The 219696-nt window shown below is 67.4% G+C and carries 227 protein-coding genes, 7 tRNA genes and 1 pseudogene (2 of these 235 only partly in view); 155 read left to right on the forward strand and 80 right to left on the reverse strand.

The features are described from left to right. A protein-coding gene (locus tag HNQ73_RS00285) for an MlaD family protein (RefSeq protein ID WP_183331108.1) crosses the window boundary here: on the forward strand, positions 1-243 show its final stretch. The gene continues 870 nt to the left of window position 1, outside the view; 243 of the gene's 1113 nt are visible here — the last part of the coding sequence; its start codon lies off the left edge, out of view; the stop codon is at positions 241-243. Between the two features lies 1 nt (position 244). Further along, positions 245-859 carry an ABC-type transport auxiliary lipoprotein family protein gene (locus HNQ73_RS00290; RefSeq protein ID WP_210304886.1) on the forward strand — a complete coding sequence of 205 codons (615 nt, stop codon included), beginning with the start codon at positions 245-247 and terminating at the stop codon, positions 857-859. Positions 860-868: 9 nt separating this feature from the next. Here the strand turns inward: HNQ73_RS00290 and HNQ73_RS00295 are convergent, their stop codons facing one another. Further along, positions 869-1333, reverse strand: coding sequence for an AraC family transcriptional regulator (locus HNQ73_RS00295; RefSeq protein ID WP_183331112.1), 465 nt, complete (start codon positions 1331-1333; stop codon positions 869-871). 121 nt (positions 1334-1454) lie between these two features. Between HNQ73_RS00295 and HNQ73_RS00300 the strand changes: the two genes are divergently transcribed. Both HNQ73_RS00300 and HNQ73_RS00305 read left to right on the forward strand, forming a co-directional pair. Then, on the forward strand, positions 1455-1784 hold the full coding sequence (locus HNQ73_RS00300) for a type II toxin-antitoxin system RelE/ParE family toxin (RefSeq protein ID WP_183331114.1): 330 nt from the start codon (positions 1455-1457) through the stop codon (positions 1782-1784). Then, positions 1781-2068: a helix-turn-helix domain-containing protein gene (locus HNQ73_RS00305; protein ID WP_183331116.1), complete on the forward strand. Its 288-nt coding sequence runs from the start codon at positions 1781-1783 to the stop codon at positions 2066-2068. The genes HNQ73_RS00300 and HNQ73_RS00305 overlap by 4 nt, the downstream gene beginning before the upstream one ends. A gap of 326 nt (positions 2069-2394) precedes the next feature. On the opposite strand, the gene HNQ73_RS00310 is transcribed toward HNQ73_RS00305, so the two are convergent. Then, positions 2395-7965 (reverse strand): apolipoprotein A-IV repeat region-like domain-containing protein, encoded by a 5571-nt coding sequence (locus HNQ73_RS00310; protein WP_183331118.1) that lies wholly within the window; start codon positions 7963-7965, stop codon positions 2395-2397. A 336-nt stretch (positions 7966-8301) separates the two neighbouring features. On the opposite strand from HNQ73_RS00310, the gene HNQ73_RS00315 reads away from it, so the two are divergent. Together HNQ73_RS00315 and HNQ73_RS00320 are read left to right on the forward strand one after the other, a co-directional pair. Beyond that, the gene (locus tag HNQ73_RS00315; RefSeq protein ID WP_183331119.1) at positions 8302-8670 is read left to right on the forward strand and encodes an Hpt domain-containing protein; all 369 of its coding nucleotides are present in this window, start codon (positions 8302-8304) and stop codon (positions 8668-8670) included. Between the two features lie 93 nt (positions 8671-8763). Beyond that, complete coding sequence (locus HNQ73_RS00320; RefSeq protein WP_183331121.1) at positions 8764-9084, forward strand: 2Fe-2S iron-sulfur cluster-binding protein; 321 nt, start codon at positions 8764-8766, stop codon at positions 9082-9084. Between the two features lie 12 nt (positions 9085-9096). Here HNQ73_RS00320 and HNQ73_RS00325 read toward each other — a convergent pair whose 3' ends face one another. Next, complete coding sequence (locus HNQ73_RS00325; protein WP_183331123.1) at positions 9097-9969, reverse strand: AraC family transcriptional regulator; 873 nt, start codon at positions 9967-9969, stop codon at positions 9097-9099. A gap of 219 nt (positions 9970-10188) precedes the next feature. Here HNQ73_RS00325 and HNQ73_RS00330 point away from each other — a divergent pair, with 219 nt between their 5' ends. After that, positions 10189-10626 carry a universal stress protein gene (locus tag HNQ73_RS00330; protein WP_183331125.1) on the forward strand — a complete coding sequence of 146 codons (438 nt, stop codon included), beginning with the start codon at positions 10189-10191 and terminating at the stop codon, positions 10624-10626. Between the two features lie 6 nt (positions 10627-10632). Here the strand turns inward: HNQ73_RS00330 and HNQ73_RS00335 are convergent, their stop codons facing one another. The 4 genes from HNQ73_RS00335 to HNQ73_RS00350 all read right to left on the reverse strand — a co-directional run bounded on the left by HNQ73_RS00335 (position 10633) and on the right by HNQ73_RS00350 (position 14865). Beyond that, positions 10633-11238, reverse strand: coding sequence for a hypothetical protein (locus HNQ73_RS00335; protein WP_183331127.1), 606 nt, complete (start codon positions 11236-11238; stop codon positions 10633-10635). Positions 11239-11279: 41 nt separating this feature from the next. Then, entirely contained in the window at positions 11280-12455 is a 1176-nt protein-coding gene (locus HNQ73_RS00340; RefSeq protein WP_183331129.1) for a vWA domain-containing protein, read from the reverse strand. A 119-nt stretch (positions 12456-12574) separates the two neighbouring features. Further along, positions 12575-13129, reverse strand: a complete 555-nt coding sequence (locus HNQ73_RS00345) for a Spy/CpxP family protein refolding chaperone (protein WP_183331131.1) — start codon at positions 13127-13129, stop codon at positions 12575-12577. A gap of 452 nt (positions 13130-13581) precedes the next feature. Further along, positions 13582-14865 carry a cystathionine gamma-synthase family protein gene (locus HNQ73_RS00350; RefSeq protein ID WP_183331132.1) on the reverse strand — a complete coding sequence of 428 codons (1284 nt, stop codon included), beginning with the start codon at positions 14863-14865 and terminating at the stop codon, positions 13582-13584. A gap of 155 nt (positions 14866-15020) precedes the next feature. Here HNQ73_RS00350 and HNQ73_RS00355 point away from each other — a divergent pair, with 155 nt between their 5' ends. After that, positions 15021-15497 carry an Lrp/AsnC family transcriptional regulator gene (locus HNQ73_RS00355; protein ID WP_183331134.1) on the forward strand — a complete coding sequence of 159 codons (477 nt, stop codon included), beginning with the start codon at positions 15021-15023 and terminating at the stop codon, positions 15495-15497. An 89-nt stretch (positions 15498-15586) separates the two neighbouring features. Then, entirely contained in the window at positions 15587-16432 is an 846-nt protein-coding gene (locus tag HNQ73_RS00360) for an AAA family ATPase (RefSeq protein WP_183331136.1), read from the forward strand. A gap of 3 nt (positions 16433-16435) precedes the next feature. Here HNQ73_RS00360 and HNQ73_RS00365 read toward each other — a convergent pair whose 3' ends face one another. Continuing rightward, the gene (locus HNQ73_RS00365) at positions 16436-17134 is read right to left on the reverse strand and encodes a GntR family transcriptional regulator (RefSeq protein ID WP_183331138.1); all 699 of its coding nucleotides are present in this window, start codon (positions 17132-17134) and stop codon (positions 16436-16438) included. A 75-nt stretch (positions 17135-17209) separates the two neighbouring features. On the opposite strand from HNQ73_RS00365, the gene HNQ73_RS00370 reads away from it, so the two are divergent. The 9 genes from HNQ73_RS00370 (at position 17210) to dksA (ending at position 25340) form a co-directional block, all read left to right on the forward strand. After that, positions 17210-18139, forward strand: a complete 930-nt coding sequence (locus tag HNQ73_RS00370) for a dihydrodipicolinate synthase family protein (RefSeq protein ID WP_183331140.1) — start codon at positions 17210-17212, stop codon at positions 18137-18139. A gap of 12 nt (positions 18140-18151) precedes the next feature. Further along, a complete protein-coding gene (locus HNQ73_RS00375; protein WP_183331142.1) occupies positions 18152-19168 on the forward strand; it encodes a 4-hydroxyproline epimerase in 1017 nt (338 codons plus the stop codon). A 59-nt stretch (positions 19169-19227) separates the two neighbouring features. Continuing rightward, entirely contained in the window at positions 19228-19755 is a 528-nt protein-coding gene (locus HNQ73_RS00380; RefSeq protein ID WP_183331144.1) for a SixA phosphatase family protein, read from the forward strand. 27 nt (positions 19756-19782) lie between these two features. Beyond that, positions 19783-21228 (forward strand): YcjX family GTP-binding protein, encoded by a 1446-nt coding sequence (locus HNQ73_RS00385; protein ID WP_183331147.1) that lies wholly within the window; start codon positions 19783-19785, stop codon positions 21226-21228. A 4-nt stretch (positions 21229-21232) separates the two neighbouring features. Then, positions 21233-22252: a YcjF family protein gene (locus tag HNQ73_RS00390; RefSeq protein WP_183331149.1), complete on the forward strand. Its 1020-nt coding sequence runs from the start codon at positions 21233-21235 to the stop codon at positions 22250-22252. Positions 22253-22390: 138 nt separating this feature from the next. Then, a complete protein-coding gene (locus HNQ73_RS00395; RefSeq protein ID WP_183331151.1) occupies positions 22391-23764 on the forward strand; it encodes an MBOAT family O-acyltransferase in 1374 nt (457 codons plus the stop codon). Positions 23765-23771: 7 nt separating this feature from the next. Beyond that, on the forward strand, positions 23772-23915 hold the full coding sequence (locus tag HNQ73_RS00400) for a hypothetical protein (RefSeq protein ID WP_183331153.1): 144 nt from the start codon (positions 23772-23774) through the stop codon (positions 23913-23915). 168 nt (positions 23916-24083) lie between these two features. Then, positions 24084-24755, forward strand: coding sequence for a hypothetical protein (locus tag HNQ73_RS00405; RefSeq protein WP_183331154.1), 672 nt, complete (start codon positions 24084-24086; stop codon positions 24753-24755). A gap of 165 nt (positions 24756-24920) precedes the next feature. After that, positions 24921-25340 carry an RNA polymerase-binding protein DksA gene (dksA, locus tag HNQ73_RS00410; RefSeq protein WP_183331156.1) on the forward strand — a complete coding sequence of 140 codons (420 nt, stop codon included), beginning with the start codon at positions 24921-24923 and terminating at the stop codon, positions 25338-25340. Positions 25341-25354: 14 nt separating this feature from the next. On the opposite strand, the gene HNQ73_RS00415 is transcribed toward dksA, so the two are convergent. Next, positions 25355-25801, reverse strand: a complete 447-nt coding sequence (locus HNQ73_RS00415; protein ID WP_183331158.1) for a winged helix-turn-helix transcriptional regulator — start codon at positions 25799-25801, stop codon at positions 25355-25357. Between the two features lie 92 nt (positions 25802-25893). Between HNQ73_RS00415 and HNQ73_RS00420 the strand changes: the two genes are divergently transcribed. Beyond that, positions 25894-26535, forward strand: coding sequence for a glutathione S-transferase family protein (locus HNQ73_RS00420; RefSeq protein WP_183331160.1), 642 nt, complete (start codon positions 25894-25896; stop codon positions 26533-26535). An 82-nt stretch (positions 26536-26617) separates the two neighbouring features. Here the strand turns inward: HNQ73_RS00420 and HNQ73_RS00425 are convergent, their stop codons facing one another. Then, positions 26618-28120, reverse strand: coding sequence for a hypothetical protein (locus HNQ73_RS00425; RefSeq protein ID WP_183331162.1), 1503 nt, complete (start codon positions 28118-28120; stop codon positions 26618-26620). A gap of 366 nt (positions 28121-28486) precedes the next feature. On the opposite strand from HNQ73_RS00425, the gene cckA reads away from it, so the two are divergent. The 4 genes from cckA (at position 28487) to alaS (ending at position 36104) form a co-directional block, all read left to right on the forward strand. Continuing rightward, entirely contained in the window at positions 28487-30982 is a 2496-nt protein-coding gene (gene cckA / locus HNQ73_RS00430) for a cell cycle histidine kinase CckA (RefSeq protein WP_183331164.1), read from the forward strand. A gap of 122 nt (positions 30983-31104) precedes the next feature. After that, complete coding sequence (locus HNQ73_RS00435; RefSeq protein WP_183331166.1) at positions 31105-31818, forward strand: outer membrane protein; 714 nt, start codon at positions 31105-31107, stop codon at positions 31816-31818. 204 nt (positions 31819-32022) lie between these two features. Further along, positions 32023-33108 (forward strand): recombinase RecA, encoded by a 1086-nt coding sequence (gene recA, locus HNQ73_RS00440; protein ID WP_183331168.1) that lies wholly within the window; start codon positions 32023-32025, stop codon positions 33106-33108. 338 nt (positions 33109-33446) lie between these two features. Continuing rightward, complete coding sequence (alaS, locus tag HNQ73_RS00445; RefSeq protein ID WP_183331170.1) at positions 33447-36104, forward strand: alanine--tRNA ligase; 2658 nt, start codon at positions 33447-33449, stop codon at positions 36102-36104. A 95-nt stretch (positions 36105-36199) separates the two neighbouring features. On the opposite strand, the gene HNQ73_RS00450 is transcribed toward alaS, so the two are convergent. Continuing rightward, the gene (locus HNQ73_RS00450; RefSeq protein WP_183331172.1) at positions 36200-37414 is read right to left on the reverse strand and encodes an NADP-dependent isocitrate dehydrogenase; all 1215 of its coding nucleotides are present in this window, start codon (positions 37412-37414) and stop codon (positions 36200-36202) included. Between the two features lie 196 nt (positions 37415-37610). Between HNQ73_RS00450 and HNQ73_RS00455 the strand changes: the two genes are divergently transcribed. The 3 genes from HNQ73_RS00455 (at position 37611) to rpsD (ending at position 40183) form a co-directional block, all read left to right on the forward strand. Continuing rightward, positions 37611-38408: an RNA methyltransferase gene (locus tag HNQ73_RS00455; protein ID WP_183331174.1), complete on the forward strand. Its 798-nt coding sequence runs from the start codon at positions 37611-37613 to the stop codon at positions 38406-38408. A 108-nt stretch (positions 38409-38516) separates the two neighbouring features. Next, entirely contained in the window at positions 38517-39386 is an 870-nt protein-coding gene (gene murI / locus HNQ73_RS00460; protein WP_183331176.1) for a glutamate racemase, read from the forward strand. 179 nt (positions 39387-39565) lie between these two features. After that, positions 39566-40183, forward strand: coding sequence for a 30S ribosomal protein S4 (gene rpsD, locus HNQ73_RS00465; protein WP_183331178.1), 618 nt, complete (start codon positions 39566-39568; stop codon positions 40181-40183). 120 nt (positions 40184-40303) lie between these two features. On the opposite strand, the gene HNQ73_RS00470 is transcribed toward rpsD, so the two are convergent. The 3 genes from HNQ73_RS00470 to rpe all read right to left on the reverse strand — a co-directional run bounded on the left by HNQ73_RS00470 (position 40304) and on the right by rpe (position 42950). Continuing rightward, on the reverse strand, positions 40304-40855 hold the full coding sequence (locus HNQ73_RS00470; RefSeq protein WP_183331180.1) for an RBBP9/YdeN family alpha/beta hydrolase: 552 nt from the start codon (positions 40853-40855) through the stop codon (positions 40304-40306). Between the two features lie 75 nt (positions 40856-40930). Beyond that, positions 40931-42238 carry an adenylosuccinate lyase gene (purB, locus tag HNQ73_RS00475; RefSeq protein WP_183331182.1) on the reverse strand — a complete coding sequence of 436 codons (1308 nt, stop codon included), beginning with the start codon at positions 42236-42238 and terminating at the stop codon, positions 40931-40933. A gap of 28 nt (positions 42239-42266) precedes the next feature. Next, positions 42267-42950: a ribulose-phosphate 3-epimerase gene (gene rpe / locus HNQ73_RS00480; protein WP_244649827.1), complete on the reverse strand. Its 684-nt coding sequence runs from the start codon at positions 42948-42950 to the stop codon at positions 42267-42269. Between the two features lie 235 nt (positions 42951-43185). On the opposite strand from rpe, the gene HNQ73_RS00485 reads away from it, so the two are divergent. Next, on the forward strand, positions 43186-44436 hold the full coding sequence (locus HNQ73_RS00485; protein WP_244649825.1) for a glycosyltransferase: 1251 nt from the start codon (positions 43186-43188) through the stop codon (positions 44434-44436). Between the two features lie 5 nt (positions 44437-44441). Here HNQ73_RS00485 and HNQ73_RS00490 read toward each other — a convergent pair whose 3' ends face one another. Continuing rightward, positions 44442-45413, reverse strand: a complete 972-nt coding sequence (locus HNQ73_RS00490; protein ID WP_183331186.1) for a sodium:proton symporter — start codon at positions 45411-45413, stop codon at positions 44442-44444. A 199-nt stretch (positions 45414-45612) separates the two neighbouring features. Here HNQ73_RS00490 and HNQ73_RS00495 point away from each other — a divergent pair, with 199 nt between their 5' ends. Further along, a complete protein-coding gene (locus HNQ73_RS00495) occupies positions 45613-46860 on the forward strand; it encodes an NAD(P)/FAD-dependent oxidoreductase (RefSeq protein ID WP_183331188.1) in 1248 nt (415 codons plus the stop codon). Here HNQ73_RS00495 and HNQ73_RS00500 read toward each other — a convergent pair. Further along, entirely contained in the window at positions 46833-47849 is a 1017-nt protein-coding gene (locus tag HNQ73_RS00500; protein WP_183332164.1) for a P1 family peptidase, read from the reverse strand. The two genes, HNQ73_RS00495 and HNQ73_RS00500, sit on opposite strands and share 28 nt — an antisense overlap. Before the next feature lie 105 nt (positions 47850-47954). Between HNQ73_RS00500 and HNQ73_RS00505 the strand changes: the two genes are divergently transcribed. Then, positions 47955-48683, forward strand: coding sequence for a cytochrome c biogenesis CcdA family protein (locus tag HNQ73_RS00505; RefSeq protein ID WP_183331190.1), 729 nt, complete (start codon positions 47955-47957; stop codon positions 48681-48683). An 81-nt stretch (positions 48684-48764) separates the two neighbouring features. Here the strand turns inward: HNQ73_RS00505 and HNQ73_RS00510 are convergent, their stop codons facing one another. The 6 genes from HNQ73_RS00510 to HNQ73_RS00535 form a co-directional block, all read right to left on the reverse strand. Beyond that, on the reverse strand, positions 48765-49892 hold the full coding sequence (locus HNQ73_RS00510; protein WP_183331192.1) for a branched-chain amino acid ABC transporter substrate-binding protein: 1128 nt from the start codon (positions 49890-49892) through the stop codon (positions 48765-48767). 119 nt (positions 49893-50011) lie between these two features. Continuing rightward, complete coding sequence (locus HNQ73_RS00515; protein WP_183331194.1) at positions 50012-50365, reverse strand: DUF6867 family protein; 354 nt, start codon at positions 50363-50365, stop codon at positions 50012-50014. 10 nt (positions 50366-50375) lie between these two features. Then, positions 50376-51128 carry an ABC transporter ATP-binding protein gene (locus HNQ73_RS00520; RefSeq protein WP_183332166.1) on the reverse strand — a complete coding sequence of 251 codons (753 nt, stop codon included), beginning with the start codon at positions 51126-51128 and terminating at the stop codon, positions 50376-50378. A 14-nt stretch (positions 51129-51142) separates the two neighbouring features. Beyond that, positions 51143-51985, reverse strand: coding sequence for an ABC transporter ATP-binding protein (locus HNQ73_RS00525; RefSeq protein WP_183331196.1), 843 nt, complete (start codon positions 51983-51985; stop codon positions 51143-51145). Then, positions 51985-53388, reverse strand: a complete 1404-nt coding sequence (gene livM, locus HNQ73_RS00530; protein ID WP_183331199.1) for a high-affinity branched-chain amino acid ABC transporter permease LivM — start codon at positions 53386-53388, stop codon at positions 51985-51987. The genes HNQ73_RS00525 and livM overlap by 1 nt, the downstream gene beginning before the upstream one ends. A gap of 14 nt (positions 53389-53402) precedes the next feature. Further along, entirely contained in the window at positions 53403-54320 is a 918-nt protein-coding gene (locus HNQ73_RS00535; RefSeq protein ID WP_183331201.1) for an ABC transporter permease subunit, read from the reverse strand. Between the two features lie 440 nt (positions 54321-54760). On the opposite strand from HNQ73_RS00535, the gene HNQ73_RS00540 reads away from it, so the two are divergent. Next, complete coding sequence (locus HNQ73_RS00540; protein WP_183331203.1) at positions 54761-55444, forward strand: GntR family transcriptional regulator; 684 nt, start codon at positions 54761-54763, stop codon at positions 55442-55444. 84 nt (positions 55445-55528) lie between these two features. Beyond that, the gene (locus tag HNQ73_RS00545) at positions 55529-56065 is read left to right on the forward strand and encodes a flavin reductase (protein WP_183331205.1); all 537 of its coding nucleotides are present in this window, start codon (positions 55529-55531) and stop codon (positions 56063-56065) included. Positions 56066-56071: 6 nt separating this feature from the next. On the opposite strand, the gene pcaD is transcribed toward HNQ73_RS00545, so the two are convergent. Then, positions 56072-56848 carry a 3-oxoadipate enol-lactonase gene (gene pcaD, locus HNQ73_RS00550; RefSeq protein WP_183331207.1) on the reverse strand — a complete coding sequence of 259 codons (777 nt, stop codon included), beginning with the start codon at positions 56846-56848 and terminating at the stop codon, positions 56072-56074. A 169-nt stretch (positions 56849-57017) separates the two neighbouring features. On the opposite strand from pcaD, the gene HNQ73_RS00555 reads away from it, so the two are divergent. Next, positions 57018-57476: an SRPBCC family protein gene (locus HNQ73_RS00555; protein ID WP_183331209.1), complete on the forward strand. Its 459-nt coding sequence runs from the start codon at positions 57018-57020 to the stop codon at positions 57474-57476. A 155-nt stretch (positions 57477-57631) separates the two neighbouring features. Here HNQ73_RS00555 and HNQ73_RS00560 read toward each other — a convergent pair whose 3' ends face one another. Next, positions 57632-57835 carry a hypothetical protein gene (locus HNQ73_RS00560; RefSeq protein ID WP_183331211.1) on the reverse strand — a complete coding sequence of 68 codons (204 nt, stop codon included), beginning with the start codon at positions 57833-57835 and terminating at the stop codon, positions 57632-57634. A 294-nt stretch (positions 57836-58129) separates the two neighbouring features. Here HNQ73_RS00560 and HNQ73_RS00565 point away from each other — a divergent pair, with 294 nt between their 5' ends. The 11 genes from HNQ73_RS00565 to HNQ73_RS00615 all read left to right on the forward strand — a co-directional run bounded on the left by HNQ73_RS00565 (position 58130) and on the right by HNQ73_RS00615 (position 70226). Further along, positions 58130-60466 carry a hypothetical protein gene (locus HNQ73_RS00565; protein ID WP_183331213.1) on the forward strand — a complete coding sequence of 779 codons (2337 nt, stop codon included), beginning with the start codon at positions 58130-58132 and terminating at the stop codon, positions 60464-60466. A 268-nt stretch (positions 60467-60734) separates the two neighbouring features. Further along, positions 60735-61229, forward strand: a complete 495-nt coding sequence (locus tag HNQ73_RS00570) for a (2Fe-2S)-binding protein (protein WP_183331215.1) — start codon at positions 60735-60737, stop codon at positions 61227-61229. 108 nt (positions 61230-61337) lie between these two features. Further along, the gene (locus HNQ73_RS00575; RefSeq protein ID WP_183331217.1) at positions 61338-63704 is read left to right on the forward strand and encodes a xanthine dehydrogenase family protein molybdopterin-binding subunit; all 2367 of its coding nucleotides are present in this window, start codon (positions 61338-61340) and stop codon (positions 63702-63704) included. A 58-nt stretch (positions 63705-63762) separates the two neighbouring features. Beyond that, complete coding sequence (locus tag HNQ73_RS00580) at positions 63763-64569, forward strand: FAD binding domain-containing protein (RefSeq protein ID WP_183331219.1); 807 nt, start codon at positions 63763-63765, stop codon at positions 64567-64569. Between the two features lie 118 nt (positions 64570-64687). Then, positions 64688-65611, forward strand: a complete 924-nt coding sequence (locus HNQ73_RS00585; RefSeq protein WP_183331220.1) for an AAA family ATPase — start codon at positions 64688-64690, stop codon at positions 65609-65611. A 67-nt stretch (positions 65612-65678) separates the two neighbouring features. Then, positions 65679-66893 carry a vWA domain-containing protein gene (locus HNQ73_RS00590; RefSeq protein ID WP_183331222.1) on the forward strand — a complete coding sequence of 405 codons (1215 nt, stop codon included), beginning with the start codon at positions 65679-65681 and terminating at the stop codon, positions 66891-66893. 22 nt (positions 66894-66915) lie between these two features. Beyond that, positions 66916-67239, forward strand: a complete 324-nt coding sequence (locus HNQ73_RS00595; RefSeq protein WP_183331224.1) for an XdhC family protein — start codon at positions 66916-66918, stop codon at positions 67237-67239. A gap of 23 nt (positions 67240-67262) precedes the next feature. Beyond that, the gene (locus tag HNQ73_RS00600; protein WP_183331226.1) at positions 67263-67892 is read left to right on the forward strand and encodes a LysE family translocator; all 630 of its coding nucleotides are present in this window, start codon (positions 67263-67265) and stop codon (positions 67890-67892) included. Positions 67893-67912: 20 nt separating this feature from the next. Then, on the forward strand, positions 67913-68599 hold the full coding sequence (locus tag HNQ73_RS00605) for an XdhC family protein (protein ID WP_183331228.1): 687 nt from the start codon (positions 67913-67915) through the stop codon (positions 68597-68599). Then, positions 68596-69633, forward strand: a complete 1038-nt coding sequence (locus tag HNQ73_RS00610; protein WP_183331231.1) for a molybdopterin-binding protein — start codon at positions 68596-68598, stop codon at positions 69631-69633. The genes HNQ73_RS00605 and HNQ73_RS00610 overlap by 4 nt, the downstream gene beginning before the upstream one ends. Beyond that, a complete protein-coding gene (locus tag HNQ73_RS00615) occupies positions 69630-70226 on the forward strand; it encodes a nucleotidyltransferase family protein (protein WP_183331233.1) in 597 nt (198 codons plus the stop codon). Before HNQ73_RS00610 ends, HNQ73_RS00615 begins: the two co-directional genes overlap by 4 nt. A 9-nt stretch (positions 70227-70235) precedes the next feature. Here the strand turns inward: HNQ73_RS00615 and HNQ73_RS00620 are convergent, their stop codons facing one another. The 3 genes from HNQ73_RS00620 to groES form a co-directional block, all read right to left on the reverse strand. Continuing rightward, positions 70236-70619, reverse strand: coding sequence for a DoxX family protein (locus HNQ73_RS00620; protein ID WP_183331235.1), 384 nt, complete (start codon positions 70617-70619; stop codon positions 70236-70238). Positions 70620-70821: 202 nt separating this feature from the next. Continuing rightward, entirely contained in the window at positions 70822-72450 is a 1629-nt protein-coding gene (groL, locus tag HNQ73_RS00625) for a chaperonin GroEL (RefSeq protein WP_183331237.1), read from the reverse strand. 59 nt (positions 72451-72509) lie between these two features. Next, positions 72510-72824: a co-chaperone GroES gene (gene groES / locus HNQ73_RS00630; protein WP_183331239.1), complete on the reverse strand. Its 315-nt coding sequence runs from the start codon at positions 72822-72824 to the stop codon at positions 72510-72512. A 290-nt stretch (positions 72825-73114) separates the two neighbouring features. Between groES and HNQ73_RS00635 the strand changes: the two genes are divergently transcribed. Next, the gene (locus tag HNQ73_RS00635; protein WP_183331241.1) at positions 73115-73384 is read left to right on the forward strand and encodes an usg protein; all 270 of its coding nucleotides are present in this window, start codon (positions 73115-73117) and stop codon (positions 73382-73384) included. A gap of 120 nt (positions 73385-73504) precedes the next feature. Further along, positions 73505-74110, forward strand: a complete 606-nt coding sequence (locus HNQ73_RS00640; protein WP_183331243.1) for an exopolysaccharide biosynthesis protein — start codon at positions 73505-73507, stop codon at positions 74108-74110. A 27-nt stretch (positions 74111-74137) separates the two neighbouring features. On the opposite strand, the gene HNQ73_RS00645 is transcribed toward HNQ73_RS00640, so the two are convergent. The 3 genes from HNQ73_RS00645 to map form a co-directional block, all read right to left on the reverse strand. Then, complete coding sequence (locus HNQ73_RS00645) at positions 74138-76315, reverse strand: putative bifunctional diguanylate cyclase/phosphodiesterase (protein WP_244649842.1); 2178 nt, start codon at positions 76313-76315, stop codon at positions 74138-74140. 102 nt (positions 76316-76417) lie between these two features. Then, positions 76418-77119, reverse strand: coding sequence for a RadC family protein (radC, locus tag HNQ73_RS00650; RefSeq protein ID WP_183331247.1), 702 nt, complete (start codon positions 77117-77119; stop codon positions 76418-76420). Further along, positions 77116-77949 carry a type I methionyl aminopeptidase gene (map, locus tag HNQ73_RS00655; protein ID WP_183331249.1) on the reverse strand — a complete coding sequence of 278 codons (834 nt, stop codon included), beginning with the start codon at positions 77947-77949 and terminating at the stop codon, positions 77116-77118. Before map ends, radC begins: the two co-directional genes overlap by 4 nt. Positions 77950-78136: 187 nt before the next feature. Here map and HNQ73_RS00660 point away from each other — a divergent pair, with 187 nt between their 5' ends. Next, entirely contained in the window at positions 78137-78976 is an 840-nt protein-coding gene (locus HNQ73_RS00660) for an FkbM family methyltransferase (RefSeq protein WP_183331251.1), read from the forward strand. A gap of 4 nt (positions 78977-78980) precedes the next feature. Here the strand turns inward: HNQ73_RS00660 and HNQ73_RS00665 are convergent, their stop codons facing one another. Together HNQ73_RS00665 and sfsA are read right to left on the reverse strand one after the other, a co-directional pair. After that, positions 78981-79325 carry a hypothetical protein gene (locus HNQ73_RS00665; protein ID WP_183331253.1) on the reverse strand — a complete coding sequence of 115 codons (345 nt, stop codon included), beginning with the start codon at positions 79323-79325 and terminating at the stop codon, positions 78981-78983. 92 nt (positions 79326-79417) lie between these two features. Next, positions 79418-80131: a DNA/RNA nuclease SfsA gene (gene sfsA / locus HNQ73_RS00670; RefSeq protein WP_183331255.1), complete on the reverse strand. Its 714-nt coding sequence runs from the start codon at positions 80129-80131 to the stop codon at positions 79418-79420. Positions 80132-80289: 158 nt separating this feature from the next. Here sfsA and HNQ73_RS00675 point away from each other — a divergent pair, with 158 nt between their 5' ends. Next, positions 80290-81036: a competence/damage-inducible protein A gene (locus HNQ73_RS00675; protein ID WP_183331257.1), complete on the forward strand. Its 747-nt coding sequence runs from the start codon at positions 80290-80292 to the stop codon at positions 81034-81036. A gap of 24 nt (positions 81037-81060) precedes the next feature. Then, entirely contained in the window at positions 81061-81567 is a 507-nt protein-coding gene (gene gpt / locus HNQ73_RS00680; RefSeq protein WP_183331259.1) for a xanthine phosphoribosyltransferase, read from the forward strand. Positions 81568-81570: 3 nt separating this feature from the next. Here the strand turns inward: gpt and cbiB are convergent, their stop codons facing one another. Further along, positions 81571-82551, reverse strand: a complete 981-nt coding sequence (gene cbiB / locus HNQ73_RS00685) for an adenosylcobinamide-phosphate synthase CbiB (protein WP_183331261.1) — start codon at positions 82549-82551, stop codon at positions 81571-81573. Between the two features lie 19 nt (positions 82552-82570). Between cbiB and cobD the strand changes: the two genes are divergently transcribed. Beyond that, complete coding sequence (gene cobD / locus HNQ73_RS00690; protein WP_244649823.1) at positions 82571-83614, forward strand: threonine-phosphate decarboxylase CobD; 1044 nt, start codon at positions 82571-82573, stop codon at positions 83612-83614. A gap of 411 nt (positions 83615-84025) precedes the next feature. Here cobD and HNQ73_RS00695 read toward each other — a convergent pair whose 3' ends face one another. Genes HNQ73_RS00695 through acuR form a run of 3 tightly spaced genes read right to left on the reverse strand, consistent with a single transcriptional unit; the run spans position 84026 to position 86273 of the window. Beyond that, positions 84026-84601, reverse strand: a complete 576-nt coding sequence (locus HNQ73_RS00695; RefSeq protein WP_183331263.1) for a peroxidase-related enzyme — start codon at positions 84599-84601, stop codon at positions 84026-84028. Between the two features lie 17 nt (positions 84602-84618). After that, positions 84619-85602 (reverse strand): acrylyl-CoA reductase (NADPH), encoded by a 984-nt coding sequence (gene acuI / locus HNQ73_RS00700; RefSeq protein WP_183331265.1) that lies wholly within the window; start codon positions 85600-85602, stop codon positions 84619-84621. Continuing rightward, complete coding sequence (gene acuR / locus HNQ73_RS00705; protein WP_183331267.1) at positions 85584-86273, reverse strand: acrylate utilization transcriptional regulator AcuR; 690 nt, start codon at positions 86271-86273, stop codon at positions 85584-85586. The genes acuI and acuR overlap by 19 nt, the downstream gene beginning before the upstream one ends. A 206-nt stretch (positions 86274-86479) precedes the next feature. Between acuR and msrB the strand changes: the two genes are divergently transcribed. Then, positions 86480-86968 carry a peptide-methionine (R)-S-oxide reductase MsrB gene (gene msrB, locus HNQ73_RS00710; protein ID WP_373284842.1) on the forward strand — a complete coding sequence of 163 codons (489 nt, stop codon included), beginning with the start codon at positions 86480-86482 and terminating at the stop codon, positions 86966-86968. Between the two features lie 33 nt (positions 86969-87001). Continuing rightward, complete coding sequence (gene msrA, locus HNQ73_RS00715; protein ID WP_183331271.1) at positions 87002-87625, forward strand: peptide-methionine (S)-S-oxide reductase MsrA; 624 nt, start codon at positions 87002-87004, stop codon at positions 87623-87625. Between the two features lie 4 nt (positions 87626-87629). Here msrA and HNQ73_RS00720 read toward each other — a convergent pair whose 3' ends face one another. Both HNQ73_RS00720 and HNQ73_RS00725 read right to left on the reverse strand, forming a co-directional pair. After that, entirely contained in the window at positions 87630-88850 is a 1221-nt protein-coding gene (locus HNQ73_RS00720) for an FAD-dependent oxidoreductase (RefSeq protein WP_183331273.1), read from the reverse strand. A gap of 18 nt (positions 88851-88868) precedes the next feature. Further along, the gene (locus HNQ73_RS00725) at positions 88869-89123 is read right to left on the reverse strand and encodes a zinc-finger domain-containing protein (RefSeq protein WP_183331275.1); all 255 of its coding nucleotides are present in this window, start codon (positions 89121-89123) and stop codon (positions 88869-88871) included. Positions 89124-89335: 212 nt separating this feature from the next. Here HNQ73_RS00725 and HNQ73_RS00730 point away from each other — a divergent pair, with 212 nt between their 5' ends. Beyond that, positions 89336-90106, forward strand: coding sequence for an alpha/beta fold hydrolase (locus tag HNQ73_RS00730; protein ID WP_183331277.1), 771 nt, complete (start codon positions 89336-89338; stop codon positions 90104-90106). Between the two features lie 147 nt (positions 90107-90253). Here HNQ73_RS00730 and HNQ73_RS00735 read toward each other — a convergent pair whose 3' ends face one another. Both HNQ73_RS00735 and HNQ73_RS00740 read right to left on the reverse strand, forming a co-directional pair. Continuing rightward, positions 90254-90688 carry an NUDIX hydrolase gene (locus HNQ73_RS00735; protein WP_183331279.1) on the reverse strand — a complete coding sequence of 145 codons (435 nt, stop codon included), beginning with the start codon at positions 90686-90688 and terminating at the stop codon, positions 90254-90256. A 10-nt stretch (positions 90689-90698) separates the two neighbouring features. After that, positions 90699-91499 (reverse strand): enoyl-CoA hydratase, encoded by an 801-nt coding sequence (locus tag HNQ73_RS00740; RefSeq protein ID WP_183331281.1) that lies wholly within the window; start codon positions 91497-91499, stop codon positions 90699-90701. Positions 91500-91729: 230 nt separating this feature from the next. On the opposite strand from HNQ73_RS00740, the gene cysE reads away from it, so the two are divergent. Both cysE and HNQ73_RS00750 read left to right on the forward strand, forming a co-directional pair. Continuing rightward, positions 91730-92569, forward strand: a complete 840-nt coding sequence (cysE, locus tag HNQ73_RS00745) for a serine O-acetyltransferase (RefSeq protein WP_183331283.1) — start codon at positions 91730-91732, stop codon at positions 92567-92569. Positions 92570-92650: 81 nt separating this feature from the next. Then, positions 92651-92863, forward strand: a complete 213-nt coding sequence (locus HNQ73_RS00750; protein ID WP_183331285.1) for a DUF3126 family protein — start codon at positions 92651-92653, stop codon at positions 92861-92863. A 65-nt stretch (positions 92864-92928) separates the two neighbouring features. Here HNQ73_RS00750 and HNQ73_RS00755 read toward each other — a convergent pair whose 3' ends face one another. Next, complete coding sequence (locus HNQ73_RS00755; protein WP_183331287.1) at positions 92929-93612, reverse strand: hypothetical protein; 684 nt, start codon at positions 93610-93612, stop codon at positions 92929-92931. A 173-nt stretch (positions 93613-93785) separates the two neighbouring features. Between HNQ73_RS00755 and HNQ73_RS00760 the strand changes: the two genes are divergently transcribed. Beyond that, a complete protein-coding gene (locus HNQ73_RS00760) occupies positions 93786-94316 on the forward strand; it encodes a gamma carbonic anhydrase family protein (protein ID WP_183331289.1) in 531 nt (176 codons plus the stop codon). Between the two features lie 4 nt (positions 94317-94320). On the opposite strand, the gene recQ is transcribed toward HNQ73_RS00760, so the two are convergent. The 5 genes from recQ to HNQ73_RS00785 form a co-directional block, all read right to left on the reverse strand. Beyond that, on the reverse strand, positions 94321-96132 hold the full coding sequence (recQ, locus tag HNQ73_RS00765; RefSeq protein ID WP_183331291.1) for a DNA helicase RecQ: 1812 nt from the start codon (positions 96130-96132) through the stop codon (positions 94321-94323). 84 nt (positions 96133-96216) lie between these two features. Further along, entirely contained in the window at positions 96217-96882 is a 666-nt protein-coding gene (locus HNQ73_RS00770) for a transglutaminase-like cysteine peptidase (protein ID WP_183331293.1), read from the reverse strand. A 143-nt stretch (positions 96883-97025) separates the two neighbouring features. Continuing rightward, positions 97026-97640, reverse strand: a complete 615-nt coding sequence (locus HNQ73_RS00775) for a transglutaminase-like cysteine peptidase (protein ID WP_183331295.1) — start codon at positions 97638-97640, stop codon at positions 97026-97028. A gap of 302 nt (positions 97641-97942) precedes the next feature. Then, on the reverse strand, positions 97943-98563 hold the full coding sequence (locus HNQ73_RS00780; RefSeq protein ID WP_183331297.1) for a PilZ domain-containing protein: 621 nt from the start codon (positions 98561-98563) through the stop codon (positions 97943-97945). A 147-nt stretch (positions 98564-98710) separates the two neighbouring features. Beyond that, positions 98711-99283, reverse strand: coding sequence for a PAS domain-containing protein (locus HNQ73_RS00785; protein ID WP_183331299.1), 573 nt, complete (start codon positions 99281-99283; stop codon positions 98711-98713). A gap of 472 nt (positions 99284-99755) precedes the next feature. Here HNQ73_RS00785 and HNQ73_RS00790 point away from each other — a divergent pair, with 472 nt between their 5' ends. Further along, entirely contained in the window at positions 99756-100562 is an 807-nt protein-coding gene (locus HNQ73_RS00790) for a rhomboid family intramembrane serine protease (RefSeq protein ID WP_183331301.1), read from the forward strand. 142 nt (positions 100563-100704) lie between these two features. Next, positions 100705-101136, forward strand: coding sequence for a CBS domain-containing protein (locus tag HNQ73_RS00795; protein WP_183331303.1), 432 nt, complete (start codon positions 100705-100707; stop codon positions 101134-101136). Between the two features lie 9 nt (positions 101137-101145). On the opposite strand, the gene HNQ73_RS00800 is transcribed toward HNQ73_RS00795, so the two are convergent. From HNQ73_RS00800 to folE, 3 genes are all read right to left on the reverse strand, one after another. Continuing rightward, a complete protein-coding gene (locus tag HNQ73_RS00800) occupies positions 101146-102129 on the reverse strand; it encodes a patatin-like phospholipase family protein (protein ID WP_183331305.1) in 984 nt (327 codons plus the stop codon). Between the two features lie 124 nt (positions 102130-102253). Then, a complete protein-coding gene (hisI, locus tag HNQ73_RS00805; protein ID WP_183331307.1) occupies positions 102254-102679 on the reverse strand; it encodes a phosphoribosyl-AMP cyclohydrolase in 426 nt (141 codons plus the stop codon). A gap of 33 nt (positions 102680-102712) precedes the next feature. Then, positions 102713-103366, reverse strand: coding sequence for a GTP cyclohydrolase I FolE (folE, locus tag HNQ73_RS00810; protein ID WP_183331309.1), 654 nt, complete (start codon positions 103364-103366; stop codon positions 102713-102715). 183 nt (positions 103367-103549) lie between these two features. Between folE and HNQ73_RS00815 the strand changes: the two genes are divergently transcribed. Beyond that, on the forward strand, positions 103550-104008 hold the full coding sequence (locus tag HNQ73_RS00815) for an iron-sulfur cluster assembly scaffold protein (protein WP_183331311.1): 459 nt from the start codon (positions 103550-103552) through the stop codon (positions 104006-104008). A 28-nt stretch (positions 104009-104036) separates the two neighbouring features. Here the strand turns inward: HNQ73_RS00815 and HNQ73_RS00820 are convergent, their stop codons facing one another. Further along, positions 104037-104882, reverse strand: coding sequence for a MipA/OmpV family protein (locus tag HNQ73_RS00820; RefSeq protein ID WP_183331313.1), 846 nt, complete (start codon positions 104880-104882; stop codon positions 104037-104039). Between the two features lie 128 nt (positions 104883-105010). Between HNQ73_RS00820 and yidD the strand changes: the two genes are divergently transcribed. Both yidD and thrS read left to right on the forward strand, forming a co-directional pair. Next, positions 105011-105379, forward strand: a complete 369-nt coding sequence (gene yidD / locus HNQ73_RS00825) for a membrane protein insertion efficiency factor YidD (protein ID WP_183331315.1) — start codon at positions 105011-105013, stop codon at positions 105377-105379. 50 nt (positions 105380-105429) lie between these two features. Next, positions 105430-107421 (forward strand): threonine--tRNA ligase, encoded by a 1992-nt coding sequence (thrS, locus tag HNQ73_RS00830; RefSeq protein WP_183331317.1) that lies wholly within the window; start codon positions 105430-105432, stop codon positions 107419-107421. A 131-nt stretch (positions 107422-107552) separates the two neighbouring features. On the opposite strand, the gene HNQ73_RS00835 is transcribed toward thrS, so the two are convergent. Next, on the reverse strand, positions 107553-108437 hold the full coding sequence (locus HNQ73_RS00835; RefSeq protein WP_183331319.1) for a hypothetical protein: 885 nt from the start codon (positions 108435-108437) through the stop codon (positions 107553-107555). 247 nt (positions 108438-108684) lie between these two features. Here HNQ73_RS00835 and HNQ73_RS00840 point away from each other — a divergent pair, with 247 nt between their 5' ends. Beyond that, positions 108685-109257: a nitroreductase family protein gene (locus tag HNQ73_RS00840; protein ID WP_183331321.1), complete on the forward strand. Its 573-nt coding sequence runs from the start codon at positions 108685-108687 to the stop codon at positions 109255-109257. 4 nt (positions 109258-109261) lie between these two features. Beyond that, on the forward strand, positions 109262-109867 hold the full coding sequence (locus HNQ73_RS00845) for a flavin reductase family protein (protein ID WP_183331323.1): 606 nt from the start codon (positions 109262-109264) through the stop codon (positions 109865-109867). Between the two features lie 68 nt (positions 109868-109935). Here the strand turns inward: HNQ73_RS00845 and HNQ73_RS00850 are convergent, their stop codons facing one another. Then, on the reverse strand, positions 109936-110811 hold the full coding sequence (locus HNQ73_RS00850; protein ID WP_183331325.1) for an HpcH/HpaI aldolase/citrate lyase family protein: 876 nt from the start codon (positions 110809-110811) through the stop codon (positions 109936-109938). A 4-nt stretch (positions 110812-110815) separates the two neighbouring features. Then, entirely contained in the window at positions 110816-111307 is a 492-nt protein-coding gene (locus HNQ73_RS00855) for a MaoC family dehydratase (RefSeq protein WP_183331326.1), read from the reverse strand. Between the two features lie 190 nt (positions 111308-111497). Here HNQ73_RS00855 and HNQ73_RS00860 point away from each other — a divergent pair, with 190 nt between their 5' ends. Beyond that, on the forward strand, positions 111498-112721 hold the full coding sequence (locus tag HNQ73_RS00860) for a DUF2336 domain-containing protein (RefSeq protein WP_183331328.1): 1224 nt from the start codon (positions 111498-111500) through the stop codon (positions 112719-112721). A 6-nt stretch (positions 112722-112727) separates the two neighbouring features. On the opposite strand, the gene HNQ73_RS00865 is transcribed toward HNQ73_RS00860, so the two are convergent. Together HNQ73_RS00865 and HNQ73_RS00870 are read right to left on the reverse strand one after the other, a co-directional pair. Further along, a complete protein-coding gene (locus tag HNQ73_RS00865) occupies positions 112728-113501 on the reverse strand; it encodes an NAD kinase (protein ID WP_183331330.1) in 774 nt (257 codons plus the stop codon). A 139-nt stretch (positions 113502-113640) separates the two neighbouring features. Beyond that, positions 113641-114564: an MBL fold metallo-hydrolase gene (locus HNQ73_RS00870; RefSeq protein WP_183331332.1), complete on the reverse strand. Its 924-nt coding sequence runs from the start codon at positions 114562-114564 to the stop codon at positions 113641-113643. 317 nt (positions 114565-114881) lie between these two features. Here HNQ73_RS00870 and HNQ73_RS00875 point away from each other — a divergent pair, with 317 nt between their 5' ends. After that, on the forward strand, positions 114882-115193 hold the full coding sequence (locus HNQ73_RS00875) for a hypothetical protein (RefSeq protein WP_183331334.1): 312 nt from the start codon (positions 114882-114884) through the stop codon (positions 115191-115193). 45 nt (positions 115194-115238) lie between these two features. On the opposite strand, the gene infA is transcribed toward HNQ73_RS00875, so the two are convergent. The 3 genes from infA to HNQ73_RS00890 form a co-directional block, all read right to left on the reverse strand. After that, entirely contained in the window at positions 115239-115514 is a 276-nt protein-coding gene (gene infA, locus HNQ73_RS00880) for a translation initiation factor IF-1 (protein WP_183331336.1), read from the reverse strand. Positions 115515-116133: 619 nt separating this feature from the next. After that, positions 116134-116391 (reverse strand): glycine zipper domain-containing protein, encoded by a 258-nt coding sequence (locus HNQ73_RS00885; RefSeq protein WP_183331339.1) that lies wholly within the window; start codon positions 116389-116391, stop codon positions 116134-116136. A gap of 183 nt (positions 116392-116574) precedes the next feature. Then, a complete protein-coding gene (locus HNQ73_RS00890; RefSeq protein WP_183331341.1) occupies positions 116575-116781 on the reverse strand; it encodes a hypothetical protein in 207 nt (68 codons plus the stop codon). Positions 116782-116887: 106 nt separating this feature from the next. Here HNQ73_RS00890 and HNQ73_RS00895 point away from each other — a divergent pair. The 3 genes from HNQ73_RS00895 to HNQ73_RS00905 all read left to right on the forward strand — a co-directional run bounded on the left by HNQ73_RS00895 (position 116888) and on the right by HNQ73_RS00905 (position 118025). Further along, positions 116888-116963 (forward strand) — tRNA-Thr (locus HNQ73_RS00895). Between the two features lie 201 nt (positions 116964-117164). Next, positions 117165-117464 carry a hypothetical protein gene (locus HNQ73_RS00900; RefSeq protein ID WP_183331342.1) on the forward strand — a complete coding sequence of 100 codons (300 nt, stop codon included), beginning with the start codon at positions 117165-117167 and terminating at the stop codon, positions 117462-117464. A 204-nt stretch (positions 117465-117668) separates the two neighbouring features. Then, positions 117669-118025: a hypothetical protein gene (locus HNQ73_RS00905; protein WP_183331344.1), complete on the forward strand. Its 357-nt coding sequence runs from the start codon at positions 117669-117671 to the stop codon at positions 118023-118025. Positions 118026-118114: 89 nt separating this feature from the next. On the opposite strand, the gene HNQ73_RS00910 is transcribed toward HNQ73_RS00905, so the two are convergent. Together HNQ73_RS00910 and HNQ73_RS00915 are read right to left on the reverse strand one after the other, a co-directional pair. Next, on the reverse strand, positions 118115-119788 hold the full coding sequence (locus HNQ73_RS00910) for an MFS transporter (protein ID WP_183332170.1): 1674 nt from the start codon (positions 119786-119788) through the stop codon (positions 118115-118117). A gap of 330 nt (positions 119789-120118) precedes the next feature. Continuing rightward, on the reverse strand, positions 120119-120946 hold the full coding sequence (locus HNQ73_RS00915) for a TrmH family RNA methyltransferase (protein ID WP_183331346.1): 828 nt from the start codon (positions 120944-120946) through the stop codon (positions 120119-120121). 194 nt (positions 120947-121140) lie between these two features. On the opposite strand from HNQ73_RS00915, the gene HNQ73_RS00920 reads away from it, so the two are divergent. The 51 genes and pseudogenes from HNQ73_RS00920 (at position 121141) to HNQ73_RS01170 (ending at position 163661) form a co-directional block, all read left to right on the forward strand. Beyond that, positions 121141-121225, forward strand: a tRNA-Tyr gene (locus HNQ73_RS00920). Between the two features lie 19 nt (positions 121226-121244). Next, positions 121245-121318 (forward strand) — tRNA-Gly (locus HNQ73_RS00925). A gap of 240 nt (positions 121319-121558) precedes the next feature. Further along, positions 121559-122749 carry an elongation factor Tu gene (tuf, locus tag HNQ73_RS00930; protein WP_183331348.1) on the forward strand — a complete coding sequence of 397 codons (1191 nt, stop codon included), beginning with the start codon at positions 121559-121561 and terminating at the stop codon, positions 122747-122749. 217 nt (positions 122750-122966) lie between these two features. Beyond that, positions 122967-123043, forward strand: a tRNA-Trp gene (locus tag HNQ73_RS00935). 163 nt (positions 123044-123206) lie between these two features. Then, the gene (secE, locus tag HNQ73_RS00940) at positions 123207-123404 is read left to right on the forward strand and encodes a preprotein translocase subunit SecE (protein ID WP_019400034.1); all 198 of its coding nucleotides are present in this window, start codon (positions 123207-123209) and stop codon (positions 123402-123404) included. Positions 123405-123416: 12 nt separating this feature from the next. Then, a complete protein-coding gene (gene nusG / locus HNQ73_RS00945) occupies positions 123417-123950 on the forward strand; it encodes a transcription termination/antitermination protein NusG (protein WP_183331350.1) in 534 nt (177 codons plus the stop codon). A gap of 165 nt (positions 123951-124115) precedes the next feature. Then, positions 124116-124700, forward strand: a complete 585-nt coding sequence (locus HNQ73_RS00950) for a DJ-1/PfpI family protein (protein WP_183331352.1) — start codon at positions 124116-124118, stop codon at positions 124698-124700. Between the two features lie 94 nt (positions 124701-124794). Next, positions 124795-125175: a ribbon-helix-helix domain-containing protein gene (locus HNQ73_RS00955; RefSeq protein WP_183331354.1), complete on the forward strand. Its 381-nt coding sequence runs from the start codon at positions 124795-124797 to the stop codon at positions 125173-125175. 222 nt (positions 125176-125397) lie between these two features. Continuing rightward, positions 125398-125826, forward strand: a complete 429-nt coding sequence (gene rplK, locus HNQ73_RS00960) for a 50S ribosomal protein L11 (protein WP_183331356.1) — start codon at positions 125398-125400, stop codon at positions 125824-125826. A gap of 11 nt (positions 125827-125837) precedes the next feature. Further along, positions 125838-126536, forward strand: a complete 699-nt coding sequence (rplA, locus tag HNQ73_RS00965; protein WP_183331358.1) for a 50S ribosomal protein L1 — start codon at positions 125838-125840, stop codon at positions 126534-126536. 548 nt (positions 126537-127084) lie between these two features. Next, complete coding sequence (gene rplJ / locus HNQ73_RS00970) at positions 127085-127603, forward strand: 50S ribosomal protein L10 (protein ID WP_183331360.1); 519 nt, start codon at positions 127085-127087, stop codon at positions 127601-127603. 48 nt (positions 127604-127651) lie between these two features. Continuing rightward, entirely contained in the window at positions 127652-128035 is a 384-nt protein-coding gene (gene rplL / locus HNQ73_RS00975; RefSeq protein ID WP_183331362.1) for a 50S ribosomal protein L7/L12, read from the forward strand. Between the two features lie 274 nt (positions 128036-128309). Next, complete coding sequence (gene rpoB / locus HNQ73_RS00980; protein ID WP_183331364.1) at positions 128310-132431, forward strand: DNA-directed RNA polymerase subunit beta; 4122 nt, start codon at positions 128310-128312, stop codon at positions 132429-132431. Between the two features lie 176 nt (positions 132432-132607). Beyond that, positions 132608-136801 (forward strand): DNA-directed RNA polymerase subunit beta', encoded by a 4194-nt coding sequence (gene rpoC, locus HNQ73_RS00985; RefSeq protein ID WP_183331366.1) that lies wholly within the window; start codon positions 132608-132610, stop codon positions 136799-136801. 540 nt (positions 136802-137341) lie between these two features. Then, positions 137342-137713 carry a 30S ribosomal protein S12 gene (rpsL, locus tag HNQ73_RS00990; RefSeq protein WP_009764294.1) on the forward strand — a complete coding sequence of 124 codons (372 nt, stop codon included), beginning with the start codon at positions 137342-137344 and terminating at the stop codon, positions 137711-137713. Between the two features lie 39 nt (positions 137714-137752). Further along, a complete protein-coding gene (gene rpsG / locus HNQ73_RS00995; RefSeq protein WP_183331368.1) occupies positions 137753-138223 on the forward strand; it encodes a 30S ribosomal protein S7 in 471 nt (156 codons plus the stop codon). Positions 138224-138252: 29 nt separating this feature from the next. Then, positions 138253-140328: an elongation factor G gene (gene fusA / locus HNQ73_RS01000; RefSeq protein ID WP_183331370.1), complete on the forward strand. Its 2076-nt coding sequence runs from the start codon at positions 138253-138255 to the stop codon at positions 140326-140328. Between the two features lie 56 nt (positions 140329-140384). Next, a complete protein-coding gene (tuf, locus tag HNQ73_RS01005; protein ID WP_183331348.1) occupies positions 140385-141575 on the forward strand; it encodes an elongation factor Tu in 1191 nt (396 codons plus the stop codon). Positions 141576-141643: 68 nt separating this feature from the next. After that, entirely contained in the window at positions 141644-141952 is a 309-nt protein-coding gene (rpsJ, locus tag HNQ73_RS01010) for a 30S ribosomal protein S10 (RefSeq protein WP_019403824.1), read from the forward strand. 46 nt (positions 141953-141998) lie between these two features. Then, entirely contained in the window at positions 141999-142721 is a 723-nt protein-coding gene (rplC, locus tag HNQ73_RS01015; RefSeq protein WP_183331372.1) for a 50S ribosomal protein L3, read from the forward strand. Beyond that, entirely contained in the window at positions 142721-143341 is a 621-nt protein-coding gene (rplD, locus tag HNQ73_RS01020) for a 50S ribosomal protein L4 (RefSeq protein WP_183331374.1), read from the forward strand. Before rplC ends, rplD begins: the two co-directional genes overlap by 1 nt. Continuing rightward, on the forward strand, positions 143338-143634 hold the full coding sequence (locus tag HNQ73_RS01025; RefSeq protein ID WP_183331376.1) for a 50S ribosomal protein L23: 297 nt from the start codon (positions 143338-143340) through the stop codon (positions 143632-143634). The genes rplD and HNQ73_RS01025 overlap by 4 nt, the downstream gene beginning before the upstream one ends. Positions 143635-143654: 20 nt before the next feature. Continuing rightward, positions 143655-144494 (forward strand): 50S ribosomal protein L2, encoded by an 840-nt coding sequence (rplB, locus tag HNQ73_RS01030; RefSeq protein WP_183331378.1) that lies wholly within the window; start codon positions 143655-143657, stop codon positions 144492-144494. A 10-nt stretch (positions 144495-144504) separates the two neighbouring features. Continuing rightward, complete coding sequence (gene rpsS / locus HNQ73_RS01035) at positions 144505-144783, forward strand: 30S ribosomal protein S19 (RefSeq protein ID WP_183331379.1); 279 nt, start codon at positions 144505-144507, stop codon at positions 144781-144783. Positions 144784-144786: 3 nt separating this feature from the next. Next, positions 144787-145167 (forward strand): 50S ribosomal protein L22, encoded by a 381-nt coding sequence (gene rplV / locus HNQ73_RS01040; protein WP_183331381.1) that lies wholly within the window; start codon positions 144787-144789, stop codon positions 145165-145167. Between the two features lie 10 nt (positions 145168-145177). Further along, positions 145178-145885, forward strand: a complete 708-nt coding sequence (gene rpsC, locus HNQ73_RS01045; RefSeq protein ID WP_183331384.1) for a 30S ribosomal protein S3 — start codon at positions 145178-145180, stop codon at positions 145883-145885. 27 nt (positions 145886-145912) lie between these two features. Further along, positions 145913-146326, forward strand: coding sequence for a 50S ribosomal protein L16 (gene rplP, locus HNQ73_RS01050; protein WP_183331386.1), 414 nt, complete (start codon positions 145913-145915; stop codon positions 146324-146326). A gap of 11 nt (positions 146327-146337) precedes the next feature. Next, positions 146338-146550 (forward strand): 50S ribosomal protein L29, encoded by a 213-nt coding sequence (gene rpmC, locus HNQ73_RS01055; protein WP_183331388.1) that lies wholly within the window; start codon positions 146338-146340, stop codon positions 146548-146550. A gap of 10 nt (positions 146551-146560) precedes the next feature. After that, positions 146561-146803 (forward strand): 30S ribosomal protein S17, encoded by a 243-nt coding sequence (gene rpsQ, locus HNQ73_RS01060; RefSeq protein ID WP_183331390.1) that lies wholly within the window; start codon positions 146561-146563, stop codon positions 146801-146803. Positions 146804-147022: 219 nt separating this feature from the next. Then, positions 147023-147391, forward strand: coding sequence for a 50S ribosomal protein L14 (gene rplN / locus HNQ73_RS01065; RefSeq protein ID WP_027317113.1), 369 nt, complete (start codon positions 147023-147025; stop codon positions 147389-147391). Next, complete coding sequence (gene rplX, locus HNQ73_RS01070; protein WP_183331392.1) at positions 147391-147708, forward strand: 50S ribosomal protein L24; 318 nt, start codon at positions 147391-147393, stop codon at positions 147706-147708. The genes rplN and rplX overlap by 1 nt, the downstream gene beginning before the upstream one ends. Then, positions 147701-148276: a 50S ribosomal protein L5 gene (gene rplE / locus HNQ73_RS01075; protein WP_183331394.1), complete on the forward strand. Its 576-nt coding sequence runs from the start codon at positions 147701-147703 to the stop codon at positions 148274-148276. The genes rplX and rplE overlap by 8 nt, the downstream gene beginning before the upstream one ends. Positions 148277-148313: 37 nt before the next feature. Then, positions 148314-148619, forward strand: a complete 306-nt coding sequence (rpsN, locus tag HNQ73_RS01080) for a 30S ribosomal protein S14 (RefSeq protein ID WP_183331397.1) — start codon at positions 148314-148316, stop codon at positions 148617-148619. A 10-nt stretch (positions 148620-148629) separates the two neighbouring features. After that, positions 148630-149028, forward strand: coding sequence for a 30S ribosomal protein S8 (gene rpsH / locus HNQ73_RS01085; protein ID WP_183331399.1), 399 nt, complete (start codon positions 148630-148632; stop codon positions 149026-149028). Between the two features lie 36 nt (positions 149029-149064). Beyond that, positions 149065-149598, forward strand: coding sequence for a 50S ribosomal protein L6 (gene rplF / locus HNQ73_RS01090; RefSeq protein ID WP_183331401.1), 534 nt, complete (start codon positions 149065-149067; stop codon positions 149596-149598). 12 nt (positions 149599-149610) lie between these two features. Next, positions 149611-149973, forward strand: a complete 363-nt coding sequence (rplR, locus tag HNQ73_RS01095; RefSeq protein ID WP_183331403.1) for a 50S ribosomal protein L18 — start codon at positions 149611-149613, stop codon at positions 149971-149973. A gap of 232 nt (positions 149974-150205) precedes the next feature. Continuing rightward, positions 150206-150769: a 30S ribosomal protein S5 gene (gene rpsE, locus HNQ73_RS01100; RefSeq protein WP_183331405.1), complete on the forward strand. Its 564-nt coding sequence runs from the start codon at positions 150206-150208 to the stop codon at positions 150767-150769. A 14-nt stretch (positions 150770-150783) separates the two neighbouring features. Continuing rightward, on the forward strand, positions 150784-150984 hold the full coding sequence (rpmD, locus tag HNQ73_RS01105; RefSeq protein ID WP_183331407.1) for a 50S ribosomal protein L30: 201 nt from the start codon (positions 150784-150786) through the stop codon (positions 150982-150984). A 13-nt stretch (positions 150985-150997) separates the two neighbouring features. Continuing rightward, positions 150998-151491, forward strand: a pseudogene (rplO, locus tag HNQ73_RS01110) (50S ribosomal protein L15). 68 nt (positions 151492-151559) lie between these two features. Then, the gene (gene secY, locus HNQ73_RS01115; protein ID WP_183331411.1) at positions 151560-152894 is read left to right on the forward strand and encodes a preprotein translocase subunit SecY; all 1335 of its coding nucleotides are present in this window, start codon (positions 151560-151562) and stop codon (positions 152892-152894) included. Next, positions 152891-153475, forward strand: a complete 585-nt coding sequence (locus HNQ73_RS01120; RefSeq protein WP_183331413.1) for an adenylate kinase — start codon at positions 152891-152893, stop codon at positions 153473-153475. The genes secY and HNQ73_RS01120 overlap by 4 nt, the downstream gene beginning before the upstream one ends. A gap of 198 nt (positions 153476-153673) precedes the next feature. Further along, complete coding sequence (gene rpsM, locus HNQ73_RS01125) at positions 153674-154042, forward strand: 30S ribosomal protein S13 (protein WP_183331415.1); 369 nt, start codon at positions 153674-153676, stop codon at positions 154040-154042. A 99-nt stretch (positions 154043-154141) separates the two neighbouring features. Continuing rightward, positions 154142-154531, forward strand: a complete 390-nt coding sequence (gene rpsK / locus HNQ73_RS01130; protein ID WP_183331417.1) for a 30S ribosomal protein S11 — start codon at positions 154142-154144, stop codon at positions 154529-154531. A 94-nt stretch (positions 154532-154625) separates the two neighbouring features. Next, on the forward strand, positions 154626-155642 hold the full coding sequence (locus tag HNQ73_RS01135) for a DNA-directed RNA polymerase subunit alpha (protein WP_183331419.1): 1017 nt from the start codon (positions 154626-154628) through the stop codon (positions 155640-155642). Between the two features lie 124 nt (positions 155643-155766). Further along, positions 155767-156192: a 50S ribosomal protein L17 gene (gene rplQ / locus HNQ73_RS01140; protein ID WP_183331421.1), complete on the forward strand. Its 426-nt coding sequence runs from the start codon at positions 155767-155769 to the stop codon at positions 156190-156192. A 192-nt stretch (positions 156193-156384) separates the two neighbouring features. Then, complete coding sequence (locus tag HNQ73_RS01145; protein ID WP_183331423.1) at positions 156385-157788, forward strand: DegQ family serine endoprotease; 1404 nt, start codon at positions 156385-156387, stop codon at positions 157786-157788. 8 nt (positions 157789-157796) lie between these two features. Beyond that, a complete protein-coding gene (locus tag HNQ73_RS01150; RefSeq protein WP_183331425.1) occupies positions 157797-159104 on the forward strand; it encodes a replication-associated recombination protein A in 1308 nt (435 codons plus the stop codon). A 73-nt stretch (positions 159105-159177) separates the two neighbouring features. Continuing rightward, positions 159178-160443 (forward strand): RluA family pseudouridine synthase, encoded by a 1266-nt coding sequence (locus HNQ73_RS01155; protein WP_183331427.1) that lies wholly within the window; start codon positions 159178-159180, stop codon positions 160441-160443. A gap of 2 nt (positions 160444-160445) precedes the next feature. Continuing rightward, a complete protein-coding gene (locus HNQ73_RS01160; protein ID WP_183331429.1) occupies positions 160446-161126 on the forward strand; it encodes an HAD-IA family hydrolase in 681 nt (226 codons plus the stop codon). Between the two features lie 99 nt (positions 161127-161225). Continuing rightward, positions 161226-162017, forward strand: a complete 792-nt coding sequence (locus HNQ73_RS01165; RefSeq protein WP_183331431.1) for an ATP12 family chaperone protein — start codon at positions 161226-161228, stop codon at positions 162015-162017. A 111-nt stretch (positions 162018-162128) separates the two neighbouring features. Next, positions 162129-163661 carry an acyl-CoA carboxylase subunit beta gene (locus HNQ73_RS01170; protein WP_183331433.1) on the forward strand — a complete coding sequence of 511 codons (1533 nt, stop codon included), beginning with the start codon at positions 162129-162131 and terminating at the stop codon, positions 163659-163661. 67 nt (positions 163662-163728) lie between these two features. On the opposite strand, the gene HNQ73_RS01175 is transcribed toward HNQ73_RS01170, so the two are convergent. The 3 genes from HNQ73_RS01175 to HNQ73_RS01185 all read right to left on the reverse strand — a co-directional run bounded on the left by HNQ73_RS01175 (position 163729) and on the right by HNQ73_RS01185 (position 166674). After that, on the reverse strand, positions 163729-164934 hold the full coding sequence (locus tag HNQ73_RS01175; RefSeq protein WP_183331435.1) for a dipeptidase: 1206 nt from the start codon (positions 164932-164934) through the stop codon (positions 163729-163731). A gap of 141 nt (positions 164935-165075) precedes the next feature. Continuing rightward, positions 165076-165681, reverse strand: a complete 606-nt coding sequence (locus tag HNQ73_RS01180; protein ID WP_183331437.1) for an alpha/beta hydrolase — start codon at positions 165679-165681, stop codon at positions 165076-165078. Between the two features lie 60 nt (positions 165682-165741). Continuing rightward, positions 165742-166674: a ring-cleaving dioxygenase gene (locus tag HNQ73_RS01185; RefSeq protein ID WP_183331439.1), complete on the reverse strand. Its 933-nt coding sequence runs from the start codon at positions 166672-166674 to the stop codon at positions 165742-165744. 291 nt (positions 166675-166965) lie between these two features. Between HNQ73_RS01185 and HNQ73_RS01190 the strand changes: the two genes are divergently transcribed. The 4 genes from HNQ73_RS01190 to HNQ73_RS01205 all read left to right on the forward strand — a co-directional run bounded on the left by HNQ73_RS01190 (position 166966) and on the right by HNQ73_RS01205 (position 171242). Further along, complete coding sequence (locus tag HNQ73_RS01190; RefSeq protein ID WP_183331441.1) at positions 166966-167421, forward strand: hypothetical protein; 456 nt, start codon at positions 166966-166968, stop codon at positions 167419-167421. 56 nt (positions 167422-167477) lie between these two features. Beyond that, the gene (locus tag HNQ73_RS01195; protein ID WP_183331443.1) at positions 167478-168767 is read left to right on the forward strand and encodes an MgtC/SapB family protein; all 1290 of its coding nucleotides are present in this window, start codon (positions 167478-167480) and stop codon (positions 168765-168767) included. 82 nt (positions 168768-168849) lie between these two features. Next, on the forward strand, positions 168850-170853 hold the full coding sequence (locus tag HNQ73_RS01200; protein WP_183331445.1) for an acetyl-CoA carboxylase biotin carboxylase subunit: 2004 nt from the start codon (positions 168850-168852) through the stop codon (positions 170851-170853). Between the two features lie 86 nt (positions 170854-170939). Beyond that, positions 170940-171242 carry an acylphosphatase gene (locus HNQ73_RS01205; RefSeq protein WP_183331446.1) on the forward strand — a complete coding sequence of 101 codons (303 nt, stop codon included), beginning with the start codon at positions 170940-170942 and terminating at the stop codon, positions 171240-171242. 10 nt (positions 171243-171252) lie between these two features. Here HNQ73_RS01205 and HNQ73_RS01210 read toward each other — a convergent pair whose 3' ends face one another. Beyond that, positions 171253-171834, reverse strand: a complete 582-nt coding sequence (locus HNQ73_RS01210) for a TlpA disulfide reductase family protein (RefSeq protein WP_183331448.1) — start codon at positions 171832-171834, stop codon at positions 171253-171255. 133 nt (positions 171835-171967) lie between these two features. Between HNQ73_RS01210 and speB the strand changes: the two genes are divergently transcribed. Both speB and argC read left to right on the forward strand, forming a co-directional pair. Continuing rightward, positions 171968-172930, forward strand: coding sequence for an agmatinase (speB, locus tag HNQ73_RS01215; protein ID WP_183331450.1), 963 nt, complete (start codon positions 171968-171970; stop codon positions 172928-172930). 244 nt (positions 172931-173174) lie between these two features. After that, entirely contained in the window at positions 173175-174152 is a 978-nt protein-coding gene (gene argC / locus HNQ73_RS01220; RefSeq protein WP_183331452.1) for an N-acetyl-gamma-glutamyl-phosphate reductase, read from the forward strand. 66 nt (positions 174153-174218) lie between these two features. Here the strand turns inward: argC and HNQ73_RS01225 are convergent, their stop codons facing one another. Then, positions 174219-175067, reverse strand: a complete 849-nt coding sequence (locus HNQ73_RS01225; RefSeq protein WP_183331454.1) for a fumarylacetoacetate hydrolase family protein — start codon at positions 175065-175067, stop codon at positions 174219-174221. A gap of 489 nt (positions 175068-175556) precedes the next feature. Here HNQ73_RS01225 and HNQ73_RS18040 point away from each other — a divergent pair, with 489 nt between their 5' ends. Beyond that, positions 175557-176165, forward strand: coding sequence for an OmpP1/FadL family transporter (locus HNQ73_RS18040; protein ID WP_276513661.1), 609 nt, complete (start codon positions 175557-175559; stop codon positions 176163-176165). After that, positions 176162-176812 (forward strand): OmpP1/FadL family transporter, encoded by a 651-nt coding sequence (locus HNQ73_RS18045; RefSeq protein WP_276514653.1) that lies wholly within the window; start codon positions 176162-176164, stop codon positions 176810-176812. Before HNQ73_RS18040 ends, HNQ73_RS18045 begins: the two co-directional genes overlap by 4 nt. A 93-nt stretch (positions 176813-176905) precedes the next feature. Here HNQ73_RS18045 and HNQ73_RS01235 read toward each other — a convergent pair whose 3' ends face one another. Continuing rightward, a complete protein-coding gene (locus tag HNQ73_RS01235; RefSeq protein WP_183331456.1) occupies positions 176906-178708 on the reverse strand; it encodes a PHA/PHB synthase family protein in 1803 nt (600 codons plus the stop codon). Between the two features lie 270 nt (positions 178709-178978). On the opposite strand from HNQ73_RS01235, the gene HNQ73_RS01240 reads away from it, so the two are divergent. From HNQ73_RS01240 to hutX, 10 genes are all read left to right on the forward strand, one after another. Next, the gene (locus tag HNQ73_RS01240; protein ID WP_183331458.1) at positions 178979-179233 is read left to right on the forward strand and encodes a hypothetical protein; all 255 of its coding nucleotides are present in this window, start codon (positions 178979-178981) and stop codon (positions 179231-179233) included. Positions 179234-179353: 120 nt separating this feature from the next. Continuing rightward, a complete protein-coding gene (locus tag HNQ73_RS01245; protein ID WP_183331460.1) occupies positions 179354-180571 on the forward strand; it encodes an LL-diaminopimelate aminotransferase in 1218 nt (405 codons plus the stop codon). Positions 180572-180621: 50 nt separating this feature from the next. Then, on the forward strand, positions 180622-181944 hold the full coding sequence (locus HNQ73_RS01250) for a homoserine dehydrogenase (RefSeq protein ID WP_183331462.1): 1323 nt from the start codon (positions 180622-180624) through the stop codon (positions 181942-181944). A 101-nt stretch (positions 181945-182045) separates the two neighbouring features. Continuing rightward, a complete protein-coding gene (glpX, locus tag HNQ73_RS01255; protein ID WP_183331464.1) occupies positions 182046-183041 on the forward strand; it encodes a class II fructose-bisphosphatase in 996 nt (331 codons plus the stop codon). Positions 183042-183091: 50 nt separating this feature from the next. Beyond that, positions 183092-183547 carry a GNAT family N-acetyltransferase gene (locus HNQ73_RS01260; RefSeq protein WP_183331466.1) on the forward strand — a complete coding sequence of 152 codons (456 nt, stop codon included), beginning with the start codon at positions 183092-183094 and terminating at the stop codon, positions 183545-183547. Between the two features lie 179 nt (positions 183548-183726). Further along, a complete protein-coding gene (recJ, locus tag HNQ73_RS01265) occupies positions 183727-185493 on the forward strand; it encodes a single-stranded-DNA-specific exonuclease RecJ (protein ID WP_183332172.1) in 1767 nt (588 codons plus the stop codon). Positions 185494-185579: 86 nt separating this feature from the next. Beyond that, positions 185580-185655: transfer RNA gene (locus HNQ73_RS01270), tRNA-Glu, on the forward strand. Between the two features lie 391 nt (positions 185656-186046). Beyond that, positions 186047-186892, forward strand: coding sequence for an outer membrane protein (locus HNQ73_RS01275; RefSeq protein ID WP_183331468.1), 846 nt, complete (start codon positions 186047-186049; stop codon positions 186890-186892). A 108-nt stretch (positions 186893-187000) separates the two neighbouring features. Beyond that, complete coding sequence (locus tag HNQ73_RS01280; protein ID WP_183331470.1) at positions 187001-187810, forward strand: TIM barrel protein; 810 nt, start codon at positions 187001-187003, stop codon at positions 187808-187810. A 118-nt stretch (positions 187811-187928) separates the two neighbouring features. After that, complete coding sequence (gene hutX, locus HNQ73_RS01285; RefSeq protein WP_244649818.1) at positions 187929-188522, forward strand: heme utilization cystosolic carrier protein HutX; 594 nt, start codon at positions 187929-187931, stop codon at positions 188520-188522. Positions 188523-188774: 252 nt separating this feature from the next. Here hutX and HNQ73_RS01290 read toward each other — a convergent pair whose 3' ends face one another. Together HNQ73_RS01290 and HNQ73_RS01295 are read right to left on the reverse strand one after the other, a co-directional pair. Further along, positions 188775-189086: a hypothetical protein gene (locus tag HNQ73_RS01290; RefSeq protein WP_183331472.1), complete on the reverse strand. Its 312-nt coding sequence runs from the start codon at positions 189084-189086 to the stop codon at positions 188775-188777. Between the two features lie 10 nt (positions 189087-189096). Then, positions 189097-189297, reverse strand: coding sequence for a hypothetical protein (locus HNQ73_RS01295; RefSeq protein WP_183331474.1), 201 nt, complete (start codon positions 189295-189297; stop codon positions 189097-189099). 101 nt (positions 189298-189398) lie between these two features. Here HNQ73_RS01295 and HNQ73_RS01300 point away from each other — a divergent pair, with 101 nt between their 5' ends. Beyond that, positions 189399-189713: a DUF2853 family protein gene (locus HNQ73_RS01300; RefSeq protein ID WP_183331476.1), complete on the forward strand. Its 315-nt coding sequence runs from the start codon at positions 189399-189401 to the stop codon at positions 189711-189713. A gap of 67 nt (positions 189714-189780) precedes the next feature. Here the strand turns inward: HNQ73_RS01300 and HNQ73_RS01305 are convergent, their stop codons facing one another. The 6 genes from HNQ73_RS01305 to HNQ73_RS01330 all read right to left on the reverse strand — a co-directional run bounded on the left by HNQ73_RS01305 (position 189781) and on the right by HNQ73_RS01330 (position 194686). Further along, on the reverse strand, positions 189781-190041 hold the full coding sequence (locus HNQ73_RS01305; protein WP_055458004.1) for a glycine zipper domain-containing protein: 261 nt from the start codon (positions 190039-190041) through the stop codon (positions 189781-189783). 135 nt (positions 190042-190176) lie between these two features. After that, positions 190177-190253: transfer RNA gene (locus HNQ73_RS01310), tRNA-Arg, on the reverse strand. A 21-nt stretch (positions 190254-190274) separates the two neighbouring features. After that, on the reverse strand, positions 190275-190580 hold the full coding sequence (locus tag HNQ73_RS01315; RefSeq protein ID WP_183331478.1) for an ETC complex I subunit: 306 nt from the start codon (positions 190578-190580) through the stop codon (positions 190275-190277). 85 nt (positions 190581-190665) lie between these two features. Further along, a tRNA-Pro gene (locus HNQ73_RS01320) sits at positions 190666-190742 on the reverse strand. Positions 190743-191054: 312 nt separating this feature from the next. Next, positions 191055-193568, reverse strand: a complete 2514-nt coding sequence (locus HNQ73_RS01325) for an autotransporter family protein (RefSeq protein WP_183331480.1) — start codon at positions 193566-193568, stop codon at positions 191055-191057. A 908-nt stretch (positions 193569-194476) separates the two neighbouring features. After that, positions 194477-194686 carry a cold-shock protein gene (locus tag HNQ73_RS01330; protein ID WP_183332176.1) on the reverse strand — a complete coding sequence of 70 codons (210 nt, stop codon included), beginning with the start codon at positions 194684-194686 and terminating at the stop codon, positions 194477-194479. Between the two features lie 351 nt (positions 194687-195037). Between HNQ73_RS01330 and HNQ73_RS01335 the strand changes: the two genes are divergently transcribed. Genes HNQ73_RS01335 through HNQ73_RS01345 form a run of 3 tightly spaced genes read left to right on the forward strand, consistent with a single transcriptional unit; the run spans position 195038 to position 197909 of the window. Beyond that, entirely contained in the window at positions 195038-196765 is a 1728-nt protein-coding gene (locus HNQ73_RS01335) for an ArnT family glycosyltransferase (protein ID WP_183331482.1), read from the forward strand. A gap of 50 nt (positions 196766-196815) precedes the next feature. Beyond that, positions 196816-197568, forward strand: a complete 753-nt coding sequence (locus HNQ73_RS01340) for a glycosyltransferase family 2 protein (RefSeq protein ID WP_183331484.1) — start codon at positions 196816-196818, stop codon at positions 197566-197568. Next, the gene (locus tag HNQ73_RS01345; RefSeq protein ID WP_183331486.1) at positions 197568-197909 is read left to right on the forward strand and encodes a lipid-A-disaccharide synthase N-terminal domain-containing protein; all 342 of its coding nucleotides are present in this window, start codon (positions 197568-197570) and stop codon (positions 197907-197909) included. Before HNQ73_RS01340 ends, HNQ73_RS01345 begins: the two co-directional genes overlap by 1 nt. A gap of 86 nt (positions 197910-197995) precedes the next feature. On the opposite strand, the gene metC is transcribed toward HNQ73_RS01345, so the two are convergent. Beyond that, entirely contained in the window at positions 197996-199174 is a 1179-nt protein-coding gene (gene metC, locus HNQ73_RS01350) for a cystathionine beta-lyase (protein ID WP_183331488.1), read from the reverse strand. 355 nt (positions 199175-199529) lie between these two features. Here metC and HNQ73_RS01355 point away from each other — a divergent pair, with 355 nt between their 5' ends. From HNQ73_RS01355 to HNQ73_RS01375, 5 genes are all read left to right on the forward strand, one after another. Beyond that, positions 199530-200546: an amino acid ABC transporter substrate-binding protein gene (locus HNQ73_RS01355; RefSeq protein WP_183331490.1), complete on the forward strand. Its 1017-nt coding sequence runs from the start codon at positions 199530-199532 to the stop codon at positions 200544-200546. Between the two features lie 313 nt (positions 200547-200859). Next, positions 200860-202050: an amino acid ABC transporter permease gene (locus HNQ73_RS01360; RefSeq protein WP_183331492.1), complete on the forward strand. Its 1191-nt coding sequence runs from the start codon at positions 200860-200862 to the stop codon at positions 202048-202050. 10 nt (positions 202051-202060) lie between these two features. Continuing rightward, the gene (locus HNQ73_RS01365; RefSeq protein WP_183331494.1) at positions 202061-203212 is read left to right on the forward strand and encodes an amino acid ABC transporter permease; all 1152 of its coding nucleotides are present in this window, start codon (positions 202061-202063) and stop codon (positions 203210-203212) included. A 12-nt stretch (positions 203213-203224) separates the two neighbouring features. Then, positions 203225-204010 (forward strand): amino acid ABC transporter ATP-binding protein, encoded by a 786-nt coding sequence (locus HNQ73_RS01370; protein WP_276513662.1) that lies wholly within the window; start codon positions 203225-203227, stop codon positions 204008-204010. A gap of 107 nt (positions 204011-204117) precedes the next feature. Then, positions 204118-204624, forward strand: coding sequence for a hypothetical protein (locus HNQ73_RS01375; RefSeq protein ID WP_183331496.1), 507 nt, complete (start codon positions 204118-204120; stop codon positions 204622-204624). Positions 204625-204636: 12 nt separating this feature from the next. Here the strand turns inward: HNQ73_RS01375 and HNQ73_RS01380 are convergent, their stop codons facing one another. Continuing rightward, entirely contained in the window at positions 204637-204918 is a 282-nt protein-coding gene (locus HNQ73_RS01380) for a hypothetical protein (RefSeq protein WP_183331498.1), read from the reverse strand. Positions 204919-205113: 195 nt separating this feature from the next. Continuing rightward, positions 205114-205473, reverse strand: coding sequence for a hypothetical protein (locus tag HNQ73_RS01385; protein ID WP_183331500.1), 360 nt, complete (start codon positions 205471-205473; stop codon positions 205114-205116). Between the two features lie 151 nt (positions 205474-205624). On the opposite strand from HNQ73_RS01385, the gene uxuA reads away from it, so the two are divergent. Further along, positions 205625-206809: a mannonate dehydratase gene (gene uxuA, locus HNQ73_RS01390; RefSeq protein WP_183331502.1), complete on the forward strand. Its 1185-nt coding sequence runs from the start codon at positions 205625-205627 to the stop codon at positions 206807-206809. A 69-nt stretch (positions 206810-206878) separates the two neighbouring features. On the opposite strand, the gene kduD is transcribed toward uxuA, so the two are convergent. From kduD to HNQ73_RS01405, 3 genes are read right to left on the reverse strand one after another with little or no spacing between them, the layout of a single operon-like run. Then, positions 206879-207661 carry a 2-dehydro-3-deoxy-D-gluconate 5-dehydrogenase KduD gene (gene kduD, locus HNQ73_RS01395; RefSeq protein ID WP_183331504.1) on the reverse strand — a complete coding sequence of 261 codons (783 nt, stop codon included), beginning with the start codon at positions 207659-207661 and terminating at the stop codon, positions 206879-206881. 10 nt (positions 207662-207671) lie between these two features. Beyond that, complete coding sequence (kduI, locus tag HNQ73_RS01400) at positions 207672-208535, reverse strand: 5-dehydro-4-deoxy-D-glucuronate isomerase (protein WP_183331506.1); 864 nt, start codon at positions 208533-208535, stop codon at positions 207672-207674. A gap of 37 nt (positions 208536-208572) precedes the next feature. Continuing rightward, positions 208573-209277: a GntR family transcriptional regulator gene (locus HNQ73_RS01405; protein ID WP_183331508.1), complete on the reverse strand. Its 705-nt coding sequence runs from the start codon at positions 209275-209277 to the stop codon at positions 208573-208575. A gap of 150 nt (positions 209278-209427) precedes the next feature. Between HNQ73_RS01405 and HNQ73_RS01410 the strand changes: the two genes are divergently transcribed. The 9 genes from HNQ73_RS01410 to HNQ73_RS01450 all read left to right on the forward strand — a co-directional run. Beyond that, positions 209428-210249 carry a 2-keto-4-pentenoate hydratase gene (locus HNQ73_RS01410; RefSeq protein ID WP_183331510.1) on the forward strand — a complete coding sequence of 274 codons (822 nt, stop codon included), beginning with the start codon at positions 209428-209430 and terminating at the stop codon, positions 210247-210249. A gap of 115 nt (positions 210250-210364) precedes the next feature. Continuing rightward, positions 210365-211342: a TRAP transporter substrate-binding protein gene (locus HNQ73_RS01415; protein ID WP_183331512.1), complete on the forward strand. Its 978-nt coding sequence runs from the start codon at positions 210365-210367 to the stop codon at positions 211340-211342. A 145-nt stretch (positions 211343-211487) separates the two neighbouring features. Continuing rightward, positions 211488-212021: a TRAP transporter small permease gene (locus tag HNQ73_RS01420; RefSeq protein ID WP_183331514.1), complete on the forward strand. Its 534-nt coding sequence runs from the start codon at positions 211488-211490 to the stop codon at positions 212019-212021. After that, on the forward strand, positions 212021-213301 hold the full coding sequence (locus HNQ73_RS01425; protein ID WP_183331516.1) for a TRAP transporter large permease: 1281 nt from the start codon (positions 212021-212023) through the stop codon (positions 213299-213301). The genes HNQ73_RS01420 and HNQ73_RS01425 overlap by 1 nt, the downstream gene beginning before the upstream one ends. 102 nt (positions 213302-213403) lie before the next feature. Beyond that, entirely contained in the window at positions 213404-214684 is a 1281-nt protein-coding gene (locus tag HNQ73_RS01430) for an acetylornithine deacetylase/succinyl-diaminopimelate desuccinylase family protein (protein WP_183331518.1), read from the forward strand. Positions 214685-214755: 71 nt separating this feature from the next. After that, positions 214756-216255, forward strand: coding sequence for an ABC transporter substrate-binding protein (locus HNQ73_RS01435; RefSeq protein ID WP_244649816.1), 1500 nt, complete (start codon positions 214756-214758; stop codon positions 216253-216255). 119 nt (positions 216256-216374) lie between these two features. Then, positions 216375-217322, forward strand: coding sequence for an ABC transporter permease (locus HNQ73_RS01440; protein ID WP_183331520.1), 948 nt, complete (start codon positions 216375-216377; stop codon positions 217320-217322). Continuing rightward, positions 217319-218176, forward strand: a complete 858-nt coding sequence (locus HNQ73_RS01445) for an ABC transporter permease (RefSeq protein WP_183331522.1) — start codon at positions 217319-217321, stop codon at positions 218174-218176. Before HNQ73_RS01440 ends, HNQ73_RS01445 begins: the two co-directional genes overlap by 4 nt. A 3-nt stretch (positions 218177-218179) precedes the next feature. Continuing rightward, positions 218180-219696: the 5' portion of an ABC transporter ATP-binding protein gene (locus HNQ73_RS01450; protein WP_183331524.1), read on the forward strand. 181 nt of this gene lie beyond the right edge of the window; only the first 1517 of its 1698 coding nucleotides appear in the window; its start codon is at positions 218180-218182; its stop codon lies beyond the right edge, outside the window.

Here is a 219696-nt window from a genome sequence, read left to right on the forward strand (position 1 = left end):
GAGGTGGCGGAGGCTGCCCGTTCCATCCGTGTGCTGGCCGACAATCTCGACAAGCGCACGGCCGAGATCACGGCGGGTATCAGCCGCTTCACCGGCCCCGGCCTGCGCGATTACGAGGCGCTGGCGACAGAGGGCCGCCGCACCCTGAGCGAGATCAACCGTGTGCTGCGCAGCGTCGAGCGCAACCCCCAGCAGTTCATCTTCGGCAGCAAGCCGGGATTGCCAGCCTACAGTGGTCGCTGACATGAACCGCAGATCGTCTGCCGCTTCCTTCGGCGGCTCCGTTCGTCCCGGCGCCTGCGCGCTGCTCGCGGCGGCCTTCGTCCTCGCGGGCTGCTCCGGGCCGGCGCCCGCCACCTTCGATCTTTCCGCGCCGCGGGAGGTGACGGGTGCAGCCCGCATCGGCGGCGACCAGCTCATCGTCACCGAGCCGCTGGCGTTGCAGACGCTCGATGGCAACGCGATCATCGTGAAAGGGTCGGACGGCTCCGTCTCCCAGCTCGAAGGCGTGCAGTGGGCTGACCGGCTGCCCAAGCTGGTGCAGACGCGCCTGATCCAGACCTTCGAGAACGGCAGCCGCCTCGGCCGCGTGGCGCGCCCGGGCGAGGGGGTTGTCGCCAACTATGCCCTCGGCACCGAGATCCGCCACTTCGAGATATCGAGCGCCTCCTCGGAGGCGGTGGTCGAGATCTCGGCGCGCCTCATCGAGACGCTCAGCGGCCGCGTGGTCTCGGCCAGGCTCTTTTCGGCGCGCGTGCCGGTCAACGGCATCACCGGTCCCAACGCGGCCCGCGCGCTCGACGAGGCGTTGTCGTCGGTGCTGCTGCAGATCGTGCGCTGGTCCCCCGCGCGGGCCTGACGGCTTCTCTCATCCCACGAGCGGCAAGCAAATGTCGGTGCGCAGAGCCGTCGGCGGCACCGCCTGCGGATCGTTTAGATATTCGTTGAACGGGGCTCGCGCAGCGCGCTGCCCGTTCCGCGGCAACCATGTCTCGATGAGCCAGCGCGTGGCCTGCGGCACGCGCGAGTAGGGGCCTTCCAGCATCAGCACGGCGTGGCATCCGCCGGGAATCTCGCGGACCGTGACGACGTCGTCGCTCTTGACGTCCGGGCCGATGTACATCGCTGCGTCGCAGCGCAGGCGGTCCGCCGGCACCAGCGCCGGATCGTCGTGATAGATGCTGAACACGCGCAGGCCGGCCGGAATGGGGCCGCGTTCGCGCAGCCAGTCCCAGAGCCGCTCCAGGGCGGCATCGGCAGCCTCGTAGGGGCCCACATGGCGGATCGCCACGACCCTGACGGGGGAGAGTTCGCGAATCTGGACAGGATACATGACGGCTCCTTCCGGGCCTGACAGTCGATGCGAACGTTTTGCCTAGGGCCGAAAGATTACGGGAGCCATACCGCATCATTCGCGATTTGACCGTCTATACAAGATTTTGTATAGGTGCTTCATGAAGCCGCTTGCCTTCCGGGGTACGAGCCTTTCTGACCTGCGGGCCTTTCCCGAGTCGGCGCGGCGGGACACTGGCTACCAGCTTCATAGGGTGCAGTGCGGTCTGGAGCCGTCCGACTGGAGGCCCATGAACACGATTTGGCCCGGTGTGCAGGAAATTCGGATTCGGGACGAGGCGGGCGCGTTCCGGGTGATCTACGTCGCCAAGTTCCGCAGCGCGGTGTACGTGCTGCACTGCTTTCAGAAGAAAACCCAAAAGACCAGCAGAGTGGACCTCGATGTGGCGGCCAAACGTTACGCCGATCTCGTAAGGGAGTTAGGCAAATGAACCAGAAGACCTTCTCCAGCGTTTGGGACGCCATCGAGAACACGGCGGCAGAGGCCGAGAACATGAAGCTGCGCTCGTCCCTCATGATGGCGCTTGAACAGCACATCCGCGCCAAGGGATGGTCGCAGACCGAGGCGGCCCGCCGCCTGGGCGTCACTCAGCCACGCATCTCGGATCTGCTGCGCGGCAAGATCAACCTGTTCGGGCTGGATTCGCTCGTGAACATGGCAGCCGCCGCGGGTCTGCATGTCGAATTGCACCTTCGCGAGCTGGACCCCGCCTGAGAACGCATAACCGGACGATCGGGTTCAACCGCTTCGATTGCCTCCAACGATCGGCAGAGGCCGACATGGCAGCCGGTCTGTGAGCGCCAAAGCAGAGGGCGTCCATGGCGCCGAGGCAGACGCCTCGAGCACCTGCCGGAACGCTCCAACCGGCAGCGTCTCTTCCCGCCCGTAGATGATCTTCAAGGTGTCGCCATCGCTGTCCTTCCCACACCTTGCCGGCCCATACATCCGCGGGTGGAAAGCCGGCGCTGCCGGCAAGGCCCCAAAAGCAAAGGGCGCGGCCGTATGAGCCGCGCCCCTTTTCCTTCATTCCTTGCTTGCGGTCACTCGAAGCGGCCGGTGGCGTGGGCGAGCATGGTGTAAACCTTGCCCGTCTCCGAGGTGAGGTAGGTCTTGGCCATCATCGAGTCACGGTCCTGGCGCGAGACCTCGGCGAGCAGGCGCTCGAACTCGTCAATGTAGCGGTCCACCGTTTCGCGGAACTCTGCGTCCTGACGGTACTTGCGGCGGATCTCCTCGAAGGTCTGCTGCCCCTGCAGGGTGTAGAGCCTGCGGGTGAACACGTTGCGCTCGCCCCGCTTGTAGCGGTCCCACAGCTCCACCGCGGCATCGTGATCGATCATCCGGGCGATATCGACCGAGATGGAATCGAGCAGCTCGATGGTGCGGCGCTGGTTGGCGGGCGCGGCGGCCGTCTGGGCGGCGGGGGCCGCGGGCTTCGCCGCCTCGCCCTCGTCGCGCGAGGCGCGCACGAGGAGATCCGACAGCCAGCCGCGCGAGCCGCTCTGCTGCGGCGCAGCCTCACGCTGCGGGGCAGGGGCGGCCGGGCGCGGCGCCGGCTGCGGCGCGGGCTGGGCGGCCTGCGGTGCCGGCTGGGGCCGCGGCGCCGGCGCAACCGGGCGTTCGATGGTGGGGCGCTCGGCCGGGGCCGGGCGGCGCGGCTGCGCGGCCTCCACCACGTCGACGGCGCGGCCCGAGCGGGTGACGATCTCGGTCAGCTCGTTGAGCGCCTTGATCTGGTCGGCGACGACACGGCGCATGGCGGCGGTCGTCTCCTGCGTCTCACGCGGCATCTCGATCACGCCGCGCTTCAGCTCGTTTCGGGTCGCCTCCAGCTCCTCGTGGATGCGGGCGGTCATGCCGCGCATCTCGTTGGCGACGGAGTGGAAGCGCTCGGTCGCCTGGGCGAGGCCCTGGCTCATCTCGGCGATGACCTGCTCGTAGGCCTGGCGCAGGGCGGCGGCCGTACGCTCGCGCTCCTTGCCGGTCGTCGTGCGGATGAGGTCGAACTGCTCGCCGATGGCCTGGGTGGCCGACTGGGCGTTCTCGGCCAGCACGGAGCCGATCTGGCGCGCCTTGCGCTCCGCCTCCTGCAGCGTCTCGGAGAGGAGGGCACTGAAGGAACGGGTGATCGATTCCATGTCGTCGGCGCGCTCGCCGACCAGCGACACAAGGTTCTCGAGCGTCTGGCGGCGCTCGTCGAGGGCAACGCCGATGCGCGATTCCACGCCCTCGAGCAGGCGGGTCGCCTCGGAGATGGCCTTGATGTGCTCGTTCGTGATCTCGGCGACCGCCCGGCCCTGCTGGCCAAGCTTCTCGGCGAGGCTGGCGGCCTGCGACAGCGTCTGGCCGGAGATGGCGCGCAGCGCCTCCACCTGGGCTGCGACGTCGTTCGCCGCGCGACCGGTCTCCTCCCGCACTGCGCCGAGCACTTCCTGCAGCTCGCCGACGCGGCTCGACAGGCCGTCCTCGACCTGGGCGAGGTTGGCGCTGGCGCTGGCTGCCATCTGCTGCAGCAGGCGGTTGGCCTCGGACAGGCGGTCGAGCACGCCTGACAGCTCGCCCTTGAGGCGATCGTTGGTCGACATCAGCGTCTCGATGGAGCGGCTGGTGCCGTCCTCGATGACACGGCGCAGCGACTCGCTCGACGAGCCGAACAGCTCGGTGAGCTCCTGCGAACGCTCCTGCACCGCCTCCACGATGGAGCGGCCGCGCGTCTCGAGCGTGCGCACCACCGCCTCGCCCACCGAGGCAACCTCGCGGGCGATGCTCTCGCCACGGTCGGCGAGGGCGCCGACAAGGCCGAGGCCCTTCTCGTCAAACAGGCGTTCCAGCTCCTGCGCACGGTTGCCGAGGGTGGCGTTGATGGCCTCGGCGCGGGCCGCAAGGTTCTCGGAAATCGCCTGGCCGCGCTCGTCGAGCGTGGCGCTGACGGTGTCGAGCCGATCGACGACCCGCTCCTCGAAGCGGGCGACGCGCTGGTCGAGCGTCGCGGCGATGTCGAGGGCTCGGCCGCCGAGCGTCTCGTTGATCTCCTGCGCCTTGCCGGAGAGCACCTCGGTGAGCTGCGCGCTCTTCTCGGTGATGACGCCGCTGATCTCGTCGACCTTGGCGGCGAGCGCCTGGGTGACGTCGCGGCCGCCCTCGGCCATGACGCGGGCGATCTCCTTCGTGCGCTCCACGAGGGCGTCGTTGAGGGCATTGGCGCGGGTGCCGAGATTGTCGTCAATGCGGACGATGAGCCCGTCGAGCGACTTGGCAATCTCCTGGCTCTTAGTGGCCGCACGCTCCTCGAAGCGCGCGATGTGCGCCTCCATGAGGTCGCCGGCCTCCTTGGTACGCTCGGCGAGCGCCTCGGCCAGGCGGGTACCGTGGGTCGCCAGCAGGTTCTCGACTTCGGCAAGGCGCGCCGTGACGGTCGTCGTGAAGCTGGAGGTGTCGTTGGCGATACGCTCGGCGAGCGCCTGGCCCTTGGTGACGATGACATCCTCGAAGCCGGCGAGGCGCATGGACAGCGCCGCATCAAGCCGGTGGCCGCGCTGCTCGATGGTCTCCTCGAGGGCGGCAAGGCGCGCGCCGAGGGTGGCATCGAGGGTGCGGGCGCCGCTCTCGACGAGCTGCTGGAATGCACCAAGACGGGCCGACAGGGTCTCGTCGAGAGAGCCGGCGCGCTCGTCCACCGTGCGCTCGAAGCTGGACAGCTTCTCGGACAGGCTCGCGTCGAGGGCCGAGGTGCGGCTCTCGATGGCGTTCTCGAAGGCCGACAGGCGCGTGTCGAGCGTGTTGTCGAGGCTGACCGCCCGGCTCTCGATGGCGTTCTCGAAGGCGGACAGACGCGCGTTGAGCGTGTTGTCCAGGCTGAGGGCGCGCTTCTCGATGGTCTCCTCGAAGGCCGAGAGGCGGGCGTAGAGCGTCATCTCGAGCTTGTCGCCGCCCGTTTCCATCGTCTTCTCGAAGGCGGCGAGGCGCTCGCCCAGCTTCTCGTCGACGAGGCGGCCGCGGGTGTCGATGGTCTCGGCCAGCGCCTCGGCGTTGCGCGCCAGGGCCTCGTTGACGCGCGCAGCCTGGGTAGCGATGGCGAGCACGACATCCTTGCCGGTGCCGGCCATGAGGGCGCGGGTCTCGTCCGTCTGGCTCGCGAGCATGTCGCGCAGCTCGGTCGTGCGGCCGGCGAACTCCTCGGCGAGCTTGCGCGCGCTCTCCTCGAAGGTGACGCGGGCGCTCGCCGTGCGCTCCTCGAGCAGCGAGGCCACGTGCGTGCCGGTCGTCGACAGCGTGGTCTCAAGCGCGCGGGCGCTCTCCTCGAAGGTCGAGCGCACGAGATTGGTGCGATCCTCGACGAGCGAGGCGAGGTGATCGCCCACCGTCTGGAGGCTCTCCTCGATGCCGCGCGTGCCGTTCTCGAAAACGGAGCGCACGGCTTCGGCGCGCGTCTCGATGAGACCGGCAAGGCGCTCGCCGGTGCCGGAAAGGGACTCGTCGAGCGTGCGGGTGCCGTTCTCGAAGGCCAGGCGGATGCTCTCGGCGCGGCTCTCCAGCAGGCCGGACAGCTGCTCGCTGGTGTTGGCGAGGCTGCGGTCGATAGTCTGGGTGCCGTTCTCGAAGGCGCGGCGCACCTCGTCCGAGCGGCTCTCGAGCAGGGCGGCGAGGCGTTCACCGGAGCTGGAGAGGGATTCGTCGAGTGCGCGGGTGCTGTTCTCGAACAGTTCGCGGGCGACGTTGGTACGCTCCTCGACGAGGCCGGCGATGCGCTCGCCCGCCGCGTTGAGGGTCATCTCCAGCGCCTGGGCGCCGTCCTCGAAGAAGCTGCAGGCGGCGTTGGCGCGCTCGGCGATGAGGGCGGCCATGCGCTCGCTGGTGCTGGTGAGCGTCGTCTCCAGCTCCGTCGCGCTCTGCGCGAAGACAGTGCGGGCGGTGCTGGTGCGCTCCTCGATGAGGCTGGCGAGGCGGTCACCCGTCTCGGCCAGCGTCTGCTCGAGGGCGCGGCCATTGACGTTGATGACCTCGTGGATGCGCTCGCCGGTCTCGGCCAGGCGCACCGCCAGACCTTCGCCGCGCGAAGCGATGGTTTCGGCGATCTCGCGGCCGGTGATCTCGATGCGCTGGGTCACCTCCTCGCCGCGGGCGCCGATGGCGACGCTGAGCGTCTCGCCCGTGGAGCGCAGGGTCTCGTTGACCTCCATGGCCCGCTGGGCGATCTGCTCGGCGACGCTCGTGCCGGTCTCGGCAAGCGTCCGGGTGAGCTCGGCCGCGCCTTGGTTGAGGCCGGTTGTCAGCACCTGGCCGGTGCGCTCGATGGCCTCGGTGATCTCGCGGGCCTTGCCGTCGAGTGTCGCGGTCACGTCCGCGCTGGCGCTGGCAAGGCGGGCGCCGACGGCGTCGCTCGTGGAGCCGAGGCGTTCAACCAGTTCGCCGCCACGCGAGGTGATCTCGTCGATCATGCGATCGCCGGCGCGGCCGAGCGCGAGCGTGATCTGCTCGCCCTTGGAGCCGAGCTGCTCGGTGACGCGGGAGCCGGCGGCGGCAACCGCTTCGGCGAGGGCGCGGCTGGCGTTCTCCAGCTCCTGGGCGAAGTTCTGGTGAGCGCCGGAGATGGCGGCCTTCACCCGCTCGCCATTGCTGATGATGGCCTCGCGCTGGGCGACTAGCTCGTCGAGCAGCGAGCGGATGCGAATCTCGTTGTCGCCATAGGCGCGCTCGAGCGTCGAGATCTCGGTGCGCACGAGCGTCTCCAGCTCGCCGGCGCGGGCGAGGGCGCGCTCGAGGCCGTCGCCCATCGCGGCCACCTCGCGGCGCACAGCCTGCGAGAGGTTCACGACCGAATCGGCGGCAAGATTCTCGGGCTGGGCGAGGCGCACGGCGACGCCCGTCATGGCGCGCGCGACGAGGCGCATCTCCTGGGCCCTCGTGTGCAGCGTCGCGAGCACGAAGAACAGCACGACGGGGCCGAAGACCGTCAGGGCGAGCAGGGCGCCCTCGACGGCGCCGATCGCGCCGATGGCCCCCTCGATGCCTGTCGTGCCGAGGTCATAGCGCTGCCAGATGCCCGCGCCGGTGAGGCCGAGCCACACGAGCGAGGCGAGGGTGGCAAGCCAGTAGGCACGGGGCGAGGGGCGGGCCTGCAGGGCCTGCAGCAGGGCGCCGACCGTCTCCTTGTCGTCGTTGGCAACGCGGGAGGGGTCGGGCGCGACGACGCCGGCCGGCTTCTGGCCGGCCGGGCGCGCGGTGGCGTCGCGTGCGGCGTTTTTCTCGGCGGGGCGGGCGCTCATCGGCTTCTCGTCGTCCGTGGCAGGCGCGGTGTCTTTGGCGCCGGGCTTCGCTGCCGGCATCTTGAGGGAAGGCTTGGACGGCGGGAGCGGGCTCGCCTTGGGCATGGCGGGGGCAGCTTCCGCCGGCTTGTCGGCCGGCTTGTCGGCGGGCTTCTCTGCCGAAGCGCCGGTGACGGAGGCGAAGAAGGCTTCTTCGTCGATCGCGGGCAGGCGCGGCTCCTCCGCCGGATCGGGCAGTTTGCGCGCCGTCGCTGCCCGGCTGTCGAGGGCCGTCAGGTTCAGTGCCTGCTCGATAGCCGACAGGGCTGCCTCGGTCGGGTCCTTTGCCTGATTGTCCTTGGCCATGATCGCCGCCTCACTCACGCCACACCACCGGTCCGCCGCCGTTGCCGGTTGCCGGCAACGGCGCCTTGCGGCGGACGGGGCCTCCTCGCTCGCGCAAGACCGCCCGGCCGCATGGACCGCCATTTACCAAACAGTCTATCGTTCGGCTCAGGCGAAAGAAACCCGACCGGAAGGCCACTTGAATGTTTCGTTAACGCCTTGTTTACCATTTGATAGGTCAAGGACTTATGGCGGGAGAGTGGCGTGGTTGACGGGGCGGGCGGCAAGCGGCTCTCTTAGGTGTGGACAGGCCCGATCACCCGTGCTGCCGGATGGACGGCGAGGCGAGGACAGACGATGTCTGGCGAGACGGACGGGGCGGCTTCGCCCTTCGACGAGGAGTTCCTGCTGCGCCAGGCCGCCGGCGACCGTGCCCTGATGCGCGAGGTGGCCCAGCTCTTCCGCGACCAGCTCAAGGCGCAGATGGCCGTCATCACCGGCGGGGGCGAGGCCATGCTGCGCTATGAGGCGGCCCATACGCTGAAGGGCGCCTCGCTCTCCATCGGCGCCCGCCCGCTCGCCGAGGCGGCGAGGAAGATGGAGGCCGGCCTGCGGCGGCTTGCCGAAGGCGGGGAGACGGCGGGGCTCGACGAACTCCTGGCATCGCTGGAGGCGGCCGCGGCCGAATGCGACGCCGCCCTTGCCGCGTTCCTGGCCCGCGCCTGACCGGAGCGCTCCTGCAGGCCTGCGACGCGGTGCCGGTGTTCACATCGCCTCCAAATGTTCTAAAGAGGGCCGAAAACGCCACGGAGCTGGGGCATGCCCAAGATCACCTTCATCGATGCCGCTGACGTCGCCCGCACTGTGGAGGCGGAGGTCGGCTCCACAGTGATGGAAACGGCCATCCGCAACGGCGTGCCCGGCATCGATGCCGAATGCGGCGGCGCCTGTTCCTGTGCCACGTGCCACGTCTACGTGGATGAGGCCTGGCGCGCGGTGGTGGGCGAACCGGAGCCGATGGAAGAGGATATGCTCGACTTCGCCTTCGACGTCAGGCCGAACTCGCGCCTGTCCTGCCAGATTCGGGTGCGGCCGGAGCTTGACGGCCTCGTGGTGCGCACGCCCGAGCGGCAGGGCTGACCGCTCCTCCTTTCAGCCCCCGGCCAGCGGCAGGCAGATGTCGGTGACGAGATCCCGCGCCGGCACGTCGCGCGGGTTGTTGCGGTAGATCTCGTAGGCCGGGCGGTCGGCCGGCTCGTATCCGCTCGTCGGCAGCCAGGCGCAGTAGAGCCAGTCGTAGGCTTTCTCCAGCTCGGCATAGGGGCCGACGTGGCGCAGCACGGCATGCTGGCCCGCGGCGATGGGCAGGATGCCGACATCGCCGTCGCCCTCCACCTCCGGAGCGACGGTGATGCCGGCATCGGACCTCAGCTCCTTCGCCGGGACGCTGGCGGGATCGTCATGGAAGACGCCGACGCCCAAGGTCTCGGGGCCGAGAAGGCCGCGCGCCGCGGCCCAGGGCATCAGGCGGTCAAACGCCCGGCCGATCTCGATGTAGGGGCCGATGTGGCGGATGGCGGCGAGGCACAGCGCCGGCATGGGCTGCACGGAGACGGTCCAGGGGCTGCTCATGGGTTCATCCTTCTCATGGAGCGGTTCTGCATCCGGCAGCAGGCTGCCGCGACGCCGGTAGGTCGCCGGGCCAAGGCCGTAGGAGGCGGCGAAGGCGCGCGTGAAGGCCGCGACGCTGCTGTAGCCTGCACGGGCGGCGATGCGGGCGATGGGATCGTGCGAGGCCACGAGGCTGTGGGCGGCTCGGTGCAGTCGCAGGCGCCGCGCTGTCTCCGCCGTTGTCTCGCCCGTCATCGCCCGGTAGATGCGGTGGAAGTGGTAGGGAGACAGGCAGGCGATGCCCGCAAGCCGCTCAAGCGACAGGTCGCTGTCGAGGTTGGCGGCGATATGCGCCGCAACCCGCGCGATGCGCTCGGCATAGCTGAGGCGTGTGTGCGATTTGCGACCGATCATGTCCGTTGTCCTGCTCCCGTTGCTCCAGCCCGGTCTGCCGGCGCCCGTGGAGACTAGCGGCTGCGGCTTGATCGGCGTTGCGCATTTTCCGTGCCGGCCGGCCTGCGTTGCAGGCGGCCGAAACCGGTCTTGCCCGTGTCCGGCGGCGGTTGACCTCGATCAACGCCGCAGCGAGGCTGGGCGCATAGGTTTCACCGTCTCGATGACAAGGGGGTTCCGATGTTCAAGTCCATCCTGGTGCCGGTCGATCTCGCGGAGGTCGAGGTCTCGCGCGCGGCCATCGACAAGGCGGTGGCCTTTGCCAATGCGTCCGGCGGCGAGGTGCGCCTGATCTATGTGCGCTCGATCCTTCCCGTGACCTTCATGGAGTTCGTGCCGCCGGACTTCGACGCCGAGCAGCAGGCCGACTGCGAGGCCAAGCTGAAGGAGCTTGCCGATTCCGTGCCGCTGCCGAACGAGCGCATCTCCTCCGTCGTCCACATGGGCGCCGTCTACAACGAGGTGCTCGAGGAGGCGGCGAAGATGAAGGCCGACCTCATCATCGTCGGCTCCCACCGCCCGGCCATGGCGACCTATCTTCTCGGCTCCAACGCCTCCACCATCGTCCGCCACGCGCCCTGCTCGGTGCTGGTGGTGCGCGAGAACCAGGCGGGCTGACCCGCGTCAGCCCGGCAGCAGGTCGGCCGGCAGATCGTCCGCGGTCGCCGGTCGCGGGCGGTTGCGCAGGATGAGCGGCATGAGCTGCCAGCAGGCAAGGGCGAGCACCAGAAGGCCAAGAAGGGCCGCCGTGCCCGCCCCCTGGCTCACGGCCTGATAGGAGAAGGCGGCCACGCCGACAACCGTGCCGATGCCGATGGCCGCCAGGAGCAGCCAGGCCACGTGGGAGCGCCCGCAGCGGATGGTGACGCCCGGATTGGCCTTCGCCACCGCCGCGACGAGGGCGCGCACGAATGCCGTGTAGGCGCCGTTCTGCGTCCGGGCGCCGGAAAGCCCGGACCTGTCGACATTGGTGAGTGACAGGCTGCGCCCGCCCGCGATGCGCAGTGTCGTGCGATAGACCTCGCGCACTGCCGTCTTCGATTCGAAGGTCAGCCGAACCTGCGTGATGGCCGAGAGCGGGATGGTGTCCACGCGCCGGCCCGTGTCGACGACCAGCCGGTCGTCCTCAAGCCGGTAGATGACCTCGAAGCCCACGGGGCGGGGCTTCTGGCGATAGACGGGGCTGGCCTGGGGCCCGGTCTCTTCCGCGATGTCGTCCTGATGCTGCATGCTGTCTTGTTGGCGAAGGCGGGCGCGCTGGCAAGTGCCGGTCAACGCAGCAGCGCGCGCATTGCCCTTTCGATGCCGTCGAGCGTCAGCGGGAACATGCGGCCGCCGATCAGCTCGCGCACCATGCCAATGGAGCGGGTGTAGCCCCAGCGCTCCTCGGGCACCGGGTTGAGCCACACGCTCTTGGGGAACTGGGTGAAGAGGCGCTGCAGCCACACGGCGCCGGGTTCCTCGTTCCAGTGCTCCACCGAGCCGCCGGGCATGGCGATCTCGTAGGGGCTCATCGAGGCGTCGCCGACGAAGACGGCACGATAGTCCGACGGGAAGGTGCGGATGACGTCGAGGGTGGGAAGCGTCTCCTCGAAGCGGCGGCGGTTCTCCTTCCACAGCCGCTCATACGGGCAGTTGTGGAAATAGAAGTGGTCGAAGTGTTTGAATTCGGCCCGCGCGGCGGAGAACAGCTCCTCCGCCTTCTCGATGTGCCAGTCCATCGAGCCGCCGACGTCGAGGAACAGCAGCACCTTCACCGCATTGCGCCGCTCCGGCACCAGCTTGACGTCGAGATAGCCCTTGTGGGCGGTGGCGCGGATGGTGTCTTCGAGGTCGAGCACCTCCGGCGCGCCCGTGCGCGCGAAGCGGCGCAGACGCCGCAGCGCCACCTTGATGTTGCGCGTGCCGAGCTCGACGGTGTCGTCGAGATCCCTGAACTCGCGCCTATCCCACACCTTCACGGCCCGGAAGTTGCGGTTGCCCTCCTGGCCGATACGGATGCCCTCGGGATTGTAGCCGTAGGCCCCATAGGGAGAGGTGCCGGCGGTGCCAATCCACTTGTTGCCGCCCTGGTGGCGCTCCTTCTGCTCGGCGAGGCGCTGGCGCAGCGTCTCGAACAGCTTGTCCCAGCCCATGGCCTCGACCTGCCGCTTCTCCTCCTCAGTGAGGTAGCGCTCGGCGAGCCTGCGCAGCCACTCCTCGGGAATGTCGGCCTTTTCCAGGGCAGGGCCCAGCGTTTCGACGCCCTTGAAGACGGCGGCGAAGACGCGGTCGAACTTGTCGAGGTTGCGCTCGTCCTTCACCAGACAGGTGCGGGCGAGATAGTAGAAATCCTCCACCTTCTTGTTGGCGAGGTCGGCCTCCAGGGCGCCGAGCAGGGTGAGGTATTCCCGCAACGTGACGGGAATCGATGCGGCACGCAGCGCGGTGAAGAAGTCGAGGAACATGCCGGCAATCTAGCAGGGCTCGCGGCGCTGCGCGACGGCATGAAAAAAGGCCGCCGGCATGCCGGCGGCCGAGGTGCTGGGTCGAGGGGTCTCGAAACGTCCGGTCGGCGCCGGGCGCATTACTGCTGCTGCTGGGCCGGGGGAGCCGGCGGGGCGCCGCGGTGGTGGAAACCGGCGTGGCGAACGCGGGGGCCATGGCCGGGGCCCATGCCGGCGCGCATCAGCACGTCGAAGCGGCCCTTCTGCGCCTCGTCGAGGCTGTCATAGAGCGGCTTGGCCGCCTCGGCGAGCTTCTTCATCTCGGCGGCGCGCTTCTCCATGAAGTCCGCCCGCATCTCGAGGCGCTCGATGGCACCGGGGCGCTGCTTGCGCTCCGCACGGTTCTCGCGGAACTTCTTCATCGCCTCGGCGCGGTCCTTGGCCATGTCGCGCAGGGCGGTCTCGAGCGTCGGCCAGTGCTTCTCCTGCTCCGACGTGAGCTTGAGGCCGGCCTTGAGGCCTGCGATGCGCGCGTCAAGAAACGCCGCACGGTCGGCTTCGCTGAAGCGGGGCCCGCGCTTCTCGGCGTGCTCCGCACGCGGGCCGGCGCCCGGCTGGCTGCCCTGGGCCACGGCCATGAGGGGAGTGAGGGCAACGCCCGCCGCAAGAGCCGCTGCAACAATCGCTTTGTTCATCGTGGTCCTCCATTCGATGTGGACCAAAGATGGCTCCCGCGACGGCCGATTTCAAATTAAACTTCTGCAATGTTTCTGTTATCGGAGCGTTTACGAATATGAATATCCGTTCATCGCGTGATATTTGTTATGTATTGAATATTAAACAGCATCGATAATAAGGATTTATGAAGTGATAAGCGCTGCCGCGTGCTTGAACTGTCGCAATCTATGCTGGGGTGGCGCCGGTCCTGTGCCCGCTCGTCTCAGTACCAGCCCGGGCCCCACACGCCCCAGTCCCAGCTCATCGCGGCCTGCTGGTTCATCATCGCCGTCATCTGCTGCTCGTCGGCGAGATTCTGCTGGAAGACCATCTGCCGATAGGTGCCGTAGGCCGTCTCGTCACCATGGTAGAGGCAGCGGCAAATGGTGCGCCCCGGGAACGCCCGAGGCGCGGACCGTTTCCGCTTCTGCTAGGCCGCCGCGAGTGCCTGCGTCAGGTCGGCGATGAGGTCTTCCGGATGCTCGATACCGATCGACATGCGGATGGTGGCGTCGCTGATGCCGATCCGCTCGCGCGTCTCCTTCGGCACGCCGGAATGGACGGTGGTTGCTGGATGGCAGACGAGCGATTCCGTGCCGCCGAGGCTGACGGCCAGCTTGAAGATGCGCAACGTGTTGAGGAAGCGGAAGGCTGCCGGCTCGCCGCCGCGGATGTCGAAGGAGAAGGTGGTGCCGCCGGCATCGCATTGGCGCTCGAAGACGCGCCGGGCCGGACTGTCGGCAGGCAGCAGCGTCGGGTAGTAGACACGGGCCACCTTCTCGTGGCCGGAGAGGAAGGCGGTGACGGCTTCGGCATTGCGGCAGGCGGCGCTCATGCGCAGGGTGAGCGTCTCCAGCGAGCGGGCGATCATCCAGGCCGAATGCGGGTCGAGCTGGGTGCCGATGGCCCCGCGCAGCAGCTTGATGGGCTTGACCAGCTCTCGCCGGCCCAGCACCGCGCCGGCCACCAGGTCGGAATGGCCGCCGACGTATTTTGTCAGCGAGTAGACCGACAGGTCCATGCCGTGGGCCAGCGGCTTCTGGAAGAGCGGCCCGAGCAGCGTGTTGTCGCAGGCGACGACCGGGCGGTGGCCCTGCTTCGCGCCGATCTCGTCGGCGATGCGGCGCACGAGCGCGAGGTCGACGAGGCTGTTGAGCGGGTTCGACGGCGTCTCGACGAAGACGACGCTGACGCGGCCCTTCGCCATCGCCGCCTCGGCCGCTGCGCGCACGGCCGCCTCGTCGACACCGTCGATGAAGCCGACCGCCTCGATGCCGAAGGGCTTCAGCGTCCGGCCGATCAGCGTCTCGGTGCCGCCATAGAGCGGCTGCGAGTGCAGGATGACGTCGCCGGGCCGGGCAAAGGTGAGCAGCGTCGTGGCGATGGCGGACATGCCGCTTGAGAAGATGGCGCCCGTTTCCGCGCCCTCGAAGATGGCGAGGCGGTCCTCGACGATCTCGCTGTTGGGATGGTTGAAGCGCGAATAGACGAGGCCCGGCTCGGTGCCGGGTTCCGGCTCGCGCCGGCCGGCGGTGAAGTCGAAGAAGTCGCGTCCTTCCTCTGCCGAGCGGAAGACGAAGGTGGAGGTCAGGAAGACCGGCTGCTTCACCGCCCCTTCCGAGAGGGCGGGGTCGTAGCCGTAGCCGAGCATCAGCGTCTCGGGATGGAGCCTGTGATTGCCGATCCGGTCCTTGTGATAGTCAGACGATGCCATGACACGGGTTTCCCTCGATTGGCGGTGCCCGTCCCGCCGGTCGTGCGGACCTGGCGGAGCTGTCCTGACGGTAGTGTGCGCCCTTTGGCATTGCTCGGCCAATCGGATCGCGCAAATGTGCTTGCCGGGGCAGAAACTGCCGAAAGGGAGGCGAAATGGGGCAGATATCGCTCGATGCGACGGACCGGCGCATGCTGCGCCTGCTCCAGGCCAATGGGCGCATGACGAACCAGGAACTGTCGGAGCGCGTTGGCCTTTCGCCGTCGCCGTGCCTCAGGCGCCTGCGGCGGCTGGAAGGGGCCGGCGTCATCCGTGGCTATTCCGCCAGGGTCGACCAGAAGGCCTATGGCCTGCCCGTGACTGTCTTCGTCTCGGTGCGGCTGACGCGGCAGAACGAGGAGGAGATCGCTGCCTTCGAGCAGGCGGTGGCCGGCTGGGATGAGGTGAGCGCCTGCTATCTGATGACAGGCACGCAGGATTATCTGTTGCATGTCGTGGGGGAGGGCATCGAGGCCTACGAGCGCTTCGTCAAGACGCGGCTGACGCGCCTCAAGTGCATCGCCGCCATCGAATCGAACTTCGTGATGGGCATCGTGAAGGAGGGCGCCGTTTTCCCGGAAGTCACGGGCTAGGGCAATGGCAGTCTCGGGCCGCTTGCCCTGCCACCCTCGGCTCCGTACTGTCGCCGGCGCGGCAGCGCCCCTCGCTTTCAGGAGACGACATGCGCTTCGACGGCACCGATACCTATGTGGCCACCGAGGATCTCAAAGTCGCGGTCAATGCGGCCATCGTGCTGGAGCGCCCGCTCCTCGTGAAGGGCGAGCCCGGCACGGGCAAGACCGTGCTCGCCGAGGAGATCGCGCGGGCCCTTGGCGCGCCGCTCATCACCTGGCATGTCAAGTCCACCACCAAGGCGCAGCAGGGGCTCTATGAATACGATGCCGTCTCGCGCCTGCGCGACAGCCAGCTGGGTGACCCGCGCGTTTCCGACATCTCCAACTACATCAAGCGCGGAAAGCTGTGGGAGGCCTTCGTGTCGGAAAGGCGGCCTGTGCTGCTCATCGACGAGATCGACAAGGCCGACATCGAGTTTCCCAACGACCTGCTGCTCGAGATCGACCGCATGGAGTTCCACGTCTACGAGACGGGCGAGACCGTGCGGGCGCGCCAGCGGCCTATCGTTATCATCACCTCCAACAACGAGAAGGAGCTGCCGGACGCCTTCCTGCGCCGCTGCTTCTTCCACTACATCCGCTTTCCCGACCGGGAAACGATGGCCCGCATCGTCGAGGTGCACTATCCCGGCATCAAGAAGCGCCTCGTCGAGGAGGCACTGCGCCTCTTCTTCGACATCCGCGAGGTGCCTGGCCTCAAGAAGAAGCCCTCGACCTCCGAGCTTCTCGACTGGCTGAAGCTCCTCATGGCCGAGGACATCGACGCCGAAACCTTGCGCGAGCGCGATGCGCGCAAGCTCATCCCGCCGCTCTACGGCGCGCTCCTCAAGAACGAGCAGGATGTGGGCCTCTTCGAGAAGCTGGCCTTCATGAACCGGCGCGAGGGGCGGTAGGTCTCAGCCGCCCTTTGCCGGCCCGCGCTGTTCCAGGAAGCGGCGCAGCGCGCGGCCGACGTTCTCGATGTGGGCGCGCAGCAGCTCGCAGGCCTCGTCGATACGCCCCGCGCGGCAGAGCCGGACGAGCTCCGCATGCTCGGCCTCGGCCCGCTCCATCCCGCCCGTCAGGGTGAGTTGCAGGCGCGTGTGCCGGTCACAATCCTGCAGGAGGTTGGCGACGATGCTGGCGGTGCGCGGCTTGTCCGCCCGGCTGTAGAGCAAGAGGTGGAAGGCGCGGTTGAGCTCGCCCCAGCGGCTCACGTGCCGGGCGCGCAGCTCGTCGCCGTATTCGTCCAGGATGTCGTTGAGGCGCGTGTAGTCGCCGTCGGTCAGGCGCGGGGCCGAGGCGGCGAGGAGGCGTGGCTCCAGCAGCAGGCGCAGCTCGAACAGCTCGTCGATCTCGGTAAGCGACAGTTCCGGCACCACGGCGCCCCGGTGCGGGTGGATCTTCACCAGCCCCTCGGCCTCAAGCTGCATCAGCGCCTCGCGCACGGGGATGCGGCTGACAGCGAACTCGGCCGCGAGCGCATCCTGCCTCAGCTGGCTGCCGGCCGGGATCTCCCCGTCGAGGATGCGCCTGCGCAGCTCGGCCGCAACGGCGGCGGCGATGGTGCGATGCTGGACGGTCTTGCGGAGTGGGAAGGTGAGGGTGGTGTCCATCGAATCCATGCGTGCTTGACAGGGTTGATTTTATACAATCTACAATTCGTGGCAATCTGTATCCGGAGAACGGCCATGGCAGCGCGCATCGGTTGGGAAGGCGTGTTTCCCGCAGTCACCACGCAGTTCCGCCCGGACTTCAGCCTCGACATCGAGGCGACGCGCAGGGTGATGGCCGGGCTGATCGAGGATGGCGTCTCCGGCCTCATCGTCTGCGGCACCGTGGGCGAGAACACCTCGCTCTCGCGTGCCGAGAAGGTGGCGGTGATGGAGGCGGCGAAGGATGTGGCGCAGGGGCGCGTGCCGGTCATCGCCGGCGTTGCCGAGTTCACGACGGCCTTCGCCATCGAGACGGCGCGCGAGGCGGCGCGCGTCGGGCTCGACGGCATCATGGTAATGCCGGCGCTCGTCTATTCGGCCAAGCCCCACGAGACGGCGGCGCATTTCCGCGGCGTCGCCACGGCCACCGATCTGCCGGTGATGGTCTACAACAACCCGCCGATCTACAAGAACGACGTCACGCCCGACATTCTCGCGTCGCTGGCCGATTGTGACACCATCGTCTGCATCAAGGATTCCTCCGGCGACACGCGCCGCTTCACCGACATGCGCAACATGGTCGGCGACCGCTTCGTGCTCTTTGCGGGGCTCGATGACGTGGTGGTGGAGAGCGTGATGCTGGGCGCCGCCGGCTGGGTGTCGGGCATGTCCAACGCCTTCCCGCGCGAGGGCGAGACGCTGTTCCGCCTCGCGCGCGCCGGGCGCTTCGAGGAGCTGCGGCCGCTCTACGACTGGTTCATGCCGCTGCTCCACCTCGACGCCCGGCCCGATCTCGTCCAGTGCATCAAGCTGTGCGAGGAGATCATGGGCCGCGGCTCGGCCCTCACGCGTCCGCCGCGGCTGCCGCTGACCGGGGAGGAGCGTCGCTCGGTCGAGGACATCATGCGCAAGGCGCTCGCCACGCGCCCGGCGCTGCCGGACGTCGGGCTGAAGAGTGCGGCCTGACGGGGGCGGAGCATGGCGCGCCACACCTTCTTCTGCATCGACGGGCACACCTGCGGCAATCCCGTCCGGGTCGTCGCCGGCGGCAGCATCCCCCGGCTCGAGGGCGAGACCATGTTCGCCCGCCGGCAGCATTTTCTGGCCGAGTACGACTTCATCCGCACCGGCCTGATGTTCGAGCCGCGCGGGCACGACATGATGTCGGGCGCCATCCTCTACCCGCCGACGCGGGAGGACTGCGACGTCGGCATCCTCTTCATCGAGACCTCGGGCTGCCTGCCCATGTGCGGCCATGGCACCATCGGCACCGTCACCATCGCGCTCGAGAACGGCCTCGTGCGACCGAGGACGCCGGGCGTGCTGCGGCTCGACACGCCGGCCGGCCTGGTTGAGGCGCGCTATGTGGAGAACGGCCCCTTCATCGAGCGCGTGCGCATCACCAACGTGCCGTCCTTCCTGCTCGGCACGGGCTATGACGTGGAGGTCGAGGGGCTCGGGCCGCTCAAGGTGGATGTGGCCTACGGCGGCAACTTCTACGCCATCGTCGAGCCGCAGGAGGGCTATGGCGACCTCTCCGAGGTGAACCCGTCCGACATTGTGCGCTGGAGCCCGAAACTCAGGCAGGATTTCAACGCCCGCCACCGCATCGCCCATCCGGAGAACCCGGCCATCGACCGGCTGACGCACGTGATGTGGACCGGACGGCCGAAGTCGCCTGAGGGCACCGCGCGCAACGCCGTGTTCTACGGCGACAAGGCCATCGACCGCTCGCCCTGCGGTACCGGCACGTCGGCGCGCATGGCGCAGCTTGCCGCGCGCGGCGCCCTGCGCGAGGGGGACGTCTTCGTGCACGAGAGCATCATCGGCTCGACGTTCTACGGCCGCATCGAGGGGCGGGCGACGGTTGGCGGGCGCGATGCCATCGTTCCCTCCATCGAAGGCTGGGCGCGTGTTACCGGCTTCAACACCATCGTCATCGACGACCGCGACCCCTTCGCCCACGGCTTCCAGGTGGTGGACGGCATCGGCTGAGACGGAAGGTGCGGGGCGCCGCCCTTGCGTGGCCGGGCCGGGATGCCTAGCTTGGCGCCATGCTTCGCCTCATGCTCCTTCGTCACGCCAAATCCGCCTGGCCCGCCGGCATGGCCGACCACGAGCGGCCGCTCGCCCCGCGCGGGCGTGAGGCTGCGCCGCTCATGGGCCGTTACCTCGCCGGCGAGCACCTGGTGCCGGACCTTGCCATCGTCTCGACGGCGCGGCGCACGCAGGAGACGTGGGATCTCGTGGCTGCCGCCTTCGCCGAAGTGGTGGCGAAGCGCGACGAGCAGCGCATCTACGAGGCGAAGACCGACGCCATCCTCGCCGTCGTCAGGGAGACGGGCCCAGATGTGCGCACCTTGCTCGTCGTCGGCCACAATCCGGGTTTTGCCGATCTTGCCGTGCGGCTCGTCGGCCACGGCGACCGCTATGCCTTCGCCCACCTGCGCCAGAAGTTTCCGACGGCCGCTCTCGCGGTGATCGATTTCGCCATCGATTCCTGGGCGGATGTGGCCGAGCAGGGCGGGCGGCTCGACCGCTTCATCACGCCGAAGATGATCGGGGGCGAGGATGAGGACTGAAGCCGGCACGGACGCGGAGCGCGCCTGATGCCGCCGCCCTTCCTCGAAGGTGCCGTCGATGCCCTGAAGAGCTTCGCGGACTATGCGGCAGGTGCGGTGCGGCCGACGCTGCGCCTCGGCGTCACCGGCCTCGCGCGCTCGGGCAAGACCGTCTTCACCACGGCGCTGGTGCACCACCTCACCAACGTCACGCCCATGCCCGTGTTCCGCGCCTCGGCCGAAGGGCGCATCCGCCGCGCGCGGCTGGCGCCGCAGCCGGACGACACGGTGCCGCGCTTCGCCTACGAGGAGCATCTGGCGGCGATGACCGGCCCCGACCGGCAGTGGCCGCAGTCGACCAACCGCATCTCCGAGCTGCGCATCGAGATCGATTACGAGCGCCCGCCCGGCTGGCGCTCCGGCCCGGCGACGCTGGCGCTCGACATCGTCGACTATCCGGGCGAGTGGCTGCTCGATCTCGGTCTGCTGGACCTCTCCTATGCCGAATGGTCGCGCGCGACGCTGGAGGCGAGCCGGCGGCCGGAGCGGGCGCCGCTTGCGGCCGCCTGGCATGCGCATCTGGCGACGCTCGCGCCGGACAAGCCGGCCGTCGAGGCCGAGATGGTCACGGCCAGCGACCTCTTCAAGGCCTATCTCTCGGCCCTTCGGGCCGGCCCCGAGGCTGTGGCGACCACGCCGCCTGGCCGCTTCCTGATGCCGGGCGACCTCGCCGGCTCGCCGGCGCTGACCTTCGCCCCGCTCGACCTGCCGCCCGGCATGGCCTACGCGCCGTCGAGCCTGGCGGGCCAGATGGAGCGGCGTTTCGAGGCCTACAAGAACCGCGTGGCGCGGCCCTTTTTCCGCGAGCATTTCTCGCGGCTCGACCGGCAGATCGTGCTTGTTGACGTGCTGGCGGCGCTCGATGCCGGCGCGCGGGCGGTGGGCGAGCTCGAAGCCGCGCTCGACCAGGTGCTCCATGCCTTCCGGGCCGGCCGCAACACGCTCGTCAGCAGCCTCTTTGCCCCGCGCATCGACAGGGTGCTCTTCGCCGCCACCAAGGCCGACCACCTGCATCGCAGCGACCACGCGCGGCTCGACGCCATCCTTCGGCTCCTTGTGGAGCGGGCCATCCGCCGCTCGGAAGGCGCGGGCGCGCGCGTCGACACGCTGGCGCTCGCCTCCGTGCGCGCGACGCGCGAGGCAAGCGTGCGCGAGGGCGGCGAGCGGCTGCCCGCCATCGTCGGCGTGCCCTGCGCGGGCGAGCGCGTGGGGGACGAGGTATTCGACGGCCGCACCGAGGCTGCCATCTTCCCCGGCGAGCTGCCGGACGACCCGAAGGCCATCTTCTCCGGCGCGGTGGCGCCCGGCAGCCTGCGCTTTCCGCGCTTCCGCCCGCCGCTGCGGACGGCCGATGCCGCCGGCCGCATGCCGCCGCTGCCGCACATCCGCCTCGACCGGGCGCTCGAATTCCTCATCGGTGATCGACTGGCCTGACGACATGAGCAAGGGACCGCGCGCCTTCCGCCTCGACGAGCTGCCGCCCGACCGCGAGCGGCGAGCGATCGAGCTGTCTCCCGGCCTCGTGGTGGAGCCCGAGCCCGAGGAGGCGATCGCCGAGGAAGAGGCGGTGGTGTCGCGCCCGCCCCGGCGCTGGCGCCCACCGTGGCTCGGCATGCTCCTCTCCGCTCTCGGGGGGCTGCTGCTGCTGGCCCTCGGGCTTGGTGTCGAGCGCCTCGTGCGGGATCTCATGGAGAGCTATCCCGCCCTCGGCTGGCTCGCCCTCGGCCTTGCGGTGCTCGCGCTCGCCGGCCTTCTCGGCATCGTCGCGCGCGAGGGGCTCGGCATGCTGCGCGAGAGGCGCATCGAGGGTCTGCAGAAGGAGGCCGCGCGCGTGCTCGTCGAGAAAGACGAGGCGGGTGCGCGCCGGCTCGTGGCCGAAGTCGCCGCCCTCTATGCGCGCCGGCCGGAGACGGCGCGTGCCCGCGGCCGCCTCGCCGACCTCGGTGACGCCGTCATCGACGCGCCCGAACTCGTGGGCCTCGCCGAGCGGGAGCTGCTCGCGCCGCTCGACAGGCGGGCGCGGCGGCTGGTGGCGGAGGCGGCGCAGCAGGTCTCCGTCGTCACGGCTCTCAGCCCGCGCGCCATCGTCGATGTCGCCTTCGTGCTCTATTCCGCCATGCGGCTCATGCGCTGCATCGCCGCCCTTTACGGCGGGCGGCCGGGCACGCTCGGCTTCCTGCGCCTCGCCGGCAACGTGCTCTCGCATCTCACGCTGACGAGCGGCATCGCCATGGGGGACAGCCTGTTGCAGCAGGTGATGGGACTCGGGCTCGCCGCCCGCGTCTCGGCCAAGCTGGGGGAGGGCGTGGTCAACGGTCTCCTGACGGCGCGCGTGGGCCTTTCCGCCATCGCCGTCTGCCGGCCGTTGCCATTCACGGTGCTCGATCCACCGGTTCTCGGGGACGTGGCCTCGAGTTTGTTCGACCGTTCGGCGGCCAAGCCGCCGGAAACGCCATGACAGCCCGCGCCGCCGGATCGTGGCCCCAGGCGCATTGACGTCGGGGGGGCGATCTTCGACAAGGGGTGCGCTTCGCAATGCCGATCGTGCAGCTTCCCGGCTGCGCCGGCGCATGTCAGCGGCTGTGGGCACCCATCAATGCTGTTCAATTCCTTCGCGTTTCTTCTGGCGTTCCTGCCGCTGGCGCTCGGCCTGCACTGGCTCGCCGAGCGATTCGCGCCGGCCGTTCGGCTGCCGCTGTTGCTCGTCCTGTCCTTCGTCTTCTACGGCTACTGGGACGTGCGCTTCATTCCGCTCCTGGCGCTGTCGATCCTCATCAACTGGACGATGGCGCAGCTCTTCGTGCGGACGCGCGTCACCGCGCTCATCGTCGCCGCCATCGTCGCCAACCTGACGGTGCTCGGCATCTTCAAGTATGCCGCGTTCTTCGCGGACCTTGCCAATGCGGCCGCCGGGCTCGGCCTGCCGCGCTACGAGTTCGCGCTGCCCCTCGGCATCTCCTTCTTCACCTTCCACCATGTGATGTATCTCGTGGATCTGAGGGCTGGACGGGCGCCGCGGTTCGATCTCATCCGCTACGGGCTTTACATCGGCTTCTTCCCGCAGGTGCTGGCCGGACCGCTGGTGCGCTGGACCGAGCTGATGCACCAGCTCGACGAGCGGCCCTATCTGCGCAGCGACGCTGCCCAGCGCTTCGCGCAGGGGTTGATGCTGCTTACGATCGGCCTCGCCAAGAAGGTGCTGATCGGCGATCCGCTGGCGGGCTACGCCAACCCGGTCTTCGAGGCAGCGGCGAATGGCGGTGGGCTCACCACGCTGCAGGCCTGGCAGGGAACGCTCGCCTTCACCTTCCAGATCTATTTCGACTTCTCGGGCTACACCGATATGGCGCTGGGCATCGGCCTGATGTTCGGCGTGGTGCTGCCGCAGAACTTTGAGGTACCCTACCGGGCCGTTTCGCTGCAGGACTTCTGGCGCCGCTGGCACATGACACTGTCGCGCTTCCTGCGTGACTACCTCTACATCCCCTTCGGCGGCAACCGGCACGGCCTCGCCGTCCAGCTCTTTGCACTGCTCGCCACCATGACGCTCGGCGGCCTGTGGCACGGGGCAGGCCTCACCTTCGTCGTCTGGGGCATCGCCCACGGCCTGGGGCTCTGCGCTGGTGTGCTCTGGCGGCGCACTGGCGTGGTAATGCCGGCCGTGGTCGGCTGGGCGCTCACCTTCCTGTTCGTGGCGCTGACGTGGGTGCTCTTTCGCGCCACGAGTTTCGAGGCGGCGATGCGGCTCTACGAGGCGATGTTCGGCTTCGCGCCCTTTGGCTCGGGCTTCAAGTGGCGTGCGCTGGTGGTGGCGGCGCTCGTCGCCATGATCGGGCCGACCGCCTGGGCGGCTGTCCACCGCCTGCCGCCGAACCGCTGGCTCGCGGTGGCCTTCGCCATCCTCTTTGTGGTCATCCTTCTCAAGATCGGCGACGATGCCAACTACGAGTTCATCTACTTCCAGTTCTGACGCTGGTGTGGCACGGTGGCGCCGCTTCACCGCGACCTTCCTGGGGGCCGCGGTCGTGACCGTCGGCGTCCTGCTGGGGGCTGTCGTCGTCCTCGACCCCTATGATACGGGGCGCGGCCCGATCGACTGGGGCGTTGGCATCTCGCCCTAGGGGCCGCGCACCGCCAACGCCAGCCGGGGCCGCGACCCGGCCTTCGACGCCGCCATCATCGGCAACTCGCACGTCCAGCTCCTCTCGCCCGAGCGCCTTTCGTCCGGCACGGGCCTGTCCTTCGTCTCGCTGATCATCCCCGGCACCGGTGCGCGCGAGCAGGTGGCCGTGCTCGACTGGTTCCTGAGGAACCACGAGGGCACAGCAAGGGCGGTGATCCTTGGCATCGACGAGTTCTGGTGTGAGGGAGACCCCGAGCTGCCCCTGCGCCACCCCTTTCCATTCTGGCTCTACGAGGCCGACTTTCTGTCCCACCTCCAGGGCCTGCTGCGCTTCGATGTGGTGGAGCGCCTGGGCGAGCGCATCGCCTTTCTCGCCGGATACGGCGAGCGGGCGCGACCGGACGGCTACTGGGACTACACGCCGGAATACGTGGGCATGGGCTATGACACGCCGGAGAAGGTGAAGGAGCTGTCCACGCCGCGTCCGACGATGCATGCCGATCCCACGGGGCGTTTCCCGGCGGCGGCGCTGCTGCGGCAGGTCTTCGACAGGCTGCCGCGGGACCTCGTGGTGGTCCTCATCTCGCCGCCCGTCTTCGTCGCCGGGCTGCCCGCGCCGGGCACCGAGGCCGCGAGCCACGAGAGCCGGTGCCTCGCGACCTTCGCCACCCTCGCGGCGGGACGGCCACGGACGGCCTGGATCGACTGGCGCAGCGACCGGCCGGAGACCCGTGACCCCGCCAACTTCTTCGACAAGACGCATTATCGGGCGTCGCTCGCGCGGCAGCTGGAGCGGATTGCTGCCCATGAAATCAGCAAGTTGATCAGAGCCGAATGAAAAGAAGGCACCAGAAGCGTCTGATCTCGAAAATCGACTAAAGTCGCAAAAGTTTGACAAACGGAGAGTGTCAAAGCGCGTTGTCGGGGCTTGTTCGGGCCGCTATATAGGCCCCACTCCGGGGGAATGCCTCGGGCTGGTCATGAATGAGAGCAGAAGCCACGCATGCCTGAAATCGAACTCGAGGAAGGCTACCGGCCATCTGAAGACGAGCCTTTCATGAACGAGCGGCAGCGGGACTATTTCCGCCGGAAGCTCACCGCCTGGAAGGAAGAAATCCTACGGGAGAGTCGCGAGACGCTGGCTGCCCTGCAGAACGAGAGCGAGAACCACCCCGACATCGCCGACCGCGCCTCGTCCGAGACGGACAGGGCCATCGAACTCAGGGCGCGCGACCGGCAGCGCAAGCTGATCGCCAAGATCGACGCGGCGCTGCAGCGGATCGAGGACGGCACCTACGGCTATTGCGAGGAGACGGGCGAGCCCATCTCCCTGCGCCGTCTCGAGGCGCGGCCGATAGCGACCCTGTCGCTCGAGGCGCAGGAGCGTCACGAGCGCAACGAGCGGGTCTATCGGGACGACTGAGGGTCGTCGCCACGTTATCGCGAGGGCGGCGCGGGCTCCTGCGGGTCCGCGCTGTCTGCTTTCCGGCGCGCCCTGAAACGGGCCTGGTTCTCGGCTACGAGGTTGCCGTAGGTGGCGGCCCAGCGCGCGAGCGCGTCGAGCACGGGGTCGAGTGACCAGCCGAGCTCGGTGAGCGTGTATTCCACCTTTGGCGGCACGACGGGATACACCTTGCGCCGGACGAGGCCGGCCGCCTCCATCTCCCGCAGCTGCTTGGTCAACTCTTTCTGCGTGATGCCAGGTATGGCGCGGACGAGCTGCGTGAAGCGCAGCGGCTCGCCCTTGGCACGCACAAGCTCCACGATGACAGGCACCGCCCATTTGTTGGCGATGACGTCAAGCGTGCTGCGAATGCGCTGGTGGCAGATGCCCGGGACATGTTCGTCCCGCCGGGAGGCGGGTTCGTTACCGGTGTGGTCCATAGTATCCATTTGGTATGTATAGCACAAAAAGCTGCCTTATTGCATAGGGAAACCAAGCGGGCGATATCCGGCCTCCCCAACTGGAGGAACCGATGATCACGCTTCACTATGCCCCTGGTGCCTGTTCCATCGCGGCCCATATCGTGCTCGAGGAAATCGGCCAGCCGTTCGAGGCGCGGCCAATCTCGCTGCGCAAGGGCCAGCAGCGCGACCCGGGCTACCTCGCCATCAACCCGCGCGGCAAGGTGCCGGCGCTGGTGACGGCCGAGGGAGTGCTGACGGAGAATGTCGCGATCCTCACCTATCTCGCCGAAATCGCCCCGGAGAAGGGACTTCTGCCGCGCGAGGGCTTTGCCCGTGCGCAGGCGCTGTCGTGGCTCGGCTTCCTGACGAGCGAGATGCATGGCAGCTACGGCCCGCTCTTTGCGCCGCAGAAGTTCATCGACGGGGAAGAGGCGCAGGCCGCCCTCAAGGAGAAGGCGCGGGCCCGCCTCGCCGGCAATCTTGCCGACGTTGACGCACGCCTGGCGGGGCGGGACTGGGCGCTCGGCGACTTTTCGGTCGTCGATGCCTATCTCTATCCTTTCTTCCACTGGGCCAAGGCCTACATGGGCTTCGATATGACCGCCTATCCGAATTACTCCGCCCATCATGCCCGCATGCAGGCGCGGCCCGCCGTGCAGCGGGTTCTCGAGCGCGAGGCGGCCGCACAGGCGCAGCTGGAAGCGGCCTGACGGCAGCTGGCGCAGAAGGCAGAAAAAGGAACGGCCCGGGTTCGTCACCCGGGCCGTTCGCATTCTGTGTCCCGTCGCGCGCCTACTTGTCCTTGCCGGGTTCCGTCCGCCCGAGCAGGCGGGCGAACTCGGCCTCGATGCTCTCCACCGAGAAGGGGTCGGGCGTGCTGTCCTCGGGCTTCGGCGCGGGGCGGTCCGTCGGCTTCACCTCGACGGTCGCGGCGCTCTTCGCCGGGGCCTTGGCCGCAGGCTCGGGGGCGGGCTGCGGTGCCGACGGTGCTGTCGCCTCCGCACTCACTTCCTGCGCCTTCGTCGGCTCACGGCGGACTGGCTCGGCGGACGGCGGCACCGGACGGGCCGGGGCGGCGAGCGGCGGCTCGACAGCCGGCGCCTGCGAGGCTGCGGGCGGCGTCGTCGGCGCCCGTGCGGGAGCCGACGGCGGCGGGACTGCGCCCGGCCGGTCCTCCCGGCGCAGCGACCAGGAGGGGGCGGGCCGCGAGGGGGGCGGCGTCACGCCGCCTGCGGCGGCAGTTCCGGCCGAGGAAGGAGCGGAGCCGGAGCGCGGCGCGGCGGGAGTCGGCGCTGCGGGGGCCGCAGGGCGCGGGCTGGCCGGTGCCGCGGCGGGCGATTCCAGGCGGGCTGTCGGCACCGCCTTCGACAGCTCTCTCGCCAGTTCCTCGGCGAGCTGGGCCGAAAGGTCGGCGGCCGGTGCCTGCGGCGCCGCTGCCGGGGCGGGCTGCTGGGGCGGCACGGAGGTTTCCCGCGCCGCCGGACGCGGAGCGGACGCAGGCGGTGTCGGCGTTGCCGGCTGGGCCGTGGCGGCGCTCGACGGTCGGGCGGCCGAGAAGGGTCTCTTCAGCGCCTCCTCGAGCTGGCGGGCCATCGAGGACAGGGTCTTGTCCTCGTCGGGCTTCACCGGCGCAGCGGGCGCGTCCACACTCGGCTCGACTGCGGGTTCGCTGCGTGATGCGGTGAAGGTGCCGGCACTGGCCGCAGCCGTCTCGACCCGGGGCGTGGCGGCCGTTGCCGGCCGCGGGGGCTGCGTTGCGGGAGCCGTCGGGAAGGCGGGCGGCACGGGCATCACCGGGGCCGCGGGGGCCGCCGTCGCCGCAGGTGCGGCCGCTGCGGGCGCCGGGGCCTGGACGGGCGCGACGGGGATCGGCTGGCGCGGCTCGTCGAACCTTTCCTCGCCGAAGTCGTCGCGCGGCTCGACCAGAGTGGGGCGCAGGGGCGCCTGCGGCTCGAAATCCGAAGTGGGGGCGAGGGCGGCCTCGAGGCCGGACAGGGGCGCGCCGGCGCGGGCCGCGCCGTGGAGGATGTTGGCCTCGATCAGCACGTCCGTCGGCCCGCCGATCATGACGAGGTGCTCGACATTGTCGCGCCGGACAAGCACGAGCTGACGCTGACGGTCGAGGTCAAACACGTCGACGATGCCGAGCCGCGGCTGGCGGGCGCGGGGAGGAGCGGAATTCGTGACACGGCTGCGTCCGGACGTCGCCCGCCGGACGGCGAGGGCAACCAGCGCCACGACGCCGAAGATGATCGCGAATGCGATGAGATATTGGCCTGCGTTCGAGATTCCCATGCCGAACAACATGCGCGTGGCATGTTTCCCAAGTCATTCCACCACCGGACCCTTCCGGCAGTACCTCACGGAGTGTGCAGCGTAAAGCGCCTTGCCGCAAAGGTTAATGCCAGAAGGGCGCCAGTGGCCGCAGAAATACGCCATTTCAACGGCATTTACGGTGCGTTTACCATAAAGGCGGCAATTTTTTCCGCCTTTTGAGGGCGGGCCGGTTGCCGTGCGCTCCGGTTCCCGTCATGCCGGGGCACGAGCGCGCGCGGCCGCGCGGCGTGGATCATCTATGTCTTGCGGCAAATGGGCCTCGGGACAGACGCGAGAATCTGGCAATAAGTCATGCACCGAATGCCGCAGGAGAGGCCGCAAGGCATGAGCGAGACCACCGCCGCGACCACGCTCGACCGCTCGGAACGGTCTGGCCATGCCGGGCTGCTGCTGCTGCTCGCCGGACTGCTCGTCGCTGCCGTCGTGTCGCTGAGCCTCCTGTCGGACGAGAAGGCGCAGATCTTCATCGTGGCCTTCCTGGCGGTCCTCGCCGTTGCCGGCATCTTCTGCCTCTTCGGCCTCGCCGTCGGCGTGTTGCAGTTCGCCGGCCGCGTTGCCCGCAACGACCTCACCAAGCTGATGGCCGACACGGCGACGGAGGGGCTCATCGTCGTCGAGCACGACGGGCGGGTAATCTATGCCAACAGCGCCTTCCTCGCCCTGAGCGGTTGCCGCTCGCCGGCTGAGGTGCGCACCGTCGAGCGGCTCTTTACCGGCGCTCCCGAGGTGTCGGAGGCGATCTACCGCCTGTCGCAGGCGGTCCGCGAGGGACGGGCGGCGAGCGAGGAGATCCGCCTCGCCCCGGCGCTGAATGGGGCCGAGGCCGCCTGGTACCGCGTCCGCGTGCGTCCGCTCGCCCGCCCCGGCGGGCGCAGTGCTGCTCTCTGGAGCATTGCCGACGTGACGCGCGAGCGGGAGCGGCAGGAAAACGTCTTCCAGGAGCTGCAGCACGCCATCGACTATCTCGACCACGCGCCGGCCGGCTTCCTGTCCATCGATCCCTCGGGCGAGATCGTCTACATGAACGCGACGCTCGCCGGCTGGCTCGACCATGACCTCGCCGAGGTGGGCTCCGGCGGCCTCCGCGTGGCCGATGTCGTGCCGCCCAACGCCGCAGCCCTGATCGGCGCCGTCACCGGCGGGCCGGGAGAGGTACGCACGGAGATCATCGACATCGACCTGCGCCGGCGCGGCGGCCAGTCGCTGCCCGTGCGCCTCTTCCACCGCGTTGCCTTTGGCGCCGACGGGCGGCCCGGCGCCTCGCGCACCCTCGTGCTCAACCGATCGCCGGGCGAGGATGTGGCCGAGGGCCAGCGCGCGGCGGAGGTGCGCTTCGCGCGCTTCTTCAACGACACGCCCGTGGCGATTGCCACTGTCGGCCGGCGCGGCGAGATCCTGCGCAGCAACGCGGCCTTCGCCCGCCTGTTCGGTCCGCCGGGCGAGCGCACCATCACTGGCGTCGTCGCCGAGCGTGACGAGGACGCCCTCGCCAACGCACTCGCCGCGGCCGGGGAGGGGCGCGGCGACATCGTGCCGCTCGATGTCGCCATCCGCGGCGCCGAGGATCGGTCCGCCCGCATCTACGTCAGCGGTGTGGCGGATGCCGAGGGCGACGGCGAGACCGCCATCGTCTATGCGCTGGAGACGACGGAGCAGCGGGCGCTCGAGGCGCAGTTCGCCCAGGCCCAGAAGATGCAGGCGGTCGGCCAGCTCGCGGGCGGCGTGGCGCACGACTTCAACAACGTGCTGCAGGCCATCATCGGCTATTCCGACCTGCTGCTTGCCAACCACCGGCCGACGGACCCGTCCTTCCAGGACATCATGCAGATCAAGCAGAATGCCAACCGGGCGGCGAGCCTGGTGCGGCAGCTGCTCGCCTTCTCGCGCCGGCAGACGCTGCGCCCGCAGGTCATCCAGCTTTCGGACAGCCTCGCCGACCTCTCGCTGCTCCTGAAGCGCCTCATCGGCGAGCGCATTGAGCTCGAGCTGCGCCACGGGCGCGACCTGTGGCTGACCAAGGCGGACGTCAACCAGTTCGAGCAGGTCATCGTCAACCTGGCCGTCAACGCGCGCGACGCCATGCCCGATGGCGGAAAGCTGACGATCCGCACCCAGAACGTGCCCGCGCAGGAGGTTGCCTCTTTCGGCTACAAGGCCCTGCCGCAGGCGGACTTTGTCCTCGTCGAGGTGGCCGATACGGGCACCGGCATCCCCGCCCACGTGCTCGACAAGATCTTCGAGCCCTTCTTCACGACGAAGGAGGTCGGCAAGGGCACCGGCCTCGGCCTCTCCACCGTCTACGGCATCGTCAAGCAGACCGGCGGCTTCATCTTCTGCGACAGCACGGAAGGCAAGGGCACCACCTTCCGCATCTTCCTGCCCCGGCATGTGCCGGCGGAGCAGGAGGCTGCCCCCAGGCCCGGCGCGGCGAAGGCGCTGGCGGCAGATCTCACCGGGCGCGGCACGATCCTGCTCGTGGAGGACGAGGAGGCGGTGCGCGCCTTCGGTGCCCGCGCACTCACCTCGCGCGGCTACACGGTGCTCGAGGCGAGTTCCGGCACGGAGGCGCTGGCCATCGTCGAGGGGCTCGAGCAGCCGGTCGACCTCGTCGTCTCCGACGTGGTGATGCCGGAGATGGACGGGCCGACCCTGCTGCGCTCCCTGCGCGAGCGCTTCCCGGGCCTCAAGATCATCTTCGTGTCCGGCTACGCCGAGGACGCCTTCAAGAAGAACCTGCCCGAGGGTGAGCAGTTCACCTTCCTGCCCAAGCCCTTCAGCCTCAAGCAGCTCGTGGAGGCGGTGAAGACCCAGCTCAAGTGACGGGCCGGGTGCCGGGTTGCGAATAGCTTCCCAGCGTCTGTTGCTCCACCGCAACGGACAGATGCCGGCGCTTGGGATATCAGATGGTCGCCTTTGCGAATCTGCCCGTTTCGAGGGGGGACATGTTCAAGAATTTCACGGTTGTCGCAGTTGCTGCACTGATTGCTTCCGGCCCGGCTTTCGCAGCCGACCTGCCGTCCCGTTCGGCCCCTGTCGCTCCTGTCGCTCCGGCCTTCACCTGGACCGGCTTCTACCTCGGTGCCAACGTCGGGGCCGGCTTCGGCGGCGATTTCCGGCTGCGCGACACGGTCGCGGCGCTGCCTGTCGAGGCCAAGCTGAGCGCGGGCGGCTTCATCGCCGGCGGGCAGGCCGGCTTCAACTACCAGATGGGCAGCTTCGTGGTCGGTATCGAGGGCGATCTCGCCTATGCTGACCTGAAGAACTCGGTGACGGCCTCGGCGGCCGGGCATGCGACCGCGACGGCAAAGATGAGCACCGACTATCTCGCCACCGTCCGCGGCCGCATCGGCTATGCCTGGGATCGCGTGCTCGTCTACGCCACCGGCGGTGTTGCCTTCACGAAGATCGAGCTGTCCGCCCATGCGGTGGCCGGCGGCGTGGCCGCGGCCGCGAGCCAGAGCAAGACCCACACCGGCTGGGCGCTGGGCGCGGGTGTTGAGGCGGCGCTGACCGACAACATCTCCGCGAAGGCCGAATATCTCTATGTCGACTTCGACAAGAAGCGGTACTTCCCGTCCGGCATCCACTCCGGCCTGCGCGGCGATCTCAACAGCCACATCATCCGCGTGGGTGTGAACTATCGCTTCGGGCTCTGAGCCCGTCCGGTCGCCTCAGGCAGGGCCCGGCGAACGCCGGGCCTTTTTTGCTTTGGCCCGCCGTTTCGACAGGGCGCCGGAACCCGCCGCGCACGCCATTGCGCAGTGAACAAAAAAAGAACTTGTGAACGGGAACAAAACGGGTACATTAGCGTCCGCGCGCATTGAGAATTTTTCGCTTCCCGTGCAATAAGGACACTTCCCATGTCCCAGCCCACATTGCGACTCGTAGAAGGTAGTTCCATGGACAAGGCGAAAGCCCTCGATGCCGCGCTGGCACAGATCGAGCGTGCCTTTGGCAAAGGCTCGATCATGCGCCTCGGGCAGAACGACAAGGCCATCGAGATCGAGACGATCTCGACCGGCTCGCTCGGGCTCGACATTGCCCTCGGCGTCGGCGGCCTGCCGCGTGGCCGGGTGATCGAAATCTACGGGCCGGAATCGTCGGGCAAGACGACGCTCGCCCTCCACACCATCGCCGAGGCCCAGAAGAAGGGCGGCATCTGCGGCTTCATCGACGCCGAGCATGCGCTCGACCCGGTCTATGCTCGCAAGCTGGGCGTCAGGCTCGATGACCTGCTCATCTCCCAGCCCGACACCGGCGAGCAGGCGCTCGAGATCGCCGACACGCTGGTGCGCTCCGGTGCCATCGACGTGCTGGTGGTCGATTCGGTGGCTGCGCTGACGCCGCGGGCCGAGATCGAGGGCGAGATGGGGGACGTGCAGCCCGGCATGCAGGCGCGCCTCATGAGCCAGGCGCTGCGCAAGCTCACGGCGTCGATCTCCCGCTCGAACTGCATGGTGATCTTCATCAACCAGATCCGCATGAAGATCGGCGTGATGTACGGCAGCCCGGAGACGACGACGGGCGGCAACGCGCTCAAGTTCTACGCCTCGGTGCGTCTCGACATCCGGCGTGTCGGCTCCATCAAGGACCGGGACGAGGTGATCGGCAATACCACCCGCGTCAAGGTGGTGAAGAACAAGGTCGCGCCGCCGTTCAAGCAGGTCGAGTTCGACATCATGTACGGCGAGGGGGTGTCGAAGGTGGGCGAGCTCATCGACCTCGGCGTCAAGGCCGGCATCGTCGAGAAGTCCGGAGCCTGGTTCTCCTACGACAGCCAGCGTCTCGGCCAGGGGCGCGAGAACGCTAAGCAGTTCCTGCGCGAAAACCCGGACGTGGCGGGGCGCATCGAGGCAGCCATCCGGCAGAATGCTGGCCTTCTCGCCGAGCGCATCCTCGACAACATCGACCCGACCGCCGACGATCTCGACGAGGGCGAGGCCTGATCGGCACGTCTCATGAAGCCTGTCGGTCGCGGGGCCTTCGGGCCCCGTTTTCGCATCCAGCACCTGCCGGTGGCGGCCGTTGCGGGCGGCGCCGGTAGGGCAGGGTGCACGAGGAGGCACACGGTGCATGGCCGGCGTTGCCGGCGAAGAGGATTCATCCTCTCGACAAGAGCTTGGCCCCTCTCTAGAAAACAGCCCTGAATTCCCATTGTCCGGTTGCGGCTCCTCTTCCCGCGTCCGGCTGAACGGGTGGGGGCGAGCCGGTGCCCTGCGCAGGCAGGGAGCGGGCAAGCCGGAACCGGCGGCCATGCGCCGCATATCGAACGAGTGTGGGCTCAATGAGCGGCGTCAACGAGATCAGAACAACGTTTCTCGACTATTTTGCGAAGAACGGCCACGAGATCGTGCCGTCGAGCCCACTGGTGCCGCGCAACGACCCGACGTTGATGTTCACCAACGCGGGCATGGTGCAGTTCAAGAACGTCTTCACCGGCTCGGAGAAGCGGCCCTATTCGCGCGCCACCACGGCCCAGAAGTGCGTGCGTGCCGGCGGCAAGCACAACGACCTCGACAACGTCGGCTACACGGCGCGTCACCACACCTTCTTCGAGATGCTGGGCAACTTCTCGTTCGGCGACTACTTCAAGGATCGCGCGATCGAGCTCGCCTGGAACCTCGTGACGAGGGAATTCGGCCTGCCGGTCGAGAAGCTGCTCGTCACCGTCTTCGCGGAGGACGACGAGGCCTTCAATCTGTGGCGGAAGATTGCCGGCCTGCCCGAATCCAAGATCATCCGCATCCCGACCTCCGACAATTTCTGGCAGATGGGCGACACGGGACCGTGCGGCCCGTGCTCGGAGATCTTCTACGACCACGGTGACCACATCCCGGGTGGTCCGCCCGGCAGCCCGGACGCGGACGGCGACCGGTTCATCGAGATCTGGAACCTCGTCTTCATGCAGTACGAGCAGCTTGCGTCCGGTGAGCGCATCGCGCTGCCGCGCCCGTCGATCGACACGGGCATGGGCCTGGAGCGCATCGCCGCCGTGCTGCAGGGGACACACGACAACTACGCCACCGATCTGATGCGCGCGCTCATCATGGCCGTGGCGAACGCGACCGGCGTCGACCCTGACGGGGCGCAGAAGGCGAGCCACCGCGTCATTGCCGACCATCTGCGCGCCTCGGCCTTCCTTGTTGCCGACGGCGTGCTGCCGTCCAACGAGGGCCGCGGCTACGTCCTGCGCCGCATCATGCGGCGCGCCATGCGCCATGCCCAGCTGCTGGGTGCGCGGGAGCCGCTGATGTGGCGGCTGGTGCCGGCCCTCGTGCGCGAGATGGGCCAGGCCTATCCGGAGCTGGTGCGGGCAGAGGCGCTCATCACGGAGACGCTGAAGCTCGAGGAGACGCGCTTCCGCAAGACGCTGGCGCGCGGCCTCGCCATCCTCGACGAGGAGACACGCGGGCTTTCGGCGGGCGACAAGCTGCCCGGCGAGACGGCCTTCACGCTCTATGACACCTACGGCTTCCCGCTCGACCTGACGCAGGATGCGCTGCGCGCGCGCGGCATCGGCGTCGATACCGAGGGCTTCGACAAGGCCATGGAGCGCCAGAGGGAGCTCGCGCGTGCCTCCTGGGCCGGCTCCGGCGAGGCGGCCACGGAAGCGGTGTGGTTCGGCCTGCGCGAGAAGGTCGGCGCCACCGAGTTCCTCGGCTACGACACCGAGACGGCCGAGGGCGTCGTCGTCGCCATCCTGCGCGACGGGGCCGAGATCTCGAAGCTCGAGGCGGGCGAGGAGGGCTTCGTCATCCTCAACCAGACCCCGTTCTATGGCGAGTCGGGCGGCCAGGTCGGCGACAGCGGCGTTATCCGTGCGCCGGGCACGTCCGTCACTGTGCGCGACACGCAGAAGAAGCTCGGGGATCTTTTCATCCATGCGGCGAAGGTCGAAGCCGGCACGCTGTCGGTGGGGCAGGCGGTGGAGCTTGTCGTCGACCATGAGCGGCGCAGCGCCATCCGGGCGAACCATTCCGCTACCCACCTGCTCCACGAGGCCCTGCGTGAGGTGCTGGGTGACCACGTGGCGCAGAAGGGTTCGCTCGTCGCGCCGGACCGCCTGCGCTTCGACTTCAGCCATCCCAAGCCCATCGGCGACGACGAGCTGGAGACGATCGAGGCCATCGCCAACCGCGTTGTGCTGCAGAACGAGCCGGTGGTGACGCGCCTCATGGCCGTGGACGAGGCCATCGCCTCGGGCGCCCGGGCCCTTTTCGGCGAGAAGTACGGGGAGGAGGTGCGCGTCGTCTCCATGGGCACGCGGCCCGAGGCCGGCGGAACGCCCTTCTCCGTCGAGCTGTGCGGCGGCACGCACGTGTCGCGCACCGGCGACATCGGCCTCATCACCATCGTCTCCGAGGGCGCGGTTGCCGCGGGCGTGCGGCGCATCGAGGCCATGACGGGCGAGGCCGCCCGGCGGCACCTCGCGGCCGAGAGCCGGCGCCTGCGCGAGCTTGCCGCCATCCTTCGCGTGCCGCCGGCCGAGGCCGGGGCGCGGCTCGAGGCCCTCGTCGAGGAGCGCCGCAAGCTGGAGCGCGACCTCGCCGATGCCCGCCGCAAGCTCGCCATGGGCGGCTCGGGCGACGGTAACGCCTCGGCGGTCAAGGAGGTCGGCGGCGTCAAGCTTTTCGCGCGCGCGGTCTCGGGCGTTGCCATGAAGGATCTCAAGGCGCTTGCCGATGAGGGCAAGAAGCGCGTCGGCTCCGGCGTCGTCGCCATCGTGAGCGTCGACGACGAGGGCAAGGCCGGCATCGTCGTGGGCGTGACGGACGATCTCACCGGGCGCTTCGATTCGGTGGCGCTCGTGCGTGCGGCGTCTGAGCGGCTCGGCGGCAAGGGCGGCGGCGGCCGGCGCGACCTTGCCCAGGCCGGCGGCCCGGACGGCAGCAAGGCGGCCGAGGCGCTGGCGGCCATCGAGTCGATGGTGGCGGGGGCCTGACGGCGGCCGCCGCGCCGCCCCGCCATCCAAGGATCCTTCCAAAAAGAAAACGCCCGGGCGAGTGCCCGGGCGTTCCTGCTTCGAGACCCTGGCCGTCAGGCGGCCATCGCCTTCTCGAGGTTCTCGGCGATCTTGTCGAGGAAGCCGGTGGTCGACAGCCACTTCTGGTCGGCGCCGACGAGGAGGGCGAGGTCCTTCGTCATGAAGCCCGATTCGACCGTGTCGATGCAGACCTTCTCGAGCGTGTCGGCGAAGCGCTTGAGCTCCTCGTTGCCGTCGAGCTTGGCCCGGTGAGCGAGGCCGCGCGTCCAGGCGAAGATGGAGGCGATCGAGTTGGTCGAGGTCTCCTTGCCCTTCTGGTGCTCGCGGTAGTGGCGCGTCACCGTGCCGTGCGCCGCCTCGGCTTCGACGGTCTGGCCGTCCGGCGTCATCAGCACCGAGGTCATGAGGCCGAGGGAGCCGAAGCCCTGGGCCACGGTGTCGGATTGCACGTCGCCGTCGTAGTTCTTGCACGCCCAGACGTAGCCGCCCGACCACTTGAGCGCCGAGGCGACCATGTCGTCGATGAGGCGGTGCTCGTAGTGGATGCCGGCGGCCTCGAACTTGGCCTTGAACTCGTTGTCGTAGACTTCCTGGAACAGGTCCTTGAAGCGGCCGTCATAGGCCTTGAGGATCGTGTTCTTGGTGGAGAGGTAGACCGGGAACTTGCGGGCAAGGCCATAGTTGAACGACGCCCGGGCGAAGTCGCGGATCGATTCGTCCAGGTTGTACATCGCCATGGCGACGCCGGCGCCCGGGAACTTGAACACCTCCTTCTCGATGACCGTGCCGTCCTCGCCCTCGAACTTGATGGTGAGGCGGCCCTTGCCGGGCACCTTGAAGTCGGTGGCGCGATACTGGTCGCCAAAGGCGTGGCGGCCGACGACGATCGGCTGCGTCCAGCCCGGCACGAGGCGCGGTACGTTCTTGCAGATGATGGGCTCGCGGAAGATGACGCCGCCGAGGATGTTGCGGATGGTGCCGTTGGGCGACTTCCACATCTCCTTGAGGCCGAATTCCTTCACGCGCGCCTCGTCCGGCGTGATCGTGGCGCACTTCACACCGACGCCGTACTTCTTGATGGCCTCGGCTGCCTCGATCGTGACCTGGTCGTTGGTCGCGTCGCGATTCTGGATGCCGAGGTCGTAGTACTTCAGGTCGATGTCGAGATAGGGGTGGATCAGCTTTTCCTTGATGTACTGCCAGATGATCCGGGTCATCTCGTCGCCGTCGAGCTCGACGACCGGGTTGGCAACCTTGATCTTGCCCATGTGTCTCACCTCGCACGGTTGAAGCGTATTGGGGCCTCGGCGCGCATCCGTGCGAAGCGCGCGCCGGCGCCTGCGTGATACATCGCAACGGCAGCGGTTTGAAGGCCGGCTTTCGCATGGCTGGTCCCGGCGCGACCCCGTCGCCCCTTGCGGCGGCCGTCCTGGCCGCTAAAACCCGCGGGGCGAGGAGGAAACCATGTCCGAGAGTGCAGCCGTGCGCGGCCCCGTCATCATTCTGGTCGAGCCGCAGATGGGCGAGAACATCGGCATGGCCGCCCGGGCGATGGCCAATTTCGGGCTGGCCGAGATGCGCCTCGTCAACCCGCGGGACGGCTGGCCGAACGAGAAGGCCGAGGCCGCCTCGGCCGGAGCGCTGCACGTGCTCGCAGGCGTCCGGGTGTTTGGCTCCGTCGAGGAGGCGGTGGCCGACCTCAACTTCGTCTTCGCCACCACGGCGCGCGAGCGGGGCCAGCAGAAGCGCGTCCTCGGCGCCGACGCGGCCATGGCCGAGACGGTGGCGCAGGCCGCTGGCGGCGCCGGCGTCGGCGTGCTCTTTGGCCGTGAGCGCACCGGGCTCGACAACGGTGCCGTCGCGTTGGCCGACGCCATCATCACCTTCCCGGTCAATCCCGCCCACGCCTCGCTCAACCTCGCCCAGGCGGTGCTGCTCGTCGGCTATGAATGGTTCAAGGCGAGTGGCGGCACGCTGCCATTTGCCGAAAACGAACGGTCGGTCCCCGCGACGCGGGAGGCCGTGCTCTCATTCTTCAACTATCTGGAGGGCGAGCTTGACGCGGCGGGCTTCTTCACGCCGCCGGAGAAGCGCTCCATCATGGTCCGCAACCTGCGCAACATCTTCCACCGCCTCAGGATGACGGACCAGGACGTGCGCACCCTGCGCGGCGCTGTCGTGGCGCTGGTGCAGGGGCGGCGTGGCGGGCGCAACCCGCCGCGCAAGGCACGCGCGCCGGAGGCGGGCGAGACCGGCGCCTGAGTGGGTACGATCGGCCCGTGTACCGCGGCTGACTGCGCAGGCCCTTCAACCCTTCATTAACCGGCCTCGCCGCTTCATTGCCGTTCGTATCAAGCGAGCCGCAGTGCCATGCGTATCGACCTCCTTGCCGGAACGGTCTATCACCCCCTCGCAATGCCGCCGCACGTGCCGACCATCCTTGTTTTCGATTCCGGCCTCGGCGGCCTCACGGTCTATTCCGAGCTCGTCAAGGCGCGGCCCGATGCCCGCTTCGTCTATGCGGCGGACGACGCGGCCTTTCCGTACGGGCGCCTCTCCGAGGCGGAGCTCGTGGCGCGTGTCCTGGCCGTGATGGAGATGCTCGTCGACACCTACGCACCGGAGATCGCGGTCATTGCCTGCAACACGGCCTCGACGCTGGTGTTGCCGCATCTGCGGGCGCGCTTCTCCATTCCCTTCGTCGGGACGGTGCCGGCCATCAAGCCGGGGGCGGCGCGGTCGGCCAGCCGCATGATCAGCGTGCTGGCGACGCCCGGCACGGTGGCGCGGGACTATACGCAGGATCTCGTGCGGACATACGCCAGGGACTGCGCGGTCGCCCTCGTCGGCTCGACGCGGCTCGCGGCCATGGCGGAGGCGGAGCTGGCCGGCTCGCCCGCGAGTGATGCCGACATCCTGGCGGAGATTGCACCCTGCTTCTGCGAGGCGCCGGACGGGCGGCGGACGGATACGGTCGTTCTTGCCTGCACGCACTATCCGCTGCTGCTGCATCGCCTCGAACGGCTGGCGCCCTGGCCCGTCACCTTTGTCGATCCTGCGCCGGCCATCGCGCGGCGCATGGTCGATCTCATCGGCGCGCCGCTCATCGGCCACGAGGGGGAGGAGGAGGCGTGTGCCGTCTTCACCGGCACCGGCGCGAGCGACAGGCTCAAGGCGGCGCTCGCCGCGCGCGGCTTCTCGCGCATCGACACCGGTGCCCTTGCATTAGCCGTGGCCTGAAGGCCGCCGGGCGATTGACAAACCGCCGCCTCGTCGCGTATGCACGCCCATCGTTCGCGGGCTCGCACGGCCCGCGTGCATATTTCGTGCGCACCCGTGGTCCGGCAATGTCCGGCCCTGTCGCCCGCGAGGGAGAGGAGGGCGCGTTCCTCACAGTCGTTCCGTATAGAGGATACGCGATGTCGAAGAGAATTTCGGCGAAGTACAAGATCGATCGCCGTATGGGCCAGAACATCTGGGGCCGCCCGAAGAGCCCCGTGAACCGCCGCGAGTATGGCCCCGGCCAGCACGGCCAGCGCCGCAAGGGCAAGCTGTCGGACTATGGCACGCAGCTGCGCGCCAAGCAGATGCTCAAGGGCTACTACGGCAACATTTCCGAGAAGCAGTTCCGCCGCTACTACCAGGAGGCCATCCGCCAGCGTGGTGACTCGGGCGAGAACCTCGTCGGTCTTCTTGAGCGCCGCCTCGACGCTGTCGTCTACCGCGCCAAGTTCGTGCCGACGGTCTTCGCTGCCCGCCAGTTCGTCAACCACGGCCACGTGCGCGTGAACGGCCGGCGCGTCAACATCCCGAGCTACCTCGTCAAGCCGGGTGACGTGATCGAGGTCAAGGAGTCCTCGAAGCAGCTTGCCATCGTGCTCGAGGCGGTTGCTCTCGCCGAGCGTGACGTGCCGGACTACATCGAGGTCGACCACGCCAAGATGAAGGCCACCTTCCTGCGCGTGCCGTCCCTTTCGGACGTGCCGTACCCGGTGCAGATGGAGCCGAACCTGGTGGTCGAGTTCTACTCGCGCTGATTGGTTCCAGGACCACTCGAAACGAAAAGGCCGCAGCGATGCGGCCTTTTTTGTTGCCCGGAGCGGAGCGGTTCGTCAGCCGGCAGCGGCACGGCCGCGCGTTGAAGGCAGTGCCGGGTGTTACAGCCGCTTCAGCATCCCGGCGAAGCGCATCAGCCCCTCGGGCCAGGGGCCGTGGCCGCTGGCCGCATTGAGGTGGCCCGAATCGCCGGCGTCGACCAGGGCAGAGCCCCATGCGAGGGCGAGATCTGCCGCTTCGTCATAGGGGCAGTACTGGTCCGTGCGGCTCGCCACGAGCACGGAAGGAAAGGGCAGCGGCTCGCGCGGAAAGGGCGTGAAGGCGGGATCCGCGTCGGGAATGGCGCGGACGGCGCGCTCGCTCGGTGTTGCCACGAGGAAGGCTGCGCGCACCTTGCCCTGCGGCAGCTTCGGCGCGGCATGTGCGATGAGTGGCACGCCCGCGCTGTGCGCGACGAGGATGACGGGGCGCCGCGAGGCGTCGACCTCGGCCACGAGGCGCGCCGTCCATGCCGCGAGGTCGATGCGGTACCAGTCGTCCTGCTCCACGCGGCGGGCGGTGGAAAGCTTCTGCTCCCAGCGGGTCTGCCAGTGGTCCGGCCCCGAGCCCGACCAGCCGGGCACGATGAGAATGTCGCAGTCGGACGTGCGCATGGCGGTCCCGTAAGATCAAGTGTCCGCCCACTGCGGGCGGCGCGGCCCTTCGGAGGGGCAGGCCGGCGCGGAGAGTCAGGCCTCTCCGAACACCCGGCGGAAGATGGTGTCGACGTGCTTGAGATGGTAGCCGAGGTCGAACTTTTCCTCGAGCTCGGCGTCGCTCAGGTGCTTCTTCACGTCCGGGTCAGCCTTCAGCAGGGAGAGGAAGTCTCCCTCACCGCGCCACACGGGCATGGCGTTGCGCTGGACCAGCCGGTACGCCTCCTCGCGGCTCACGCCCTTCTGGGTGAGGGCCAGCAGCACGCGCTGGGAATGCACGAGGCCGCCGAGCCGGTCGAGGTTCTTCTGCATGTTCTCGGGATACACGAGCAGCTTGTCGATGACGCCGGTAAGACGGGCGAGGGCGAAGTCCAGCGTCACCGTGGCGTCGGGGCCGATCATGCGCTCGACGGAGGAGTGCGAGATGTCGCGTTCGTGCCAGAGCGCGACGTTCTCCATGGCGGGCATCACATAGGCGCGCACCATGCGGGCAAGGCCGGTGAGGTTTTCGGTCAGCACCGGGTTGCGCTTGTGGGGCATCGCGGAGGAACCCTTCTGCCCCTCGGAGAAGAACTCCTCCGCCTCGTAGACCTCGCTGCGCTGCAGGTGGCGGATCTCCGTCGCCAGCCGCTCGATGGAGGAGGCGACGACGCCGAGCGTGGCAAAATACATCGCGTGGCGGTCGCGCGGGATCACCTGGGTCGAGATCGGCTCGACAGCGAGGCCAAGCTTCTCGGCGACATAGGCTTCCACGCGCGGGTCGATGTTGGCGAAGGTGCCGACGGCGCCCGAGATGGCGCAGGTCGCCACCTCCTTGCGGGCGTTGACCAGGCGCTCGCGGCAGCGCTGGAACTCGGCATAGGCCTGGGCGAGCTTGAGGCCGAAGGTGACCGGCTCGGCATGGATGCCGTGCGAGCGGCCGATGGTCGGCGTCATCTTGTGCTCGAAGGCGCGGCGCTTGATGGCGGCAAGCAGCGCGTCGATATCGGCAAGGAGGATGTCGGTGGCGCGCACGAGCTGCACGTTGAAGCAGGTGTCGAGCACGTCCGACGAGGTCATGCCCTGGTGCACGAAGCGCGCCTCCGGCCCGACGATTTCGGCCAGGTGCGTCAGGAAGGCGATGACATCGTGCTTCACCTCGCGCTCGATCTCGTCGATGCGCGCCACGTCGAAGACGGCCTTGGAGCCCTTCTCCCAGACGACCGCGGCGGCCTCCCTCGGCACCACGCCGAGCTCGGCGAGGGCGCTCGTGGCATGGGCCTCGATCTCGAACCAGATGCGGAACTTCGTCTCCGGCGACCAGATGGCGGTCATCTCGGGGCGGCTGTAGCGCGGGATCATCCTCGCCTCCTGGCTGAACGGTTGAAGATCAGACGAGCTCGCCGCGCGCGCGCTCGGCGGCGCTGCGGATGGCGGCGATGTTGCCTGCATAGGCGCTCTCGCCACCCTTGAAGACGGCCGAGCCGGCAACGAGGGCGTTGGCCCCGGCCTTGGCCAGCGCGCCGGCATTGTCGGCGGTGACGCCGCCGTCGACCTCGAGGTCGATGGGCCGGTCACCAATCATCGCCTTGATGCGCGCCACCTTGTCGAGGGCTGACGGGATGAAGGCCTGCCCGCCGAAGCCGGGGTTGACGCTCATGACGAGCACGAGGTCGACGAGGTCGAGCACGTATTCGACGGCGCTCTCCGGCGTCGCGGGGTTGAGCGACACGCCGGCCTTCTTGCCGAGCGCGCGGATGGCCTGCAGTGAACGGTGCAGGTGCGGCCCTGCCTCGGCATGGACGGTGATGATGTCGGCGCCGGCGGCGGCGAACTCCGCCAGATAGGGGTCGGCCGGCGCGATCATCAGGTGCACGTCGAGAAGCTTTTTCGTGTGCGGTCGGATGGCCCGCACCACCTGGGGCCCGAAGGAGATATTGGGCACGAAATGCCCGTCCATGACGTCCACATGCACCCAGTCGGCTCCGCCGGCGTCAATGGCGCGCACCTCCTCGCCGAAACGGGCGAAATCGGCGGCGAGGATGGAGGGGGCGATGACGAGGGGGCGCTGCATGGGGACCGTCCGCTTGAACATGCTGCAGGGGCGAAATGGCCCCGCGCGTGCCGCCTAGCACGGAGGGCGGGGCGGGGCAACGGGTCGAGGCATGAGTGAATTCCGCCCCGGCTGCGTGACTGTATGCACATTGTGCAACCTGCCTCTGGTGGGCAGGAGGCCCGACGATCTGGGAAATTGCAGGGCGATGGCCGTCGAAAGCCGGCCGCCGATTGGCCGACCGGATGTTTCATGGATGAGATTGCTATTTCTGCACAACAATTTCCCCGGGCAGTACGCGCGCATCATCAGGCATCTTTCCGGCAGGAAGGGCTTCGAGATCCTGGCCGTGTCGCGGGCCGGCAACCGCCAGCCCTCGCCCGTGCCGCGCATCGACTACGAGCCGCACCGGCGTGCCAGCGAGCAGGTGCACCCTGCGCTGCGCTATACGGAGGAGGCCGTCATCCGCGGGCAGGCGGTCTACAAGGCGCTCATGCCGGTGAGGGCGCGCGGCTGGCGGCCGGACCTGATGCTGGCCCACAGCGGCTTCGGCGACGGGCTCTTCTTGAAGGACCTGTGGCCCGAAGCGCGCTACATGCCCTATCTTGAATGGTATTATCGTGCCTACGGCTCCGACGCCTCCTTCCTCAACGGCGAGGTGAGGGATCCGAATGCCGAGCTGCGCATCCGGATGAAGAACACTGCCATCCTGCAGGATTTGGCGGCGATGGACTGGGGCCAGACGCCGACACGCTATCAGAAGTCGCAGTTTCCCGGCATCTTCCGGAAGCGGATGACGGTGCTGCACGACGGCGTCGACACGGACTACTTTGCGCCCGATCCGGGCGAGACCCTGGCCGTGGGCGGCCGTGTCTTCCGGCGGGGCGATCCGCTCGTCACCTATATCGCCCGCGGCATGGAGCCCTACCGCGGCTTTCCGCAGTTCATGGAGGCGGTATCCATCCTGCAGAAAATGCACACGAGCGTGCATGTGGTCGTCATCGGCGAGGATCGCATCGCCTACGGCCCGCGGGACAAGCCCTCCTACAAGCAATGGGCGCTCGAGACCTTCTCGCTCGACGTTGAACGCCTCCACTTCCTCGGTCGCCAGCCGCTCGACGTGCTGCGGCAGGCGCTGCGCGTGTCGGCGGCGCACGTCTATCTCACTGTACCCTTCGTGCTCTCCTGGTCGATGATGGAGGCTATGGCGACGGGCGCAGTGGTCGTCGGTTCGGATACGGAGCCGGTGCGGGAGGTGATCGACGACGGGCGCACTGGCCTGCTCGTGCCCTTCTTCTCGCCCGACAGGCTGGCCCGCCGCCTGAAGGAGGTTCTCGATGCGCCGGAGCGCTGCGAGGACATTCGCCGCCGCGCCCGTGCGCTGATGCTGGAGCGGTATGACCAGCGCGAGCTGTGCGCCCGCTATCTGCGGCTCATCGAGGCGGTCGCCGCCGGCAGCCGGCCGCGGAAGGCCGGTATGCGGATGCCGGCGATGGCCGGCGTCTGACCGCTTCAGCGCCGCGCCGGCAGGGGCTCGCGCAGCATGCGCCGGGCGAGCGGCTCCAGGATGAGCGGCATGAGGTAGATGGGGAACTGGGCCATGGCGAAATAGAGCCAGGTGCCGTCCGGCACGGCTCCCGCCATGGCGGCGACGAGCAGGCCCATGTTGCGGTGGCCGGTGGCATAGCCGAGGACGAACGCCTCGCGCGCGCCGAAGCGTGCGGCCAGCATGCCGAGACCGGCGGCGAGGCAGGCGAAGGATACCGCGAAGACGATGAGCACGTCGGTGAGGACGGCAAGCGGCTTTGCGAGCATCGCCTCGGCCACGCCGTCCATGGCCCCGACGGCGAAGATGAAGAAGAAGACGACGTTGAGCCCGTCGAGGGCCGCCCGCTCGCGCGCGATCCGTGCAAGGCCGATGAGCCGGCGCAGCACCAGCGCAAGCACCACCGCCCCGCCGAGGAGCAGCGCGAGGCGCAGGGCGAGGACCGAGGTGTCGATCGGCACGGCAGCACCTGCGATCACCTCCGCCACCAGCGGCGCCGTCAGCGGCGTTGTCACCATGCTGGCGACGAGCACCGTGACGAGAAAGGAAGCGTCGAAGCCGAGCAGCGTGGCGACTGCTGGGGCCGAGAGGACGGGCGGGGCGGCGGCCATCAGCGCAAGGCCGAGGGCAAGCTCGGGGCCCACGAGATCGTGTCCGAGGGCAAAGACGATGCCGCCAAGGGCGAGTGCGAGCGAGGCGACGATCCAGGCCCAGGCAAGAGCGATGCGGCCCGGCTGCCGCAGGAGGGCGCGGATGGTGCCGAAGTCGGCGCGCAGGAAGGTGAAGACGAGGAAGAAGAAGACGCAGGTACCAATCAGCGGGCGGGCGAGGCTCGCGAACTGCGGCAGCGCCAGACCGATGAAGATGGAGGCGGCGAGGGCCTTGGTGCCCTGGCTGCCAAGAAGCCCCAGGGGCTTGAAGAGAATGGTCTGCAACACGTTCCTGGCCCTTCCCCTTTGTTCCCCGACCGGTCTTGTATCGTGCCCTGCGGCCTTTTCTCCGTGACGAAAGATGCGTCTGCCCCTTGCGCCGGCGGCAGGCGTCGTGCTTTCGCCATGCGGGTGTCGGCGTTGTCCGCAATGGGTCGTCGCCCCAGAATGCGCCGCCGGGTTCAGCACCAGCAAGAAGGTCAAACGCATGCAAACGGATGTCGTCGTGCTCGGAGCGGGTATCATCGGAGTGTCGACGGCGTTGCACCTGCAGGCGCGGGGCCGGTCCGTGGTGCTGCTCGACAGGCGTGGGGCTGGGGAGGAGACGAGCCACGGCAACGCCGGGCTCATCGAGCGCGCCAGCGTCGTGCCCTATGGTTTCCCGCGCGACCTCGGCTCGCTGATCCGCTACGGCCTCAACCGCTCGGCCGAGGCGCACTACCATCTCACCTTCCTGCCCAGGGTGGCTCCGTGGCTGGCGCAGTACTGGTGGCACTCGTCGCCGCGGCGCCATGCCGAGGCGGCCAAGGCGATGCTGCCGCTGATCGAGCGCTGCGTTGCCGAGCATGAGGCGCTGATGCGCGAGGCCGACATCCTGCCGATGATGCGGCGCATCGGCTGGATCAAGGGTTTCCGCAACAAGGCGGAGTTCCAGCAGGCGGAGGAGGAGGCGCGGGCGACTGCCGCGCTCTACGGCCTCAAGCTCGACGTGCTCGGCGCAGCCGAGCTGCGCGCCAGGGAGCCGCACCTTGCCGGCGACTTCGTTGGCGGCCTGCACTGGCTAGATCCAGCGAGCGTGCCCGACCCAGGCGGCGTCACGCGCGCCTATGCCGAGCTTTTCGAGAAGCGGGGCGGCCGCTTCCTGCGCGGTGACGCCCGTTCGCTCGCCGCCTCCGGCAGTGGCTGGACCGTCGCGGCGGAGGAGGGGCCTGTCACGGCGCGCGAGGTCGTCCTGGCGCTCGGCCCGTGGTCGGGCGAGATCTACCGCCCGCTGGGCTATCGCATCCCGCTCGCGGTCAAGCGCGGCTACCACATGCACTATCGCCCGGCCGGTAATGCCGTGCTCAACCACCCGTTCTACGACGTCGCGGGTGGTTTTCTCATCGTGCCGATGACGCGCGGCATCCGCCTCACCACCGGGGCCGAGTTCGCCGACCGCGATGCGCCGCCGACGCCGGTGCAGCTCTCGCGGGTGGAGCCCGAGGCACGGCGCATCTTTCCGCTCGGCGAGCGGGTGGACCCGGCGCCGTGGATCGGCGCCCGGCCTTGCCTGCCGGACATGCGCCCCGTCATCGGCCCGGCACCACGCCACCAGGGCCTGTGGTTCGCCTTCGGCCACAACCACCACGGCTTCACGCTGGGGCCCGTCACCGGCCGCCTGCTGGCGCAGATGATGACTGGGGAAGAACCGCTCACCGACCCCTCGCCCTATTCGGTCAGCCGCTTCGGCTGGTAGAGGTCGCGCCAGGCCAGCAGGGCGCCGGGCAGGGGCAGTGCCGTTGCTTCGTAAACGCCGCGGGCGATGGCGCGTGCCAGGCAGTCGGCAGCCGCCGCGCCGAGATCGGCGAAGGCGTAGATGTCGTCCTCGGGCAGCGGTCTTGCGCCGGTCGCGGCGGCGAAGACGAGATCCCCGTCGAGCGGGGCATGGGCCGGCCGCAGCGCACGGCCCATGCCGTCGTGCGCAACCACGGCGAGACGCTTGGCCATGGCCTTGGTGAGGACGGCGTCAGTGGCGACAATGGCGATTGTTGTGTTCTGCCCCGGTCCGCCCTTGTAGCGCGGCTCGAGCGCCCGGCGGTCGACCGTCGCGGGCATGCCGTGGTTGCCGAACTCGCCGTTCTGCTCATAGGGGGCAGCCCAGAAATGCGGCCCGTCGCCGATGGTCGCCGAGCCGACGGCGTTGACGGCGACGAGCGCCGCGACGACATGGCCGGTGCGGGTGACGGTGCTCGCGGAGCCGAGCCCGCCCTTGAGGTTGACGGTCGTTGCCCCGTAGCCGGCGCCGACCGAGCCCAGCGGAAAGTCGACGCCGGCCGAAGCCACGGCGGCCCTGGCAAGGGCGCGATGCGGCGGCTCACCTTCGCCACGCGCCCAGGGCTTGTCGCCGCCGTTCAGGAGGTCGAAGAGAATCGCCTGCGGCACGATGGGCACGCGCACGTCGCGGATGGCGAAGCCCCGGCCCTGCACCGCGAGCGCCTGCATGACGCCGCCGGCGGCATCGAGCCCGTAGGCAGAGCCGCCGGACAGGACGATGGCATCGACCGCGCTCACGGTCGCTTCCGGTTCCAGCAACGCGCTCTCGCGCGTGCCTGGAGCGCCGCCCATGATGGAGAGGCCCGCCGTCGCCGGCCGGTCGAAGACCACCACCGTCACGCCGGTTGCCGATGCCTCGTCGTGGGCGTTGCCGACACGAAGGCCGGGCACGTCGGTGATGAGATTGCGCAGATTGCCCATACCCGATGCTTGCCGTGACAGTCGGTCCATCACAAGGGGGCGAGGTGGCATTTCACCGCCTTTCGCCGGGCCGGGGCTGCGGATATGAGCAGCGCCATGACCGACGTTTCCACTTCCGCCGCGGTGTTCGCCGGCTTCGTCAGCTTTCTCAGCCCCTGCGTCCTGCCGCTCGTGCCACCCTATCTATGCTATCTCGCCGGGACCACCCTCGACCAGCTGACAGAGCGGCGCGAGCCCAGCGTCAGCCGTCGGGCGCTGTTCTCCGCGCTCTTCTTCGTGCTCGGTTTCGCGACCGTCTTCGTCATGCTCGGCGCGACAGCCTCGGCCTTCGGCCAGCTGCTGCGCCGCTATGTCGACGTGCTCGGCACCGTGGCCGGCATCGCCATCATCGTCATGGGGCTGCACTTCCTGGGCGTCTTCCGTCTGTCCTTCCTCTACCGGGAGGCACGGCTCGATGTCGCCAAGCCGGCCGGGCTCGGGGGGGCATACGTGATGGGGCTTGCCTTCGCTTTCGGCTGGACGCCGTGTATCGGCCCCATCCTCGCCGCCATCCTGGCCGTCGCCGGCTCGGAGGAGAGCGTCGGGCGTGGCGCCTTTCTGCTTGCCGCCTATTCCGCGGGCCTCGGCATTCCCTTCCTGCTGGCGGCGCTCGCCATGAAGCCCTTCGTCGCGCTCCTGCGTGGCATGCGCTCGAAGTTCCACCTCGTGGAAAAGGTGATGGGCGGCCTGCTCGTGCTCACCGGCATCGCCTTCCTCACGGGGGCGCTGACGGACGTGTCCTTCTGGCTGCTGGAGACCTTCCCGGCGCTGGCGACGCTCGGCTGAGCGCCTGGCCGGTCCATCGTGCAGCCCGGAAAGGAAAGGCCCGCCTCGAGGAGGCGGGCCCGTTCCCGGCCGTGACCGAGATCAGTTGATCTCGTTGCCGGCGTAGTCGATCTTGCCGTCGGGGCCCTTCTTCCAGACGTACATGACGTAGTCCGGACGGGTGATGTCGCCCTTCTTGTCGAAGGAGAGGTCACCCAGCACGGTCTTGAAGACCTTGCCGGAATGGATCACCTCGGCGACCTTCCGCGGATCGAGGGAGTTGGCCTCTTCGGCCGCCTGCTTGATGATCTCGACCGCCGCGTAGCTATAGAGCGTGTAGGCCTCGGGGTCGTAGTTCTTGGTCTTCAGGAAGCGCTCGACGACCTCCTTGGCGGCCGGGTTCTTGCGCGGATCGGGCGCGAAGGTCATGAGCGTGCCCTCGGCGCCGGGGCCGGCGATGGAGACGAACTCGCTCGAGACGATGCCGTCGCCGGACATCAGGGGCGCCTGCAGGCCCTGGTCGCGCATCTGGCGGATGATGAGGCCGGCCTCGGTGTGCAGGCCGCCGAAGTAGACGACGTCCACGTTCGCCGCCTTGAGCTTGGAGACGAGGGCCGAATAGTCCTTCTCGCCGGGGTTGATGCCCTCGTAGATGACTTCCTTGAGGCCCTTGGCGTTCATGGACTTCATCGTTTCGTCGGCGAGACCCTTGCCGTAGGGGGTCTTGTCGTGGACGATGGCGACCTTCTTGCCGGCGAAGTTCTTGGCGAGATAGTCACCCGCCACCTGGCCCTGCTGGTCGTCGCGGCCGCAGATGCGGATGGTGTTCCACAGCCCGCGCTCCGTGTACTGCGGGTTCGTGGACGCCGGCGAGAGCTGCAGGATGCCCGCCTCCTCGTAGACCTCCGAGGCCGGGATCGACACGCCCGAATTGAAGTGGCCGACCACGAACTGGACGCCGTCACCCGCGAGCTTGTTGGCCACGGATACGCCCTGCTTGGGGTCCGACACGTCGTCGCCCACGATGACTTCGATCTTCTGGCCCAGGATGCCACCGGCGGCGTTGATGTCCTCGGCCGCCTGCTCGGTGCCATTCTTCATCTGGGTGCCGAAGCTGGCATTCGGCCCCGTGATGGGGGCGCCGACCGCGATCTTCACCTGGGCGTTGGCGGCGCTGGCGAAGGCGAGGCCAAGACCGAGTGCAATCCCGGTCAACAGCACTTTCTTCATCTGTGACTCCTCTGGTGGTTATATTGCCGGGCCCCGCCCCCGGGGCTCCGGTCGGCGAGCCTCTCGCCTTGGGCGCAATCTTGCGCCGATTGGGGCGAGAGTCACTCGCAAACGCGGTTTCAGCCGCTGTTCTTCTCCCGCCAGGTCAGGGGACCCGTGCGCTCGTAGAGCCAGCGGTACTGCGTCGTCATCTGCCGCACGCGTGTATAGCGGAAGCCGATGAGGCCGATGACGAGAAGAACGATCGCATCCACGATGTAATAGTGAAGCGACAGCAGCGTGCCCTCGAAGAGGGCGAAGTGGATGAAGCGCACCCCCCAGGCGAGGGCAAGCAGATAGAGCACAGCCTGCCAGGCGGGCGCCCAGATGAGCGCCACCGCCCGCCCTGTCATCCAGGCGGCCCAGCCACCCATGATGCAGGTGACAAGGAGAAAGAGGAGGATGGAGCTTTCTTCATAAAGGATGCCCTGCATCGCGCGCTCCTCAATGGGCTCCGCCTTCGAGATAGGCGGCGCGGACCTGCGGGTTTTCGAGCAACTCCTTCCCGGTGCCCTGGAGGGTGATGGTTCCCGTCACCATCACGTAGCCGCGGTGGGCGAGCTTGAGCGCGTGATAGGCGTTCTGCTCGACGAGGAAGACCGTCATGCCTTCCCGCTCGTTGAGCTCCCGGATGACGTTGAAGATCTGCTTGACCACCAGCGGCGCGAGGCCGAGCGAGGGCTCGTCGAGCAGCAGCAGCCGCGGCCGGCTCATCAGCGCGCGGGCGATGGCGAGCATCTGCTGCTCGCCGCCGGAGAGCGTGCCGCCGCGTTGGTTGAGCCGCTCCTTGAGGCGCGGGAACATGGTGCAGACGCGCTCCAGGTCCTCGTCGAAATGGGCGAAGTTCCTGATGGCGGCGCCCATCTGCAGGTTCTCGAAGACGGTCATGCGCGGGAAGATGCGCCGGCCCTCGGGTGACTGGGCGATGCCGAGATGCGCGATCTCATGCGTCGGCATGTGCGTGATGTCGCGGCCGGCGTAGGTGATCGTTCCCTCGCGGCAGCGCGGGTTGCCGAAGATCGTCATCATCAGCGTGGACTTGCCGGCGCCGTTTGCGCCGATCATCGTCACGATCTCGCCCTCGTGCACGTCGAGATCGACACCCTTGAGGGCGATGATGTTGCCGTAATAGGTCTTGACGCCCCGAATGGAGAGAAGGGGCGTGCGCCCCGCGGGCGCCTGGGCCGGCGCGGGCATGGTTGCTGCGTCGCTCACAGGCCGACCTCCGCTTCCACCTTGTCGAGTTCCTCGTCCTCGACGCCGAGATAGGCGGCGATGACGCTCGGGTCGTTGCGCACCTCCTCGGGCGTGCCATCTGCAATTTTGGTGCCATAGTCGAGCACCACGACGTGGTCGGAGATGCCCATCACCACCGACATGTCGTGCTCGATGAGCAGGATCGACGTGCCGTGGTCCCGCCGGATCGACAGCAGCAGCTCGTTGAGCTCGTGGCTCTCTCGCGGGTTGAGACCGGCGGCCGGCTCGTCGAGGCACAGGAGGATTGGGTCCGTGCACATGGCGCGGGCGATCTCGAGACGGCGCTGGGCGCCGTAGGGCAGGTCCCCGGCCGGGTCGTCGGCCCGGTCGATGAGGTTGATCTTCTCCAGCCAGAACTTGGCCTGTTCCACCGCCTGCCGCTCCGCCTCGCGGAAGCTCGGCAGGCCGAAGAGGCCGAGCAGCGTGAAGCCGGAGGCGATCATGAGCGGGTTGTGGCGGGCGACGAGCAGGTTCTCCAGCACCGTCATGCCCGTGAACAGGCGGATGTTCTGGAACGTGCGGGCAACCTTCGCCTTCCACGAGATGGCGTGGCCCGGCAGCCGCTCGAGCAGGTAGGTGGTGCCGTCGGCGTGGCGCAGCGACAGCATGCCCTCGCTTGGCCGGTAGAAGCCGGTGATGCAGTTGAACACCGTCGTCTTGCCGGCGCCGTTCGGGCCGATGAGGGCCGTGATGTCGCCACGGCCGACGCTGAAGGAGAGATCGTTGACGGCAACGAGGCCGCCGAAACGCATCTTCAGATGCTGGACCTCGAGTATGGGGTCTTCTTGCCAGCGCATCAGCCGTGACCTTCCTTGACGAGCGAGCCGGAGATGGCCTTGCGCTCGGTGAGTACCATCGACGGTTCGCGGTGCCCGACGAGACCGCGTGGCCGCCAGACCATCATGGCTACCATGGCGAGGCCGAAGATGAGCAGTCGATATTCGTTGGGGTCGAAGTCCGCACCGAAGACCTGCTTGAGGAAGCCGAGGTTGCGCAGCAGCTCGGGCGCACCGACCATGATAATGGCTGCCACGGCAACGCCCACCTGCGAGCCCATGCCGCCGAGGACGACGATCGACAGGATGATCGCCGACTCGAGGAAGTTGAAGCTCTCGGGCGATACGAACCCCTGCCGCACGGCGAAGAACGAGCCCGCGAAGCCGCCGAACATGGCGCCGATGGCGAAGGCGGTGAGCTTGGTGTTGCGGGTGTTGATGCCGAGCGAGCGGCAGGCGATCTCGTCCTCGCGCAGCGCTTCCCACGCCCGGCCCACGGGCAGGCGCCGCAGGCGGATGGTGACCACGTTGGTGACCAGCGCCAGCACCAGGATGAGGTAGTAGAGAAACACCATCCGGTGCATCGGGCTGTAGGAGATGCCGAACAGCGAGGCAAAGCCGTTCTCGCTCGAGTCGAACGGCACGCCGAAGAAGGTGACGCGCGGGATGGACGAGATGCCCGCGCCGCCGTTGGTTAGCTCCACCCAGTTGATGAGCACGAGGCGGATGATCTCGCCAAAGGCGAGGGTGACGATGGCGAGATAGTCGCCGCGCAGGCGCAGCACCGGGAAACCGAGGATGATGCCCCAGAAGGCGGCGAGAATGCCGGCGAGCGGCAGGCAGAGCCAGAACGACCAGCCGAACGTCGTCGACAAGAGCGCATAGGAATAGGCGCCGACCGCATAGAAGGCGACGTAGCCGAGGTCGAGCAGGCCCGCGAGGCCGACGACGATGTTGAGTCCCCATCCGAGCATCACATAGGTGAGGATGAGGATGCCGAGGTCGATCCAGTAGCGTGCGCCGGCGAGCCCGCCTGTCGCGAGGGAGGCGAGCAGCGGGTAGGTGAGGGCGACGCCGAGGAAGAGCGGCACGGCGATGCCGAACAGCTTCTGCACGAACGGGCTCGCCGGCGCCTTGAGGCGCGCTGGCGCGGCGGCCCGGCGCATGGCCCGCAGGCAGACTGCGAACCGCACGAGGAAGATGAGCCCGCAGACGACGGCGACGACGCCCCAGCGCGGCTGGAGGTAGAGCGCGTTCGACTGGTTCTGCTCGGTCTTGAAGGCGAGGATGGGGATGGAGAGCCCCAGCGTCAGCAGCGCGGCGATGCCGGCTTCGCGCAGGGCGGTGGCGACCTGAGCGCCCGTGACCGACGAGGCGGCTCCGGGCGCGGCGATGGCGGGAGCATGGGATGTGTTCAGGGCCATTGTCCGCGCCTCTCTCATACCTTCTCGACCTCAGGCCGGCCGAGGATGCCGGACGGCATGAAGATGAGGACGATGGCGAGCAGCGAGAAAGCCGCGACATCCTTGTACTCGATGGAGAAGTAGGCCGACCACAACGTCTCCACCAAGCCGATGATGAGGCCGCCCAGCACGGCGCCCGGCAGGGAGCCGATGCCGCCGAGGACGGCCGCGGTGAAGGCCTTCACCCCCGGCACGAAACCGTCGGCGAAGCTCACGACGCCATAGTAGAGCAGATACATGGTGCCCGCGACGGCGGCGAGGGAGGCGCCCATCACGAAGGTGAGCGAGATCGTCCTGTCCACGTCGATGCCGACGAGGGCGGCCATGCGCCGGTCCTGCTCGCAGGCGCGCTGGGCGCGTCCGAGCGGCGTCTTCTGCACGACGTACCAGAAGATGGCGAGCAGCACGGCCGTCGTGAGCATGATGATGATCTGCTTGTAGGACAGGGCCACCGCGTAGCCGTCGCGCTCGAAGAGCACGATCACGTCGCGCACCATGGGCGGGATCGGCTTGTTGCGCGCGCCCTGCGAAACCTGGACGAAGTTGGACAGGAAGATCGACACGCCGATGGCCGAGATCAGCGGCGCGAGGCGGAAGGAGCCGCGCAGCGGGCGATAGGCCATCCGTTCCAGCGTCCAGCCCCACAGCGAGGTCAGCAGCATGGCGCCGATCATGACGATGATCAGCGCAATGGCAATCGAGCCAATCCCGAGCCAGGCCGTGACGAAGAGGAAGAGCATGAGCGCGATGAACGCGCTGAGCATGAAGACATCACCGTGGGCGAAATTGATCATGCCGATGATGCCAAAAACCATCGTGTAACCGATGGCGATGAGGCCATAGATAGACCCCAGCGTCAGCCCATTGATGAGCTGCTGTACGAAGACTTCCATAATCGACCGTTCCCCTGATGGGCAGTCTCTTGTTTTTCTTATCGTCCGCCTCGTGTCGGCGAAAACACGGGGAGGAAAGAGACCACCGGAACAACTCTGTGCTTAGCAACGGCGATTGGTCAAGACAATTGGCCAGGCTGCGCCGGCGGGCAAAAAGCAACGGATGTTCCGATTGGGGCCGCGCTTGCGACCGAAAATTTCGCGAAGCCGGCTTTCGCCCTCCACAGCCATCGCGACCGGCCCCGTCGCGCCCCGAAGGAGGGCGACGGCGCGGGCGCCTTCTGTCGATTCCGCGAAGCGGCTCGTCTGCTAGTATACTATAGATGTGGAAAAAATTCTCCGTTTTCTTTGCATAAATAAATATATTATATGCAATAGATCTATTGTTGCTGCGCTCTCATCCCCCTTTCTTTCCTGCGGGCTGGTGAACGCAGGTTTCCATGATGAGTTCTATAAGCAGTGATACATGTTCACCGGGCGCGGACGAGGCCCGGTCGCTGGCCGAGCAGGCCTACCGGGCCATCGAGGACATGGTTGTGCGGCTCGATCTGCCTCCCGGCGCCCGCCTGACGGAGAACGACCTGTCGCAGCGGGTCGGCTTCGGGCGCACGCCGGTGCGGGAAGCGCTGCAGCGACTCCATTATGACGGGCTCGTGCGCGTCTTTCCCCGCAAGGGGATCGCCGTGTCCGAGGTCAACCCGCTCGACGTGCTCGTGGCACTCGACGTCTACGCCGCCGTGGAACGGCTGGTGGCGGCAGCAGCCGCCCGCCGAGCCGGCCGGGCAGAGGAGGCCCTGGCGGAGCAAATGGCGGGGGCGATGGCGCGGGCAGCTGCCGTGGGCGACATCGGCGGCTTCGTCGAGACCGACAAGGCGATCGACCGGATTCTCGCGGAACTCTCGGGCAACCCCTATGCCGCCCGGGCGCTCGTGCCGCTGCAGGCGATGGCCCGGCGGGCATGGCTCTTCTTCCGCCGCGAGAGTGACCTCGCGCCGGCGGCGGAGCGGCATGCAGAGCTGCTGAAGGCGGTGTGCTCGGGGGATGCTGAGGCGGCCGAGGCGGCAGCGGAATCGCTCGTCGCCCACGTGCGCGAAACCATCAAGGAGGCCGTCAGCCGTCTCTAGCACGGCATCTTTCCCCGGTTCTCGCCCTGCGCCGGTTGCTTCGCGGTTTGTGCCGCGCCATATGGAAGGCCGCAGGAGGCCTTGATGCACCGGGTTTTCATAGACGACGCATTCGGCGATGCGCATGACGACCACGTCGCCACGCCGTCTGAGCAGGTGTTTCGGGAAGCCATGAGCCGCGTGCCCGGCGCCGTGCATGTCATCACGACGGCTGGGGCCGCGGGACGCATGGGCTTCACCGCCACGTCGGTGACGGCGGTATCGGACGGGCCGCCGACGTTGCTCGTGTGCCTCAACAGGGCGAGCCAGATCCTGCCGGTTCTGGAGGCCAACGGCGTCTTCTGTGTCAACCTGCTGCCGGGCAATGAAGAGGCGCTCGCAGATGTCTTCGCCGGGCGCACCGGCGTCTTCGGCGCCGACCGCTTTCGCACTGGCGGCTGGACCACACTGGACACGGGCGCGCCGGCACTCGTCACGGCGCGCGCGGCCATGGACTGCCGCCTCGTGGAGGCGATCGACGCCGCGACGCACCGCATCCTCATCGGCGAGGTGCGCGCTCTCGCCATGGGCGCCGAGGGAGACAGCCTCGTCTACAAGGGGCGTCGCTACCACGCCCTGTGAGGGCCCTCAGCTGCGCAGGAACGCGCCCACCACCTCGTTGAACGCAGCCTCCGCCTCGATGTTGGAGATGTGCGCTGCATCGAGCGTGACCAGCTTCGAGCCCGCGATGGCCTCGTGAATCTGCTGGCCGGCCGCCGGCGGTGTGGCGGGATCGTGCGCGCCGACGACAACCAGCACGGGGTTCCTCGCGGAGCGGATCGACCAGCGCTGGTCCATGTCGCGGATGGCGGCGCAGCATCCCGCATAGCCCTGGACCGGCGTGCCCAGGATCATCTTGCGGATGGCCGCGATCCGCTCCGGCGCCCGCTCGCGGAAGCTGGCCGTGAACCAGCGTTCGACCGTTGCATCGACGAGCGCCTCCATGCCGCCGCGGCGCGCCGTGCGGATGCGGCCGTTCCACAGCTCGGGCGGGCCCATGTGGGCGGAGGTGTTGGCGAGGACGACCCGTCCTAGCCGTTCCGGCGCGTGCGTCAGCATCCACATGCCGACCATGCCCCCCTTGGAGAGGCCGCACCAGTGGGCCTTCTCAATGCCGAAATGGTCGAGGATGGCGATGGCGTCGCGGCCGAGCTCCTCGATGGAATAGGGCCTGTCGGGTGCGACTGAGCCGCCGTGCCCGCGCGAATCGTAGCGCAGGATGCGGAACTGGCCCTGCCAGGCGCGCACCTGCGCGTCCCACATCGACATGTCGGAGGACAGCGAGTTGGAATGCATGAGAACCGGAGCGTTCTCGGGTCCGTCGAGATGCACGTTGAACGGCTCGCCCGCGATGTCGATGATCATCTGCCCCCTCCGTCATTCAGTCTCCACGGGTCTCGCGCAGGTTGTGCCGCTGCGCAAGGGGCAATGGCGCCCCGCGTGGGAAGGGCTGGCCGCGCGCCCGTTCTTGCGTAGATTGGAGCACATCGAAACGGCCAGCTCTGAGAAGCGGCGAAGATGAGGGAGGCGACCCATGGCCATGACGATGACCGGCGAGAACATCCTGCCGGCGGACCGTGCCACGGTCTGGGCGAAACTCAACGATCCGGAGGTGCTGAAAGCCTGCATCCCCGGCTGCGAGGAACTGGAGCGGACGCAGGACAATGGCTTTCGCGCCGTGGCGAAGGTCAAGGTCGGGCCAGTGAAGGCGACCTTCAAGGGCAAGGTCGTTCTTTCGGACATCGACGAGCCGAACGGCTACACGATCACGGGTGAGGGAGAGGGCGGCGTTGCCGGTTTCGCCAAGGGCGGCGCCAAGGTGCAGCTCTCCGAGGTGCCGGAAGGCACCAAGCTGACCTACGACGTCGAGGCGCAGGTCGGCGGCAAGCTCGCCCAGCTCGGTGGGCGGCTGATCAATGGCGTCGCCAAGAAATACGCCGACGAGTTCTTCTCCAACTTCGCCAAGTTGTTGGCGCCGCAGGAGGCTACCTGACAGCCCCGGCCAGCCCGGGCCCCTCCGCGCCTGGATTCTGCTTCGCTCTCTCACTGGAAATCTGAATTCGCTGTCTGCCCGCTGACGCCGCGAAGCCGGATGTAGGACAACGGGGCGATCAAGTTCCAGTGAGAGGGTTCGACATGGGCCGGATTTCATCCTTGCACTCGCAGGTCGCCAAGGGGCAGGCGCAGGACATCGACAAGTATCGCCGCGAGATCGGCAAGAGCACCCAGTGGCTCACCGAGCATGAGCGGCCGCAGCGGCACAGCAGGCCGCTGCCGCAGTCGGCCGGCTCCCCGCGCCTGGCTCTCCTTGCCGCGCTCCTCCTGGCGGCCGAGTACGGAGTGAATGCGCATCAAGCTCTCCGCGAGGCGGGCGTTTCCGGTGGGCACAGGACCGGAGGGCGGCCGCACAAAGGGGGCGGAGAGGCGCTGGCGGCCGGAAACAGCACGGCTTTGGCGATACCAGCGCAGCCGTCCGGCGAGTCCATGCCTGTCAGAGGCCCCGCGGCGAGTGTACCCCACGCTGTCGCGCGCGGCGTTCGACCAGCCCCTCGTTCTCGCTAGGCGCAGGCGGCCGAGCCGAAAGGCACGACCACGAAGGCCAAGAAGCAGTGTGAGGACGGCCCCACCAACGAGATCCGCACTGCCATGGAGGAGGTCCCCACCCGGCGCGGCATCGGCGAGAAAGTGCTGCGGCAGCTGGGATTCGACCCGGACGAGCTCGTGCCCGTCAGTGACTACATGCCGCTCGGCGTCGGAGGTGCCGAGCTTACCACCTACATGAGTCGCATCGATGCTTATATTAACAATCAGGAATCCTCGTTCCCGTTTTTCTACCGGGAAGTGCCCGGGGCGATCGACAAGCTGCCGGAGCTGAACTCGCGCTTCTATCGGGAGTTCGATAGCCACGTCGACAAAATTGCGGACTCTCTGGCCAAGGCAGCATCCGACAAGCTGGCGCAGATCGGCGTCTCCGCAAACGATCCTGCTTCCATCATCAAGGTCATGTATTGGAGCGCGCCCGATTGGATGGACCTTGACCAGGTAATACCTTGGAGGATGCCCGGGCTGGCAAAGGCCTACCACCAGGAGGAGCGCGCCTTTTTGCTGCAGGTCGGCCGGAGCGGCGAGGAGCGTTATTTCGTGCTGTCGGACGGGTTATGCGGTCTTGTCGTCGAGATGCCTTCGAAACTGTCAGATCGTACCCGCTGGCTCAAAGAACATACCAGACTGTTTTTTGGCGAGCAGGCCGAGCAGAATTTCGACGCTGACGAGCTGAAGAAGAGTCGGAGAGTCCTTCATTTTGCCACGACCGTCCACATGGATGGACTCGACGTTGCCGGTGCAGTGAAGGAAGTCAGTCGGTCCGTGGCCAGGAGCGCCATGCTGCCCCTGAAGGACGCGGCGTTTGCTGAAACCGCCTATGAAACCGGAATCCATATCGGGCGCGGTCTCCTTATACCCTTTCACGACACCTATCGCGCGCTGAAGGAGGGCGATGTGGTGGGGGCGCTGGTATCCGCCGGGATCGACGCCATCCAGTTCGGCTCTGGAGCCCATGGCAAGATGGTGAAGCTCGTCCACTCCGTGCAAAAGGTCTCCTCGGGGGCGAAGAAGGCCGGCAAGGCCATGAAGATTGTGGAGGATCTTGCCGGAAGCCTGCAAAAGTTCTCTTCGGGGGCAAAGAAGGCCAGCAAGGCCACGAAGACCTCGGAGACGATTGCCGACCGGGCCGTGAGCGTGAGCGGCGTCGTCCGGGGAGAGGCCAAGCAAGTGTTGGCAGGGGCAGATGACGGCTTGACAGCAATTAGGGCTCGTTCCGGCAACAGTGGTTTCAAGGCGGCGTCCGGCCACGGCAGCGACGCCAAGGTGGCAAAGGCGGCCGGCAACAGCGACGCCAAGGTGGTACAGGCGGGGGCCAGAAGTAGCGACGCCAAGGTGGCAAAGGCGGCCAGCAACAGCGACGCCAAGGTGGCCCAGGCGGGGGCCAGCAGCAGCGACGCCAAGGTGGCGCAGGCTGGGGCCGGCAGCAGCGGCGCCAAGGTGGCACAGGCTGGGGCCGGCAGCAGCGGCGCACATGCGGCGCAGGCAGGGCGGCGTGCCGGCGGCATCAAGAAGGTGCCCGGTCACGGCAGCAGCAGCGACGCACATGCGGCGCAGGCAGGGCGGCGTGCCGGCGGCATCAAGAAGGCGCCCGGTCACGGCAGCAGCAGTGGCGCACATGCGGCGCAGCCAGGGCAGAGCGCCAGCGGAGTGAAGTCGACGGGAGCGAAGGGGGCGGTGTCGTCGCTCCGGAAGGAGGCGGGGCAGTCCAGTGCGAGCGAAGTCGTCAGGACGTTCCGTGCCGGTGCCGATGACGTACTTTCGGCCGCTGCTATCAGGGATCTCAAGGAGATCGGCGATCTGATGAAAGGTGACCGGAAGATCCTGCAGCTGATGCTCAATCCGAAGGAGAACTGCGAAGCGGCGCTTGAGCCTGTCATCTCCGTGCTGAAGAGCGCCGGCTATGAAACACGCGTGCGTGGCATGTATTTCTGGAGCAACGCCGGCATCGACGCCCCCAAGAACCACTTCCTCGTCCTGGCGAAGAAGAATGGCACCGAATATGCGGTTGACGTGACTGCCGGGCAGTTCGAGGAGTTCGGCATCCACGGTCCTCTCATCATGACGGAGGAGGCTTGGGCGAAAACGTTCCACGACGCGGCCAAGCGCACGCTGATCAAGTATGCTGACTTCAAGACGCCTCAGGCGGCCAAGACGGCCTTCAGTCCGCTCAAGGCGGTCACTCCGACGGATCGCATCGACGGAGCGGTCGTCCTGTCGAGACCGGCCTGGTATGGCATCGCCAAGACTGCCGAGGCCGGCAAGCAAGTCGCCAGTCAGTCCGGGCGCCTCAAGAAGATCAAGGGGGTGCTGAGCTTCGCATCGCGGCTGCCTTACTACGTATCGGGGCTGCCTTCCCCTGCGCGCCATCCCAAAGCCTGACCCCCGCGGCGGACGCGGCCTTGCCGCGTCCGCCATTGCCTTGGCCGAAGCACCGCAGCGAGAGCATTTTGCGGCGCAGAAGGGCCGAAAAGCGCCGCTCATCGGCCCTCATTCAGCCCTTGACCCCCGATTCCGGCCAGTTCAGACTGGATTTCGACCAGTTCCAGGGAAAGGGGGAGACGACCCTGGTACCCCGTGTCCGATGTCGCCGTAAGTGACCATCGCAACGAGACGCACGCCCTGTGCGCGCTTTTGGGGAGGGTTCCGAATGACCACCGTGACAATGACGGTGAACGGCAAGACCGTGAGCGCGGATGTCGAGCCGCGCACGCTGCTCGTACAGTTCCTGCGTGAACACCTGAAGCTGACCGGCACCCATGTGGGCTGCGACACCAGCCAGTGTGGCGCCTGTGTCGTCCACCTCGACGGTGTGGCCGTCAAGAGCTGCACGACGCTCGCGGTGAGCTGTGAGGGCGCGTCGGTCACCACGATCGAGGGGCTTGCGGCCGGTGGCAAGCTGCACCCCATGCAGGAGGCCTTCCGCGACAACCACGGCCTGCAGTGCGGCTTCTGCACGCCGGGCATGATCATGTCCGCCATCGATATCGTGAACCGGTGCGGGCACGACCTCGACGAGCGCACCATCCGCGAGGAGCTGGAGGGCAACATCTGTCGCTGCACCGGCTATCACAACATCGTCAAGGCCATCGCTGCCGGTGCGCAGGCCATGCGCGAGACATCGCTGCCGCAGGCCGCCGAATAGCATGCAGCACGGCCCGGCGGCGGCGTGCCCGCGGCCGGGAGAACGGAACGCGCGTCGAGCCGGCCGCCGGAGAGCTGTGCCGCGCGCTGCAGTTTCTGGGAGGAAACGATGTCCGTGACGCATATCGGCGCTGCCGTGCGCCGCAAGGAAGACCAGCGTTTCATCACCGGTCGCGGCCGCTATACCGACGACCTGTCGCGGCCGGGCCAGGCCCATGCCTATTTCCTTCGCTCCCCCCATGCCCATGCACGCATCCGCTCGATCGACACGTCGCGGGCGCTGGCGATGCCGGGCGTCCTTGCGGTGCTGACGGGGGAGGATCTCGCACGGGACAACATCGGCGGGCTGATCTGCGGCTGGATGATCCATTCGAAGGATGGCACGCCCATGAAGGCGGGGCCGCATCCCGCGCTCGCGCAGGGCAAGGTGCGCTATGTGGGCGACCATGTGGCCGTCGTGATCGCCGAGAGCCTCGCCCAGGCCAAGGACGCGGCCGAGGCCATCGAGGTGGACTACGAGGTGTTGCCCGCCATCGTCGACCCGGCGACGGCGGCGAAGGCCGGCGGCGAGCCGGTGCACGAGGTGGCGCCCGACAACACGGTCTTCGCCTGGCATCTCGGCGACAAGGCGGCGACCGAGGCAGCCTTCAAGGCTGCCAAGCACGTCACGACGATCGACCTCGTCAACAACAGACTCATTCCCAACGCGCTCGAGCCGCGGGCGGCGATCGGCGAGTATGATCCGGGCACGGACTCCTACACGCTCTATACCACGAGCCAGAACCCGCACGTGGCGCGGCTCGTGCTCTCGGCCTTCGTCGGAATCGCGCCCGAGAACAAGCTGCGCGTCATCGCGCCGGACGTCGGCGGCGGCTTCGGCTCCAAGATCTTCATCTATGCCGAGGAGACCGTCTGCGTCTGGGCGGCGAAGAAGGTCGGGCGGCCGGTGAAGTGGACCGCCGAGCGCACGGAGTCCTTCCTCGCCGACGCGCACGGGCGCGATCACGTCACCCATGCCGAGCTGGCGCTGGACGAGAAGGGCAAGATCCTGGGCCTCCGGGTGAAGACCATCGCCAACCTGGGTGCCTACCTTTCGACCTTCGCGTCCTCCGTGCCCACCTATCTCTACGGGCCGCTGCTCTCCGGCCCCTACGACATTCCGGCCATCTACTGCGAGGTGGACGGGGTCTACACCAACACCGCACCCGTCGACGCCTACCGCGGCGCGGGCCGGCCGGAGGCGACCTTCGTGCTCGAGCGGCTGGTGGAAGTGGCCTCGCGCGAGCTCGGCATCGACCCGGCCAGTTTCCGCAGGCGCAACTACATCAGGAAATTCCCGCACCAGACGCCGGTGATCATGACCTATGACATCGGCGACTATCATGCCACGCTGCAGAAGGCGCTGGAGCTCGCCGACTACAAGAACTTCGGCAGGCGCAAGCGTGAGAGCGCGCGGCGCGGCAAGCTGAGGGGCATCGGTTTCTCCTCCTACATCGAGGCGTGCGGCCTCGCGCCCTCGCAGGCGGTCGGCTCCCTCGGCGCCGGCGTCGGCCTGTGGGAGTCGGCGGAGATCCGCGTCAATCCGACCGGCTCGGTGGAGGTGCTGACCGGCTCGCACAGCCACGGTCAGGGCCACGAGACCACCTTCGCCCAGCTCGTCTCGGACCGGCTCGGCATTTCCATCGACCAGGTGACCGTGGTCCACGGTGACACCGACAAGGTGCAGTTCGGCATGGGTAGCTACGGCTCGCGCTCGGGCGCGGTGGGCATGTCGGCCATCGTGAAGGCGCTCGACAAGATTATCGCCAAGGGCAAGAAGGTGGCGGCCCATGTGCTCGAGGCGTCCGAGGGCGACATCGAGTTCAAGGACGGCAGGTTCTCCGTCGCCGGCACCGACAGGTCGCTGAGCTTCGGCGACGTGGCGCTGCAGGCCTACATCGCCCACAAATTCTCCGGGCAGGAGCTGGAGCCGGGCCTGAAGGAGGGGGCTTTCTACGACCCAACCAACTTCACCTTCCCGGCGGGCGTGCATATCTGCGAGCTCGAGATCGACCCGCAGACAGGCGTCACGCGCATCGAGCGCTGGACGGCTGTGGATGACTTCGGCGTGGTCATCAACCCCATGATCGTCGAGGGGCAGGTCCACGGGGGCGTTGCACAGGGCATCGGCCAGGCGCTGCTCGAGGGGGCACGCTACGACCAGGACGGGCAGCTGGTTACGGCGAGCTTCATGGACTACTGCATGCCGCGTGCCGACGACCTGCCGTCGTTCACCGTGGACATGACCGTGACGCCGAGCCCGTCCAACCCACTTGGTATCAAGGGCTGCGGCGAGGCGGGCGCCATCGCCGCCCCGGCGGCTGTCATCAACGCCATCACGGATGCGCTCGGCCACGAGGACATTGCCATGCCGGCGACGCCGCAAGCCGTGTGGCGCGCCTGCCGAAAGGCGCCTATGCGCATGGCGGCGGAGTAACTCGGGATCGCGACAGGCCCCGCCGTCCGGCGGCGGGGCGTCGGAAGGGGGAAAGACCATGTACGCCTTCGACTATCACCGGCCGACGAGCGTGCGGCAGGCGGCCAGCCTGCTGGCGCAGAACGAGGACGCCAAGCTGCTGGCGGGCGGGCATACGCTTATCCCGACGATGAAGCAGCGGCTGGCCGCGCCTTCGGCCCTCATCGACCTCAACGCCATCCCGGAGTTGTCGGGTATCGAGCTCAAGGGCCGGTCCCTCGTCATCGGGGCGATGACGCGGCACGGCGCCGTCGCCACCTCCCCGGTGGTGCGGCAGGTGCTGCCGGCGCTGGCAGAGCTCGCCGGGCTCATCGGCGACCCGCAGGTGCGTCACCGCGGCACCATCGGCGGCTCCATCGCCAACAACGATCCGGCGGCCGACTATCCGGTGGCGTGCCTCGCGCTTGGCGCGACGATCGTCACCAACAAGCGCAAGATCCCGGCGAATGAGTTCTTCACCGGCCTGTTCGAGACGGCGCTGGAGGAAGGCGAGATCATCACCAGGGTCTCCTTCCCCCTCGTCTCCAGGGCAGCCTACGAGAAGTTTCCCAATCCGGCCTCGCGCTATGCGCTCGTCGGTGTCTTCGTGGCCAAGCGCGGCAGCGACGTCCGCGTGGCGGTGACGGGAGCGGGCGCCAACGGTGTCTTCCGCGTGCCGGCCATGGAGGAAGCGCTGCGGCACCGCTTCTCGCCGAAGTCTCTCGAGGGCGTGACCGTGCCGGCCGAGGGGCTCATCAGCGACATTCACGCGGATGCTGAATATCGCGCCCACCTCATCGGCGTCATGGCCCGCCGGGCGGTGGCCAGGGCGGCGAGCCGCAAGTGAACGCCGGACGATGAGGGGCAGGGAGCCGTGCAGGCTCCCTTTCCCTTGTCCGCAAGCGCCCTTGCGCCGCGCAGCTGTAGTAAGGTCGTGTTCCGGCGTAACGACTCGTGATGACCGCATGACCCAGCCTGCCCAGCTTCCCACCTCCATCGACGAGACCATCCGGCTGCTGAAGACGGCCGGCTATGTCAGCGACAGGCCGCTCGCCACGGTGCTGTTCCTGGCGCTGCGGATGGAGCGGCCGCTCTTCCTCGAGGGCGAGGCGGGCGTGGGCAAGACCGAGATCGCCAAGGTGCTGGCGACCTCGCTCGGCCGCCGGCTGGTGCGGCTGCAGTGCTACGAGGGGCTCGACGTCGCCTCCGCCGTCTACGAGTGGAACTATGCGGCGCAGATGATGGCGATCCGCCTCGCCGAAGCGGCGGGCACCGTCGACCGTGAGCAGCTGGAGCACGACATCTTCTCCGAGCGCTACCTGCTGCGCCGGCCGCTGCTGCAGGCGCTGGAGGCCGACACGGCCGGCCCGCCGGTGCTGCTCATCGACGAGCTTGACCGTGCGGACGAGGCCTTCGAGGCCTTCCTGCTCGAGGTGCTGGCCGACGCGCAGGTCACGGTGCCGGAGCTGGGCACCATCCGGGCCGAGCGCCCGCCCATCGTCATCATCACGTCGAACCGCACGCGCGAGATTCACGACGCGCTGAAGCGGCGCTGCCTCTACCACTGGGTAGACTACCCCACGGCGGTGCGCGAGCTCGCCATCCTCAAGGCCAGGGTGCCGCAGGCGCCGGCCCGCCTGTCGAAGGAGGTGGTGGCCTTCGTGCAGGCGCTCCGCCGCGAGGATCTGTTCAAGGTGCCGGGCGTCGCCGAGACGCTCGACTGGGCGACGGCGCTCGTGGAGCTCGACGCCGTGGCGCTCGACCCCGCCATCGTGTCCGACACGCTGGGCGTGCTGCTCAAGTACCAGGACGACATCCAGAAGCTGCAGGGCTCGAAGGTCAAGGAGATGCTCGATGCCGTGCATGCCGACCTGAGGGCGGCGGAGTAGCCGGTCGCGGGCAGCAGGCAGCGGCCTGGCACGCGCATCGCGTGGCGAAAACCTGTATGGTGGCGGGATGCAGGGAACCGATGCCGCAGCTGACGGCAAGCTCACCGAGAACATCGCCTATTTCGCCCGGGCACTGAGAGCTGCCGGCCTGCCGGTGGGGCCGGGCAGCGTCGTAGACGCCGTGCAGGCGGTCATGGCTGCCGGCATCGGCACGCGCGAGGATTTCTACTGGACGCTGCATGCCGTCTTCGTGAAGAAGCACGAGCACAGCGTGCTCTTCGACCAGGCCTTCCGCCTGTTCTGGCGTCGGCGGGCCCTCGTCGAGAAGCTCATCGCCATGATGAGCCCCGTCGCGCCCGCGGCCCCGGAGGAGGACAAGCCGCGTCCGGGCGCGGCGCGCATCGCCGATGCCATGGCGCCGCCGCAGCGCGAGCCGGAGGAGGTGCGGGAGGAGGTGGAGTTCTCCGCCCGCTTCACGGTCTCGGATCGCGAGGTGCTGCGACACAAGGATTTCGCCCAGATGAGCGCGGACGAGATTGCCCGCGCCCGCCAGCTCATTGCGCGGCTGCGCCTGCCGGCCGACCGGATGAAGACGCGCCGTTACGTGGCCGATCCGCACGGCAGCCGCATCGACGCACGCCGGAGCCTGCGGCGGACCCTGCGGGCCGGCGGCAGGCTCATCGAGCTGGCCATGCGCGAGCGGGCCGAGAGGCATTCGCCGGTGGTGGCGCTCGTCGACATCTCCGGCTCGATGGCAGAGTACAGCCGCATCTTCCTGCATTTCCTGCATGCGCTCACGGAGCGCCGCCGCAGGGTGACAACCTTCGTCTTTGGCACGCAGCTCACCAACATCACCCGCGAGCTGAGGGCGCGTGACCCGGACGAGGCGCTGGCGCGGGCCGGTGCCCTGGTTCGCGACTGGGAGGGGGGCACGCGCATCGCCACTTCGCTTGCCACCTTCAACCGCAAATGGTCGCGGCGAGTCCTGGGGCAGGGGGCGATTGTCCTGCTCTTCACTGATGGGCTGGAGCGCGATGTGGGGGACGACCTTTCCTTCGAGATGGACCGCCTGCACCGCTGCTGCCGCCGACTGATCTGGCTCAATCCGCTGCTGCGCTTTGAGGGGTTCGAGGCGCGGGCGCGCGGCATCCGGGCCATGCTGCCGCATGTGGACGATTTCAGGACACTGCATAATCTTGCCGCCATGGAGGAGCTCTGCGCGGCGCTTGCCGAGCCGGCACGACGGACACACGATCCGCGACGCTGGCTGGCGGCGGCCTGAGGCCGCCGGAAGGAGACGAGCCATGCTGGTGAACGAGGACGACATCCTGAGACAGGCGGAGAAGTGGAAGCGCGAGGGCCGTGAGGTGGCCATCGCCACGGTGGTGGAGACCTGGGGCTCCGCGCCGCGGCCGGTAGGCAGCCATCTCGTCATCGACGGGGAGGGCAACTTTCTCGGCTCTGTCTCCGGCGGCTGTGTGGAGGGCTCGGTGGTGACCGAGGCGCTCGAGGTCATCGAGGAGGGGGTGCCGCGCATGCTGGAGTTCGGTGTCGCCGACGAGACCGCCTGGAAGGTGGGTCTCTCCTGCGGTGGGCGCATCAAGGTCTATCTCGAGCCGCTCGACTGACGGTGCACGGCGGGGAAGGGAACATGCCACCGACCGAAACGCTGATTGCCTTTGCCGCGGCGACCGCGGTCTTCGCCTACATGCCGGGGCCGGCCATGCTCTATGCGGCGGCCCAGACATTCGCGCGCGGCCGGCGTGCCGGCCTCATGGCGGCGCTCGGCATCCATCTTGGCTGCTATGTGCATGTGCTGGCGACGGCCTTCGGCCTGTCGGCGCTGCTGGCGCTCGTGCCTCTCGCCTTCACGGTCGTCAAGGTGCTCGGCGCGGCCTATCTCGTCTGGCTCGGCCTCAAGATGATCCTGCAGAAGGCGGAGGGTGGAGCCGCCGGGGCGGCGGCGCCGAAATCCGCCCGCCGCGCCTTCGTCGAGAGCGTCATGGTCGAGGTGCTCAACCCCAAGGCGGCGCTGTTCTTTCTCGCCTTCCTGCCGCAGTTCGTGGATGCCGGCGCGGGGCTGCCGGTGTGGCAGCAGCTCCTCATCCTCGGCACCATCGTCAACTTCGCCTTCTCCTCGGCTGACATCGTGGTGATCCTCACCGCTTCGGCGGTGATGCGTCGCCTCGGACGCAACGGCTGGGGCGAAAGGCTGGCCCGCATCGCGGGCGGTTCGCTTCTCGTCGCACTGGGCGTCAAGCTGGCGACGGACAAGGGTTGAAGGGCTGAAGGGCGGACGGCATGAAGCTCGACACACTTGCGGCGATGAATGCGGAGCGCGCCGTGCGGCGCGCCTGCGTGCTGGTGAGCGATCTCGACAGCGGTGAGCAGCGGCTGGTGACCGAAGCGGCGCTCGCTGAGGATCCGCTGGCGCCGCTGCTGGCCGCGCAGCTGCGTTCGGGCAAGAGCGGCATGGTGGAGAGCGGGGGACGCCGCCTCTTCCTGACAGTGCAGGCGCCGCCGGTGCGCCTCGTCATCACGGGGGCCGTCCACATCAGCCAGGCCATCGTGCCGATGGCGCGCCAGCTCGGCTTTGATGCGGTGATCATCGACCCGCGCACCGCCTTCGCCACGCCCGAACGATTCCCCAACGTCCGCCTCGTGCCCGAGTGGCCGGACGAGGCGCTGCCGCGGATCGGACTCGACCGCTACACAGCCTTCGTCGCGCTGACGCACGACCCGAAGATCGACGATCCGGCGCTGTCGGCGGCGCTGCGCAGCGACTGCTTCTACATCGGCGCGCTCGGCTCGCGGAAGACACACGCCAAGCGCGTCGAACGGCTGATGCAGGCCGGCTTCACCGAGGTCGACCTCGCGCGCATCCATGCCCCCATCGGCCTGCCCATCGGCGCCGTCAGTCCGGCGGAAATCGCGCTCTCCATCCTCGCCGAAGTGGTGGCCAGCCTGAGGAAGGGGGACGGGGCATGAAGTTCGGCCCGCTTCCGGTCTCCGAGGCCGCCGGTGCCATCGCCGCCCACAGCGTGCGGGCCGGCGATGTCGTGATCCGGAAGGGGCACCACCTGACGCAGGACGACACCCGCCGCCTTGCGGCCGCCGGCGTTGCCTCCCTGACGGTCGCGGTGCTGGAGCCCGGCGATGTCGGAGAGGATGAGGCGGCCCACCGACTCGCCTGCGTGGTGGCAGGCGAGGGGGTGCGGGTCGAGCATCCCTTCACCGGCCGGTCCAACCTCTTCGCCGAATGGCCGGGTGTCTTCGTCGTCGAGGCCGAGGGGGTCGATGCCGTCAATGCGGTTTCCGAGGAGGTGACGCTGGCGACGCTGCCCGCCTTCAAGCCCGTCGTCGCGGGCGAGATGCTGGCAACGGTCAAGATCATCCCCTATGCGATTTCGGACAGCCTTCTGGAGCGGGCCGAGGCGGCCGCCCGCCACTCGGCGCCGATCCTCAAGGTGCTGCCGTACAGGCTCACGACGGTTGGCGTCATTTCCACGCGCCTGCCGGGCCTGAAGGAGAGCGTCATCGACAAGACGCTGCGCGTGCTCTCGGGGCGTCTCGCCCCCGCAGGGGCCGTCATCGCGGCAGACGAGCGGGTGCCGCACGAGGAGGCGCCGCTGCGCGAGGCGGTGGCGGCTGTCGCCAGGCGTCCTGACATCGACATGGTCATCATTTTCGGCGCCTCGGCCGTCGCCGACCGGCGCGACGTGGTGCCGGCGGCAATCTCCGCGGCGGGCGGGGTGGTGGACCATCTCGGCATGCCCGTTGATCCCGGCAACCTGCTGCTCATCGGCCGGCTCGCCGGCAAGCCCGTGCTCGGCGCGCCGGGCTGCGCCCGCTCGCCCAAGGAGAACGGCTTCGACTGGGTGCTGCACCGTCTGCTCGCCGGCCTTTCCGTGACCTCGGCCGACATCATGCGGCTCGGCGTCGGCGGCCTGCTGATGGAGATCGTATCCCGCCCGCAGCCCCGCAGGGGCGGCGAGCCCCAGCCGGAGGACAACGGCGCATGAGCGCGGTGGCGGCCATCGTGCTCGCCGCCGGGCGCTCCACCCGCATGGGCGCGGCCAACAAGCTCCTGTGTCCGGTCGACGGCAGGCCCATGGTGGTGCATGCCGTCGCCGCGGCGCTCGCCTCGCGGGCGCGTCCCGTCGTCGTGGTGACGGGGCACGAGGCAGAGGCGGTCGAGGCCGTCCTGCCGCCGGGCGTCACCGCCGTCCGCAATGCGGACCATGCGAGCGGCATCGCCTCCTCGCTGCGCTGCGGCCTTACGGCGCTGCCGGAGGAGGTGGCGGCGACGGTGGTGCTGCTCGGCGACATGCCGCGCGTGGGCGCGGTGGCCATCGACAGGCTCGTCGCCCTGTTCGAGGAGGCGCCGCATGTGGCGGCCGTGGCGCCGACCTGGCGGGGCGAGCCCGCCAACCCCGTGCTGATCGCGCGGCGGCTGTTTGCCGAGGTGATGCGGCTCGAGGGCGACCAGGGAGCGCGCCGGCTGTTCGCTGGACGCGGCGACGTCCTGACCGTGGCGACGGACGATCCCGCCATGGCCATCGACATCGACACGCCGGAGGCGCTGGCCGCGCTCGCGGCAAGAGACAGCGCCTAGCGGAACCCGTCAGGCGGCGCGGCCGTCGACGGAGAAGCGCCCTGCACCGGCCGCGGCAACCGCCAGCAGGCCACCGGTGATGGCGACGTTCTTCCAGAAGAACAGCGCCTGCGCCGGATCGACCCAGAACTGGTGAAAGAGCAGGGCGGACAGGGCCGTGAAGCCGGCGAGCGCGAGGGCGGCGAGCCGTGTCTGCCAGCCGACGAGCAGCAGGAGGCCGCCGCCAAGCTCGACCAGGATGACGAGAGGAAGAAGAATGCCGGGCACGCCGGCCGATTCCATGTATTGCGCGGTGCCGGCATAGCCGGGGATCTTGTTGAACCCGGCCGGTATGAACAGGGCTGCCAGCAACACGCGCGCCAGAAGCAGCCCGAGCGCGTTCAACAATCCCATATGCTGTTCCTTTCTGTCGGTGCGGTTGCGTCGGCAGGCGCGACGCGCGGCAAACAGTAGCTCACCTTGCCCGCGCGCGGCATGGCGACCGTACAAGCTATTGTTTGCACCGGTGCAAGACGCACGACGCGCATGGAAAAGGCGCGGGAGCCGAAGCTCCCGCGCCCCGCGAGCGGTCTGTCGAACCGACGGTTCGACGGCCTCAGAAGTCCATGCCGCCGCTCGGCATGGACGGCGTGGCCGCCTCCTTCTTCGGCTTCTCGGCGATCATGGCCTCGGTCGTGATCAGCAGGGCGGCGACGGAGGCAGCGTCCTGCAGGGCCGTGCGCACGACCTTGGCCGGGTCGATGATGCCCTTCTTGAACATGTCGCCGTACTCGCCGGTCTGGGCGTCGAAGCCGTAGGCGTAGTCGCTGTTCTCCAGCACCTTGCCGACGACGAGCGAGCCGTCCTCGCCAGCGTTGAGGGCGATCTGGCGGGCGGGGGCCTGGATGGCCCGGCGGACGATGTCGATGCCGGTGCGCTGGTCGTCATTGGCGGGCTTCAGGCCGTCGAGCGCCTTGACCGAGCGCAGCAGGGCGACGCCGCCACCCGGCAGGATGCCTTCCTCCACAGCGGCCTTGGTGGCGTGCATGGCGTCGTCGACGCGGTCCTTCTTCTCCTTCACCTCGACCTCGGTGGCGCCGCCGACGCGGATCACCGCCACGCCGCCCGCGAGCTTGGCGAGGCGCTCCTGCAGCTTCTCACGGTCGTAGTCCGAGGTGGTCTCCTCGATCTGCGCCTTGATCTGCTGGACGCGGGCCTCGATGTCGGCCTTGGAGCCGGCACCGTCGACGATCGTGGTGTTCTCCTTCTCGATCACCACCTTCTTGGCGCGGCCGAGCATGTTGAGGGTGACGTTCTCGAGCTTGATGCCGAGATCCTCGGAGATGGCCGTACCGCCGGTCAGGATGGCGATATCCTGCAGCATGGCCTTGCGGCGGTCACCGAAGCCCGGCGCCTTCACCGCAGCAACCTTGAGGCCGCCACGCAGCTTGTTGACGACGAGCGTGGCGAGCGCCTCGCCCTCAACGTCCTCGGCCACGATCAGCAGCGGCTTGGTGGACTGGACGACGGCCTCGAGGACCGGAAGCAGCTCGTTGAGCGAGGAGAGCTTCTTCTCGTGGATGAGGATGTAGGGGTCCTCAAGCTCCACGCGCATCTTCTCGGCGTTGGTGACGAAGTAGGGCGACAGGTAGCCACGGTCGAACTGCATGCCCTCGACGATGTCGAGCTCGGTGGCGAGGCTCTTGGCCTCCTCGACCGTGATGACGCCCTCGTTGCCCACCTTCTGCATCGCCTCGGCGAGGAAGCGGCCGATCTCCTTGTCGCCGTTGGCCGAGATGGTGCCGACCTGGGCGATCTCGTCGTTGCTGGAGATCTTGCGGGCGTTCTTCTTGAGGTCCGCGACGATGGCCTCGACGGCCATGTCGATGCCGCGCTTGAGGTCCATCGGGTTCATGCCGGCGGCAACCGCCTTGGCGCCTTCCTTCACGATCGCCTGGGCAAGAACCGTCGCCGTCGTCGTGCCGTCACCGGCCAGGTCGTTCGTCTTCGAAGCGACCTCGCGCACCATCTGCGCGCCCATGTTCTCGAACTTGTCCTCAAGCTCGATTTCCTTGGCGACCGTCACGCCGTCCTTCGTGATGCGCGGCGCACCGAACGACTTCTCGATCACCACGTTCCGGCCCTTCGGGCCCAGCGTCACCTTCACCGCATTGGCGAGGATGTCCACGCCGCGCAGCATCTTCTCGCGCGCGTCAGCCGAAAATTTAACGTCCTTGGCAGCCATAATCGTCACTCCCTGATAGACATGACTTCAGGCATCAATGGGTTGCGAAACGGCCCCGTTCAGGCAGCCTTCTTGTCCTGCGCGCTCGTCTCGATGACGCCCATGATGTCGGACTCCTTCATGATGAGGAGTTCCTGACCATCAATCTTCACCTCGGTGCCCGACCACTTGCCGAAGAGCACCCGGTCGCCGACCTTGACGTCCGGCGGGATGACCTTGCCGCTGTCGTCGCGCGCGCCGGGGCCGACGGCGACGACCTCACCCTCCTGCGGCTTCTCCTTGGCCGTGTCGGGGATGATGATACCGCCCTTTGTCTTCTCTTCGCTCTCGAGACGACGGACGACCACGCGGTCGTGCAGCGGACGGAATTTCATCGCGAACCTCCTGAAATGGCTGATTCATTTTACGATGTCGCCGGCCGGCCCCGATGGCAGCCACCCGGCGCACTGGCGAGATAGGTGCGGCGTCGCAGGCCCGCAAGAGCCTCTCCGCAAATTTTTGGCAGTCTCCACTCGAGAGTGCCAAAACGCCGTTCCGGGGCCTGTCAGCAGTCATCCGAGATTGCTACTAATGCATTGAAAATAAACGAATAATCTGAAATCTATGCTTGAAACGTCCCCTCCTTTCGTTCACCATATGGCCAACGCGAGACGAAGGAGGTGCCATGGTTTCGAGCGACTTCGTTAAGCAGCTGGGCGGCTATGGCCTGACCACCGCCACCATCCTCTACCGCATGCCGGATCATCCGGGCCTGCTGCAGACCTACGTCTGGCAGGACTACGACATGGCGCCGCGCTTTCCGGAGCTGCAGCGCTTCCTCGAGTTCTGGCAGAAGAAGCTGGAGGGGCCACTCCATTCGGTGACCGTGGCGCACAGCCGGCTCATCAGGCCTGCCGAGCTCAGGCTCGTGAATGGCATGGTGAGCCTGCACTGAGGCGAGGGCGGCTGCGCGGGCTGCATGGTTGCAGACCGGGCTTCCCTGCTGGCCCTCTTGGCCGGCGGACGGCGGTGAGTTAGGAATGCGGCCTCGCAAACAGAGGCCCGGTCCAACTTCGTGTCGACGCTGCCCCGCACCTCCGCCGTTCTCAATGCACTCACGGTGGGCGAGGGCGACTACCTCACCGTCGACGAGATCTTGCAGACCTTGCGCCAGCAGGCCTTTGCTCTGCTCGTGGTGGTGCTTGGCCTGCCAAACTGCCTGCCGATGCCGCCGCCGATCCCGCTCATCTGCGGTTTCGTGCTCGCCTTCGTCGCATTGCAGATGGCGCTCGGCCGGCAGGCGCCGTGGCTGCCGCGCCGCCTTCTCAGCAAGTCCATCTCGCGGGCCGACGTGACGCGGGCCGTCGAGCGGGCCCTGCCCGTCCTCTACCGGCTGGAACGCATGTCGCGGCCGCGCCTGCAGTTCTTCGCCACGGCGCCCGGCATGCAGGCCATGGGAATCGTGCTGCTCGTCGTGGCACTCGGGCTGCTGGTCTCCGCGCCCTTCATCGGCCAGATCCCGCTCGGCCTCGCCGCCTGCCTCATCGGCCTCGGCCTCGTGGAGCGCGACGGCATCGTCATCATTCTCGGCATGATCGCGGGTGCGCTGGGCATCGGCCTCAGCCTGGGCTTCATCGTCGCGATCGTCAGCGGCATCTTCGCCCTTCTCGGCTACGCGTGAGCCGGACGGGCAGAGCGCCGGCCGTCCTCAGGCCACAGCGCCGCTGCGGCTCTCGTCCGGCGCGATGCCGAGCATCTTGTCGATCTCGTGGGCAGGCACGGGCTTCGAGAACAGGTAGCCCTGAAGCTCGTGGCAGCCGAGCGCCTGCAGGAAGCGGTGCTGCTCGCTCGTCTCCACGCCTTCTGCCGTCACGGTGAGGCCGAGCGCGCGGCCGAGGTGGACGACGGAGTGCACGAGAATGGCCGATTCACCGGTCGTTTCCATGCTCTCGAGGAAGGAGCGGTCGATCTTGATCTTGTCGAAGGCGAAACGCCGCAGATAGATCAAGCTTGAATAGCCGGTGCCGAAATCGTCGAGGGCGAGGCGCACGCCGCGGGCCCTCAGCTCCATCATGGCCTCCTCGGCCGCGTCGGCATCGTCCATGACGACGCCTTCCGTCACTTCCAGCTCGACGCGCGTGGGGTCGATGTCGGCCTCCTCGATGATGTTCATCACGCTGGAGACGAAATCCCGCTGGCGGAACTGGATGGGCGAGACGTTGACGGCGATGCGCAGGCCGGGCCAGCGCTTGGCATCCTCGCAGGCCTTGCGCAGCACCCATTCGCCGAGGGGGATGATGAGGCCGCGCTCCTCTGCGATAGCGATGAACTGCTGCGGCGATATCCAGCCGTGCTGGGGATGCGGCCAGCGCACCAGCGCCTCGACGCCGACGATCTCCTCGCCGTTGGCCTTGTACTGGGGCTGATAGTGCAACTGGAGCTCGTCGGCGAGGATGGCTGCACGCAGATCGTCTTCCACCACCTTGCGCAGGCGCAGCGCCTCGTCCATCTGGCGCTCGAAGAAGCTGTAGCGGTTGCGGCCGCCGTTCTTGGCCTGGTAAAGCGCGGTGTCGGCGAGGCGCATCAGGGTCTCGCGGTCGGTCCCGTTGCGCGGGCTGAGCGCCACACCGATCGATACGCCGATTGTGACGGAACCGCCGGGCACCTCGCAGGGCATGGTCAGGGCATCGAGAATGCGCCGCGCCAGCGCCTCGGCGTCGCGCGGATCTTTGACGTCCGTCTGGATGATGGCGAACTCGTCTCCGCCGAAGCGGGCGAGGGTGTCGGCGCCGCGCAGGAGGTTGGACAGGCGCCGCGCCACGATGCGGATGAGCATGTCGCCCGCCTCGTGGCCGTAGGTGTCGTTGACATCCTTGAACCGGTCGAGGTCGAGGAACATCACCGCCAGGCCCTCGTCGGAGCGCTTGATGCGCGCCAGCTCCTGGTCGAGCCGCATGCCGAAGAGCAGGCGGTTGGGCAGGCCGGAGAGGGAGTCGTGCGCCGCGAGCCTCTGCACCTGCTCCTGCCGACGGCTGAGCTCGATGAGCTGTCCGCGCACGTGCAGCAGGATGCCGGCGGCGAAGGCGACGGTCAGCAGGGCGATGGCGGCGATGGCCGTCAGCGCCTGGTCGTTGACGAGGGCGCTCGGCAGCGACGATTGCCAGACGAGGAAGGCAGGCCCGCGATCCGTGGCGTCGTCGATGGCGACGGCGCCGCTGTGGCGGATATTGCTGTTCGTCGACAGGTGCAGCTCCTGCAGGCCGAGCGGGCCAGCGATCTCCGACAGGGCCCGCGCGTCGAGCTCGCTGGCGCCGACGACGATGTGTGGGCTGTCGCTGCTGATGGTCGTCGCGGCGGCCACATAGGCGCTCCAGCCGTCATGCACGATCCGCGTGGCGCCGATCATGCCGCTCTTGCCGGTGTGCAGGTGAGGGTCGCTGGCCTCCTTCTGCCGCACGTCACGGATGACGGCGTCGAAGATCCGGCGCCGTCCGTCGAACTGCGGCTGGCCGGCCACCTCGCCGCCGACGCTGCCGAAGAGAACCGAATCGTCCGTGTTGAGCAGGAAGATGGCCCATTGCCGGGACGGGCCCTTGCCTTCCGAGGTGAGGATGGCGGCCGTGCCGACAGGGTCGACGGGATGACGGCCCATCTTGTCGCTGCTCAGGGTCGTGGCATAGGAGCGTATGTTCTCGAGTGCGTGCTGCCGCAGGTCGTTGAGGGCGAGGGCGACACGCGCCCGTTCGTCCTGCATGGCGGCTTGGTCGAGCGTGCGGGTCATCCACCAGACCACGCTACCGGCGAGCAGCAGGACCAGGAGGATCAGTGCCGCCATCGGCCACACGAGGCGTGTGGCGACGGTCGTGGGGGAGGGGAAGCCTTTCACCGGCAAGCGTGCAGATCCTCGCGCTCCATGCGGACACCACACCCTGCCCCACGAACCTTTAAATGAAGTTAGTGTCCGCCCTTGTCGTTCCGCATGGTTCTCTCATTCGAGCAGCCCGAGCCCGCGGAAGCTCGCGTGGCCGTCGCGGCCGACGATGATGTGGTCGTGCACTGTGACGCCGAGCGCCTTGGCGATCTCGCCGATCGTCCTTGTCATCTTGATGTCGGCGGAAGAGGGGGTCGGATCGCCGGAGGGATGGTTGTGAACGAGGATGATGGCCGTTGCCGACAGTTCGAGCGCCCGCTTCACGACCTCGCGAGGATAGACCGGCGTATGGTCGACGGTGCCCGTCTGCTGGAGTTCGTCGGCGATCAGGCCGTTGCGCTTGTCGAGGAAGAGGACGCGGAAATGCTCCTTGTCCGCGAAGGCCATGGCGGTGCGGCAATAGTCGATGACGGCGCTCCACGACGACAGTACGGGGCGCTTGGCCACGGCGCCGCGCGCGATGCGCCGGGCCGCCGCCTCGACGATCTTGATGTCCGTGACGACGCTCTCGCCGACGCCCTCCACCTCGCGAAGGCGGGAAGGCGGCGCTGCGATTACCTCGGCGAAGGACCCGAAGCGCCGGATCAGCTCCTTCGCCAGGGCCTTCACGTCGCGCCGCGGGATCGACCGGAACAGGACGAGCTCAAGCAGCTCATAATCGGCGAGCGAAGCCTCTCCGGCTTCCCGGAAACGGTTTCGCAGCCGTTCGCGGTGACCGTGGTAGTGGGGCGTGTCCTCGGCGTCGCCGACTGGGCTCATGCAGGGGCAGGCGTCTTGTAGGGTGGATGGTGATATCCCTTGGGCGAAAGCGTGAAGATCTCGACTCCCGTCTCGGTGACGCCGACCGTGTGCTCGAACTGGGCCGACAGCGAGCGATCGCGCGTCACCGCGGTCCATCCGTCGGAGAGAACCTTTACGTGCGGGCGGCCGAGATTGATCATCGGCTCGATGGTGAAGATCATGCCTGGCTTCAGCGGCACGCCCTCGCCGCGCCGGCCGAAGTGCAGGATGCTAGGCTGCTCGTGGAAGGAGCGGCCGACGCCGTGGCCGCAGAAGTCGCGCACCACCGAGCAGCGCTCACCCTCGGCATATTCCTGGATGACGGCGCCGATGTCGCCCGTCGTCGCACCCGGGCGCACCGCGGCGATGCCGCGCATCATGGCTTCGTAGGTGACCTCCATGAGGCGCTGGGCCCGGCGCGGCACCTCGCCGACCGGATACATGCGACTCGAATCGCCGTACCAGCCGTCGACGATGAAGGTCACGTCGATGTTGACAATGTCGCCCTCGCGCAGCGGCTTCTCGTCCGGCTGGCCGTGGCACACCACGTGGTTGATCGAGGTGCAGCACGCGTGGCGGTAGCCGCGATACATCAGTGTCGCCGAGAGGGCGCCGTGATCCATGGCGAACTGGAAGACCAGGCGGTCGATCTCGGCGGTGGTGACGCCGGGGGCGACGACGTCGACGAGCATGTCAAGGCATTCGGCGACGAGGCGGCCGGCCTTGCGCATGCCCTCGAACCCTTCGGGGCCATAGTAGATGATGTTGTTGGCGCGGCGCGGCGCAAGTTCGCTGTCGAGATCTGCCATTTCGCTCGTCCGGGGCGCCCCCGCGCCCGATCACTGCCCCAATCTATTGATCAAAGCCGCCGACGCAAGTGATGCTGCGGATGGTGCTCCGTGATCAGGGCGCTGGCGCTGGCGGACGGTGAGGTGTATGGCAAGGACGACACCAAACGGGCGGGGCCCTTCGGGCCGACGCTGCGACCCCAGGACGATGACGATCAACTCCTTCAACGATACCGAACCCTTCGGCCGCTTCGCGCCCGGGGCACTCGCCCGGACGATGATCGAGATGACGCGCAGCCTGCCGGACAGCTGGCTCGGCAAGCGCGCCGCCTACGGTCTCAGACGGCTCGTGATCAACCGTCTCGACGGGGCGCCGGTTGACGTGGAAACACTGGGGGCGCGCATGCGCCTCTACCCTTACGACAACGTCTGCGAAAAGAAGATCCTCTTCACCCCCCAGTTCTTCGACCGGCAGGAGCGGGAGCTGCTCGCCGAGCGCATCACCGACGGCTTTATCTTCATGGACGTGGGGGCGAACGTCGGCGCCTATTCGCTCTTCGTGGCGGCGCTTGCAGGGCCGCGGGCGCGCATCCTGGCCGTCGAGCCGCAGCCCGAAGTCTTCGAGCGGCTCGTCTTCAACATCAGCCTCAACCCCTTCGGAACCATCAAGGCCGTGGCCTGCGCCGTCGCCGACCGGGCCGGAGAGCTGACCCTCTTCCTCGACCATGAGAACCGGGGCGAGTCGAGCGTCAAGATCGTCGGCTCCGGCACGGCCAAGTCCGTCCGCGTGCCGGCGACGACGCTGGCCGATCTCGCCCGGGAGGAGGGCTTCGAGCGCATCGACGCCATCAAGCTCGATGTGGAAGGGGCGGAGGACCTGATCCTCGAGCCGTTCCTGACGCATGCGCCGCCGTCGCTCTTTCCGCGCCTCGTCATCCTGGAGGACGGCAGCGGCCGCTGGCAGATCGACCTGCCGGCGCTCATGCGCGAAAAGGGCTACCAGCAGCTCGCCAAGACGCGCATGAACTTCGTCTTCGAACGGACGTGAGCCCCTACTTCTTGCTGCGCGTCTCCTGGTCGAGCTTCAGGCATTCATAGAGCTCGACGTAGCTCGGCAGGTTGTCCTCGCGCGTCTCGGCGAGGCACTCGTCGCGCCGGGCGGCGGGGAAGCCTGCCCATTCCGTCTCCAGCGTGCCGCGCGTCGCGTTCTCCTGGGCCATGCAGCCGTCGAAGGCGGCCTTGTCGAACTGCTGGTTCTGGCCGAGCACGTTGATGGTGGCGGCATCGCGGCAGCTGCGCTCGACGTCGAGCGCCGGCGGCCCCTCCGCGGCGAGGCCCTGCGTCAGGCCGAGGACGAGGAAGGAAGCGGCAAGGAGTGCAGGACGGGAAAACGGCATCGTTGGACCTCGCGAGTCTGCGCCGGCGCAGGACGACGGCCTGGACGCGCCCAGCATAGCGCAACGCGCTTCGCGGCCGTTAGTGCGTGCGATCAGACGGCGACAGGCAGGCGCGTCTCGGCCGTGATGCCGGCGGGCGTCACGCGGCAGGCGAGGGCATAGGCCTCGACGCCGCGGGAGCGGGCGCGCGCGAAGGCACGCGCATAGGCCGGGTCGAGGTCAGCCGCGAGGGTGAATGCCTCGGCTTCCATCTGCACGATGAACAGCATCGCGGCGCGCGCCCCGGCTTCCACCATGTCCCCGAGCTCCTCGAGATGCCTGGCTCCGCGGGCCGTGACGCAGTCGGGAAATTCGGCGAGGCCGGGCCGGCGCATCAGGTGGACGTTCTTGACCTCGACATAGCAGGGCGGGCGCCCATCCGCCTCGAGCAGGATGTCGACGCGGCTCGCGCGGCCGTACTTCACCTCGCGCCGCAGGCGCGCGTAGCCGGCGAGCTCCGGCACGAGACCGGCCGTGATCGCCTCGGCCGCAATGAGATTCGGATGACCGGTGTTGATGCCGACGAGCTGCGGTCCGCGCCAGCCGAAGTCGACCTCCACCAGCTCCCACGACAGCGGCAGCTTGCGGGCAGGGTTGGCCGAGCGCGAGAGGAAGACGCGGCTTCCGGGGGCGAGGAGACCGAGCATGGCGCCGGGATTGGCGCAATGGACCGTGACGATCTCACCGTCCGCCGTCTCCACGTCGGCGAGAAAGCGCTTGTAGCGGCGCAGAAGGCGCCCTTCGGCGAGCGGGCTGGGAAACTCCATCGACCTCTCCGGCTAGCGGCCGGCAGGTAGCAGCGCCGCGCGGCGGCCGCAAGCCTCGCGCTTCCGGCAGCTTTGCTCTTGATCTTGCCCGGCCATGCCGCGAAAACCCCTTTCAACGGCGGCCGGTGATGCCGTAAAGCCGGGCGAGGGAGAGACGCATGACGGCAGAAGCGCAGGGGCGGGTGACCGCGGCGGTCCTCGTCATCGGTGACGAGATCCTGTCCGGCCGGACCAAGGACAAGAACATCGGCTATATCGCCGACTACCTCACCGCCATCGGCATCGATTTGCGCGAGGTCCGCATCGTGCCCGATGTCGAGGAGGAGATCGTGGCCGCGGTCAACGCGCTGCGCAGCCGTTACGACTATCTCTTCACCACCGGCGGCATCGGGCCGACGCATGACGACATTACGGCGGACAGCGTGGCCAAGGCCTTCGGCGTCGGCATCAGCGAGGACCCGCGCGCCATCGCCATGCTGCTGGAGCGCATCAAGCCGGAAGACCTCAACGAGGCGCGCCGGCGCATGGCGCGTATCCCGCACGGGGCGGACCTCATCCCCAACCCCGTGTCCAAGGCGCCGGGCTTCCGCATCGGCAACGTCATCGTCATGGCGGGCGTGCCCGCCATCATGCAGGCGATGCTGGACGAGGTGGCACCCACGCTCAAGACCGGCAAGCGCATGCTGTCGGCCACCATCCGCGCCGACGCGAAGGAGGGCGACATCGCTGCGCCGCTCAAGGCGATCGCAGAGGCCCACCCCGACGTCTCCATCGGCAGCTATCCCTTTTCGGAGGATGGCCGCTTCAACACAAACATCGTCGTACGCAGCCGCGATCCCGAGCGCCTCGAGACCGTCCGGGCCGCCGTGGCCGAGATGGTCGCCCGCCTGCGCACGACGTCCTGACACTCCTGATCCGAGGCAAAGCCCATGTCGCCCACCTCCGAAAAAGCCTTTCCTGTTTCCTGGGACCAGTTTCACCGCGATGCGCGGGCGCTCGCCTGGCGTCTGCATGGCGCGGGGCCGTTCGAGGCCATCGTCTGCATCACCCGCGGCGGGCTGGTGCCGGCCGCGGTGGTGGCGCGCGAGCTGGAGATCCGTCTCATCGAGACGGTCTGCATCGCGAGCTATCACGACTATCAGAACCAGGGCGAGCTGATGGTTCTCAAGGAGATCGACCCCAAGATCCGTGCCCTCGGTGAAGGCAGCGGGGCGGGCGTGCTGGTGGTGGACGACCTCGTCGACACGGGCAAGACGGCGCGCATGGTGCGCCAGATGCTGCCCAAGGCGCATTTTGCCACCGTCTATGCCAAGCCGCAGGGGCGGCCGATGGTCGACACCTTCGTCACCGAAGTGTCGCAGGACACCTGGATCTACTTCCCCTGGGACATGGGGCTCACTTTCCAGCCGCCGATCCGCAACGGCGCGCCGCGCTGAGCCTCAGGCGAGGACGAGCGCGGCAAGGGCGACGAGGACGAGCCACTGCAACAGCGCCGCACGCCGGAAGAGCGCGAGCGCGCGGCGGATGTCGGCGGCGGTTGCCTCGGCCCGGCTGTTGCCCATGAAGGCGTCGTCGACGCGCGTCGTGCCGTAGACGCGTGGGCCGGCGAGTCTGAGGCCGAGTGCCCCCGCCATGGCGGCTTCCGGCCAGCCGGCGTTGGGCGAGCGATGGCGGTGGGCATCGCGGCACACGGCAGCGACGGCTGCCTTCGCGTCGGCTCCTCGCATCAGTGCGGCTGCGGCGACGAGAAGCAAGGCCGACAGCCGTGAGGCCGGCAGGTTGACGAGATCGTCGAGGCGGGCCGCGGCCCAGCCGAAGGCGGCGTGCTGCGGTGTGCGATGGCCGATCATGCTGTCGGCGGTGTTGACGGCCTTGTAGGCCGCCGCTCCGGGCAGTCCCGCGACCGCCAGCCAGAAGACGGGGGCGACGATACCGTCGGAAAAGTTCTCGGCGAGGCTCTCGATGGCGGCGCGGCAGACGCCTGCCTCGTCGAGCGTCTCGGGGTTGCGGCCGACGATCATGGCCACGGCGCGGCGTCCGGCGGAAAGTCCCTCGCTCTCCAGCGCCTCGGCGACGGCGAGGACGTGCTCGTGCAGGCTGCGCTGCGCAATGAGGCTCGAGGCCGGGATGGCCACTGCCACGAGCGCGAGCGGCGCGGGAAGGTTCCGCAGTCCATCCTGCAGGAGGAGGGCAGGAACGACGGCGGCTGCTATGATGATGACGACGGCCGCGACCCCGCAAACCCGGCGCGCGGTGAATGATTCGTGCTCCTTGTTGAGATGCCGGTCGAGCCGTGCGATGAGCAGTCCGATCCAGGTCACGGGGTGGCCGGCCACCTGGAAGACGGCGCGCGGATAGCCGGCAATCGCCTCGAGAGCGACGGCCAGCGCGGCGAGGGGAAGGGCGAACGTGAGATCCATGACGGAGCATGCCGATAGCATGGCTCGGCCTGCGGGCCGAGACGGCATCGTGCACGGCGGGGACCTTGGCGCGGCGCGCCGGTTTTTCCCGGGCGCGCCTGAGCCATGGCTCGACCTGTCGACGGGCATCAATCCGCATTCTTACCCGCTGCCGGCGATTCCGCCGGAGTGCTGGACGCGTCTGCCGGACGAGGGCGAGCGGCGGCGCCTCGAGGCGCAGGCGGCGCGGGCCTATGGCGCCCGGCCACAGGCCCATTGCGTCGCGGCGCCCGGCACCCAGGCGCTCATCCAGCTCTTGCCGCGGCTTCGCCCGCGCGGGCGCGTCGCTGTCCTCGGCCCGACCTACGGGGAGCATGTCACCGTGTGGCAGGCGGCCGGGCACGACGTGCGCGTGACTGCGAATGTGGAGGATCTTGCCGCCTCGGATGTGGCCGTCATCGTCAATCCCAACAACCCGGACGGGCGCACGCTGGCATCGGCCGACATCCTCGCCCTCGCCCGGCGCATGCACCACTGGGACGGGCTCGTCATCGTCGACGAGGCCTTCGCCGACGTGATGCCCGAAGTCAGCTGCGTCGGCCTCCTCGACAGCGGTACGCCGATCCTCGTGCTGCGCTCCTTCGGCAAGATCTACGGTCTTGCGGGCATACGCCTCGGCTTCGCCCTCACGGCTGACGAGACGCTGGCGGGACGCATCCGGCAGGAGCTCGGCCCTTGGGCCGTGCCGGGGCCCACGCTCGCCGTGGGCATCGCCGCGCTCGGCGACCGGGTCTGGATCGACGCCATGCGGCACCGGCTCTCCAGTGATGCCGCGCGGCTCGACGTGCTGCTCGCCGGCCCGGAGCTCACCGTGGTCGGCGGCACGCCGCTCTTCAGGCTGGTGGAGACGAGCCGTGCCGCGGCGCTGTTCGAGCATCTCGGCGCGCGGGGCATCTATGTCCGCCGCTTTGACGATGCGCCGCGGCGCCTGCGCTTCGGCCTGCCGGGGAGCGAGGCGGCCTGGGCGCGCCTCGCCACCGCCCTTGCACAGTTTCCGCAGCGAAGAGCTGCACAGCGGCCGTGACCCAGGCTTGCACGTGCCTGCGGCGGACGCTAACCCTCATGGCATGCGGACGTGGCGAAATCGGTAGACGCAGCAGACTTTGCAATTGGAGTGCCTGCGGGGAAACCCGCGGAGTAGAACCGCTCAAAGTCGGGGAACGCTAACGGGCGAAGGCCCCAGGCCAATCCCGAGCCAAGCCCCGCGTGGGGAAGGTGTAGAGACTGGACGGGCGGCGCCTAAAGCCTTCGGGCCAGGGCGAAGGGACAGTCCAGACCACGAACGCCGGGCGGCGGCGGCGAAAGCCGAAGTGGTACGAAAATCTGCTTCTCATCGAGAGTACGGGTTCGAGTCCCGTCGTCCGCACCATGACCCGCGGCTCGCCGGGAGTGCCAGAGCGGCCTCGGGACCGCAGACAGGCCCGAGGCCGGCCGTTCACCGCCCCATCGTGTAGAACTCGTCGTTGGGGCGCATGTTCGTCACGTTGGCGAGGCGGTTGGACATCCCGAAAAAGGCGGAGATGGCCGCGATGTCCCAGGCGTCCTCCTCGGTGAAGCCGTGCTCCTTCAGCGTCTCGAAGTCGCTCTCGCCGACGGCATGGGCCTGTTGCGACACCTTGACCGCGAAATCGAGCATCGCCTTCTGGCGCGGCGTGATATCGGCCTTGCGGTAGTTGACGGCGACCTGGTCGGCGATCAGCGGATTCTTCGCCCGGATCCGCAGGATGGCCCCGTGGGCGATGACGCAGTACTGGCACTGGTTGAGGCTGCTCGTTGCCACCACGATCATCTCGCGCTCGGCCTTTGTCAGGTTGCCGGGCCTCTCCATCAGCGCGTCGTGATAGGCGAAGAAGGCGCGGAACTCGTCGGGCCGGTGCGCCAGCACCAGAAAGACGTTGGGGACGAAGCCGGCCTTTTCCTGCACGGCGAGGATGCGTGCGCGGATATCGTCCGGCAGGGTCGCGATGTCGGGGACGGGGAAGCGGCCGATGGCGGGCTGGTTCTTGCTCACGTCGTTCTCCCCGCAGGTCACAGGTCGATCGGTACGATGACGCGGCCGCGCACCGCGCCGGCGATCAGCCGCTCCGAAACGGTGATGGCGTCCTCGAGCGCGATGCGCTGCGTCATCTCGCCGAGGAGGGCGGGATCGAGATGCTGCCCGAGGCGCCGCCACGCTTCGCGCCGCTCCTCCAGCGGGCACATGACGCTGTCGATGCCGGCGAGGGTGACGCCACGCAGGATGAACGGCGCCACCGTGGCGGGAAAGGCCAAGCCGCCGGCGAGGCCGCAGGCCGCGACGGCGCCCCGGTACTTCACCGACGCACAGACGTTGGCGAGCACTTGCCCGCCCACGACGTCGACGGCACCAGCCCAGCGCTCCTTGGCGAGCGGCTTGCCCGGCTCGCTGAATTCCGACCGCGGCAGGATGCGCCGCGCGCCCAGCCGGGTGAGATAGTCCGCCTCCTCGACACGACCGGTCACGGCGGCCACCTCGTAGCCCAGCCTGGCGAGCACCGCGACCGCGACGCTCCCAACACCGCCGGCGGCGCCGGTTACCAGAACCTCGCCGCTCTCGGGCCGCACGCCGTGCCGCTCAAGCGCCATCACACACAGCATGGCGGTGTAGCCGGCGGTGCCGATGCTCATGGCCTGCTGCATGGTGAAGGCCGGCTCGAGCGGGAGGAGCCATTCGCCCTTCACCCGCGCGAGCTCCGCGAGCCCGCCCCAGTGGACCTCGCCCACGCCCCAGCCGTTCAGCACGACCTTGTCACCCGCCCGGAAGCCGGGGTGGTCGGAGCGCTCCACGACACCGGCGAAGTCGATGCCCGGCACCATGGGGAATTTCCTCACGACCGGCGCCTTGCCGGTGATGGCGAGCGCATCTTTGTAGTTCAGCGTCGAGCACGCGATGCGGACGGTGACGTCGCCCTCCGGGAGCTGGCCCTCGTCGAGCGTGGTGAGCGCGACGCGCTGGCCGTTGTCGTCCTTGTCGATCAGAACTGCCCTGAACATGCCGGCTGCCTCCCGGAAACTGTGGATCCCATATGCAGGAGAGCGAGGAAGCCCTCGAAAAACGCGTCGAGCGGAGCCGGACTGCGCTCCAGCTTGGCACGCAGCACCGCGCCTTCCCAGCCGATCCAGAAGAATTTCGCGATACGGTCGCAGTCGAGGTCCGCCGCGATCTCGCCTGCGGCCCGCGCGGCCCGCAGGCACCGGGCGGTGCGCGCCTCCCAGTCCCGGAACACGGCGGCGAGCCGCTCGCGGAACGGCTCCGGCAGCACGTTCATCTCCTGGCCGAGATTGCCGATGAGGCACCCCCTGCGATAGCCGTGGCGCGCCATGCCCGCCCTGGCATCGTCCAAGAAGTCCCTGAGCCGCATCAGCGGCGGGCGTGCCTCGTTCTCGAAGCAGCGGTCGAGCTTGCGTACGAAATAGTCGGCGTAGGCGTCGATCAGCGCCAGCCCGAAAGCGTCCTTGCTGTCGAAGTAGTGATAGAAGGAGCCCTTCGGCACGCCGGCGGCGGCAACGATCTCGTCGAGGCCGGCCGCGCTGAAGCCCTTCTCCGTCAGCACCGCAAGGCCGGCCCGGATGAGGAGCATGCGCGGGGAGCCGGGAAGGCTCTGGTCCTTCCGCGGGCGGCCGCGCCTGCGCGGCGTGCCAGTGCTGTGCGTTTCCTCTCCCATGGATATTTTTTAGACCGATCGTCTTGCAAAATGCAATCGCGCGGAGCTGTTTCCCTAACGTCGCGCGAATGCCCGGCCTCACACGGGCGTGACATCGCGCCTTCGTGACACCCGGCCCGTACCCGCCGGCCTATCCTGCTGCCGAACGATCCGACAGCGGCTGCCTTGCTCTGCGCGGGCCGGCCGGAACCTGGGCGAGGACGATGATGAGCCGCAGGACCATTCTGGGAGGCGGCGCGCTGGCCGCGGGCGCGGCTGCGGTTGGCCGCCTGTTCGGCTCCCGGCAGGAGGCGAAGGCGGCGGGGCGCTTTCCTGTCGAGAAGAGCGACGAGGAGTGGCGGGCGGCGCGCACGCCGGCCCAGTACAACGTCCTGCGCAAGCACGGCACGGAGCGGGCCGGGACGAGCCCCCTCAACAGCGAGAAGCGCGCCGGCATCTATCATTGCGCAGGCTGTGGCCAGCCGGTTTTCTCGTCCTCGACGAAGTTCGATAGCGGCACGGGCTGGCCGAGCTTCTATGCCCCCATCGCCGGGGCCGTCGGCACGTCGGAGGATCGCAGCTTCTTCATGACGCGCACCGAAGTCCATTGCAGCCGCTGCGGCGGCCATCTCGGCCACGTCTTTGACGACGGCCCGCTCCCGACGGGCCTGCGTTATTGCATGAATGGCGTCGCCATGACGTTCACGCCGTCATAGGCTCGAGTGTTCCCGATGCGGCGGAGACCCACCATGCGCGCCTTCACCCTCGGCTCCTTGCTCCTCGGCTGCGTTCTCGTCCTCGGCGGCGGGGCGCCGGCCGGCGCCCAGGAGGGGGAGGGCAAGGAGGGGGAGGGCAAGGCGAGCGCGATTTTCGCCGGTGGCTGCTTCTGGTGCATGGAGCCGCCCTTCGACGCTGTGCCGGGCGTGATTGCGACCATCTCCGGCTATACGGGCGGGCGGACCCAGAATCCCACCTACAACGAGGTTTCCTCCGGGCGGACCGGCCACAAGGAGGCGGTGAAGGTGGTCTACGACCCCGCGCGCGTCACCTACGAGCAGCTGCTTGCCATCTTCTGGCGCAACATCGATCCGCACGACGCCAGGGGCCAGTTCTGCGACAAGGGCGACCAGTACACGTCGGCCATCTTCGTGGCCACGCCCGAGCAGCGCCAGGCGGCCGAGGCCTCACTCAAGGCGGTTAGCGCGCGGCTGAAGCAGCGCGTCGTCACCGAGATCCTGCCGGCCGCGACCTTCTATCCGGCCGAGGACTACCACCAGAACTATTACCGCAAGAACCCGGCGAAATATAAATACTATCGCTTCGCCTGCGGCCGCGACCGGCGCCTCGAGGAGGTTTGGGGCCCGGCCTCCTGATGGGTCAGGCCGCGTTGCGCCTTGCCTCGTGCTGTGGCGGCTGCCAGCCGTAAAGCCAGGCATATCGCGCCAGCATCGCCTCGCCGCTCGTACGCGCCATGACGAGGTTGCGCACCAGCGAGAAGGGGGCGGCCATGTGGTAGATGCGGCCGTTCTCCCGCGCCGCCTGCTGCACGCGCAAGGCCCGCGGCCTCCGCGCTGCCTCGTAGGCGCGCAGGGCAGAAGGCACGTCATGCGGCTCGCCGGCCAGCGCATCGGCGAGGACCGCCGCATCCTCGATGGCGAGCGCGCCGCCCTGGGCGAGGAAGGGCAGCACCGGATGGGCGGCGTCGCCGAGAAGCGTCACCGGCCCGCGCCCCCACGGGCGCGGCGGCGGCAGGTCGAACAGCGACCACACGCGCCAGTCGAGCGGCCTGTCGGCCAGCGTGCGCAGCGCGGGCAGGGCCTGGGCGAGATGCCGCGCGACATCCGCCTGCTCGGCCTTGCTGTTCCAGACATTCACCGAGCCTTCCGCCCGCGCGACGAGGACAATGTTGACGAGGCGACCGCGGCAGACCGGATAGTGAACGAGGTGCATGCCGCGACCGAGCCACAGGCCCGTGATGTTGCCGGCCATCTCGTCCGGCACCTCGGCGGCCGGGACGGTCGTGCGCCAGGCGGCATAGCCTCGGTAGACGGGCTTGCGGGTATCGCCGAGCGCCGGGCGCAGGGCGGACCAGAGGCCGTCCGCACCCACGACGAGGCCTGCCTCGCGCTCCTCGGTGGCGCCGCCGGCGGTCTCGACGCTGAGCCGGGCCCGGGCGCCCTCGACCGCGACGGCGGTGACCTTGCGCCCGATGGAAATGCGGATGTTGGGCTCTGCCCTGGCCGCGTCCAGCAGCAACGTGTGCAGGTCGGCCCGGTGGATCACCCAGTAGGGCGCCCCGAACCGTGCACGCATGGTCTCGCCGAGCGGCATCCCCGCAAGCCGGCGGCCGGACGACAGCGAGCGGACGACGAGCTCGTCCGGCGTCACCGCATGGCGCGCGAGTGCCGGACCGAGGCCGAGCGCCACGAGCACGCGGCTCGCGTTGGGTGAAAGCTGGATGCCTGCGCCGGCCTCGTCGAGGGCAGTGCGCCGTTCGAAAAGCGTAACGGACCGGCCCTGACGGGCGAGAAGGAGTGCCGTGGTCAGACCGCCGATACCGGCGCCGACGACGACGGCCGATGGCGCGCTATCAGGCATGGTGGAACTCCGCCGGCCTCACGCGGCCGTTGCGGCCTCCGCATGCCACAGGCAGTCGGCGGGCTCGCTCTCGTCGGCCGCGAGCGTCGGCTTGTAGCGGTAGAGCGTGGAGCAGTAGGGGCAAATGATCTCGCTCTCGTCGCCCATGTCGAGGAAGACGTGGGGATGGTCGAAGGGCGGCTTGGCCCCGATGCACATGAACTCGTGCACGCCCACGTTGATGACGTCGACGCCCGTGTCGTTGTGGAAGTGCGGGACGGATTTCGCGGCCATTGCCGTTGACCTCATCTTGGCGGATCAGCGATTTGGGGCGCACCATAGACCATGGCGCGAAAAAGTGGAGACCGGTTTTTCGCTTGCAGCCTGCGACAAATGAATAACCTATGACGCATCCGGCGTAGGCGCGCCTGCGGCCGGCGGCGGCATGCGTTCACCCGATGGAAACCCGCAGCCCTTACCCGTTGGGCCGCACGAGCGAGAGAGACATGCACTTCTTCAGTTCCGACGGCGTCCGCCTCGCCTATGTCGATATTCCCGCGCACGAGGGGGAGGGGCGCCCCGTCATCCTGGTGCACGGCTTCGCCTCAAACCATGCGGTCAACTGGGCGAACACGCTGTGGACGACTACCCTGGCGCGCGCCGGGCGGCGCGTCATTGCGCTCGACAACCGCGGCCACGGGCAGAGCGAGAAGCTTTATGAGCCCGAGGCTTACCACTCGCATGTCATGGCCGAGGATGTGCGGCGGCTGATGGATCGCCTCGACCTCGCCGAGGCGGATGTCATCGGCTATTCGATGGGCGCCCGCATCACCGCCCATCTTGCCCTGCGCCATCCGGAGCGCGTGCGCTCGGCCGTTCTCGGCGGTCTCGGCATCCATCTCGTCGAAGGCGTCGGGCTGCCGCTCGGCATCGCCGATGCGATGGAGGCCCCGTCTCTCGATGTGCTGACGGACCCGATGCAGCGCATGTTCCGCGCCTTTGCCGAGCAGACGAAGAGCGACCTCAGGGCGCTCGCCGCCTGCATCCGTGGCTCGCGGCAGACACTGACCCGGGAGGAGGTAATGTCCATCACCCTGCCCGTGCTCGTCGCCGTCGGCACGCACGATCCCATCGCTGGCTCGCCGCACGAGCTCGCCGCGCTCCTGCCGCGGGGGCGGGCGCTCGACATTCCCGGCCGCGACCACAACCTCGCCGTGGGGGACAAGGTGCACAAGCAGGGGGTCGTCGCCTTCCTGGCCGAGCAGGACGGGGCGTGAGGGGAAAGCCGAGTCGCCAGAATCGCTTGGCGGTGGAAGTTCAGGCGGCGATTCCGGTCCTTGAGAAATCGATTCAGCGAATCTGCCTGACGATTCCGTCGGTTGAGAAACCGATTCAACTGGCCCTCCCGCCGCTGCGAAAGTGATTCAGCGGGCGGTGCCAAGGCCTTGTGCCGGAATCGTTTTCGCCAGCAGCGGCAGCACCGCGTCGCGGATGAGCCTGGCGAGGCGCCAGCGGTCGGCCTCGTGCAGGGGCAGCCACGCCAGTTCGGCGATCTCGGCCGCTGCGCGGGGCGTACCGGCGAGGCGTGCGGTGAAGACATGGGCGAGCACGTCGGTGTCGGGCTCGTTGGCAGCGGGGGCGGTGAAGACGCCGAGCGGGCGCAGCGTGCCGGCCTCGGGTGCGACGCCGAGCTCTTCTGTGAGCTCCCGCGCGAGGGCGGCCTCGGGCGCCTCTCCTTCCTCGATCTTGCCCCCGGGCTGGATAAAGGTGTCGCTGCCGTGCTTGCGCACCACGAGGAGGCGACCCTTTTCGTCCTGAATCGCCGCAACGGCGATCGTGAGACGCCTGCGCTCCGTCATCGTCCGCTCCTCACCGTCCCGTGAAGCGGGGCTGGCGCTTGCCGAGAAAGGCGGCGCAGCCTTCCGCATAGTCTGCGCTGGCGAAGCAGGCATCGGCGAGGGCCTGAAGCTCGTCCGGGCCGGCCGCGCCGGGCAGGCCGGCGGCAGTGGCGATGGCCGCCTTGGCGGCGCGGATGGTCAGCGGCGCATTGGCGGCAATGGTGGCGGCCAGGTCGGCCGTGGCGCGCTGGAGGTCTGCGGCCGGTACCACCTGCTGCACGAGGCCGAGGGCGAGCGCCTCGGCAGCATCGACACGACGGGCGGTGAAGATGAGGTCCTTGGCGGCGGCCGCGCCGATGGCGGCCACGATCATGGCCATGCCCGCCGGCGGATAGCCGACGCCGAGGCGCGCGGCGGGAATGGCGAAGACGGCGTCGTCGGCGGCGATGCGCAGGTCGCAGGCGAGGGCGATGCCGAGCCCGCCGCCGAGGCAGAAGCCCCGGATCATGGCGAGGACCGGCTTCGGGCAGGCGGCGACGGCCTCGAAGGCGGCGAGGTTGGCCGCCTCGTAGGCCCGCCCGCCCTCGGGGCTCGCCCGGAGCGAGCCGAACTCGCCGATGTCGGCACCGGCCGTGAAGGCGACATCGCCCGCGCCGCGGATGACGACGACGCGCACCTTTTCGTCGGCGCCGAGGGCTGCCATGACCTCGGGAAAGGCACGCCAGGTCGCGAAATCGATGGCGTTGCGGCGCGCCTCGTTGTCGATGGTCAGCGTCGCGACGCCGGAGGCGACGGAAAGGCGCAGACTGTGGGCCGCGGAAGAGGAGGGCATCGGCGGGTCCCGGCTCGCGGATCGCGCCGACTCGGCGCGACTGGGCGATCATATACGGCCTTTCCCGCGCCCTGCGACCCGCCCCCGACGGCGGCAGTTGCCTGGGGGGCGCTTGCCTCGGCATCTTTTCGTGTGCCCTCTTGGCGTGCAGGCCATCGCGCCCTAACTTAGGCGCACCTTGCGGTGGGGCCGAATGTCCGCCGTGGGCGCACAGCACGAGGAGACGATCGATGGCCCCCGGTCAGACGAAAGTGAGCGAACGCAGGCGCCACGGGCTCGAGGCGGTCGACCCCGTGTGGACGCGCGTGCGCGAGGAGGCCGAGGCGGTGGTGGCGCGCGAGCCGGAGCTCGCCGGTTTCGTCATCGCCACCATCCTCAACCATGACACGCTCGAGTCCGCCATCATCCATCGCGTCGCCTCGCGGCTCGACCACGACGTGGTCTCGAGCGAACTGATCCGCCAGGCGTTCAATGCGGCCATCGCCCATTCGCCCGAGATTGGCGAGGCCTTCCGGGCCGACATCGTGGCCGTAGCTGATCGCGACCCGGCTTGCACGCGACTCATCGAGCCGGTGCTCTATTTCAAGGGCTTCCACGCCATCCAGACGCATCGTCTCGCCCACTGGCTGTGGCAGCAGGGCCGGCGCGACTTCGCGCTTTATCTGCAGAGCCGCTCGTCCGAGGTGTTCCAGACGGACATCAACCCGGCGGCGCGCATCGGCAAGGGCATCTTTCTCGACCACGCGACGGGGCTCGTCGTGGGCCAGACGGCCGTGATCGAGGACAACGTCTCGATTCTCCAGGGGGTTACCCTGGGCGGCACGGGCAAGGAGCGCGGCGACAGGCATCCCAAGATTCGCCAGGGGGTGCTGATCGGCGCCGGCGCCAAGATCCTCGGCAACATTGAGGTCGGGCGGTGCGCCCGCGTGGCGGCTGGCTCGGTCGTGCTGCACCCGGTGCCGCGCAACTCCACGGTCGCGGGCGTGCCGGCGCGGGTGGTCGGCACGGCCGGCTGTGCGGAGCCGGCGCGCACCATGGACCAGCTCCTCGCGGAGAAGTTGGGGGATTGAGGGGGTTCGCTCTTGCCCGTGGGCCGTGTTCCGTGGCAAGCGAGGGGCCCTTCTGACGGACCCGAAAAGAGAGGCGGCGCCATGGACAAGAACGAACTTGCCAAAGTCGAGCGGTTTCTGCGCCGCACCTTCGCCAATGCCAGCATCCGTGTCGTCGCGCGCCCGCGCAAGACGGACTCGGCGGAGGTCTACATCGGGGAAGAGTTCATCGGTGTGCTCTTCCTGGACGACGAGGACGGCGACAAGTCCTACAGCTTCCAGATGGCGATCCTCGACTCCGATCTCGAGGACTGAGCCGGCGAGCCAGGGATTGGCGAGGGCGCGCCCGGAAACAGGCGGGCCCTTTTCGTTGTGTGCCGTCACTGCGCCTGCGTCGGCTCGTCCGGCGGGGCCATGAGCTGCATGAGCCGTTCCGCGCCCGAGCGCAGGCGCGGCCAGTCCGCGAGCCGCTCCGGGCCGAAGCGCAGCACCACATCGATGCCCGCGAGGCGCATCACCGTCGTGCATAGCGGCGCCACGACATCGCTAGCGGCCGGACGCGCGCAACGGGCAAAGAAGCGCCGCCCGTCGGGCGGGGTGAGATAGAGCTCCTCGCCCTCATAGGGCGAGCCGGCGCGGAAGCGACGCAGCACGAGGCCGCCAGGCGCAGGCCAGCTCTCGGGCGCGAGGAAGCGCATGTAGAGCTTCGCCGGGCGCTCGACCGGGTCGAGTGCCGCATCTGCCGGAACGAGCGTGACGGCCACGATCTCTTTCTCGCTGCCACCTGCCGCGTGCGGCCAGGGAATGGCGAGGTCGAGTCGCTGCACCGGGCCACCTGCCGGGTCCATCGTCTCGCGCAGCCAGGCTGCCGGCACCCTCAGGATGTGACCGGCAAGCTCATAGTCGATGCGCGCGGGCGTGGGCTTGTGCGGCGAAGCGGCGGGGCGCAGGAGGGAGACGCCGGCCAGAACAGCGGCACCGGCAGCGGCCGCGGCGAGCGACAGCCGCAGCAGGACCGGAGGGCGCCGGGCGACAGAAAAGAGCCTTTCCGCTGCAAAGACCATGATCGACGTGGACTCCAAACCGCCGGACGCGGTGCGAGGCAAATTGCATTATCTTGGCTAAGGCCGCGTAAACCACGCAAGGGGACGGGGCCCCCTCCGGGCGTCACGGACGGGCTTGACGGACGGCCTGCGGCGCGCCCTCCTTGGGGCGCGATCGACCCGTGGAGATCCCGATGCCCGTCTATGCCCTTGGTGACCTCAGGCCCGAACTGCCCCCTGCCGACCGCTACTGGATTGCGCCTGACGCGCATGTCATCGGCCGCGTGCGGCTGGGTGACGAGGTCGGCGTCTGGTTCGGCGCCGTGCTGCGCGGCGACAACGAGCTTATCGACATCGGCGACCGCACCAACATCCAGGAAGGCGCCATGCTGCACACGGACATGGGCTTTCCGCTCACCGTGGGGCCGGACTGCACCATCGGCCACCATGCCATCCTGCACGGCTGCCAGATCGGCGCCTCGACCCTCATTGGCATGGGCGCCACCGTGCTCAACGGCGCGCGCATCGGCAACAACTGCCTCGTGGGCGCCAATGCGCTCGTCACTGAAGGTAAGGAGTTTCCCGACGGCTCGCTCATCGTCGGGGCGCCGGCCCGCGCGGTACGCGCCCTCGACGAGAAGGCGCTCGCCGGGCTCAAGCTGTCGGCCATGGGCTATGTCGGCAACTGGCGCCGCTTCGCCGCGGGGCTGAAGCGGATCGACTGAGCCTTCAGCGCGCGCCGTCCGCATGCGCCGCAATGACCGCGAGAAAGGCCTCGGCATAGCGGGCGAGCTTGGACTCGCCGACGCCGGAGATGGCCGCGAGATCCCGGCGGGTGCGCGGAGCGCGGGCCGCCATTTCCTGCAGCGTGCGGTCGTGGAAGATGACGTAGGGCGGCACGTTCTGCTCTTTCGCCAGCTCGAGGCGCCGCGCGCGCAGCTTCTCGAAGAGCTCCCGGTCCCCCTGCGGCAGCGCCTCCGCCGCCTGCCGGCGCGCCGCCCTGCGGCCGCCGTGCGCCGGCTTCTTCAGCGCCCGCAGCATGATGGAGGAGCGCTCGCGCAGAAAGCTCGCCCCCTTGGCGGAGATGGACAGGCCGCCGTGCCCGGCGACATCCACCGTCACGAGCCCGTGGGCGACGAGCTGACGGACGATGGAGCGCCACTGGGCGCGGTCGAACTCCCGGCCGATGCCGTAGGTGGAGAGCTTGTCGTGTCCGAGCTGCGCGATGCGCTCGTCTTCCTCGCCCAGGAGCACGGAGATCACATGGCCCTGGCCGTAGCGACCGCCCGTGCGATGGATGCATGAGAGCAGTTTCTGGGCGGCGATGGTGCCGTCGAAGGTCTCCGGCGGGTCGAGGCAGACGTCGCAATTGCCACAGGGCGGGCAATCGTCGCCGAAGTAGCGCAGCAGTACCTGGCGGCGGCACTGGCAGGATTCGGCGAAGCCCAGCAGCGCATCGAGCTTGCGGTGCTCCATGCGCTTGCGCTCCGCGGGAGCATCGGATTCGTCGATGAAGCGGCGGCGCAGCGCGATGTCCTCGGCGCCATAGAGCATCAGTGTCTCGGCCGGCAGGCCGTCGCGGCCGGCGCGGCCGGTCTCCTGGTAATAGGCCTCGATGCTGGCCGGCAGGTCGACATGCAGCACGAAGCGCACGTCCGGCTTGTCGATGCCCATGCCGAAGGCGATGGTGGCGACCATGACCAGGCCCTCGCCGTGCTGGAAGCGGCGCTGGTTCGCCTCCCGCGCCGCCATGTCCATGCCGGCGTGGTAGGCGAGGGCGGAAAAGCCGTGGGCGTTGAGCGTCGCGGCCACTTCCTCCGTCTTGCGTTTTGACAGGCAGTAGACAATGCCGCTCTCGCCCTTGCGGGCGTTGAGGAAGCGCAGCATCTGCTGGGTCTGGCTCTGCTTCTCGGCGACGCCGTAGCGGATATTGGGCCGGTCGAACCCGGCGATGAAGCTGTTTTCGGCGCCGATGGCGAGATGGGCAACGATCTCCTCGCGCGTCGGCGCATCCGCCGTCGCGGTCAGCGCCATGCGCGGCACGTCCGGGAAGAGTTCGACGAGCACGTCGAGCCCCCGGTACTCGGGCCGGAAGTCGTGCCCCCACTGGGACAGGCAGTGGGCCTCGTCGATGGCGATGACGGAGAGGCGGACGGATTTCAGCCGCTCCAGCGTCTCGGGTCTGAGCAGGGTTTCCGGCGCCATGTAGACGAGGTCGATCTCGCCGCGCCGCATCTGCCGCCAGATCTCGTCCCGCTCGGCGCCTCCGATGCGGGAGTTGAGCGCGGCTGCGCGCATGCCGGCCTGGCGCAGCGTCGCCACCTGGTCCTCCATCAGGGCGATGAGGGGTGACACAACGAGGCCGGTGCCGGGGCGGACCAGCGCCGGGATCTGGTAGCACAGCGACTTGCCGCCCCCCGTCGGCATCAGGACAAAGGCGTGCCGGCCGGCGATCACGTGGTCGATGATCTCCGCCTGGCGCCCGCGGAAGGCACCATAGCCGTAGACTGTCCTGAGAATATCGAGCGGATGGGCTGACAAGGCGCGAGTCGCTGGTGCGAAGGGGAGTGCCTTGCTAGCCCAATTTGCCCGGCGGCGCACGTCGCCGCCGGAGCTTCGGCCGCGTCAGCGCGCCGCGGCCGTGACCGTGCCGGCGTCGGGCTGGCCGAGGGCGACCCACTGCATCGTGTCTTGCTGCGACTGCCGCTTGATGAAGCGATAGCCCGTCGCCGTCCACGAGAGGATGGTGTCGCGCTTGTTGTCGAGGATGAAGTCGCCGCGGGTGGTGCGGACCGTGAGCACGGCATGGCCGTCGCCCGCCTCGTCGCGCACGACGGTGATCAGCAGGGCCCGGGCAGGGAAACCCCGCTCGATGAGGAGCTTGCGCTTCAGCAGCACGTAGTCCTCGCAGTCGCCCTTGCCATCGGACGGCAGGTCCCAGGATTCCTCGACGCCCCAGTGCTCCATGTCGGTGACGGGCGTGATGGAGCGGTTCACGTCGAGGTTGATGCGGACAATGTCGTGCCAGCCCGCCCTGTCGAGGTCGATGACGCTGGGGCCCTTGCCGTCGTCGGTGCATTCACTCCAGTTCGTGCGGCAGAAGGCGAGCCAGCCGACCGGCGGGCGGGCCGCGGCGCGCTCGATGGCGGAGGAAGCGTCGGGCAGGTTGACCTCGAGCCTGCGCGCGGCGGAGACGGAAGCCGTCTTGCGCGTTTCGGCCTCAGCCACCGTGGCCATCGAAGCGAGGCACAGGCCTGCAAGCGCCAGAATGACGGAGGTACGCGAACCCATCGACCGCCCCAAACCCGTTAAGATTTCGTTTACCTTTTCACAGGCGGGGGTCATGCCGCAAGGCGGCGCGCGCGTCAACGTCGCGACAAGGTTAACGTTTGTTCATGATTGTGGTCTGCGGGCAAGCGTTGCCGGCGGCCCGCTCAGTGTGGGCTCGCCGTCATGTCGCCGCCGCGGTGGCCGAGGGAGACCCAGCCGGCGAAGTCCTGGCTCTCCCGTTTCACGAAGACGTAGCCCGTGGCGAGCCAGGGCAGGACGGCATCGCGCTTGTTGTCGAGGATGAGGTCGCCCCGGTCCGTGCGCACCATGAGGACGGCATGGCCCTCGCCGTTCTCGTCGAGGACGACGGCGAGGCGTAACGCCCGCCGGGGCAGCCCGGCCTCAACCAGCAGGCGGCGCTTGAGCAGGGCGTAGTCCTCGCAATCGCCCTTGCCGCTGTCCGGATAGTCCCAGCTTTCGATGACGCCCCACTGTTCCTCGTCGGTCTGCGGCATGATGGCGCTGTTGACCTTGCGGTTGATGGCGGTGAGTAGCCGCCAGCGGCGGGCGTCAAGCCGGATCAGCGCCTCTTCCTGAGGGTCGACGGCGCAATCGGCCGGCCGCGCGCTGCAGAACTGCAGCCAGCCCGACGGGGCACGGGCAAGACCGTGCGCCGTCGCCGCCGGTGTCGGGTGCGGCCGCGCCCCATAGGCCGAAGCGCCGCCCGACGCCAGGGTGCCGGCAAGGATGAAGAGCAATGCGACGATCGGATTTTTCATTATCGCCTCCCAATTCGTCGGGAGGCATCATAGGACAGTCAAATCCATCCACGTTGAATAAAATCAGCGTAATTTGATGGATATACCGGCTATTAACGGATGAATTGTTAAGTAAAATAACACTGAATGTGATTGCTTCGTATTTTAGCGAAACCGCCTACGCGCCGGTGACGCTGACGGATCATCGACGGGTCGGCCCGCGCGCAGCGTTTCATGGCTGACGAGACTCGCCGGGCGCAGAAAACATCGCCGCGCGAGGATATCGCCCGGTGCCGCGGCGGGGACGGTAACGGTCGTCGCCGTCAGAGTTCGATTGTCTCGTCGAAGTCGCGTTCCGGCAGGGGGGTCAGGAACTCGACGGCGAAGCCGCCCTTGAAATGGCGCGTGACGCGGCCCGCGGTGCGGCCGAGTGTGACCAGCGTTCCCATCGGCGGCGCGGCAGAGGAGGAAACGGCGGCGCCGGAGCGCGAGATGTCGATGATGCGTGCCATCTGTGGCTCGCCGCCGGCGATGGTCATCGTCGTGAGCTGCTTGTTCGGCACGATGCGCTCGTGGCGCCGGTCCTCGGGCAGGCCAAGCTCGTCGCGATGCGCCAGCCACATCAGCTGCGTCGCGAGCTTCTCGCGCTTGTGCGGCGAGATGGAGAGGCGCACCGCAAAGCCGTTGTCCATGTGGCGCGTGATCTCGCCCTCGAGGCGGCCGACCTGCTCCAGGTAAATGATGACCCGGTCGCCGATGGCGCCCGATGCCGGGGCCACGAGGCTGACGCCCCCCGGCGACATGTCGATCGTCTGGCAGGGATATTCCTGTTTGTCAGGCAGCATGTAGCGGCCGACGAGCTTGATCTGCACGCGCTGATAGAGGCGGCGATCCTCCTGGTTGGCGTACAGGGCAACAGTCGTCGGTGAAATAGGCCGCGCCATCGTGTCGAAAACCGATCTGCCGAGAATCGACTGTGGGACAAGGCCAATTGATACTTGATCCCCAGCGATCCATGAAGCTCCCGAACCTCGGACAGTGATGCGCCTGTGCCTTGCGCGGACCTTTCTCGCCGCTCCCCGGCGGGGCGATCAGCTGCGGCCGCCGCGGAAGACCATGAAATGGCCGCGCCGGTCGGCACCGGCGACGGCGTGGCGTTCCGGCCCTTCCGGCCACAGGACGCGCGCGGAGGTGAAGGTGAGGGGGGCAAGCGGGGCAAGACCGAGCCACGCCGGCGCCGCCGCGGGCGATAGCGCGCCGAGCATGCGGGCGTGCGTCTTGCCGCGATAGCGCAGCGGCAGGAGCAGGAGCTCGAGGTCGAACGGCTCGCCCGCTGTGCCCTGGGACGGTCGCGCCTCCGCGCCGGCGACGAGGCCCGCCTGGTTGTCGAGCACGAGGGACACCGCGCGCCGGCACTCGTGGAGGCTTTCGCCCCGCCACAGCGCGGCGAAGGGGCGCCCCTTAAGGTCTTCCCCCACGAGGGTGCACAGCCGCGCGCCAGCCAGGCGGAAGCGGGGCTCGTCCCCGTCGAGTTCCAGGATGAAGGTGTCGCTGAGGATGTGGCGTATCTCGCCGGGTGCGATCTCTCCGCGCTCGGGCGCCGCCCGCTCCCCGCGCAGGCGGTTCCAGTAATCGTAGAGTGCGCGGCTCGTTACATGTTTCATTTTGATGCGTGATCGTCCCGGCCCCGTGCGCAGCCGCGCGACGTACCGGCAGGAGAAGGGGGACACGTGGCACGCACGGGCCGTTCCCTCCCAATCCGACACAGTCGCGGGCATCACATCTTTGAGAATGCAGCAGCCGTGCCACCGATGGGGAGGGGCTGGCACCGTTTACCGTTCGTTAGGGTTAATTTTGTCTTGCCTGTTGCCGCAGCGGGGCGGGCGCGCCATGCTTTGTGCATACGGCCGGGGCCTTCGGGCCCTGCCTGCAGGGAACGTCGAACGAGCAGCCGGGCCACGCGCCACGGCTTGGCACAGGATGCCGCCGGCGGGGGAGGGGCGCCATGCCTCTCCCCTTCCTGTTGCGGACCGTCTGCGGGCTCACGGATTGACGCGGCAGGCAAAGTGATGCCTGTTGCCGCAGCGACGGCCGAAGCGGGCGTCGTGCCTATGTCGATGCCTGATCTCGGAGCCCATGTCGCACCAGCCTTCCTCCGGTCCCTCGCGCGAGCCGATGTTCAACGCACCGTCGGTCGTCGTGGGCGCGATCGCCGTTATCGTCGCCATCCACATCCTGCGCTCCGTCATCAGTGCGGAGACTGACTTCCGCATCCTCATCGACTTCGGCTTCATCCCGGCGCGTCTGCTTGCCGGGCTTGGCTTCGAGAGCATCGACGCCATCGTGGAGCGGGCGTCGGCCGGGCCGGATGGCGGCTACTGGCAGATGTTCGCCCAGCTCGTACTGGGCGACGGCGCGGCGCCGTGGACACTCGTCACCTATGCCGTCCTCCACGGCTCGTGGGCGCATCTCGGCGCCAATGCCATGTGGCTGCTCGCCTTCGGCAGTGCTGTCGCGCGGCGTTTCGGGGCGGCGCGCTTCCTCGTCCTGTGTCTCGTCTGCTCCGTTGCCGGGGCGCTCGCCCATCTCGCCAGCCGGCCGTTCGACGTGGTGCCGATGATCGGCGCCTCGGGCGCCATCTCTGGCGTCATGGCGGCTGCGGCGCGCTTCGTCTTCCGGCCGGACTGGGGCCACCTGTTCGGCATCGATCTCAGTGCCGACCGCATGCCGGCGGAGAGCCTGGGCCAGCTCGTGCGGAACCGCCGGGCACTCGCCTTCGTCGCAGTCTGGTTCGCCATCAATCTGGCCTTTGGCGTCACGGCCCTGCCGCTCGGTCTGGCCGAGGGCGGCATTGCCTGGGAGGCGCACATCGGCGGCTTCGTGGCCGGCCTGCTGCTCTTTCCGCTCTTTGACCGGGCGCATCCGCGCGACGGCGCGGACTGAGCGGCCAGTGCCTTGCCTTGCGCTTGCCGGCCAGCGCCAGCACTATGGAAAGGGGGCTGGGGAAAGGGGCTGGTGAACCGCTGGCGTCAGATGCCGTTGCGATGGCACGGGTCCGGCGCCGCGATCCGGCATGGAGGAGCTGATGACCGTTGCGCAGATCCTGGCGGCCAAGGGCCGCAACGTCGTGACTATTCCTCCGACCAAGACGCTCATGGAGGCGGCCCAACTCCTCGCCGAGCGCCGCATTGGCGCAGTCGTCGTGGTGAACGCGGGCGGCAAGGTGCTGGGCATCCTCTCGGAGCGCGACATCGTCCGCGAGATCGCCAAGGGTGGACCCGCCGCCCTCCAGGAGAGCGTCAGCCAGCACATGACCGAGAAGGTGGTGACCTGCACGAGCGCCTCGGCCATCACCGACATCATGGGCATAATGACCGAGGGCAAGTTCCGCCACCTGCCGGTGGTGGAGGACGGCAAGCTCGCCGGCCTCGTCTCCATCGGCGACGTGGTCAAGTACCGGGTGGCGGAGATCGAGGCCGAGCACAAGGCCATGCGCGAATACATCGCCATGGCCTGAACGGCGGGCTCAGCCTCGCTCGGCCACAGGGAGCTCCAGCATCTCGCGCAGCTCGTCCAGGGCGCGCTCGGCCGCTTCCATGCCAAGCGCGATGGCCTCGTCGGCGCGGTGGAAGTCGAACAGTCCCATGCGACCGAGGCGCGGCGCCACCATCACGTCCGGCGGGTCGCCGGCGAGGCGCGAGCGGGCGATGCGGTCCTGGGTGATGTTGAAGGCGTCGACCATCACGGCGCCGATACCCGGAGCGCCGTCGGCGCGACGGCCGAACTGGCGCATGCGCATCGCAGCCCCGCGCACGGGCGAGAAGAGGCCGCGGGCGGTCTGAAGCTCGTCCTCGACGGAATCCTCGTCTGCGCCGTGTGCCGGGATGACAGCGCCGCGGCCGCGCGTATCAGCACCGTTGAGGTTGACGCACAGCACGATCTCGGCGCCAAGGGCGCGCGCCGCCGTCACGGGAATGGGGTTGACGAGAGCGCCGTCCATCAGCCAGCGGCCGCCGACACGCACCGCGTCGAAGATGCCGGGCAGGGCATAGGAGGCGCGCAGGGCCTCGGTGAGGGAGCCGCGCGTCAGCCAGATCTCGTGGCCGCTGCCGAGCTCGGTGGCGATGGCGACGAAGCGCGGCGCGAGGGCCTCGATGCGGACGTCGCCAAGGTGATGCGCGAGCATGCGCTTCAGGCGCTGGCCGGCGATGAGGCCCGAGCCATTGAGATGGAAATCCATCAACCCCATGACGCGCCGCCTGGTCAACGAGCGCGCAAAGTCCTCGAGTTCGTCCAGCTTGCCGCTGGCGAAGCAGCCGCCGACAACGGCGCCGATGGACGTGCCGGCAATGACGTCGGGGACGAGCCCCTCCCGCGCCAGCACGCGCATGACGCCGATGTGCGCCCAGCCGCGTGCGGCCCCGCCGCCGAGCGCGACACCGAACGGACGCCGTTTCCGGACGGGAACCGGTTCGGGCACGACGGGCCCTGTCGCGAGGTCCTTGAACATCCGGTCTCCCTCCGCAGGAGGTCAACGCCGCCTGACAGGATGAAGTTGCCTCCGGATGAATGAAAGAGGCTTGTGACACCCGCGTGGCGCCCGCCGTCCATCCAGCGGCGTCGGCGCCGTTCTGTCACTGCGCGGTGTCGAGGGCGAGGCGTCCGCGGCCGTCCGGCTCGGTGATGACGCGCCGGTAGAAGCAGGACCGGCGCCCGGTGTGGCAGCAGCCGCCGTCGCCACCGACCCTGACCTTGAGCACGATCGCGTCCTGGTCGCAGTCGATGCGCATCTCCACCACGGTCTGGATCTGGCCGGAGGTGTCGCCCTTGTGCCAGAGGCAGGCGCGCGAGCGCGACCAGTACCAGGCTTCCCCGGTCTCGATCGTGCGGGCGAGGGCCTCGGCATTCATGTGCGCGACCATGAGCACCTCGCCGGTGTCCGCATCTGTGGTGACGCAGGTCATGAGGCCGTTGGCATCGAAGGCGGGCATCAGCCGGTCGCCTTCCTCGACCTCGGCCTTGCTGCCGCGCGCGGCGATAAAGTCACAGCGTTCGCACATATGGCGTCCTCGGTTCGGATCCGCGTGCCGGATTTAGCCCGCCGCCCGGTCGCGGCCGCAGCGCAGCTGCGCGAAGAAGCGAGCCTGTTCGGCGGGATTGTCGTGGAAGACTCCGCCGAAGCGGGTCGTGATGGTCAGGGAGCCCTGTTTCTGCACGCCGCGCATCGACATGCACATGTGCTCGGCCTCGATCATGACCGCTGTGCCGCGCGGGCGAAGGTGCGTCTCGATGGCATCGGCGATCTGTGCCGTGAGGCGCTCCTGCGTCTGCAGGCGCCTGGCGAAGGCATCGACCAGCCTTGCGAACCTCGACAGGCCGATCACGCCGCCTGCGGGGTAGTAGGCGACATGCGCGCGACCGAAGAAGGGCACCATGTGATGCTCGCAGTGGGAATGGAAGGGGATGTCACGCACCAGCACCATGTCGTCATAGCCGGCCGCATCGGCGAAGGTGCAGCCGATGAGATCAGCCGGGTTCTCCCGGTAGCCGGCATAGAACTCCTCGAAGGCGGCCACGACGCGTTCGGGTGTTCCGGCGAGACCCTCGCGGTCCGGGTCGTCGCCGGCCCAGCGGATGAGTGTGCGCACGGCCGCCTCGGCCTCGGCGCGGCTCGGGCGGGCAGCGGCTGTGAAGTCGTCGCAGCCGCCGGCGGCGGCCGCGGGCGAGGAATTTCCGGCGCTCTTCATTCCGGCCTCCCGAAACGGCAATGGCCCTGAAGGCCGAAGGGCCTTCCCGCCGCCCGGCCGTCACCGGCTTCGCCGCTTCCCACGCCGGCCCGTTCGGGGCGGGCCTGCTTTTGAATCCACTCGTCGGGCCTTATATAGGGGGCCGGCACGGATGGAACCCAAATCCGTCAGTTTGGAGCGGATATGCTCTCGGATATCTACAACAGGCGCATCCTGGAACTGGCTGCGGATATTCCGCGGCTCGGGCGGCTTCCGGCGCCGCAAGGCAGCGCCACCGCCCATTCCAGGCTGTGCGGGTCGACGGTGACGGTTGACGTGATGCTGGATGAGCGCGGGCGCGTCAGCGACTTCGCCCACGACGTGAAGGCCTGCGCCCTCGGCCAGGCCTCGTCGTCCATCATGGCACGCAACGTCATCGGGGCGGATCTCACGGAGCTGCGCGAGCTGCGCGAGACGATGCGCCGGATGCTGAAGGAGGGCGGCCCGCCGCCGGGCGGGCGCTGGGCGGAGCTGGCCGTGCTCGAGCCGGTGCGGGAGTACAAGGCTCGCCATGCCTCGACGCTGCTGACCTTTGACGCGGTGGTCGAGGCGGTGGACAAGGCCCTGCAGGCGCAGATGGAGGAGCCTGCGGCCGGGGCCTGATGGCCCCGGCAGGAATGCGGCACCCGGCTTACCAGGTCGTCTTGAACGAGTAGGCGGCGGTGAGGCCGACGCTGAACTGGTTGCGCGAGCCGAAGGCGCGCACGATCGGGCTCTTGCCCGCGTCGCCCGTCAGGTAGTCGTAGCGACCGAAGAGAGTGGTGTTCCACTCGTCACTCCAGTCATAGGAGATCGCGGCAGCCGCGCCAACCGAGCGGACGCCGCCCTTGGCCTTGAAGGGCAGGACGCGGCCGTTGATGGCGGCCTCATAGGGCGACACGCTGTAGTATTTGTCCATGTAGTCGCTGTCGGCGAGGACGGCGCGCGGACCGCCCGAGACGGTGAAGCGGCCGACGCGCTCCACCCAGTCGAGGGCGAGGCCGGCGGTGAATCCGCTGCCGTTGAGGCCGTGGCGGATCTCGAAACGGCCGCGCAGCTGCTCGGTCGGCCACAGTTCGACGAAGACGCCGGGCTCGATGGTCCAGTTGATCTTCGACAGGCCGAAGAGCCGCCGGTCGTCTTGGTAATAGCGACCGCCCTGGTAGGCAGCGACGACGCCGAAGCTCACGACCGGGTTGCCGTAGAAAGTGAGGCTCACCCCGTCGTCCGGCGCCGCGAAACGCCTGGGTTCGGTGGCGCGGCGGAGCGTGAAGGAGGGGAAGATGACGAAGCTCGTCTTGTCCGATCCCTCGAACATCGGCGTGATCTGGGCATTGCCCTTGACCGTGAGAATCCAGTCGTTCGGGCCGACCGGCACGCCGGCGAAGCTCGTCTCATAGGGCCGAGACGATTGTGCGAAGGCAACGGAGGACGAGGCGAGAATGCCGAAGGCCGAGGCGGCCAGAGTGACGGCAAAAGCGACGCGGTTGCCAGACAATGTGCTACTCCTGAACCAATGCCGGCACTCTCGCTCAGCGCAGTTAACGTTTCGTGGCAGGAAATGCGCGAAACGTGCGTATTGGCCGAGCGCGGCCCAAAGGAAGGCGATTCCCGACGGCGAGAGACATGAATCCCGGTCAGTGGATAGCGCATCTTGTTATTCGTGGCTACCAGCTCACGCTGTCCGCCTTGGTCGGGCGTCAGTGCCGTCACTGGCCGAGCTGCTCGAGCTACACCGACGAGGCCATCAAGCGGCACGGCCTCTGGGCCGGCGGATGGATGGGTGTTGCCCGCATCTGCCGCTGCACGCCCTTCGGCACGAGCGGCATCGATCTCGTGCCGGAGGCGTTGCCGCCGGCGAGCGCCTGGTATAAGCCGTGGACCTACGGGCGCTGGCGCGGCGTCAATGCGCCGCCGGCTTTCGTCTGCGAGGCCGTCGAACCGGACGGCGACGCTGCCTCGCCGCCTGACGGAAACCAGTCCGGAAAACCCTGAGAACAAGCGCTTACCTGCCGCCGTTTGCAGGAGTGAGCGGGAGACTGTTGATGATTACGCTGACCTTCCCCGATGGCGCCACGCGCCAGTTTCCCGACGGCATCACCGGGCGCGAAGTCGCCGAAGGCATCGCGAAGTCGCTGGCCAAGCGCACGGTCGCCATGGTGCTCGACGGCACCCTGACCGACCTTTCCGACCCGATCACGCGCGATGCGAAGATCGAGTTCATCTCGCGCGAGGACCCGCGCGCGCTCGAGCTCATCCGGCACGACTGCGCCCACGTTCTGGCCGAGGCGGTGCAGACTCTCTTTCCCGGCACGCAGGTGACCATCGGCCCGGTCATCGAGAACGGCTTCTACTACGACTTCTACCGCGAGAAGCCCTTCACGCCGGAGGATTTCCCGGCGATCGAGGCCAAGATGCGCGAGATCATCGCCCGCGATGCCCCCTTCACCAAGGAGGTCTGGTCGCGCGAGCAGGCGCGCGCCTATTTCGAGACGAAGGGTGAGGCGTTCAAGGTCGAGCTGGTCGACGCCATCCCGCCGGGTGAGACGCTCAAGATCTACCGGCAGGGCGAGTGGCTGGACCTGTGCCGCGGCCCGCACATGACGAGCGTGGGCAAGATCGGCACCGCCTTCAAGCTGATGAAGGTGGCCGGTGCCTACTGGCGCGGCGATTCCAACAACCCGATGCTGACGCGCATCTATGGCACCGCCTGGGCTACACAGGACGACCTCGACGCCTATCTCAGGCAGCTCGAGGAGGCCGAGAAGCGCGACCACCGTCGCCTCGGGCGGGAGATGGACCTCTTCCACTTCCAGGAGGAGGGGCCCGGCACCGTCTTCTGGCATCCGAAGGGCTGGACGCTGTTCCAGAACCTCATCAGCTACATGCGCCGGCGCCTCGCCGCCGACTACGAGGAGGTGAACGCGCCGCAGCTCCTCGACAAGTCGCTGTGGGAGATCTCGGGCCACTGGGGCTGGTATCGTGAGAACATGTTCGCGGCCACATCGGCCGGCGAGCACACGGAGGACGAGCGCGTCTTTGCCATCAAGCCCATGAACTGCCCCGGCCACGTGCAGATCTTCAAGCACGGGCTGAAGTCCTATCGCGACCTGCCGCTGAGGCTCGCCGAGTTCGGCGCGGTGCACCGCTATGAGCCCTCCGGCGCGCTGCACGGGCTGATGCGCGTGCGCGCGTTCACGCAGGACGACGCGCACATCTTCTGCACCGAGGAGCAGCTCGCCGAGGAGTGCCTGAAGATCAACGATCTCATTCTCTCGACCTATGCCGACTTCGGCTTCGAGGAGATCGTCGTCAAGCTCTCGACGCGCCCGGAGAAGCGCGTCGGCTCCGACGCCCTGTGGGACCACGCCGAGGAGGTGATGAGCCGGGTGCTCGAGCAGATCGCCGCCCAGTCGGGCGGGCGCATCAAGACGAGCATCAACCCGGGCGAGGGTGCCTTCTATGGGCCCAAGTTCGAGTATGTGCTGCGTGACGCTATCGGCCGCGACTGGCAGTGCGGAACGACGCAGGTGGACTTCAACCTGCCCGAGCGTTTCGGCGCCTTCTACGTCGACCAGGACGGGCAGAAGAAGACCCCGGTGATGGTGCACCGCGCCATTTGCGGCTCCATGGAGCGCTTCGCCGGCATACTCATCGAGCACTTTGCCGGTCACTTCCCGCTGTGGCTTGCGCCGCAGCAGCTCATGGTCTGCACCATCACCTCCGATGCGGACGACTACGCTGTCGAGGTGCTGAAGGCGGCCAAGAAGGCGGGCCTGCGCGGCGACGTGGACCTGCGCAACGAGAAGATCACCTACAAGGTGCGCGAGCATTCGCTCGCCAAGGTGCCGGTGCTTCTCGTCGTCGGCAAGAAGGAGGCTGCAGAGCGAACAGTCTCCATCCGCCGCCTCGGCTCGCAGCAACAGGTGTCGATGACGCTGGACGAGGCGCTCGCCTCGCTCGTCGAGGAGGCCGTGCCGCCCGACATCCGCCGCGAGCGCGCCGCAGCCGCGGCGCCGCAGCAGGCCGTGGCCTGAGAAGCGGCCTGAGAGAACGCATTCCCTCTCCCCGGCAGGGGAGGGGGAATTGTCTTTCTCCTCCCTCGAGAGAGGCCGAGGTTTGTCTGGCCGCGTTGGCAGCGCCCGGTTACGGGTCCGCGCCGGCGCTGCTAGCGCGCCACCACCTCGATGTCGCGGTCCTGGCCGCTCTCGACGGTGAACTCGCGCGTGTAGACCTGCCCCTCGTGGCGGGCGATGACAACATACTCGCCCTCGGCCAGGACGAAGGAGGGGAACGCGCCGATCTCCTCACGGATGACGTCGCCGCCGGGGGTGAGGACGCTGAAGGCCGTGCCTGCGAAGGCCTCCCCGCCTGCGGTGCGCACGAGCTTCAGCGTCACCGTGGCGGCGCGGTGATTGAGCGTGGCGTCGGTGAGCTTGCCGCTCTCGACCTTGAGGTCGGCCCGCATCAGGGCGTTGGAATCGCCGTAGTTGGAAACGACGTGGTAGGTGCCTTCCGGCAGCAGCACCACGGAGCCCGAGCGCGCCTTCTCGACGACGAGGCGCCCCTCGTCGTTGTTGCCGATCGGCACGAAGACCGAGAAGGTCAGCTTGTCTGGCGGGATGGGCTGCGAGCCCACCGCGCCGCGGATGCGCAGACCGCCGGCCGAGATCGTCAGCCGCTCCACGGTGTCGCGGATCAGGGATACGCGGCGTGTGGCGCTGGCGAAGCCATAGGCGGCATGGATGCGATAGTCGCCCTTGGGCAGCGTGATGGCGGGGGAGGCCTCCTCCGACTTCACCATCAGCTGGAAATCCTCGCCGTTCGGCGCGTCGGCATAGATGCGCCAGACGAGTCCGTCGCCGATGGGCTTGGTCTCGCCGGAAAACACGGCGCTCAGATAGAGCGTTGCCGTGCCCTGCGTGTCCTGGAGCTGCGGTGGCGGTACGTTCTGCAGTCGGGGCGGCATCTGGGCCTGGGCGCCGGCCGCGAGGAACGTCAGGCCGGCGGCCACGAGGGCGCCCGCGCTCCAACGATTGAGGACCTTGATCACGTTGCTCGCATTCCGTTCGTGAACATCCGGCAGAGCCTTCAATAGGCGTCCCTGGCGGGAGTTGCCACCCAATTGTGAATGGAAGGTGGCACGGGGTCATGGCGCGGGCCTCGTGCAGACGCATCGGCGCACGGCCGGCATGCGCGCGGCGGCGTTGACGCCGGGCGGCGAAGCCGCGATGACAGCGACGGGCAAGTGCGCCGAAGCGACGCTTTTTCAGCCAGTTCCAGCCCGGAGCGAAGAGCCGATGTCGAATGCAACGATCGAACTCCTCAGCGCGCGCCGATCCGTGCCGGCCCGCCAGATGCAGGGCCCGGCGCCGAGCGAGGAGCAACTGAGGACGCTCCTGACCATCGCTGCTCGCGTGCCCGATCACGGCAAGCTCGCCCCGTGGCGTTTCATCGTCTTCTCGGGCGAGGCCCGCGAGAAGGCCGCGCAGATCATCGCCGCCGCCTTCGCCGCCGATAATCCGGAGGCGGACGAGAAGCGCCTCGCCGCCGAGCGCGAGCGCATGACGGCCGCGCCGCTCGTCGTCGCTGTCGTCTCGCGCGCGGCCCCGCATCCCAAGATCCCGGAGTGGGAGCAGGTCCTGTCGGCGGGCGCCGTGTGCATGAACCTCATCGTCGCCGCCAATGCCATGGGCTTCGCGACGAGCTGGGTTACCGGATGGTGCGCCTACGACCGGCGGGTGCTCGATGCGTTCGGCCTCGCTCCGGACGAGCGAATCGCCGGCTTCGTCCACATCGGCACGGCGAGCGAGAAGCCGGCTGACCGGCCGCGGCCGGACCTCTCCGCCATCGTCACCCGTTTCGGCGAGTGAGACCATGATTTACGATGCCATCGCCTGCGACCACGGGCTGCCGCACGATCCCTTCAAGGCGCTCGTCGCGCCACGGCCGATCGGCTGGATCTCGTCCCTCAGTGAGCGGGGCGAGGCAAATCTCGCGCCCTACAGCTTCTTCAACGCCTTCTCGACCCATCCGCCCATCGTCGGCTTTTCCAGCGAGGGGCAGAAGGATTCGCTCGCCTTCATCGCGGAGACGGGCGAGTTCGTCTGCAACATCGCCACCTATCCGCTGCGCGAGGCGATGAATGCGACCTCGGCGCCGCTGCCGCGCGGCGTCAGCGAGTTTGAGGCGGCAGGGCTCGAGCCGGAGCCATCGCACTTCGTCAAGCCGCCGCGGGTGCGCGGCATCGCGGCGGCGCTGGAGTGCAAGCGCCTGCAGATCATCCGGCTGGAGGATCTGGACGGTCGCGCGCTCGATCGCTGGCTGGTGCTGGGCCAGGTGGTCGGCGTCTACATCGACGACCGCTTCATCAGGAACGGGCTCGTGGACACGGCTGCCATGCAGCCCATTGCCCGGCTCGGCTACAACGACTACAGCGTCGTGGACGAGGTGTTTTCCCTGGTGCGGCCGAAGGGCGCCTGAGAAGCGTCAGGCCCGGTCCGGCCGCTCCCTTGCCCGGAATGGAGGGGTCGGGCACCAACGCAGGGTTTTCACCCGTTCTTCGGCACCCGCGCCAGAAGCCGCTCGGCACGCTTGAGGTGCGGACGGTCGACCATCTCGCCGCGCACGGCGAGCACGCCGGCCTGGGGATTGGCCGCGAAGGCTTCCACGATGGCGCGCGCCTCGGCCACCGCCTCTGGCGTCGGCGTGAAGGCGGCGTTGATGACCGGCACCTGGGCCGGGTGGATCGCCATCTTGGCCACGAAACCGTCGCGGCGCGCCGCCTCGCATTCGGCGGCGAGCCCGTCGAGGTCGCGGAAGTTGGTGAAGACAGCGTCGACCGCATCGACGCCCGCCGCTGCCGCACCCATCAGGGTCAGAGAACGGGCGAGGCGGTAGGGTTCCGCATAGCGGCCGTCGGGCAGGCGGTTCGTCTCGGCCCCGAGATCGGCGGAGAGATCTTCCCCTCCCCAGGCCAGGCCGCAAAGGCGCTGGCTCGCGCCGGCGTAGGTGCCGAGGGCAAAGACGCCTTGGGCCGTCTCCGTCGCGATGGCGAGGATGCGCGTCCTGCCGTCGTCGAGGCCGAACTCGGCCTCGCGCACCGCGAGCTTGGCGCCGAGGTGGGACACGTCCGTGCCGCCGGCGGCCTTGGGCAGCACGATGCCGTCGGGTCCGGCGGCCATGACGGTGTCGAGGTCGTCGTCACTCAGACCGCTGTCGAGCGCATTGATGCGCACGTAGAGCAGCGGCCGCGCCGGCTGCGGCGCGACCTCGCGCAGGAAGTCGGCAGTGATGGCGCGGGCAGACGCCTTCTCCGAGAGTGCGACGGAATCCTCGAGGTCGAGAATCAGGGCATCCGCCCCGGCTGTCAGCGCCTTGTCGAGCTTCCTGCGGCTGTCGCCGGGAACGAAGAGCAGCGAGCGCATGGCGTCACACCGTCGGGCGCTTGCGCATGAAGGCCTGCCGCCGGCATTCGGCCACGAGCGTCCCGTCCTGCTTGTAGGCGCGGTGCAGGAACTCGACGATGCCGGCGTCCGGGCGCGACTTTGAGCTGCGCACGGAGACCACCTCCGTGGTCACGCTGATGGTGTCGCCCTCGAAGAGGGGCGCGGGGAAGCGCACGTCCGTCATGCCGAGATTGGCGATGGTGGTGCCCACCGTGGTGTCATTCACCGAAATGCCGATCATCAGGCCGAGGGTGAACAGGGAATTCATGAGCGGCCGGCCCCACTCGGTCTCGGTGGCGCAGAAATGCGCGTCGATGTGCAGCGGCTGGGGATTGAGCGTCATGTTGGAGAACAGCATGTTGTCCATCTGCGTCACGGTTCGCGTGAGGCGGTGGCGGATGAGCTGGCCGACGCTGAAGTCCTCGAAATAGAGACCGCCGCGCGGGTGCGGACTGCCGTTTGCCTGCGCCGTCATGACGTTGAGCTTCCCTCCGGGTGCGTTGTTCAGACTTCGTTTACCATAACCGCCCCATGCTGCGAGGCGAGGCAAATCGCAGTCTTCCCGTTTTCCATGGCTCGGGAAGGCCTGCGATCTGCAAATACGGCTTTGGTGGATGTGCGGGCCGGCGGGGCTCCGGCCGCACCCACGGCTTGGGATTGGGGCAATGATCATCCGCCGCTTTCTGCTCTGGGTTCGCTCCGCCTCGGCGAGCGAGCGGGCACAGGGCGCCGGGGCGCTCGCGCGCGCCTATGTCTCGGCCCGGCTCTCGCCCGAGGAGCGGCGGGAGGCGGAGGCGGCGCTGCTCAGCCTTCTCGACGACACGTCGGCGGCCGTGCGTCGCGCCATCGCGCGCGAGCTCGGTGCGGAACTCGACGTGCCGCGCCATCTCGTGCTGGCTCTTGCGCGCGATCAGAGCGACGTTGCCGCGCTCGTCCTCGCCCGCTCGCCGGTGCTGCTGGCCTCCGATCTCGTCGATTGCGTGGAGACGGGCGATGCGCTCGCCCAGACGGCCATTGCCGTGCGTCCGGGCCTGCCGCTCGCCGTGGCCTCGGCGCTCGCTTCCGTCGGCGCGCCGGATGCGCTCGTTGCCCTCGCCGACAATCACACCGCAGTGCTGCCCGAGCAGTTGATGCACCGCATGCTTGAGCGCCATGCGAAGCTGCCCGCCCTGCGCGAGGCACTGCTGGCGCGGCCCGGCCTGCCGGCCGCGGTGCGCCAGCGGATCGCCGCGGCCGTGGCCGAGCAGCTGACGGCTTTCGTCACCCGCCGGCGCTGGCTCCGCACGGAGCGGGCGGAAGGCGCGGCGCGCGAGGCCTGCGAAAGGGCGACGCTCATGATCGCTGCCGCGGAACGGGACGATGCCGCCCTCGCTGCGCTCGTGCGGCTGTTGCGGGCGGAGGGACGGCTGACGCCGCGCCTGCTGCTGCGCGGGCTTCTCAGCGGGGAGGAGCGGCTGTTCATCTGGGCGCTGGCCGAGCTCGCCGATGTCCCGTCCGGGCGTGTCGCGGCGCTCGCCGCTGACGAGCGGGGCAGGGGGCGGGGGGCCCTCCTGGAGCGTGCCGGCATCCCGGACGCCCTGCGGCCGGCCTTCCTCGCCGCATGGAGCGCCTGCCGATCGTTCGCCCGACAGGGGCAGAGCGATGGCGACCCCATCGGCCTTCGCCAGCCAATCCTGCAGCGGGTGATCGACGCCTGCGCCTTGCGCGGCGAGGCCGACGGCGACGCGCTGACCGCGCTGCTTCGGCGCTTCGAGGCGGAAGTGGCGCGCGAGGAAGCTCGCGATACCACGGCGCTGCTTGTGGAGAATGCGGCGCTCGGCGCGCTGATTGAGGCAGACCGGGCGGTCATCGACCGGCAGCGGCCGGCGCCGGGGATGATCGCTGCCTGAACGCCTTCAGTAGCCGAACTGCTCGCGCAGGATACGCTCGTCCAGGCTGTGGCCGGGATCGTGCAGCATGACGAGGTCGACGCTGCGGTCCATGGCGATGTCGACCCGCGTCACCGAGCGGAACTCCGTATGGTCGGCCACGGCGCTGACGGGGCGCTTGTCGGCCTCGAGCACGTCGACACGCACCCGCGCGTGATCCGGCAGGAGCGCCCCGCGCCAGCGCCGCGGGCGGAAGGCCGAAATCGGCGTCAGCGCGAGCAGCGGGGCGTTGAGGGGCAGGATCGGCCCGTTGGCGGAGAGGTTGTAGGCGGTTGAGCCCGCCGGCGTGGCGACGAGCAGGCCGTCGGCTGTCAGCTCCTCGAGCCGCACCTGGCCGTCCACCGAGACGCGCAGCTTGGCCGCCTGATAGGTCTGGCGCAACATCGAGACCTCGTTGATGGCGCGCGCCTGGTGCGGCTTGCCGGTCGCGTCGTGCGCGATCATCAGCAGGGGATGCACCACGCTGCGCTCGGCGTGCTCCAGCCGGTCGACGAGGTCGTTCTCGTGGAACTCGTTCATCAGGAAGCCGACGGAGCCGCGGTTCATGCCGTAGATCGGCTTTCCCGTGCCCATGAAGCGGTGCAGCGTCTGCAGCATCAGGCCGTCGCCGCCCAGGGCGACGATCACATCGGCTTCCTCCGGTGGGTGTGTGCCGTAGCGTGCAACGAGGCTGGCCGCGGCCTGCTGGGCCTCGGGAGTGTCGCTTGCGACGATGGCAATCTTACCGAATCGGCGGGCCATGGGCGCCCCTGTCCTGGCGAGCCGAAGCGACGCGGGCGGCGCCCGGCGTCTGGATCGGCGGGGATGAGAGCCATAGCCGCAAACGGGGCGCCGCGTCCAGTTGGCTCGCGCGGTTCGGAAAGGGGACGGCGTGCCGCTCTCAGATGATGGGGCTCCACGCCACGGGCACGAAGGCGAAGCCGTTGCCGTCACGGGCGATGTGGCCGGTCGCCGGGAAGGGCGCGTGGTAGAAGGCCACCTGCAGACGCTCGCTCGCCACCATGTCGAGCAGGCGGCGGCGCGTCTGGCGCGCCATCTCGCCGTCGATGTCGAAGACGGCCTGCCAGTCGGGATTGCGGACGAAGAGGGCCGGGTGGTTGGTGGTGTCGCTCAGCGCCATGAGCTGCCCGTTGCCGGCAGAGATGACGAAGGCCATGTGGCCGGGCGTGTGGCCATAGGCGGCGACGGCGGTCACGTTGGGCACGACCTCGCTCTCGGGCGCGAAACGTTTCACCTCCTTCGCGATGGGGCCGAAGACGCGGCGCACGTTCTGGAACGCGCCCTTCATTCCCTCCGGCGCCGCAGCCATCTTGGCGTCGTCCATCCAGAAGGCCCATTCGGCCTCCGGCACCAGCACCTCGGCGCCGGGGAAGACGGCGGTGCCGTCCTTCAGCCTGAGCCCGTTGATGTGATCGCCGTGGAAATGGCTGATGATGACGGTCTCAACCGCGGCCGGGTCAAAGCCCGCGGCGCGAAAGTTCGCCATCCACTGGCCGCTGGTCGGCGCGCCCGAATCGCCGTTGCCTGTGTCGATGAGCGTCAGCTTTCCGCCCCTGTCGATGACGAGCGTGGTGAAGGGAATGGTGATGGTCTCGCGCGGCAGGAAGGCAGAGTCGAGCGCGCCCTGCACCTCGCCGGGCTCCGCATTGCGGACGAGCCCCTCGACCGGACGGTGGGCGACCCCGTCGGTGACGGCCGTGACCATCAGATCCCCCACCTTGTAGCGATAGAAGCCGGGCGCCTGACGGTCGGGTTCGACAGGAGTGGAGGCAGGCAGCGTCTGGGCGGAGGCAGGGGCAGTCATCGCACTTCCGATTGCGGCAGCCGAGACGAGCAGACTGCGGCGATCCAGCATGGCACTTTCCCTCCCCATGGCAATTGATTCTGTCCGGCAATCCGGCTGCCGGAAGAACGCGCGTCCGGCCGGCAGACCAATATGGTCCACAAGGCCGCACTGAGGGTCGATCCGCGGTCGCGTCACAAGTGTGTGACCCTTGTGGGTGACTCTTTGGGGGCGCATGGACGAAATGCCGCGCTGCTGGCGCACGCCGCCTCGCGCCATCATATTCTCGCCGGCAGGGCGTGATGAGCTCGCGGCCAGAGGTTGAGAAGGATCAGAGCATGCAGGGGTATGATCCCCGTTTCGGCCCCCAGATACGAATCCTGCGTCTGTCCCGCTGGCAATTGTGGCTTGCCGCTGCGGTGGGGCTGGCGCTCGTCGTCACGCTCGCCATCGTTGCAGCCGGCGTCTTTCTCGTCGTGCTGCCGGTCGTGGTGGTCGCGGGGCTGGGCTATCACCTGTGGATGAAGTGGCGCGGGCCGCGCCCGGCGGGGCGCGCCGACGACATGGTGATTGATGCCGAGTACACGATCGTGCACCGCGAGGAGGAGCGGCATGTCGAAGCGCGCCGCATCTCGGGCGATCGCAGGTAGGCGCCGGCTGCGCGCAGCCAGGCGGAAAAGGGGCGGGGCGCCCCTTCAGCGCCGCCGTGGCGGGGGGCCGCGGCGTCCGGCTCCGGGGCCGGCACCGCTGTCGGTCTTGTGGCGGAAGGTGATGCGGCCCTTGTCCATGTCGTAGGGCGTCATCTCGACCGTCACCCGGTCGCCCGCGAGGGTGCGGATGCGGTGCCGCTTCATGCGGCCGGCGATGTAGGCCAGGATCTCGTGGTCGTTCTCGAGGACGACGCGGAACTTGCCGTCAGGCAGTACGTCGATAACGGTGCCTTCGAACTCGATGGTATCTTCTTTCGACAACAGCTCTTCCTTTCAGAACGCGGAGGCTCTCTCCGCTGCGGCAGCAGCGCCGGCGCCCGGGGGGGCGGCGATGCGCAGGCCGCAAGGCTCATGACGAGCGCGGTACGGTTCGCATGAGCCGATGGCCGACAGCCCGCCGTGCGGCGCGCCCTTGAGCGGTTCCTGGACTGTGCGGCTTGCCAATGACGGCGCCACCGGGCGATCGAGGAACACGACCGAAGCATCCGGGTGCCTGAGAGGCACGAGGCTGGCCGGAGGGCGCCACGCGGTGCTCATAGCACGGATTGCCCTATCCGCGCCAACAAAAGCGTCGCCGCGGATGCCCGTGCCTCATCACGTCTGCGCTACAGAACGAGCCAGGCGAGCACGGCGAGGGCAAGGCTGGCGAGCAGGATGATGAGGACAGGCCGTCCGAGCCGCCCTTGCCTGGCTTCGCGCGGAGTGAGTTCAGGTTTTTCGTCCATCTCTCGCCTCCGTGCCGGGTGCAGGGTATGGGCTCGCGCGGGGTGCGACGGTCTGCGCGCTATGGGACGGCTGGTTTTGCGTGGCCGAAGTGACGTCGCCCACAGCGGCGGATGCCTTGCGGGCGACGATCAGCAGCCTTCGCGGGCCTTTTCGCTCAGTAGCACTCGCGATAGCGGCGCCCGCGATAGTAGTAGGTCTCGCACTGCTGCCCTGTCGCAGCGCCCACCATGGCGCCGCCGGCCGCACCGATGGCGCCGCCCACGACAGCGCCGCCGGCTGTTCCAGTCGCCGCGCCGCCGACAGCTGCACCGGCCGCCCCGCCGATGAGCGCGCCCCCTACGGCGCGTTCCTCCGGAGTGTTGCACGCAGCAAGGGTGAGGGCCACAGCGGCGCAGACAATATATTTCGTCATGTGGTCATCCTTTCGGATCTTCCTGGTGCTTTCTGGGGAAGCCGCTCGTCGTGCAGTGCATGAGTGCTTCCGCCATGCGTGCTTCCGAAAAGCAAAACGCATCATCTGCCTGTTGGGTTCCAGGACAGTGCGGTTTCTCTCTTGCCGTGTGTTTGCGTCAGTTCTGGGGCCGACGCGCCGTTCTCACCTGCGGTCGTCGCGGTGCAGGCGGATGAGCTTCTTGCCCAGGTCGCTGATGACGATGCGCTGCGGCCGGGCCACGGCGAGCCCGAGATTGAGGAGGAGGTCGCGCATGAGCGGCGGGATGAAGTCAGCCTCCGGCGCGCCGCGGTTGAGGCGCTGCAGGGCTTCCCATTCCTCCTCCGACAGGTCGGACCGATCGACAGCCATATATTCCCGGACCTTCGTGCGCTCGCGCGGTCTCCCGCCTGCGGACCGGCAGCCATTGCCTCTTGCGGCAGGTGGCGAAGCCTGTTAGCCGAAATGCGGGTCCAGCGCCGGTTTAGCTCAGTTGGTAGAGCAACCGCCTTGTAAGCGGTAGGTCGTCAGTTCGAGTCTGACAACCGGCACCATCTTCATCTTCCGGCCCGTTCTGCCGCTTGTCCACGCCGACGAGAATTGTGTGTTTCGGCAGGGTGCTGCTTTCGGGCGGCCTGCCGCCGATGACGCGTGCGACGACGCACGCCTTCCTGCCCGGCATGAGGGCACAGTTCCCTCACATCCGATCTGCGCAAACATCCTCGATGCAACGGATGCAACCGGAGTATGGAACGATGAACCGCAAGACCCTGAAATTTCTCGCCATTCCGCTGGCCTGCGTCACCATCGGCGCGAGCATAATCGCCACCACCGGCGAGGCCGAGGCGCGCTGGCGCGGCCGCTACGGCGGGGCTGTGGCCGCCGGTGTCATTGGCGGCCTTGCCCTCGGCGCGCTCGCGGCCTCGGCGGCCCGGCCCTCCTATGCCTATCCGGCGCCGGTCTATGTCGACGGCCCCTACTGTTACAAGGTTCGCGAGCGCGTCTTCGTGCGCGGCTATGGCTGGACCACGCGGCGCACCACGGTCTGCGAGTAATCCGCGTGTGCTCCGCCGTCAACGCGAGAACGCCGGCGACCTCCTCGTCGGCGTTCTTCTTTATTCCATCGTCCGGAAATTGCCGCAGTGACGGCCGATGAATGGGAACAGGGACGGTTCATCCGGCGTTCAGCCGCACGGAACTAGCATCCTGGCGATCGCTCTGAAGGGAGTGCCCGGCACTCCCGTTTTGGGAGAAGAACCATGACGTTCCCGTTCAAGGCTCGAAAGGTCGCGGCGCTCGGCCTTGCCGGCTTGACGCTGGCTGGCGCCTTCGCCGCCACCACCGGAGAGGCCGAGGCGCGCTGGCGCCGCGGCAACCCGGGAGCGGCCGTGGCTGCAGGCATCATTGGCGGCCTCGCCGTCGGCGCGCTGGCCGCCTCGGCGGCACGGCCGGCCTACGGCTATCCCGTGCCCGTCTACGACTACGGTCCGCCGCCTTATGCCTACGGGCCGGGGCCGGTCTACTACGACTACGGGCCGGAATGCTTCGTGAAGACCCGCCGGGTGTGGGTGGACGGCTGGGGCTGGCGCATGCGCCGCGTCACGGTCTGCGACTGACTGCCCGCCCGCCAAGACGACCCCGCCAAGACGAAAGGCTCCGCCGGGAGACCGGCGGAGCCTTTCGTCTTTCCGAGACTGGCTGGGGTTCAGTTCTCGTACTTGAAGATGTCGCGATCCTTCGTCTCGGGCACGAAGAGCAGGCCGATGACGAACGTCATCAGGGCGATCGCGATGGGGTACCAGAGGCCGTAGTAGATGTCGCCCGTCGCGGCCACCATGGCGAAGGCGGTCGTCGGCAGGAAGCCGCCGAACCAGCCGTTGCCGATGTGATAGGGCAGCGACATGCCCGAGTAGCGGATGCGCGTCGGGAAGAGCTCGACGAGCTGGGCGGCGATCGGCCCGTAAACCATCGTCACGAAGATGACGAGCAGCGTCAGGATGGCGACGATGGCAACTGTGTTCATCTTCGCCGGATCGGCCTTGGCCGGGTAGCCGGCGGCGCGGATCATCTCGGTGAGCTTGGCGTTGAAGGCCGCGCTCTGCTCCTTGAAGGCGGCGTCGTCGACCGCCTTGCCATCGAACGAGGCGATGACCTGGTCGCCGACCTTGACCCGCGCGATCGTGCCGGCAGGCGCCGCCTCGTTTGAGTAGTTCACCGAATTGCGGGCGAGGAAGCTCTTGGCGATATCGCACGAGGAGCGGAATTGCGCCGTGCCCACCGGGTTGAACTGGAACGAGCACTCCGACGGATCGGCGATGACCGTGACCGGCGCGCTGGCCTGGGCCGCCGCAAGGTCCGGGTTGGCGAACTTCGTCAGTCCGTTGAACAGCGGGAAGTAGGTGATCGCCGCGATGAGGCATCCCCCGAGGATGATCGGCTTGCGGCCGATCTTGTCGGAGAGCCAGCCGAAGACGATGAAGAACGGCGTGCCGATGGCGAGCGACAGGGCGATGAGGATGTTCGCCGTTGCGGCGTCGACCTTGAGCGTTTGGGTGAGGAAGAAGAGGGCGTAGAACTGGCCAGTGTACCAGACCACCGCCTGACCCGCCGTGCTGCCGAAGAGCGCGAGCAGGGCGACCTTGGCGTTCTTCCACGTGCCGAAGGCCTCCGTCAGCGGCGCCTTGGACTGCGTGCCCTCTTCCTTCATCTGCTTGAAGGCGGGCGATTCCTGGAGCTGCAGGCGGATCCAGATGGAGATGCCCAGCAGCACGATCGAGATCAGGAACGGAATGCGCCAGCCCCACGCCGCGAAGGCTTCCTCGCCCACATAGGTGCGCGTGCCCAGGATGACGATGAGCGACAGGAAGAGGCCGAGCGTCGCCGTCGTCTGGATGAAGCTGGTGTAGTAGCCGCGCCGGCCCTGCGGCGCATGTTCAGCCACGTAGGTTGCCGCGCCGCCGTACTCGCCACCGAGCGCCAGGCCCTGCACCAGGCGCAGCACAATGAGGATGACCGGTGCAAGCAGGCCCCATGTCGCGTAGCTCGGAAGGATGCCGACAATGAAGGTCGACATGCCCATGAGCACGATGGTGACGAGGAACGTGTACTTGCGGCCGACGAGATCGCCGAGGCGGCCGAAGACGAGCGCGCCGAACGGCCGCACGGCGAAGCCGGCGGCAAAGGCCATCAGGGCGAAGATGAACCCTGCGGTAGGATTGACGCCGGAGAAGAACTGCGCGGCGATGATCGCGGACAACGAGCCGTAGAGATAGAAATCATACCATTCAAAGATGGTACCGAGCGAGGAGGCGAAGATGACCTTCTTCTCCTCCCGGCTCATCGCACGGGTCTTTACACCCGTGGCCGTTGCGTTTGCCATGCTCATGGCCGAGGCTCCCTGGAACGTTCCATGACCTGCGGCCGGCCGAGGGCGGCAAACAATGCCGCGCGGCAGCCGGACCTCCGACCCCCTGCCGCGCGGTCTTGCGATCGAGGAGACGATCGGTGGATCTGGCGCCCACGGCCGCCCGACAACGGGCTTTCCCTCATTCGGCGGGGACAGCCCCCCGCGCCGCTTCCGCCACTGCTCGCAGTGCGGAAGATGAATGAAAGCTTAAGCGGAGGGGTTTCTGCTGTCGCTCGACAATTGGTCGTCGTTCCAAAGTCTTAAGTGCACCGCAATAGTGCGGTGCAATATTTCCGGCCTTGTTCAGCCCAAGGCGCGGCTCGCCGCATAGAGGGCGATGGCGGCGGCGTTGGAGACGTTGAGGCTCTTGATGGCGCCCGGCATGTCGAGACGCGCGAGGTGGCTGCACCGCTCGCGGGTCAGCTGCCGCAGCCCCTTGCCCTCGGCGCCGAGGACGAGGCCGAGCGGCCGGGAGAGGGGGATGTCGCCGAGGGGCGTCGGCCCGGCCGAATCAAGGCCGACGAGCTGGAAGCCGCGCTCGCGCAGGGCGAGCATCGCCTCCGCGAGATTGCGCACCACGACGAAGGGGACGTGTTCGAGCCCGCCCGAGGCGGACTTGGCGAGCACGCCTGTGGCAGCGGGGCTGTGGCGTGCCGTGGTGACGATGGCCGCGACGGAGAAGGCTGCGGCCGTGCGCACGATGGCGCCGACGTTGTGCGGGTCGGTGATCTGGTCGAGGACGAGGATGAGCGAATCCGCCGGCAGCGAATCGATGGTGGGGGAGGGAAGCGGATCGGCCTCGAGCAGCAGGCCCTGGTGGACGGCATCGGGCTCCAGCAGCCGGTCGATATCGGCGGGGCGGACGATCTCGGGTGTGATCGGCAGGCGCCCGAATCGCTCGAGCAGCCGCTTGTGAGCGTTCTCGGTGGCCATGAGACGGCGGGCCCTGCGCCGGGGATTGGCGAGCGCTTCCACAACGGGATGCCAACCGTAGATGATCGCGACATCGATGCTGCCGGGCGGGCCGGAGCGGCGCTGCGGGCGCGGGCCGCGCGCGCCTGACGCCTGTTTTCCCTTGCGGGGCTGCTGTCTGGTCGTCTGCCGGGCCGGCGGGGCCTTGTCGTTGCTCATCGTTCTGGTCCGAGATTGGTCGCGCCTCCTGTGGCACGAGAGCGTCGTGGATGCCAGTTGGTTTTGTGTTGACACCGGCAATCGGCCTCACCATAAGAGGCCCCGCGCTGTCGGCGCTGTCGCGTTCCGAAGGTTTTCGTGAAAGCAAGCGGCGGCTCGACGCGCCGCCCGGCGGTGCTTCCGAGGATTGTGTCGGAGGGGTGCCCGAGTGGTTAAAGGGGACGGACTGTAAATCCGTTGGCTACGCCTACGTTGGTTCGAATCCAACCCCCTCCACCATTCCCGAAGCAGCCAGTGCGCGGGTGTAGCTCAATGGTAGAGCAGCAGCCTTCCAAGCTGATGACGAGGGTTCGATTCCCTTCACCCGCTCCACCGCCTTTCCCAACGCATCGCTGAGCATTCTCTTGCGGGGTCGAAGCCGGGGCGGCGCGTCAACGGACGGGACTCGACAATCCTGGCCGGCTCGGGATAAAGGCTCGCCTCCGAGCTCCTCGGGGTCCGGTGGGGAAAATTCACGGACCCCGGGCAAATTCGCTCTTGAAGTATGGGGCGAAGGGTCTTAATCGACCGCAACCCAAAAGCCACACGTGCAGAGGCGTCTAGGATCCTACGATGGCGAAGGAAAAGTTTGAGCGCACGAAGCCGCACTGCAACATCGGGACGATTGGTCACGTTGACCATGGTAAGACGTCTCTGACGGCGGCGATTACGAAGGTTCTTGCGGAGAAGGGTGGTGCGTCGTTTACGGCGTACGACCAGATTGACAAGGCTCCGGAGGAGAAGGCTCGCGGGATCACGATCTCGACGTCGCACGTCGAGTATGAGACCGAGAAGCGGCACTATGCGCACGTGGACTGCCCCGGTCACGCGGACTACGTGAAGAACATGATCACGGGCGCGGCGCAGATGGACGGGGCGATCCTTGTTGTTTCTGCGGCGGACGGCCCGATGCCGCAGACGCGTGAGCACATCCTGCTGGCGCGCCAGGTTGGTGTTCCGGCGCTTGTGGTGTTCATGAACAAGGTCGACATGGTGGACGATCCGGAGCTTCTGGACCTTGTTGAGCTTGAGGTCCGCGAGCTTCTGTCGAAGTACGACTTCCCCGGGGACGACATCCCGATCATCAAGGGCTCTGCGCTGTGTGCGTTGGAGGATCGCAACCCTGAGATCGGCCGTGATGCGGTTCTGAAGCTCATGGAAGCGGTTGACGCGTACATTCCGCAGCCTGAGCGTCCGAAGGACCAGCCGTTCCTGATGCCGGTTGAGGACGTGTTCTCGATTTCGGGTCGCGGTACGGTGGTGACGGGCCGTGTCGAGCGCGGCGTGATCAAGGTTGGCGACGAGGTCGAGATCGTTGGTCTGCGTCCGACGCAGAAGACGACGGTGACGGGCGTTGAGATGTTCCGCAAGCTGCTCGACCAGGGCGAGGCTGGCGACAACATCGGTGCGCTGCTGCGTGGCACGAAGCGTGAGGACGTTGAGCGCGGGCAGGTTCTGTGCAAGCCCGGCTCGGTGAAGCCGCACACGAAGTTCAAGGCCGAGGCGTACATCCTGACGAAGGAAGAGGGTGGTCGCCACACGCCGTTCTTCAACAACTACCGTCCGCAGTTTTACTTCCGCACGACGGACGTGACGGGTGTGGTGAAGCTGCCTGAGGGCACCGAGATGGTGATGCCGGGCGACAACGTGGCGATGGAAGTTGAGCTGATTGCTCCGATCGCCATGGAGGAGAAGCTGCGGTTTGCGATCCGCGAGGGCGGCCGCACGGTTGGCGCCGGCGTCGTCGCCTCCATCATCGAGTAAGCCAGGCACAAGGCCGCGCGCCGATAAACCGGCGCCGGCCTCTTCGGGGTCGGCCCAAGGGGCTGGTCCGCGGAGGATGTCCACTGCCTCGCGAAGCGGCTTTGCTGGGCGGCGGCAATGGGATATAGGAGGCGGCGGTCACGTCGTCTCCGCTGCACCGGGCAGATTCGCCCGGTGCAGAGAAGCCGGTGGGCGACGTCGATCCGCCGGTTCCGCTAGGAGTGTAGCTCAACTGGTTAGAGCACCGGTCTCCAAAACCGGGGGTTGGGGGTTCGAGTCCCTCCACTCCTGCCAGCGGATTTTTCGAGTGGCTCTTGTCCCGCGTGTCAAGAAGCCTGCTTGGGCCGGACCGATTGACGGCGTGTGACCGCAACGGCACGCGCCGCGTTGTGATTCGAGGCGGTCGCGCGCGCTGTTGCGACGAGAGGCGGGGGCGAAGCCCGCGGACGTGAGGACGATGGCAAAGACGAACCCGTTCGAATTCCTGCAGCAGGTCCGTAACGAGGCGGCCAAGGTCACCTGGCCCACGCGCAAGGAGACCATGGTCACGACTGCCATGGTCTTCGTCATGGTGATCATTGCGGCGCTGTTCTTCCTCGCTGCCGATCAGATCATCCGCTTCGGCGTCGGCCTGATTCTCGGTGTCGGACGCTGAGGGGAGAAAGTCATGAGCTATCGCTGGTACATCGTCCACGCCTATTCCAACTTTGAGAACAAGGTGGCGCAGTCCCTGCGCGACCAGGCGCAGCAGCGTGGGCTCGAGGACAAGTTCGAGGAGATCCTCGTTCCGACCGAGAAGGTCGTGGAGGTTCGCCGCGGACGCAAGATCGACACCGAGCGCAAGTTCTTCCCCGGCTACGTGCTGGTGAAGTGCGACCTCACGGACGAGGTCTACCATCTCATCAAGAACACGCCGAAGGTCACCGGCTTCCTCGGCGCCGACAAGTCGAAGCCGCTGCCGATCCCGGACCACGAGGCCGAGCGCATCAAGGGCCAGGTGGCCGAGGGCGTCGAGCGGCCGAAATCCTCGCTGCATTTCGAGGTGGGCGAGCAGGTGCGCGTCGCCGACGGCCCCTTCGCCTCGTTCAGCGGCGTGGTGGAGGAGGTGGACGAGGCGCGCGCCCGGCTCAAGGTGGCGGTCTCGATCTTCGGCCGCGCCACGCCCGTCGAGCTCGAATACGGGCAGGTCGAGAAGCTCTGACGCAGCTTCCATCCGTTCGTCGTCATGGCCGGGCCCGTCCCGGCCATTCGCGTTTCAGGCGCCTGTTCTTGCCGCACGGGCGCCGGCCTCGCGTAGTACCGGGATAACACCTTCGCCCGTCCGCCGGCCTGTAGCCTTCCTCCCGCACCAGCAAGGGAGGAAACGATGTCGGGCAAGCGCATCCTGATGATCGTCGGCGATTTCGGCGAAGACTACGAGATCATGGTGCCGTTCCAGGCCCTGCTCGCCGTCGGCCACACCGTGCACGCCGTCTGTCCGGACAAGAAGGCGGGTGATGCGGTGGCCACCGCCATCCACGATTTCGAGGGCCAGCAGACCTATTCGGAGAAGCGCGGCCACAATTTCACGCTCAACGCCACCTTTGCGGAGATTGATCCGGCGTCCTACGACGCGCTCGTCATTCCCGGCGGCCGGGCGCCCGAGTACCTGCGCCTCAACGAGCGGGTCGTCGCGTGCGTGCGGCACTTCTTCGAGGCCGGCAAGCCGGTGGCGGCCATCTGCCACGGCGCGCAGCTCCTTGCCGGCGCGGGCGTGCTGAAGGGGCGCACCTGCTCGGCCTATCCGGCCTGCCGGGCCGAAGTGGAGCTTGCGGGCGGCACCTATGCTGACATCCCCATCGATGCCGCCGTGACGGACGGAAACCTGGTCTCGGCACCGGCCTGGCCGGCCCACCCGGCCTTCATCGCGCAGTTCCTCGCCGTGCTGGGCACGGAGATCCGCCACGGATGACGGCCGCTCCCGGCGCGGGATCGCGCGGCGGTCTTGCGTTTCACCTGCCCGGTGGCGCTAGACTGTCGCTGCCGACGGAAGGGGAGGGACCGCGATGTGCAGGCTCTTCGTGAACGCCGATCCGCAGCTTTGGGAAACGCGGCTGCGGTCGGTCCGACTCAACGGCTTCTCCACCAGCGTTCGCCTCGAGAATCTCTACTGGCACGTGCTGGAGGAGATCGCGGCACGCGACGGCATGAGCGTTTCGCAGCTGCTCGGCCGCCTCTACGAGGAGTTGCTGGAGACGCGCGGCGAGGTGGAGAACTTCGCCTCGTTCCTGAGAGTCTGCTGCGGACGCTACCTGATGCTGCAGCTCGCCGGCGACGTGCCGCGCAATCCAGCCCAGCCCATCGCCGGGCTGGATGCCGACGCCATCCTTGCCCGCGAGGCACGCCGCCTCACACGGCCGCAGGGCTCCCTGATGCCGGCGGCGTGAACGCCGGAAGCCGTCAGGGGGCTTTCTTTTCCGTCCGTTATGGTGTAGGCGATCCGCCGTCCCCGAAAGGGACAACCATCCGCGGGAGGCACGTCCGGTTCGCCAGCCGGAAGAAAGCGTGCCGCGACCGCGATCTCCAACCATCCGCCGCCTGCGGTTTCGTGGCGCGGCGGACTTTGCGTTGCACGCCCTGGCAGGCGGGCGACGCCGAGTGAGCATCCCATGGCGAAGAAAATCACGGGTTACGTGAAGCTTCAGGTGCCGGCGGGCGCGGCCAATCCGTCGCCGCCGATCGGCCCTGCGCTCGGCCAGCGCGGCCTCAACATCATGGAATTCTGCAAGGCCTTCAACGCGAAGACCGCGCAGATGGAGAAGGGCATGCCGATTCCGGTGATCATCACCGTGTATCAGGACCGCTCCTTCACCTTCGAGATGAAGCAGCCGCCGGTCTCCTACTTCCTCAAGAAGGCCGCCAAGCTGGAGAAGGGCTCCAAGACCCCGGGTCGCGGCACGGTCGGCAAGGTCACGCGTGAAGCGCTGCGCGAGATCGCCGAGAAGAAGATGTCGGACCTCAACTGCGACACCGTCGATGCCGCGGTGGCGATGATCGAAGGCTCGGCCCGTTCGATGGGCCTCGAGGTCGTGGGCTGAGGAGAGCGTTCATGGCTAAGATTGCAAAGCGCGTGGCCGCCAGCCGCAACGGCATCGACCGCACCAAGCTCTACGCGCTCGAAGAGGCCGTGAAGCTCGTCAAGGAGCGGGCTACGGCCAAGTTCGACGAGACGATCGAGGTGGCGATGAACCTCGGCGTCGATCCGCGTCACGCTGACCAGATGGTGCGTGGCGTCTGCCAGCTGCCGAACGGCTCGGGTCGTACGGTGCGCGTCGCCGTCTTCGCGCGCGGGCCGAAGGCTGACGAGGCGAAGGCTGCCGGTGCCGACATCGTGGGCGCCGAGGATCTGCTCGAGCGTATCCAGGGCGGCACGATTGACTTCGACCGCTGCATCGCGACGCCGGACCTCATGCCGCTCGTCGGCCGTCTCGGCAAGGTGCTGGGCCCGCGCGGCCTCATGCCGAACCCGAAGGTCGGCACGGTGACGATGGACGTTGCGGGGGCCGTGAAGGCTGCCAAGGGCGGCGCTGTCGAGTTCCGCGTCGAGAAGGCGGGCATCGTTCACGCCGGCGTCGGCAAGGCCTCGTTCGAAGTTGAGAAGCTCGTCGAGAACATCCGCGCCTTCGCTGACGCTGTCGCCAAGGCGAAGCCCTCTGGCGCCAAGGGCACCTACATCCAGCGCATCGCCATCTCGTCGACGATGGGCCCGGGTGTGAAGGTTGAGCCGTCGACGGTCATCGGCGCCTGATTTTGACAGGACCGCGGCCTGACGCCGCGGTCCTCGCCCATCGCGGGGCCGGTTCTGCGAGGGCTGGCCGTGCATGGATGGAACCGATCCAGGCGACTTCTGCGCATGCCCCCTTGGCAAACAGCGTGCAAGGCGTTAAATACCGGTTCGTGTCTGGTGAGACCGGTGCGGGAGACAAGGTTCCCGTATTCATCATCGAATACCGTCTGGGTTCCCAGGCGGTGGAAGGCCGGCAGGCCGAGGGGTAACCCTTTGCCTGCGCGGCCTTATGTCCTGTCCGAGACTGCAGGTGCCGAATGGTTTATCCGGCCGGCATAATTTCGCTGTGATGCCTGCATAGACGGGGGAAGACTGGTTCGTATTGTCGCCGGTTGTCCGGCGGCGGTGTGGTCGGTTCGAACCTACTTGCCGGTTGCGCTTCTGGTGTGGCCGGTTGGACAGGGCTCACGAGCGCCGTCCGGCGATCGTGGCCTTTGGCCGGGGTCGCATTCGGGCGGCAGGTGCAGCCGGCGGCGGGCATGGGCTCGCCGTCAACCGGAGAGAGCAAGGTGGACAGAGCGGCAAAAGCTGATCTCGTCGCGACGCTCAACGAGGTGTTCAAGAGCACGGGCGTTGTCGTCGTGGCCCACTATGCAGGCCTCACGGTTGCCGACATGCAGAAGCTTCGTCGCGAGATGAAGCAGGTCGGTGCCACCGTGAAGGTTGCGAAGAACCGCCTCGCGAAGATCGCTCTCGAAGGCACGGATGTCGCTTCCATCGGTTCCCTGCTCAGGGGGCCGACGTTGCTGGCCTATTCCAGCGACCCGGTTGCGGCTCCGAAGGTCGCGGTGGAATTCGCCAAGGCGAACGACAAGTTCGTCATCCTTGGCGGTGCCATGGGTGCGACCGCCCTGAATACGGACGGCGTGAAGGCGCTCGCCTCGCTGCCGTCTCTCGACGAGCTGCGCGGCAAGCTGGTCGGCCTCATCCAGGCCCCGGCCACGAAGATCGCCCAGGTCGTCAACGCGCCGGCCGCCAAGGTGGCGCGCGTTTTCGGGGCCTATGCCAAGCGAGACGAAGCGGCGTGAGGCCGTGTGAATACCCAATCCAAATCGAACCGATCCAGGAATTGAACAATGGCTGATCTTGCGAAACTCGTCGACGAGCTGTCGAACCTCACGGTCCTCGAGGCCGCCGAGCTTGCCAAGATGCTCGAGGAGAAGTGGGGCGTCTCCGCGGCTGCGGCTGTGGCTGTCGCCGCTGCTCCGGGTGCTGCCGGCGGCGCTGCCGCCCCGGCCGCTGAGGAGAAGACCGAGTTTGACGTCGTTCTTGCCGCCGCCGGCGACAAGAAGATCGAGGTCATCAAGGAGGTGCGCGCCATCACCGGTCTCGGCCTGAAGGAGGCGAAGGACCTCGTCGAGGGCGCTCCGAAGACCCTGAAGGAGGGCGCTCCGAAGGACGAGGCCGAGAAGATCAAGGCTGCCCTCGAGAAGGTCGGCGCCAAGGTCGAGCTCAAGTGATGTCACGGAGCCGCGTCCTGCGGCTCCGCATCGCGGATTATGGCGGTCCCGGGGAGTTTCCTCGGGGCCGTCGAGTCGTCGCTGGCAGGGTTTCCTGTCCGCGGCGCCGGTGGGCCGGAAGGCTCTCCCGATGCTGTGCGAGTCTGCCGCCAGCCGCGGCGGCTAGCGCGGCCCATATGAAATTCCGCCGATGGGCGGAGCGGCTGACCCGGCGGCCTGGTGGCCGCACGACCGGACCGCCCGGTCAGCCGTGCGTGAGGAGCGAGAACCGAACATGGCCCAGACGATCACCGGCCGGAAACGCGTCCGCAAGTTCTTCGGCAAGATCCGGGAAGTCGCGGAGATGCCGAACCTCATCGAGGTTCAGAAGGCGTCCTACGACCAGTTCCTGATGGTCGAGGAGCCGAAGGGCGGGCGGCCCGATGAGGGGCTTCAGGCGGTCTTCAAGTCCGTTTTCCCCATCTCGGACTTTTCCAACACGTCCCTGCTGGAATTCGTCAAGTATACGTTCGAGCCGCCCAAGTACGACGTTGATGAATGCCGTCAGCGCGGCATGACCTATGCCGCGCCGCTGAAGGTGACGCTGCGCCTCATCGTATTCGATGTCGATCAGGACACGGGCGCCAAGTCTGTCAAGGACATTAAGGAGCAGGATGTCTACATGGGCGACATGCCGCTCATGACGGACAACGGCACCTTCATCGTCAACGGCACCGAGCGTGTCATCGTCTCGCAGATGCACCGCTCGCCGGGCGTGTTCTTCGATCACGACAAGGGCAAGACGCACTCGAGCGGCAAGCTGCTCTTCGCCGCCCGCATCATTCCTTACCGCGGCTCGTGGCTCGACATCGAGTTCGACGCCAAGGACATCGTCTATGCGCGCATCGACCGGCGCCGGAAGATTCCGGTGACGTCGCTGCTCTATGCGCTGGGCCTCGACGGCGAGGAAATCCTCAATACGTTCTACAACAAGATCGTCTACAGCAAGGACAAGGACGGCTGGCGCATGCCGTTCGACGCCGGCCGCATGAGGGGCTACAAGGCTGTTGCCGATCTCGTTGATGCCGACACGGGCGAGGTTGTGCTCGAGGCCGGCAAGAAGCTCACGGCCCGCGCTGCCCGCCAGCTCGAGGAGAAGGGCGTCAAGGCCCTGCGCGCCAGCGATGAGGATCTGTACGGCCAGTACGTGGCCGAGGACCTGGTCGACCTCTCGACGGGCGAGATCTTCGCCGAGGCCGGCGAGGAGATCACGGCCAAGCTGCTGACGACGCTCACCGAGCAGGGCTTCACCGAGATCCCGGTGCTCGACATCGACCACGTCAACATCGGCCCCTACATCCGCAACACGCTCGCCATCGACAAGAACTCCTCGCGCGAGGAGGCCCTGTTCGACATCTACCGGGTGATGCGCCCGGGCGAGCCGCCGACGCTGGAGACGGCGGAGGCGATGTTCCACTCGCTGTTCTTCGATCCGGAGCGCTACGACCTCTCGGCGGTCGGCCGCGTGAAGATGAACATGCGCCTCGATCTCGACTGCCCGGACACGGTCAGGACGCTGCGCCGCGAGGACATGATCGCGGTGGTGAAGGCCCTCGTGGACCTGCGCGACGGCCGCGGCGAGATCGACGACATCGACCACCTCGGCAACCGCCGTGTGCGCTCGGTGGGCGAGCTCATGGAGAACCAGTATCGCCTGGGCCTCCTGCGCATGGAGCGCGCCATCAAGGAGCGCATGTCCTCGGTCGACATCGACACGGTGATGCCGCAGGACCTCATCAACGCCAAGCCGGCTGCGGCGGCGGTGCGCGAGTTCTTCGGCTCCTCGCAGCTCTCGCAGTTCATGGACCAGACGAACCCGCTGTCGGAAGTGACGCACAAGCGTCGCCTTTCGGCGCTTGGTCCGGGCGGCCTGACGCGCGAGCGCGCCGGCTTCGAGGTGCGCGACGTGCATCCGACGCACTACGGCCGCATCTGCCCCATCGAGACGCCGGAAGGTCCGAACATCGGCCTCATCAACTCGCTCGCCACCTTCGCGCGCGTCAACAAGTACGGCTTTATCGAGGCGCCCTACCGCAAGGTGAAGGACGGGCGTGTCACCGAGGAGGTGGTCTACCTCTCGGCGATGGAGGAGCAGAAGTACAACATTGCCCAGGCGAACGCTGCCATCGACGGCGAGGGCCGGCTGACGGAGGACCTCGTGGTCTGTCGCCGCGCGGGCGACGTCGTCGTCGTTCCGCCGGATCGCGTCGACTACATGGACGTGTCGCCGAAGCAGCTCGTGTCGGTCGCTGCGGCGCTCATCCCGTTCCTCGAGAACGACGACGCCAACCGCGCCCTCATGGGCTCGAACATGCAGCGCCAGGCCGTGCCGCTGGTGAAGGCGGACGCGCCTTTCGTCGGCACCGGCATGGAGGCGGTCGTCGCCCGTGACTCGGGCGCCGCGATCGCCGCCCGCCGCACCGGTATCGTTGACCAGGTGGACGCGACCCGTATCGTCGTCCGCGCCACGCAGGATCTCGACCCGAGCAAGTCGGGCGTCGACATCTACCGGCTGCAGAAGTTCCAGCGTTCCAACCAGTCGACCTGCATTAACCAGCGGCCACTGGTGAAGGTGGGCGATCTTGTCAAGAAGGGGGACATCATCGCCGACGGTCCCTCGACCGATCTTGGCGAGCTTGCGCTCGGCCGCAACGTCCTCGTCGCCTTCATGCCGTGGAACGGCTACAACTTCGAGGACTCGATCCTGCTCTCCGAGCGGATTGTGAAGGACGACGTCTTCACCTCGATCCACATCGAGGAGTTCGAGGTCAGCGCCCGCGACACCAAGCTCGGGCCGGAGGAGATCACGCGCGACATTCCGAACGTCTCGGAAGAGGCGCTGAAGAACCTCGACGAGGCCGGCATCGTCTACATCGGCGCGGAGGTCCACGCCGGCGACATCCTTGTCGGCAAGATCACGCCTAAGGGCGAGAGCCCGATGACGCCGGAGGAGAAGCTTCTGCGCGCCATCTTCGGCGAGAAGGCCTCCGACGTGCGCGATACCTCGCTGCGCGTGCCGCCGGGTGTCACCGGCACCGTTGTCGAGGTGCGCGTGTTCAACCGCCACGGCGTGGACAAGGACGAGCGCGCCCAGGCGATCGAGCGCGAGGAGATCGAGCGCCTGGCCAAGGACCGCGACGACGAGCAGGCGATCCTCGACCGCAACGTCTACGCCCGTCTCGCCGAGATGCTGATCGGCCAGACGGCGATCGCCGGTCCGAAGGGCTTCAAGCGGGATGCGCAGCTGACGCGCGAGTCGCTCAACGAATATCCGCGCTCGCAGTGGTGGCAGTTCGCCGTCGCCGACGACGCGGTGATGAGCGAGATCGAGGCGATGCGCAAGCAGTACGACGAGTCGAAGAAGCGTCTCGAGCAGCGCTTCCTCGACAAGGTCGAGAAGCTGCAGCGCGGCGACGAGCTGCCTCCGGGCGTGATGAAGCAGGTCAAGGTCTTCATCGCCGTCAAGCGCAAGATCCAGCCCGGCGACAAGATGGCCGGCCGCCACGGCAACAAGGGTGTCGTGTCGAAGATCGTCCCCGTCGAGGACATGCCGTTCCTCGAGGATGGCACGCCTGTCGACATCGTGCTCAACCCGCTGGGCGTGCCGAGCCGCATGAACGTCGGCCAGATCCTGGAGACGCACCTTGGCTGGGCCTGCGCCGGCCTCGGTCTCCAGATCGGGCAGGCGTACGACGCGTACATGAAGACGCAGAACATCGAGCCTCTGCGCAAGAAGCTCCACGAGATCTACGGCGACAATCCCGAGGTCGCGGCGATGTCGGACGAGGAGCTCGTCGAGATGAGCGCCAACCTGCGGCGCGGCGTGCCCATCGCGACGCCGGTGTTTGACGGTGCCAAGGAGGCGGACATCGAGCAGATGCTGGAGCAGGCGGGTCTCGACCGCTCTGGCCAGTCGACGCTCTACGACGGTCGCACGGGCGAGCCGTTCGATCGCAAGGTGACGGTGGGCTACATCTACATGCTGAAGCTCCACCACCTCGTCGACGACAAGATCCATGCTCGCTCGATCGGTCCGTACTCGCTCGTCACGCAGCAGCCGCTTGGCGGCAAGGCGCAGTTCGGCGGTCAGCGCTTCGGCGAGATGGAGGTGTGGGCGCTCGAGGCTTACGGTGCCGCCTACACCCTGCAGGAAATGCTCACGGTCAAGTCGGACGATGTGGCCGGCCGCACCAAGGTCTACGAGGCCATCGTGCGCGGCGACGACACCTTCGAGGCCGGCATTCCGGAGAGCTTCAACGTGCTCGTCAAGGAGATGCGCTCGCTCGGCCTCAACGTCGAGCTCATCTCGACCAAGAGGCCGGCTGCGGAGCTGCCTCCGTCGGAGGCCGCGGAATGACCGGCGCCACGGGCGCCGTGTCACCCGCGTGGGGTTGAGGGACAAGGGGTCGCGGACGCAACAGGGCCGCGACCCATCGAAACGAGCGTCGATGTCGGGGGACGCCCCGACGTCCGCATGAGATGCCGGCGGAGACGGGTCGCCCAGGCGGCGCCTCCGCAACCGAGGAGACGGCGATGAATCAAGAGGTCATGAATCTCTTCAATACCCAGGCTCCGGCGCAGGCCTTCGACCAGATCAAGATTTCGCTCGCCAGCCCGGAAAAGATTCTGTCCTGGTCCTACGGCGAGATCAAAAAGCCGGAGACGATCAACTACCGCACGTTCAAGCCCGAGCGTGACGGTCTGTTCTGCGCCCGCATCTTCGGCCCGATCAAGGATTACGAGTGCTTGTGCGGCAAGTACAAGCGCATGAAGTACAAGGGCGTCATCTGCGAGAAGTGCGGCGTCGAGGTGACGCTGGCGCGCGTGCGGCGCGAACGCATGGGCCACATCGAGCTGGCGGCTCCCGTCGCCCACATCTGGTTCCTGAAGTCGCTGCCGTCGCGCATCGGCCTCCTGCTCGACATGACGCTCAAGGATCTCGAGCGGATCCTGTACTTTGAGTACTACGTCGTCATTGATCCGGGCATCACGCCTCTGAAGGAGCGCCAGCTTCTGTCGGAGGAGGAGTACCTGCGCGCCCAGGACGAGTATGGTGAGGACAGCTTCACCGCGATGATCGGCGCGGAGGCCATCCGCGAGATGCTCAAGAACCTCGATCTTGAGAAGATCGCGGCCGACCTTCGCCAGGAGATCGCCACGACGACCTCCGAGCTGAAGCCGAAGAAGCTGATGAAGCGCCTCAAGATCATCGAGGCCTTCATCCAGTCGGGCAACCGGCCCGAGTGGATGATCATGACGGTCATCCCCGTCATTCCGCCGGACCTGCGCCCGCTCGTCCCGCTCGACGGCGGCCGCTTTGCCACGTCAGACCTCAATGACCTCTACCGTCGCGTCATCAACCGCAACAACCGCCTGAAGCGGCTGATCGAGCTGCGCGCGCCGGACATCATCATCCGCAATGAGAAGCGGATGCTGCAGGAGGCCGTTGATGCGCTGTTCGACAACGGCCGGCGCGGCCGCGTCATCACGGGTGCCAACAAGCGTCCGCTGAAGTCGCTCGCCGACATGCTGAAGGGCAAGCAGGGGCGCTTCCGCCAGAACCTGCTCGGCAAGCGCGTCGACTACTCCGGCCGTTCGGTCATCGTCGTGGGCCCGGAGCTCAAGCTGCACCAGTGCGGCCTGCCGAAGAAGATGGCGCTCGAGCTGTTCAAGCCGTTCATCTACGCGCGGCTTGACGCCAAGGGCCTGTCCGCCACGGTGAAGCAGGCGAAGAAGCTTGTCGAGAAGGAGAAGCCCGAGGTCTGGGATATCCTCGACGAGGTGATCCGCGAGCATCCCGTGATGCTCAACCGGGCGCCGACGCTGCACCGTCTCGGCATCCAGGCATTCGAGCCGATCCTCATCGAGGGCAAGGCCATCCAGCTGCATCCGCTCGTCTGTGCGGCGTTCAACGCCGACTTCGACGGCGACCAGATGGCCGTGCATGTGCCTCTCTCGCTGGAAGCCCAGCTCGAGGCGCGTGTGCTGATGATGTCGACCAACAACATCCTGCACCCGGCCAACGGCCAGCCGATCATCGTGCCGTCGCAGGACATCGTCCTCGGGCTCTACTACCTGTCGATCATGGCCGAGGGTGAGCCGGGCGAGGGCAAGGCCTTCGCCGACATGGGCGAGCTCGAGCATGCGCTCGCGTCCAAGGCTGTCACGCTGCACTCGAAGATCAAGTACCGCTGGACGGGCGTGAAGGAGGACGGCTCCACCTTCACGAAGATCTACGAGACGACTCCGGGCCGCGTGATCCTGTCCCAGGTCCTGCCCAAGCACCCGGCCGTTCCCTTCGACGTCGTGAACAAGCTCATGACGAAGAAGGAAATCTCGAACATGATCGACATCGTCTACCGCAACTGCGGTCAGAAGGAGACGGTCATTTTCTGCGACCGGATCATGGGCCTCGGCTTCTACCACGCGTTCAAGGCCGGCATCTCGTTCGGCAAGGACGACATGGTGGTGCCCGAGAACAAGTGGGAGATCGTCGAGGAGACGCGCAAGCTCGTCAAGGATTACGAGCAGCAGTACCAGGACGGTCTCATCACCCAGGGCGAGAAGTACAACAAGGTCGTCGACGCCTGGGCCAAGTGCTCGGACCGCCTCGCGGCCGAGATGATGGCGCGCATCTCCGCGGTGCAGAAGGACGAGAACGGTCGCACCAAGCCGGTGAACTCCATCTACATGATGGCGCACTCCGGCGCCCGCGGCTCGCCCGCGCAGATGAAGCAGCTCGCCGCCATGCGCGGCCTGATGGCCAAGCCGTCCGGCGAGATCATCGAGAGCCCGATCATCTCGAACTTCAAGGAAGGCCTGGACGTGCTCGAGTACTTCAACTCGACGCACGGCGCCCGCAAGGGCCTTGCCGACACGGCACTCAAGACGGCGAACTCGGGTTATCTCACGCGCCGTCTCGTCGACGTGGCGCAGGACGCGGTCATCCGCGAGCAGGACTGCGGTACCGACAAGGGCATCCGTATGCGGGCCATCGTCGACGCGGGCCAGGTCGTCGCCTCGCTCGCCTCGCGCATCCTTGGCCGCACGGCTGCCGAGGACGTCGTCGACGCGGAAGGCAAGGTCATCGTGCCGGCCGGCACCATGATCGAGGAGCAGCACATCGAGCCGATCACCGCGGCCGGCATCCAGGAGGTGAAGATCCGTTCGGTGCTGACCTGCGAGGCCAAGAACGGCGTCTGCGCCACCTGCTACGGACGCGACCTGGCGCGCGGCACGCCGGTGAACTTCGGCGAGGCTGTGGGCGTCATCGCGGCGCAGTCGATCGGCGAGCCCGGTACGCAGCTGACGATGCGCACCTTCCACATCGGTGGTGCGGCGCAGATCGCCGACCAGTCCTTTGTCGAGTCCAACTTCGAGGGCACGGTCAAGATCCGCAACCGCAACGTGGCGCGCAACTCGGACGGTGACCTCATTGCCATGGGGCGCAACCTCGCGGTGGTCATCGTCGGGCCGGACGGGCAGGAGAGGGCGGTGCACCGCATCCAGTACGGTGCGCGCCTCAAGGTCGACGAGGGCGACACCATCAAGCGCGGCCAGCGCATCGCCGAATGGGATCCGTATACCCGGCCGATCCTGACCGAGGTGGATGGTGTGGTCGCCTTCGAGGATCTCGTCGAGGGCGCGTCGATGTCGGAGCAGATCGACGAGTCAACAGGTATTGCCAAGCGCGTCGTCATCGACTGGCGTGGCTTGACCCGCACCTCCGATCTGCGGCCGGCCATCGTCATCCTTGATGAGAACGGCAAGATCGCCAAGCTCGCCCGCGGCGGCGAGGCCCGCTCGCTGCTGGCGGTCGACGCCATCATCGCCGTGGATCCGGGCGCAAAGGTCAAGGCCGGCGACGTGCTCGCCCGTATCCCGATGGAGAGCGCCAAGACGCGCGACATCACCGGCGGTCTGCCGCGGGTGGCGGAGCTGTTCGAGGCGCGTCGTCCGAAGGATGCGGCAATCATCGCGGAGAAGTCGGGCACGATCCAGTTCGGGCGCGACTACAAGAACAAGCGCCGCCTGACGCTGATCCCGCATGATGGCTCGGAGCCCGTCGAGTACCTCATCCCGAAGGGCAAGCACATCCACCTTCAGGATGGCGATGTGGTGGAGGTCGGCGACTTCATCGTCGACGGCAACCCCGCGCCGCACGACATCCTTGCCATCAAGGGCGTAGAGGAGCTGGCCGCCTATCTCGTCAACGAGATCCAGGAGGTGTACCGCCTGCAGGGCGTGAACATCAACGACAAGCACATCGAGGTGATCGTCCGCCAGATGCTGCAGAAGGTCGAGATCCAGGATCCGGGCGACAGCGAGTACCTGCAGGGCGAGCAGGTCGACCGGCTGGAGGTGGAGGAGATGAACGAGAAGCTGGTGGCCGAGGGCAAGAAGCCCGCCGTCGGTACGCCAGTGCTGCTCGGCATCACCAAGGCCAGCCTGCAGACGCGCTCGTTCATCTCGGCTGCGTCGTTCCAGGAGACGACGCGCGTGCTCACCGAGGCTGCCGTCAACGGCAAGGTCGACACGCTCGAGGGCCTCAAGGAAAATGTCATCGTCGGCAGCCTCATCCCGGCTGGTACCGGGGCGGTGGCCGCCCGCCTGCGCGAGATCGCGCAGCGCCGCGACGAGCTCATCCTGGCGCAGAAGGCGAGCGAATCCGGCCAGGCTGCTGCAGCGGTCACGGGCGGGGAGCTGCCGCCGGCTGCTGCGGAGTAAATTCTCCAGCGGAGATTTGCCGGAGGGCCGCCCTCGTGGCGGCCCTCTTGCTTTGCGAAGATGTCGCCGCTCCCGCCCCGGCCATTGCGATTGTTGCCGGCAAGCGCGCTTCTTCCGCATGGGACCGCGCACTCGGGGTCCGGGGGCCGCCGTTTCGGCCGGAAATCGAAGGCTGCAAACGAGAAAGGCGTTGACGAAGCGCGACTCAAAGGGTAAAACCCGCGCACTTCCGGCAGGCCGTAGGTCTCTCTGTCCGGGCAGCAGCCCTGACCTTTAAGTCCTAAACGCTGTCGAATTCAGCACCGACTGGCAACAAGTCAGGCTTGTAGAGTCAGATCAGGAGCATGACCGCGGTCTAACCGTGGTCCTCTGCGGGCTAACGCGCCGGAGGCAGGCCGCCGAAGGCGCGGATTTGTTTTGCTTGCGGTCGGGCGTTCGCGCCCGTCGCATCTTTAGGAGGGTCGCACGGCTTCTTTCGGTGCTGTGCGGTTGGAGCAGTCTAGGCAAGCGGCCGAAGGGCCGGAGCGAAGAGAGCGAAGCATGCCGACGATCAGCCAGCTGATCCGCAAGCCGCGGACGGCGCAGAAGAGCCGGAACAAGGTTCCTGCACTTGAGGCCTGCCCGCAGAAGCGGGGCGTGTGCACGCGCGTCTACACGACGACGCCGAAGAAGCCGAACTCGGCGCTGCGTAAGGTTGCCAAGGTGCGCCTGACGAACGGTTTCGAGGTTATCGGCTACATTCCGGGCGAGGGGCACAACCTCCAGGAGCACTCCGTGGTGATGATCCGCGGCGGCCGCGTCAAGGACCTTCCGGGTGTGCGCTACCACATTCTGCGCGGCGTCCTCGACACGCAGGGCGTCAAGAACCGTAAGCAGCGCCGTTCGAAGTACGGTGCCAAGCGTCCGAAGTAATTCGGGCGCTTTCTGAAATTTCTAGGCGGAGCGGAGCATATGTCCCGTCGTCACAGTGCCGAGAAGCGCGAGGTGATCCCGGACGCCAAGTTCGGTGACGTGGTTCTCACGAAGTTCATGAACTCCGTGATGCGCGATGGCAAGAAGTCGGTTGCCGAGGCCATCGTCTATGGCGCGTTCGATATCATCGAGCAGAAGCTGAAGACGGATCCTCTCGAGGTCTTCCGTCAGGCTCTCGAGAACGTGTCGCCGGCGATCGAGGTGCGGTCCCGCCGCGTCGGCGGCGCCACCTATCAGGTGCCTGTCGAGGTCCGTGCGGAGCGTCGCCAGGCGCTCGCCATTCGCTGGCTGATCCAGGCCGCGCGTTCGCGCAACGACCGTACGATGGTCGAGCGGCTGTCGGCCGAACTCATCGATGCCGCGAACAATCGTGGCAGCGCTGTGAAGAAGCGCGAGGACACGCACCGCATGGCGGAAGCGAACCGCGCCTTCTCGCACTACCGCTGGTAATCGGCGTCAGATCGGACGGAGCTCGTACAATGCCCCGCAGTCATGCCATCGAGAACTACCGTAATTTCGGCATCATGGCGCACATTGATGCCGGAAAGACGACGACGACCGAGCGGATTCTCTATTACACCGGCAAGAGCCACAAGATCGGGGAGACCCACGAGGGCTCCGCGACGATGGACTGGATGGCGCAGGAGCAGGAGCGCGGCATCACCATCACGTCGGCCGCTACGACCTGCTTCTGGCGTGGGCACCGCCTGAACATCATCGACACGCCCGGGCACGTGGACTTCACCATTGAGGTGGAGCGTTCGCTGCGCGTGCTCGACGGTGCGGTGTGCGTTCTCGATGGCAGCCAGGGTGTCGAGCCGCAGACCGAGACTGTGTGGCGTCAGGCTGACAAGTACGACGTGCCGCGCATCGTGTTCGTCAACAAGATGGACAAGGTGGGCGCGGACCTGTTCCGCTGCGTCGACTCCATCGTGGACCGCGTTGCCGGCAAGCCCGTCCTGCTGCAGCTGCCGATCGGCAGTGAGAACACCTTCAAGGGTGTGGTCGACCTCGTCACCATGAAGGCGATCGTCTGGGACGACGACGCGCTCGGTGCGAAGTTCAATATCGTCGACATCCCCGCCGACCTCGTCGACAAGGCGGCCGAATATCGCAACAAGCTGGTCGAGGCCGCCGTCGAGGTCGACGACGATGCCATGAATGCCTACCTCGAGGGCGAGGAGCCGGACGAGGCCACGCTGCGCAAGCTGATCCGCATCGCGGTGCAGCGCCGCGCGTTCCATCCGGTGCTGTGCGGCACGGCGTTCAAGAACAAGGGTGTGCAGCCGCTGCTCGACGCGGTGGTGGATTACCTGCCGTCGCCGGTCGATCGCGGCGCGATCAAGGGCATCGACGTCAATACGGAAGAGCCCATCGAGCGCAAGCCGTCCGACGACGAGCCGTTCTCCATGCTCGCGTTCAAGATCATGGACGACCCCTTCGTCGGGACGATCACCTTCTGCCGTGTTTACTCCGGCAAGGTGGAGTCGGGCACGTCGATCCTCAACTCGACGCGCGACAAGAAGGAGCGCGTTGGCCGCATGCTCCTGATGCACGCGAACAGCCGCGAGGACATCAAGGAGGCCTATGCCGGCGACATCGTTGCGCTCGCGGGCCTCAAGGAGGTCCGTACGGGTGACACTCTGTGCGACCCGCTGAAGCCCGTCATCCTCGAGAAGATGGAGTTTCCGGCGCCGGTCATCGAGATCGCCATCGAGCCGAAGTCGAAGGCCGACCAGGAGAAGCTGGCCATCGCGCTGTCGAAGCTGGCTGCCGAGGACCCGTCCTTCCAGGTGTCGACGGACCCCGAGTCCGGCCAGACCATCCTCAAGGGCATGGGCGAGCTGCACCTTGACATCAAGGTCGACATCCTGCGCCGCACCTACAAGGTCGATGCCAACGTCGGCGCCCCGCAGGTGGCCTACCGCGAGCGCATTTCCAAGCGCGTCGAGGTGGACTACACGCACAAGAAGCAGACCGGCGGCTCGGGTCAGTTCGCCCGCGTGAAGCTGGTCGTCGAGCCGAACGAGCCCGGTGCCGGCTACTCGTTCGAGTCGAAGATCGTCGGCGGCGTCGTGCCGAAGGAGTACATCCCCGGCGTCGAGAAGGGCCTTGAGTCGGTTCTCGGTGCGGGTGTCCTGGCCGGCTTCCCGGTCGTGGACCTCAAGGTTGAGCTCGTCGACGGTGCCTACCACGAGGTCGACTCGTCGGCTCTGGCCTTCGAGATCGCGGCCCGCGCGGCCCTGCGCGAAGCCCTTCAGAAGGGCGGTTCGGTTCTGCTCGAGCCGATCATGAAGGTCGAGGTCGTGACGCCGGAGGACTACACCGGGTCCGTCATCGGCGACCTCAACTCCCGCCGTGGCCAGATCCAGGGCCAGGACATGCGCGGCAATGCGGTGGTCATCAATGCGATGGTCCCGCTCGCCAACATGTTCGGTTACGTGAACACGCTGCGCTCCATGAGCCAGGGTCGCGCAACCTACACCATGCAGTTCGACCACTACGAGCAAGTGCCGCAAGCGGTCGCCGCCGAGGTTCAGGCCAAGTACGCCTGAACCTGAAACGAGAACGAGACACGACTGACGTCGAGTTCCTTTGAAGGAGCCCTACGATGGCGAAGGAAAAGTTTGAGCGCACGAAGCCGCACTGCAACATCGGGACGATTGGTCACGTTGACCATGGTAAGACGTCTCTGACGGCGGCGATTACGAAGGTTCTTGCGGAGAAGGGTGGTGCGTCGTTTACGGCGTACGACCAGATTGACAAGGCTCCGGAGGAGAAGGCTCGCGGGATCACGATCTCGACGTCGCACGTCGAGTATGAGACCGAGAAGCGGCACTATGCGCACGTGGACTGCCCCGGTCACGCGGACTACGTGAAGAACATGATCACGGGCGCGGCGCAGATGGACGGGGCGATCCTTGTTGTTTCTGCGGCGGACGGCCCGATGCCGCAGACGCGTGAGCACATCCTGCTGGCGCGCCAGGTTGGTGTTCCGGCGCTTGTGGTGTTCATGAACAAGGTCGACATGGTGGACGATCCGGAGCTTCTGGACCTTGTTGAGCTTGAGGTCCGCGAGCTTCTGTCGAAGTACGACTTCCCCGGGGACGACATCCCGATCATCAAGGGCTCTGCGCTGTGTGCGTTGGAGGATCGCAACCCTGAGATCGGCCGTGATGCGGTTCTGAAGCTCATGGAAGCGGTTGACGCGTACATTCCGCAGCCTGAGCGTCCGAAGGACCAGCCGTTCCTGATGCCGGTTGAGGACGTGTTCTCGATTTCGGGTCGCGGTACGGTGGTGACGGGCCGTGTCGAGCGCGGCGTGATCAAGGTTGGCGACGAGGTCGAGATCGTTGGTCTGCGTCCGACGCAGAAGACGACGGTGACGGGCGTTGAGATGTTCCGCAAGCTGCTCGACCAGGGCGAGGCTGGCGACAACATCGGTGCGCTGCTGCGTGGCACGAAGCGTGAGGACGTTGAGCGCGGGCAGGTTCTGTGCAAGCCCGGCTCGGTGAAGCCGCACACGAAGTTCAAGGCCGAGGCGTACATCCTGACGAAGGAAGAGGGTGGTCGCCACACGCCGTTCTTCAACAACTACCGTCCGCAGTTTTACTTCCGCACGACGGACGTGACGGGTGTGGTGAAGCTGCCTGAGGGCACCGAGATGGTGATGCCGGGCGACAACGTGGCGATGGAAGTTGAGCTGATTGCTCCGATCGCCATGGAGGAGAAGCTGCGGTTTGCGATCCGCGAGGGCGGCCGCACGGTTGGCGCCGGCGTCGTCGCCTCCATCATCGAGTAAGCCAGGCACAAGGCCGCGCGCCGATAAACCGGCGCCGGCCTCTTCGGGGTCGGCCCAAGGGGTCTGTTATGAACGGTCAGAATATTCGAATCCGCCTGAAGGCGTTCGATCACGGCATTCTCGACGCGTCGACGCGCGAGATCGTGTCGACCGCGAAGCGGACGGGCGCGGAGGTCCGGGGTCCGATCCCGCTGCCGACGCGCATCAAGAAGTTCACGGTCAACCGCTCGCCGCATATCGACAAGAAGTCGCGCGAGCAGTTCGAGATGCGTACGCATATGCGTGTCCTCGACATCGTTGAGCCGACTCCGCAGACGGTCGACGCGCTGATGAAGCTCGACCTCGCCGCGGGCGTCGATGTGGAAATCAGGCTCTGATGGGCCTTGGCCCATCAGTCTTCCGAACGCCTTAGAGGATACGCTCATGCGCTCTGGCGTCATTGCAAAGAAGGTCGGCATGACCCGCGTCTTCACCGACGCCGGGGAACATGTTCCGGTCACCGTCCTGAAGCTCGACAACTGCCAGGTTGTTGCGCACCGGACGTTGGAGAAGAACGGCTACACCGCGCTGCAGGTTGGCGTCGGTACGGCCAAGGTCAAGAATGTGTCGAAGGCTGAGCGCGGCCGTTTCGCTGCGGCGAAGGTCGAGCCGAAGAAGAAGCTTGCCGAGTTCCGGGTCTCTCCGGAGCACGTCATTCCTGTCGGCGCCGAGATCACGGCCGACCATTTCGTCGTCGGCCAGTTCGTCGACGTGACGGGCGTGACGACCGGTAAGGGCTTCGCCGGCGGCATGAAGCGCTGGAACTTCGGCGGTCTGCGCGCCTCGCACGGTGTGTCGATCTCGCACCGCTCCATCGGTTCGACGGGTGGTCGTCAGGATCCCGGCAAGACCTTCAAGAACAAGAAGATGCCCGGTCATCTCGGTACCGAGCGCGTCACGACCCAGAACCTGCGTGTCATCCAGACGGATGCCGAGCGCGGTCTGATCCTGGTGCAGGGCGCGGTTCCCGGCGTGGCCGGCGGCTGGATCATGGTCCGCGACGCGGTCAAGCGTGCGCTGCCGAAGGAGGCGCCGATCCCGGGTGCCTTCCGCGAGCGCGGCAACGGCGAGGCCGCTGCGGCGACCGAAGGTGAGGAGCGCGCGTAATGAAGCTCGACGTGACGACGCTCGACGGCGGCAAGGCCGGTTCGATCGAGCTCAACGAGGCGATCTTCGGCCTTGAGCCGCGGATTGACCTCATCCATCGCTGCGTGCGCTGGCAGCTCGCCAAGCGGCAGGCCGGTACGCACAAGACGCTCGGCCGTTCCGACGTGAGCCGGACGACCAAGAAGATGTATCGCCAGAAGGGCACGGGCAACGCCCGTCATGGCGCGGCTTCCGCTCCGCAGTTCCGCGGCGGTGGCAAGGCCTTCGGTCCCGTCGTGCGCGACCACGCCCACGACCTGCCGAAGCGCGTGCGCCAGCTCGCTCTGCGCCACGCCCTTTCGGCGAAGGCCAAGGATGGCGCGATCGTCGTTCTGGAGTCGGCCACGGTGTCCGAGCCCAAGACGAAGGCGCTCAAGGAGCGTTTCGGCAAGCTCGGGCTCACCAACGCGCTGATCGTCGACGGTGCTGCCGTGGACGGCAATTTCGGCCTGGCGGCCCGCAACATCCCGAACGTGGATGTGCTGCCGGTTCAGGGCATCAACGTCTATGACATCCTGCGGCGGGACAAGCTGGTCCTGACCAAGGCCGCCGTGGACGCGCTGGAGGCACGCTTCAAATGAGCATCGATCCGCGCCATTACGACGTCATCGTCGCTCCGGTGATCACCGAGAAGGCGACCGCTGCGTCCGAGCAGAACAAGGTCGTGTTCAAGGTCGCCCGGAACGCGACGAAGCCGCAGATCAAGGCGGCCGTCGAGAAACTGTTCGACGTGAAGGTGACGGGCGTCAACACGCTCGTCACGAAGGGCAAGGTCAAGCGCTTCCGCGGTACGGTCGGGCAGCGCTCCGACGTCAAGAAGGCGATCGTCACCCTCGCCGAGGGCCAGACGATCGACGTGACGACGGGTCTTTGAGCAGGTGAGGGAGTGAGCCGATGGCTCTGAAGACATTCAAACCGGTCACGCCGGGCCTGCGCCAGCTCGTCATCGTCGACCGTTCGGAGCTCTACAAGGGCAAGCCGGTCAAGGCGCTGACCGAGGGCAAGGTGAGCTCGGGTGGCCGCAACAACAACGGCCGCGTGACCGTGCGTTTCCGCGGCGGCGGCCACAAGCAGAGCTACCGGCTCGTGGACTTCAAGCGCCGCGCGAAGCTGGGCATGTCTGCGACGGTGGAGCGCATCGAGTACGATCCGAACCGTTCGGCCTTCATCGCGCTGGTGAAGTACGAGGACGGCACGCTCTCCTACATCCTTGCGCCGCAGCGCCTTTCGGCGGGCGACGTGGTGATGTCGGGTGAGCAGGCGGATATCAAGCCCGGCAATGCGCTGCCGCTCGCCAACATTCCGATCGGCACGATCGTGCACAACGTCGAGTTGAAGATTGGCAAGGGCGGCGCTCTTGCCCGTTCGGCGGGCACCTATGCGCAGATCGTCGGCCGTGACCAGGGCTACGTCATCCTGCGTCTCAACTCCGGCGAGCAGCGCTTGGTCCATGGCCAGTGCTTCGCCACGGTGGGCGCGGTGTCGAACCCGGACCACATGAACATCTCGATCGGCAAGGCGGGTCGCTCTCGCTGGCTTGGCCGCCGTCCGCACAACCGTGGTGTCGCGATGAACCCGATCGACCACCCGCACGGTGGTGGTGAGGGTCGCACCTCGGGCGGTCGTCACCCGGTGACGCCGTGGGGCAAGCCGACGAAGGGCAAGCGGACCCGCTCGAACAAGCGGACTGACGGTCTCATCGTCACGAGCCGCCACCAGCGGAAGAAGAAATAAGGGGCGCGCGATGGCACGTTCGGTTTGGAAGGGCCCGTTCGTCGACGGCTACCTCCTCAAGAAGGCCGAGGCCGCTCGCGGTTCCGGTCGTTCCGAGGTGATCAAGATCTGGAGCCGTCGCTCCACGATCCTGCCGCAGTTCGTCGGCCTGACGTTCGGGGTCTACAACGGTCAGAAGCATATCCCGGTCCTGGTGACCGAGGAGATGGTCGGCCACAAGTTTGGCGAATTCTCTCCGACGCGGACCTTCTACGGGCACGCGGCGGACAAGAAGGCGAAGAGGAGGTGAGCCATGGGTAAGCAGTCTGCTGCCCGCGCGCTCAGCGACAACGAGGCCAGGGCGGTGGCGCGCAATCTGCGCGTCTCCCCGCGGAAGCTCAATCTCGTTGCTGCCCTGATCCGCGGCAAGAAGGTCTCGACCGCGCTCGCCGACCTTGAGTTCAGCCGCAAGCGCATTGCCGTCGACGTGAAGAAGGCGCTTGAGAGCGCCATCGCCAACGCCGAGAACAACCATGACCTTGATGTGGACGATCTCGTCGTTGCCGAGGCCTACGTCGGCAAGTCGCTTGTCATGAAGCGCTTCCACGCCCGCGCCCGCGGTCGCGGGGCGCGTATCGAGAAGCCGTTCTCGAACCTGACCATCGTGGTTCGGGAAGTCGCTGCGGAAGCGTGAGGAGCAACTGATGGGACAGAAAGTCAACCCGATCGGTCTGCGGCTCGGCATCAACCGGACCTGGGACTCGCGCTGGTTCGCCGACAAGGGTGAGTACGGCAAGCTCCTCCACGAGGACCTCGCGATCCGCGCAGCGCTGATGAAGCAGCTGAAGCAGGCCGCGGTGTCGAAGATCGTCATCGAGCGCCCGCACAAGAAGTGCCGGGTCACGATCTACTCCGCCCGCCCGGGCGTGGTGATCGGCAAGAAGGGCGCCGACATCGAAAAGCTTCGCAAGATCGTGTCGAAGATGACGGACGCGGACGTGGCGATCAATATCGTCGAGGTGCGCAAGCCGGAGATTGACGCGACGCTCGTCGCCGAGTCGATCGCCCAGCAGCTCGAGCGCCGCGTTGCCTTCCGCCGTGCCATGAAGCGTGCCGTTCAGTCGGCGATGCGTCTCGGTGCTGAGGGCATCCGCATCAACTGCTCGGGCCGCCTCGGCGGCGCCGAGATCGCCCGGATGGAATGGTACCGTGAGGGCCGCGTGCCGCTGCACACGCTGCGCGCCGACGTCGACTACGGCACGGCGACTGCGTTCACCACGTACGGCACGTGCGGCATCAAGGTGTGGATCTTCAAGGGCGAGATCCTCGAACATGATCCGATGGCGCAGGACAAGCGGCTCGCCGATGAAGGCGGGCAGCGTTCCGGCGGCCGTCGCGAGGCCGCGGCGTAAGGCGGCCGGCGGTCAGGAGGCAGGATAATGCTGCAGCCCAAGAAGACTAAATTCCGCAAGCAGTTCAAGGGGCGCATCCACGGCGTCGCCAAGGGCGGCACGGAGCTGAATTTCGGCCAGTTCGGCCTCAAGGCCCTGGAGCCGGAGCGCGTTACCGCGCGCCAGATCGAGGCCGCCCGCCGCGCCATCACGCGTCACATGAAGCGCGCCGGCCGCGTGTGGATCCGGATCTTCCCGGACGTGCCTGTGACCGACAAGCCCGCCGAAGTGCGTATGGGTAAGGGCAAGGGCTCGCCCGAGTACTGGGCGTGCCGCGTAAAGCCCGGCCGCATCATGTTCGAGCTCGATGGCGTTGCCGAGGATGTGGCCCGCGAGGCTCTGCGTCTCGGCGCCGCGAAGCTGCCGATCAAGACGCGCTTCGTCCAGCGTATTGCCGAGTGAGGGAGCGGGAGATGAAGACGAAGCAGCGACTCGCCGACCTCAAGGCCATGACGCTCGATCAGCTCCAGGACGAGCTCGTGAAGCTGAAGAAGGAACAGTTCAATCTTCGCTTCCAGCGTGCTACGGGGCAGCTTGAGAACACCGCCCGCGTTGCCGAGGTTCGCAAGGACATCGCGCGCGTGCGCACGTTGCAGCGGGCCAAGCTCGCTGAAGCGAAGGCTTGAGGAGGCGACTATGCCGAAACGTGTACTGCAGGGCGTCGTCGTCAGCGACAAGCAGGACAAGACTGTCGTGGTGAAGGTGGAGCGCCGGTTCACGCACCCGCTCTTCAAGAAGACGGTGCGCCGGACGAAGCACTACCACGCCCACGACGAGAACAACCAGTACAAGGTTGGCGACATCGTCTGGATCGAGGAATCCCGGCCGTTGTCGAAGCTGAAGACCTGGGTCGTCCGCGAGGCGGTGGCCAAGGCCTGACGATCGGAGCGGGCAGGTGGGCACCGTCCTCCGCCCGGTCCACAAAGATCTGGCGCAATCTGCGTTTCCGGACGTCCGCCCCCCTTTCGTCGGGGCGGACATTCGGTTATGGAGCGTGCGCTATTGCGTAGGCGAGGGGACGGGAGATCCCCGTCAGGCGTAGTCCGGCAGGCCGGGGCCGAGCCGGAAACCGCTTGAGACAGAGAAAGGATCGTTGCCATGATCCAGATGCAAACCAATCTCGACGTCGCCGACAACTCCGGCGCACGTCGCGTGATGTGCATCAAGGTTCTGGGTGGGTCGAAGCGTAAGTATGCGAGCGTCGGCGACATCATCGTCGTCTCGGTGAAGGAAGCCATCCCGCGCGGGCGCGTGAAGAAGGGCGACGTCATGAAGGCTGTCGTCGTGCGCACCGCCAAGGACATCCGCCGCCCCGACGGGTCGGTCATCCGCTTCGACCGTAACGCGGCCGTTCTGATCAACAACCAGAAGGAGCCGGTGGGCACCCGTATCTTCGGCCCCGTGCCGCGTGAGCTGCGCGCGAAGAACCACATGAAGATCATTTCGCTGGCGCCCGAGGTGCTGTGATGGCTGCGAAGATCAAGAAGGGCGACAAGGTCGTCGTGCTCGCCGGCCGCGACAAGGGCCGCACCGGCGAGGTCGTCCGCGTTCTGCCGAAGGAGGAGCGCGCGCTCGTCCGTGGCATTAACATCGTCAAGCGCCATCAGCGTCAGACGGCGAATCAGGAGGGCGGCATCATCTCCAAGGAGCTGCCGATTCACCTGTCCAACCTCGCCGTGGCCGATCCCAAGGACGGCAAGCCGACCCGTGTCGGTTTCAAGGTGCTCGAGGACGGGCGCAAGGTTCGGTTCGCCAAGCGCTCGGGAGATCTGATCGATGGCTGAGACGGCGAAGATTGACGCGGCCTCCTACACGCCGCGGTTGAAGAAGCATTATGAAGAGGTCGTGCGGCCGAAGCTCATCGAGGAGTTCGGCTACAAGAACCCGATGCAGGTTCCGGCCATCGAGAAGATCGTGATCAACATGGGCGTCGGCGAGTCGGTCAACGACTCCAAGAAGGCGTCCGTGGCGGCCGAGGATCTCGCCCTCATCGCCGGCCAGAAGCCGGTGATCACCCGGGCCCGCAAGGCCATTGCGGGCTTCAAGGTGCGTGAGAACATGCCGCTCGGCTGCAAGGTCACCCTGCGCAAGGCCCGCATGTATGAGTTCATCGACCGGCTCATCACGGTGGCCCTGCCGCGCGTGCGTGACTTCCGCGGTCTCAACCCCAAGTCGTTCGACGGTCGTGGCAACTTTGCCCTCGGCATCAAGGAGCACCTGGTGTTCCCCGAGATCAACTACGACAAGACCGAGCAGATCTGGGGCATGGACATCATCGTCTGCACGACGGCCAAGACCGACGAGGAGGCGCGTGCTCTCCTCAAGCACTTCAACTTCCCGTTCCGGCAGTGAGAGCCATTTCTCTCAAACGCGGACACCGGAGATAGACATGGCGAAGAAGAGTTCAATCGAGAAGAACAAGCGGCGCGAGCGGCTTGTGAAGAAGTATGCGGGGCGGCGCGCGCGCCTGCTCGCCATCGCCAACGACGAGACGAAGTCGATGGAGGAGCGCTTCGAGGCGCGCCTGAAGCTGGCGGAGCTCCCGCGCAACGCGAATCCCACGCGCCTTCGCAATCGCTGCGAGGTGACGGGGCGTCCGCGCGCTTACTACCGCAAGCTCAAGATGTCGCGTGTCGCGCTGCGCGAGCTTGGGTCCAAGGGGCTGATCCCCGGCCTGGTCAAGTCGAGCTGGTAAGGAGGCCCCCATGGCAATCAATGATCCGCTCGGCGATATGCTGACCCGCATCCGCAACGCGCAGATGCGCCGCCGCAGCAAGGTGACCACGCCTGGTTCCAAGCTGCGTGCGCGCGTTCTCGACGTGTTGCAGGCCGAGGGCTACATCCGTGGCTATTCGACGACCGAGTACGGCAACGGCCGTACGGAGTTCGAGATCGAGCTGAAGTACTACGACGGCGAGCCGGTCATCCGCTCGATCGAGCGTGTGTCCAAGCCCGGCCGTCGCGTCTATGCCTCGGTCGAAACCATGCCGCGCGTGGCCGATGGCCTCGGCATCACCATTCTCTCGACGCCGCGTGGGGTTATGGCCGACCACCTGGCGCGCGAGGCGAACGTGGGCGGCGAAGTGCTCTGCAAGGTCTTCTGATCTTCAGGGCACGGACAAGAACCACGGAGAGGCCAAATGTCTCGTATCGGTAAGAAGCCTGTTGTGGTGCCGTCCGGCGTGACGGCCAACGTCGATGGCCAGACGGTGAAGGTGAAGGGCGCCAAGGGCGAGCTCGCCTTCATCGTTCCCGACGACGTCGTCGTCGCCCTGGAGGATGGGGCTATCAAGGTCCAGCCGCGCGACGATTCCAAGCGCGCACGTGCCCTGTGGGGCATGTCGCGGTCGCAGCTTGCGAACATTATCGAGGGCGTGTCGAAGGGCTTCGAGAAGAAGCTCGAGATTAACGGCGTCGGTTACAAGGCGGCCGTTGCCGGCAAGGTGCTGAAGCTGTCGCTCGGCTACAGCCACGACATCGACTTCGAGATTCCGCAGGGCATCACGATCGCGACGCCGAAGCCGACGGAGATCGTCGTTGGCGGCATCGACAAGCAGAAGGTCGGTCAGACCGCTTCGGAGATCCGCAAGTTGCGCGGCCCCGAGCCCTACAAGGGCAAGGGCGTGAAGTATGTGGATGAGTTCATCTTCCGCAAGGAAGGCAAGAAGAAGTAAGGAGCGGATGAGATGGGCAAGCACCTCAACGCGACCGAGCGCCGCCAGGCGCGCGTGCGTCGCGCGATCCGCGCCGCCGCCAACGGCCGCCCTCGGCTGAGCGTTTTCCGGTCGTCGAAGCAGATCTACGCGCAGATCATCGACGACAAGGCCGGCCGCACGTTGGTTTCGGCCTCGACGCTCGAGAAGGAGATGCGTGAGAAGCTGAGGACGGGAGCGACGGTCGAGGCCGCCGCTGCCGTCGGCAAGCTGATCGCCGAGCGTGCCGTCAAGGCCGGCGTGAAGGACGTCGTGTTCGACCGTGGCCGGTACATCTACCACGGCCGCGTGAAGGCTCTGGCCGAGGCGGCCCGCGAGGGTGGCCTCAACTTCTGAGCCGCAGATTCAAGGGGCGGGCGGAGCGTCAGGACGACGCTTCGCCCGTTTCCGTCGCCTGAGCGGCCTCTGAAACGCAAAGGTGCGCAGCCGCTTTTGCGTTTCAGAGTCTGGTTGGGCTCTTGTCATCGGCCCTTGCGCATTGCATGTGTGTCCCACATCGCAGGCACGAGTCAGCCGTAGGTGGCATGTTTTGCGAGCGGAGCCGCCCCGCGTCAGTTGAGAAGAAGATATGGCTAGAGAACGTCAATCGCGTGAGCGCGAGGAGCGCGACAGCGAGTTCGTGGATCGCCTGGTCCACATCAATCGCGTCGCCAAGGTTGTAAAGGGCGGTCGCCGCTTCGGCTTCGCCGCCCTCGTCGTCGTCGGTGACCAGAAGGGTCGCGTGGGTTTCGGCCACGGCAAGGCCCGCGAGGTGCCGGAGGCCATTCGGAAGGCCACGGATGCCGCCAAGCGCAGCATGATCCGCGTGCCGCTGAAGGAAGGTCGCACCCTGCATCACGACGTCGCCGGGCGCTGGGGCGCCGGCCGCGTGATTCTGCGTGCCGCCCCGCCCGGTACCGGCATCATCGCCGGCGGCCCCATGCGTGCCGTTTTCGAGACGCTCGGCATGCACGATGTCGTCGCGAAGTCGCTCGGCTCGTCGAACCCGTACAACCTCGTGCGGGCCACCTTCGACGCGCTGAAGCGCGAGGACAGCCCGCGTGCGGTCGCTGCCCGCCGCGGCGTCAAGGTGTCCACCCTCCAGGCCCGTCGTCGCGATGGCGATGCCGAGGCCGCTGGCGCCGACGCGTGAGAGGAGGGCAGGTGATGACCGCGAAGAAGACCGGCAAGACCATCACCGTCGAGCAGATCGGCAGCCCGGTGCGCCGTCCCGGCGTGCAGCGCAAGACGCTGATCGGCCTCGGCCTCAACAAGCTCCATCGCCGCTCGACCCTCGAGGACACGCCCGCCGTGCGCGGCATGATCGCGAGCGTCAAGCACCTCGTGCGCGTCGTCGACGAGCAGTGAGGAGGGAAGACCCATGAAACTCACTGACATTCGCGATAACCAGGGCGCGACCAAGAAGCGCATGCGTATCGGCCGGGGCATCGGCTCGGGCAAGGGCAAGACCGGCGGGCGTGGCGTCAAGGGCCAGACCTCTCGCTCGGGCGTCCGCATCAAGGGCTTCGAGGGTGGCCAGATGCCGCTCTACCGGCGCTTGCCGAAGCGCGGCTTCTGGAACCCCTTCTCGCGTGATCTCAACGAGGTCAACGTGGGCCGGATCCAGGCGGCGATCGATGCGGGCAAGCTCGACGCCTCCGCCCCGGTCACGGTCGAGGCGCTCGTCGCAGCCGGCGTCTGCGCCCGCGCGCGCGACGGCGTGAAGATCCTGGGCCAGGGCGAACTCACCGCCAAGCTGGTGTTTGAGGTTGCGGGCGCTTCCAAAAGCGCCATCTCGGCCATCGAGAAGGCCGGTGGTTCGGTGAAGATTCTCTCGCAGCCCGTGGCGGAAGCGTGAGCTGGATCCCACTTTAGCAAGGTGCGGCGGCTGGAGACTTCTCCGGCCGCCGTGTCCGTGAGGGGATCGTAGGGGAAAAAGCGACATGGCATCGGCAGCTGAACAGCTCGCAGCGAATCTGAATTTCGGGGCCTTGGCCAAGGCCGAGGAACTCAAGAAGCGGATCTGGTTCACGCTTGCCGCCCTCGTCGTCTACCGTCTCGGCACCTACATCCCGCTGCCGGGGATCGATCCCAACGCCGTCGCGGACATCTTCCGGCAGGCGCAGGCCGGTGTGCTCGGCCTCTTCAACATGTTCGCCGGTGGCGCGGTGGGCCGCATGGCCATCTTCGCGCTCAACATCATGCCGTACATCTCGGCATCGATCATCGTGCAGCTTCTGACGAGCGTCGTGCCGTCGCTCGAGGCCCTCAAGAAGGAGGGTGAGCAGGGCCGCAAGGTGATCAACCAGTACACGCGGTATCTGACCGTCGTCCTTGCCGTCTTCCAGGCCTACGGCATCGCGATCGGCCTTGAGAGTTCGGGCAATGTCGTGCTCGAGCCCGGCATGTTTTTCCGCATCTCGACGGTGATCACGCTGACGGGCGGCACCATGTTTCTGATGTGGCTGGGCGAGCAGATCACCTCGCGCGGTATCGGCAACGGCACCTCGCTCATCATCTTCGCCGGTATTGTCGCCGAGCTGCCATCGGCTGTCGTCGGCACGCTGGAGCTTGGCCGGCAGGGCGCGGTCTCGACGGGCCTCATCCTCGGCGTGCTCGTGATGGCGGTTGCCGTCATCGCCTTCATCGTTTTCATGGAGCGCGCCCAGCGTCGGCTGCTGATCAACTATCCGAAGCGGCAGGTCGGCAACCGGATGTATGAGGGGCAGACGTCGTTCCTGCCTCTCAAGCTCAACACTGCCGGCGTCATTCCACCGATCTTCGCGTCCTCGCTGCTGCTGCTGCCGACGACCGTCGCGACCTTCACGCAGGACCAGGGCACCGGTTTTCTCGCGACCCTCTCCGCCTACATCGGCCATGGCCGGCCGCTGTACATGGTCCTTTACGTCGCGCTGATCATCTTCTTCGCATTCTTTTACACGGCCATCGTCTTCAATCCGGCGGAGACCGCCGACAATCTCAAGAAGCACGGTGGCTTCATTCCGGGCATCCGTCCGGGCGAGCGCACCGCTGAGTATATCGACACGGTCCTGACGCGCATCACGGTGATCGGCGCGGCCTATCTGGCGCTGATCTGCCTCATTCCGGAGATTCTCATCTCCTATGCCGCATTGCCGTTCTATTTCGGTGGCACATCGCTCCTGATCGTTGTTAGCGTGACCATGGATACGGTCGCGCAGGTGCATGGGCATCTTCTCGCTCACCAGTACGAAGGGCTGGTGAAGAAGGCCAAGTTGCGGGGGGCAAGGCGCAAATGAGGCTCATTCTGTTGGGGCCACCAGGGGCAGGCAAGGGGACGCAGGCCAAGCGGCTGGTGGCGCGCTACGGCATTCCGCAACTTTCAACGGGCGACATGCTGCGCGCCGCCGTCGAGGCCGGCACGCCGATCGGCCTGAAGGCGCGGGCGGTGATGGACGCCGGGCAGCTCGTTTCCGACGACATCGTCATCGGCATTGTCGCCGAGCGTCTGGAGCAGCCGGACGCCCGCAAGGGCTTCATCCTTGATGGCTTCCCGCGCACCGTGGCGCAGGCCAAGGCGCTCGATGCGCTGCTCGAGAGCAAGGGCCTCAAGCTCGACGCGGTGGTCGAGCTCAAGGTCAACCAGGAAGAGCTCGTCGGCCGTATCGTGAAGCGGGCGGAGGAGGCGAGAGCCCGCGGCGAGCCCGTGCGCAAGGACGACGACCCGGAGATCTTCAAGACCCGGCTTGATGCCTACAACCGCGATACTGCCGTCGTTGCGCCCTACTATGCCGAGCGGGGCCAGCTCTCCGTGATTGACGGCATGCAGGACATCGAGAAGGTTTCGGCGGACATCGAGCGCGTGCTCGACGGCGCGTGAAGAGAGTTTCGTGGGCGGGTTGACTTTGCCGTCACAAGGCGGTAGTGGACGCCCCCTACGTTCAAGAGCGATGCTGCTTCCTCTGCGTGAGGAGGCGGTGTCGCTTGTCTTATTGAACGCCTGCAAGGGCCGGGCTCCACCGGACGCAGGTAAAACCACACCCGGTCGGGCTTTCCGGCCGGCCACATGGAGACGGCAATGGCCCGTATCGCTGGTGTAAATATCCCGACGAACAAGCGCGTCGTCATCGCGCTGCAGTACATCCATGGCATCGGCCCGAAGAACGCGGGCGAGATCTGCCAGAAGGTCGGCATCCCGCCGGAGCGTCGCGTCAACGAGCTGACCGACCAGGAGGTGCTGCAGATTCGTGAGACGATCGACCGCGACTATCTCGTCGAGGGTGATCTGCGCCGCGAAGTGTCGATGAACATCAAGCGGCTCATGGATCTTGGCTGCTACCGCGGCCTGCGCCATCGCCGCAACCTGCCGGTCCGTGGCCAGCGCACGCATACGAACGCGCGCACCCGCAAGGGGAAGGCTAAGCCGATCGCCGGCAAGAAGAAGTAATGTTGCGGGTCCGCCTCGTGCGGGCTCGTGTCGTGCGTCCCTCCGGGGACATCATCCCGAGCGCCTGGCATGACGGGCGCGCTTGAAGGATCCTGACGAATGGCAAGAGAAGCCACCCGCGTTCGCCGCCGTGAACGCAAGAACATCGTGTCGGGCGTCGCTCACGTGAACGCCTCGTTCAACAACACGATGATCACCATCACCGACGCGCAGGGCAACACGATCTCGTGGTCGTCCGCTGGCGCCATGGGCTTCAAGGGCTCGCGCAAGTCGACCCCCTATGCGGCCCAGGTCGCTGCCGAGGATGCCGCGCGCAAGGCGGCCGAGCACGGCATGCGCACGCTCGAGGTCGAGGTTTCCGGTCCGGGTTCGGGCCGTGAGTCTGCCCTGCGCGCGCTTCAGGCTGCGGGTTTCACGATCACGTCGATCCGGGACGTGACGCCGATCCCGCACAACGGCTGCCGCCCGCGCAAGCGCCGGCGCGTCTGATGCCCGCCGGTGCGGCCCCTGCGGCCGCGCCGCGCCCGTAGCGGGCAGGCCACCGTGCCCCGCCCGACGTTTGAGACACGCATGAGGTGCGGTCGTGATCCAGAAGAACTGGCAAGAGCTCATCAAGCCGAGCAAGCTCGAGGTGTCGCCCGGTGACGATGCCAGGCGCGTGGCGACGATTGTCGCCGAGCCGCTGGAGCGCGGTTTCGGCCTGACGCTCGGCAACGCGCTTCGGCGCGTGCTGCTGTCGTCGCTGCAGGGCGCGGCGGTGACGGCCGTGCACATCGATGGCGTCCTGCATGAATTCTCGTCCATCCCCGGTGTGCGGGAGGACGTGACGGACATCGTGCTCAACATCAAGACCATCGCGGTCAAGATGCAGGGCGACGGTCCCAAGCGCATGACGCTGCGCAAGCAGGGCCCCGGCGTGGTGACGGCGGGCGACATTGCGACGGTTGGCGACGTGGAGATCCTCAACCCCGAGCTGCCGCTGTGCACGCTCGACGACGGGGCTGAGATCCGCATGGAGTTTACCGTTAACACGGGCAAGGGCTACGTGGCGGCCGAGCATAACCGGCCGGAGGATGCGCCGATCGGCCTCATCGCCGTCGACAGCCTCTACAGCCCCGTCAAGAAGGTGTCGTACCGCGTGGAGAACACGCGCGAGGGCCAGATCCTCGACTACGACAAGCTCACGATGACGGTGGAGACGAATGGCGCGGTGACTCCGGAGGACGCGGTGGCCTATGCTGCCCGCATCCTCCAGGACCAGCTGGCGGTGTTCGTCAACTTCGAGGAGCCCCGCCGCGAGGAGACGGCCGTCTCCACGCCGCAGCTGCCCTTCAACCCGGCGCTGCTCAAGAAGGTGGACGAACTCGAGCTCTCCGTTCGTTCGGCCAACTGCCTCAAGAACGACAACATCGTCTACATCGGCGACCTCATCCAGAAGACGGAAGCCGAGATGCTGCGCACGCCGAACTTCGGCCGCAAGTCGCTCAACGAGATCAAGGAAGTGCTCGCCTCCATGGGGCTGCACCTCGGCATGGAAGTGAGCGGCTGGCCGCCGGACAACATCGAAGAGCTCGCCAAGCGCTTCGAAGAGCACTACTGAGTTTCGGCCCGGCGGTCCGCTGCCGGGCTTCTGCGCGGCGGTGAACGCCAGCCGCGTCCGACCGACAGAAGCAACAAGAGACGGCCGTACCTTGGCACGGCGGCCGTAAGATAAGGAGAGAGCCATGCGTCACGGTTACGCGCATCGTCGTTTCAACCGCACGTCCGAGCACCGCAAGGCGATGTTCGCCAACATGGCCTGCGCGCTGATCAAGCACGAGCAGATCATCACCACGCTGCCGAAGGCGAAGGATCTGCGCCCGGTGGTCGAGAAGCTCGTCACCCTCGGCAAGCGGGGCGACCTGCACGCCCGTCGTCAGGCGATCGCGCAGATCCGTGACGTCGCGCTGGTCAGGAAGCTCTTCGACGTGCTCGCCCCGCGCTACAAGGACCGCAACGGCGGCTACACCCGCGTGCTGAAGGCGGGCTTCCGCTATGGCGACAACGCTCCGATGGCCGTGATCGAGTTCGTCGATCGCGATGTCGACGCCAAGGGCCAGGACTCGGGTCCGACGCAGAAGGAAGAGGTGATCGAGGCGGGCGAGAAGTAAGCCTCGCGTCATCGGCATCAGGAGGGCGGCTTCGGCCGCCCTTTTGTTTTGGGCCGTCGGGCTCCCGCGCAAACGTGACGGGGGCAGACGGATCGCGAAGAGCGGCCCCGCTTTGCGCGCAATCGCTTGGGAAACTATATCTGCCACGGAAACCTTTCGATCCGTCCACGGCAGCACAGCGAGACACCATCGATGCACCGTTTGCTTGTCATTCCCGCCCTTGTCTCGGCCCTCGTGGCAGCGGGGCCGGCGCCGGCGCAGGAGCGCCAGGTGCCCGCCGACAGGGCACAGGTGCAGCTCTCGCTCGCGCCAGTCGTCAAGCGGGCGGCGCCGAGCGTCGTCAACGTCTACGGCGCGCGCGTTGAGAAGCGGCCGTCCAATCCCTTCTTCGATGACCCGTTCTTCCGCCGCTTCTTCGGCGACAACGGCTTCGGCGTGCCGCGCGAGCGGGTGCAGCGCTCGCTCGGCTCGGGCGTGATCGTCGACCCATCCGGCCTTGTCGTCACCAACAACCATGTCATCGAGGGTATGACGGAGGTGAAGGTGGCGCTGGCCGACCGGCGCGAGTTCGCGGCCGAGATCGTGCTGCGCGACCCGCGGACGGACCTCGCCGTGCTTCGCATCGCGGAGAAGGGGCCGTTCCCGGCGCTCAGCTTCGGCGATTCCGACGGGCTGGAGGTCGGCGACTTCGTCATCGCCATTGGCAACCCGTTTGGCGTGGGACAGACGGTGACGCAGGGAATCGTCTCGGCGCTTGCCCGCACCCAGGTCGGCATCAGCGACTTCCAGTCGTTCATCCAGACGGATGCCGCGATCAACCCCGGCAACTCGGGCGGGGCGCTCGTCAACATGCGGGGCGAGCTCGTCGGCATCAATACGGCGATCTTCTCCCGTTCCGGCGGCAGCCACGGCATCGGTTTCGCCATTCCCTCGGCCATGGTGCGCGTCGTCGTCGAATCGGCGCGCAACGGCGGGGCGGCCGTGCGTCGGCCCTGGTTTGGTGCGCGGCTTCAGCAGGTCACCAGCGATATCGCGGAGAGCCTCGGCCTGCCGCGCCCGGCGGGTGCGCTCGTTGCCTCGGTGGATGAGCGCGGGCCGGCGGCAAAGGCGGGGCTGCGGCGCGGCGACCTCATCACTGCCGTCGGCGGGCAGCAGATCGACGATCCGGATGCGTTCGGCTACCGCTTCGCGACGCGGCCGATCGGCGGCACTGTACCGGTGACAGTGCTGCGCGGCGGCAGGGAGATCACCCTGACGGTCGCGCTCTCCACCGCGCCGGAGGATCCGCCCCGCGATCCGGTGAAGATCGGCGGACGCACGCCCCTGACGGGCATCACGGCGATCAATCTTTCTCCGGCGGTTATCGAGGAGTTCTATCTCGAGGATGCGGACAGCGGCGTCGTCGTGGCGGAGCTCGTGGAAGGCAGCCCGGCGGCGCAGTTCGGCTTCCAGAAGGGCGACATCATTCTGGCCGTCAACGGCGTGCGGATCGAGACATCCCGCGATCTCGCGCAGGCGACGAACCGGCGCACCCGCTACTGGGAGCTGACAATCAATCGCAAGGGCCAGGTGTTCACCACCGTGCTCGGGGGCTGAGCGGGGCCATGAGCGATCTCTTCGGGGCTGCGGGGCTGGACAGGCAGGCGCCGCGGCCGCTTGCCGACCGGCTGCGGCCGCAGCGCCTAGCCGACGTTGTGGGGCAGGACCATCTCGTGGGGCCGGACGGGGCTCTGACGCGTCTCCTGCGGTCCGGATCTGTGGGCTCGCTCATCTTCTGGGGGCCGCCGGGCACCGGCAAGACGACGGTCGCGCGGCTGCTCGCTGGCGAGACGAAGCTCGTCTTCGAGCCGATGTCGGCCATCTTCTCCGGCGTGGCAGATCTCAAGAAGGCCTTCGATACGGCGCGCGGCCGCCGGGCGGCGGGGCAGGGCACCCTGCTCTTCGTCGACGAGATCCACCGCTTCAACCGGGCGCAGCTCGACGCCTTCCTGCCGGTGATGGAGGACGGCACCATCACGCTCGTCGGGGCGACGACGGAAAATCCCTCCTTCGCGCTGAACGCCGCCCTCCTCTCCCGCGCTCGGGTGATGACCTTCAAGGCGCTCGACGACGAGGCGCTCCTGAAGCTCCTCGCAAGGGCGGAGGAGATTGAGGGTAGGCCCCTGCCGCTCGACGAGGGGGCGCGGCTGTCGCTCGTGCGCATGGCCGACGGGGACGGGCGCGCCTCCCTGACCTTGGCGGAGGAGGTCTGGCGCGCGGCGGGCGAGGGTGAGGTCTTCGATGCCGCCAAGCTGCAGGAGATCGTGCAGCGGCGGGCGCCCATCTACGACAAGTCGCAGGATGGGCACTACAACCTCATCTCCGCCCTGCACAAGACGATCCGCGGCTCGGACCCGGACGCTGCGCTCTATTATCTCGCCCGCATGCTGGACGCCGGCGAGGACCCGCTGTTCATCGCGCGCCGGCTGGTGCGCATGGCGGTGGAGGACATCGGCCTCGCCGATCCGCAGGCCCTCGTGGTCGCCAACGCGGCGAAGGAGGCCTACGACTTCCTCGGCTCGCCGGAGGGGGAGCTGGCCCTGGCGCAGGCCGCGATCTATCTCGCCACGGCCCCGAAGTCGAACGCCGCCTATGTGGCCTTCAAGGCCGCGAGCCGCGTTGCCAAGGAGGCGGGCTCGCTCATGCCGCCGATGACCATCCTCAATGCGCCGACGCGCTTCATGAAGAACGAGGGCTACGGCCAGGGATACCGCTATGACCACGATGAGCCCGATGCCTTCTCGGGACAGGACTACTGGCCGGAGAAGCTCGGGCGCCAGCACTTCTACGAGCCCGTGGAGCGCGGCTTCGAACGCGAGATTCGCAAGCGGCTGGACTGGTGGGAGAAGCTGAGGGCCGAGCGGCGGCGGTGACTTTCGCTGCCGAAAAGGCTATCGACGGGGCCGGGCGCGACGTCCCGGGCCCGGCTGTCATTCGGAGCATAGCATGAAGCACACGAGATCCGGCTCCGGCGGCTCAGGCCCGCGCGCCGGTGCGCCCACGCGGAGCGGCCGCAGGCCGGGACGTGCCGGGCAGCAGGCGGCTCAGGGCGCAGGCAAGGCCAAAGGCGCGGGCAAGGGGCCCGCGCGCAGCGTGCGCGGTCTCGATGGCACCAAGGCGACGCCTGCCAAGGCCCCGCGCGCGGCTGCGCTTGCGGCCCCGCCCGGGGCCGGGACGAAGGCTGCCGCCAAGGCAGCAGCGACCGAGACGCTCGTGACCGGCGTCCAGACCCTGATCGTTGCACCCGACGAGGCGGGCATGCGCCTCGACCGCTTTCTTGTCGCCCGCTTTCCGCAGCTCGCCTTCACCCACATCCAGCGCATCGTGCGCAAGGGCGAGCTGCGCGTCGACATGAAGCGCGCCAAGCCGAACGACCGGCTCGAGGCAGGCCAGAGCGTGCGCGTGCCGCCACTCAGGCTCGAGGAGAATAAGCCTGCCGCCCGCACGCCGGCGAAGGACCAGAGCGACGCGGCTTTCCTCAAGTCCATCACGCTCTACGAGGACAAGGACGTCCTCGTGCTCAACAAGCCCATGGGGCTCGCCGTGCAGGGCGGTTCCGGCACCACGCGCCATGTCGACGGTATGCTGGAGGCCCTGCGTGACGCCGACGGGCAGAAGCCGCGCCTCGTGCACCGGCTCGACAAGGACACGGCCGGCTGCCTCGTCGTCGCCAAGACGCGCTTTGCTGCGACGACGCTCGCCAAGTCATTCCGCTCGCGCTCGGCCCGCAAGATCTACTGGGCGCTCGTCGCCGGCGTGCCGAGGGTTCGGCAGGGGCGCATCTCGACCTATCTCGCGAAGGAGGAGGCGGGCGACGGCGACGCCCGCATGCGCGTCGCCCAGCACGGGGAGGAGGGCGCGAGCCACGCCGTGACCTATTACGCCGTGGTGGATACGGCGGCGCAGAAGCTCGCCTGGCTCTCGCTGAAGCCGGTGACGGGCCGCACGCACCAGCTGCGCGCGCACACGGCGCATATCGGCCACCCCATCGTCGGCGATCCGAAATATTTCAACGTCGAGAACTGGGAGCTGCCGGGCGGCATCCAGAACCGCCTGCACCTGCTGGCGCGGCGCATCGTCATTCCGCATCCGCGCACGGGCAAGCCCATCGACGTGACGGCGCCGCTGCCGCCGCACATGCAGCAGTCGTGGAACCTGCTCGGCTTCGACACGAGCGGCTACGATCCGATTGTCGAGGCACCGGAGGACTAGGAGTGCGCTTCCTCGTCTTCGACATAGACGGCACGCTGGTGGACAGCCAGAACCTGCTCGTTGCCGCGCAGGAGGCGACCTTTGCGGCCCACGGCCTGCCGCCGCCGAGCCGGGAGCGGGTGCTGTCGGTGGTCGGCCTGTCGTTGGCGGAGACCTTTCGGGTGCTGGCCGGGCCGGAGGGCCCGCATGCCGCGCTGGAGGCGACCTATCGCGCCACCTTTGCGCGGCTCGTTGCCGAGCCGTCCCTGGCCTCGCAGCTCTTTCCGGGCGTCGATGCCCTGCTGCGTGATCTTGCGGCGCGGGACAATCATTTCCTCGGCATTGCCACCGGCAAGTCGCAGCGCGGCGTGCGGCGGCTGTTCGAGGCCCACGGCTGGCATACGCTGTTCGCGAGCGTACAAACCGCGGACGATGCGCCGTCGAAGCCTCATCCGGCCATGCTGGAGCAGGCGATGGGAGAGGTGGGGGCGACGCCTGGGCAGACCGTCATGATCGGTGACAGCACCTTCGACATGCAGATGGCGCGGGCGGCGGGCTGCCGCGCCGTTGGCGTCGCCTGGGGCTACTGCAAGGTCGATGCCCTGCGGGCGGCTGGCGCGCAGCTGATTGTGGAGTCGGTTGAGGAACTTGCGGCTGTTCTTGCTGAAACCGATTCAACCGTGGGCCTCGGCGCGGTGCCCTGACTGGCGGCTGCAGCGCCGATTCCGCTTTCGACTCGAAGCCATTGACGGCGAATCGTTTCCGCCGTCGCCGCGGGGGCCTCTTCATGCTAAGGACGCGCCATGCGTGACGAACTGACCATCGACTGGTTCCCGAAGGAAGGCGAGGCCGTGCGCGACCCCATGCGGGCGGCCCAGCAGTCCATGAAGGCGCACCTGCCGCGCCGCTTCTACAAGGAAGCGGCGGTGGAGGAGCGCGCGGAGGGCTTCGTTCTGCTGCTCGACGGGCGTCCGGCCCGCACCCCGGGCAAGGCCCTGCTGGCCCTGCCGACGCAGGCGGCGGGCGAGGCCGTGGCGGCGGAATGGGCCGCACAGGGGGAGCACATCGATCCGGCCGCGATGCCGCTCACGCGCATCGCCAATTCGGCCATCGACGGGGTGTCGCGGGAGATGGAGGCGGTGGCGGCCGATGTCGTCAAATACGCCGGTTCGGACCTGCTATGTTACCGCGCCGAGGGGCCGGAGCGCCTCGTCGCGCGTCAGCAGCAGATCTGGGATCCCATTCTCGCCTGGGTGCGGGAGGCGCTTGGGGCGCGCTTTGTGCTGGCCGAGGGAGTGATGTTTGTGGCCCAGCCCGAGGCCTCGCTCGCGGCCGTGGCTGCGGCTGTTGCCCGCTTCGACCGCCCGATGGCGCTCGCCGCGCTGCACGTGCTGACGACGCTGAGCGGCTCGGCGCTCATTGCGCTCGCCGTTGCGCTGGACCACCTGACGCCGGAGGCCGCGTGGCTCGCGGCGCATGTCGACGAGGACGTGCAGATGGAGATCTGGGGTGAGGACCAGGAGGCCCTTGAGCGTCGGGCGGCGCGCTGGCGTGAGTTTGCCGCTGCCGCGCAGATGCTGCGGGCCCTCGCTTGACAGGAACCTGCCGCATCCGGGCTTGCGCCTATCCGCCTACCGTATCGGTTCCTGCGGCCCGGCCGGCGTGTTAAGCACGCAGCAAGAGGGAACCGACCGAGGGATAGGCGCATGAAGGACATCCTCGAGAAGCTCGAAGAGCGGCGCGCCGGTGCGCGCATCGGCGGCGGCGAGAAGCGCATCGCGGCCCAGCATGCGCGCGGCAAGCTGACGGCGCGCGAGCGCATCGAGCTGCTGCTCGACAAGGGCTCCTTCGAGGAGTTCGACATGTTCGTCGAGCATCGGTGCGTCGACTTTGGCATGGAGGGGACGAAGTTTCCCGGCGACGGTGTCGTCACCGGCTGGGGCACCATCAACGGCCGCACCGTCTTCGTCTTTGCCAAGGACTTCACCGTCTTCGGCGGCTCGCTATCGGAGACGCACGCGCAGAAGATCACCAAGATCCAGGACATGGCGGTGAAGATGCGCGCGCCGATCATCGGCCTGTTCGACGCCGGCGGCGCCCGCATCCAGGAGGGGGTCGCGGCTCTCGGCGGCTATGGCGAGGTATTCAAGCGCAACGTCATTGCCTCGGGCGTCATCCCGCAGATTTCGGTGATTATGGGCCCGTGCGCCGGCGGCGACGTCTACTCGCCGGCCATGACCGATTTCATCTTCATGGTGCGCGACACCAGCTACATGTTCGTGACCGGGCCGGATGTGGTGAAGACGGTAACCAACGAGACCGTCACCGCGGAGGAGCTGGGCGGCGCCAAGGTACACACGACGAAATCCTCCGTCGCCGACGGCGCGTGGGACAACGACGTGGAGGCCTTGCTGCAGGTCCGCCGGCTGATGGACTTCCTGCCGTCCAACAACACCGAGGGCGTGCCGGAATGGCCGACCGACGACCCGGCGGACCGGGTGGAGATGTCACTCGACACGCTCGTGCCGGACAACCCGAACAAGCCCTATGACATGAAGGAACTCGTCCTGAAGGTTGCGGACGAAGGAGATTTCTTCGAGATTCAAGAGGCTTATGCCAAGAATATCATAACGGGATTCATCCGGCTTGAAGGCCGCACGGTTGGTGTCGTGGCCAACCAGCCGATGGTGCTCGCCGGCGTGCTCGATGCTGATGCCTCGCGCAAGGCGGCGCGGTTCGTGCGCTTCTGCGATGCCTTCGAGATCCCGATCCTCACCTTTGTCGATGTGCCCGGCTTCCTGCCCGGCACGGCGCAGGAGTATGGCGGCCTCATCAAGCACGGCGCCAAGCTGCTCTACGCCTATTCGGAAGCCACGGTGCCGCTCGTCACGGTCATCACGCGCAAGGCTTTTGGCGGCGCCTATGACGTCATGGCGTCGAAGCACGTCGGCGGCGACGTGAACTACGCCTGGCCGACGGCGCAGATCGCCGTGATGGGGGCCAAGGGCGCGGTGGAGATCATCTTCCGCCAGGATATCGGCGATGCGGAGAAGATCGCGGCACGCACGAAGCAGTACGAGGACCGCTTCATGTCACCCTTCGTCGCCGCCGAGCGCGGCTATATCGACGAAGTGATCATGCCGCACTCGACGCGCCGGCGCGTGGCGCGCGCCTTCGCCATGCTGCGCACCAAGAAGGCCGAGCGGCCCTGGCGCAAGCACGACAATATCCCGCTTTAGGAGGCGGGCGTTGCGGCTTCGGGGCGGCGGAGACGCCGGCCCCTGCGGGAACTGACGGGCGCGGAGGCTAGCGCCCGTCGATCTCCTCCACCGTGCCGAGTGCCGGCTTCTCCACCTTTCGCAGCTCGCGCCCGATGCGCTCGACGGCGCGGAACACGCGCACGAAGTTGCGCGAGGCGATGCCGGCAATGGCGTCCTCCGACCAGCCGCGGCGGATAAGCTCGGCCAGGAGGTGGGGGAAGCGGCTCGCATTCTCCAGTCCCTGCGGCGTCGGGCCGCCGAAGAAGTCGGAGCCGATGCCGACGTGCCGGATACCGGCCTTGTCGGCGATATACTCGATGTGATCGCACAGCTGCTCCAGCGTGCCGCGTGGCCAGGGGCCCGCCTCGCGCGTGCGCGCCGCCACGGCGTCGTCCACGGAGATGTCGTGGCGCCCCTTGCCGAACTCGTCCTTCAGCGGGCGCATCCAGTCGCGCGACTGTTGGCTGATGAAATCCGGCACGAAGGTGGCCATGACGATGCCACCGTTGGTCCTGAGGCGGGCCAGCACGTCGTCCGGCACGTTGCGCGGATGGTCACACAGGGCGAAGGCATTGGAGTGGGAGAAGACGACCGGCGCGCGCGAGATGTCCAGCACCTGCCGCATGACATCGTGCGAGACATGGGCGCAGTCGACGATCATGCCGAGGCGGTTGAGCTCCCGCACGACGGCGCGGCCGAAGGCCGTGAGGCCGCCGTGGCGCGGCGCGTCGGTGGCGGAATCGACCCAGTCCAGCGTCTCGTTGTGGCAGAGCGTCATCAGCCGCGCGCCGGCGGCGTGCCAGACGCGCAGGGGCGCCAGGCTGTTCTCGAGGCCGACGCCGCCTTCCACGGCGATGAAGGAGGCAATCTTGCCGAGCTTCTTGGCCTTGGCGATGTCGCTGGCCTTCGTTGCCGGCATGAAGACGTCGGGGTGCGCTTCCTGAATGCGCAGGATGGTGTCGATCTGCTCCAGAGTCGTGCGGCCCGGATGGGGCACATAGGTGGGGATGAAGGCCGCCCAGAACTGGGCACTGACGCGGCCGGCGCGCAGGCGGGGAATGTCGGTGTCACCGTCCTGGTGCTCACGCGTCAGGTCATATGCCAGGACATCGCCGCGGACCGTGGGATCCTGGCGGATCACCCACGGCAGGTCGTTGTGGCCGTCGACCAGCGGCAGCGTTTCCAGAAGACGAAGTGCCTTGTCGAGAGCGTCGTCGCGCGTCGGCGACTTGCGAGCCGCAGCCTTTGCCAATTCTTCTTCCCCCTCGTTGGAGCCGGCCCCGAGGCCGGCCGCCAAACACTCGGACCCCCGACGGCGCTTGGCAAGCGACTGCGGGGCGGAGCTGCCGGGCGAGCCCTGCAGAAGATGCGGAGGCCGGCCCGAGTGGGGCTGTCAGCCGGCCTGCGCCAGCCAGTCTGTAGCGATGTCGAGATCGGCCCGCGTCAGGCTGTGTCCTGCCGGCAGTACTTCGTGCCGCACGGTGGCGCCGGCCCCGCGCAGCAGGCCCGCGAGTCGGGTGGCGTCCTCCGCGGGAATCATCGGATCGGCCGAGCCGGACAGGATCAGCACGGGCTTGCCGCCGAGGTCCGGCAGCTCGTCCGGAACGAGCGGCGTCATGGCCCTCAGAAGAACGGCGCCGGCGAGCGTCTGCGGTGCGAGCAGCATCATCGCCGCGGCGATGTTCGCGCCGTTCGAGAAGCCGAGGGCCAGCGGCTGCGCTATGCCGTAGCGCTCGCGCGCTTCGTCGACGAAGGCGGCCAGCTCGGCCGCGCGCAGCTTGATGTCCTCCACGTCGAACCGGCCTTCGCCGAAGCGGCGGAAGAAGCGGGGCATGCCGTTCTCCAGCACCTTGCCGCGCGGGGAAAGAAGCGCCGCCTCCGGAGCCAGCCTGCGCCCCAGCGGCACGAGATCGTGCTCGTCGCCGCCGGTGCCGTGCAGAAGGAGAAGGGGACGGCGCTGGTCGCTGCCAGCCTCGTAATGGTGGATGAAATCGGCCATTGCACATGTCCTGCCGTGCCCGAGGGGGGCGGGCACGGCTCACGGGGTTGAGAAACCTGCTCAGTCGAGCAGGGGCAGGGCGGCTTCGATCCGCTCCCGGTCCTTCTCGTAGAAGGGCGGCAGCTTGAGCGACGTGCCGAGCGCATCGCGCGGCTCGTCGATGGCGAAGCCTGGGTCGTCGGTGGCGATCTCGAAAATCACGCCGCCGGGCTCGCGGAAGTAGATGGAGCGGAAATAGTTGCGCTCCTTCTGCTCCGTCGTCGCGATGCCGAACTTCTCGCGCAGCGCCTTCGCCATTGCTGCCTGGTCCGCATCGCTCGCGGCGCGGAAGGCGATGTGATGCACCGATCCCGCGCCCAGCGTGCCGGGCAGGAAGCCGCCGGCAATTCTGAGGTCCACATAGGCGCCGACGTCGGCCTCGCCGCGGTAGCGGATGATGTTCTCCGTGCGGGCTCCCTGCACGAAGCCGAAGACCTGGGTGAGGACCGCGGCCGTCGGCTCTGGCCTGTCGACAAGCAATGTCACGCCGGCAAAGCCGCGTACGGCGGCCTCGGCCGGGACATCCGCCGTCGTCCAGGCATGCGAGCCGGCGAGGCCGGACGTGCCGACGAGCGCAAGGCGCGTGCCGTCCGGATCGCGAAAGGGAAGGACCGTGCGTTCGAAACGCCGCGTCGGGGCCTCGTGGGTGACGCCATGGGACACGAAGCGCTCCATCCAGAAGCCGAGCGCCTCCTCCGGCACGCGAAAGGCGACTTCCAGCGTCTGGCCGACGCCGGGCCGCCCCGGTGCCACGTGCGACCAGGGGAAGAAGGTGAGAATGGTCCCGGGGGAGCCCACCTCGTCACCGAAATAGAAGTGGTAGGTGCTGGGGTCGTCGAAGTTTACCGTCTTTTTGACGAAGCGCAGCCCGATGACCCGCGTGTAGAAGTCGAGGTTGCGCCGCGGATCGCTGGCGATCGCGGTGACGTGGTGGATGCCTGCCGAACGTGCCATGGCTCTGCTCCCTGGCGCCTGTTGCCGATCTTGCTGCCAGATGGCGATGGCGGCGCATATTCCCAGTCGCGCAAACCGCTTTTGCACCTCTACAAGCAGAGGTCGCCCTCATGATGGCGAAAGTTGCGCCGGCGATGGTGATGGTCCGTCAACCACGCCCCGTCAACAACGCTTAACCTGAACGAAGATTCACGATTGGCCGTTAAGAACTTGGCGAGTGGTTGGGCGCAGGATCGTTCGCGACAGGAAGCAATCACACCGGCGCAAATAATGCCGGGGAGGCGTCGAACAATGACCAACAAGAACTTCTTCCGTTTCGTCGACGAGATTCTCGATCGTCAGTGCATTACTGCAAAGGATGTGGCGCATCTCCAGCGTGATATCTTGCCGGATGGCATCACGTGCCGTGAGGAAGCCGATGTGCTCATCGCGCTCGACCGTGCCGTGAAGCACCAGGACGCGTCCTTCGCCGATTGCCTCGTGGCGATGCTCGTCGATTTCGTGGTGTGGGGCGAGCGCCCCACGGGCATCGTGCGCGGCGAGGATGCTCACTGGCTCGTCACTTCCCTTGGCGCCGGCGGCGGGCCCACCGTCAACGCCCTGCGCGTCGGGATGGAAATCGTGCGCGAGGCCCAGCAGGTGGACGAGGTGCTGCTCGCCTTCCTGCTGCGTGGCCAGGGCAACCGCCTGCGCCGGGCGCTGGGCGAGCCGGCCAGGCCCATGCCGCGCCGCTTCGCCGCAGCCTGAGGCGCGTGCGCAACATTTGTCTTTACAATCCATGCGGGTAATGACGCAGTCTGCGCATGGACCTGCACGATCTCTTCTACAGGCTCGCGGTGTCCCTCGCCGTGGGCCTTCTCGTTGGCGTCGAGCGGCACTGGCGCGAGCGCGACGCGCCGGCTGGCAGCCGCACCGCGGGCGTGCGCACTCATGCGCTGTTCGGCTTCTTCGGCGGCATCACGGCCGCCATGGCGCAGGCGCTGGCACCGCAGAACGAACCCGTGGCGGCCATCGTGGTTGTCAGCGCGCTCGCCGTCCTCTCGGCCGCGCTCATCACGTTCAAGCGGCGTGAGGCCGAGGCCGACGACAACTTCAGCGTCACGGGCGTCGTCGTCGGGCAGGTGACTTTCGTGCTGGGAGCGCTCGCCGTTCTCGGTGAGCCATCATTCGCTGGGGCAGCCGCCGTCGTGATGACGGCGCTGCTGGCGAGCCGCGAGGTGCTTCACACACTGCTGCGGCGCATGCGCTGGAGCGAGCTGCGCTCGGCGATCGTCCTCGCGGCCATGACCTTCGTGGCGCTGCCGCTCATTCCCGACGAGCCGCTGCCGCAGCTCATGGGGCTCAACCCGGCGCGTGTGTGGCTGCTCGCCATCATCCTCGCCGGTGTCTCCTTCCTCGGCTACGTGGCGGAGCAGCTGTTCGGCACCCGGCACGGCCGCCTCGTCGCGGGGGCCACGGGCGGGCTGGTGTCTTCCACAGCGGTGGCGCTGGCCAACGCCCGGCTGGCCCGCGCGGGAGAACCGGCGTTGCCGCTCGCCGCCGGGGCGCTGGCGGCGGGGGCGGTGTCGTTCCTCCGCACTGCCGTCATCGTGACGGCCGCTGCGCCGCAGCTAGGCCGGCTGCTGGTGCCAGGCCTGGGGCTTGCGGCGGCCACGCTCGCATTCGGGGCGTGGCTGCTCGCGCGGCGGGACGAGGCGACGGGGCCATCGGCCGTTCCCGAGGGTGGCAGCCCGTTCGAGCTCGTCGAGGTGCTGAAGCTCGCCGCGCTTCTCGCCATTGTGAGGGTGGTCGGGGATCTCGCGGGTGAGCATCTCGGCGCCGTGGGCGTCTACGCCGTCGCCGCCGTCTCCGGCCTTGCTGATGTCGATGCGGTGTCGCTCGCCGTCTCCAGCCTCGTGCCTGACAGGCTCACCCTTGACGCTGGCGCCGCGGCCATCGCCATTGCCACGGGCAGCAACACGGTTGCGAAATGCATCTATGCCGCCACGCTCGGCGGAACGGCCTATGCCGCCCGCTTCAGCCTCGTGTCCCTCGTCGGGCTCGCGGCACTTGCCGCGGGGCTTCTGGCCGCCTCTGCGCAAATGCCCGGATGAACATCCACCTTTCGCCGCAATTGTCCCCCCCTGCGCTCTCGTCTAGAAGCGTGAGGGGGAAACGGTCAGCGGGGAAGCGCCTATGTTCTCGAAGATCCTGATTGCCAACCGCGGCGAGATCGCCTGCCGGATCATCAAGACGGCGCGTCGCATGGGCATCAGGACCGTGGCGGTATTCTCCGAGGCGGACAGGGACGCCCTTCACGTCGAGATGGCGGACGAAGCCGTCTTCGTCGGCCCGGCGCCTGCCGCCCAGTCCTATCTCGTCATCGAGAAGATCATCGAGGCCTGCCTGCAGACGGGGGCGGAGGCGGTGCATCCCGGCTACGGCTTCCTCTCCGAGCGCGCGGCCTTCGCCGAGGCGCTGGCAGCCGCGGGGATCGTCTTCATCGGGCCGAACCCCAAGGCCATCGAGGCCATGGGCGACAAGATCGAATCGAAAAAGTTCGCCAATGCCGCCAAGGTCTCGACCGTTCCGGGCTTCCTCGGCGTCATCGAGAGCCCCGAGCAGGCGGTGAGGATCGCTGACGAGATCGGCTATCCGGTAATGATCAAGGCTTCGGCGGGCGGAGGCGGCAAGGGCATGCGCATCGCCTATTCCGCTGCCGAGGTGGCGGAGGGCTTCGCCCGCGCCCGCTCCGAGGCGGCCTCGTCCTTCGGCGACGACCGTGTGTTCGTGGAAAAGTTCATCACCGATCCGCGCCACATCGAGATCCAGGTCATAGGCGACAAGCACGGCAACGTGGTCTATCTCGGCGAGCGCGAATGCTCGATCCAGCGCCGCAACCAGAAAGTCATCGAGGAGGCGCCATCGCCTCTGCTCGACGAGGCGACGCGCAGGAAGATGGGCGAGCAGGCGGTGGCGCTTGCGAAGGCCGTGAACTACGATTCGGCCGGCACCGTCGAGTTCGTGGCGGGGCAAGACCGCTCCTTCTACTTCCTCGAGATGAACACCCGCCTGCAGGTGGAGCATCCGGTGACGGAGATGATCACCGGCATCGACCTCGTAGAGGAGATGATCCGCATCGCCGCCGGGGAGAAGCTGCGCTTTACGCAGGATGACATCCGGCTCGACGGCTGGGCCATCGAGAGCCGCATCTATGCCGAGGATCCGACACGCGGCTTCCTGCCCTCGACCGGCAGGCTCGTCACCTACCGCCCGCCGGCCGAGGGCGAGGACGACGGGGCCCGGGTGCGCAACGACTCCGGCGTTGTGGAAGGGGGCGAGATCTCCATCTACTACGACCCGATGATCGCGAAGCTCATCACGCACGCGCCAACCCGCGCGGCTGCCATCGAGGCCCAGCAGAGGGCGCTCGATGCCTTCGCCATCGACGGAATCCGCCACAACATCCCCTTCCTCTCGGCGCTGATGGCCCATCCGCGCTGGCAGGAAGGGCGCCTCTCGACCGGCTTCATCGCCGAGGAGTTCCCCGACGGTTTCGCCATGCCGAAGCCGGAGGGGGAAGTCGCGATACGCCTCGCGGCGGTGGCGGCGGCCGTCGACCATCTGCTCAACGAGCGCAAGCGGCGGATCTCGGGCCAGATGCGCTCGGCGCGGCCCGTCCGATTCGAGCGCGAGCGGGTGGTGATGTTGGGCCGCGAGGCCTTAGAGATCACTGTCGACGACAGCGACGGGCATCTCGCTCTCGTCTTCGCAGACGGGCGCAGGGTCTCGGTCGAATCATCCTGGCGGCCGGGCCAGCCGGTGTGGCAGGGCCGGGTCGACGGCAAGACGATCGCAGTGCAGGTGCGGCCGATCCTCAACGGGGTGGCGCTTGCCCACGCCGGAACAGCCGCGGAGGCGCGCGTCTACACCCGGCGCGAGGCCGAGCTTGCCGCCTTGATGCCGGAGAAGGTCGCTGCCGACACGTCGAAGCAGCTGCTGTGCCCCATGCCCGGCCTTGTGAAGGCCATCGCTGTCGCCGAAGGCCAGGAAGTGAAGGCTGGCGAGACGCTCGCCATCGTTGAGGCGATGAAGATGGAGAACGTGCTGAAGGCCGAGCGCGACGGCATGGTGTCGAAAATCCACGCCAAGGAGGGCGACAGCCTCGCGGTGGACGCGGTGATCCTGGAGTTTGCCTGAGCTGCGCCGGTGAGGCAGTCAGGCGACGGGGCTTCCGCGGCAGCGTCCTCGTGCTAGGCTGCCGCGAGCCTTTGTCGAGTTGAGCCATGACTTCCCGCATCATCGTCCGTGCCTTCATCAGGGGCCGCGTGCAGGGTGTCGGCTACCGGGCCTGGACGCAGCGCGAGGCGCAGGCGCGGGGGCTCGCCGGCTGGGTGCGCAACCGGCGCGAGGGTTTTGTCGAGGTTGTCCTCGCCGGGCCGGCGGGAGCGGTGGAGGCGATGCTCGTTGCCTGTGGCACCGGGCCGTCCGGCGCGAGAGTCGAGGCTGTCGAGCGCTGCGACGAAACGGAGAGCGCGCTCGTGCCCGCAGGCGCCGCAGAGGGCTTCACGGTGCTGCCGACGGTCTAGCGGCGAAAGGTCAGGCCGTGAAGGCGGCGAGGAATGCCTCGGCCTCCGGCTGCAGCCAGTCCACCGCGCCCGAGATGTAGCCGACGATGTCCCCTTGCCGGTCGACGACATAGGTGATGGGCATACCGTAGAGGGCGAAGGGGGCGCCCTTGCGGTTGCCGGCGTCGGAATAGGCGACGTCTCCCTCGGGATCGATGAAGACCGGCAGCTTTTCGATGCCGTAGCGCTTGAGGAAAGGCGCGACGGCGCTCGCGCCGTCCCTGTCGAAGGAGATGGCAGCGACGTTGATGCGGCGGGCATCGCGTCTTCGCGCGAAGGCCTCCAGGCGCGGCATCTCCTCCCGGCACGGCGGGCACCAGCTCGCCCAGAAATTGAGGACATGGACTCGTCCGTCCGGTGCGAGCCGGTGGCGACGCCCCCGGACGTCGGTGAGGGTGAGCGCCGGCATTTGCCGGCGCGGCTCGAGCCACACGAACTGACTGGAGCTCTGGCGCAGCGCAGGAGTGGCCTGCGCCGGCCGTGCCGGAAGGGCGAGGACGGTGGCGAGGCTGCCGATGAAGGTGCGGCGGGAGAGGGGACATGAACGCATCATCGCCCGCCCATAGCCCCGCTGTGTCGCCCTGCCAATGGCGCCGCGCCCTGATGTGAGGCATTCGCCGCCGGGTCCGCGCTTGAAGAGCCGTCGGCGCCGGCTATCCTGCGGAAGGACGCTGCGAGGAGACGCTGTGAGCCGCAACGATTCGATCCGTCCGCGCCCGACGGACAACGCCTTTCTTGGCCCGCTCGAGGGTGGCTCGCTGGAGCCGACCTATTCGGGGGCGCTGTCCTTCATGCGGCGGCGCTACAGCCGTGATCTCTCAGTGGCGGATGTCGTCGTCTGGGGCGTGCCGTTCGACTGCGCGACGTCCAATCGGCCGGGAGCGCGTTTTGGGCCGCAGGCCCTGCGCCGCGCCTCGGCTATCTTCGACGGCGATCCGCAGTTCCCGTCGGGGCTCGACCCCTTCGAGGCGCTCACGGTGATCGACTGGGGCGACTGCTCCTTCGACTATCGCCGGCTCGACCAGGTGCATGGCCTCATCGAGGCGCAGGCGGCGGAGATCATCGCCGCAGGCTGCCATCTGGTGACGCTCGGCGGCGACCATTCCATCACCCTGCCGCTCCTGCGCGCGCATGTGGCAGAGCACGGGCCGCTGGCGCTGGTGCAGTTCGACGCCCATCAGGACACGTGGGAGGATGACGCGGAGGGGATCTCGCACGGCACCTTCGTCACGCGCGCCGAGATGGAAGGGCTCATCGACTGCTCGCGCTCCATCCAGATCGGCATCCGCACCGTGGCGCCGGACGATTTCGGCATCGCTATCGTCGATGCCTACGAGGCGCGCGGGCTGGGCGTTGCCGGCATCGCCCAGCGCATCCGCGAGCGGGTGGGTGATGCGCCGGCCTATCTGTCGTTCGACATCGATGCGCTCGACCCCGCCTTTGCGCCGGGCACGGGCACGCCGGTGGCCGGTGGCCTCTCCAGCGCCGAGGCGCTGATGGTACTGTGGAGCCTGCGGGACATCGACTGGCGCGGCATGGATATCGTGGAAGTGGCGCCGGCCTATGACCATGCCGACATCACCGCCATCGCCGGGGCCACGGTGGTGCAGCACTACCTGCAGATCCTCGCCGAGCGGACGCGGGGGTGAGGGTGCGGGATTCATTGACACGGCAGCCGCTTTCCCGGATAACGGCGTCCATGATCATCGCTGCTTACAGCACGCTGAACCGACGCCGCCGCGCTGCCCCTGCGCGCGTGCGATGATGCGACCTCGCCTGTCGTGATCCGAGCCGCGCCCCGCAGCGCGGCTTTTTTGATGCAATTTTGTCCCCATCCTCTGCTACCACCGGCGCGCGTGAACGCCATCGCCCGGACAATCGTCAGGAGCCGTCATGAACGACACCTCGCTTCTCAACCCCGCGCGGTCCAGCTCTTCCGGCGCGCGGGCGCCACGCGTCTTCATCGACGGCGAGGCCGGCACCACGGGGCTTGGCATCCGTGAGCGCCTTGCGGCGCTGCCGCAGATCGAGCTGAGGTCCATTGCGCCCGAGCTGCGCAAGGACGTGGAGGCGAAGAAGAAGCTGCTCGCCGAGGTCGACCTTGTCGTCCTCTGCCTGCCGGACGCAGCCGCCAAGGAGACGGTGGCGCTCGTCGACGCGCTGGGCGAGGCGGGCCCGCGCGTGCTCGACGCGAGCACCGCCCACCGGGTCGCGCCGGGCTGGGTCTACGGCTTTGCCGAGATGGCGCCGGGGCAGGGTGGAGCCATCGCCAAGGCCCGGCGCGTGGCCAACCCCGGCTGCTATCCGACGGGTGCCATCGCGCTGCTGAGGCCGCTCGTCGACGCCGGCCTCGTGCCCGCGGACTATCCCGTCACCATCAACGCGGTCAGCGGCTATTCCGGTGGCGGGCGCACGATGATCGAGGCCTACGAGGCGGGCACTGCGCCTTCCTTCGAACTCTACGGCCTCGGCCTCGAGCACAAGCACCTGCCTGAGTTGCAGGCCTACTGCGGCCTCACGCGCCGGCCGATTTTTGTGCCGTCGGTCGGCAACTTCCGCCAGGGCATGCTGGTGTCGATCCCGCTGCATCTCGATACCCTGCCAGACAAGCCGACGGGGGCCGACCTGCAGGCGGTGCTCGCCGCCCGCTATGCGGTGAGCGAGCTGGTCTCCGTCGTGCCGCAGGACGACGCGAGCGTGACGGCCGGCAGGCTGGAGGCAGAGGCCCTCAACGACACCGACCGGCTGGAGCTGAGGGTCTATGCCAATGAGGCGCGGCGGCAGGCGGTGCTCGTCGCCCGGCTCGACAATCTCGGCAAGGGCGCCTCGGGGGCAGCGGTGCAGAACATCCGCCTGATGCTCGGCGTCTGACCTTCGCTCAACGCAAGAAAAAGGGCGGGCAAGTGCCCGCCCTTGAAGCGCAAACTTGGCCGAGGTTCAGCCCGGATAGGCGCGCACCTGCTGCCGCTGCGTGCCGAGACCCTCGATGCCCAGCTCGACGACCTCGCCACCCTTGAGGAAGCGCGGCGGCTTCATGCCCATGCCGACGCCGGGAGGCGTGCCGGTCGTGATGACGTCGCCCGGCTCGAGCTTCATGAACTGCGAGATGTAGGAAACGAGGTAGGGGACAGAGAAGATCATGGTCTTCGTCGAGCCGTCCTGCATGCGCTCGCCGTTCACGTCGAGCCACATGGACAGGTTCTGCACGTCCTTGATCTCGTCCGTCGTGACGAGCCAGGGGCCGAGGGGGCCGAAGGTCGGGCAGCCCTTGCCCTTGGCCCACTGCCCGCCGCGTTCGAGCTGGTAGGCGCGCTCGGAAACGTCGTTGCAGACGCAGTAGCCGGCGACGTAGTTCAGCGCGTCCTTCTCCTCGACATAGGAGGCTTCCTCGCCGATGACAACGGCGAGCTCGACCTCCCAGTCGGTCTTCTCCGAGCCGCGCGGCACGACGATGTCGTCGTTGGGGCCGACGATGCAGGAAGGGGCCTTGTTGAAGAGAATCGGCTCGCTCGGGATCGGCGAATTCGTCTCGGCCGCGTGATCAGCGTAGTTCAGGCCCACCGCGATGAAGTTGCGCACGTTGCCGACGCAGGGGCCGAGGCGCGTGCCGGCCGGCACGGCGGGAAGGGTCTTCGGATCGACGGCGGCGATGCGCGCGAGCGAGGCCTTGGTGAGCGCCTTGCCGGCGAGATCGGGAACGATTCCGGAGATGTCGCGGATCGTGCCCTCGGCGTCGACGATGCCCGGCTTTTCCGCGCCCGGATTGCCGTAGCGCACCAACTTCATGGGGTATCCTCCGATTGAAACGTTTCAAGAGCGGCGGAGTGTGCTGCCGTGTGCCGAGGACTGCAAGCCGGATCGGCGCAGAGCCGGTGCGCGCAGCACTAAACCGGAGCCTGTTGCACCAATGTCACATCTCGCGAAAAGTCGCCAGTCGCCGGCTTTTTCCGCTCACGAGAAGGATCTGTGGGCAGATGGAAAAACCGACATGGTTTCGATATAAACTGTCATTATCGAAACTGGATTGATGTTGTGCGGTGCAGCAACCAGCCTGTTTTGGTGAGTTTTCGTTGCTGTTTTCGCTGAAATGTCAGCGGTACATTTGTATATTCATATGTATGCCAACACATTGATTGTTCCACTTTGCCTTGGCAGCATGCGACTCAAGGGCGCTCCGCAAAGTAACCGACGCCTCAGTTGAAGTTATTGGTCGGGGGAACATCCATGAGGGATTATCATAAATTTCTTGCGTGGGTGGCGGTTGGTTCAGTTTCATTGATCGTTGCTGGCACCGATGCCCACGCGGGCTCCTTTGCCATAAGGGAGCAGAGCGCAACGGGGCAGGGCGCCTCGTTCGCCGGTGTCGCGGCGGGCTCGGCTGGCCTCTCCTCGATGTTCTGGAACCCGGCCACGATCACCATGAGCCCGGGCTTCCGTTTCGAAGGGCATGCGACGGTCATCTTCCCGGAAGCGAAGATCAATCCGGACCTGCCGACGCTCGGCCTTGTCGGGGCCCTCGGCGGCACGCCCGTCGGCTCAGGCAATATCGGCCAGACAGCCTTCGTGCCCGCCGCCTATGCGGGCTATCAGGTGACCGACCGTCTCTGGCTCGGCGTGTCGGTGAACTCGCCCTTCGGCTTCATCACCAAGGCCGAGCAGAACTGGGCGGGCCAGACCTACGGGCGCTCGTCGAAGGCGTTCTCCGTCAACGTCACGCCGACCATCGGCTACAAGGTCACCGACTGGCTGTCGATCGGTGTCGGGCTGCAGGTCCAGTATTTCGACGTGACACTGAAGCGCGCCCTTGGCGTCTCGCCGCTGGCGCCGGCGCCATTCTGGAGGGGGACGCCTATGGCGTCGGCTACACGCTCGGTCTCACGCTGACACCGTTCGAGGGCACCGAGATCGGCCTTGGCTTTCGTTCGTCGATCCGCCACCAGCTCGAGGGCAATCTCATCCTGGGGCCGGGGACGATCCTTCCGGTCAAGGCCAACGTGAATCTGCCCGAGGTGGTCTCCGTCGGCATCTCGCAGCGCCTGTCGCCGCAGTGGAAGGTGATGGCGGGCGTCGAGTGGACCAACTGGAGCAGGCTCAACGTCGTGCCTGTCACCAGCGCGGCCACCGGTCTGGCGGTGACGGCACTGCCCTTCAGCTACCGGGACGGTTGGTTCGCTTCCGTCGGTGCGGAATACCAGGTCAACGAGCAGCTCGCGCTGCGCGCCGGCCTCGGCTACGAATGGTCACCCATCACCGACCGCACGCGCGACGTTCGCATCCCCGACAACGACCGCTTCTGGGCGTCGATCGGTGCCACGTATCAGTGGAATGATCAGCTGTCCTTCGACATCGGCTACACCCACATCTTCGTCAAGGACACGGACATCCGCCTCGTGCCCGGCAATCCACAGTTCTCGGCGCTGCCCTTCGTCGCCGAGTCGAAGCCGACGGTCGACATCGTCTCCGTGGCGCTCAAATACCGGTGGGACAAGCCGGAGCGACCGATCCCGGCGCCCGTCGTGCGCAAGTACTGACCTTGCCCTTCCGCGGCCGGCCGGGGCGGTCGCAGTTTCCGGAACTCAAAGGCCGGCGGGATGACCGCCGGCCTCTTGCGTGGGTGTTCCGTTTCAGGCGCGCATCTTCACATAGGTGCCGGGGGCGTCGCACAGGGGCTCGAGTGGCCCCGCAGCCGGGTCGCGCGCCTTGACCCGCTCCGGGTTCTGGGCGGCGATCCAGTCGATCCAGTCCGGCCACCATGAGCCGGGCACTTCCTGCGCCTCCTTCAGCCAGTCCTCCAGCTCGCCGCGCGGCTTGCCATTGACCCAGTGCTGGTACTTGGATTTGGCCGGCGGGTTGATGACGCCGGCGATGTGGCCCGAGCCTGCGAGCACGAAGCGGATGCGCCCGCCGAAGAGCTGCGAGCCGAGAAACACCGAGCGGGCGGGGGCGATGTGATCCTCGCGCGTGGCCAGATGATAGGTCGGGATGGTGACATCCGGCAGTTCCAGCCGCGTGTTGCCGAAGGTCATGCGGCCCCTGGCGAGATTATTCTTCAGGTAGCACTCGCGCATGTAGAACGAGTGGTTGGCCGCCGGCATCCGGGTCGAATCGGAGTTCCAGTAGAGCAGGTCAAACGGCATCGGCGAGATGCCGCGCACGTAGTTGTTGACCACGTAGGGCCAGATGAGGTCGTTCGGCCGCAGCATGTTGAAGGCGGCGGCCATGCGCGAGCCTTCCAGATAGCCGCGCTTCGCCATCTCTTCTTCGATGGCCCTGATCTGCTCCTCGTCGACGAAGACCTTGAGGTCGCCTGCGTGGGTGAAGTCCACCTGCGTGGTGAGGAAGGTGGCGGACGCGATGCGCTCGTCGCCGTTTGCGGCCATATAGGCGAGCGTGGCCGCCAGCAGCGTGCCGCCCACGCAGTAGCCAACGGCGGACACCTCCTCCTCGCCCGTGTTGCGGGTGATGGCGTCAAGGGCGGCAAAGATGCCCTCGCGCATGTAGTCCTCGAAGCTTTTCCCGGCCAACCGTTCGTCGGGATTGACCCAGGAGATGCAGAACACCGTCAGGCCCTGGTCCACCGCCCAGCGGATGAAGGATTTGTCCGGCGTGAGATCGAGGATGTAGTACTTGTTGATCCACGGCGGCACGATGAGGAGCGGCCGCCGCAGCACCTTCTCGGTCGTCGGGCTGTACTGGAGCAGCTCGATGAGATCGTTGCGGAAGATGACCTTGCCGGGCGTGTTGGCCAGATTGACACCCACCTCGAACTTGGTCGGGTCAGACTGGCGCACCTTGAGTTGCCCGCCGCCGGCCTCGATGTCCTCGGCCAGCATCTGCATGCCGCGCACCAGGTTGGCGCCGTTCTCGCGCAGGGTAGTGCGGATGAGCTCCGGGTTGGTGGCGATGAAATTGGACGGCGCGAGCGCGCTGGCGATCTGGCGCACGTAGAACTGCGCCTTGTGGCGGGTGTGCTCGTCGAGCCCCTCGGCCTGGGACGCAAGCCGGTCTGCCCAGTCGACCGTCAGCAGGTAGGCCTGCTTGATGAAGTCGAAGAGCGGGTTTTCGTCCCACTCTGGGTCGGCGAAGCGCCGGTCCTTCGGATCGGGTTTGATCACCGGCTCGGCTTGTTCGCCCTGCATGCGCTTGAGCGTCGCTGCCCACAGCTCGATGAAGCGGGAGGTGAGGGAGGACTGGGCCTCGATCGCCTTCTGCGGATCGGACATCCACTTCTCGGCCACGTGGCCAAGCGTCTTGACGATCTCGCCGACCTCGTCGGCCGCTCCGCCCTTGGCGCGGCCTTCCTCGAAAGGCTTGAGATAGGCTACCGCCACCCGGCCGGCCTCCTCGACGAACCGGGCCATGTTGCGCGACAGGGCCTCGAAATCCGGCATCGGCGCATCGGGGCGCCGGTCGGCCTGATCAGTCATGCGCCCTCCGCCTCTGTCGTCGACGGCATCTCGATCCGTTCCCTTTTCGCTCATATTAACCGACAATCCGTGACATGGGCATCATTGACGGGCATCAATGCCGGCCTCAACAGCGCACATCGTATGAGAGACTTGTTGCAGATGGTCCTTTCACAAGAGTTCATAATGAGGAGACGTTCGCTGCGAAGCATTGAGCGGAGCCGCGCGTGCCGTCTCCTGCCTGCGCTGCTAACGCTTGCCCTGGCAGCCTGCACGAGCGGTGGCGAGGCTGTGCGGAGCATCGCCGTCGCCACCGGGCTTCGCGCCGAGACGCCCCAGGCGGCCGAGTTCGTCACCCAGTCGCGGCCCGAGAACCTTGACTACATGCCCATCGGCGTGCAGCCACCGGAACGTGCCACGCGGCCGCGCGACGCCAAGGGGACGGAGCAGCTCAAGCAGGAGTTGGAAGCACGGCGACGGGCAAACGAGGCCGCCGCGGCCGAGGCGAGGTCCCTGTCGTCCGCGCCGGCGCAGGGAGCGCAATGAGGCGGCTGTCTTGCCGCAGGCGCGAAAAAACGTTCCGCCTTTGGCAAGCCGGGTGCTAAATCAGGGCTGCCGCGCCGGAAGGATCGAGACGCGTGGCCCGATTCAGGGACTTGAGTAGCCATGACCGATTTTCACCGCATCAAGCGTCTGCCGCCTTATGTCTTCGAGCAGGTGAACCGGATCAAGGCCGCTGCCCGAGCTAACGGGGCCGACATCATCGACCTGGGCATGGGCAATCCCGATCTGCCGGCGCCGCGTCATGTCATCGAAAAACTGGTTGAGACCGCCGGCAAGCCGCGTACCGACCGTTACTCCGCCTCCAAGGGGATCAGCGGGCTGCGCCGTGCGCAGGCGGGCTATTATGAGCGCCGCTTCGGCGTGAAGCTCGACCCGGAAACCCAGGTCGTCGCCACGCTCGGCTCGAAGGAGGGCTTCGCCAACATGGCGCAGGCCATCACCGGGCCCGGCGATGTCGTGCTCGTTCCCAACCCGAGCTATCCGATCCATGCCTTCGGCTTCCTGATGGCCGGCGGCGTGATCAGGTCCGTCCCGGCGGAGCCGACGCCGGCCTTCTTCCCCGCGCTGGAGCGCGCGGTGGTCCACTCCATCCCCAAGCCCATCGCGGTCGTCGTCTGCTATCCGTCGAACCCGACGGCCTATGTGGCGTCGCTCGACTTCTACAAGGACCTCGTGGCCTTCGCGAAGAAGCACGAGCTCATTGTCCTGTCGGATCTCGCCTATGCCGAGGTCTATTTCGACGGGGAGCCGCCGCCGTCGGTGCTGCAGGTGCCCGGCGCCATGGATGTGACGGTCGAGTTCACCTCGATGTCGAAGACCTATTCCATGGCCGGCTGGCGCATCGGCTTCGCGGTGGGCAACGAGCGGCTGCTGGCGGCGCTTGCGCGTGTGAAGTCCTATCTCGACTATGGTGCCTACACCCCCGTGCAGGTGGCCGCGACGGCGGCCCTTAACGGGCCGGACGACTGCATCGTCGAGATGCGCGACACCTATCGCCGGCGCCGTGACGCGCTGGTCGAATCCTTTGGCCGGGCGGGCTGGCCCATTCCCGTGCCGCGCGCCTCGATGTTCGCCTGGGTGCCGATTCCGGAGCAATTCCGCAGCCTCGGCAGCCTTGAGTTCTCCAAGCTGCTCGTCGAGAAGGCTGATGTCGCGGTTGCGCCGGGCATCGGCTTCGGCGAGTACGGCGACGACTATGTGCGTATCGCCCTTGTGGAGAATGAGCAGCGCATCCGGCAGGCCGCGCGCAACATCCGCCGCTTCCTTGAAACGGCAGACAAAACGTTGCACAACGTGGTCCCGCTCGCGGCCCGGCGCTGAGCCGCCGGCCGCACCGGATCCTGCCTTCGTTCCCGCGAGACTGGTTCACCATGTCGCATGAATTCAGGGTCGGCGTCGCCGGCCTCGGCACGGTCGGCGCTTCCGCCGTGCGCATGCTTGCCCGCCAGGACGAGCAGCTTTTCGCCCGTCTCGGACGTCGGGTGAGGGTGACCGCCGTGTCCGCGCGCAACCGCTCGCGCGACCGCGGCCTCGATCTCGCGGCGCTCACGTGGTTCGACGATCCGGTCGCGCTCGCCCGCAGCGGTGATATCGACTGTTTCGTCGAACTCATCGGCGGAGAGGATGGCCCCGCGCTCGAGGCCGTCACCGCGGCGCTGGAAGCGGGCAGGCATGTCGTCACCGCCAACAAGGCACTGCTGGCGCGGCACGGTGTGAAGCTCGCCGCGCTCGCCGAGAAGAAGGGCGTTTCGCTCGCCTTCGAGGCGTCGGTCGCCGGCGGTATCCCCATTATCAAGACGCTGCGCGAGGCCCTCGGCGGCAACACCATCAGCCGCGTCTACGGCATCCTCAACGGTACCTGCAACTACATCCTCTCGCGCATGGAGGCTGAGGGCCTGTCTTTCGAGGAATGCCTCAGGGACGCGCAGCGGATGGGCTATGCCGAGGCGGACCCGACCTTTGACATCGGCGGGTTCGACACGGCGCACAAGCTGTCCATCCTGACGAGCCTCGCCTTCGGCACGGAGATCGACGCCGAGGCGATCTATGTCGAGGGCATCTCCTCCATCAGCCCCATCGACATCCGGATGGCCAACGAGCTCGGCTATCGAATCAAGCTTCTCGGCGTCGCCGAGCGGACGAAGACCGGCATCGAGCAGCGCGTGCATCCCACGATGGTGCCGAAATCCTCGGCCATCGCGCAGGTGATGGGCGTGACAAACGCCGTGACGATCGACGCCGACGCCGTGCGCGAGCTCACACTCGTCGGTCCGGGGGCGGGGGGCGACGCGACCGCCTCGGCCGTCGTCGCGGACATCTGCGACCTTGCCGCGGGCAAGGCCGGGCCACCCTTCGGCGTGCCTGTCGCGATGCTGCGCAAGCCCGAGCGCGCGAAGATGCGGCTGCACACCGGGGGCTATTACGTGCGCCTGACAGCCTACGACAGGCCGGGCGCTGCCGCGTCCATTGTCACCCGCATGGCGGAGGCTGACATTTCGCTGGAGAGCATCGTCCAGCACCGGTCGGAGGATGCCGCCCAGCGCGACCCCTCCGGGCGCTCGGGGGCGCCGGTGCCGGTGGTGCTCATCACCTATGCGACGACGGAGGCCGCCATCCGAAAGGCGGTGGACAAGGTCATCGGCGACGGGCATGTCGCCGAGGCGCCACAAGTCATCCGTATTGAACGGGAGTAGGCGGCTGCAGACACTGTCGCTAGACGACCCGCACCTTCGAGTGATCCAGTCGGCCGGTCCGGCCCGGCGATCCTAACGGCCTTTAGGGAGATCCGACCGCGATGAGCGAGATTACCGTCAAGCCGAACCAGCTGATCGAACGCATCCTCACGCTGGAGCTCGTGCGCGTGACCGAGCGTGCCGCCGTGGCCGCTGCGCGGTGGCGCGGGCGTGGCAACGAGAAGGCCGCGGACCAGGCCGCGGTTGACGCCATGCGCCGCGAGCTCAACCGCCTGCCGATCGACGGCACGGTCGTGATCGGCGAGGGTGAGCGCGACGAGGCGCCGATGCTGTTCATCGGCGAGAAGGTCGGCAACACCAAGGGGCCGAAGGTCGATATCGCGGTCGATCCGCTGGAGGGCACGACGCTCTGCGCCAAGGACATGCCCGGCTCCATCACCGTGATGGCCATGGCCGAGGCCGGCACGCTGCTCGGCGCGCCGGACGTCTACATGCAGAAGATCGCGATCGGCCCCGGCTATCCGGAGGGTGTGGTCGATCTCGATGCCTCGCCCGAGGACAACATCCACGCGCTCGCCAAGGCCAAGGGCGTGAAGCCGAACGAGATCAACGTGCTGATGCTCGATCGGCCGCGCCACGCCGACATGATTGCGGCCGTGCGCAAGACCGGTGCCGGCATCCGCCTGATCACCGACGGTGACGTCGCCGGCGTCATCTTCACGGCCAACCCTGAGGAGACCGGCATCGACATGTATCTCGGCATCGGCGCCGCTCCCGAGGGCGTGCTCGCCGCAGGCGCGCTGCGCTGTGTCGGTGGCCAGATGCAGGCCCGCCTCATCCTCGACACGCCCGAGAAGCTCGACCGCGCGGCCAAGATGGGCGTCACCGACCCCAACAAGAAGTACCAGCTGCTCGACCTCGCCTCGGGCGACGTCATCGTCGCGGCGACTGGCGTGACCAACGGTGCGCTTCTTTCGGGCGTGCGCTTCCACAAGGACATCATCGAGACGGAGACGGTGGTCTACCGCTCGGCCACGGGCACCGTGCGGCGCATCAAGGCGGAGCACCGGGAGCTCGCCAAGTTCCACCTCGAGTGACCGTTCGCCGGGGCGATTGACGCGACGCTCGCCGGAAGGGGGGAGGCAGCATGCGCGAGGATGCGATTGTCGTGCGGCCGCTCACGGCCGCGGACCGGGCGGCCTGGGAGCCTCTGTGGCAAGGCTATCAGGCCTTCTATTGCATCTCCCTGCCGCCGGAGGTGTCGGACGGCACTTTCGCGCGCATGCTTGATCCCGCCGAGCCGATCCATGGCCTCGGCGCATTCGTCGACGGCGAGCTTGCGGCCATCGCACATTATATCTTCCACGCCACGACCTGGAGCCTGGCCCCGCGCTGCTACCTCAACGATCTCTTCACCGCCGAGGCCCACCGCGGCCGTGGGCTCGCGCGGCGCCTCATCGAGGCGGTCTACGAGGCAGCGCGGTCGGCCGGGGCGGACCGTGTCTACTGGCTCACGCACAAGGACAACGCGACCGCGCGGGCGCTCTACGACCGCGTGGCGGAAGACGTGGGCTTCGTCCAGTACCGCAAGCTTCTTCCGTGATCTGTCTTTTCCCGGCGCTGCTACCCTGAAGCGGTTGGCCCGGCCCAGGCGGCGTGAATAATCGGGCCATGAGCGAATCATCCCTCGCGCGGACCCTTGATTCTCACGACGCGCTTCCGGCCCTCGCCCGTGCCGCGCCGCGCCCCTTCCTCGGCGTCACACGTTCGGCCCTCGGGCGCATGTGGCGCGACAGGTGCGACGAGGCGCAGGCGCTGCAGGCCCTTGCCATGGTCCAGCAGTACGGTCTGCCCGACATGGTGGCCCGCGTGCTCGCCGCACGCGGCGTCGCGCCGGGCGAGGCCCTCGCATTCCTCGAGCCGCGCCTGCGCGACCTCATGCCCGATCCCTCCGTGCTGCGTGACATGGACGCGGCTGTGGCGCGGCTCGTCGTTGCGGTGAAGCGGTGTGAGCAGATCGCGATCTTCGGCGATTACGACGTGGACGGCGCCTGCTCGGCGGCTCTCCTCGGCGGTTTCCTTGGCCGCTGCGGCGTGCCTTATGTCATCCACATTCCCGACCGGCTGACGGAGGGCTACGGGCCCAACATGGCGGCCGTCAGCGCGCTGCGCGAGGCGGGGGCGCGCCTTCTCGTCACGGTGGACTGCGGCACCGCGAGCCATGCGGTCTTCGCCCATGCGCGCGAGCTGGGCATGGACGTGGTCGTCATCGACCACCACCAGGCGCCGGCGGAGCTGCCTGTCGTCGAGGCGCTCGTCAACCCGAACCGGCAGGACGACCTCTCCGGCCTCGGGCATCTGGCGGCGGCGGGCGTGGTCTTCCTCGTCCTCGTGGCGCTCAACCGGGCACTGCGGGAGGCTGGCTTCTGGCGGGCTGACCGGCCGCAGCCCGATCTTCTCGCCGAGCTCGACCTCGTGGCGCTGGCGACGGTGGCCGACGTCGTGCCGCTCCGGGGCCTCAACCGGGCCTTCGTGCGCCAGGGGCTCGCCGTCATGCGCCGGCGCGGCCGGCCCGGGTTGACCGCGCTGATGGACACGGCCGCCCTCTCGGGTCCTCCCGAGGCATGGCACCTCGGCTTCCTGCTGGGGCCGCGCATCAATGCCGGCGGGCGCATCGGCGATGCTGCGCTCGGCGCCCGGTTGCTGCTGACGTTCGACGAGGCGGTGGCGCGGGCGACCGCCACGGAGCTCGACCGCCTCAACAAGGAGCGTCAGGCCATCGAGCTCGTCGCCGTTGAGGAGGCGATGGCGCAGGCCGACATGGCTCTGTCCGCCGATCCGGACCGGGCGGTGCTTGTCGTCCACGCGCCGGATTGGCACCCCGGCGTCGTTGGCCTCGTCGCCGCCCGGGTGAAGGAGCGTTTCCAGAAGCCGACCTTTGCCTTTGCTGCCAACGGCGAGGGCGGGCTCACCGGCTCGGGCCGCTCCATCCCCGGCGTCGATCTCGGCGCGGCGGTGCGCCGGCTCGTCGAGGCGGGGCAGGTGGCAAAGGGTGGCGGTCACGCCATGGCCGCTGGCGTGACGCTCGCCGACGGCAATCTCGCCGCCTTCGCCGAGGCCATCGACGCCCTGCTGCGCGACAGTGTTGCCGTGGCGGGGGCGGACACGGCGCTCCTCATCGACGGCGCCATGACCGCGGCCTCGGCGACGACAGAGCTGATGGCGCGACTCAACGGGGCAGGGCCCTTCGGCTCCGGTCATCCCGAGCCTGTCTTCGCCTTCCCCAACCATATCCTCACCGAGGCGGCGGTGGTCGGCAACGGCCATGTGCGCCTGCGGCTGCGCGCCGGCGATGGCAGCCAGGTAGGCGGCATCGCCTTTCGCGCCGCGGACCAGCCGCTCGGCCGTGCGCTCCTGGCATCGCGCGGCGAGCGCGTCCACGCCGCCGGCAGCCTCGCCGTTGACCGATGGGGCGGGGCGGAGCGTGTCGACGTGCGCGTCGCGGATGTGGCACCGGCGACCCCCGGCAAGGCTGTGGACGGGCGCTGATCCTTTGGTCTTCGCCAGCGGTTGCGCTTGCCGCGGTGGGAGATACGCTCTATATGTCGCGCCGCTGCTTCGCCCCGCGAAGCTCTGCGCCCATCGTCTAGCGGTCTAGGACGTCGCCCTTTCACGGCGAAAACAGGGGTTCGAGTCCCCTTGGGCGCGCCACCGCTTCTCTCCCAAGAAATCAGTCCTCATTGCTGCGGCCGACGCGCGAAGGCGCGCCGCAGCGGGTTTGCTGTGCCGGCGAGCAGCCCAGGACGGGCTGCGTCGGGAGAGCGGGCCGACCGGACCGGTCCAAGCATCCCTCGCTGCACACGCCCTGGTGCCGCCGCGCAGCGGACGGCCGGTGCGCTTTCATGAGGGCGTCGTGCCGGGGCGCGCCCGCCAATCCGGATCACGGCGGTCGCCTGGCATCAGCCGCGCTCAATCCAATGGAATTGGCTTAATAAATCAGGAAGATATATCGCGTGTTTCATTTCCATATCCCGTGTAGGTTGCAGATCATTGAGACGGTTGTATGCAATCTTTTCATAGAAATTCAAGCAGGTGAATAAAATTGTATTCTTCAATTATGGGTTGTGTGTATTGCTTTGCGTGGATTGGTGATGAACAATATTTGCGTCCCGATCCGATGTATGGGGGGGCAATGAGTCGATTCGGTTTGGTGGGCATTATTTTAATCGCAGGAGTAAGTGCTTCTTCTGCGGCAGATCTTATGCGGCCAGCTCCTGCGGTTCCGACGGCTTTCGACTGGACCGGAGCGTATGTCGGTCTTCACTTGGGGTATGGCTGGGGAGATTCCGATTTCGTCGATTCGGAATACAACGGTGCTCCGCCCTACTTTCCAGTGGTCAACTGGAGCGTCGATTCCGACGGTTGGCTGGGAGGTGCCCAGGCTGGCTACAACTTTCAGCATGGGGCCGCGGTTTTCGGTGTCGAAGGCGAGATAGGCTACCTCAATCTCAGGGGCACGAAGGTCCAGCCGGGTCTGGATCCCTATGGCTTCCCATACGATGGCTACGGCAAGGTGCGGGGAGGCTGGTACGGGGCGATCAGCGCGCGCCTAGGGTACGCGCTGGACCGTACGCTGATCTATGTGAAGGGCGGTGCCGTCTATTCCGGCGCAAAGCTGGGCTTCCTGGATACCTGCACAGAGGATCCCTGCGGTAATACGACGATCTCCATCTCAAAGAAGGTGGAGTGGGGTTACCTGCTTGGCGCCGGTGTCGAGCACGCCTGGACCGACAATCTGACGGCCAAGATCGAATACGCCTACATGGATTTCGGCCGCAGCACGATCCACGGCCTCGGATACGTCGGCGGTTGGAACGCTGTTCCTTTCAATATCCGCTCCGATCTTTCGGTGCACAGCGTCAGACTAGGCATCAACTACAAGTTCTGATTGCCCAAGTTCTGATCGTCGCAGCTGTGCGCCGGCCAAGGCCGTCGCACCCGTTTGGGGTATCCTTCGGCATCCGGCAATTCTGCGACGGATGCGACGGAGGTTCCCGTGAAAGCGCTGCGTTTCGCCCTCAACCACATGGTGGCGCCCCGGCGCGACTTCGCCGGCTTCTTTGCGCTGGCGCGCGAGATCGGCATCGATGCGGTCGAGATCCGCAATGACCTTGCTGGCATTGCCATTGCGGATGGCACGCCACCGGTGGCGGTGCGCGCTGCCGCGGAGGCGGCGGGGCTGACGATCCTGTCGGTCAACGCGCTGCAGCGGTTCAACGACTGGACGACGCAACGGGCGGCCGAGGCGAGGGCGCTTGCCGACTACGCCGCCGCCTGCGGGGCACGTGGGCTCGTGCTGGTGCCGGTCTGTGATGGAACACCGGGTGACGAGGCAAGGCTCGAAGAGGCGCTCGCCGCCCTGAAGCCGTTGCTGATGCAGCGCGGCCTTACCGGCCTCGTCGAGCCGCTGGGCTTTACCTTCTCCTCGCTGCGGGCGAAGGCCGAGGCCGCGGCGGCGATCGCGGCGGTCGACGGGGAGGGCGTATTTCTCCTCGTGCACGACACCTTCCATCATCACCTCGCGCAAGAGTCTGAGTTCTTTCCGTCGCTGACCGGCCTTGTGCACATCTCGGGTGTTGTGGACGAGGCCGTTTCCGTCGCCGACATGCGCGACCCGCACCGTGTCCTGGTCACGGCAGGCGACCGGCTCGACAATGTCGGGCAGATTGCGGCGCTTCTTGCAGGCGGCTATCGGGGCGCCCTGTCATTCGAGCCCTTCTCCCCGGCCGTCCACGATCTTGCCGACCCGGCCTCCGCGCTGCACGAGAGCATGGCGTTCATCGCAGGTCGCACGGGCATCTCCTGATGCTATTCAGTAGAATTCTTCCAGATTGCAATCTTCTTTGGAATTGATCTGAATTATTGGCCGTGGATTGGATGTATTGTTTAGTGTTGCTTGATGATATAATGGATACGCGAGGCTTTTGGCCTTCATCCATCTAGAAAATCGACGGCAGGGGATTGATATGGCTGCAGAAGGGCAGGGGACTGCGGGAGCCGGCGGACGGGCGGCGCTGGCCGCGCGTTTCGCAACCAACCTCGACGGTGTGATTGAGAATCTGGCCCAGGAATATGGGCTAAGCCCGCTAGAGGCGACGCGGTTGCTGCCGCCGCATGCCTGTCGCTGGGCTGCCCCGGAGCGCTTCGGCGAGATCATGGAGGATCTGACCGGCTGGGGGGCCGTCCTCTTCCTCGTCCACACGCCGTCCGCGATCGTCGAAGTCAAGGCGCCCGTTCCGCCGGGGACGTTCGCGCGCGGCTATTACAACCTGCACGGCGACAGCCCGCTTGGCGGACATCTCAAGGCCGAGCGCTGCGTGGCCATCGGTTTCGTCAGGCGTCCCTTCATGGGCCGCGAGTCGGCGTCCATCCAGTTCTTCGACTGCGACGGCGCCAGCATGTTCAAGGTCTTCGTCTCGCGCGGCGCGGACCGGACGCTCGATGCCGGGCAGCTCGAGCGCTTCGAGGCGTTGGCCTCCCGCGTGACGGAAGCGGCCCCCGCCCCGGCGGCGCAGTAAGCTCCGGCGCGTCGGCTGCCGGCTGATGCCGGCCGCCGACCCGCCAACCGTTTCACATGCCGCGCCTCCTGTGGGTCCGCGGATGCATCTCGTCGTCCATCCCGACAATGGGGACAGTGCGGACAAGCGGGGCGACGGACGAAACCTGCCCGCCGTACGGACTTCAGGTCCGCGCCTGTACGCCGAGGCATTCCGCGGCATCACCTGACCAGGCGTCGCTCTGGTTCAGGGCATATCGCGCCGAGCGGCGCGTCAGGCGTCGGCTTCGTCGTCGTCGATCGGCACGAGAAAGAGCACGTCGAGTCCTTCTTCTTCGCCGTCGAGGGTTTCGTCCTCGTCGAAGGGCTCCGCCTCGTCCTCCATCATGAGGTCGAAGGTCTCGGATTCCTCTTCGCTCGCCGGACGCAAGTTGAGCGGCGCGATGCCGTCCCACAGGGGCTCGCCGTCGCTCGTCATCTGCCGGAGGTCGTTCCTGAAGGCCTCCTGGTTGAAGACCGCGCGGGCCTGCTCCTCGTCGGCGTCTATCACGGCGACCGCCTTGCGGCCGATTTCCAATGTATACATGTGAGGTCCTTCAGTTGATGAAGCGGTGCAAAACTTCTGCGCCGTTCCGGCTGCGGCTGTAGCGCGTCCTGGCCAACGGCACCAGCGCCATCTCAGCGAATATCTGTGTCGGATGCGTGGCGGGCAGGGCGCCGGAGACGGTGCGTCCGGTCATTGCCAAAATGAACGGCAGTGCTTTGAATACTATAGCGGCAATATCGCCGCTTCTCATGCCCGGTGATTCGAGGAGGCAACAGACCGGCGCTGCTTCAGCTGACCTTCAAAGCGCGTGTTGCGTATCTTTATCCAACAACCAGAGGCCGGAGAGGGACGATGTCGGATCAACTCGCCGATGTTCGTAAGTATGCGAAGAAGCCTATCAACGAAGCAGCGCTGGCAGGGCTCGCCAAAACCTACCAGCTTGTGCTCAGCAAGCCGGACAGCCGCTATGTCGCCTGCTCCGATCCAGAGGAATGCGCCCGCATCCGCGAAAATTTCCTGAAGAAGAAGCTGGGGCTGACGAGCGGCGATCTCGACGGCGCCATCAAGGCCGTCTGCCAGACGATGAAGGACGACCGCACCAAGTCGCGCCTGACCTTCTACTATCTTCTGGCCGAGCACTTCGACAAGCTGGACGTCTTCGCCTGAGCGGCGGCAGGCTGCGCAAAGAGAAAGGCCGGCGGGAACGCCGGCCTTCGCTTAGTGCTCGACCGCCTCAGCAGTCGCGGTAGCGGCGGCCCCGGTAGTAGTAGGTCTGGCACTGGGGCGCGGTCGCTGCGCCGATCATGGCACCGCCCGCGGCGCCGATGGCGCCGCCGACCAGCGCGCCGCCGGCCGTCCCGGTGGCAAGGCCGCCGACGAGGGCGCCGGCACCGCCGCCAATGAGGGCGCCGCCGACCGCGCGGTCACCCGGGTTGCTGGTGTTGCAGGCGGCGAGACCGAAGGCCAGTGCGCCCAGAAGAACGATCTTTTTCATGAACGGGCCCCTCGAAAGGAACGAGCGAATCCGGGCGCAGCGCGCCCTGCGCTCCCCTCATACGTGCCCGGCGCAGGAAAGCAAATAGCCTTTGCGCACCGGATGTGGCGACCGCCGGCAGGAATGCGAGGGAAATGGCGACCCCTGCAGGGCTCGAACCTGCGACCTAGTGCTTAGAAGGCACTTGCTCTATCCAGCTGAGCTAAGGGGCCGTGCGTTGCCCGCCGCGCGCCTCAGTGTGTCCAGGGCATCACGCGGTTGAACTTGAAGTTGTCCGCATAGGAGATGATACGGCGCTTGGGCGCAAGCGGCTGCTCGACCCGGTAGGGGATGCCGTTACGGCGCGCGTAGGCCTCGGCTTCCTCGCGGCTGTCGAAGGAGAGCCTGAGCTGCTGGCGCATGTCCGACGAGCTCGTCCAGCCCATCAGTGGCTCGACCTCACGCGGCTTCTCCGGCTCGAACTCGAGCAGCCAGCGCTTGGTCTTGGCGGTGCCGGACTGCATAGCCGTCTTGGTCGGCTTGTAGATGCGGGCGATCATCGTTCGGTCGCGACTTCCTTTGGGATCAGGCTCCAACCGCGCCGGAAGCGGCCGAGGCCGCTTGCCGGAACGGTTGCCGACATGATGGTCGGGGCAGCAGGATTTGAACCTGCGACCCTCTGCTCCCAAAGCAGATGCGCTACCAGGCTGCGCTATGCCCCGGACCGGTCCATGTCCAAGGTTTTCCTAGTGTTTCCCGCCGGCGAAGGCAAGGGCATCGCGCGCAGAATTGGAATGGAACGGAGCCAGAGTGCACAATTCGGGATCAAAATTCCCGGAGGAGCTCCCGAAGTGATTCCTCCCCTGGGCGCTGCCCCCTAGCGGCGCGCGGCACGAGCCGAGCGTGTGCTGCGGGCAATCGGTCACGGCGATGCTGCCTATGGATCGGCCTGCGCCGGTCTCGCGGCCAGCCCTGTCGTCCGCAGGCCCCGAGTGCGGCGTTCGTCCTGGTGTCACTGCCGGCGCAGGCAGGCCTCACCACGCGCTGCGCAGGCCGAGCCTGGCGTCGACTCGGTAGTTCCCGCCGCGACCGGAGAGATTCGTGGCCGCGTTGACCTCCCCATAGAGCGAGAAGGCATCGTCGTCGAAGTTGTAGGAACCGCCGAGTCCGAGGCCAGCCCATGTCCGTGGCTCGTCGTTCGCGAGCCGCACGCCGGAGCCCTTGGCTGACACGCCTTCGAGAAACTCCTGATAGACGTTGGCGATGGCATGCAGGCTGAGGCGTCGCAGGAGGCGGGACGGGCTTGTCCACTGCCGCTCGTGCTGCAGGGCAAGGCCGATGCGGGCCTGCAGGCTGTTGCGGCGGTCATCGCTGACGACGGCTCCGAAGGGGTCGGTGAACCGGTCGTAATGAACGCCCGCCCAGGTCAGCTGCGCCTGGGGCACGAGGCCGAGGGTGGCGCCGAGAGGAAATCGCTGCCCGAGTTCGAGGCTCATGGCGTGGCCGAAGCCCATGACGCCGTTCTTGAGGGCGCGATTGAGCGTGTGGGACTGCAGGTCCGTCTCGAGGCGCGACAGACTCGCCTGGGCATCGGCATAGAAGCCACCGCTGCTGTACCAGGTAGCCGTGCCGCCGAAGCCGAAGGCGGTGGTTTCGTTGCGCCCCCGCCCGAAGGGCGAGGAAATTTCGGCGAACGCCTGCCCGTAGTGCAGGCTGAGGCCGCCGACGAGGGTTCCGGCCGCGCTCTGGAAGGTGAGAAAGTCGAGGCCAACCTCGCCGCGCCCCTGGCGCTGTTCGAGGCGGGCGTCAGTGGTGACGAAGCCGCCCCTGAGGCGCAGGAACTCGCCGTCGACTCGGCCCCAGAAGCCGCTGCCTTCTGTAAAGGCTGTATCGGCGGGGGCGGTACTGTTCCTGTCAGCCCCCTTGGCCTGCCACGACCGGTTGCCGACGCGCTGCTGCAGGGTGGGGCGCCTCATGAGGCCCAGCGCAACGCGCGGCATCGTCTCGTAGAGCGGCACGCCCGGGTGATAGATGCGCTCCGGCATCGGGGGAGCCTCGGGTTCCGGGCTGCTGCCGTCCGACAGCAGATAGGAGCGCAGGTACCAGTCGCCGTCGGCGGGATCGCTGATGCCGTTCTTCCTCAGGACATAGCCGTAGAGACCGGCGCCGACCGCCGGCTCGCCATTGTAGAGGAAGTCCCCCACCAGAGAGAACGTGCCGTTGGAGGCGCCCCAGACATCGACGATCTTGATGCCCTCGACGGTCTGTGCGCCGCTCCCGCCGACGTTCTGGACGACCACTCTGGTCAGGCCGGAAGTGTCGCCCTGGATCACGAGCATGTCCGTGGGCGAGGCGTCGCCGCCGAGGACGGTTTCGATGTGCAGCTCGCCGCCGTCGCCCACGTAGTTGCCTGCAACGGTCAGCACGCCGATGGAATTGCCCGGCGCCACGACACCCCGGTTGGTCAGGTCACCAACGATGCCGATGCCTTGAAGGCGGCCGGCGCTTTCGACATTCATCGTGCCGCCGAGCCTTCCGTCGATGCGCAGGCTCCCCCCGTGGACGGTGGTCGTGCCGGAGAACGCCGAGCTGTCCGGCGCCGTGAACTGGGTGTAGCCGGCATGATGATCGATCCGTCCGTTCCCGTGGACGACCGGCGCGAACAGGTATGGCCCATCAGCCAGCGTCGTCGTGTGGTTGAAGACGAGTGTCGCGTCGCCGTTGCCGAAGTAGATGCTGCCGGTGTCGAGGTTCCCGGATTCAGCCGGGCTGTCGCCCGCAGCGGCCCCGATGTTGATGACGCCGTGGGTGCTCGCTCCGATCCCGATGCCGACCTCTCCCAGCGTCCGGAGCGTGCCGCCGCGCAGCAGCGTCAGGAAGCCGGAACCGTAGGTGTAGCCGACGGCCGTGTCCCCAGCGACCGTGACTTCCGCTTCCCGGTCGATGGTCATCGTCGCCTGCGAGCCCGACATCCAGCCCATCAGCAGATTGTCGCCGATGTCGAGCGTCGCGCGGTCGTCGACGAGGACGCCGACGCGTCCAAATTCGCCGATCCGTCCGGCGCCGGTCGTCGTGATGGCTGATCCCGGTCCCGTCAGCGTGAGGGAAGTATACTGGTAGTTGCTGCCGAGTTGCAGCAGGCCACGGCTGCTGGGGCTGCCACCGACGCCGACGATCGAGATCTTGCCGCCGTTGCTGACCTCGATGGTGGCATCGCCGGTCATTCCCGCGGCCGACAGGTCGCGCCCGGTGATGGAAAGTTCCGATCCTGGTCCATCGACTGTGAGGGAGCCGGAGCCCTGGGTATTCGCGAGCGAGACGTTGTAGACACTGACCTTGCCGCCGTTCGCGATGAGGACATGCCCGTCGCCGTTGGGCTGCCCGCCGATGGTCAGGTGATTGTTGCCCAAAATGCTGAGCTGGGCGCCGGGGCCTGAAACGGTCAGCCAGCCATAGTCAGAGGCGCCGACTTCGATCGAATTGCTGACCGTGACGCTGGAGGAGAAGATGCCGAGGCCGCTGGTGGGTGCGAGGACGATGCGGCCCAAGGTGAAGACCGAGTTGTCGGCTATGTGTAACTCGGATGAAGCGGAGGCACTTCCGATATTGAGCGCAGTGCCCTGGAAAGTTATTCCCGATGCGATGACAGGAAGCGGTCCGGTGTCGATCCAAATGTTGACGGAGTTTGTCGCTCCCGAAACGGGTGGTGAACCACCTTCCCAGTTTTCTCCATCACTCCATTGGTCAGATATTCCGCCTTTCCATGTATATGTCTGGGCATGTGAGGGACATGGGAATAGAATTAAGAGAAATATTCCCAGTCTTCTCCAATCGTGATGCGTGCATAACGCGTTGCTCTTGACGGATCGGGTGAGAGGTTCGATATCGCGCATGCGACATCCTCCCTTCATGTCACAGACGCAAAATATCCATTTATGATATGTAGAATGATTTTTTGTTTATGAGTTGTGCATTATTTCGTATATGGCTATGCAACATTGTTGTTTTCACGCATGTTGGAGTGATTCGCGATAACGATGATTTCGAATACTATTCGGTTGTCTCGTTTATGGATGGCAACCTGCGCGTGTACTTTCTAGGGGCGCGGAAGGGGGCAGAATTTCCGGTGGGTAACCCGTCGTAGCGGGGCTCGGAGCGGAGTAATTCATTCGCCGAGCCGGCTGCCGGCCGGCCCTGTGGCGAGGCTCGCGATGCGGTTGACGGCGATTTGCAGGGACGTGTTCCCGGCGCCCGAGCCCCCGTTCGTGGCGAGGGGGCGACAAAACCCTGCGGTGTTCCGTTGCCAGTCTGGAGGGGCGCTTCATGCGGATTCGGCGCCACTGCCCCCGAGGTGCGGGCGGGCAGTCATCACAGGGCCAGCGACGGGCGAGGGGGCGGGACAAGCTGCCCAGAAATTGTGAGGGGAGGGCGCTGGCGCCCTCCACCGGGGCAGGCCTCAGGCGGCCTGGAGGTTGCCAGCCGAGGTCTTGCCGGTGCGGCGGTCCGTCTCGAGCTCGTAGGAGATCTTCTGGCCTTCGTTCAGACCGCGCAGGCCGGCGCGCTCCACGGCGCTAATGTGGACGAAAACGTCCTTGCCGCCGTCATCCGGCTGAATGAAACCATAACCTTTCTGCTCGTTGAACCACTTCACGGTGCCGGTGCTCATTTTGTCGTATCCTTCGTCTTCAGGTTGCACGCGGGCGCGCGCCGCCAAGCGGGCGAGCGCCATTGTCGTCGCAGATTTTGGGGAAGAAGTAGGTAGGTGCGCCTGACTGCGAGGCGTGACAGACCAATATTCCGGCCAAATCCCGATAAATTTACGATAGGGCCCAATTGTGGTGGATGCAAGGCGATCTGCCCCGGCGCTGCAGGAAGTTGTGCGAAGGGCGTCAAGACGGCCCATTGCCGGCTGCGGACGCCGCCGCTAAAACGGCGCTCGTTCGGGCGTAGCGGGCGAGCGCGGAGCATTTGGCGCCGGATTACGGCGCCGGACGGGATTTCCGGAACAGGCGAGAGCATGGCCTTGATCGGTGAAAGCACGGCGCCGGCCAGTGCGCAGAAGGAGGGCGTCGTGTCGGGGAGCGACTGGGCCCGGCGGCTCCTGGCGACGCTGAGCGCAAGCCACCTGCGCGCGCTCGTCGTGCTCGTCCTCCTGTCGTGTGCTGCCTTCGCCCCGGGCTTTGTCTCCCTCCAGCCGATGGACCGCGACGAGCCGCGCTTCGCGCAGGCGAGCAAGCAGATGCTCGAGAGCGGCGATTTCGTCGACATCCGCTTCCAGGACGAGGCCCGCCACAAGAAGCCCGTCGGCATCTACTGGCTGCAGAGTGCGGTCGTTGCCGGGGCCGAGGCGCTGGGCGTCGAGAACGCGCGCACGACCATTGCCTTTTACCGCATTCCCTCCTTCCTGGGAGCGGTGGCGACGGTGCTGCTGACCTACTGGGCTGCGCTCGCCTTCGTCTCGCCGGGCGGTGCGCTGCTTGCCGGTGCCTTCATGGCCGCCTCCATCCTCCTCGGTGTCGAGGCGCGGCTCGCCAAGACCGACGCGGTGCTGACGGCCACCACCGTCGTGATGTTCGGCGCCCTCGCGCGGCTCTATCTCTGGCGCGACAGGATCATCTCGACCAGTACCATCGCCGCCTTCTGGGCAGCCTTCGCCCTCTCCATCCTCGTCAAGGGCCCCATCGGGCCGATGGTGGTCGGTCTCGCCGGCGCGGGTCTGTCGGTCCGCGACCGCTCGGCCGGCTGGCTCAAGGGGCTCAGGCCGGGCTGGGGGCTGCTCCTGACGGCGCTCATCGTCGCACCCTGGTTCATCGCCATAGCGTTGAAGACGGGTGGCGCCTTCTTCGATGAATCGGTCGGCAAGGACATGCTGGCCAAGGTGGGGTCGGGCCAGGAAAAGCATTGGGGGCCGCCGGGGTTCTATCTGCTTGCCTTCTTCGGCACCTTCTGGCCGGCGGCGGTGCTGACGGCCATCGCCCTGCCGCTTGCCTGGCGCTGGCGGGCAGAGCCCTGGGTCGCCGTGTGCCTCGCCTGGGTGCTGCCGTCCTGGCTTGTCTTCGAGGCCGTGCCGACCAAGCTGCCGCATTACGTCCTGCCGCTCTACCCGGCTCTTGCCATCTTCACCGTCAAGGTCATGGAGCTCGGCGAAGTCGGGCCGCATCGCCCGGCGGCGGTGCCGGCTGCCCTGCTCATTCCCTTCATCCCCTTCGGCCTCGCCGTTGGCCTTGGCATCGCCGGCTACCAGCTCGACGGCGTGCCCCCGTATGCGGGGCTGCCGGGAATGCTTGTCGCCGCGCTTGTCGCCTTCTGGGCGTGGCTCGCCTTCCGGCGCGGGGCGGTCGTCAGGACGGCGGTGCTCGCCGTCATCGCCTCGCTTGTGCTGTCCATCTCGGTCTGGGGGCTCACGCAGCCCCTGCTGCGCGCCCTCAAGCTCTCCCCCCGGCTTGCCGTGGCGGTGGAGGCGGTGGGCTGCCCGTCGCCGCGCGTTGTGACGGCGGGCTATCGCGAACCGAGCCTCGTCTTTCTCGTCGGCACGGATCTGGCGATGGCGGACGGGAAGGGCGCGGCAGCCTTCCTCTCCCGCGAGGGGTGCCGCGTCGCGCTCGTGGAGGCGCGGGAGGAGCAGGAATTCCTTGCGTCGCTCGGCGAGATGGGAAAAACACCACGTCTCGTCACACGGGTGCCGGGATTCAATATCAACGGAGGGCGCAAGCTCGACGTCGGCGTCTATGTCACGGGCGATTGAGCGAGCTTTCCTGAGCTTCGCCGGTCGTCCTGTCGCCTGCAAGGTTTGAGATGAACGATCAGTTCGAGATCGATGCCTCGGCACCGCGCGTGAGCATCGTCGTGCCGGTCAAGAACGAGGCTGGCAACATCGCCCCGCTGGTGGCGGAGATCGAGCACGCATGCGCCAGCCTCGCGCCGTTCGAGGTCATCTACGTGGATGACGGCTCGAGTGACGGCACCGGAGCTGAGCTGGCGCGGCTTGCTTCCGAGCGGCCATGGTTGAGGCGGCTGAGGCGCGAGCGTTCCGCCGGACAGAGTGCCGCCGTGCGGGCCGGGGTGCGGGCCGCGCGGGCGCCGATCATCGTGACGATTGACGGGGATGGCCAGAATGATCCGGCCTTCATCCCGCAGCTCGTCGCGGCGCTCGAAAAGGGCGGGCCCCGCGTCGGCCTTGCGGCGGGCCAGCGCCTCGGGCGCAAGGACACGGGTTTCAAGCGCCTGCAGTCGCGCATCGCCAACAAGGTGCGCAGCGCCGTGCTGGGCGACGGCACGCGGGACACCGGCTGCGGGTTGAAGGCGGTACGGCGCGACGTCTTCCTGAGTCTGCCCTATTTCGATGCCATCCATCGCTTCATGCCCGCACTCGTCAAGCGCGAGGGCTACGAGGTGGTGCTCGTCGACGTGGTGGACCGGCCGCGCCTGACGGGACAGTCCAACTACGGGCTGTTCGACCGCCTGTGGGTCGGCATTCTCGACCTCTTCGGCGTGTGGTGGCTCATCCGCCGCTGCCGGCGGGCGATGCCTGCCGAGGAGTTGAAGTGATGCTCGTCATCTCGTTGTCGCGCGAAATCGGCGGCTACCTCTACGAGGTCTTCATCGCCAACTTCGACTTCTGGCTGGCACTCGGCCTCGTCGGCCAGCTGCTTTTCGCCATGCGCTTCGTTGTGCAGTGGCTGGCGAGCGAGCGCGAGCAGCGCAGCGTCATCCCCGTCGCCTTCTGGTTCTTCTCCATCGGCGGCGGGCTCATCACGCTCATCTACGGCCTGTACAAGCGCGAGCCGGTGATCATTCTCGGCCAGGCCTTCAGCATCTTCATCTACCTGCGCAACCTCGTCTTCATCGCTCGTGAGCGTCGCGCCGCGCGCTCGGCGGCCGAGGGCTGAGCGCGAAGCCGGAAAGCTCTGCTCCTGAGCTGGAAACGCCAGCCGGAAGAACGGGTTGGCAGGTGTCTCTGCGAAAGTGAATCCGCTCAGTCGGCCGCCTTCAGCCGTGCGAATCCCTCGGCGAGATCGGCCTTCAGGTCATCGAGATCCTCAAGCCCGACCTGCAGGCGCAGGCAGGGGCCGCCGGGGTTCCACTCGCTCGCGGTTCGATAGCCGCGGCAGTCGAAGGGGATGATGAGGCTCTCGAAACCGCCCCAGGAATAGCCCATGCCGAACAGCTCGAGGCCGTCGAGCATCGCCGCGACGGCCTTCTGCGAGGCCGGTTGCAGGACGATGGAGAACACGCCAGAGGAGCCGAGGAAGTCGCGCTTCCAGATCTCGTGGCCGGGGCAGGAGGGCAGCGCCGGGTGCAGCACCCACTTTACCTCCGGGCGTGTCTGGAGCCAAGCCGCCAGGTCGAGCGCCTGCCGTTCGGCCTCCTTGAGGCGCAGCTGCATGGTGCGCAGGCCGCGCAGGGCGAGGAACGTGTCTTCCGGGCCGGCGCAGGCGCCGAAGGCATCGAAGGTGGCGCGCAGGGCGGGCCACCAGCGTTCGTTGGCCGAAACGAGGCCGATGAGAAGGTCGGAATGGCCACCGAGATACTTGGTGCCCGCCTCGATGGCGATGTCGGCCCCACGTGCGTGCGGCGGATAGAAGAGGGGTGTGGCCCAGGTGTTGTCGAGCAGCACGACCGCGCCGCGGCTGTGCGCCACCTCGGCAATGGCCGGCACGTCCTGAACCTCGAAGGTCTGCGAGCCGGGCGTCTCCGTGAAGACGACAGTCGTATTGTCCCTCATGAGCGTGGCGATGCCGGCGCCGATGAGCGGATCGAAATAGTCGACCTCAACGCCCATGCGCTTCAGCACCGTGTCGCAGAAGTGGCGCGTCGGCTGGTACACGCTATCTGTCACGAGCACATGGTCGCCCGCCTTGACTGTCGCCATCAGCGCGATTGTGACCGCGGCGAGGCCGGAGGGAACGATGATCGTGCCGGCGGCGCCGGTCAGGTCGGTCCAGGCGCTCTCGAGCGAGGCGATCGTCGGCGTGCCCTTGGTGCCATAGGTATAGCGCGCCTTGCGATGGACCAGCGCGTCCATCGTCGGATAGAGCACCGTCGAGCCGCGATAGACCGGCGTGTTGATGAAGCCGAATTGCTCATCCGGGTTGCGCCCGGCGGTGACGAGACGGGTGCGGATGCCGCGCGGTCGGTCGGTGCTGGAAGACATGCCTGTGGAAAACCTGGAGGGTGAGCAAGAAGTGTCTGGATGTTTGGACCGGGCTCCGCGCTGCCGTCAAGCGGGGGCAAGGTGGACGGCACCACAGGATCTGCTGGCGGCGCGGCATGTGTCCGCCGTTCTGCCCACTTTGCGCCATGAGTTTGTCACGGTTGTGCTTGACCGGCTCAACAAAGTCGAATGTGATGCATAACAGTCCGTGATGCATGGAGCTTGCGCCGGTGGTGCCGTTTCCCGCTGGGCCGGGTATGGTGCACGGTCGCGACGGGTCAACCCGGAGAGACGGAAGTCAGCTACCCAGGTCTTCCCCGGCTCCGACGGACCTTCAGAGTGGGAGACACAATCAATGAAACGTATGATCGCTTCGGTCGTAGTCGGACTCGCGGCCGGCCTCGCCGCCACGGCGGCTTCGGCTGCGACGCTCGACCAGATCAAGCAGAGGGGCTTCATCCAGTGCGGCGCCAACACTGGTCTTGCCGGCTTCGGCGTGCCGGATGACAAGGGCAACTGGACCGGCCTCGACGTCGACCTGTGCCGCGCGCTGGCGGCGGCCGTCTTCGACGATCCGACGAAGGTCAAGTTCATTCCCCTGTCGGCGAAGGACCGCTTCACGGCCCTCCAGTCGGGCGAGGCGGACGTCCTCATCCGCAACACGACCTGGACGATGTCGCGCGATACGTCGCTCGGCCTCAACTTCACGGGCGTGAACTACTACGACGGCCAGGGCTTCATGGTCCGCAAGAGCCTCGGCATCTCCTCGGCTCTCGAGCTGGACGGTGCCTCGGTCTGCACGCAGCAGGGCACGACCACCGAGCTCAACCTTGCGGACTATTTCCGCGCCAACAACATGAAATACGAGGTGGTGGCCTTCGCGACGTCGGACGAGACGGTGAAGGCCTATGACTCGGGGCGCTGCGACGCCTTCACCACGGACGCCTCGGGCCTCTATGCCGAGCGCCTGAAGCTGACGAACCCGGATGACCACATCGTCCTGCCCGAGATCATCTCCAAGGAGCCGCTGGGTCCGTCCGTGCGCCACGGTGATGACCAGTGGTTCGACGTTGTGAAGTGGGTGCACTTCGCCATGCTCAACGCCGAGGAACTTGGCGTCACCCAGGCCAATGTCGACGAGATGCTGAAGTCGGAGAATCCTGAGATCAAGCGCCTGCTCGGCACCGAGGGCAAGTTTGGCGAGGCGATCGGCCTCACCAACGACTGGGCCTACCGTGTCATCAAGCACGTCGGCAACTACGGCGAGGTCTTCGAGAGGAACGTGGGCGAGGGCTCGCCGCTGAAGATCAAGCGCGGCCTCAACGCGCTGTGGACCAAGGGCGGCCTGCAGTACGCGCCGCCGATCCGCTGAGGTGAACGGAGCCCCGGGCTGGGGGAGGACAGCCCGGGGCGTGCCACGACGTTCACAAGCAGATAACCGCCTGTAAACGGATGAAGAAATCGGACAGGCGGTTGCTATAATAACAATATGCCCAAGGCGGCCATCAGATGCCTGCCGTGAGAAGGGGAACGAAAATGCCAAAAGAAGCGAAGAAAACGGGAGAGGGGTGCTCCGGCTGTTAGCCTGACCGACGAGCGAACGCCGGCCGACGACTTGGGAGTCGGCCGCAGTCAATTTGCCATGGCGGGAGCGTGCGTGCGTTCCCGTGTCGGGAGGCTTGTCAGTGACTGACATTACCCAGAGCACAAGCCCGCGCACGAGCCTGATCAACGATCCGAAGGTGCGCGGCATCGCCTACCAAGTGATCCTCGTCGTCGTGCTGGCCCTGCTCGTCTACGAGGCCACGACGAATGCCATCGAGAACCTGCGCCGGGCGCGTATCGCCTCGGGTTTCGATTTCCTGTCGACGACCGCGGGTTTCGACGTCAACCAGACGCTCATTCCTTTCAGCAGCTCCGGCGGCTCGACCTATGGCGAGGCCTTCATCGTCGGCCTGCTCAATACGCTGCTGGTGGCCGCCATCGGCATTGTGCTGGCCACGATCCTCGGCTTCATCGTCGGCGTGGCGCGCCTGTCGTCCAACTGGATGGTGGCGAAGCTCGCCAAGGTCTATGTCGAGGCGATCCGCAACATCCCGCTCCTGCTGCAACTCTTCATCTGGTACAACGCGGTTCTCAAGGCGCTGCCCAATCCGCGCCAGTCATACGAGATTGCGGGCGGCTTCTTTCTCAACAACCGAGGGCTCTTCGCGCCCGAGCCGGTGCTGGCGCCGGGGGCGGGTATCGTCATCGGCGCGACCGTTCTGGGCATCGTCGGCGCCTTCGCCTTCCGCTTCTGGGCGCGGCGGCGGCAGGAAAGGACGGGCCAGCAGGCTCCCGTCGGCGCCGTGGCGCTGGCTCTCATCGTCGGCCTGCCGCTTCTGGCGTTCCTGATCACTGGCCGCCCCATTTCTCTCGAGTATCCAGAGCTGCGCGGCTTCAACTTCACCGGCGGGGTGCAGGTCATCCCCGAATTCGTGGCGCTGCTCATCGGCCTGACGACCTACACGGCCGCGTTCATCGCGGAGATCGTGCGGGCCGGCATTCTCGCGGTGTCGCGCGGGCAGACCGAGGCGGCGCACGCGCTTGGCCTGCGTGAGGGGCAGACGCTGAAGCTCGTGATCATTCCGCAGGCGATGCGTGTCATCGTGCCGCCGCTGACGAGCCAGTATCTCAATCTCACCAAGAACTCCTCGCTGGCGGTGGCCATCGGCTATCCCGACCTTGCGCAGGTCTTCATGGGCACCGTGCTCAACCAGACCGGCCAGGCGGTCGAGGTGATCGCGATCACCATGGCGGTCTATCTCGCCATCAGCCTGTTCACGTCTTTGGTGATGAACATCTACAACCGCCGTGCGGCGATCGTCGAGCGATGAGGAGGTGACGATGGCCATCACGACCGAACCCGTCGCCTACGTCCGCACGGCTCCCATCGCCGAGCAGCCGCCGCCGATGATGGCGCGCGGCTGGCTGGCCTGGATGCGAGAGAACCTGTTCTCGTCCGTCGGCAACACCATCCTGACGCTCATCGCGCTCTACATCATCTATCTCGTGGTCCCGCCGGCGATCCGCTTCTTCTTTATCGATGCGGTGTGGACGGGCAGCAACCGCGAGGCGTGCCTCGCCGCCAATGTCGGGCGCGAGGTGGGGGCGTGCTGGGCCTATGTGAACGCCAAGCTGAGCTATTTCGTCTACGGTTCCTATCCGTGGGACGATCGCTGGCGCGTGGACATCGTCTTCGCGCTCGGCGCCTTCGGCATCGCGTGGCTGCTGTGGCTCGACGCGCCGAAGCGCGGTCTCGGGGCGCTCTATTTCTTCGTCATCTTCCCCATCGCGGCCTTCATCCTGCTGCGGGGCTGGCCAGCCATCGGCCTGCAGCGGGTGGACACCTCGCTGTGGGGCGGCATCCTGGTGACGCTCATCGTCTCCATCGTCGGCATCGTCGTGTCGCTGCCGCTCGGTGTGCTGCTGGCCCTCGGGCGACGCTCGCGCCTGCCGCTCATCAGGCTCGCCTGCATCATCTTCATCGAGGTGGTGCGCGGCGTGCCGCTGATCACCGTGCTGTTCATGGCAAACACGATGCTGCCGCTGTTCCTGCCGGGCAACATGTCGCCAGACAGGCTGCTGCGGCCGCTGGTGGGCGTGGCGCTCTTCGCCTCCGCCTACATGGCCGAGGTGGTACGCGGCGGTCTGCAGGCGATCCCCAAGGGCCAGTACGAGGGCGCGATGTCGCTCGGCCTCGGCTACTGGCGGATGATGCGCCTCATCATCCTGCCGCAGGCGCTGCGCATCGTCATTCCCGGCATCGTCAACACATTCATCGGCCTGTTCAAGGACACCACGCTGGTCTCGATCGTCGGCATCTTCGACCTCATCAAGACCGTCGAGGTGACGCTCGTCGATCCGACCTGGGCGACGCCGGTGACGCGCCTGACAGGCTATGCCTTCGCCGGGGTCTTCTATTTCATCTGCTGCTACGGCATGTCGCGCTACTCACTGGCGGTCGAACGCCGGCTCGCGGCTGGACAAAAGAGGTGAGCAACGATGGCAATGGCAACCGCAACGGAGCGTCCGGCCCATCTCAAGCCCGTTTCGCTGAAGACCGACACCGCGGTCGAGATGATCGGCGTGCACAAATGGTACGGCGAGTTCCATGTGCTGCGCGACATCAACCTCAAGGTGACGCGCGGCGAGCGCATCGTCGTCTGTGGCCCGTCAGGATCGGGCAAGTCGACCATGATCCGCTGCATAAACCGCCTGGAGGAGCATCAGCAGGGCAAGATCATCGTCGATGGTGTGGAGCTGACCAACGACCTGAAGCGCATCGACGAGATCCGACGCGACGTCGGCATGGTCTTCCAGCACTTCAACCTGTTCCCGCATCTGACGATCCTCGAGAACTGCACCCTGGCGCCGATCTGGGTGCGCAAGATGCCGAAGAAGGATGCGGAAGAGATCGCGATGCACTATCTCACCCGCGTCAAGATTCCCGAGCAGGCTCACAAGTACCCCGGCCAGCTCTCGGGCGGGCAGCAGCAGCGTGTCGCCATCGCGCGTTCGCTGTGCATGAGCCCCAAGATCATGCTCTTCGACGAGCCGACGTCGGCGCTCGACCCGGAGATGGTCAAGGAGGTGCTCGACACCATGGTCTCGCTGGCGGAGGAGGGTATGACCATGATCGTCGTCACCCATGAGATGGGCTTTGCCCGCCAGGTGGCGAATCGCGTCATCTTCATGGACGCAGGCCAGATCGTGGAAATGAACACCCCGGACGAGTTCTTCAAGAACCCGCAGCACGAGCGCACGAAGCTCTTCCTCAGCCAGATCCTGCACTGAGGACGGGGCGCCGGCGGCCGCGCCGCGTCGTCGTTGACAGGTCGGCAGCGTATGCAAACCATCGGGCGGGCCGGGCGGTCCGCCCGACGCGCTATTGAGGGAAGAGCATGTTGCGCCTCGTGCTGCTGATCGCGGCCGCGCTCGCGGTTGCCTTCGCCATCTCCTTCGTTCTCGGCCGGCGGGGCGTTTTCGTCGCTGCTGCGGCTTTCGTGGTCGGCGCGGGGAGCGGCATCCTCTCCACCGTCGTCACGGCCTGCAACCAGTGCTGGACGGAGGCGCTGAGCGTCGGCGCCTTCGTGTCCATGCCCTTCTTTGTCGTTGGATGGTTCGCGCTGGCCCAGGCGGAGGTCGAGCGCCGGCACAGGCGGCTTCTCCTCGGCCTCGGCGCGCTGATGCTCCTGCAGGTCGTCTGGGCGGCGCGCATGACGGTGCTTGCCACCTTCCAGGGTGTCTGCCCCTGCGGTGCGCAGCTCTGGTGGCTGCGCACCAGCGAGATCGCCTCGGTCGGCTTCGACCGGCTGGCGGGTCCCTGGTTCATGCTCGAGGCCGTGCTCACGCTCGCCGTGCTGTTCAGCGCCGGCCGCCGGCTCGTCGAGGACGTGCCGGCGCGTTGAGACGGTCTCCAGTCATGTGCGCTGCTTCTCTGCCGGCTGCCGATCGAGGATCTCGACGGACTGGCTGTTGAGTTCGACATCGAGCACCCGGCGGGAGAACTTCCAGAGAATGGCGAGCCCGCCGGCAGCGAGCAGGGCTGTCAGGATCAGGGTGATGACCGCGCCGAGCTCCATGAGGCCACCGATGGCCCAGCCCGTGGCGGCCGCGACGCCGAGGATCTCGGTGCCGACGAGGATGATCGCGCTCACGGCGGTTATGCGCGCGGTGCTCTTCCTGGCAAAGCGGATGGACATGGCTCATCCCCGCTCAGTCTTGAAAGGGGACAAGGGGCTCACGCGCGCGGTTGCGCACATGCGGCCGGCGGCGGCCGCTGGAACGATCGAAGGATGCATGCGTATGATCTCGTCAGCCGCCCGGAGAGCGGCGAGCTGGATTCCGCCGGCGAGGCCGGCCGCGTGATGGCGGCGCGGGAGAACGCGCCGCGCGCTTCAGGCGGCGGGAGGGCCCGTCTGGGGGCGGGCGCAGGGGGCGTGTGATCGCCCCGGCCACGCGGCAGGCAGCAGCTGGCGGTCATGCGCGATGGCCAGCGGCGAGGCCGCTGCTGTGCGGAGCGTCGGCAGCACCGGCGGGCCGGACGGGCCGGCGAGGCGGCGACTGTCCATCGCCCGTGGCGCGAAGGCGCCGTGAAGAGGCATTCCGGTGAAGGTGGCACCGTCGGCCACGGCTTCCGCCGAGACCGTGACGTCGGGCGAGGTCGGGGTGAGCGGCCGCCCGCCCTGCAGGCCGAAGAAGAGAATGCCTGCAAGGAGCGCCAGCAATGTCAGCGGGGCGTGGAAGCGTTCGCTCACCGTCCCTCGGCCTCTCCGGTCTCGTTCGCCTCCGCTATAGCGCGCGGAGCGAGGGGTGCAAAGTGGCCGCGGATGCTGCGTCCCGACGGCTAAATCGATATAAAGGGCAGAAGGTGCGACGGTGCGCCGTGTCCGGGAACGAGAGGCAGCGATGGAGCAGACTTGGCGGTGGTTCGGCCCGCAGGATCCGGTGACGCTCGCGGATGTGCGCCAGACCGGCGCCACGGGCATCGTCAGCGCATTGCACCAGATCACCAGTGGCGAGGCGTGGACGGTAGAGGCGGTGGCCGAGCGGCGCGCCATGATCGAGAAGGCGGGGCTCACCTGGTCCGTCGTCGAGAGCATTCCCGTCCACGACGACATCAAGACGCGGTCCGGCAACTACCGGCGCTACATTGACAACTGGATCGCCTCCCTGCGCGCCTGTGCCGCCGGCGGCGTCACGACCATCTGCTACAACTTCATGCCTGTGGTCGACTGGACGCGCACCAACCTCATGTGGCAGGTCGCCGACGGCAGCTATGCGCTGCGCTTCGACATGGTGGACTTCGCCGCCTACGACGTCTTCATCCTGGAGCGCAAGGGTGCCGAGGCGAGCTATCCGGACGCCGTGCTCGCCGCCGCCCGCGCGCGCTACGCTGCCATGAGCGAGGGCGAGAAGGATGCCCTCGAGCGCAACATCATCGCCGGCCTGCCGGGCTCGGACTTCACCCACGACCGCGCCGGCATGCGCAGGCTGCTCGCGGCTTACGAAGGCATCGGCCCGGCCGAGCTGCGCGCCAGTCTCGTCGCCTTCCTGAAGGAGGTGGCGCCGGTCGCAGAGGAGGTGGGAGCGCGTCTGTGCATCCACCCGGACGATCCGCCGTTCTCGCTCTTCGGCCTGCCGCGTGTCGTCTCCACGGCCGAGGATGCCCGTGCCGTGCTGGCCGCGGTGGACACGCCGGCCAACGGTCTCACCTTCTGCGTCGGCTCCTACGGTGCGCGGGCGGACAACGATCTCGTCGCCATGGTGCGCGAGTTCGGCCCGCGCATCCACTTCGCCCACCTGCGCAACGTGAAGCGGGAGGAGGACGGCTCCTTCTACGAGGACGACCATCTCGCCGGCTCCTCCGACATGATTGCCATCGTCGCGGCGCTGCTCGACGAGGAGAGGCGCAGGCGCGCCGAGGGGCGGGCGGACGCTGTCATCCCCATGCGGCCCGACCACGGACACCTCATGCTCGACGACGTCGGCAAGAAGACCAACCCTGGCTATTCCTGCATCGGCCGCCTGCGCGGCCTCGCCGAGCTGCGCGGCGTGATGATGGCGCTGGAGCGGATGCAGGGCTTGGCTTGAGGGCTGGGCCGCACGCGCACGCAGACAAGGGCCACTCTCCCGGAGAGAGGGCGTCGGTACCGCCGACCGCTACCGCGCCATCCAGCCGCCGTCGACCGGCAGTACCGTGCCGGTGACATAGCCGCTCGCCGGGGCTGCGAAGAAGAGGACGGCGGTGGCGAGATCCTGTGGAGCGCCCCATCGGCCGGCCGGGATGCGCTCCATGAGCTGGCGCGTGCGCTCTGGGTCCGCCCGCAGTGCCGCCGTGTTGTCCGTCTCCATGTAACCCGGCGCGATGGCGTTGACGGTGATGCCCCTGGGCGCGAGCTCGTTCGCCATGAGCTTGGTCAGGCCGGCGACGCCATGCTTCGCTGCCGTGTAGGCCGGCACGCGGATGCCGCCCTGGAAGGAGAGGAGGGAGGCGATGTTGATGATGCGGCCCTGCCTGCCGGTCGCAACCATATGCCGCGCGACCGCCTGCGAGAGCAGGAAGAGGCTCTTGAGGTTCACGGTCATCACCGCATCCCAGTCCTCTTCCGTATAGTCGAGCATATCCTGCCGCCGGATGATGCCGGCGTTGTTGACGAGGATGTCGATGCCGTGCGCCTGCGCGACGATATCCGCGGCGAGGGCGGGGAAGTCGTGCGGTTTCTCGAGATCGCAGACGATCTCGCGGAACCTGCGTCCCAGAGCGGTGACGGCGCCCGCCGTTTCTGGCATCGGCCGTGAGCCGAGGCCGACAATGTCGGCGCCGGCGCTGGCGAGTGCCTCGGCCAGCGCCTTGCCGAGGCCGGTGCGGGCGCCGGTGACGAGGGCGACCTTTCCGGACAGGTCGAAGAGCCTGGTGAAGGCCGGCTCGGTCCTGGTCGTCATGGTGGGCTCCTCAGCGAAGGTCCTGCATGGCGATCATGTCCATGTCGGTGAAGGCCTGGTTGTCGCCGGCCATGCTCCAGATGAAGGCATAGCTTGTCGTGCCGGCGCCGCAGTGGATGGACCAGGGCGGCGAGACCACGGCCTGCTCGTTGCGGACGATGAGATGGCGCGTCGCCTCGGGGCGCCCCATGAGATGCACCGTGAAGGCGTCCTGCGGCAGCTCAAAGTAGAGGTAGGCCTCCATCCGGCGGTCGTGGGTGTGGGCCGGCATCGTGTTCCACACGCTGCCGCTGTCGAGACGGGTCAGGCCCATGACGAGCTGGCAGGTGGGCAGCACGTCGGGGTGCAGGTACTGATAGATGGTGCGTTTGTTGGCCGATTCCTGGCTGCCGAGCGGGATGGCCTTCGCCGCCGCCTTCGTGATGAGCCGGGCGGGATGGCGCGCATGGGCCGGCGCCGTGTTGATGTAGAACTTCGCCGGATTGTCGGGATCGACGCTGGCGAAGGTGACACTGGCCGTGCCCGCGCCGATATAGAGCGCGTCCTGGAAGCCGAGGTCGAACGTTGCCGCGTCGGCGGTGACGCGACCGGGCCCGCCGATATTGATGAGGCCAAGCTCGCGGCGGGCGAGATGGTGCTCGCTGCCGACCAGCCTGGCGTGGGCATCGGTGAAGGCGAGCGGGGTGGCGAGCGGCACGGCGCCGGCCAGCATCAGCCGGTCGTAGTGGGTGTAGGTGGCGTTGAGCGCGCCGGGCGTGAGCAGATCCTGCACGAGGAAATGCGCGCGCAGCGCCTTGGTGTCGAAGGTCTCGGCCTCGCGCCAGTGGACGGCGTGGCGGGTCTCGACGGACGCGGTGGTTCCTTGGGCGGGCATGGTTTGGCCTCGTGGTTGCGGGCGGGGCGGCGGCTGTTCACTCAAAGAGATGAGGGTGGGCGGCCTCCACGCGCGGCAGCGCGCGCAGGATCTCATTGAGGTGGTGGCGCATGGCCTTCTCGGCGGCGTCGGCATCCCGCGCGTCGATGGCGGCCATGATGTCGCGATGCTGGGCGACGAGCGGGCGCATGGCCTCCGTGCCAGGCAGGGTCAGGTAGCAGACCCGGTCCATGTGGGCCTTGAGGTCCTCGATGGCCTGCCAGGCCAGCATGCAGCCGGTGCCCTCGACGAGTGCGAGATGAAACAGCTCGTCCGCGCGCTGGAAGGACGTGTGGTCGCCGCGCTCGGCCGCCTCCTCCTGCAGGTGGAGCAGATCATCGATGCGCTGGCGGCTTTGCGGGGAGAAGCCCTCGCAGGCGCGGCGCACGACGGCCGCCTCCACTGCCTCGCGCACGAAGCGCGCCTCCATCATCTGCCGCACTGACAGGCGGGCGACGACTGTGCCGCGCTGTGGCAGTGTCTCGACCAGGCGTGACTTGGCGAGGGAGATGAGCGCCTCGCGCACCGGCTGGCGCGACACGCCCCAGCGCTGGGCGATCTCCACCTCCGAAAGGCGCGTGCCGGGCGCAATGCTGAGCGTGATGATGGCGCGGCGCAGCTCGCGCTCGACGCGCCGTGCTGCGGATTCGAAGGGGTTTGGGGTCTCTGCCAGCACGGTGGTTCCGCCGTCGAGGTCATGCATTGCCGTTGCCTGATATAGCAGCGTATACCACCATACACAAATATACGATTGCACGCGGGCCGGCCGACGGGCACCTCTAGGCAGGACTCGTGATTGCAGACGACGCCGGACGGCAGCAGCCGGTCGCGGGCGGCCGTCATGGGAGGATGAATGCAGGACTGGCAGGCGCCGCCGGCGACGGCGGCCGACATTGCGAACGGTTTCGTGGCGGCGCGCCGGGCGGCACGGCCGCTTGCGCATTTTCCCGGTGAGCTGCCGGCTTCGCTCGATGCAGCATATGCCGTGCAGGACGAGGCGATACGTCTGTGGGGCGCGCCCGTCGTCGGCTGGAAGGTGGCGCTCATCCACCCGGACCTCCGTGCCCGTCATGGTGGCGAGGAGCGGCTCGTCGGCCCGGTCTTCGCCGGCACGCTCGTGGACGCCCGCAACGGGCCGGTCGAGGCGCCGGTGTTCGACGGTGGCTTTGCCGCCATCGAGGCCGAGCTTGCGGTCCGCCTCGGCGCGGACCTGCCGGCGCGCGAGGCGCCTTACGGGCTCGACGACGTGGCGCGGGCGGTGGAGGATCTCTTCCTAGCCGTCGAGGTCGCCAGCAGTCCGCTCGCCACCATCAACGACCTCGGGCCGACGGCCGTCATCAGCGGTTTCGGCAACAATGCCGGCATCATCCTCGGCCCGGCGGTAACGGGCTGGCGCGATGCGCCTCCCGAGGCGCTTGCGACCCGGGTCGTGATCGACGGTGAGACCGTCGGTGAGGGGAGTGCGGCGAAGGTGCCGGGCGGCCCCCTCGGGGCGCTCGTTTTCGCGGCCAACTGCCTGTCGTCCCGCGGTCGCGGCCTGAAGGCCGGCGACATCGTCTCGACCGGCGCGACCACGGGCATCCATCCGGTAAGGCCAGGCATGGCGGCGCTCGTGTCGAGCCCCGCCGCCGGCGAGCTCCGTCTTTCGGTGACCCGCGCCGTGGGCGAGGGGTGATCTGCGGCTGGCGCACGGCGGGGGCAGCCCGCCGTGCGCCTCCGCTGCGGCCGTCGCGGCCGCCAAGAACACGAGGGCAAAAAAGCCCCGGTTCCATTTCCAGGGAGGCAATTCAATGCTCAGGTTCAGCACATTTCTCGGCACGGCGCTCGCGGCTGCGGCGTTGGCCATCGCGCCTGCAACGGCGCAGACCGTGCTCCGTTCCGCAGACGTCCACCCGGACGGCTACCCCACGGTCGAGGCCGTGAAGTACATGGGCTCCCTCATCAAGGAGGCCACCAACGGGCGTTACGACATCAAGGTCTTTGTGTCCGAGCAGCTCGGCAGCGAGAAGGACACCATCGAGCAGACGCGCTTCGGCGTGCTCGACCTCAACCGCGTCAACATGGCGCCATTCAACAACCTCATCCCCGAGACGGGGGTGCTTTCGCTGCCCTTCCTCTTCCGCTCGGTCGACCACATGCACAAGGTCGTCGACGGGCCGATCGGCGAGGAGATCCTCAAGGCCTTCGAGGCGCACGACCTCGTCGGGCTCGCCTTCTACGATTCCGGCGCGCGCAGCCTCTACACGACGAAAAAGCCGGTGCGCAGCCTCGAGGATGTGAAGGGGCTCAAGATCCGCGTGCAGCAGTCGGACCTCTTCATCGGCATGGTCAAGGCCATGGGCGGCAACCCGACGCCGATGCCCTACGGTGAGGTCTATTCGGCCCTGCAGACGGGCGTCATTGACGGGGCCGAGAACAACTGGCCGAGCCTCGAGAGCTCCAAGCATTACGAGGTGGCGAAGTACTACACGCTCACCGAGCACTCCCTGTCGCCGGAAGTGCTCGTGATGTCCAAGAAGGTTTGGGACAAGCTCTCTCCCGAGGACCAGAAGATCTTCCGCGAGGCGGCCAGGAAGTCGGTCGCCAAGATGCGCGAGCTCTGGCAGGCGCGCGAGAAGAAGTCCGAGGAGATCGTGCGGCAGGCCGGCGTCGAGGTGATCCAGATCGACAAGAAGCCGTTCGAGGAGGCGATGAAGCCCTTCTACGATTCCTTCGTGAAGGATCCCAAGCTGAAGGCGCTGGTCGAGCGGATCCGCGCGGTACAGTGACAGCATCGGTCGAGCATCGCTCTCCGGGGTGCGCGTTCGCCGTCCGGTGAACGGCGCGCCCCCACCGGTGTCGATGTCCGCGCCGGCGCGCGCATCGACACCGGGACGCCGGGGACCGATGACGACGAACCGCTCCGGAGCGACCATGACTGCGCTCTTCAAATCCCTGCACCGCCTGCTGTCCGCACTCTCGACAGCGGCGCTCTGGCTCTCCGCCGCCGGACTCGTGGCAATGACAGCAGCCGTCGCCTGGCAGGTCTTCGGCCGCTACGCGCTCAACGACACGCCGAGCTGGACGGAACCGATCTCCCTCCTTCTCATGAGCTGGTTCATCCTTCTCGGTGCCGCAGTCGGCGTGCGCGAGAACTTCCATCTCGGGCTCGACATCGTGCGGTTTTTTGCGCCAGGGCGCGTGGCCCGCGTCATGGACGGGATCAGCCTCCTCGCCATTGCGGGCTTCGGCATTGCCATGTCGTGGTTCGGCTCCACGCTCGTCGTCGGTACCTGGTCGGCCACCATTCCGGTGCTCGGTATCCCGGGCGGCATCGACTACCTGCCGCTTGTGGTCGGTGGCGCGCTCATCGCGCTCTTCGCCCTCGAGCGGCTCGTGGGGATGATCGCCTTTCCGCGGCAGGACGTGGTGATCGCCCAGGCCGCTGCTGATCCGGAGGCGGGCTGATGGAACTTTGGGTCCTGTTCGGAACGTTCCTTGGCCTGCTCGTGCTCGGCACGCCGGTCGCCTTCTGCCTCGGCATCGCCTCGCTGGCGACGGTGCTCTACATGGGCATGCCGCCCTTCATCGTCTTCCAGCGGCTCAATTCCGGCATCAATGCCTTCGCACTGATGGCCATCCCGTTCTTCGTCTATGCCGGTGACCTCATGGTGCGCGGCGGCATCGCCGGCAAGCTCGTGCGCCTCGCGGCCGCGCTCGTCGGCCACCTGCGCGGCGGGCTCGGGCAGGTCAACATCGTCGCCTCCACGCTCTTCGGCGGGGTCTCCGGCTCGGCGGTGGCAGATGCCTCGGCCGTCGGAGGACTGATGATCCCGCAGATGCGCGAGCGCGGCTATGCCGCCGACTACGGCGTCAATGTTACGGTGACGTCGGCCATCATCGCGCTGATGATCCCGCCCTCGCACAACATGATCATCTATTCGATGTCGGCGGGTGGGCGCATTTCGATCGCCGATCTCTTCACGGCCGGCATCATTCCGGGCCTGCTGCTCGCCATCGTGCTCATGGTGGCGGCCTATGTCGTCGCCCGGCGACGCGGCTATCCGGCCGGCACCTTTCCTGGATGGGGCGCCATGTTGCCGATCTTCGTCGGGGCGGTGCCGGGCATTCTTCTCATCGGCATCATTTTCGGCGGGGTTCGCTCGGGCGTGTTCACAGCCACCGAGAGCTCCTGCATCGCCGTCGTCTACGCGCTCGCCGTGACGGTTCTCGTCTACCGCGGCATGGGGTGGCGGGATTTCCTGGATGCGACGTTCGGCGCCGTCCGCACGACGGCGATGGTGCTGCTCGTCATCGGCAGCGCCGCGTCCTTCGGCTGGCTGCTGGCGCTGCTGCAGGTGCCGACGGCGATGGTGGAGGGGATGCGTGCGCTCTCCGACAACCCCATCGTCATCTTCCTGCTCATCAACCTCATTCTGCTGGTGCTTGGCTGCTTCATGGACATGGCGCCGCTGATCATCATCACGACACCGATCTTCCTGCCGGTCGTCACGGCCTTCGGCATGGATCCGGTGCACTTCGGCGTCATCCTCATCCTCAACCTCGGCATCGGCCTGTGCACGCCGCCCGTGGGCTCGGTGCTCTTCGTCGGCTGTGCCATCGGCCGCATTGGTATCATGGAGGCGGTGCGGACCATCTGGCCGTTCTACGGGGCGTGCTTCGCAGTCCTGATGCTCGTCACCTACATCCCGGCGCTGTCGCTGTGGCTGCCGGCACTTTTCCGATAGGAAGCAAACGCCATTCGCAATTGTGCGAGCACAAACGAAAACCGTCTTGCAGGTCATCCGGCGTGGTGAAACCATGCCGGATGACAGCGATCCGAGACGGTCATGGCGATCCGGGACGTTTTGAGAGCCGTTGAAGACCGGCGCGACGATCTGGCGGCCCTGACGGCCGATCTGGTCCGCATCCCGACGGTCAACCCACCTGGCGAGAACTATCGCGACTGCGCTGAGTTTCTCGGCAACAGGCTCCGCCGCCGCGGCTTCGATGTCGTCTACGTCCGTGCCGAGGGAAGCCCCGGCGACAGCGACCGCTACCCGCGCTGGAATGTCGTGGCGCGCAAGGAGGGCAGCCGTCCGGGGCCCTGCGTCCACTTCAATTCCCATATCGACGTCGTCGAGCCGGGGGCGGGCTGGACCCGCAATCCCTTTGGCGGCGAGATGGAGGACGGCAGGGTCTACGGTCGCGGTGCCTGCGACATGAAGGGCGGACTCGCGGCCTCGGTCGTCGCCGTGGAGGCGTTCATCGACCTCATGCCCGACTTTCCCGGCGCCATCGAGATCTCGGGCACGGCGGACGAGGAATCCGGCGGGTATGGCGGCGTCGCCTATCTCGCGGGCAAGGGCTTCTTCTCGAAGCCGCGCGTCGACCACGTCATCATCCCCGAACCGCTCAACAAGGATTGCATCTGCCTCGGCCATCGCGGCGTGTGGTGGGCGAAGATCGAGACGAAAGGGCGGATCGCGCACGGCTCCATGCCCTTTCTCGGCGATTGCGCCGTGCGCCATATGGGGGCGCTGCTCCACGCCTTCGAGTGCGAGCTCATCCCGGTGCTCGCCGCACGCCGCACGGAGATGCCCGTGATCCCGCCGGGCGCGCGCAGCTCGACCCTCAACATCAACTCCATCCACGGCGGCCAGAGAGAGGATTATGAGGGCCTGCCCTCACCATGCGTGCCGGATTCCGCTCGCCTCGTCATCGACCGCCGCTTCCTGATGGAGGAGCGCATCGAGGACGTGAAGGCCGAGGTGATCGGCATTCTCGACCGTCTGGCCGAGGAGCGGACGGATTTCTCCTACGCGATCGAGGACCTGTTCGAGGTGCTGCCGACCATGACGGACCGTGACGCGCCCGTCGTGCGGGCGGTCGCCACCGGCATCCGCGAGGTCATGGGCCGGGAGCCGAACTACGTCGTTTCGCCCGGCACCTACGACCAGAAGCACGTTGACCGCATCGGCCGGCTGAAGGACTGCATCGCCTATGGCCCCGGTATTCTCGACCTGGCGCACCAGCCCGACGAATATGTCGGCGTCGACGACATGGTCGATTCGGCGAAGGTCATGGCGCGCGCCTTGCACGAGCTCCTGACGGGTGGCAGCAGGGCGTGAGCGAGTCGCTTCGCCGCTGGTGCTGCCCGTCAGGGATCCGAGATGAACGTTGCGATGGAGGAGGGGCCGGTATGTATCGCCGTCTGATGCAATGCCTGGTGAGGGGGGCTGCCGCCGGCGCCGTGTCGGCGGGGCTCCTCCTCGGCACGCCGGCCCTTGCGGCGCGGACCGACATCGTTCTCGGCATCCGGCTGGAGCCACCGCACCTCGACCCGACTGCGGGCGCGGCGGCTGCAATTGCGGAGGTCGTCTACAACAACGTCTTCCAGGGGCTGACGCGCATCGACCGCGACGGCTCGGTGAAGCCCTCGCTGGCCGAACGCTGGGACGTGTCGGAGGACGGCAAGGTCTATACCTTCCACCTGCGACAGGGCGTGAAGTTCCATGACGGCACGACCTTCGACGCCGAGGACGTGAAGTTCTCGCTCGACAGGGCGCGCGCGGCCGACAGCGTCAATCCGCAGAAGGGCCTGTTCGAGCCCATCGAGACCGTCGAGGTGGTCGACCCACAGACGGTGCGGATCACCCTGAAGCGTCCGAGCGGGAACCTGCCGTTCAACCTCGGCTGGGCCGCGGCGGTCATCGTGGCGCCGGAGAGCGCGGCCGACAACAAGACGCAGCCGGTCGGTACCGGTCCCTTCAAGCTGGCCGAATGGGTCAAGGGAGACCACGTTACGTTGGTGCGCAACGACGATTACTGGGGCGAGCCCGTCGCGCTGGAGAAGGCGACCTTCAAGATCATCGGCGACCCCACGGCCTCCTTCGCGGCCCTCATGGCCGGCGATGTCGATGCCTTCCCCCTCTTTCCCGCGCCGGAGAACGTGCCGCAGTTCGAGGCCGACCCGCGCTTCACGGTCGTCGTCGGCAATACCCAGGGCAAGACGGTCCTCGCCATGAACAACGGCAGGAAGCCGTTCGACGACATCCGCGTGCGCCGGGCGATCTCCCATGCCGTCGACAGGCAGGCGCTGATCGAGGGGGCGATGCACGGTTACGGCAAGCCCATCGGCTCGCATTTCGTGCCGCAGGACCGGGGGTATGTCGATCTCACTGGCAAGTATCCCTTCGATCCCGAGAAGGCGCGGGCACTGCTGAAGGAGGCGGGGGCGGAGAACCTGTCCGTGCAGCTCGTGCTGCCGCCGCCGGACTACGCGCGCCGCGGTGGCGAGGTGCTGGCATCCCAGCTGCGCAACGTCGGCATCTCGGTCGAGATCGTGCCGATGGAATGGGCGCAGTGGCTGGGCGAGGTCTTCCGCAACAAGAATTTCGATATGACCGTCGTGAGCCACGTGGAGCCGCTCGACCTCGATATCTATGCCCGCGACGACTACTACTTCGGCTACAGGAACCCCGAATACCGGGCGCTCTACGAGCGTTTCGTCGCCTCGACGGACGAGAACGAGCGGCTCGCGCTGCTGGGCACGCTGCAGGAGAAGCTGGCGGACGATGCGGTCAACGTCTGGCTGTTCCTGCTGCCGAAGATCGGCATCTGGGACGCGCGGCTCGAAGGGCTGTGGGAGAACACGCCCGTGCCCGCCAACGACCTGACGGGCGTGAAGTGGCGCGAGTAGCAGTGACACAGGCGATGGCGCGGGGTGGTTCCCCGACGTCGTCCTCCTCTCGTCGAGGGCGGAAGGCGGGAGTTCGTGCCGCGCCGTCATCCGGGGCGGTGCGGGAGCCGGCCTGACCGATGCTCACCTTTCTCGCCAGGCGCCTCGCATCACTGCTTGTCACGCTCGCCGTCGCCTCGGCCGTCATCTTCGCGGTGATGGAGGTGCTGCCGGGCGATCCGGCGGAGATCATGCTCGGCACCAACGCGCGGCCGGACACACTAGCGGCGCTGCGAGCCAATCTCGGGCTCGACCGGCCGGCGACGGAGCGCTACGTCGCTTGGGTCTCCGGCTTCTTGCAGGGTGATCTCGGTCGCAGCTACACTTATTCCGTCCCGGTCGGAGAGCTTGTCGCCCAGCGCCTGTGGGTCAGCCTGCCGCTCGCCGCCATCTCCCTGCTTCTCACCGTGCTCATCGCCATTCCGGTCGGCGCTATCGCCGCGGCACGGCGCAACAGGCCGGTCGACATCGGCATCATGGCGGCCACGCAGGTCGGCATCGCCGTGCCGAACTTCTGGTTCGCCATGCTGCTCGTCTTCGTCTTCGCGGTGAGCCTGCGTCTGCTGCCCGCCGGCGGTTTCCCCGGCTGGGGTGCGGGCCTGTGGCCGGCCCTGCGCTCCCTCATCCTGCCGGCCGTGGCGCTCGCGCTGCCACAGGCGTCGATTCTCGCCCGCGTGATGCGCTCCTCGCTCATCGACACGCTCGGGGAGGACTACATGCGCACGGCACGCGCCAAGGGCTTGAGCCGGAGCGAGGCCGTGCGGCGGCACGCGCTGCGCAATGCGCTGATCCCGGTGCTCACCATCATGGGCCTGCAATTCTCCTTCCTGCTCGCCGGCACCATCATCATCGAGAACGTCTTTTTCCTGCCGGGCCTCGGCCGTCTGGTCTTCCAGGCCATCACCCAGCGCGATCTCATCGTGGTCAAGAGCGTCGTGATGCTGCTCGTGGCGAGCGTGGTCATCGTCAATTTCCTCGTCGAGCTGGCCTATGCCGCGGTCGATCCGCGCCTGAGGAGGCGCGCATGAGCGCGGTCGTCGCCGGCAGGCAGGGCCTTGCCGCCCGTGCCCTCGGCCATCCGAGCTTCCTCGTGGGGGCGGCGATTTCGCTCGTGGTGGCGGCGACGGCTCTCCTGTCCTTCGTGTGGACGCCCCACGATCCGACGGTGCTCGACATCGGCCGCAAGCTCCAGCCACTCTCGGCGGCGCACTGGCTCGGCACCGACCAGTACGGCCGCGACGTGCTGTCGATGATCATGGGCGGAGCCGTCACCTCCATGGCCGTGTCGTTCGTCGCGGTGGGCATCGGCCTCGGGCTTGGTGTGCCGCTCGGGCTGCTCGCGGCCGGGCGGCGCGGGCCCGTCGGCGAGGCGGTGATGCGCGCCAACGATTTCGTCTTCGCGTTTCCGGCGCTCGTCATGGCCATCATGCTGCGGGACATCTTCGGGCCCGGCGCGCTCAACGCCATGGTCGCCATCGGCATATTCAACGTGCCGGTTTTCGCGCGGCTCGCCTATGGCGCCGCATTGCCGCTGTGGACGCGCGAGTTCGTCATGGCGGCGCGTGTTGCCGGCAAGGGCAGGGGGCGCATCACCCTTGAGCACATCCTGCCCAATATGCTGAGCCTCATTATCGTGCAGGCCACCATCCAGCTTTCGCTCGGCGTGCTGGCCGAGGCCGCGCTGTCCTATGTCGGGCTTGGCGTTCAGCCGCCGGCGCCGAGCTGGGGGCGCATGCTCAACGAGGCCCAGACACTGATGGCCATTGCGCCGCGCCTTGCGCTGGTGCCGGGGCTCGCCATCGTCGTCACGGTGATGGGGCTCAACCTCCTCGGCGACGGCCTGCGCGACCTGCTCGACCCGCGCCTTGCCCGGGAGCGCTGAGCCATGAGCCTGTTCAGCATCGAGCGCCTTCAGGTTTCCATCTACGGCCAGCCGATCCTCAAGGGCGTTTCGCTCTCGGTCGGGGAGGGGGAGATTCTCGGCCTCGTCGGGGAATCCGGGTCCGGCAAGTCCATGACGGCGTTGGCGGCGATGCGGCTCCTGCCGCGCGGTGCGCGGACGCAGGGGCGCATCCTGCTCGATGGCGAGGACATCCTCGCCAAGAGTGAAGCGGAGATGTGTGACCTGCGCGGGCGCGATATCGGCATGATCTTCCAGGAGCCGATGACGGCTCTCAACCCGCTGAAGACCATCGGCGCGCAGGTGGCGGAGTGCTTTGCCCAGCATCTGGGGGCGCCACGCGACGAATGTATGGCTTGGGCGGGGCAGGTGCTGGAGCGGGTGGGACTGCCGCCGTCGCGCTTTCCACTCGACCGCTACCCGCACGAGCTTTCCGGCGGCCAGCGACAGCGAGTTGTCATCGCCATGGCGGTGGCGCTCAAGCCCAAACTGATCATTGCCGACGAGCCGACGACGGCGCTCGACGTGACGACGCAGGCCCAGATTCTCGCGCTGATGCGGGAACTGGTGACGCGGGACGGCGCCAGCCTCCTCATGATCACGCACGACCTGGCTGTGGTGGCCGAGATGGCCGATCGCGTCAGCGTGATGCGCGACGGGGAGGTGGTGGAGGAGGGCGCGACGGCCGCCTTCTTCTCCGGCATGCGCCATCCCTATTCCAGGGCTCTGCTGGCGGCTTCCACCCACGTGCCGGTGCGCCGGCGCGCCGGCTGTGCCCGGCCCTCGTCCTTGCCCCCAGCGCAGCCGCAGGGCGGGCAGGCGGAGCCGATCCTGCTCGCACAGGAGGTCGTCCGCGACTACCGGGGCCGGCGCCGATCGCTCTTCAGGGCACCCGAGAAACACCGGGCCGTCGATGGCGTGAGCCTCGCCATACGGCCGGGGGAAAGCGTCGGCCTCGTCGGCGAATCCGGCTGCGGCAAGTCCACCCTGGCGCGCACGCTGATGGCGTTGGAGCCGCCGCAGGGCGGGACGGTGCTCTTCCGTGGCCGCTCCTTCGCCGATTTCTCGTCTGCCGACCTGACGGCGCTGCGGCGGGCCGTGCAGGTTGTGTTCCAGGACCCCTACGGCTCCTTCGACCCCAGGCATAAGGCTGGCCGGCTTGTTGCCGAGCCCCTTTACCTCTTGCGTGGTGAGATCGATGCGGCCGAGCGCAACCGGCGCATCGCCGCCGTGCTGCGCGACGTTGGCCTCAAGCCGGAGGATGCGGAGAAATATCCCCACGAGTTCTCCGGTGGCCAGCGCCAGCGGCTCGCCATCGCCAGGGCGCTCATCACGCGGCCCTCACTCATCATCCTCGACGAGCCCGTGTCGGCGCTCGACGTCTCCATCCGCGCCCAGGTGCTCGATCTGCTCGCCGAGCTGCAGGCGGAGCACGGGTTGGCCTATCTCTTCATCTCCCACGACCTTGCGGTCGTGCGCGCCATCACCGACAGGGTGCTTGT

The organism is Chelatococcus composti, from assembly GCF_014201415.1.
Lineage (GTDB): Bacteria > Pseudomonadota > Alphaproteobacteria > Rhizobiales > Beijerinckiaceae > Chelatococcus_A > Chelatococcus_A composti.

Coding starts and splice junctions, on each gene's coding strand:
- HNQ73_RS00290 (WP_210304886.1), top strand. CDS start 245: ATGAACCGCAGATCGTCTGCCGCTTCCTTCGGCGGCTCCGTTCGTCCC.
- HNQ73_RS00295 (WP_183331112.1), bottom strand. CDS start 1,333: ATGTATCCTGTCCAGATTCGCGAACTCTCCCCCGTCAGGGTCGTGGCG.
- HNQ73_RS00300 (WP_183331114.1), top strand. CDS start 1,455: ATGAAGCCGCTTGCCTTCCGGGGTACGAGCCTTTCTGACCTGCGGGCC.
- HNQ73_RS00305 (WP_183331116.1), top strand. CDS start 1,781: ATGAACCAGAAGACCTTCTCCAGCGTTTGGGACGCCATCGAGAACACG.
- HNQ73_RS00310 (WP_183331118.1), bottom strand. CDS start 7,965: ATGGCCAAGGACAATCAGGCAAAGGACCCGACCGAGGCAGCCCTGTCG.
- HNQ73_RS00315 (WP_183331119.1), top strand. CDS start 8,302: ATGTCTGGCGAGACGGACGGGGCGGCTTCGCCCTTCGACGAGGAGTTC.
- HNQ73_RS00320 (WP_183331121.1), top strand. CDS start 8,764: ATGCCCAAGATCACCTTCATCGATGCCGCTGACGTCGCCCGCACTGTG.
- HNQ73_RS00325 (WP_183331123.1), bottom strand. CDS start 9,969: ATGATCGGTCGCAAATCGCACACACGCCTCAGCTATGCCGAGCGCATC.
- HNQ73_RS00330 (WP_183331125.1), top strand. CDS start 10,189: ATGTTCAAGTCCATCCTGGTGCCGGTCGATCTCGCGGAGGTCGAGGTC.
- HNQ73_RS00335 (WP_183331127.1), bottom strand. CDS start 11,238: ATGCAGCATCAGGACGACATCGCGGAAGAGACCGGGCCCCAGGCCAGC.
- HNQ73_RS00340 (WP_183331129.1), bottom strand. CDS start 12,455: ATGTTCCTCGACTTCTTCACCGCGCTGCGTGCCGCATCGATTCCCGTC.
- HNQ73_RS00345 (WP_183331131.1), bottom strand. CDS start 13,129: ATGAACAAAGCGATTGTTGCAGCGGCTCTTGCGGCGGGCGTTGCCCTC.
- HNQ73_RS00350 (WP_183331132.1), bottom strand. CDS start 14,865: ATGGCATCGTCTGACTATCACAAGGACCGGATCGGCAATCACAGGCTC.
- HNQ73_RS00355 (WP_183331134.1), top strand. CDS start 15,021: ATGGGGCAGATATCGCTCGATGCGACGGACCGGCGCATGCTGCGCCTG.
- HNQ73_RS00360 (WP_183331136.1), top strand. CDS start 15,587: ATGCGCTTCGACGGCACCGATACCTATGTGGCCACCGAGGATCTCAAA.
- HNQ73_RS00365 (WP_183331138.1), bottom strand. CDS start 17,134: ATGGACACCACCCTCACCTTCCCACTCCGCAAGACCGTCCAGCATCGC.
- HNQ73_RS00370 (WP_183331140.1), top strand. CDS start 17,210: ATGGCAGCGCGCATCGGTTGGGAAGGCGTGTTTCCCGCAGTCACCACG.
- HNQ73_RS00375 (WP_183331142.1), top strand. CDS start 18,152: ATGGCGCGCCACACCTTCTTCTGCATCGACGGGCACACCTGCGGCAAT.
- HNQ73_RS00380 (WP_183331144.1), top strand. CDS start 19,228: ATGCTTCGCCTCATGCTCCTTCGTCACGCCAAATCCGCCTGGCCCGCC.
- HNQ73_RS00385 (WP_183331147.1), top strand. CDS start 19,783: ATGCCGCCGCCCTTCCTCGAAGGTGCCGTCGATGCCCTGAAGAGCTTC.
- HNQ73_RS00390 (WP_183331149.1), top strand. CDS start 21,233: ATGAGCAAGGGACCGCGCGCCTTCCGCCTCGACGAGCTGCCGCCCGAC.
- HNQ73_RS00395 (WP_183331151.1), top strand. CDS start 22,391: ATGCTGTTCAATTCCTTCGCGTTTCTTCTGGCGTTCCTGCCGCTGGCG.
- dksA (WP_183331156.1), top strand. CDS start 24,921: ATGCCTGAAATCGAACTCGAGGAAGGCTACCGGCCATCTGAAGACGAG.
- HNQ73_RS00415 (WP_183331158.1), bottom strand. CDS start 25,801: ATGGACCACACCGGTAACGAACCCGCCTCCCGGCGGGACGAACATGTC.
- HNQ73_RS00420 (WP_183331160.1), top strand. CDS start 25,894: ATGATCACGCTTCACTATGCCCCTGGTGCCTGTTCCATCGCGGCCCAT.
- HNQ73_RS00425 (WP_183331162.1), bottom strand. CDS start 28,120: ATGGGAATCTCGAACGCAGGCCAATATCTCATCGCATTCGCGATCATC.
- cckA (WP_183331164.1), top strand. CDS start 28,487: ATGAGCGAGACCACCGCCGCGACCACGCTCGACCGCTCGGAACGGTCT.
- HNQ73_RS00435 (WP_183331166.1), top strand. CDS start 31,105: ATGTTCAAGAATTTCACGGTTGTCGCAGTTGCTGCACTGATTGCTTCC.
- recA (WP_183331168.1), top strand. CDS start 32,023: ATGTCCCAGCCCACATTGCGACTCGTAGAAGGTAGTTCCATGGACAAG.
- alaS (WP_183331170.1), top strand. CDS start 33,447: ATGAGCGGCGTCAACGAGATCAGAACAACGTTTCTCGACTATTTTGCG.
- HNQ73_RS00450 (WP_183331172.1), bottom strand. CDS start 37,414: ATGGGCAAGATCAAGGTTGCCAACCCGGTCGTCGAGCTCGACGGCGAC.
- HNQ73_RS00455 (WP_183331174.1), top strand. CDS start 37,611: ATGTCCGAGAGTGCAGCCGTGCGCGGCCCCGTCATCATTCTGGTCGAG.
- murI (WP_183331176.1), top strand. CDS start 38,517: ATGCGTATCGACCTCCTTGCCGGAACGGTCTATCACCCCCTCGCAATG.
- rpsD (WP_183331178.1), top strand. CDS start 39,566: ATGTCGAAGAGAATTTCGGCGAAGTACAAGATCGATCGCCGTATGGGC.
- HNQ73_RS00470 (WP_183331180.1), bottom strand. CDS start 40,855: ATGCGCACGTCCGACTGCGACATTCTCATCGTGCCCGGCTGGTCGGGC.
- purB (WP_183331182.1), bottom strand. CDS start 42,238: ATGATCCCGCGCTACAGCCGCCCCGAGATGACCGCCATCTGGTCGCCG.
- rpe (WP_244649827.1), bottom strand. CDS start 42,950: ATGCAGCGCCCCCTCGTCATCGCCCCCTCCATCCTCGCCGCCGATTTC.
- HNQ73_RS00485 (WP_244649825.1), top strand. CDS start 43,186: ATGAGATTGCTATTTCTGCACAACAATTTCCCCGGGCAGTACGCGCGC.
- HNQ73_RS00495 (WP_183331188.1), top strand. CDS start 45,613: ATGCAAACGGATGTCGTCGTGCTCGGAGCGGGTATCATCGGAGTGTCG.
- HNQ73_RS00505 (WP_183331190.1), top strand. CDS start 47,955: ATGACCGACGTTTCCACTTCCGCCGCGGTGTTCGCCGGCTTCGTCAGC.
- HNQ73_RS00510 (WP_183331192.1), bottom strand. CDS start 49,892: ATGAAGAAAGTGCTGTTGACCGGGATTGCACTCGGTCTTGGCCTCGCC.
- HNQ73_RS00515 (WP_183331194.1), bottom strand. CDS start 50,365: ATGCAGGGCATCCTTTATGAAGAAAGCTCCATCCTCCTCTTTCTCCTT.
- HNQ73_RS00520 (WP_183332166.1), bottom strand. CDS start 51,128: ATGCCCGCGCCGGCCCAGGCGCCCGCGGGGCGCACGCCCCTTCTCTCC.
- HNQ73_RS00525 (WP_183331196.1), bottom strand. CDS start 51,985: ATGCGCTGGCAAGAAGACCCCATACTCGAGGTCCAGCATCTGAAGATG.
- livM (WP_183331199.1), bottom strand. CDS start 53,388: ATGGCCCTGAACACATCCCATGCTCCCGCCATCGCCGCGCCCGGAGCC.
- HNQ73_RS00535 (WP_183331201.1), bottom strand. CDS start 54,320: ATGGAAGTCTTCGTACAGCAGCTCATCAATGGGCTGACGCTGGGGTCT.
- HNQ73_RS00540 (WP_183331203.1), top strand. CDS start 54,761: ATGATGAGTTCTATAAGCAGTGATACATGTTCACCGGGCGCGGACGAG.
- HNQ73_RS00545 (WP_183331205.1), top strand. CDS start 55,529: ATGCACCGGGTTTTCATAGACGACGCATTCGGCGATGCGCATGACGAC.
- pcaD (WP_183331207.1), bottom strand. CDS start 56,848: ATGATCATCGACATCGCGGGCGAGCCGTTCAACGTGCATCTCGACGGA.
- HNQ73_RS00555 (WP_183331209.1), top strand. CDS start 57,018: ATGGCCATGACGATGACCGGCGAGAACATCCTGCCGGCGGACCGTGCC.
- HNQ73_RS00560 (WP_183331211.1), bottom strand. CDS start 57,835: ATGCGCATTCACTCCGTACTCGGCCGCCAGGAGGAGCGCGGCAAGGAG.
- HNQ73_RS00565 (WP_183331213.1), top strand. CDS start 58,130: ATGGAGGAGGTCCCCACCCGGCGCGGCATCGGCGAGAAAGTGCTGCGG.
- HNQ73_RS00570 (WP_183331215.1), top strand. CDS start 60,735: ATGACCACCGTGACAATGACGGTGAACGGCAAGACCGTGAGCGCGGAT.
- HNQ73_RS00575 (WP_183331217.1), top strand. CDS start 61,338: ATGTCCGTGACGCATATCGGCGCTGCCGTGCGCCGCAAGGAAGACCAG.
- HNQ73_RS00580 (WP_183331219.1), top strand. CDS start 63,763: ATGTACGCCTTCGACTATCACCGGCCGACGAGCGTGCGGCAGGCGGCC.
- HNQ73_RS00585 (WP_183331220.1), top strand. CDS start 64,688: ATGACCCAGCCTGCCCAGCTTCCCACCTCCATCGACGAGACCATCCGG.
- HNQ73_RS00590 (WP_183331222.1), top strand. CDS start 65,679: ATGCAGGGAACCGATGCCGCAGCTGACGGCAAGCTCACCGAGAACATC.
- HNQ73_RS00595 (WP_183331224.1), top strand. CDS start 66,916: ATGCTGGTGAACGAGGACGACATCCTGAGACAGGCGGAGAAGTGGAAG.
- HNQ73_RS00600 (WP_183331226.1), top strand. CDS start 67,263: ATGCCACCGACCGAAACGCTGATTGCCTTTGCCGCGGCGACCGCGGTC.
- HNQ73_RS00605 (WP_183331228.1), top strand. CDS start 67,913: ATGAAGCTCGACACACTTGCGGCGATGAATGCGGAGCGCGCCGTGCGG.
- HNQ73_RS00610 (WP_183331231.1), top strand. CDS start 68,596: ATGAAGTTCGGCCCGCTTCCGGTCTCCGAGGCCGCCGGTGCCATCGCC.
- HNQ73_RS00615 (WP_183331233.1), top strand. CDS start 69,630: ATGAGCGCGGTGGCGGCCATCGTGCTCGCCGCCGGGCGCTCCACCCGC.
- HNQ73_RS00620 (WP_183331235.1), bottom strand. CDS start 70,619: ATGGGATTGTTGAACGCGCTCGGGCTGCTTCTGGCGCGCGTGTTGCTG.
- groL (WP_183331237.1), bottom strand. CDS start 72,450: ATGGCTGCCAAGGACGTTAAATTTTCGGCTGACGCGCGCGAGAAGATG.
- groES (WP_183331239.1), bottom strand. CDS start 72,824: ATGAAATTCCGTCCGCTGCACGACCGCGTGGTCGTCCGTCGTCTCGAG.
- HNQ73_RS00635 (WP_183331241.1), top strand. CDS start 73,115: ATGGTTTCGAGCGACTTCGTTAAGCAGCTGGGCGGCTATGGCCTGACC.
- radC (WP_183331247.1), bottom strand. CDS start 77,119: ATGAGCCCAGTCGGCGACGCCGAGGACACGCCCCACTACCACGGTCAC.
- map (WP_183331249.1), bottom strand. CDS start 77,949: ATGGCAGATCTCGACAGCGAACTTGCGCCGCGCCGCGCCAACAACATC.
- HNQ73_RS00660 (WP_183331251.1), top strand. CDS start 78,137: ATGACGATCAACTCCTTCAACGATACCGAACCCTTCGGCCGCTTCGCG.
- HNQ73_RS00665 (WP_183331253.1), bottom strand. CDS start 79,325: ATGCCGTTTTCCCGTCCTGCACTCCTTGCCGCTTCCTTCCTCGTCCTC.
- sfsA (WP_183331255.1), bottom strand. CDS start 80,131: ATGGAGTTTCCCAGCCCGCTCGCCGAAGGGCGCCTTCTGCGCCGCTAC.
- HNQ73_RS00675 (WP_183331257.1), top strand. CDS start 80,290: ATGACGGCAGAAGCGCAGGGGCGGGTGACCGCGGCGGTCCTCGTCATC.
- gpt (WP_183331259.1), top strand. CDS start 81,061: ATGTCGCCCACCTCCGAAAAAGCCTTTCCTGTTTCCTGGGACCAGTTT.
- cbiB (WP_183331261.1), bottom strand. CDS start 82,551: ATGGATCTCACGTTCGCCCTTCCCCTCGCCGCGCTGGCCGTCGCTCTC.
- cobD (WP_244649823.1), top strand. CDS start 82,571: ATGGCTCGGCCTGCGGGCCGAGACGGCATCGTGCACGGCGGGGACCTT.
- acuI (WP_183331265.1), bottom strand. CDS start 85,602: ATGTTCAGGGCAGTTCTGATCGACAAGGACGACAACGGCCAGCGCGTC.
- acuR (WP_183331267.1), bottom strand. CDS start 86,273: ATGGGAGAGGAAACGCACAGCACTGGCACGCCGCGCAGGCGCGGCCGC.
- msrB (WP_373284842.1), top strand. CDS start 86,480: ATGAGCCGCAGGACCATTCTGGGAGGCGGCGCGCTGGCCGCGGGCGCG.
- msrA (WP_183331271.1), top strand. CDS start 87,002: ATGCGCGCCTTCACCCTCGGCTCCTTGCTCCTCGGCTGCGTTCTCGTC.
- HNQ73_RS00720 (WP_183331273.1), bottom strand. CDS start 88,850: ATGCCTGATAGCGCGCCATCGGCCGTCGTCGTCGGCGCCGGTATCGGC.
- HNQ73_RS00725 (WP_183331275.1), bottom strand. CDS start 89,123: ATGGCCGCGAAATCCGTCCCGCACTTCCACAACGACACGGGCGTCGAC.
- HNQ73_RS00730 (WP_183331277.1), top strand. CDS start 89,336: ATGCACTTCTTCAGTTCCGACGGCGTCCGCCTCGCCTATGTCGATATT.
- HNQ73_RS00735 (WP_183331279.1), bottom strand. CDS start 90,688: ATGACGGAGCGCAGGCGTCTCACGATCGCCGTTGCGGCGATTCAGGAC.
- HNQ73_RS00740 (WP_183331281.1), bottom strand. CDS start 91,499: ATGCCCTCCTCTTCCGCGGCCCACAGTCTGCGCCTTTCCGTCGCCTCC.
- cysE (WP_183331283.1), top strand. CDS start 91,730: ATGGCCCCCGGTCAGACGAAAGTGAGCGAACGCAGGCGCCACGGGCTC.
- HNQ73_RS00750 (WP_183331285.1), top strand. CDS start 92,651: ATGGACAAGAACGAACTTGCCAAAGTCGAGCGGTTTCTGCGCCGCACC.
- HNQ73_RS00755 (WP_183331287.1), bottom strand. CDS start 93,612: ATGGTCTTTGCAGCGGAAAGGCTCTTTTCTGTCGCCCGGCGCCCTCCG.
- HNQ73_RS00760 (WP_183331289.1), top strand. CDS start 93,786: ATGCCCGTCTATGCCCTTGGTGACCTCAGGCCCGAACTGCCCCCTGCC.
- HNQ73_RS00770 (WP_183331293.1), bottom strand. CDS start 96,882: ATGGGTTCGCGTACCTCCGTCATTCTGGCGCTTGCAGGCCTGTGCCTC.
- HNQ73_RS00775 (WP_183331295.1), bottom strand. CDS start 97,640: ATGAAAAATCCGATCGTCGCATTGCTCTTCATCCTTGCCGGCACCCTG.
- HNQ73_RS00780 (WP_183331297.1), bottom strand. CDS start 98,563: ATGGCGCGGCCTATTTCACCGACGACTGTTGCCCTGTACGCCAACCAG.
- HNQ73_RS00785 (WP_183331299.1), bottom strand. CDS start 99,283: ATGAAACATGTAACGAGCCGCGCACTCTACGATTACTGGAACCGCCTG.
- HNQ73_RS00790 (WP_183331301.1), top strand. CDS start 99,756: ATGTCGCACCAGCCTTCCTCCGGTCCCTCGCGCGAGCCGATGTTCAAC.
- HNQ73_RS00795 (WP_183331303.1), top strand. CDS start 100,705: ATGACCGTTGCGCAGATCCTGGCGGCCAAGGGCCGCAACGTCGTGACT.
- HNQ73_RS00800 (WP_183331305.1), bottom strand. CDS start 102,129: ATGTTCAAGGACCTCGCGACAGGGCCCGTCGTGCCCGAACCGGTTCCC.
- hisI (WP_183331307.1), bottom strand. CDS start 102,679: ATGTGCGAACGCTGTGACTTTATCGCCGCGCGCGGCAGCAAGGCCGAG.
- folE (WP_183331309.1), bottom strand. CDS start 103,366: ATGAAGAGCGCCGGAAATTCCTCGCCCGCGGCCGCCGCCGGCGGCTGC.
- HNQ73_RS00815 (WP_183331311.1), top strand. CDS start 103,550: ATGCTCTCGGATATCTACAACAGGCGCATCCTGGAACTGGCTGCGGAT.
- yidD (WP_183331315.1), top strand. CDS start 105,011: ATGAATCCCGGTCAGTGGATAGCGCATCTTGTTATTCGTGGCTACCAG.
- thrS (WP_183331317.1), top strand. CDS start 105,430: ATGATTACGCTGACCTTCCCCGATGGCGCCACGCGCCAGTTTCCCGAC.
- HNQ73_RS00840 (WP_183331321.1), top strand. CDS start 108,685: ATGTCGAATGCAACGATCGAACTCCTCAGCGCGCGCCGATCCGTGCCG.
- HNQ73_RS00845 (WP_183331323.1), top strand. CDS start 109,262: ATGATTTACGATGCCATCGCCTGCGACCACGGGCTGCCGCACGATCCC.
- HNQ73_RS00850 (WP_183331325.1), bottom strand. CDS start 110,811: ATGCGCTCGCTGCTCTTCGTTCCCGGCGACAGCCGCAGGAAGCTCGAC.
- HNQ73_RS00855 (WP_183331326.1), bottom strand. CDS start 111,307: ATGACGGCGCAGGCAAACGGCAGTCCGCACCCGCGCGGCGGTCTCTAT.
- HNQ73_RS00860 (WP_183331328.1), top strand. CDS start 111,498: ATGATCATCCGCCGCTTTCTGCTCTGGGTTCGCTCCGCCTCGGCGAGC.
- HNQ73_RS00865 (WP_183331330.1), bottom strand. CDS start 113,501: ATGGCCCGCCGATTCGGTAAGATTGCCATCGTCGCAAGCGACACTCCC.
- HNQ73_RS00870 (WP_183331332.1), bottom strand. CDS start 114,564: ATGACTGCCCCTGCCTCCGCCCAGACGCTGCCTGCCTCCACTCCTGTC.
- HNQ73_RS00875 (WP_183331334.1), top strand. CDS start 114,882: ATGCAGGGGTATGATCCCCGTTTCGGCCCCCAGATACGAATCCTGCGT.
- HNQ73_RS00885 (WP_183331339.1), bottom strand. CDS start 116,391: ATGACGAAATATATTGTCTGCGCCGCTGTGGCCCTCACCCTTGCTGCG.
- HNQ73_RS00890 (WP_183331341.1), bottom strand. CDS start 116,781: ATGGCTGTCGATCGGTCCGACCTGTCGGAGGAGGAATGGGAAGCCCTG.
- HNQ73_RS00900 (WP_183331342.1), top strand. CDS start 117,165: ATGAACCGCAAGACCCTGAAATTTCTCGCCATTCCGCTGGCCTGCGTC.
- HNQ73_RS00905 (WP_183331344.1), top strand. CDS start 117,669: ATGACGTTCCCGTTCAAGGCTCGAAAGGTCGCGGCGCTCGGCCTTGCC.
- HNQ73_RS00910 (WP_183332170.1), bottom strand. CDS start 119,788: ATGGCAAACGCAACGGCCACGGGTGTAAAGACCCGTGCGATGAGCCGG.
- HNQ73_RS00915 (WP_183331346.1), bottom strand. CDS start 120,946: ATGAGCAACGACAAGGCCCCGCCGGCCCGGCAGACGACCAGACAGCAG.
- tuf (WP_183331348.1), top strand. CDS start 121,559: ATGGCGAAGGAAAAGTTTGAGCGCACGAAGCCGCACTGCAACATCGGG.
- secE (WP_019400034.1), top strand. CDS start 123,207: ATGGCAAAGACGAACCCGTTCGAATTCCTGCAGCAGGTCCGTAACGAG.
- nusG (WP_183331350.1), top strand. CDS start 123,417: ATGAGCTATCGCTGGTACATCGTCCACGCCTATTCCAACTTTGAGAAC.
- HNQ73_RS00950 (WP_183331352.1), top strand. CDS start 124,116: ATGTCGGGCAAGCGCATCCTGATGATCGTCGGCGATTTCGGCGAAGAC.
- HNQ73_RS00955 (WP_183331354.1), top strand. CDS start 124,795: ATGTGCAGGCTCTTCGTGAACGCCGATCCGCAGCTTTGGGAAACGCGG.
- rplK (WP_183331356.1), top strand. CDS start 125,398: ATGGCGAAGAAAATCACGGGTTACGTGAAGCTTCAGGTGCCGGCGGGC.
- rplA (WP_183331358.1), top strand. CDS start 125,838: ATGGCTAAGATTGCAAAGCGCGTGGCCGCCAGCCGCAACGGCATCGAC.
- rplL (WP_183331362.1), top strand. CDS start 127,652: ATGGCTGATCTTGCGAAACTCGTCGACGAGCTGTCGAACCTCACGGTC.
- rpoB (WP_183331364.1), top strand. CDS start 128,310: ATGGCCCAGACGATCACCGGCCGGAAACGCGTCCGCAAGTTCTTCGGC.
- rpoC (WP_183331366.1), top strand. CDS start 132,608: ATGAATCAAGAGGTCATGAATCTCTTCAATACCCAGGCTCCGGCGCAG.
- rpsL (WP_009764294.1), top strand. CDS start 137,342: ATGCCGACGATCAGCCAGCTGATCCGCAAGCCGCGGACGGCGCAGAAG.
- rpsG (WP_183331368.1), top strand. CDS start 137,753: ATGTCCCGTCGTCACAGTGCCGAGAAGCGCGAGGTGATCCCGGACGCC.
- fusA (WP_183331370.1), top strand. CDS start 138,253: ATGCCCCGCAGTCATGCCATCGAGAACTACCGTAATTTCGGCATCATG.
- tuf (WP_183331348.1), top strand. CDS start 140,385: ATGGCGAAGGAAAAGTTTGAGCGCACGAAGCCGCACTGCAACATCGGG.
- rpsJ (WP_019403824.1), top strand. CDS start 141,644: ATGAACGGTCAGAATATTCGAATCCGCCTGAAGGCGTTCGATCACGGC.
- rplC (WP_183331372.1), top strand. CDS start 141,999: ATGCGCTCTGGCGTCATTGCAAAGAAGGTCGGCATGACCCGCGTCTTC.
- rplD (WP_183331374.1), top strand. CDS start 142,721: ATGAAGCTCGACGTGACGACGCTCGACGGCGGCAAGGCCGGTTCGATC.
- HNQ73_RS01025 (WP_183331376.1), top strand. CDS start 143,338: ATGAGCATCGATCCGCGCCATTACGACGTCATCGTCGCTCCGGTGATC.
- rplB (WP_183331378.1), top strand. CDS start 143,655: ATGGCTCTGAAGACATTCAAACCGGTCACGCCGGGCCTGCGCCAGCTC.
- rpsS (WP_183331379.1), top strand. CDS start 144,505: ATGGCACGTTCGGTTTGGAAGGGCCCGTTCGTCGACGGCTACCTCCTC.
- rplV (WP_183331381.1), top strand. CDS start 144,787: ATGGGTAAGCAGTCTGCTGCCCGCGCGCTCAGCGACAACGAGGCCAGG.
- rpsC (WP_183331384.1), top strand. CDS start 145,178: ATGGGACAGAAAGTCAACCCGATCGGTCTGCGGCTCGGCATCAACCGG.
- rplP (WP_183331386.1), top strand. CDS start 145,913: ATGCTGCAGCCCAAGAAGACTAAATTCCGCAAGCAGTTCAAGGGGCGC.
- rpmC (WP_183331388.1), top strand. CDS start 146,338: ATGAAGACGAAGCAGCGACTCGCCGACCTCAAGGCCATGACGCTCGAT.
- rpsQ (WP_183331390.1), top strand. CDS start 146,561: ATGCCGAAACGTGTACTGCAGGGCGTCGTCGTCAGCGACAAGCAGGAC.
- rplN (WP_027317113.1), top strand. CDS start 147,023: ATGATCCAGATGCAAACCAATCTCGACGTCGCCGACAACTCCGGCGCA.
- rplX (WP_183331392.1), top strand. CDS start 147,391: ATGGCTGCGAAGATCAAGAAGGGCGACAAGGTCGTCGTGCTCGCCGGC.
- rplE (WP_183331394.1), top strand. CDS start 147,701: ATGGCTGAGACGGCGAAGATTGACGCGGCCTCCTACACGCCGCGGTTG.
- rpsN (WP_183331397.1), top strand. CDS start 148,314: ATGGCGAAGAAGAGTTCAATCGAGAAGAACAAGCGGCGCGAGCGGCTT.
- rpsH (WP_183331399.1), top strand. CDS start 148,630: ATGGCAATCAATGATCCGCTCGGCGATATGCTGACCCGCATCCGCAAC.
- rplF (WP_183331401.1), top strand. CDS start 149,065: ATGTCTCGTATCGGTAAGAAGCCTGTTGTGGTGCCGTCCGGCGTGACG.
- rplR (WP_183331403.1), top strand. CDS start 149,611: ATGGGCAAGCACCTCAACGCGACCGAGCGCCGCCAGGCGCGCGTGCGT.
- rpsE (WP_183331405.1), top strand. CDS start 150,206: ATGGCTAGAGAACGTCAATCGCGTGAGCGCGAGGAGCGCGACAGCGAG.
- rpmD (WP_183331407.1), top strand. CDS start 150,784: ATGACCGCGAAGAAGACCGGCAAGACCATCACCGTCGAGCAGATCGGC.
- secY (WP_183331411.1), top strand. CDS start 151,560: ATGGCATCGGCAGCTGAACAGCTCGCAGCGAATCTGAATTTCGGGGCC.
- HNQ73_RS01120 (WP_183331413.1), top strand. CDS start 152,891: ATGAGGCTCATTCTGTTGGGGCCACCAGGGGCAGGCAAGGGGACGCAG.
- rpsM (WP_183331415.1), top strand. CDS start 153,674: ATGGCCCGTATCGCTGGTGTAAATATCCCGACGAACAAGCGCGTCGTC.
- rpsK (WP_183331417.1), top strand. CDS start 154,142: ATGGCAAGAGAAGCCACCCGCGTTCGCCGCCGTGAACGCAAGAACATC.
- rplQ (WP_183331421.1), top strand. CDS start 155,767: ATGCGTCACGGTTACGCGCATCGTCGTTTCAACCGCACGTCCGAGCAC.
- HNQ73_RS01145 (WP_183331423.1), top strand. CDS start 156,385: ATGCACCGTTTGCTTGTCATTCCCGCCCTTGTCTCGGCCCTCGTGGCA.
- HNQ73_RS01150 (WP_183331425.1), top strand. CDS start 157,797: ATGAGCGATCTCTTCGGGGCTGCGGGGCTGGACAGGCAGGCGCCGCGG.
- HNQ73_RS01155 (WP_183331427.1), top strand. CDS start 159,178: ATGAAGCACACGAGATCCGGCTCCGGCGGCTCAGGCCCGCGCGCCGGT.
- HNQ73_RS01165 (WP_183331431.1), top strand. CDS start 161,226: ATGCGTGACGAACTGACCATCGACTGGTTCCCGAAGGAAGGCGAGGCC.
- HNQ73_RS01170 (WP_183331433.1), top strand. CDS start 162,129: ATGAAGGACATCCTCGAGAAGCTCGAAGAGCGGCGCGCCGGTGCGCGC.
- HNQ73_RS01180 (WP_183331437.1), bottom strand. CDS start 165,681: ATGGCCGATTTCATCCACCATTACGAGGCTGGCAGCGACCAGCGCCGT.
- HNQ73_RS01185 (WP_183331439.1), bottom strand. CDS start 166,674: ATGGCACGTTCGGCAGGCATCCACCACGTCACCGCGATCGCCAGCGAT.
- HNQ73_RS01190 (WP_183331441.1), top strand. CDS start 166,966: ATGACCAACAAGAACTTCTTCCGTTTCGTCGACGAGATTCTCGATCGT.
- HNQ73_RS01195 (WP_183331443.1), top strand. CDS start 167,478: ATGGACCTGCACGATCTCTTCTACAGGCTCGCGGTGTCCCTCGCCGTG.
- HNQ73_RS01200 (WP_183331445.1), top strand. CDS start 168,850: ATGTTCTCGAAGATCCTGATTGCCAACCGCGGCGAGATCGCCTGCCGG.
- HNQ73_RS01205 (WP_183331446.1), top strand. CDS start 170,940: ATGACTTCCCGCATCATCGTCCGTGCCTTCATCAGGGGCCGCGTGCAG.
- HNQ73_RS01210 (WP_183331448.1), bottom strand. CDS start 171,834: ATGATGCGTTCATGTCCCCTCTCCCGCCGCACCTTCATCGGCAGCCTC.
- argC (WP_183331452.1), top strand. CDS start 173,175: ATGAACGACACCTCGCTTCTCAACCCCGCGCGGTCCAGCTCTTCCGGC.
- HNQ73_RS01225 (WP_183331454.1), bottom strand. CDS start 175,067: ATGAAGTTGGTGCGCTACGGCAATCCGGGCGCGGAAAAGCCGGGCATC.
- HNQ73_RS01235 (WP_183331456.1), bottom strand. CDS start 178,708: ATGACTGATCAGGCCGACCGGCGCCCCGATGCGCCGATGCCGGATTTC.
- HNQ73_RS01245 (WP_183331460.1), top strand. CDS start 179,354: ATGACCGATTTTCACCGCATCAAGCGTCTGCCGCCTTATGTCTTCGAG.
- HNQ73_RS01250 (WP_183331462.1), top strand. CDS start 180,622: ATGTCGCATGAATTCAGGGTCGGCGTCGCCGGCCTCGGCACGGTCGGC.
- glpX (WP_183331464.1), top strand. CDS start 182,046: ATGAGCGAGATTACCGTCAAGCCGAACCAGCTGATCGAACGCATCCTC.
- HNQ73_RS01260 (WP_183331466.1), top strand. CDS start 183,092: ATGCGCGAGGATGCGATTGTCGTGCGGCCGCTCACGGCCGCGGACCGG.
- recJ (WP_183332172.1), top strand. CDS start 183,727: ATGTGGCGCGACAGGTGCGACGAGGCGCAGGCGCTGCAGGCCCTTGCC.
- HNQ73_RS01290 (WP_183331472.1), bottom strand. CDS start 189,086: ATGTATACATTGGAAATCGGCCGCAAGGCGGTCGCCGTGATAGACGCC.
- HNQ73_RS01295 (WP_183331474.1), bottom strand. CDS start 189,297: ATGAGAAGCGGCGATATTGCCGCTATAGTATTCAAAGCACTGCCGTTC.
- HNQ73_RS01300 (WP_183331476.1), top strand. CDS start 189,399: ATGTCGGATCAACTCGCCGATGTTCGTAAGTATGCGAAGAAGCCTATC.
- HNQ73_RS01305 (WP_055458004.1), bottom strand. CDS start 190,041: ATGAAAAAGATCGTTCTTCTGGGCGCACTGGCCTTCGGTCTCGCCGCC.
- HNQ73_RS01315 (WP_183331478.1), bottom strand. CDS start 190,580: ATGATCGCCCGCATCTACAAGCCGACCAAGACGGCTATGCAGTCCGGC.
- HNQ73_RS01330 (WP_183332176.1), bottom strand. CDS start 194,686: ATGAGCACCGGCACCGTGAAGTGGTTCAACGAGCAGAAAGGTTATGGT.
- HNQ73_RS01335 (WP_183331482.1), top strand. CDS start 195,038: ATGGCCTTGATCGGTGAAAGCACGGCGCCGGCCAGTGCGCAGAAGGAG.
- HNQ73_RS01340 (WP_183331484.1), top strand. CDS start 196,816: ATGAACGATCAGTTCGAGATCGATGCCTCGGCACCGCGCGTGAGCATC.
- HNQ73_RS01345 (WP_183331486.1), top strand. CDS start 197,568: ATGCTCGTCATCTCGTTGTCGCGCGAAATCGGCGGCTACCTCTACGAG.
- metC (WP_183331488.1), bottom strand. CDS start 199,174: ATGTCTTCCAGCACCGACCGACCGCGCGGCATCCGCACCCGTCTCGTC.
- HNQ73_RS01355 (WP_183331490.1), top strand. CDS start 199,530: ATGAAACGTATGATCGCTTCGGTCGTAGTCGGACTCGCGGCCGGCCTC.
- HNQ73_RS01365 (WP_183331494.1), top strand. CDS start 202,061: ATGGCCATCACGACCGAACCCGTCGCCTACGTCCGCACGGCTCCCATC.
- HNQ73_RS01370 (WP_276513662.1), top strand. CDS start 203,225: ATGGCAACCGCAACGGAGCGTCCGGCCCATCTCAAGCCCGTTTCGCTG.
- HNQ73_RS01375 (WP_183331496.1), top strand. CDS start 204,118: ATGTTGCGCCTCGTGCTGCTGATCGCGGCCGCGCTCGCGGTTGCCTTC.
- HNQ73_RS01380 (WP_183331498.1), bottom strand. CDS start 204,918: ATGTCCATCCGCTTTGCCAGGAAGAGCACCGCGCGCATAACCGCCGTG.
- uxuA (WP_183331502.1), top strand. CDS start 205,625: ATGGAGCAGACTTGGCGGTGGTTCGGCCCGCAGGATCCGGTGACGCTC.
- kduD (WP_183331504.1), bottom strand. CDS start 207,661: ATGACGACCAGGACCGAGCCGGCCTTCACCAGGCTCTTCGACCTGTCC.
- kduI (WP_183331506.1), bottom strand. CDS start 208,535: ATGCCCGCCCAAGGAACCACCGCGTCCGTCGAGACCCGCCACGCCGTC.
- HNQ73_RS01405 (WP_183331508.1), bottom strand. CDS start 209,277: ATGCATGACCTCGACGGCGGAACCACCGTGCTGGCAGAGACCCCAAAC.
- HNQ73_RS01410 (WP_183331510.1), top strand. CDS start 209,428: ATGCAGGACTGGCAGGCGCCGCCGGCGACGGCGGCCGACATTGCGAAC.
- HNQ73_RS01415 (WP_183331512.1), top strand. CDS start 210,365: ATGCTCAGGTTCAGCACATTTCTCGGCACGGCGCTCGCGGCTGCGGCG.
- HNQ73_RS01420 (WP_183331514.1), top strand. CDS start 211,488: ATGACTGCGCTCTTCAAATCCCTGCACCGCCTGCTGTCCGCACTCTCG.
- HNQ73_RS01425 (WP_183331516.1), top strand. CDS start 212,021: ATGGAACTTTGGGTCCTGTTCGGAACGTTCCTTGGCCTGCTCGTGCTC.
- HNQ73_RS01430 (WP_183331518.1), top strand. CDS start 213,404: ATGGCGATCCGGGACGTTTTGAGAGCCGTTGAAGACCGGCGCGACGAT.
- HNQ73_RS01435 (WP_244649816.1), top strand. CDS start 214,756: ATGTATCGCCGTCTGATGCAATGCCTGGTGAGGGGGGCTGCCGCCGGC.
- HNQ73_RS01440 (WP_183331520.1), top strand. CDS start 216,375: ATGCTCACCTTTCTCGCCAGGCGCCTCGCATCACTGCTTGTCACGCTC.
- HNQ73_RS01445 (WP_183331522.1), top strand. CDS start 217,319: ATGAGCGCGGTCGTCGCCGGCAGGCAGGGCCTTGCCGCCCGTGCCCTC.